This window comes from Cellulosimicrobium sp. G4 BAM 1002, from assembly GCF_057126935.1.
In genome coordinates, this window is sequence record NZ_CP182109.1 from 1 (window position 1) to 226,264 (window position 226,264).

Annotated in this window: 204 protein-coding genes, 3 tRNA genes and 1 riboswitch (1 of these 208 cut by a window edge); of the genes, 115 read left to right on the top strand and 92 right to left on the bottom strand. The window is 72.8% G+C overall.

What is annotated here, in order from left to right; genetic code table 11:
- Positions 1-190: 190 nt before the first annotated feature.
- The 5 genes from dnaA to ACMXGY_RS00025 all read left to right on the top strand — a co-directional run bounded on the left by dnaA (position 191) and on the right by ACMXGY_RS00025 (position 6,876).
- A complete protein-coding gene (gene dnaA, locus ACMXGY_RS00005) occupies positions 191-1,609 on the top strand; it encodes a chromosomal replication initiator protein DnaA (protein WP_483774843.1) in 1,419 nt (472 codons plus the stop codon).
- An 823-nt stretch (positions 1,610-2,432) separates the two neighbouring features.
- Positions 2,433-3,563, top strand: a complete 1,131-nt coding sequence (gene dnaN / locus ACMXGY_RS00010; protein WP_483774844.1) for a DNA polymerase III subunit beta — start codon at positions 2,433-2,435, stop codon at positions 3,561-3,563.
- Between the two features lie 48 nt (positions 3,564-3,611).
- Positions 3,612-4,550 (top strand): phosphogluconate dehydrogenase (NAD(+)-dependent, decarboxylating), encoded by a 939-nt coding sequence (gnd, locus tag ACMXGY_RS00015; protein ID WP_483774845.1) that lies wholly within the window; start codon positions 3,612-3,614, stop codon positions 4,548-4,550.
- Between the two features lie 33 nt (positions 4,551-4,583).
- A complete protein-coding gene (locus tag ACMXGY_RS00020) occupies positions 4,584-5,918 on the top strand; it encodes a DNA replication/repair protein RecF (protein WP_483774846.1) in 1,335 nt (444 codons plus the stop codon).
- Between the two features lie 445 nt (positions 5,919-6,363).
- Complete coding sequence (locus tag ACMXGY_RS00025) at positions 6,364-6,876, top strand: DciA family protein (protein ID WP_483774847.1); 513 nt, start codon at positions 6,364-6,366, stop codon at positions 6,874-6,876.
- 96 nt (positions 6,877-6,972) lie between these two features.
- On the opposite strand, the gene ACMXGY_RS00030 is transcribed toward ACMXGY_RS00025, so the two are convergent.
- Positions 6,973-8,529, bottom strand: coding sequence for a hypothetical protein (locus ACMXGY_RS00030; protein ID WP_483774848.1), 1,557 nt, complete (start codon positions 8,527-8,529; stop codon positions 6,973-6,975).
- Positions 8,530-9,064: 535 nt separating this feature from the next.
- Between ACMXGY_RS00030 and gyrB the strand changes: the two genes are divergently transcribed.
- From gyrB to ACMXGY_RS00075, 9 genes are all read left to right on the top strand, one after another.
- Positions 9,065-11,176, top strand: coding sequence for a DNA topoisomerase (ATP-hydrolyzing) subunit B (gene gyrB, locus ACMXGY_RS00035; protein ID WP_483774849.1), 2,112 nt, complete (start codon positions 9,065-9,067; stop codon positions 11,174-11,176).
- A 198-nt stretch (positions 11,177-11,374) separates the two neighbouring features.
- Positions 11,375-14,080, top strand: a complete 2,706-nt coding sequence (gyrA, locus tag ACMXGY_RS00040) for a DNA gyrase subunit A (protein WP_483774850.1) — start codon at positions 11,375-11,377, stop codon at positions 14,078-14,080.
- Positions 14,077-15,093, top strand: a complete 1,017-nt coding sequence (locus ACMXGY_RS00045) for a DUF3566 domain-containing protein (protein ID WP_483774851.1) — start codon at positions 14,077-14,079, stop codon at positions 15,091-15,093. The genes gyrA and ACMXGY_RS00045 overlap by 4 nt, the downstream gene beginning before the upstream one ends.
- Before the next feature lie 126 nt (positions 15,094-15,219).
- Positions 15,220-15,293: transfer RNA gene (locus ACMXGY_RS00050), tRNA-Ile, on the top strand.
- A 30-nt stretch (positions 15,294-15,323) separates the two neighbouring features.
- Positions 15,324-15,443: a DLW-39 family protein gene (locus tag ACMXGY_RS00055; protein WP_483774852.1), complete on the top strand. Its 120-nt coding sequence runs from the start codon at positions 15,324-15,326 to the stop codon at positions 15,441-15,443.
- A 33-nt stretch (positions 15,444-15,476) separates the two neighbouring features.
- A tRNA-Ala gene (locus tag ACMXGY_RS00060) sits at positions 15,477-15,552 on the top strand.
- 157 nt (positions 15,553-15,709) lie between these two features.
- Positions 15,710-16,867: a sensor histidine kinase gene (locus ACMXGY_RS00065; RefSeq protein WP_483774853.1), complete on the top strand. Its 1,158-nt coding sequence runs from the start codon at positions 15,710-15,712 to the stop codon at positions 16,865-16,867.
- On the top strand, positions 16,864-17,478 hold the full coding sequence (locus tag ACMXGY_RS00070; protein WP_483774854.1) for a response regulator: 615 nt from the start codon (positions 16,864-16,866) through the stop codon (positions 17,476-17,478). Before ACMXGY_RS00065 ends, ACMXGY_RS00070 begins: the two co-directional genes overlap by 4 nt.
- 86 nt (positions 17,479-17,564) lie before the next feature.
- Positions 17,565-18,170, top strand: a complete 606-nt coding sequence (locus ACMXGY_RS00075; RefSeq protein WP_483774855.1) for a hypothetical protein — start codon at positions 17,565-17,567, stop codon at positions 18,168-18,170.
- Between the two features lie 80 nt (positions 18,171-18,250).
- Here ACMXGY_RS00075 and ACMXGY_RS00080 read toward each other — a convergent pair whose 3' ends face one another.
- Positions 18,251-19,420 carry a hypothetical protein gene (locus ACMXGY_RS00080; RefSeq protein WP_483774856.1) on the bottom strand — a complete coding sequence of 390 codons (1,170 nt, stop codon included), beginning with the start codon at positions 19,418-19,420 and terminating at the stop codon, positions 18,251-18,253.
- A 145-nt stretch (positions 19,421-19,565) separates the two neighbouring features.
- Here ACMXGY_RS00080 and ACMXGY_RS00085 point away from each other — a divergent pair, with 145 nt between their 5' ends.
- Together ACMXGY_RS00085 and ACMXGY_RS00090 are read left to right on the top strand one after the other, a co-directional pair.
- On the top strand, positions 19,566-20,105 hold the full coding sequence (locus tag ACMXGY_RS00085) for a peptidylprolyl isomerase (RefSeq protein WP_483774857.1): 540 nt from the start codon (positions 19,566-19,568) through the stop codon (positions 20,103-20,105).
- A 104-nt stretch (positions 20,106-20,209) separates the two neighbouring features.
- Positions 20,210-21,022 carry a rhomboid family intramembrane serine protease gene (locus ACMXGY_RS00090; protein WP_483774858.1) on the top strand — a complete coding sequence of 271 codons (813 nt, stop codon included), beginning with the start codon at positions 20,210-20,212 and terminating at the stop codon, positions 21,020-21,022.
- A gap of 89 nt (positions 21,023-21,111) precedes the next feature.
- Here ACMXGY_RS00090 and ACMXGY_RS00095 read toward each other — a convergent pair whose 3' ends face one another.
- The gene (locus ACMXGY_RS00095; RefSeq protein ID WP_483774859.1) at positions 21,112-21,363 is read right to left on the bottom strand and encodes a cell division protein CrgA; all 252 of its coding nucleotides are present in this window, start codon (positions 21,361-21,363) and stop codon (positions 21,112-21,114) included.
- Positions 21,364-21,636: 273 nt separating this feature from the next.
- On the opposite strand from ACMXGY_RS00095, the gene ACMXGY_RS00100 reads away from it, so the two are divergent.
- The 4 genes from ACMXGY_RS00100 to ACMXGY_RS00115 are packed head-to-tail and all read left to right on the top strand — an operon-like array spanning position 21,637 to position 24,090.
- Positions 21,637-22,410, top strand: a complete 774-nt coding sequence (locus ACMXGY_RS00100; RefSeq protein WP_483774860.1) for a DUF881 domain-containing protein — start codon at positions 21,637-21,639, stop codon at positions 22,408-22,410.
- Entirely contained in the window at positions 22,407-23,234 is an 828-nt protein-coding gene (locus ACMXGY_RS00105) for a class E sortase (protein WP_483774861.1), read from the top strand. Before ACMXGY_RS00100 ends, ACMXGY_RS00105 begins: the two co-directional genes overlap by 4 nt.
- The gene (locus ACMXGY_RS00110; RefSeq protein ID WP_483774862.1) at positions 23,231-23,434 is read left to right on the top strand and encodes a hypothetical protein; all 204 of its coding nucleotides are present in this window, start codon (positions 23,231-23,233) and stop codon (positions 23,432-23,434) included. The genes ACMXGY_RS00105 and ACMXGY_RS00110 overlap by 4 nt, the downstream gene beginning before the upstream one ends.
- Entirely contained in the window at positions 23,431-24,090 is a 660-nt protein-coding gene (locus tag ACMXGY_RS00115; RefSeq protein WP_483774863.1) for an aminodeoxychorismate/anthranilate synthase component II, read from the top strand. The genes ACMXGY_RS00110 and ACMXGY_RS00115 overlap by 4 nt, the downstream gene beginning before the upstream one ends.
- 95 nt (positions 24,091-24,185) lie before the next feature.
- Here ACMXGY_RS00115 and pknB read toward each other — a convergent pair whose 3' ends face one another.
- The 7 genes from pknB to ACMXGY_RS00150 all read right to left on the bottom strand — a co-directional run bounded on the left by pknB (position 24,186) and on the right by ACMXGY_RS00150 (position 33,700).
- On the bottom strand, positions 24,186-26,249 hold the full coding sequence (gene pknB, locus ACMXGY_RS00120; RefSeq protein ID WP_483774864.1) for a Stk1 family PASTA domain-containing Ser/Thr kinase: 2,064 nt from the start codon (positions 26,247-26,249) through the stop codon (positions 24,186-24,188).
- 106 nt (positions 26,250-26,355) lie between these two features.
- On the bottom strand, positions 26,356-27,999 hold the full coding sequence (locus tag ACMXGY_RS00125) for a serine/threonine-protein kinase (protein ID WP_483774865.1): 1,644 nt from the start codon (positions 27,997-27,999) through the stop codon (positions 26,356-26,358).
- Positions 27,996-29,456, bottom strand: coding sequence for a peptidoglycan D,D-transpeptidase FtsI family protein (locus ACMXGY_RS00130; RefSeq protein ID WP_483774866.1), 1,461 nt, complete (start codon positions 29,454-29,456; stop codon positions 27,996-27,998). Before ACMXGY_RS00130 ends, ACMXGY_RS00125 begins: the two co-directional genes overlap by 4 nt.
- Positions 29,453-31,075, bottom strand: coding sequence for an FtsW/RodA/SpoVE family cell cycle protein (locus tag ACMXGY_RS00135; RefSeq protein WP_483774867.1), 1,623 nt, complete (start codon positions 31,073-31,075; stop codon positions 29,453-29,455). The genes ACMXGY_RS00130 and ACMXGY_RS00135 overlap by 4 nt, the downstream gene beginning before the upstream one ends.
- Positions 31,075-32,475, bottom strand: coding sequence for a Stp1/IreP family PP2C-type Ser/Thr phosphatase (locus ACMXGY_RS00140; protein WP_483774868.1), 1,401 nt, complete (start codon positions 32,473-32,475; stop codon positions 31,075-31,077). The genes ACMXGY_RS00135 and ACMXGY_RS00140 overlap by 1 nt, the downstream gene beginning before the upstream one ends.
- A gap of 6 nt (positions 32,476-32,481) precedes the next feature.
- A complete protein-coding gene (locus ACMXGY_RS00145) occupies positions 32,482-32,982 on the bottom strand; it encodes an FHA domain-containing protein FhaB/FipA (protein WP_483774869.1) in 501 nt (166 codons plus the stop codon).
- 10 nt (positions 32,983-32,992) lie between these two features.
- Positions 32,993-33,700, bottom strand: coding sequence for an FHA domain-containing protein (locus ACMXGY_RS00150; RefSeq protein WP_024841610.1), 708 nt, complete (start codon positions 33,698-33,700; stop codon positions 32,993-32,995).
- 232 nt (positions 33,701-33,932) lie between these two features.
- On the opposite strand from ACMXGY_RS00150, the gene ACMXGY_RS00155 reads away from it, so the two are divergent.
- Positions 33,933-34,015 (top strand) — tRNA-Leu (locus ACMXGY_RS00155).
- Positions 34,016-34,144: 129 nt separating this feature from the next.
- Here ACMXGY_RS00155 and ACMXGY_RS00160 read toward each other — a convergent pair.
- Positions 34,145-35,320, bottom strand: a complete 1,176-nt coding sequence (locus ACMXGY_RS00160; RefSeq protein ID WP_483774870.1) for an FAD-dependent oxidoreductase — start codon at positions 35,318-35,320, stop codon at positions 34,145-34,147.
- A 97-nt stretch (positions 35,321-35,417) separates the two neighbouring features.
- On the opposite strand from ACMXGY_RS00160, the gene ACMXGY_RS00165 reads away from it, so the two are divergent.
- Both ACMXGY_RS00165 and ACMXGY_RS00170 read left to right on the top strand, forming a co-directional pair.
- Positions 35,418-36,038, top strand: a complete 621-nt coding sequence (locus ACMXGY_RS00165; RefSeq protein ID WP_483774871.1) for a TetR/AcrR family transcriptional regulator — start codon at positions 35,418-35,420, stop codon at positions 36,036-36,038.
- A gap of 372 nt (positions 36,039-36,410) precedes the next feature.
- On the top strand, positions 36,411-39,131 hold the full coding sequence (locus ACMXGY_RS00170) for a pectate lyase family protein (RefSeq protein WP_483774872.1): 2,721 nt from the start codon (positions 36,411-36,413) through the stop codon (positions 39,129-39,131).
- Between the two features lie 133 nt (positions 39,132-39,264).
- Here ACMXGY_RS00170 and ACMXGY_RS00175 read toward each other — a convergent pair whose 3' ends face one another.
- On the bottom strand, positions 39,265-40,737 hold the full coding sequence (locus ACMXGY_RS00175; RefSeq protein ID WP_483774873.1) for an NAD-dependent succinate-semialdehyde dehydrogenase: 1,473 nt from the start codon (positions 40,735-40,737) through the stop codon (positions 39,265-39,267).
- Between the two features lie 208 nt (positions 40,738-40,945).
- Positions 40,946-42,211 (bottom strand): glycosyltransferase, encoded by a 1,266-nt coding sequence (locus tag ACMXGY_RS00180; RefSeq protein WP_483774874.1) that lies wholly within the window; start codon positions 42,209-42,211, stop codon positions 40,946-40,948.
- 139 nt (positions 42,212-42,350) lie between these two features.
- On the opposite strand from ACMXGY_RS00180, the gene ACMXGY_RS00185 reads away from it, so the two are divergent.
- Both ACMXGY_RS00185 and ACMXGY_RS00190 read left to right on the top strand, forming a co-directional pair.
- Positions 42,351-42,725, top strand: coding sequence for a PadR family transcriptional regulator (locus ACMXGY_RS00185; protein ID WP_483774875.1), 375 nt, complete (start codon positions 42,351-42,353; stop codon positions 42,723-42,725).
- Complete coding sequence (locus ACMXGY_RS00190; protein WP_483774876.1) at positions 42,725-44,113, top strand: permease prefix domain 1-containing protein; 1,389 nt, start codon at positions 42,725-42,727, stop codon at positions 44,111-44,113. Before ACMXGY_RS00185 ends, ACMXGY_RS00190 begins: the two co-directional genes overlap by 1 nt.
- Before the next feature lie 90 nt (positions 44,114-44,203).
- Here the strand turns inward: ACMXGY_RS00190 and ACMXGY_RS00195 are convergent, their stop codons facing one another.
- The gene (locus ACMXGY_RS00195; RefSeq protein WP_483774877.1) at positions 44,204-45,232 is read right to left on the bottom strand and encodes a LacI family DNA-binding transcriptional regulator; all 1,029 of its coding nucleotides are present in this window, start codon (positions 45,230-45,232) and stop codon (positions 44,204-44,206) included.
- A gap of 322 nt (positions 45,233-45,554) precedes the next feature.
- On the opposite strand from ACMXGY_RS00195, the gene ACMXGY_RS00200 reads away from it, so the two are divergent.
- From ACMXGY_RS00200 to ACMXGY_RS00240, 9 genes are all read left to right on the top strand, one after another.
- Positions 45,555-46,871, top strand: coding sequence for an ABC transporter substrate-binding protein (locus ACMXGY_RS00200; RefSeq protein ID WP_483774878.1), 1,317 nt, complete (start codon positions 45,555-45,557; stop codon positions 46,869-46,871).
- Between the two features lie 126 nt (positions 46,872-46,997).
- Positions 46,998-47,951 (top strand): carbohydrate ABC transporter permease, encoded by a 954-nt coding sequence (locus ACMXGY_RS00205; protein WP_483774879.1) that lies wholly within the window; start codon positions 46,998-47,000, stop codon positions 47,949-47,951.
- Positions 47,952-48,099: 148 nt separating this feature from the next.
- Entirely contained in the window at positions 48,100-48,897 is a 798-nt protein-coding gene (locus tag ACMXGY_RS00210; RefSeq protein ID WP_483774880.1) for a carbohydrate ABC transporter permease, read from the top strand.
- A gap of 95 nt (positions 48,898-48,992) precedes the next feature.
- Positions 48,993-50,954, top strand: coding sequence for a glycoside hydrolase family 127 protein (locus ACMXGY_RS00215; protein WP_483774881.1), 1,962 nt, complete (start codon positions 48,993-48,995; stop codon positions 50,952-50,954).
- 320 nt (positions 50,955-51,274) lie between these two features.
- Complete coding sequence (locus ACMXGY_RS00220; RefSeq protein WP_483774882.1) at positions 51,275-55,996, top strand: Ig-like domain-containing protein; 4,722 nt, start codon at positions 51,275-51,277, stop codon at positions 55,994-55,996.
- Positions 55,997-56,127: 131 nt separating this feature from the next.
- The gene (locus tag ACMXGY_RS00225) at positions 56,128-59,289 is read left to right on the top strand and encodes a family 43 glycosylhydrolase (RefSeq protein ID WP_483774883.1); all 3,162 of its coding nucleotides are present in this window, start codon (positions 56,128-56,130) and stop codon (positions 59,287-59,289) included.
- Positions 59,290-59,323: 34 nt separating this feature from the next.
- On the top strand, positions 59,324-61,570 hold the full coding sequence (locus ACMXGY_RS00230; RefSeq protein WP_483774884.1) for a glycoside hydrolase family 127 protein: 2,247 nt from the start codon (positions 59,324-59,326) through the stop codon (positions 61,568-61,570).
- A complete protein-coding gene (locus ACMXGY_RS00235; protein ID WP_483774885.1) occupies positions 61,567-63,585 on the top strand; it encodes an OmpL47-type beta-barrel domain-containing protein in 2,019 nt (672 codons plus the stop codon). Before ACMXGY_RS00230 ends, ACMXGY_RS00235 begins: the two co-directional genes overlap by 4 nt.
- Before the next feature lie 256 nt (positions 63,586-63,841).
- Positions 63,842-68,323: an Ig-like domain-containing protein gene (locus ACMXGY_RS00240; protein WP_483774886.1), complete on the top strand. Its 4,482-nt coding sequence runs from the start codon at positions 63,842-63,844 to the stop codon at positions 68,321-68,323.
- 78 nt (positions 68,324-68,401) lie between these two features.
- On the opposite strand, the gene ACMXGY_RS00245 is transcribed toward ACMXGY_RS00240, so the two are convergent.
- The 3 genes from ACMXGY_RS00245 to ACMXGY_RS00255 form a co-directional block, all read right to left on the bottom strand.
- Positions 68,402-69,184, bottom strand: a complete 783-nt coding sequence (locus ACMXGY_RS00245; protein WP_483776914.1) for an ABC transporter ATP-binding protein — start codon at positions 69,182-69,184, stop codon at positions 68,402-68,404.
- Between the two features lie 131 nt (positions 69,185-69,315).
- On the bottom strand, positions 69,316-70,377 hold the full coding sequence (gene fepG / locus ACMXGY_RS00250) for an iron-enterobactin ABC transporter permease (RefSeq protein ID WP_483774887.1): 1,062 nt from the start codon (positions 70,375-70,377) through the stop codon (positions 69,316-69,318).
- On the bottom strand, positions 70,374-71,468 hold the full coding sequence (locus tag ACMXGY_RS00255) for a Fe(3+)-siderophore ABC transporter permease (protein ID WP_483774888.1): 1,095 nt from the start codon (positions 71,466-71,468) through the stop codon (positions 70,374-70,376). Before ACMXGY_RS00255 ends, fepG begins: the two co-directional genes overlap by 4 nt.
- A gap of 189 nt (positions 71,469-71,657) precedes the next feature.
- On the opposite strand from ACMXGY_RS00255, the gene idi reads away from it, so the two are divergent.
- Positions 71,658-72,254, top strand: a complete 597-nt coding sequence (gene idi, locus ACMXGY_RS00260) for an isopentenyl-diphosphate Delta-isomerase (protein ID WP_483774889.1) — start codon at positions 71,658-71,660, stop codon at positions 72,252-72,254.
- 6 nt (positions 72,255-72,260) lie between these two features.
- Here the strand turns inward: idi and ACMXGY_RS00265 are convergent, their stop codons facing one another.
- The 3 genes from ACMXGY_RS00265 to ACMXGY_RS00275 are packed head-to-tail and all read right to left on the bottom strand — an operon-like array spanning position 72,261 to position 74,832.
- Complete coding sequence (locus tag ACMXGY_RS00265; RefSeq protein WP_483774890.1) at positions 72,261-72,995, bottom strand: hypothetical protein; 735 nt, start codon at positions 72,993-72,995, stop codon at positions 72,261-72,263.
- Positions 72,992-73,789, bottom strand: coding sequence for a hypothetical protein (locus ACMXGY_RS00270; RefSeq protein ID WP_483774891.1), 798 nt, complete (start codon positions 73,787-73,789; stop codon positions 72,992-72,994). The genes ACMXGY_RS00265 and ACMXGY_RS00270 overlap by 4 nt, the downstream gene beginning before the upstream one ends.
- A 14-nt stretch (positions 73,790-73,803) precedes the next feature.
- Positions 73,804-74,832 carry a hypothetical protein gene (locus ACMXGY_RS00275; RefSeq protein WP_483774892.1) on the bottom strand — a complete coding sequence of 343 codons (1,029 nt, stop codon included), beginning with the start codon at positions 74,830-74,832 and terminating at the stop codon, positions 73,804-73,806.
- Between the two features lie 188 nt (positions 74,833-75,020).
- On the opposite strand from ACMXGY_RS00275, the gene ACMXGY_RS00280 reads away from it, so the two are divergent.
- A complete protein-coding gene (locus tag ACMXGY_RS00280; RefSeq protein WP_483774893.1) occupies positions 75,021-75,878 on the top strand; it encodes a class I SAM-dependent methyltransferase in 858 nt (285 codons plus the stop codon).
- Between the two features lie 131 nt (positions 75,879-76,009).
- Here ACMXGY_RS00280 and ACMXGY_RS00285 read toward each other — a convergent pair whose 3' ends face one another.
- Entirely contained in the window at positions 76,010-77,092 is a 1,083-nt protein-coding gene (locus ACMXGY_RS00285) for a LacI family DNA-binding transcriptional regulator (protein WP_483774894.1), read from the bottom strand.
- Between the two features lie 210 nt (positions 77,093-77,302).
- On the opposite strand from ACMXGY_RS00285, the gene ACMXGY_RS00290 reads away from it, so the two are divergent.
- The 8 genes from ACMXGY_RS00290 to ACMXGY_RS00325 all read left to right on the top strand — a co-directional run bounded on the left by ACMXGY_RS00290 (position 77,303) and on the right by ACMXGY_RS00325 (position 85,610).
- Positions 77,303-78,544 carry an amino acid ABC transporter substrate-binding protein gene (locus ACMXGY_RS00290; protein WP_483774895.1) on the top strand — a complete coding sequence of 414 codons (1,242 nt, stop codon included), beginning with the start codon at positions 77,303-77,305 and terminating at the stop codon, positions 78,542-78,544.
- A 7-nt stretch (positions 78,545-78,551) separates the two neighbouring features.
- On the top strand, positions 78,552-79,436 hold the full coding sequence (locus tag ACMXGY_RS00295; RefSeq protein ID WP_483774896.1) for a branched-chain amino acid ABC transporter permease: 885 nt from the start codon (positions 78,552-78,554) through the stop codon (positions 79,434-79,436).
- Positions 79,420-80,727 (top strand): branched-chain amino acid ABC transporter permease, encoded by a 1,308-nt coding sequence (locus tag ACMXGY_RS00300; RefSeq protein ID WP_483774897.1) that lies wholly within the window; start codon positions 79,420-79,422, stop codon positions 80,725-80,727. The genes ACMXGY_RS00295 and ACMXGY_RS00300 overlap by 17 nt, the downstream gene beginning before the upstream one ends.
- Complete coding sequence (locus ACMXGY_RS00305; protein ID WP_483774898.1) at positions 80,724-81,479, top strand: ABC transporter ATP-binding protein; 756 nt, start codon at positions 80,724-80,726, stop codon at positions 81,477-81,479. Before ACMXGY_RS00300 ends, ACMXGY_RS00305 begins: the two co-directional genes overlap by 4 nt.
- The gene (locus ACMXGY_RS00310; protein ID WP_483774899.1) at positions 81,472-82,254 is read left to right on the top strand and encodes an ABC transporter ATP-binding protein; all 783 of its coding nucleotides are present in this window, start codon (positions 81,472-81,474) and stop codon (positions 82,252-82,254) included. The genes ACMXGY_RS00305 and ACMXGY_RS00310 overlap by 8 nt, the downstream gene beginning before the upstream one ends.
- 4 nt (positions 82,255-82,258) lie before the next feature.
- Entirely contained in the window at positions 82,259-83,419 is a 1,161-nt protein-coding gene (locus ACMXGY_RS00315) for a Gfo/Idh/MocA family protein (RefSeq protein ID WP_483774900.1), read from the top strand.
- Entirely contained in the window at positions 83,416-84,648 is a 1,233-nt protein-coding gene (locus tag ACMXGY_RS00320) for a dihydrodipicolinate synthase family protein (RefSeq protein WP_483774901.1), read from the top strand. The genes ACMXGY_RS00315 and ACMXGY_RS00320 overlap by 4 nt, the downstream gene beginning before the upstream one ends.
- 98 nt (positions 84,649-84,746) lie before the next feature.
- On the top strand, positions 84,747-85,610 hold the full coding sequence (locus tag ACMXGY_RS00325) for a sugar phosphate isomerase/epimerase family protein (protein ID WP_483776915.1): 864 nt from the start codon (positions 84,747-84,749) through the stop codon (positions 85,608-85,610).
- Positions 85,611-85,622: 12 nt separating this feature from the next.
- Here the strand turns inward: ACMXGY_RS00325 and ACMXGY_RS00330 are convergent, their stop codons facing one another.
- Positions 85,623-86,105, bottom strand: coding sequence for a winged helix-turn-helix transcriptional regulator (locus ACMXGY_RS00330; protein ID WP_483774902.1), 483 nt, complete (start codon positions 86,103-86,105; stop codon positions 85,623-85,625).
- 79 nt (positions 86,106-86,184) lie between these two features.
- Between ACMXGY_RS00330 and ACMXGY_RS00335 the strand changes: the two genes are divergently transcribed.
- Complete coding sequence (locus tag ACMXGY_RS00335; RefSeq protein ID WP_483774903.1) at positions 86,185-87,675, top strand: MFS transporter; 1,491 nt, start codon at positions 86,185-86,187, stop codon at positions 87,673-87,675.
- 317 nt (positions 87,676-87,992) lie between these two features.
- Here the strand turns inward: ACMXGY_RS00335 and ACMXGY_RS00340 are convergent, their stop codons facing one another.
- On the bottom strand, positions 87,993-88,901 hold the full coding sequence (locus ACMXGY_RS00340; protein WP_483774904.1) for an SDR family oxidoreductase: 909 nt from the start codon (positions 88,899-88,901) through the stop codon (positions 87,993-87,995).
- Positions 88,902-88,969: 68 nt separating this feature from the next.
- On the opposite strand from ACMXGY_RS00340, the gene ACMXGY_RS00345 reads away from it, so the two are divergent.
- A complete protein-coding gene (locus ACMXGY_RS00345; protein ID WP_483774905.1) occupies positions 88,970-89,515 on the top strand; it encodes a low molecular weight protein-tyrosine-phosphatase in 546 nt (181 codons plus the stop codon).
- Positions 89,516-89,534: 19 nt separating this feature from the next.
- Here the strand turns inward: ACMXGY_RS00345 and ACMXGY_RS00350 are convergent, their stop codons facing one another.
- The 3 genes from ACMXGY_RS00350 to ACMXGY_RS00360 form a co-directional block, all read right to left on the bottom strand.
- Positions 89,535-90,992: a nucleobase:cation symporter-2 family protein gene (locus tag ACMXGY_RS00350; protein ID WP_483774906.1), complete on the bottom strand. Its 1,458-nt coding sequence runs from the start codon at positions 90,990-90,992 to the stop codon at positions 89,535-89,537.
- A 76-nt stretch (positions 90,993-91,068) separates the two neighbouring features.
- Positions 91,069-92,289, bottom strand: a complete 1,221-nt coding sequence (locus tag ACMXGY_RS00355; protein WP_483774907.1) for an alpha/beta hydrolase — start codon at positions 92,287-92,289, stop codon at positions 91,069-91,071.
- 59 nt (positions 92,290-92,348) lie between these two features.
- The gene (locus ACMXGY_RS00360; protein ID WP_483774908.1) at positions 92,349-92,924 is read right to left on the bottom strand and encodes a DnaJ family domain-containing protein; all 576 of its coding nucleotides are present in this window, start codon (positions 92,922-92,924) and stop codon (positions 92,349-92,351) included.
- A gap of 241 nt (positions 92,925-93,165) precedes the next feature.
- Here ACMXGY_RS00360 and ACMXGY_RS00365 point away from each other — a divergent pair, with 241 nt between their 5' ends.
- The 4 genes from ACMXGY_RS00365 to ACMXGY_RS00380 all read left to right on the top strand — a co-directional run bounded on the left by ACMXGY_RS00365 (position 93,166) and on the right by ACMXGY_RS00380 (position 98,283).
- The gene (locus ACMXGY_RS00365) at positions 93,166-94,347 is read left to right on the top strand and encodes a pyridoxal phosphate-dependent aminotransferase (protein ID WP_483776916.1); all 1,182 of its coding nucleotides are present in this window, start codon (positions 93,166-93,168) and stop codon (positions 94,345-94,347) included.
- Between the two features lie 137 nt (positions 94,348-94,484).
- Positions 94,485-95,369, top strand: a complete 885-nt coding sequence (locus ACMXGY_RS00370) for an endonuclease/exonuclease/phosphatase family protein (protein ID WP_483774909.1) — start codon at positions 94,485-94,487, stop codon at positions 95,367-95,369.
- Positions 95,370-95,487: 118 nt separating this feature from the next.
- Positions 95,488-97,767: an MSCRAMM family protein gene (locus ACMXGY_RS00375; protein WP_483774910.1), complete on the top strand. Its 2,280-nt coding sequence runs from the start codon at positions 95,488-95,490 to the stop codon at positions 97,765-97,767.
- Between the two features lie 87 nt (positions 97,768-97,854).
- Positions 97,855-98,283, top strand: a complete 429-nt coding sequence (locus ACMXGY_RS00380; protein ID WP_483774911.1) for a DUF1761 domain-containing protein — start codon at positions 97,855-97,857, stop codon at positions 98,281-98,283.
- Positions 98,284-98,298: 15 nt separating this feature from the next.
- On the opposite strand, the gene ACMXGY_RS00385 is transcribed toward ACMXGY_RS00380, so the two are convergent.
- Positions 98,299-98,628: a CBU_0592 family membrane protein gene (locus ACMXGY_RS00385; protein WP_483774912.1), complete on the bottom strand. Its 330-nt coding sequence runs from the start codon at positions 98,626-98,628 to the stop codon at positions 98,299-98,301.
- 219 nt (positions 98,629-98,847) lie between these two features.
- Here ACMXGY_RS00385 and ACMXGY_RS00390 point away from each other — a divergent pair, with 219 nt between their 5' ends.
- Entirely contained in the window at positions 98,848-99,765 is a 918-nt protein-coding gene (locus ACMXGY_RS00390; RefSeq protein WP_483774913.1) for a LysR family transcriptional regulator, read from the top strand.
- A gap of 9 nt (positions 99,766-99,774) precedes the next feature.
- Here ACMXGY_RS00390 and ACMXGY_RS00395 read toward each other — a convergent pair whose 3' ends face one another.
- A complete protein-coding gene (locus ACMXGY_RS00395; protein ID WP_483774914.1) occupies positions 99,775-100,320 on the bottom strand; it encodes a pyridoxamine 5'-phosphate oxidase family protein in 546 nt (181 codons plus the stop codon).
- Between the two features lie 85 nt (positions 100,321-100,405).
- Between ACMXGY_RS00395 and ACMXGY_RS00400 the strand changes: the two genes are divergently transcribed.
- The 8 genes from ACMXGY_RS00400 (at position 100,406) to ACMXGY_RS00435 (ending at position 109,899) form a co-directional block, all read left to right on the top strand.
- Positions 100,406-101,842, top strand: a complete 1,437-nt coding sequence (locus tag ACMXGY_RS00400; RefSeq protein WP_483774915.1) for a lactate/malate family dehydrogenase — start codon at positions 100,406-100,408, stop codon at positions 101,840-101,842.
- Between the two features lie 154 nt (positions 101,843-101,996).
- Positions 101,997-102,587: a DUF998 domain-containing protein gene (locus tag ACMXGY_RS00405; protein WP_483774916.1), complete on the top strand. Its 591-nt coding sequence runs from the start codon at positions 101,997-101,999 to the stop codon at positions 102,585-102,587.
- A gap of 172 nt (positions 102,588-102,759) precedes the next feature.
- Positions 102,760-103,635 (top strand): formate/nitrite transporter family protein, encoded by an 876-nt coding sequence (locus ACMXGY_RS00410; RefSeq protein ID WP_483774917.1) that lies wholly within the window; start codon positions 102,760-102,762, stop codon positions 103,633-103,635.
- Between the two features lie 119 nt (positions 103,636-103,754).
- Positions 103,755-103,864: riboswitch (glycine riboswitch) on the top strand.
- 282 nt (positions 103,865-104,146) lie between these two features.
- Positions 104,147-107,128 carry an aminomethyl-transferring glycine dehydrogenase subunit GcvPB gene (gene gcvPB, locus ACMXGY_RS00415; protein ID WP_483776753.1) on the top strand — a complete coding sequence of 994 codons (2,982 nt, stop codon included), beginning with the start codon at positions 104,147-104,149 and terminating at the stop codon, positions 107,126-107,128.
- A 62-nt stretch (positions 107,129-107,190) separates the two neighbouring features.
- Positions 107,191-108,393: a glycine cleavage system aminomethyltransferase GcvT gene (gene gcvT, locus ACMXGY_RS00420; RefSeq protein WP_483776754.1), complete on the top strand. Its 1,203-nt coding sequence runs from the start codon at positions 107,191-107,193 to the stop codon at positions 108,391-108,393.
- 51 nt (positions 108,394-108,444) lie between these two features.
- Positions 108,445-108,819, top strand: coding sequence for a glycine cleavage system protein GcvH (gene gcvH / locus ACMXGY_RS00425; protein WP_483774918.1), 375 nt, complete (start codon positions 108,445-108,447; stop codon positions 108,817-108,819).
- Positions 108,820-109,125: 306 nt separating this feature from the next.
- The gene (locus tag ACMXGY_RS00430) at positions 109,126-109,353 is read left to right on the top strand and encodes a LuxR C-terminal-related transcriptional regulator (RefSeq protein WP_483776755.1); all 228 of its coding nucleotides are present in this window, start codon (positions 109,126-109,128) and stop codon (positions 109,351-109,353) included.
- A 99-nt stretch (positions 109,354-109,452) separates the two neighbouring features.
- Positions 109,453-109,899 (top strand): (deoxy)nucleoside triphosphate pyrophosphohydrolase, encoded by a 447-nt coding sequence (locus tag ACMXGY_RS00435; RefSeq protein ID WP_483774919.1) that lies wholly within the window; start codon positions 109,453-109,455, stop codon positions 109,897-109,899.
- 6 nt (positions 109,900-109,905) lie between these two features.
- Here the strand turns inward: ACMXGY_RS00435 and ACMXGY_RS00440 are convergent, their stop codons facing one another.
- The 3 genes from ACMXGY_RS00440 to ACMXGY_RS00450 all read right to left on the bottom strand — a co-directional run bounded on the left by ACMXGY_RS00440 (position 109,906) and on the right by ACMXGY_RS00450 (position 113,313).
- Positions 109,906-110,499, bottom strand: a complete 594-nt coding sequence (locus tag ACMXGY_RS00440; protein WP_483774920.1) for a P-loop NTPase family protein — start codon at positions 110,497-110,499, stop codon at positions 109,906-109,908.
- Between the two features lie 98 nt (positions 110,500-110,597).
- Positions 110,598-112,712 carry a glycosyl hydrolase family 28-related protein gene (locus ACMXGY_RS00445; protein ID WP_483774921.1) on the bottom strand — a complete coding sequence of 705 codons (2,115 nt, stop codon included), beginning with the start codon at positions 112,710-112,712 and terminating at the stop codon, positions 110,598-110,600.
- Positions 112,713-112,905: 193 nt separating this feature from the next.
- On the bottom strand, positions 112,906-113,313 hold the full coding sequence (locus tag ACMXGY_RS00450) for a hypothetical protein (RefSeq protein ID WP_483774922.1): 408 nt from the start codon (positions 113,311-113,313) through the stop codon (positions 112,906-112,908).
- Positions 113,314-113,401: 88 nt separating this feature from the next.
- On the opposite strand from ACMXGY_RS00450, the gene ACMXGY_RS00455 reads away from it, so the two are divergent.
- Positions 113,402-113,824 (top strand): VOC family protein, encoded by a 423-nt coding sequence (locus ACMXGY_RS00455; RefSeq protein WP_483774923.1) that lies wholly within the window; start codon positions 113,402-113,404, stop codon positions 113,822-113,824.
- A 38-nt stretch (positions 113,825-113,862) separates the two neighbouring features.
- Here ACMXGY_RS00455 and ACMXGY_RS00460 read toward each other — a convergent pair whose 3' ends face one another.
- From ACMXGY_RS00460 to ACMXGY_RS00485, 6 genes are all read right to left on the bottom strand, one after another.
- On the bottom strand, positions 113,863-114,171 hold the full coding sequence (locus ACMXGY_RS00460) for a transcriptional regulator (protein ID WP_483774924.1): 309 nt from the start codon (positions 114,169-114,171) through the stop codon (positions 113,863-113,865).
- A complete protein-coding gene (locus ACMXGY_RS00465) occupies positions 114,168-114,671 on the bottom strand; it encodes a hypothetical protein (protein ID WP_483774925.1) in 504 nt (167 codons plus the stop codon). The genes ACMXGY_RS00460 and ACMXGY_RS00465 overlap by 4 nt, the downstream gene beginning before the upstream one ends.
- A 796-nt stretch (positions 114,672-115,467) precedes the next feature.
- Positions 115,468-116,826, bottom strand: coding sequence for an ATP-dependent Clp protease ATP-binding subunit ClpX (clpX, locus tag ACMXGY_RS00470; RefSeq protein ID WP_483774926.1), 1,359 nt, complete (start codon positions 116,824-116,826; stop codon positions 115,468-115,470).
- Between the two features lie 107 nt (positions 116,827-116,933).
- Positions 116,934-118,175, bottom strand: coding sequence for a cell division protein ZapE (zapE, locus tag ACMXGY_RS00475; protein WP_483774927.1), 1,242 nt, complete (start codon positions 118,173-118,175; stop codon positions 116,934-116,936).
- 9 nt (positions 118,176-118,184) lie between these two features.
- Complete coding sequence (locus ACMXGY_RS00480) at positions 118,185-119,126, bottom strand: permease prefix domain 1-containing protein (RefSeq protein WP_483774928.1); 942 nt, start codon at positions 119,124-119,126, stop codon at positions 118,185-118,187.
- Positions 119,123-119,467 (bottom strand): PadR family transcriptional regulator, encoded by a 345-nt coding sequence (locus ACMXGY_RS00485; protein WP_483774929.1) that lies wholly within the window; start codon positions 119,465-119,467, stop codon positions 119,123-119,125. The genes ACMXGY_RS00480 and ACMXGY_RS00485 overlap by 4 nt, the downstream gene beginning before the upstream one ends.
- A 121-nt stretch (positions 119,468-119,588) precedes the next feature.
- Between ACMXGY_RS00485 and ACMXGY_RS00490 the strand changes: the two genes are divergently transcribed.
- Entirely contained in the window at positions 119,589-120,299 is a 711-nt protein-coding gene (locus tag ACMXGY_RS00490; RefSeq protein WP_483774930.1) for an iron-dependent transcriptional repressor DtxR, read from the top strand.
- Between the two features lie 107 nt (positions 120,300-120,406).
- On the opposite strand, the gene ACMXGY_RS00495 is transcribed toward ACMXGY_RS00490, so the two are convergent.
- Positions 120,407-121,483 (bottom strand): septum formation family protein, encoded by a 1,077-nt coding sequence (locus ACMXGY_RS00495; protein ID WP_483774931.1) that lies wholly within the window; start codon positions 121,481-121,483, stop codon positions 120,407-120,409.
- A gap of 206 nt (positions 121,484-121,689) precedes the next feature.
- Entirely contained in the window at positions 121,690-122,313 is a 624-nt protein-coding gene (locus tag ACMXGY_RS00500; protein WP_483773333.1) for a superoxide dismutase, read from the bottom strand.
- Positions 122,314-122,459: 146 nt separating this feature from the next.
- Between ACMXGY_RS00500 and ACMXGY_RS00505 the strand changes: the two genes are divergently transcribed.
- Both ACMXGY_RS00505 and arfB read left to right on the top strand, forming a co-directional pair.
- Positions 122,460-122,816, top strand: coding sequence for an iron chaperone (locus ACMXGY_RS00505; RefSeq protein WP_483774932.1), 357 nt, complete (start codon positions 122,460-122,462; stop codon positions 122,814-122,816).
- Positions 122,817-122,918: 102 nt separating this feature from the next.
- Positions 122,919-123,356: an alternative ribosome rescue aminoacyl-tRNA hydrolase ArfB gene (gene arfB, locus ACMXGY_RS00510; protein ID WP_483774933.1), complete on the top strand. Its 438-nt coding sequence runs from the start codon at positions 122,919-122,921 to the stop codon at positions 123,354-123,356.
- An 86-nt stretch (positions 123,357-123,442) separates the two neighbouring features.
- On the opposite strand, the gene ACMXGY_RS00515 is transcribed toward arfB, so the two are convergent.
- Complete coding sequence (locus ACMXGY_RS00515) at positions 123,443-124,084, bottom strand: putative glycolipid-binding domain-containing protein (protein WP_483774934.1); 642 nt, start codon at positions 124,082-124,084, stop codon at positions 123,443-123,445.
- A gap of 62 nt (positions 124,085-124,146) precedes the next feature.
- On the opposite strand from ACMXGY_RS00515, the gene ACMXGY_RS00520 reads away from it, so the two are divergent.
- The gene (locus tag ACMXGY_RS00520; RefSeq protein WP_483774935.1) at positions 124,147-124,563 is read left to right on the top strand and encodes a VOC family protein; all 417 of its coding nucleotides are present in this window, start codon (positions 124,147-124,149) and stop codon (positions 124,561-124,563) included.
- 16 nt (positions 124,564-124,579) lie between these two features.
- Here ACMXGY_RS00520 and ACMXGY_RS00525 read toward each other — a convergent pair whose 3' ends face one another.
- Positions 124,580-125,521 carry an ArgP/LysG family DNA-binding transcriptional regulator gene (locus ACMXGY_RS00525; protein WP_483774936.1) on the bottom strand — a complete coding sequence of 314 codons (942 nt, stop codon included), beginning with the start codon at positions 125,519-125,521 and terminating at the stop codon, positions 124,580-124,582.
- A gap of 70 nt (positions 125,522-125,591) precedes the next feature.
- Here ACMXGY_RS00525 and ACMXGY_RS00530 point away from each other — a divergent pair, with 70 nt between their 5' ends.
- Both ACMXGY_RS00530 and ACMXGY_RS00535 read left to right on the top strand, forming a co-directional pair.
- Complete coding sequence (locus ACMXGY_RS00530) at positions 125,592-126,245, top strand: LysE/ArgO family amino acid transporter (protein WP_483774937.1); 654 nt, start codon at positions 125,592-125,594, stop codon at positions 126,243-126,245.
- A gap of 253 nt (positions 126,246-126,498) precedes the next feature.
- Positions 126,499-126,948 (top strand): hypothetical protein, encoded by a 450-nt coding sequence (locus tag ACMXGY_RS00535; protein WP_483774938.1) that lies wholly within the window; start codon positions 126,499-126,501, stop codon positions 126,946-126,948.
- A gap of 16 nt (positions 126,949-126,964) precedes the next feature.
- Here the strand turns inward: ACMXGY_RS00535 and ACMXGY_RS00540 are convergent, their stop codons facing one another.
- Positions 126,965-127,846, bottom strand: a complete 882-nt coding sequence (locus tag ACMXGY_RS00540; RefSeq protein WP_483774939.1) for an MBL fold metallo-hydrolase — start codon at positions 127,844-127,846, stop codon at positions 126,965-126,967.
- Between the two features lie 96 nt (positions 127,847-127,942).
- Here ACMXGY_RS00540 and ACMXGY_RS00545 point away from each other — a divergent pair, with 96 nt between their 5' ends.
- Together ACMXGY_RS00545 and ACMXGY_RS00550 are read left to right on the top strand one after the other, a co-directional pair.
- Entirely contained in the window at positions 127,943-128,806 is an 864-nt protein-coding gene (locus tag ACMXGY_RS00545) for a DNA/RNA non-specific endonuclease (RefSeq protein WP_483774940.1), read from the top strand.
- Between the two features lie 135 nt (positions 128,807-128,941).
- Positions 128,942-129,910, top strand: coding sequence for a LacI family DNA-binding transcriptional regulator (locus ACMXGY_RS00550; RefSeq protein ID WP_483774941.1), 969 nt, complete (start codon positions 128,942-128,944; stop codon positions 129,908-129,910).
- Between the two features lie 18 nt (positions 129,911-129,928).
- On the opposite strand, the gene ACMXGY_RS00555 is transcribed toward ACMXGY_RS00550, so the two are convergent.
- Positions 129,929-131,038, bottom strand: a complete 1,110-nt coding sequence (locus ACMXGY_RS00555) for a YihY/virulence factor BrkB family protein (RefSeq protein WP_483774942.1) — start codon at positions 131,036-131,038, stop codon at positions 129,929-129,931.
- A gap of 232 nt (positions 131,039-131,270) precedes the next feature.
- Between ACMXGY_RS00555 and ACMXGY_RS00560 the strand changes: the two genes are divergently transcribed.
- The 3 genes from ACMXGY_RS00560 to ACMXGY_RS00570 all read left to right on the top strand — a co-directional run bounded on the left by ACMXGY_RS00560 (position 131,271) and on the right by ACMXGY_RS00570 (position 135,422).
- The gene (locus tag ACMXGY_RS00560) at positions 131,271-132,698 is read left to right on the top strand and encodes a hypothetical protein (protein ID WP_483774943.1); all 1,428 of its coding nucleotides are present in this window, start codon (positions 131,271-131,273) and stop codon (positions 132,696-132,698) included.
- Positions 132,699-132,795: 97 nt separating this feature from the next.
- Positions 132,796-133,137: a carboxymuconolactone decarboxylase family protein gene (locus ACMXGY_RS00565; protein ID WP_483774944.1), complete on the top strand. Its 342-nt coding sequence runs from the start codon at positions 132,796-132,798 to the stop codon at positions 133,135-133,137.
- A 50-nt stretch (positions 133,138-133,187) separates the two neighbouring features.
- On the top strand, positions 133,188-135,422 hold the full coding sequence (locus ACMXGY_RS00570) for a winged helix-turn-helix domain-containing protein (protein WP_483774945.1): 2,235 nt from the start codon (positions 133,188-133,190) through the stop codon (positions 135,420-135,422).
- A gap of 39 nt (positions 135,423-135,461) precedes the next feature.
- Here ACMXGY_RS00570 and ACMXGY_RS00575 read toward each other — a convergent pair whose 3' ends face one another.
- The gene (locus ACMXGY_RS00575) at positions 135,462-136,061 is read right to left on the bottom strand and encodes a VanZ family protein (protein ID WP_483774946.1); all 600 of its coding nucleotides are present in this window, start codon (positions 136,059-136,061) and stop codon (positions 135,462-135,464) included.
- A 68-nt stretch (positions 136,062-136,129) separates the two neighbouring features.
- Positions 136,130-137,296, bottom strand: a complete 1,167-nt coding sequence (locus tag ACMXGY_RS00580) for an epoxide hydrolase family protein (protein ID WP_483774947.1) — start codon at positions 137,294-137,296, stop codon at positions 136,130-136,132.
- Positions 137,297-137,457: 161 nt separating this feature from the next.
- Between ACMXGY_RS00580 and ACMXGY_RS00585 the strand changes: the two genes are divergently transcribed.
- From ACMXGY_RS00585 to ACMXGY_RS00595, 3 genes are read left to right on the top strand one after another with little or no spacing between them, the layout of a single operon-like run.
- A complete protein-coding gene (locus tag ACMXGY_RS00585; RefSeq protein WP_483774948.1) occupies positions 137,458-137,835 on the top strand; it encodes a hypothetical protein in 378 nt (125 codons plus the stop codon).
- 57 nt (positions 137,836-137,892) lie between these two features.
- Positions 137,893-139,263, top strand: coding sequence for a glutamate decarboxylase (gene gad, locus ACMXGY_RS00590; RefSeq protein WP_483774949.1), 1,371 nt, complete (start codon positions 137,893-137,895; stop codon positions 139,261-139,263).
- Between the two features lie 28 nt (positions 139,264-139,291).
- Complete coding sequence (locus ACMXGY_RS00595) at positions 139,292-139,963, top strand: hypothetical protein (RefSeq protein ID WP_483774950.1); 672 nt, start codon at positions 139,292-139,294, stop codon at positions 139,961-139,963.
- Positions 139,964-140,133: 170 nt separating this feature from the next.
- On the opposite strand, the gene ACMXGY_RS00600 is transcribed toward ACMXGY_RS00595, so the two are convergent.
- From ACMXGY_RS00600 to ACMXGY_RS00625, 6 genes are all read right to left on the bottom strand, one after another.
- On the bottom strand, positions 140,134-140,784 hold the full coding sequence (locus tag ACMXGY_RS00600; RefSeq protein WP_483774951.1) for a peptidase: 651 nt from the start codon (positions 140,782-140,784) through the stop codon (positions 140,134-140,136).
- A 396-nt stretch (positions 140,785-141,180) separates the two neighbouring features.
- Positions 141,181-141,945, bottom strand: coding sequence for a FadR/GntR family transcriptional regulator (locus ACMXGY_RS00605; protein WP_483774952.1), 765 nt, complete (start codon positions 141,943-141,945; stop codon positions 141,181-141,183).
- Positions 141,946-142,063: 118 nt separating this feature from the next.
- Positions 142,064-142,579, bottom strand: coding sequence for a mycothiol transferase (locus ACMXGY_RS00610; protein WP_483774953.1), 516 nt, complete (start codon positions 142,577-142,579; stop codon positions 142,064-142,066).
- A gap of 102 nt (positions 142,580-142,681) precedes the next feature.
- The gene (locus ACMXGY_RS00615) at positions 142,682-143,659 is read right to left on the bottom strand and encodes an NAD(P)-dependent alcohol dehydrogenase (RefSeq protein WP_483774954.1); all 978 of its coding nucleotides are present in this window, start codon (positions 143,657-143,659) and stop codon (positions 142,682-142,684) included.
- A gap of 5 nt (positions 143,660-143,664) precedes the next feature.
- The gene (locus ACMXGY_RS00620; protein ID WP_483774955.1) at positions 143,665-143,916 is read right to left on the bottom strand and encodes a helix-turn-helix transcriptional regulator; all 252 of its coding nucleotides are present in this window, start codon (positions 143,914-143,916) and stop codon (positions 143,665-143,667) included.
- A 1-nt stretch (position 143,917) separates the two neighbouring features.
- Entirely contained in the window at positions 143,918-144,337 is a 420-nt protein-coding gene (locus ACMXGY_RS00625) for a hypothetical protein (protein WP_483774956.1), read from the bottom strand.
- Positions 144,338-144,593: 256 nt separating this feature from the next.
- Between ACMXGY_RS00625 and ACMXGY_RS00630 the strand changes: the two genes are divergently transcribed.
- On the top strand, positions 144,594-146,465 hold the full coding sequence (locus tag ACMXGY_RS00630) for a cation:proton antiporter (RefSeq protein WP_483774957.1): 1,872 nt from the start codon (positions 144,594-144,596) through the stop codon (positions 146,463-146,465).
- Here ACMXGY_RS00630 and ACMXGY_RS00635 read toward each other — a convergent pair.
- From ACMXGY_RS00635 to ACMXGY_RS00645, 3 genes are read right to left on the bottom strand one after another with little or no spacing between them, the layout of a single operon-like run.
- A complete protein-coding gene (locus ACMXGY_RS00635) occupies positions 146,441-147,838 on the bottom strand; it encodes an RNA polymerase sigma factor (RefSeq protein ID WP_483774958.1) in 1,398 nt (465 codons plus the stop codon). The two genes, ACMXGY_RS00630 and ACMXGY_RS00635, sit on opposite strands and share 25 nt — an antisense overlap.
- Before the next feature lie 12 nt (positions 147,839-147,850).
- A complete protein-coding gene (locus ACMXGY_RS00640) occupies positions 147,851-148,207 on the bottom strand; it encodes a YciI family protein (protein WP_483774959.1) in 357 nt (118 codons plus the stop codon).
- Complete coding sequence (locus ACMXGY_RS00645; protein ID WP_483774960.1) at positions 148,207-148,380, bottom strand: hypothetical protein; 174 nt, start codon at positions 148,378-148,380, stop codon at positions 148,207-148,209. The genes ACMXGY_RS00640 and ACMXGY_RS00645 overlap by 1 nt, the downstream gene beginning before the upstream one ends.
- 117 nt (positions 148,381-148,497) lie before the next feature.
- Between ACMXGY_RS00645 and ACMXGY_RS00650 the strand changes: the two genes are divergently transcribed.
- The gene (locus ACMXGY_RS00650) at positions 148,498-149,244 is read left to right on the top strand and encodes an SDR family oxidoreductase (protein WP_483774961.1); all 747 of its coding nucleotides are present in this window, start codon (positions 148,498-148,500) and stop codon (positions 149,242-149,244) included.
- A gap of 7 nt (positions 149,245-149,251) precedes the next feature.
- On the opposite strand, the gene ACMXGY_RS00655 is transcribed toward ACMXGY_RS00650, so the two are convergent.
- Genes ACMXGY_RS00655 through ACMXGY_RS00665 form a run of 3 tightly spaced genes read right to left on the bottom strand, consistent with a single transcriptional unit; the run spans position 149,252 to position 151,199 of the window.
- Entirely contained in the window at positions 149,252-149,986 is a 735-nt protein-coding gene (locus ACMXGY_RS00655; RefSeq protein ID WP_483774962.1) for an anti-sigma factor family protein, read from the bottom strand.
- Positions 149,983-150,489, bottom strand: a complete 507-nt coding sequence (locus ACMXGY_RS00660; RefSeq protein WP_483774963.1) for a sigma-70 family RNA polymerase sigma factor — start codon at positions 150,487-150,489, stop codon at positions 149,983-149,985. Before ACMXGY_RS00660 ends, ACMXGY_RS00655 begins: the two co-directional genes overlap by 4 nt.
- Positions 150,490-150,509: 20 nt before the next feature.
- Complete coding sequence (locus ACMXGY_RS00665) at positions 150,510-151,199, bottom strand: YceI family protein (protein WP_483774964.1); 690 nt, start codon at positions 151,197-151,199, stop codon at positions 150,510-150,512.
- Between the two features lie 173 nt (positions 151,200-151,372).
- Between ACMXGY_RS00665 and ACMXGY_RS00670 the strand changes: the two genes are divergently transcribed.
- On the top strand, positions 151,373-151,939 hold the full coding sequence (locus ACMXGY_RS00670; RefSeq protein ID WP_483774965.1) for a COG4315 family predicted lipoprotein: 567 nt from the start codon (positions 151,373-151,375) through the stop codon (positions 151,937-151,939).
- 48 nt (positions 151,940-151,987) lie between these two features.
- Here the strand turns inward: ACMXGY_RS00670 and ACMXGY_RS00675 are convergent, their stop codons facing one another.
- From ACMXGY_RS00675 to ACMXGY_RS00690, 4 genes are all read right to left on the bottom strand, one after another.
- The gene (locus tag ACMXGY_RS00675) at positions 151,988-152,401 is read right to left on the bottom strand and encodes a VOC family protein (RefSeq protein ID WP_483774966.1); all 414 of its coding nucleotides are present in this window, start codon (positions 152,399-152,401) and stop codon (positions 151,988-151,990) included.
- A 4-nt stretch (positions 152,402-152,405) separates the two neighbouring features.
- A complete protein-coding gene (locus ACMXGY_RS00680) occupies positions 152,406-153,188 on the bottom strand; it encodes a deoxyribonuclease IV (RefSeq protein WP_483774967.1) in 783 nt (260 codons plus the stop codon).
- A gap of 55 nt (positions 153,189-153,243) precedes the next feature.
- Positions 153,244-153,495 carry a hypothetical protein gene (locus ACMXGY_RS00685; RefSeq protein ID WP_483774968.1) on the bottom strand — a complete coding sequence of 84 codons (252 nt, stop codon included), beginning with the start codon at positions 153,493-153,495 and terminating at the stop codon, positions 153,244-153,246.
- A 288-nt stretch (positions 153,496-153,783) separates the two neighbouring features.
- The gene (locus ACMXGY_RS00690) at positions 153,784-154,977 is read right to left on the bottom strand and encodes an MFS transporter (protein ID WP_483774969.1); all 1,194 of its coding nucleotides are present in this window, start codon (positions 154,975-154,977) and stop codon (positions 153,784-153,786) included.
- 66 nt (positions 154,978-155,043) lie between these two features.
- On the opposite strand from ACMXGY_RS00690, the gene ACMXGY_RS00695 reads away from it, so the two are divergent.
- On the top strand, positions 155,044-155,451 hold the full coding sequence (locus tag ACMXGY_RS00695) for a MerR family transcriptional regulator (protein ID WP_483774970.1): 408 nt from the start codon (positions 155,044-155,046) through the stop codon (positions 155,449-155,451).
- On the opposite strand, the gene ACMXGY_RS00700 is transcribed toward ACMXGY_RS00695, so the two are convergent.
- Positions 155,426-155,761, bottom strand: coding sequence for a YnfA family protein (locus tag ACMXGY_RS00700; protein ID WP_483774971.1), 336 nt, complete (start codon positions 155,759-155,761; stop codon positions 155,426-155,428). The genes ACMXGY_RS00695 and ACMXGY_RS00700 overlap by 26 nt on opposite strands.
- A 126-nt stretch (positions 155,762-155,887) precedes the next feature.
- Positions 155,888-157,108: an NAD(P)/FAD-dependent oxidoreductase gene (locus ACMXGY_RS00705; RefSeq protein WP_483776756.1), complete on the bottom strand. Its 1,221-nt coding sequence runs from the start codon at positions 157,106-157,108 to the stop codon at positions 155,888-155,890.
- A gap of 275 nt (positions 157,109-157,383) precedes the next feature.
- On the opposite strand from ACMXGY_RS00705, the gene ACMXGY_RS00710 reads away from it, so the two are divergent.
- A complete protein-coding gene (locus ACMXGY_RS00710) occupies positions 157,384-157,845 on the top strand; it encodes an Lrp/AsnC family transcriptional regulator (RefSeq protein ID WP_483774972.1) in 462 nt (153 codons plus the stop codon).
- Positions 157,846-157,900: 55 nt separating this feature from the next.
- Positions 157,901-159,310, top strand: coding sequence for an FAD-binding oxidoreductase (locus tag ACMXGY_RS00715; protein WP_483774973.1), 1,410 nt, complete (start codon positions 157,901-157,903; stop codon positions 159,308-159,310).
- A gap of 46 nt (positions 159,311-159,356) precedes the next feature.
- Here ACMXGY_RS00715 and dapA read toward each other — a convergent pair whose 3' ends face one another.
- Complete coding sequence (gene dapA, locus ACMXGY_RS00720; protein ID WP_483774974.1) at positions 159,357-160,232, bottom strand: 4-hydroxy-tetrahydrodipicolinate synthase; 876 nt, start codon at positions 160,230-160,232, stop codon at positions 159,357-159,359.
- 71 nt (positions 160,233-160,303) lie between these two features.
- Here dapA and ACMXGY_RS00725 point away from each other — a divergent pair, with 71 nt between their 5' ends.
- Together ACMXGY_RS00725 and ACMXGY_RS00730 are read left to right on the top strand one after the other, a co-directional pair.
- Positions 160,304-161,197 (top strand): LysR family transcriptional regulator, encoded by an 894-nt coding sequence (locus tag ACMXGY_RS00725; protein ID WP_483774975.1) that lies wholly within the window; start codon positions 160,304-160,306, stop codon positions 161,195-161,197.
- A 102-nt stretch (positions 161,198-161,299) separates the two neighbouring features.
- A complete protein-coding gene (locus tag ACMXGY_RS00730; RefSeq protein ID WP_483774976.1) occupies positions 161,300-161,875 on the top strand; it encodes a DUF4240 domain-containing protein in 576 nt (191 codons plus the stop codon).
- A 34-nt stretch (positions 161,876-161,909) separates the two neighbouring features.
- On the opposite strand, the gene ACMXGY_RS00735 is transcribed toward ACMXGY_RS00730, so the two are convergent.
- Together ACMXGY_RS00735 and ACMXGY_RS00740 are read right to left on the bottom strand one after the other, a co-directional pair.
- Positions 161,910-162,557, bottom strand: coding sequence for a response regulator transcription factor (locus tag ACMXGY_RS00735; protein ID WP_483774977.1), 648 nt, complete (start codon positions 162,555-162,557; stop codon positions 161,910-161,912).
- On the bottom strand, positions 162,548-163,711 hold the full coding sequence (locus ACMXGY_RS00740) for a sensor histidine kinase (RefSeq protein WP_483774978.1): 1,164 nt from the start codon (positions 163,709-163,711) through the stop codon (positions 162,548-162,550). Before ACMXGY_RS00740 ends, ACMXGY_RS00735 begins: the two co-directional genes overlap by 10 nt.
- Positions 163,712-163,841: 130 nt before the next feature.
- Here ACMXGY_RS00740 and ACMXGY_RS00745 point away from each other — a divergent pair, with 130 nt between their 5' ends.
- Genes ACMXGY_RS00745 through ACMXGY_RS00755 form a run of 3 tightly spaced genes read left to right on the top strand, consistent with a single transcriptional unit; the run spans position 163,842 to position 165,023 of the window.
- Positions 163,842-164,357: a DedA family protein gene (locus ACMXGY_RS00745; RefSeq protein ID WP_483774979.1), complete on the top strand. Its 516-nt coding sequence runs from the start codon at positions 163,842-163,844 to the stop codon at positions 164,355-164,357.
- Entirely contained in the window at positions 164,294-164,554 is a 261-nt protein-coding gene (locus ACMXGY_RS00750) for a DedA family protein (protein WP_483774980.1), read from the top strand. The genes ACMXGY_RS00745 and ACMXGY_RS00750 overlap by 64 nt, the downstream gene beginning before the upstream one ends.
- Positions 164,555-164,564: 10 nt before the next feature.
- Positions 164,565-165,023, top strand: a complete 459-nt coding sequence (locus tag ACMXGY_RS00755; protein ID WP_483774981.1) for a phosphatase domain-containing protein — start codon at positions 164,565-164,567, stop codon at positions 165,021-165,023.
- 25 nt (positions 165,024-165,048) lie between these two features.
- Here the strand turns inward: ACMXGY_RS00755 and ACMXGY_RS00760 are convergent, their stop codons facing one another.
- Positions 165,049-166,494, bottom strand: a complete 1,446-nt coding sequence (locus tag ACMXGY_RS00760; protein WP_483774982.1) for an FAD-binding oxidoreductase — start codon at positions 166,492-166,494, stop codon at positions 165,049-165,051.
- A 132-nt stretch (positions 166,495-166,626) separates the two neighbouring features.
- On the bottom strand, positions 166,627-168,894 hold the full coding sequence (locus ACMXGY_RS00765; protein WP_483774983.1) for a helix-turn-helix domain-containing protein: 2,268 nt from the start codon (positions 168,892-168,894) through the stop codon (positions 166,627-166,629).
- Between the two features lie 145 nt (positions 168,895-169,039).
- Between ACMXGY_RS00765 and ACMXGY_RS00770 the strand changes: the two genes are divergently transcribed.
- The 3 genes from ACMXGY_RS00770 (at position 169,040) to ACMXGY_RS00780 (ending at position 171,989) form a co-directional block, all read left to right on the top strand.
- Entirely contained in the window at positions 169,040-170,236 is a 1,197-nt protein-coding gene (locus ACMXGY_RS00770; RefSeq protein WP_483774984.1) for a PucR family transcriptional regulator, read from the top strand.
- A 153-nt stretch (positions 170,237-170,389) separates the two neighbouring features.
- Positions 170,390-171,103 (top strand): alpha/beta fold hydrolase, encoded by a 714-nt coding sequence (locus tag ACMXGY_RS00775; protein ID WP_483774985.1) that lies wholly within the window; start codon positions 170,390-170,392, stop codon positions 171,101-171,103.
- Between the two features lie 58 nt (positions 171,104-171,161).
- A complete protein-coding gene (locus ACMXGY_RS00780; RefSeq protein ID WP_483774986.1) occupies positions 171,162-171,989 on the top strand; it encodes an alpha/beta fold hydrolase in 828 nt (275 codons plus the stop codon).
- A 25-nt stretch (positions 171,990-172,014) separates the two neighbouring features.
- Here the strand turns inward: ACMXGY_RS00780 and ACMXGY_RS00785 are convergent, their stop codons facing one another.
- Positions 172,015-173,031, bottom strand: a complete 1,017-nt coding sequence (locus ACMXGY_RS00785) for a 5'-3' exonuclease (protein ID WP_483774987.1) — start codon at positions 173,029-173,031, stop codon at positions 172,015-172,017.
- A gap of 113 nt (positions 173,032-173,144) precedes the next feature.
- Here ACMXGY_RS00785 and ACMXGY_RS00790 point away from each other — a divergent pair, with 113 nt between their 5' ends.
- Positions 173,145-173,438: a hypothetical protein gene (locus ACMXGY_RS00790; protein WP_483774988.1), complete on the top strand. Its 294-nt coding sequence runs from the start codon at positions 173,145-173,147 to the stop codon at positions 173,436-173,438.
- Between the two features lie 25 nt (positions 173,439-173,463).
- Here ACMXGY_RS00790 and ACMXGY_RS00795 read toward each other — a convergent pair whose 3' ends face one another.
- Entirely contained in the window at positions 173,464-173,835 is a 372-nt protein-coding gene (locus ACMXGY_RS00795; protein ID WP_483774989.1) for an ArsR/SmtB family transcription factor, read from the bottom strand.
- Positions 173,836-173,918: 83 nt separating this feature from the next.
- Here ACMXGY_RS00795 and ACMXGY_RS00800 point away from each other — a divergent pair, with 83 nt between their 5' ends.
- Complete coding sequence (locus tag ACMXGY_RS00800; RefSeq protein WP_483774990.1) at positions 173,919-175,331, top strand: FAD-dependent oxidoreductase; 1,413 nt, start codon at positions 173,919-173,921, stop codon at positions 175,329-175,331.
- Positions 175,332-175,362: 31 nt separating this feature from the next.
- Here the strand turns inward: ACMXGY_RS00800 and ACMXGY_RS00805 are convergent, their stop codons facing one another.
- Positions 175,363-175,794, bottom strand: coding sequence for an arsenate reductase ArsC (locus tag ACMXGY_RS00805; RefSeq protein ID WP_483774991.1), 432 nt, complete (start codon positions 175,792-175,794; stop codon positions 175,363-175,365).
- Between the two features lie 166 nt (positions 175,795-175,960).
- On the opposite strand from ACMXGY_RS00805, the gene ACMXGY_RS00810 reads away from it, so the two are divergent.
- Positions 175,961-176,338 carry a VOC family protein gene (locus tag ACMXGY_RS00810; protein ID WP_483774992.1) on the top strand — a complete coding sequence of 126 codons (378 nt, stop codon included), beginning with the start codon at positions 175,961-175,963 and terminating at the stop codon, positions 176,336-176,338.
- A 35-nt stretch (positions 176,339-176,373) separates the two neighbouring features.
- Here ACMXGY_RS00810 and ACMXGY_RS00815 read toward each other — a convergent pair whose 3' ends face one another.
- The 5 genes from ACMXGY_RS00815 to ACMXGY_RS00835 form a co-directional block, all read right to left on the bottom strand.
- Complete coding sequence (locus ACMXGY_RS00815; protein WP_483774993.1) at positions 176,374-177,651, bottom strand: metal-dependent hydrolase family protein; 1,278 nt, start codon at positions 177,649-177,651, stop codon at positions 176,374-176,376.
- Between the two features lie 103 nt (positions 177,652-177,754).
- The gene (locus tag ACMXGY_RS00820; protein ID WP_483776757.1) at positions 177,755-179,149 is read right to left on the bottom strand and encodes a TrkH family potassium uptake protein; all 1,395 of its coding nucleotides are present in this window, start codon (positions 179,147-179,149) and stop codon (positions 177,755-177,757) included.
- A gap of 58 nt (positions 179,150-179,207) precedes the next feature.
- Positions 179,208-179,951, bottom strand: a complete 744-nt coding sequence (locus tag ACMXGY_RS00825) for a response regulator (RefSeq protein WP_483774994.1) — start codon at positions 179,949-179,951, stop codon at positions 179,208-179,210.
- The gene (locus ACMXGY_RS00830) at positions 179,948-181,951 is read right to left on the bottom strand and encodes a sensor histidine kinase (protein ID WP_483774995.1); all 2,004 of its coding nucleotides are present in this window, start codon (positions 181,949-181,951) and stop codon (positions 179,948-179,950) included. The genes ACMXGY_RS00825 and ACMXGY_RS00830 overlap by 4 nt, the downstream gene beginning before the upstream one ends.
- Positions 181,952-182,016: 65 nt before the next feature.
- A complete protein-coding gene (locus ACMXGY_RS00835) occupies positions 182,017-182,712 on the bottom strand; it encodes a hypothetical protein (protein WP_483774996.1) in 696 nt (231 codons plus the stop codon).
- Positions 182,713-182,890: 178 nt separating this feature from the next.
- Here ACMXGY_RS00835 and ACMXGY_RS00840 point away from each other — a divergent pair, with 178 nt between their 5' ends.
- A complete protein-coding gene (locus tag ACMXGY_RS00840) occupies positions 182,891-184,450 on the top strand; it encodes a SulP family inorganic anion transporter (RefSeq protein ID WP_483774997.1) in 1,560 nt (519 codons plus the stop codon).
- Between the two features lie 584 nt (positions 184,451-185,034).
- Here the strand turns inward: ACMXGY_RS00840 and ACMXGY_RS00845 are convergent.
- Positions 185,035-185,550: a hypothetical protein gene (locus ACMXGY_RS00845; protein WP_483774998.1), complete on the bottom strand. Its 516-nt coding sequence runs from the start codon at positions 185,548-185,550 to the stop codon at positions 185,035-185,037.
- Between the two features lie 166 nt (positions 185,551-185,716).
- Between ACMXGY_RS00845 and ACMXGY_RS00850 the strand changes: the two genes are divergently transcribed.
- The 10 genes from ACMXGY_RS00850 (at position 185,717) to ACMXGY_RS00895 (ending at position 195,699) form a co-directional block, all read left to right on the top strand.
- Entirely contained in the window at positions 185,717-186,775 is a 1,059-nt protein-coding gene (locus tag ACMXGY_RS00850; RefSeq protein WP_483774999.1) for a PDDEXK nuclease domain-containing protein, read from the top strand.
- 337 nt (positions 186,776-187,112) lie between these two features.
- Positions 187,113-188,561, top strand: coding sequence for a basic amino acid/polyamine antiporter (locus tag ACMXGY_RS00855; protein WP_483775000.1), 1,449 nt, complete (start codon positions 187,113-187,115; stop codon positions 188,559-188,561).
- 30 nt (positions 188,562-188,591) lie between these two features.
- On the top strand, positions 188,592-189,830 hold the full coding sequence (locus ACMXGY_RS00860; protein ID WP_483775001.1) for an arginine deiminase: 1,239 nt from the start codon (positions 188,592-188,594) through the stop codon (positions 189,828-189,830).
- Positions 189,831-189,840: 10 nt separating this feature from the next.
- Entirely contained in the window at positions 189,841-190,494 is a 654-nt protein-coding gene (locus ACMXGY_RS00865) for a response regulator transcription factor (protein WP_483775002.1), read from the top strand.
- 41 nt (positions 190,495-190,535) lie between these two features.
- Positions 190,536-191,663 carry a sensor histidine kinase gene (locus ACMXGY_RS00870; RefSeq protein WP_483775003.1) on the top strand — a complete coding sequence of 376 codons (1,128 nt, stop codon included), beginning with the start codon at positions 190,536-190,538 and terminating at the stop codon, positions 191,661-191,663.
- Between the two features lie 235 nt (positions 191,664-191,898).
- Positions 191,899-192,468: an alternate-type signal peptide domain-containing protein gene (locus ACMXGY_RS00875; RefSeq protein WP_483775004.1), complete on the top strand. Its 570-nt coding sequence runs from the start codon at positions 191,899-191,901 to the stop codon at positions 192,466-192,468.
- A gap of 75 nt (positions 192,469-192,543) precedes the next feature.
- On the top strand, positions 192,544-193,740 hold the full coding sequence (locus ACMXGY_RS00880; protein ID WP_483775005.1) for a hypothetical protein: 1,197 nt from the start codon (positions 192,544-192,546) through the stop codon (positions 193,738-193,740).
- On the top strand, positions 193,740-194,339 hold the full coding sequence (locus tag ACMXGY_RS00885) for a signal peptidase I (RefSeq protein WP_483775006.1): 600 nt from the start codon (positions 193,740-193,742) through the stop codon (positions 194,337-194,339). Before ACMXGY_RS00880 ends, ACMXGY_RS00885 begins: the two co-directional genes overlap by 1 nt.
- A complete protein-coding gene (locus ACMXGY_RS00890) occupies positions 194,336-195,073 on the top strand; it encodes a hypothetical protein (RefSeq protein ID WP_483775007.1) in 738 nt (245 codons plus the stop codon). Before ACMXGY_RS00885 ends, ACMXGY_RS00890 begins: the two co-directional genes overlap by 4 nt.
- The gene (locus ACMXGY_RS00895) at positions 195,070-195,699 is read left to right on the top strand and encodes a sortase family protein (RefSeq protein WP_483775008.1); all 630 of its coding nucleotides are present in this window, start codon (positions 195,070-195,072) and stop codon (positions 195,697-195,699) included. Before ACMXGY_RS00890 ends, ACMXGY_RS00895 begins: the two co-directional genes overlap by 4 nt.
- 124 nt (positions 195,700-195,823) lie before the next feature.
- Here the strand turns inward: ACMXGY_RS00895 and ACMXGY_RS00900 are convergent, their stop codons facing one another.
- Both ACMXGY_RS00900 and ACMXGY_RS00905 read right to left on the bottom strand, forming a co-directional pair.
- Positions 195,824-196,420: a VanZ family protein gene (locus tag ACMXGY_RS00900; RefSeq protein ID WP_483775009.1), complete on the bottom strand. Its 597-nt coding sequence runs from the start codon at positions 196,418-196,420 to the stop codon at positions 195,824-195,826.
- A 351-nt stretch (positions 196,421-196,771) separates the two neighbouring features.
- Positions 196,772-197,413 (bottom strand): GntR family transcriptional regulator, encoded by a 642-nt coding sequence (locus ACMXGY_RS00905; protein WP_483775010.1) that lies wholly within the window; start codon positions 197,411-197,413, stop codon positions 196,772-196,774.
- A 116-nt stretch (positions 197,414-197,529) separates the two neighbouring features.
- On the opposite strand from ACMXGY_RS00905, the gene ACMXGY_RS00910 reads away from it, so the two are divergent.
- The 10 genes from ACMXGY_RS00910 to ACMXGY_RS00955 all read left to right on the top strand — a co-directional run bounded on the left by ACMXGY_RS00910 (position 197,530) and on the right by ACMXGY_RS00955 (position 207,510).
- On the top strand, positions 197,530-198,915 hold the full coding sequence (locus tag ACMXGY_RS00910) for an MFS transporter (RefSeq protein ID WP_483775011.1): 1,386 nt from the start codon (positions 197,530-197,532) through the stop codon (positions 198,913-198,915).
- A complete protein-coding gene (locus tag ACMXGY_RS00915; RefSeq protein ID WP_483775012.1) occupies positions 198,912-200,537 on the top strand; it encodes an N-acyl-D-amino-acid deacylase family protein in 1,626 nt (541 codons plus the stop codon). The genes ACMXGY_RS00910 and ACMXGY_RS00915 overlap by 4 nt, the downstream gene beginning before the upstream one ends.
- A gap of 52 nt (positions 200,538-200,589) precedes the next feature.
- Positions 200,590-201,732: a mandelate racemase/muconate lactonizing enzyme family protein gene (locus ACMXGY_RS00920; RefSeq protein WP_483775013.1), complete on the top strand. Its 1,143-nt coding sequence runs from the start codon at positions 200,590-200,592 to the stop codon at positions 201,730-201,732.
- Positions 201,729-202,517, top strand: a complete 789-nt coding sequence (locus tag ACMXGY_RS00925; protein ID WP_483775014.1) for an SDR family NAD(P)-dependent oxidoreductase — start codon at positions 201,729-201,731, stop codon at positions 202,515-202,517. Before ACMXGY_RS00920 ends, ACMXGY_RS00925 begins: the two co-directional genes overlap by 4 nt.
- A complete protein-coding gene (locus ACMXGY_RS00930; protein ID WP_483775015.1) occupies positions 202,514-202,936 on the top strand; it encodes a sensory rhodopsin transducer in 423 nt (140 codons plus the stop codon). The genes ACMXGY_RS00925 and ACMXGY_RS00930 overlap by 4 nt, the downstream gene beginning before the upstream one ends.
- A gap of 40 nt (positions 202,937-202,976) precedes the next feature.
- Entirely contained in the window at positions 202,977-204,419 is a 1,443-nt protein-coding gene (locus tag ACMXGY_RS00935; RefSeq protein WP_483775016.1) for a sugar porter family MFS transporter, read from the top strand.
- Between the two features lie 18 nt (positions 204,420-204,437).
- Positions 204,438-204,863, top strand: coding sequence for a hypothetical protein (locus ACMXGY_RS00940; RefSeq protein WP_483775017.1), 426 nt, complete (start codon positions 204,438-204,440; stop codon positions 204,861-204,863).
- Positions 204,860-205,201 (top strand): transcriptional regulator, encoded by a 342-nt coding sequence (locus ACMXGY_RS00945; protein ID WP_021482310.1) that lies wholly within the window; start codon positions 204,860-204,862, stop codon positions 205,199-205,201. Before ACMXGY_RS00940 ends, ACMXGY_RS00945 begins: the two co-directional genes overlap by 4 nt.
- Complete coding sequence (locus tag ACMXGY_RS00950) at positions 205,198-205,773, top strand: GNAT family N-acetyltransferase (RefSeq protein WP_483775018.1); 576 nt, start codon at positions 205,198-205,200, stop codon at positions 205,771-205,773. Before ACMXGY_RS00945 ends, ACMXGY_RS00950 begins: the two co-directional genes overlap by 4 nt.
- A gap of 789 nt (positions 205,774-206,562) precedes the next feature.
- Positions 206,563-207,510: a DUF1254 domain-containing protein gene (locus ACMXGY_RS00955; protein WP_483775019.1), complete on the top strand. Its 948-nt coding sequence runs from the start codon at positions 206,563-206,565 to the stop codon at positions 207,508-207,510.
- Positions 207,511-207,988: 478 nt separating this feature from the next.
- Here ACMXGY_RS00955 and ACMXGY_RS00960 read toward each other — a convergent pair whose 3' ends face one another.
- The 4 genes from ACMXGY_RS00960 to ACMXGY_RS00975 form a co-directional block, all read right to left on the bottom strand.
- On the bottom strand, positions 207,989-208,291 hold the full coding sequence (locus ACMXGY_RS00960; protein ID WP_483775020.1) for a hypothetical protein: 303 nt from the start codon (positions 208,289-208,291) through the stop codon (positions 207,989-207,991).
- Positions 208,288-208,554 carry a hypothetical protein gene (locus tag ACMXGY_RS00965; RefSeq protein WP_483775021.1) on the bottom strand — a complete coding sequence of 89 codons (267 nt, stop codon included), beginning with the start codon at positions 208,552-208,554 and terminating at the stop codon, positions 208,288-208,290. The genes ACMXGY_RS00960 and ACMXGY_RS00965 overlap by 4 nt, the downstream gene beginning before the upstream one ends.
- A gap of 318 nt (positions 208,555-208,872) precedes the next feature.
- Complete coding sequence (locus tag ACMXGY_RS00970; protein ID WP_483775022.1) at positions 208,873-209,436, bottom strand: hypothetical protein; 564 nt, start codon at positions 209,434-209,436, stop codon at positions 208,873-208,875.
- 239 nt (positions 209,437-209,675) lie between these two features.
- Entirely contained in the window at positions 209,676-217,316 is a 7,641-nt protein-coding gene (locus ACMXGY_RS00975) for a DUF7507 domain-containing protein (protein ID WP_483775023.1), read from the bottom strand.
- A gap of 309 nt (positions 217,317-217,625) precedes the next feature.
- On the opposite strand from ACMXGY_RS00975, the gene ACMXGY_RS00980 reads away from it, so the two are divergent.
- A complete protein-coding gene (locus tag ACMXGY_RS00980; RefSeq protein WP_483775024.1) occupies positions 217,626-219,284 on the top strand; it encodes a helix-turn-helix transcriptional regulator in 1,659 nt (552 codons plus the stop codon).
- A gap of 203 nt (positions 219,285-219,487) precedes the next feature.
- Here the strand turns inward: ACMXGY_RS00980 and ACMXGY_RS00985 are convergent, their stop codons facing one another.
- The 6 genes from ACMXGY_RS00985 to ACMXGY_RS01010 form a co-directional block, all read right to left on the bottom strand.
- Positions 219,488-219,709, bottom strand: coding sequence for a DUF2188 domain-containing protein (locus ACMXGY_RS00985; protein WP_483775025.1), 222 nt, complete (start codon positions 219,707-219,709; stop codon positions 219,488-219,490).
- Positions 219,710-219,796: 87 nt separating this feature from the next.
- Positions 219,797-220,210, bottom strand: a complete 414-nt coding sequence (locus ACMXGY_RS00990) for a helix-turn-helix transcriptional regulator (protein ID WP_483775026.1) — start codon at positions 220,208-220,210, stop codon at positions 219,797-219,799.
- Entirely contained in the window at positions 220,207-220,455 is a 249-nt protein-coding gene (locus ACMXGY_RS00995) for a helix-turn-helix domain-containing protein (protein WP_483775027.1), read from the bottom strand. Before ACMXGY_RS00995 ends, ACMXGY_RS00990 begins: the two co-directional genes overlap by 4 nt.
- Positions 220,456-220,464: 9 nt before the next feature.
- On the bottom strand, positions 220,465-220,644 hold the full coding sequence (locus ACMXGY_RS01000) for a hypothetical protein (RefSeq protein WP_483775028.1): 180 nt from the start codon (positions 220,642-220,644) through the stop codon (positions 220,465-220,467).
- A 243-nt stretch (positions 220,645-220,887) separates the two neighbouring features.
- Complete coding sequence (locus ACMXGY_RS01005; RefSeq protein WP_483775029.1) at positions 220,888-221,301, bottom strand: hypothetical protein; 414 nt, start codon at positions 221,299-221,301, stop codon at positions 220,888-220,890.
- Complete coding sequence (locus tag ACMXGY_RS01010; protein ID WP_483775030.1) at positions 221,298-221,888, bottom strand: recombinase family protein; 591 nt, start codon at positions 221,886-221,888, stop codon at positions 221,298-221,300. Before ACMXGY_RS01010 ends, ACMXGY_RS01005 begins: the two co-directional genes overlap by 4 nt.
- Positions 221,889-222,432: 544 nt before the next feature.
- Between ACMXGY_RS01010 and ACMXGY_RS01015 the strand changes: the two genes are divergently transcribed.
- Together ACMXGY_RS01015 and ACMXGY_RS01020 are read left to right on the top strand one after the other, a co-directional pair.
- On the top strand, positions 222,433-222,993 hold the full coding sequence (locus tag ACMXGY_RS01015) for a hypothetical protein (protein WP_483775031.1): 561 nt from the start codon (positions 222,433-222,435) through the stop codon (positions 222,991-222,993).
- Positions 222,990-223,346 (top strand): transcriptional regulator, encoded by a 357-nt coding sequence (locus tag ACMXGY_RS01020; protein WP_483775032.1) that lies wholly within the window; start codon positions 222,990-222,992, stop codon positions 223,344-223,346. The genes ACMXGY_RS01015 and ACMXGY_RS01020 overlap by 4 nt, the downstream gene beginning before the upstream one ends.
- A gap of 330 nt (positions 223,347-223,676) precedes the next feature.
- Here ACMXGY_RS01020 and ACMXGY_RS01025 read toward each other — a convergent pair whose 3' ends face one another.
- The 3 genes from ACMXGY_RS01025 to ACMXGY_RS01035 all read right to left on the bottom strand — a co-directional run.
- Positions 223,677-224,921 carry a winged helix DNA-binding domain-containing protein gene (locus tag ACMXGY_RS01025; RefSeq protein ID WP_483775033.1) on the bottom strand — a complete coding sequence of 415 codons (1,245 nt, stop codon included), beginning with the start codon at positions 224,919-224,921 and terminating at the stop codon, positions 223,677-223,679.
- Between the two features lie 363 nt (positions 224,922-225,284).
- Positions 225,285-226,103, bottom strand: a complete 819-nt coding sequence (locus tag ACMXGY_RS01030; protein WP_483775034.1) for an LLM class flavin-dependent oxidoreductase — start codon at positions 226,101-226,103, stop codon at positions 225,285-225,287.
- Positions 226,104-226,132: 29 nt separating this feature from the next.
- Positions 226,133-226,264 carry the 3' end of an Ohr family peroxiredoxin gene (locus ACMXGY_RS01035; RefSeq protein ID WP_483775035.1) on the bottom strand. It continues 333 nt past the right edge of the window, so the window shows 132 of its 465 coding nt (coding positions 334-465); its start codon lies beyond the right edge, outside the window; the stop codon is at positions 226,133-226,135.

Genomic DNA, 226,264 nt, shown 5'->3' on the forward strand with positions numbered 1-226,264 from the left:
CCTCCTCACGGTAGTAACCCACAGCCTGTGGACAACTATGTGGATGAGGGCTTGACGTGGCACGATCGACCCCAGCATCACACCATCCGTGACCTTCTCGTCGGCACTCGTCGTCCGCCGTCCTCCGAGCGCCCGCTCGCCGGACCAGACCGCCGTCCGACGCACGCCCTCGACCCGTGAGGAACCGCCCGTGGCCAACCCGGACGAGAACATCGCCGACGTCTGGGCGCAGACCCTGAGCATCCTCGAGGCGAGCCCTGACATCACGCCTCGCCAGATCGCGTTCATCCGGCTCGCCAAACCGCTCGCCATCCTCGACGACACGGTCTTCATCGCCGTGCCGCACGAGCAGACGCGCACCTACCTCGAGACGCGCGTGCGTGACGAGCTCGTCACCGCCATGTCGTCGTGCCTCGGCCGCGACGTGCGCTTCGGCATCACCGTGGACCCCGAGCTGAGCTCGGAGCCCGTGTCCACCCCCGCAGCGCGCCCCGCCGTCGAGCGGCCCTACATCGAGCCCGACGACGGTCTGCCCGACCTACCCCCGCCCCCGCCCCCGCGCCCGCAGGCGGAACCGAGCCGACTGAACCCGAAGTACGTCTTCGAGACGTTCGTCATCGGGTCGTCGAACCGCTTTGCGCACGCGGCCGCCGTCGCGGTCGCCGAGGCCCCGGCGAAGGCGTACAACCCTCTCTTCATCTACGGCGACTCGGGCCTGGGCAAGACCCACCTGCTCCACGCGATCGGTCACTACGCCCACAACCTCTACCCGAACGTGCGGGTCCGCTACGTGAACTCCGAGGAGTTCACCAACGACTTCATCAACTCGATCGGTGAGGGCAAGGCCGGCGCGTTCCAGCGGCGCTACCGGGACGTGGACGTCCTGCTCATCGACGACATCCAGTTCCTGCAGGGCAAGGAACAGACGATGGAGGAGTTCTTCCACACGTTCAACGCCCTGCACAACGCGAACAAGCAGGTCGTCATCACGTCCGACCTGCCGCCCAAGCAGCTCAACGGGTTCGAGGACCGGCTCCGGTCCCGGTTCGAGTGGGGGCTCATCACGGACGTCCAGCCCCCGGACCTCGAGACCCGCATCGCGATCCTCCGCAAGAAGGCGTCGAGCGAGCGCCTCGCGGCTCCCGACGACGTGCTCTCCTACATCGGGTCGCGGATCTCGACCAACATCCGCGAGCTGGAGGGCGCCCTGATCCGTGTCACGGCGTTCGCGAACCTCAACCGCCAGCAGGTCGACCTCCCGCTGGCGGAGATCGTCCTCAAGGACCTCATCACCGACGAGGACAGCGCCGAGATCACGCCCGCCGCGATCATCGCGCAGACGGCCGCGTACTTCGGCCTCACGATCGAGGACCTCTGCGGCAGCTCCCGGTCCCGCGTCCTCGTGACGGCCCGGCAGATCGCCATGTACCTGTGCCGCGAGCTGACGGATCTCTCGCTGCCCAAGATCGGCCAGCAGTTCGGCGGACGAGACCACACGACGGTCATGCACGCGAACCGCAAGATCACCGAGCAGATGGCGGAGCGACGGTCCACCTACAACCAGGTCACCGAGCTCACGAGCCGGATCAAGCAGCAGCACCGCGGCTGACGCTGCCCACCCTGACCACCGGACAAGACCCGGCCGTCGACGACGACGCGCCGGGTCCACAGCGATCCCCACCGCCGTGCACAGATCTGTGGATATCCGGGTCGTGCCGTCGAGAAGTGCCTTCTCATCACCGGAAACACCCTCTCGTACACAGCGTGTGGGTCGAGTTGTCCACAGTCATCCACAGGCTCGCTGTGGGTTGTGACATCCGCGCGATCCGGCGTCCCACTGGCGACCACAGGTGGGCACCCACGTCCGGGAAGCGCGTGATCTCTCGGGTTTTCCCCGTTTCTCCTGTGGACAAGCGTCATCAACAGGCCGCTGTGGACGGCGTTCCGTACACAGCAACGTCCACATCACTGTGGATAACTGTGGACGAAGGGCCCGTTCGTGTGGACGACGACCTCCTCATCGGTGGACGACATGTGGGGACGAATCGGCTGCCCACAGGGCCTGCGACTTTCCCACAGCGGCCCCACCGGTTCGTCCACACGCAAAAAGGCGCCCTGACCTGCACAAAGACCGGATATCCACTGGTTCCACAACCCCTATGACGACGACTAACGTGATCAAAGGGGGAATTCCACACGCCTTCATCAGGCTCCGAGCGACGAGGGACCCACTGCGCGTCGACGGTGCCTCCGGGCCGGCCGGAGCCGTCCCTCCACATCCTCTCCAGGGGCACGGACGAGCGCTCGTTCCAGTTCCTCCGGCACCTCACCTCGCGTAGGGTTCATCCACGACAGGGTCGCGTCAGGGCGTACCCGCGAGGTACATGTGAAGATCGAGTCCGATCCTGGGCGTAGGGACGAGAGGGTGTGGGATGAAGTTCCGGGTTGAGCGTGATGTCCTGGCCGACGCGGTGACCTGGACGGCGCGGACCCTGCCGACCCGCCCGCCCGCTCCCGTCCTCGCAGGCGTACGCCTCGAGGCCGACGCGTCGGGCACGATCGGTCTGTCGAGCTTCGACTACGAGGTCTCCGCCCGCTCAGAGATCCCTGCTGAGGTGAGCGAGCCCGGCACGGTCCTCGTCTCCGGCCGCCTCCTCGCCGAGATCTCTCGTGCGCTGCCCGCCAAGCCCGTCGACGTCGCGCTCGAGGGCAACAAGGTGATCGTCACGTGCGGCGCCAGCCGGTTCACGCTCCTCACCATGCCTGTGGACGAGTACCCGGCGCTGCCTGCGATGCCCGAGCTCTCTGGCACGGTGTCCGGCGACGAGCTGACGAACGCCGTCGCGCAGGTGACCGTGGCCGCGAGCCGCGACGACACCCTTCCCCTCCTCACCGGGGTGCGCGTCGAGATCGAGGGCGAGCGCATCACCCTGCTCGCGACGGACCGGTACCGCCTCGCGCTGCGCGAGCTCACGTGGACGCCGGTCACCCCGAGCTTCTCGGCGGTCGCGCTCGTGCGTGCCCGCACCCTGAACGACGTCGCGAAGTCCCTCGGGAGCTCGGGCCTGGTCAACGTCGGGCTCAACACCGGGGCCGGGGTGGACCTCATCGGGTTCGAGGCCGGCGGCCGCCACACCACGTCCCAGCTCGTCGACGGCGACTACCCCGCAGTGCGCCGCCTCTTCCCCGACGAGACGCCGATCCACGCCGTCGTCCCGACGGCGCCGCTCATCGACGCGGCGAAGCGCGTCGCGCTCGTCGCGGAGCGCAACACCCCGATCCGCCTGTCGTTCACGGACGGTCAGGTCGTCCTCGACGCCGGCCAGGGTGACGACGCGCAGGCCTCCGAGGCGCTCGAGGCGGTCCTCGTGGGTGAGGACATCTCCGTCGCGTTCAACCCCCAGTTCCTCCTCGACGGGCTCGGCGCGCTCGGCACAGACTTCGTCCGCCTGAGCTTCACGCACCCCAACAAGCCCGTCGAGTTCACCGGCCAGGACTCCCTGGACGGCGAGGACTCGTCCCACTACCGCTACCTGCTCGTCCCCATCCGCTTCGCCGGCTGACGGCCCCGCACCGCACCCGCACGGAACCACTCCCACGGAGGACCCCGCATGGTCACGCGTATCGGACTCGTCGGTCTCGGCAAGATGGGCAACAACATGCGTGCGCGCATCCGTGCCGCAGGCATCGAGGTCACCGGCTACGACCCGCGCCCCGAGGTGTCCGACGTCGCGTCGCTCGGCGAGCTCGTCGCGGCACTGCCCCAGGACGAGCCGCGCATCGTGTGGGTCATGGTCCCCGCGGGAGAGCCGACGCGCGGCGTCGTCACGGAGCTGGGAGGCCTCCTCGGCGAGGGGGACGTCGTCATCGAGGGCGGCAACTCGCACTACGCCGAGGACCAGGCGCGCGCCGGCGAGCTGCGTGAGAAGGGCGTCGGCTACCTCGACGTCGGCGTCTCGGGCGGCGTGTGGGGCCTCGAGAACGGGTACGGCCTCATGGTCGGTGGCGACGCGGAACTCGTCGCGGCGGCCATGCCGGTCTTCGACGCGCTGCGGCCCGACGGACCCCGTGACGAAGGCTTCGTCCACGCCGGCGAGGTGGGCGCGGGACACTTCGCCAAGATGGTCCACAACGGCATCGAGTACGGCCTCATGCAGGCGTACGCCGAGGGCTACGAGCTGCTCGCGGCGAAGAGCGACGTCGTCAAGGACGTCCACGGCACGATGAAGGCCTGGACGCGGGGCACCGTCGTGCGGTCGTGGCTCCTCGACCTCTTCGTCAAGGCGCTCGAGGAGGACCCTCAGCTCGCCGCGATCGACGACTGGGTCGACGACTCGGGCGAGGGCCGGTGGACCGTCGACGAGGCGATCGACAACGCCGTCCCGCTCCCTGTGATCTCCGCCGCGCTCTTCGCACGCTTCGCGTCGCGCCAGGAGCAGTCCCCCGCACTGAAGGCCGTCGCGGCGCTGCGCCAGCAGTTCGGTGGTCACGCGGTCAAGGCCGCCGGGCCGGCGTCCCCGGGCGCGGGCCCGCTCGAGCCTCCCGCCTGACCGACTCTCGTCGCCACCCCCGAACGCTCCCGCATGTACGTCTCGCACCTGTCCCTCGTCGACTTCCGCTCCTACGGGTCCGTCGACCTGGAGCTCGGCCCGGGTGTCAACGCCCTCGTCGGCCCGAACGGGCAGGGCAAGACGAACCTCGTCGAGGCGATCGGCTACGTCGCGACGCTCGCGAGCCACCGCGTGGCCGGCGACGCGGCCCTCGTCCGGGCGGGCGCCCCGCGCGCCGTCGTGCGCACGCGCGTCGTGCGCGGCGACCGCGCGAGCACGATCGAGCTCGAGATCACGCCGGGCAAGGCGAACCGCGCGCGCATCAACCGGTCCCCCGCGTCCAAGCCCCGCGACGTCCTGGGGATCGTCCGGACCGTCCTCTTCGCGCCCGAGGACCTCGCGCTCGTCAAGGGAGACCCCGACGGCCGGCGACGCTTCCTCGACCAGCTCGCGGTCCTGCTCGTGCCCCGCGTCTCCGGGCTGCTCGCCGACTACGACCGGGTCCTGCGCCAGCGCGGTGCCCTCCTCAAGTCCGCGGCCGCCCTCCGCGGGCGCGGCCGTGGGTCACGTCGCGCACGGCCCGCGCCGGAACCGCCCGTGCCCGACGGCGAGGCACCCGTCGTCGACGACGTCACCTCGGCCCTCGCGACGCTCGACGTGTGGGACACCCGCCTGGCGAGCCTGGGTGCCGAGATCATGGCGCTGCGCCTGCAGCTCGTCGCAGCCCTCGCGCCCTACGTGGCCGAGGCGTACGACCAGGTCAGCGCGGGACAGGGCAAGGCGCTCGTCACCTACCGGTCCTCGGTCGACGAGGCGCTCGACGACGATGCGGCGCCCGTCGACGACTCGGCCGCCGGTCAGGACGGCGGTGAGCGGTCCGGCTTGTCGGACGCGCCGTCGTCGGCCATCCCGGGCGTGCCGACGCTCGAGGAGCGCATGCTGGGAGCCATGCAGGCGGTGCGGGGCAAGGAGATCGAGCGCGGCGTGAACCTCGTCGGTCCGCACCGTGACGACCTCGTCCTCACCCTGGGCGGTCTGCCCGCCAAGGGGTACGCGAGCCACGGCGAGTCGTGGTCGTTCGCGCTCGCGCTGCGGCTCGCGTCCTACCGGCTCCTCAAGGACGGCGCCCCGCCGGGGCTCGAGTCCCTCCTGTGGGCGGACCAGTGGGGTCCCGACGGCGAGCCGATCCTCGTCCTGGACGACGTCTTCGCCGAGCTCGACGTCCGCCGTCGTGAGCGGCTCGCCGAGCTCGTCGCCGACGCCGGCCAGGTCATCATCACCGCAGCGGTGCCCGACGACGTCCCGTCCCTGCTCGACGGCGCGCGGTACTCCGTCCACGACGGGACGGTGACCCGTGACGAGCAGTGAGGACGACGCTGCGTCGCGGGAGGCGAGGGACGCCGTGCCGCCTCCCTCCCCCGCCGTGCCGTCTCACCTTCCCGGGATGCTCCCGGGCGGAGACGACGAGGTCCCGGCTCTCGGCACGTCGTCGCACCTCTTCGAGCTGGACGACGGGGGATCAACCTGGCCATCCACAACGGGTGTCGACGACGGTGCGGGCGATCCTTCGCACGCCCGGGTAGGCCGGTCGTCGTCGGACCCGTTGGCGCCGGCTGGCGGCGCGGCAGCAGCCGCGGCCTGGCGAGCGCGTGAGCCGTCCCCAGGTGAGACGCCTCCGCGCGCGACGGGGGCTGGGACCTCGGGAACGCGAGCGACCTCCCAGGGTGACGCGCCGAAGAGCGAGGATCCCGCTGGCGGAGCCGACCACGCCGACCTGAGTGCCGACGAGGTGCCGCGGGCGACCGGGGTGCCCGTGGGGCACGTCGTGGAGCTGACGCCACCGGCGGAGGTCGCTCGGCAAGCGCTGAACCGGGCGAAGGCGGCTGCGCGGGCGAAGGGGCTGCGCCCGGGGCAGGAGCCGCGGCGTCGGATCCTGGCGGACGCGCCGTCGTCGGGCGCGCGGCCGAGCGGTCGCGACCCGCAGCGGCTGGCCGACGTCCTCGCGCACCTGCTGCGCGAGCGAGACTGGGTCGCGGACGTGTCGGTCGGTGGCGTGGTTGGTCGGTGGCGGGAGGTCGTCGGCGACCAGGTGGCCGACCACTGCGAGCCGGAGACGTTCGAGGACAAGGTGCTCGTCGTACGTGCGGACTCGACGGCGTGGGCGACGCAGGTGCGGTTGCTGACGCCGCGTCTCCTGGAGCGCCTGGCGCAGGAGGTCGGGGAGGGCGTGGTGGAGACGGTGACCGTGCTGGGCCCTGCCGGTCCCAGCTTCCGGCGCGGCAAGAAGTCCGTCCGCGGCCCGGGCCCGCGCGACACCTGGGGCTGAGCGGGGCACGCGCCCTCCGAGACGACGCAGGGCCCGCCGCGACCGTGGTCGCGGCGGGCCCTGCGTCACCCGGTCGTCAGGGACGACCGGCGGTCGTCACGCCTGGACGCGACGGCGGAGCCAGAACACGAGGGCCCCTCCGCCGACGAGCAGCGCGGCGAAGCCGACCGCACCGGCGACGGTCGCGCCGGTCGACGCGAGCTGCGCTCCGTCTCCCGCTGCCGGGGCGGCGACGTCCTCGGCCGCGACGGGCGCGACCGGCGGGTTCGCGCACGCGCTCGTGGCCGGCGGGTACGTCACGACGGTCGAGTAGGACGGGTTGACCTCGAAGAGGACCTCGACGCCGTCCCGCGTCCACGCGTAGTTCCCCTCGGTCTCGGTGTACGAGCCGTCCTCGTTGCGGACGAACCCGGGCCACTGCTTGGGCTCCTCGGCCGAGGCGCCCGGCCAGAGGATCGTCCCGCTGAGAGGCTGGTCCGTGACGACGTAGTTCTCGCCGCCGCTCGGGTGGAGGAACGTGATCGTCAGCGGCGTCTCGTCATCGACGGTCGTGCCCGCCGGAAGCTCGACGGCGTAGCCGAGGTAGGGGACGTCGCCCTGGCACACGGACTCGATGGCGCCCGGCACGAGCGCGCACTCCTCGTCCGAGGGCACGAGCGCGGCGAGGGGGAAGAGCGCGCTGCGCCCGTCCTCGGCGAGGACGTATCCGAGCGTCCCGGTCTCCTCGGAGAACGTGACCGTCTCGCTCTTCGGCTCGGCGAGGATGCCCTCGGCGACGTGCGTGTAGCGGAACTCCGCGGACTCGCTCGGGAGCGTCAGGTCGGTGACGTCGGCGCCACAGACCTCGGTCGGCTCAGGGACGACGGGCGTCGCCGGCACCGGTGCCGGCGCAGAGGGGACCTCCTGCCCATCGTCGGGCGTGTCGCACGCTTCGTCGCCGAGGAACGTCGGGAGCTCCTGGTGGACCCAGTCGAGGAGCGTGCCGTCGGGGAACGGGTTGAGGTGATGGCCCTCGGGCGAGTACTCGATGTCGGTCGGCAGGTCGTCCAGCCCGTTCGGGAGGTCGACGAGGTCCTGCTGCACCCCCCACGCCGTGCACAGCTCCGGCACGGTGACGTCCTCGTCGATGGTCCTCGCCACGGCGAGGACGTCGTCGAGGTCGAGCGGCGTGACGACCCACTCCTTGCTGCCCCACTCCGGGCGCTCGGTCTCGCCGCTCGTGACGATCTTCTGGTGGCCGGAGTTCTCCCAGGCCGCCGGCTTCCCCGCGTCGAGCTTCGGGTAGACGTACACGCCGACCTGGACGAGGTTCGGCCCCTCCGGCGCCTCGCAAGCGGTCGTGGTGCCGTCCCAGCTCTTGTCGTACTGCTTCGAGTCGGACGCGTCGACCGAGACGCTCCAGGTGTGGTCCTGCGTCGGGTCGAGCTCGTACGTCTTCTCGAAGCTGCGGTCGAAGCTCCGCGGCTCGAGAGTCTTGCCGTCGATGACGACGGTCAGTCCGTTGTCGCGGGCGTACGCCCACAGCTTGACGTCCAGGCCGTAGCAGTCGGCGGTGGGCTCGCCGCTGTGGGCGGAGGCGGGTGCCGCGGTGGCCACCAGCAGCCCGCCGAGAGCGAGCGCTGTCGCCGCGGCGCTCGCGAGGAGTCTCTTCACGGAGGAGGGGTCCCTTCAGGGGTGGGCGCCCGCGCGTCGACCACTCGAGCGCGGACGACGCGCGAATCATGATTGTGTGTGGTATTAGACCACTTATCGCGCGAAAGGTAGATAGCCGACTTGCGAGGTGAGACCCCTTCGTGACCTTCCGGGAAGCGGCCTCGAGCGAGACCTGCGGATCGACGGTGGGCGCCTCGCAGCGGGACGGTGGACAACCCTGTGGATAACTGTGTGGAGGACTTCCGTGGGCACGGCGCGGATCGCGTCGGGAACTCGCCCGAAGATGTCCCCAGGAGGGCCAGGATCCGCGGATTTCGGGTCGTGGCGGGTAGACTGGGGAGGTCATTCCGGGTCTTGTCACCACTCGCTCGCGCAGCCCTCTCGAGGGGGCACGACCAGCCCTCGTCGGCGTGGTCGTTCCTCGTCGCGTGGAGCTGGCGCAGACGGCGGTGCGGGCCCGGAACCTATGAGCAACCGCGACGGCTTCCGCAAGATCCGGCCGCCGGGTGCACGACGACGAGGAGCAGTCCTGCCCGTGGCAGAGCACACCGAGACCGCCATCACCGACCCGACGGCGCCCGCTCCCGCGGCCCCGCCCACGGGTGGCGGCTACGACGCGAGCAACATCACCGTCCTCGAAGGTCTGGAGGCGGTCCGCAAGCGTCCGGGCATGTACATCGGCTCGACGGGCGAACGTGGCCTTCACCACCTTGTGTACGAGGTTGTGGATAACTCTGTGGACGAGGCCCTCGCAGGGCACGCCGACACGATCGACGTCACGCTCCTCGCCGACGGTGGTGTCCGCGTCGTCGACAACGGTCGTGGCATCCCCGTCGCGATCCACCCGACGGAGGGCAGGCCGACCGTCGAGGTCGTCATGACGATCCTCCACGCGGGCGGCAAGTTCGGCGGGGGCGGCTACGCGGTGTCGGGCGGTCTCCACGGCGTGGGCATCTCGGTCGTCAACGCGCTGTCGACCCGCGTCGTCACCGAGGTCCAGCGCGATGGCTACGCGTGGCGTCAGGAGTTCGTCGACGGCGGCAAGCCCGCGGGCGAGCTCTTCCGCGGCGAACCGACGGAGGCCACCGGGACCACCCAGACGTTCTGGGCCGACCCGGGGATCTTCGAGACGACCGAGTACGACTTCGAGACCCTGCGCGCGCGGTTCCAGCAGATGGCGTTCCTCAACAAGGGACTGCGCATCACGCTGACCGACGAGCGGCCCGCGCACCTCGACACGGGCGACGAGGTGACCGGTGGCGACGGCACGACGGCGGGCGACGCCGACGGCGGGACGACCGCGAGGGGCGGCGACGCGTCGTCGGGCGCGTCGAAGCCGGCCGCCCGCACGGTGAGCTACAAGTACGACGGCGGCCTCGTCGACTACGTCAAGCACCTCAACGGCGCCAAGAAGGTCGAGCTCGTCCACCCGGACGTCATCGACTTCGAGTCCGAGGACACGGAGCGGCGCATCTCCGTGGAGATCGCCATGCAGTGGACGAACGCCTACTCGGAGTCGGTCCACACGTACGCCAACACGATCTCCACCACCGAGGGCGGCACGCACGAGGAGGGCTTCCGCGCGGCGATGACCTCGCTGGTCAACCGCTACGCGCGCGACAAGGGCATCCTCAAGGAGAAGGACGACAACCTCACGGGCGACGACATCCGCGAGGGACTGACCGCCGTCGTCTCCGTGAAGCTCGGCGAGCCGCAGTTCGAGGGCCAGACGAAGACCAAGCTCGGCAACACCGAGGCGAAGACGTTCGTCCAGCGCGTCGTCAACGAGCGCCTCAACGACTGGTTCGACTCGCACCCCGGCGAGGGCCGCGACGTCATCCGCAAGGCGATCCAGGCGTCGCAGGCCCGTCTCGCTGCCCGCAAGGCGCGCGAGGCGACCCGGCGCAAGGGCCTGCTCGAGTCGGGCGGCATGCCCGGCAAGCTGCGCGACTGCCAGTCGAACCGCGCCGAGGAGTGCGAGATCTTCATCGTCGAGGGTGACTCCGCGGGCGGCTCGGCCGTGCGCGGGCGCAACCCCCGGACGCAGGCGATCCTCCCGATCCGCGGCAAGATCCTCAACGTCGAGCGCGCGCGCCTCGACCGGGCCCTGTCCAACCAGGAGGTCCAGTCGATCATCACGGCGTTCGGCACCGGCATCGGCGAGGACTTCGACCTGGCCAGGCTCCGGTACCACAAGATCGTCCTCATGGCCGACGCCGACGTCGACGGTCAGCACATCGCGACGCTCCTGCTCACTCTCCTGTTCCGGTACATGCGGCCGCTCATCGAGAACGGCCACGTCTACCTCGCGCAGCCGCCGCTGTACCGCCTCAAGTGGTCCAACGCGCCGCACGACTACGTGTACTCCGACAAGGAGCGCGACGCGTTCCTCGCCGCCGGGCAGGCCGCCGGCAAGCGGATCCCCAAGGAGAACGGGATCCAGCGCTACAAGGGTCTCGGCGAGATGGACTACTCCGAGCTGTGGGACACCACCATGGACCCCGAGCACCGCACCCTCAACCAGGTCACGCTCGACGACGCCGCCGCGGCCGACGAGATCTTCTCCGTCCTCATGGGCGAGGACGTCGAGTCCCGCCGCAGCTTCATCCAGCGCAACGCGAAGGACGTGCGGTTCCTTGACATCTGAGCCGCGGCGCGCCGACGGACGAGCGGGTGGTGCGGCGTCGGATGCGAAGGGCGTAGAAGCCGCGCTCGTGAACGGACAGCCGACGGACCAGGGCGACAGCGCGGCCAGCCCGAGCGCCGACGGCGCACCACCCGCGGACCCGACCACAGCGCACGACGGAACCACGACGCACGACGAGACGAACGAACGAGGTAGATCGTGACCGACGAGCAGAACCCCGAGATCGAGCCCACGGCTCCTGGCGACGGCGACGCGGGCGACGCGATCGTGCACGCCGACGGGACGGCCGTCGCGGTGCACCACGGGCGGATCGAGCAGGTGGACCTGCAGCTCGAGATGCAGCGGTCGTACCTCGACTACGCGATGAGCGTCATCGTCGGGCGCGCGCTGCCGGACGTGCGCGACGGCCTCAAGCCGGTGCACCGGCGCGTGCTGTACGCGATGTACGACGGCGGGTACCGGCCGGACCGGTCGTACTCGAAGTGCTCGCGCGTCGTCGGCGACGTCATGGGCAAGTTCCACCCGCACGGTGACACGGCGATCTACGACGCGCTCGTGCGGCTGGTCCAGGACTGGTCGCTGCGCTACCCGCTGGTCGCGGGCCAGGGGAACTTCGGCTCCCCCGGCAACGACCCGGCCGCGGCCCCGCGGTACACCGAGTGCCGCATGGCGCCGCTGGCCATGGAGATGGTCCGGGACATCGACAAGGACACGGTCGACTTCCAGGACAACTACGACGGCCGCACCCAGGAGCCGGCGGTCCTCCCGGCCCGGTTCCCGAACCTGCTCGTCAACGGCTCGGCGGGCATCGCCGTCGGCATGGCGACGAACATCCCGCCGCACAACCTGCGCGAGGTCGCCGAGGGCGTGCAGTGGCACCTCGACAACCCGGACGCGTCCCGCGAGGAGCTGCTCGCGGCACTCCTGCTGCGCATCAAGGGCCCGGACTTCCCGACGGGCGCGACGATCCTCGGGCACAAGGGCATCGAGGAGGCTTACCGCACGGGCCGCGGCTCGATCACGATGCGCGCGGTGGTCAACGTCGAGGAGATCCAGGGGCGCGTGTGCCTGGTCGTCACCGAGCTGCCGTACCAGGTCAACCCGGACAACCTCGCCGCGAAGATCGCCGACCTCGTCAAGGACGGCCGCATGCAGGGCATCGCGGACATCCGTGACGAGACGTCGGGCCGAACGGGCCAGCGCCTCGTCGTCGTGCTCAAGCGCGACGCCGTCGCGAAGGTCGTCCTCAACAACCTGTACAAGCACACGCAGCTGCAGGACACGTTCGGCGCGAACATGCTCGCGCTGGTCGACGGCGTCCCGCGCACGCTGAGCCTCGACGCGTTCATCCGGCACTGGACGGCGCACCAGCTCGACGTCGTCGTCCGTCGCACGCAGTACCTGCTGCGCGAGGCCGAGAAGGCGATCCACATCTACCGCGGCTACCTCAAGGCGCTCGACGCGCTCGACGAGGTCATCGCGCTCATCCGCCGTTCTCCCGACGCGGACCAGGCCCGCGAGGGGCTGATGGGTCTCCTCGACATCGACGAGGTCCAGGCGACGGCGATCCTCAACATGCAGCTGCGGCGCCTCGCCGCGCTGCAGCGCCAGGAGATCATCGACCAGCACGACAAGCTGGAGCGGGAGATCAAGGAGTACGAGGCGATCCTCGCCTCCGAGGAGCGGCAGCGGCAGATCGTCGGCACCGAGATGCGGGAGATCGTCGACAAGTACGGCGACGAGCGCCGGACGACGATCCTCCCCTTCGACGGCGAGGTCTCGATCGAGGACCTCATCGCCGAGGAGGAGATGGTCGTCACCATCACGCGCGGCGGCTACGCGAAGCGCACGCGGTCGGACAACTACCGGGCGCAGAAGCGTGGCGGCAAGGGCGTGCGCGGCGCGCAGCTGCGCGAGGACGACATCGTCGACCACTTCTTCGTCACGACGACGCACCACTGGCTGCTGTTCTTCACGAACCTGGGGCGCGTCTACCGGGCGAAGGCGTACGAGCTGCCCGAGGGCGGTCGCGACGCGAAGGGCCAGCACGTCGCCAACCTGCTCGCGTTCCAGCCGGGCGAGAAGATCGCGCAGGTCCTCGACCTGCGCGACTACGACGCCGCGGAGTACCTCGTGCTCGCGACACGACGCGGCCTGGTGAAGAAGACACGGCTCACGGAGTACGACTCGCCGCGCTCCGGGGGGCTCATCGCCATCAACCTGCGCGAGGACGACGCCGGCACTCCCGACGAGCTCGTCGCGGCCCTGCTCGTGGACGCCACGGACGACCTGATCCTCGTCTCGCGCAAGGGCCAGTCGATCCGGTTCACCGCGGACGACGACACGATGCGTCCGCTGGGCCGTGCGACGTCCGGGGTCACGGGCATGAAGTTCCGTGCCGACGACGAACTGCTCTCGGCCGACGTCGTCCGAGAGGGCTCGGACCTGTTCGTCGTGACGGAGGGCGGCTTCGCGAAGCGCACCCAGATCGACGAGTACCGCGTCCAGGGGCGCGGTGGGCTCGGCATCAAGGTCGCCAATCTGGTGGAGGCTCGTGGAGATCTCGTGGGGGCTCTGGTGACGGAGGCCGACGACGAGGTGCTGGTGATCATGGAGCGGGGGAAGATCGTGCGGTCCGCGGTCGGCGAGGTGAACCTCACCGGTCGCACCACGCAGGGGGTGACGTTCGCGAAGCCCGACAAGGGCGACCGCATCATCGCGGTCGCGCGGAACGTCGAGCGTCGTCTCGGGGAGGATCGGGATACCGTGGTGAACGAGGACGGGACCGGCACGGCCCCGCACGAGCCCGACCCGAGCAGTGCACGGAGCATCGACCCGAGCGCCACGGCCGAGGAGGCCGGCGGCGACGAGACGGCCCCCGGAACCACCGAGGAAACCAGATGAGCAGCGACAAGAACGCACCGCCGACGATCACGCCGAAGCTGACCGTCCCGCGGCCCGACGCGACGACGAGCTCGTCGCGTCCGGCGGTCGACCCGTCGTCGAACGGTCACGGCTCGTCGAACGGGTCGTCCCCGGGTACGGGCAACGGCACGCCGAACGGCGCGTCACGCGCTGCCGCGACCGCGGCACCGCCGCCTCCCCCGCCGCCTCCCCCGGTCCAGGGCTCGGCACAGGGCTTGGCACAGGGCTCGACGGTCGACGCCGACGGGATGGAGAGGGCGTCGGGCGAGAGCCGCGTCGCGGTCGCCCGTGCAGGCGCCGTCAAGGCCGCTGCGGCGGCGATCGCCGCGGCGAAGACGGCTGCGAAGAAGGTGTCGGCCGCGGTGCCGGCGGCCCCGGCAGAGACCGAGGGCTCCCAGGACGACGAGATCGACGACAGGACGGTGAGGCGCGTGCCGACGACCACCTCTCCCTCCACCGCCCAGGGCACCGCCGCCGGCGCTGCTCCTGCGACGTCGACGGAGTCCTCGAACGGCGGCGCGATGCACTACTCCGCGGCCGGCGTCACGGGGACCGCGAGCCCGGTCACGGGCGCCACGCCCGCCGTCGGGACGGCGACGGGTGCGACGCCCGCTGTCCGGCAGGACGGCGGCCCTCGCCGTGTGCGTCTCGCGGTGTCGCGCGTCGACCCGTGGTCGGCCATGAAGCTGGGCTTCCTCCTCGCGGTGGCCATCGGGATCATGACGGTGGTCGCCGCGGCGGTCGTCTGGTACGTCCTCGACAGCATGCAGGTCTTCTTCAAGCTCGAGGAGCTCGTCGCGCAGGTCCTCGGCGAGGAGAACAACGTCGACATCCTCCAGTTCGTCGAGTTCGGTCGTGTGATCTCGCTCGCGACCCTCCTCGGCGTGATCAACGTGGTGATCATCACGGCGCTCTCCACGATCATGGCGTTCCTGTACAACATCGTCGCCGCGCTCGTGGGCGGCGTGCACCTCACGCTGACGGACGACTGACGCTCCACGGGACCCGCTGCCGGTTCCCGCGGCCTCTCGGTTTGGGTCTGCGGGTCCCGGTGGGGTAATCTCAAGCGCTGCTTGCGTGCGGAGCAGCCCTTCGGGGCTGTCCGGCGAGGCGCGAACGGGCCTATAGCTCAGACGGTTAGAGCGCTTCCCTGATAAGGAAGAGGTCAGAGGTTCAAGTCCTCTTAGGCCCACTGCCGAAACCCACTCGAGGGGGGAACGTCATGAAGAAGATCCTCGTCCTGCTCCTGGCAGCCGGAGCGGGCTACCTCCTGTGGCGCAAGTACTCGGAGGACAACGCCGAGCGCGACCTCTGGGCAGAGGTCACCGACACCTTCGAGTGAACGCCACGTGACCGGCCCCAGGCCGCGTCGCCCGGGGCCATGGCGCAATTGGTAGCGCACCTGCTTTGCAAGCAGGGGGTTGGGGGTTCGAGTCCCCCTGGCTCCACCACGGAAGGGCCTCCGACGTCTGTCGTCGGGGGTCCTTCTCGCTGTCCGGATGCGGACACCTAGGATCTCCCGACCACGGCGCGCGAGGATGCCCCGACGAGCGTGCGGCTACGCTCGTTCCTGCTCCGCCGTTCGAGGTCGGGAAGGGGGCGAGGACGGTGTCTCTGGGAGAGTCCCGGCGGACTCCGCGCTGGATCGTCCTGGCCTTCCTCCTGGCCAGCTTCGCATGGGCGCCGATCATCGCGCTGTCCTTCACCGCGCCGCCGACGCCCCTGCTCACGGTGGCCTTCGTCGGGGGCCTGGTGCTGCTCGGGCTCGCGCTGCTGCTCGTCCTCCTCGACGTCGTCGCGCTCGCCCAGGACCGGGTGTCGCGGAGGTGGAAGGTCACGCTGCTGGTGGCGCTCACCGTGGCGCTCTGGGCCCCGACATTCTCGTGGGCCGAGCCGGGCGAGCAGCCCTGGGCATGGGTCGCGGGCTTCGTCGTCGCCGCCTCCGGGCTGGCCGGCTGGCGCAGCGGCGTCGTGGCGGCCGTCGTGCTCGGCGGTGCCGCCGCGGCCGGCGGCGCCGTCTTCGACGGGTCGGCCCTCCCGAGCGTCGTCACGACCTTCGGCGTCGCCCTCACGGTGTGGGCCATGTGCCAGGCGCTGGTGTGGTTGCACCGGCTGTGGTGGTCCGCGCAGGACGGACGGGAGGCACAGGCACGCCTCGCGGTCGCCGAGGAACGGCTGCGCGTCGGCCGCGAGCTGCACGACGTGCTCGGACGACGCCTTGCCGTCATCGCGCTCAAGGCCGAGCGAGCCGCCGACCTCGCGGCGCGAGACCCCGGCGGGGCCGCGAGCGAGAGCCGGAGCATCCGTGACCTCGCGGCCGGAGCGCTCCGGGAGGCCCGACGCACGATCCACGGGGAGGCCGTCACGGACCTCCCGTCGCAGCTGCGGTCGGCAGACCTGGTGCTCCGCTCGGCAGGGATCGCCCCGGAGGTCGCTGTCGATCCCCAGACACTCTCCGCCGTGCCGCCGCCGCTCGCCGGGGTCTTCGCGACGGTCGTCCGCGAGGCCGTCACGAACGTCCTGCGTCACAGCGACGCCCGCACCGCATCGATCCGTGTCGTGGTGCAGGGACCGGAGACGACGTTGAGCGTGGAGAACGACGGCGTCCGCCCCGCGGCGGGGGCCGACGGGGCCGGCGGGACCGGTCTTGCTGCTCTCGCAGCACGGTGCGGTGCCGTCGGTGCGGACCTCGTCGCCGGCCCGGACGGGGACGACCGCTTCGTGGTGCGGGTGAGACACTCGGCGCGGTCGGGGAGGTCGTCATGAGCGGACGGATCCGGGTGCTCCTCGCCGAGGACGACGAGCTGATCCGGGAGGCCCTGGTCGGACTCCTGGAGCGGGAGCCGGATGTGGACGTCGTCGCCACCGCCCGCGACGGCCGCCAGGCGATCGACCGAGCGCTGCTCCACGCGCCCGACGTCGCCGTCGTCGACCTGCACATGCCGGGGGTGGACGGGCTCGGCGTCATCGGGGAGCTCGCGCGGACGCTCCCGCAGTGCGCGGGCGTGATCCTCACTGGCCACGGCCACCCGCACGTGCTGCGCGAGGCCCTCGCCTCGGGGGCGCGAGGTTTCCTCGCGAAGGGGGCGCCGGGCACCGCGCTCGCGGACGTCGTGCGACGGGTCCACGAGGGGCAGCGCTACGTCGACCCCGTCCTGGCCGCGGACGCGCTGACCGTGGCCCCGTCGCCGTTGACCGCTCGGGAGACCGCCGTGCTGGCGGCCGCGCAGCAGGACCGTGCCGTCCGCGACGTGGCTCGGGAGCTCTTCCTCTCGCCGGCCACGGTGCGCAACTACCTCGCATCGGTCAGCCGCAAGCTCGGGGCGGACAACAGGTCTCACGCGTACCGCATCGCGCGCGAGAACGGCTGGGTCTGACGAGGCGCCTCGGTCAGCGCCCGCACGGGCGTTCCGTGCGTCATTCACGGGTCCGCCGTGCGGGGCTCCGACCGAGACTCACGAGCATGGACACACAGCAGCCTCGTCTCGACCCCGCACAGCACCACGGCACCCACCGCGAGCACGGTGTGGGCCGCCGTCTCCTGGAGCGCTGGCCGTCCCTCGTCGGACTGCTCGCTCTCCTTCTCAACGTCACGAACGGCCCCGACGCGCACGTGACCGCGATGATCATCGTCATCGCCTCGGCGTGCTACCTCGCGACCAGCGCGATCGGTTCACGGCGCAGCGGCTGGGTCGTGGTCGCAGGCGCGATCGTCGCCGTCGCCCTCGCGCGCGTCACCGGGCTCGACCCGACCGTGACGCTGCTGGTCCTGGGTGTGGCGTTCGCGGTGCTCGGCCTCCTCCGGGGTGCCGACGTCGACCGCCGCGAGCTGGGCACCCAGGCCCTGGGGTTCCTGGGCTTCAGCGCCGTCGCGCTCACGGCCATGATGGTCGGCCCCGTCCCCGCGCTCTACCTGGCGGCGCTGGCCGCCGTCGGGCACGCCGCGTGGGACGTCGTCCACCTCGTCAGGGACCGGGTCGTGCCTCGCTCCCTCGCGGAGGCCTGCTTCGTGCTCGATCTGGGCCTCGGCGTCGCGATGCTGTGCCTCGCCGCACTCGTAGCGGTGTAGCGGAGGTCGGCAGGACGCCCGGGCACGACGAGGGCCCCACCATGCGGTGGGGCCCTCGTCGCGGGTGGGTCGACGGTTGCTCAGTCGTCGCCGGCCTTCTCCGACTTCCGGACGGCGTCCTCGGCAGCGCCCTCGGCTGCCTCGCGGGACTTTCTCGCCTCGGCCGCGTCCGCGTCCGTCACCTGGGCGGAACCCGGGAGGGGTGCCTGGGAGGACTCCGTGCCGGACTCCTTGGCGGTCGTCCCGGGGCGGGCGGAGCGAGCGCGGCTCGTGGCCTTCTTCGCGGCCTCCTTCGCCTCGCCGACGGCGTCGGTCACGCGGTCGCTCACGTCGCCCCGGACCTCCGCGGCGCGCTCGGCGATCTTGTCGGTCGCCTCGCGGCCCTTCGCGACCGCGACGCCCGCCGCCTCACCGAGCTGCTCGGCGGCGTCGCCCACGGCGTGCCGGGCGTCACCGACGACGTCGTCGAAGTGGACCTGCTGCTCCTCCTGCTCCCACGGCTCGGCCCACGGGTCCGTCGTCGGCTGGGCGCGCCGGTACAGCACGTAGCCGACCCCCGCGGCAGTGACGCCACCGGCGATCCACCACAGCGTCTTGCCCTTGCCCTTCGACGCGTCCGCCTCGGCAGCCTTCGCGGCCGCCTTGTCGGCGGCCGCCGCAAGCTTGGCCGCCGCCTTGTCGGCCGCCTTGTCGGCACCCTTCGCGGCCTTCTTGCCGGCCTTGCCCGCTGCCTTCTGCGCCTGCTTCGAGGCCTCGGCGGCGGCCTTTTGCGCCTGCTTCGCGAGCTTGCGCGACTTCCTGCCCGTCGCGGCTGCGGTGGCCGCGGCTGCGGCGGCTGTCGCCTCGGCGGCGTCGTCCGAGGCGCGCTGGGCGGCCTCGGACGCCGAGGCGGCCGCGGCGTTGAAGCTCGCGACGATCTTCGGCAGCACGTCGTCGACGAGCTTGTCGTGCGCGGTGTCGATCGCCGGCGCGGCCTTGCCGGCGGCCTTCTCGACGCGCGGCGCCGCGGCCTGGATGCTGTCCTGCCAGGCCTTCTCGACGCGCGGCTGCAGCCACTCGAGGAACGCCTCGACCTTCGGCGTCCCCCACTCCTTGGCCTGCGCCGCGGCGTCCTTCGCCTGGTCCGCGAGCTGGGTCGCGGCGGTCTGCGCGGTCGCGGCCGCCTGAGCGGCCTGTTCCTTGAGCTTCTCTGTGTCGATCTGCTCGAGCGTGTCCTTGACGGAGTCGCTCGCTGAGCGAGAACGGGTCATGCGTGCTCCCCGGGGTCGTCGTCCGGCGCGGACGTTCTGGTGGATGCGGTGTATGACTTTCCGCCCACTCTGCCACCACCGCCCCCGCCCCGCGAGACGGCACGTGGGACGGGTCGCGCGCGGGTCTCGTGGGAGGATGGTGCGCATGTTCGCAACCCTCCACACGACCGCAGGCGACATCCGTATCGAGCTCCTGCCGAACCACGCCCCGAAGACGGTGGCGAACTTCGTCGGGCTCGCGAAGGGCACCACGACGTGGTCCGACCCGCGCACCGGGGCCGAGCGCTCCGAGCCCTTCTACGACGGCCTGATCTTCCACCGCGTGATCAAGGACTTCATGATCCAGGGCGGCTGCCCGCTCGGCACCGGCACGGGTGGCCCCGGATACACGTTCAACGACGAGATCCACCCCGAGCTCCAGTTCGACCGCCCGTACCTCCTGGCGATGGCGAACGCCGGCCTGCGCCGCAACCCGGTCTCGGGCGAGGTCGAGGGCACGAACGGTTCGCAGTTCTTCGTCTCGACCGTGCCGACCCCGTGGCTCAACGGCAAGCACACGATCTTCGGCGAGGTCGCGGACGACGCGTCGCGCGCCGTCGTGGACGCCATCAACGAGACGCGCACCCGCCCCGGCGACCGTCCCCAGGAGGACATCGTCATCAGCTCCGTGACGATCGAGGACTGACCATCTCGACACCTCCCGGGCCGCCCGGCCCACCCGCCTACGGGACGGCAGGACCGCACGACGGTCCCGCCGTCCCGCCGGTCTGCCCGCGCCACCCGGACCGCGTGTCGTACGTGCGCTGCCAGCGCTGCGGGCGCCCGACGTGCCCGGAGTGCCAGCGCCCGGCCGCCGTCGGCGTGCAGTGCGTCGACTGCGTCCGCGAGAGCGCGCGGCAGGCACCGACGGCACGCACCGCGCTGGGCGGCAAGGTCGGCTCCGGCCGGCCGGTGGTGACGTTCACGATCATCGGCCTGTGCGTGGTGAGCTGGATCCTCCAGCTCGTCACGGGCGGCGAGTGGACGAGCATGCTCGCGTTCGCGCCGTGGATCGGCGAGCTGCAGCCCTACCGCTTCCTCACCGCGGCGTTCCTGCACTCGACGAGCCCCGTCCACATCCTCTTCAACATGTACGCCCTGTGGATCACGGGCCCGTTCCTCGAGCAGCAGCTCGGGCGCGCGCGGTTCACCGCGCTCTACCTGCTGTCCGCCCTGGGCGGTTCCGTCGGGTACCTCGTCCTCGCGGGCGGCCCGACGTCGGAGGCGTGGCTCACCCCAGTCGTCGGCGCCTCGGGAGCGGTGTTCGGGCTCTTCGGCGCGATCCTCCTCGTGCTGCGCCGCACCGGCCGCAACGCGATGCAGATCGTCGTGCTCATCGGCATCAACTTCGCGATCGGCCTGTTCTTCCCCGGCATCGCGTGGCAGGCGCACCTGGGCGGACTGATCGTGGGCCTGGCGCTGGGCGCGGCGTACGCCTACGCGCCGCGGGAACGACGCACGCTCGTTTCCGTGGGCGCGACGGCGGCCGTGGCGATCGCCCTCGTCGTCGCCGCGTGGCTCACGTACGCGTCGGCGGACCAGTTCGCCCACCTCGTGGGCTGAGCGACTGCGTCTCCAGCGCCCCGCCCGCGAAGTTATCCCCAGGTTTGCTCACAGGTGTGGAACTACACGCCTGTGGTTCGTCGGGGCGGCTACTTCCAGCGCGTCGTGAGCGCGAAGCCCGCGATGATGAACGCGAAGCCGACGGCGAGGTTCCAGGCTCCCAGCGGCGGGATCGGGAGCTGCGCGGAGCCGCTCAGGTAGAACAGGACGATCCACGCGAGCCCGACGAGCATGAGCCCGAGCATCGTCGGGACGAGCCAGCGCGGGTTGCCCGTCTCGGGCTTGGGCGCACGCGGCTCGCGAGGTGCCTTGGGCTTCTTGCGGGACTTCGACTCGGGCACGAGGGAGGGCTCCTGTCCTGGTGGGGTCCGCTGCCGACGGCGGTGGTGACGCGTCGCGGGAGCGGACGCCTGCCGTCGTCGTGCAGGAACCGTGCATGGCTCGGGTGAAGGTCGTCGACGGGCGGGCGAGGTCCGTGGGAGCACGGGTTCGTCACGATCGTGGACGACGTTCGTCGACTAGCGTAGTGGGCGCACACAATAGGGAACGACACGGCCGACCACCGACGGCCGTCGGGTGACCGGTGGCAACCCGCCCAGGAAGGAGACGGTCGCGTGAGCAGCAGCACCGAACCGTCCGCGGCGGGGCCCGGTCCGGCACCCTCGCGCGCGCGGCGCGTGCGCTCGGCGGTGAGCGTCGCCCTCGTCCTCGCCCTCGCCGGGCTGATGTTCACGGCGAACGCGCGCCTGTCGCGCGGCGAGGAGTCGCGCCACCCCGAGAACCTGGCGCAGCTCGTCGACAAGGAGTCGGACCGTGTCGCCGACCTCGCGGCCCAGGTCGACGCCCTGACCCGTGAGGTCGCCGGGCTGTCCGACACGGAGGACTCCCCGGTCGGCGTCGACCCCGACCTCGCGTCGCGCACCGCCCTCGCGGCCGGCACCGTGCCGGTGCGCGGGTCAGGGCTGTCCGTGTCGCTCGACGACGCCCCGCCCGAGGGGAACTATCCGGCGCAGATCCGTCCCGACGACCTCGTCGTGCACCAGCAGGACATCCAGGCCGTCGTGAACGCCCTCTGGGCGGGCGGCGCCGAGGCGATGACGCTGCAGGGACAGCGCGTGACGGCGACGTCGGCGTTCCGGTGCGCGGGGAACATCCTCCTGCTGCACGGCCGCGTGTACTCGCCGCCGTACGTCGTCGAGGCCGTGGGTGACCCCGACGCGCTGCGTGACGCGCTCGAGCGCTCCCCCGGCGTGCAGGTCTACCAGGAGTACGTCGAGGCCGTGAACCTGGGCTGGGCCGTCGAGGACCACGAGAACCTCGAGCTGCCGAGCTACGAGGGCGGGCTCGAGCTGCGGTACGCCCGTCCGGCGGCCGCGGTGGCGTCGTGACCGCGACCGTCTCGGGGCCGGTGCGGCACGCGGGAGCGCGCGAGGGCGGCCGCGGCGCGGTGTCCGCCGTCGTCGGGGTCGTCGGAGAGCTGCTCATCACCCTCGGCGTGCTGCTGGGTCTCTACGTCGTGTGGCAGCTGTGGTGGACCGACGTCCAGGCGGACCGCGTGCAGGCCGAGGTGCTCGCGGAACTCGACGCGCCCGCGCCGGACCCGGCCGACGTCGCGACGACGGTCCGTCGCGACGCGCCCCCCGTCATGGCGCCGCCCGCGCTCGGCGAGGTCTTCGGGACGCTGCGCGTCCCGCGCTGGGGCGACGTGGTCATGCCGATCGCGGAGGGTACGGACAAGCGGAGCATCCTCGACAAGGCGATGGCCGGCCACTACCCCGAGACCGTCATGCCGGGCGACGTCGGGAACTTCTCGGTCGCCGGGCACCGGCAGACCTACGGGAAGATCTTCCACGACGTGGAGGAGCTCGAGATCGGCGACCCGATCGTCGTCGAGGCGGGCGGCGTCTGGTACGTCTACCGCGTCGACCAGATGGAGGCCGTCGAGCCGGACCAGGTCGAGGCCGTCGCGCCCGTGCCCTGGCAGCCCGGCGTCGAGCCCACCGAGCGGTACCTGACCTTGACCACGTGCCACCCGATCGGGCTCAACTCGCTCGTGGCGCGGTTCATCGTGAACGCGAAGCTGGACTACTGGATGCCCGTCGAGGACGGCACCCCGCCGGACCTCGTGGGCCAGACCGCACCCCCGGCCGAGGCGTCGGCCATCTCCCTGCCCGCCGGTGCAGGGACCGGCACGAACGACGGGAGCGCATGATGTACGGGGCGCTGTGGCGCGTGCTCCCCGGCCCCGCGTGGGTCCGGGTGCTCCTCCTGCTCGTCCTCGCGGCCGCCGTCGTGCTCGCGTGCTTCGAGTGGCTGTTCCCCCTCGTGTCCGAGTACATGCCCTTCAACGATCCGAACATCCAGACGGGCGCTGCCGGCCTCGTCCTGCCACCCGTGGAGGCACCGCGATGACTCGCCAGACCCGCATCCTCGTCGTCGACAACTACGACTCGTTCGTCTACACGATCGTCGGGTACCTCGACCAGCTCGGCGCGCAGACCGTCGTCGTGCGCAACGACGCCGTGCCCGAGCCCGACGCCGAGGGCCGGTTCCACGACGCCGACGGCACGGTCTTCGACGGCGTGCTCGTCTCCCCCGGCCCCGGTACCCCCAAGGAGGCCGGGCAGAGCGAGCAGGTCATCCGGGCGTGCGCCGCGTCGCGCACGCCGATGCTCGGGGTCTGCCTCGGCCACCAGGCTCTCGCGGAGGTGTACGGCGCGACCGTCACGCACGCGCCAGAGCTCATGCACGGCAAGACGAGCCTCGTCGAGCACGACGGCGAGGGCGTCCTCGCCGGTCTGCCCGCCCCGTTCACCGCGACGCGCTACCACTCGCTCGCCGTCGTGACCGACACCGTGCCCGCGGAGCTCGAGGTCACCGCCGCGACCGCCGGCGGCGTCATCATGGGCGTCCAGCACCGCGACCTGCCGTTGCACGGCGTCCAGTTCCACCCGGAGTCGGTGCTCACCGAGGGCGGCCACCGCCTCCTCGCGAACTGGCTCGAGGCGTGCGGGCTCGAGGGCGCCGTCGAGCGCTCGGCGGGCATGGCGCCGCTCGTGCGCCAGTAGGCGCGCGGTTCTCTCCCTGCACGACGACGGGCCCCCACCTCGCGAGGTGGGGGCCCGTCGTCATGAACCTGTGCGGCGTGGTGCCGCCCGGTGGGTCAGGGGTTGCCGCCCCCGTTGCCGCCGCCGCCCCCGCCGCCGTTCTCGTCCTCGTCGCCGCCACCGGGCGCGGGGCCGGGACCGGTCGAGACGATGAGCGAGACGCTCGTCCCGACCTCGACCTCGGCACCACCGCGCGGGTCTGAGCCGATGACAGTCCCCGCGGGCCACTGGTCAGACTCCTGGGTCTGACGAGTGCCCAGGTTGAGGCCGGCGCCGTTGAGCGCGACCTCCGCCTGCTCCTCGGTCATGCCGACGAGGTTCGGCGGCACGATGGTCGTCTCCGCCGCGCGCGGGATGGCGACCTCGATCGTCACGTCCGAGCCCTGCGGGACGCTGCCCGGGTTCGGGCGCTGGCTGAGGACCTGGCCCTCGGGCTCGTCGGACTCGACCTCCTCGACGTTCGGGTTGAGGCCGAGGTCGGAGATCGCCTGCTCGGCGGCGTCGCGCTGCTGCCCCACGAGCTCGGGCAGTGTCACGAGGCCCGACGACGTGAAGATCGTGACGGCCGAGCCACTCGGGACGGACTGGTTCGCTGCCGGCTCGCTCCTCGTGACGAGGTCCTTCTCGACGTCGACCGAGTCCTCGGACCCTCCGGAGGTCACCGTGAGGCCCAGCGCCTCGATCGCCTGACGCGCCTCGTCCTGGGTCATGCCCGTGACGTCGGGGACGGCCACGGCGTCGGGACCGCCGGAGAAGAACGCCGTGACGGTCGAACCGAGGTCCGCGGTCTCGCCACCCGCAGGGTCCGTCTTCGTGAACGTGCCCTCGGGCTCCTGGGAGTCCGGGTCGATCGCCTGCGCGTACTCGAACCCGGCGCCGGTGATCTGCTGCTCGGCCTGCTCCGGCGTGACTCCAGCAGAGAGGGTCGGGACGGTGCCCGTCGTCGGTTCCTCCTCGCCCTGGCCGTTGATGACGAGCATCGTGATGATCGCCGCGAGGGCGAGCACGCCGATCGCGATGAGGGTCCACATGAGGCCCTTGCGGCTCTTCTTCTCGTCCTCGTCACCCGGGACGTCGTCACCCGGCGGGACGGCGGGGGCCACGCTCGTCGCCCACGGGTTCGGTGCGGCCGCGGCGGGGGCCATGACCTGCGTCGCGGACTCGACCATCGTGGGCTGCATGTCGGCCGCCATCGCGGCCGCGCCGAGACCGGCCGCCGCGGCGGCGACACCGAGCGACGGCGCCGTGATCGCCCCGCCGCGCACCGCGTTCTCGAGGTCGGCGCGGAACTCCGCGGCGTTCGAGTAGCGGGCCGTGCGGTCCTTCGCGAGGGCCTTGAGCGTGATGCGGTCGAGCACCTCGGGGACGTCGGGAGCGACGGCGCTCGGCGTCGCGGGAGCCTCGCGCACGTGCTGGTACGCGACGGCGACGGGCGAGTCGCCGATGAACGGCGGACGGCCCGTGAGCAGCTCGTAGAGCAGGCAGCCGGTGGAGTACAGGTCGGAGCGCGCGTCGACCGTCTCGCCGCGTGCCTGCTCGGGCGAGAGGTACTGCGCGGTCCCGATGACGGCCGAGGTCTGGGTCATCGTCGCGGCGGAGTCCGCCATGGCGCGGGCGATGCCGAAGTCCATGACCTTGACCGCGCCCGTGGGCGTGATCATGACGTTCGCGGGCTTGATGTCGCGGTGCACGATGCCCGCGTGGTGCGAGTACTCGAGCGCCGCGAGCACGCCCGCGGTGATCTCCACCGCCTCGTCGATCGGGACGGCCTGCCCGTCGCGCAGGATGTCGCGGACCGTGTGGCCCTCGACGTACTCCATGACGATGAACGGGACGTGCACCGCGTTGCCCGTGGGGTCGGAGTGCACGTCCTCGCCCGTGTCGTACACGGCGACGATCGCGGGATGGTTGAGCGACGCGGCCGCCTGGGCCTCGCGTCGGAAGCGCGCGAGGAAGGTCGGGTCGCGCGCGAGGTCGGACCGCAGGATCTTGATCGCGACGGTGCGACCGAGGCGGTTGTCGTGCCCGATGTGCACCTCGGCCATGCCGCCGCGGCCGATGAGCTCACCGACCTCGTAGCGACCGGCCAGCACTCGGGGAGCGTTGTCCACCACTCTCATTCGTCCTTCGGTGTTGTCGGGGCCGCGGGCGCGTCCGCGCACGGCACATCTGGAGGAATCATCCCACCCGCGAGGGTTCGCGAGGGCCGGAAACGCAACGATGTCGTCACGATGTCACCCCGCGCACCGGCCAGATGACCGGTGGCAGGCCGTCCGGCCCGTCAGCCGGGAGGGCCGTCCCCACGACGGCGGGGCCCGAGACTGCCGCGGCGTCGCCGTCGCTCGCACCCCGGTCGCCGAGCGTGGCGAGAGTAGCGACGACGAGCACGAGCAGGAGCCCGAGGAGCGCGACCAGCGGCCAGGTCAGGCCGTTCGGCAGCCCCCCGATGCGGCGCCCCGTCGTCGTCGACGTGCGACGCCCGCCGCTCGTCCGGGCGGGGCTCGCCTGCGCCTGGCGCCGCACCTCGGCACGCGTGGCCGGGGGACCCGACGACGCACGCTCGCCCGGGCGGCCCCCCGCGCCCGAGGCGTCCGGTGCGGCGGCCGAGCCCGTGCGTGCGGTCGCGCGCGTCGGCTGCGGACGCCGGGAGCGCGTGCTGCCGTGCATCTCGCGCCGCGGCGGGTACGCACGCGGGGCGGACGCCCCGTCGTCCTGCGCGTCGGTGGCGACGGGTCGCTCCCACGGCAGCGCGGGGCCGGGCGCGGGTGCTCCTGACGCGTCCTCCGCGGCACGCTCTGGCGCGTCGGTTCCCTCGCGCTCGGTGCCGGGCGTGCCCGACCTGCCGACGCTGTCGCGCGTGACCCACGGCGCCGCAGGGTCGGCCGGGTGCGGGTCTCGCACCGCCGTCGGGATGACGAGGGGCGTGATGACGGGCGCGAGGTCCTCGCGGGGCGGCACCGGGACGTCGGGTACGGCGCCGTCGTCGGTGCGGGCTCGTCGGGCGCGGCGCGTGGGCGCGGGCGCCGCGACGCGCGACCACGGGTCGGCGGCGAGCCGGTCCCCGATCGCGTCGAAGACCCGGGCGAGGGCGTCCGCCGGGTGCGGACGCACCAGCGGGTCCTTGGCGAGCATGGCCATGACGAGCTCGGAGAGCTCCGGGTCGACCGACGGCGGCAGCGGAGGGACGGGCTCGTTGACGTGCGCGACGGCGATGTCCACCGGCGTGGACCCGGTGAACGGGCGGTTCCCGACGATCGACTCGTACGCCACGATGCCGAGCGCGTAGACGTCCGACGCCCCGGTCGCGGCCTGCCCGACCGCCTGCTCGGGCGAGAGGTACTGGGCCGTGCCCATGACCATGCCCGTCGCGGTCATCGGCACCTGGTTCGCCGCGAGCGACACCCCGAAGTCGGTGATCTTCACCGTGCCGGAGCGGTCGATGAGGATGTTGCCCGGCTTGACGTCGCGGTGCACGACGCCGGACAGGTGCGCCGCGTGCAGCGCGAGCGCGGTCTGCGACAGGATCGGCATGAGCCGGGCGGGCGGGAGCACGGGCTCGCGCTCGAGCAGGTCGGCCATCGGCTCGCCCACGACGAGCTCCATGACGAGGTACCCGGACCCGTTGGTCTCGCCGTAGTCGTACATCTGCGCGATGTTCGGGTGCGACAGCGCCGCGCTGTTGCGCGCCTCGGTGCGCAGGCGGTTGAGGAAGTCCTCGTTGCCGGCGTACTCGGTGCGCAGCACCTTGACCGCGACCTCGCGCCCGAGCGCGTCGTCGGCCGCGACCCACACCTCGCCCATGCCGCCGACGGCGATGCGCCGCACCAGGCGGTAGCGCTCACCGAGCGTGAGCCCCCGGACGGGTCTCATCCGTTCAACACCGCCTCCATGACGGCCTTCGCGATCGGGGCCGCGATCGCGCCACCGGTCGCCTCGCTCCCCATGGATCCACCGTTCTCGACGATGACGGCGACCGCGACACGCGGGTCGTCGGCCGGCGCGAAGCTCGTGAACCACGCGTGCGGCGCGGCCTCCCCGCCGGTCTCGGCCGTCCCGGTCTTCCCGGCGACCTGCACGCCCGGGATCTGCGCGGCCTCGCCGGAGCCGTTCTGCACGACGCCGAGCATCATCTGGGTGAGCTGGTCGGCGGTCGACGGCGACACGGACGTCCGCAGGCGCCGCGGCTCGGACTGCTGCACGACGTCGAGGTCCGGGTTGCGGATCGTCTCGACGGTGTACGGGGCCATCTGCACGCCGTCGTTGGCGATCGCGGCGGAGACCATCGCCATCTGCAGCGGGGTGACGCGCACGCTTCCCTGCCCGATCGCCGCGTTCGCAGTGGCGCCGGGGTCGGCCTCCTCGTCGGTAGGGAAGTGGCTCGCCGTGACGTCCATGGGGATCTGCATGCGCTCGTCGAAGCCGAAGTCCTCGGACTGGTCGCGCAGCGCGTCGTCGCCGAGCGTCACCCCGAGCTCGGCGAACGCGGTGTTGCACGAGATGCGCAGGGCGTCTGCGAGCGTCATCTCCCCCGTCGGGGAGCAGCGGGACCCGCCGAAGTTCTGCATCGTGGAGGTCGACTGCGGGAACTGGTACACGTCGGGCGCCGGGATGACGCTCTCGGACGTGTACTGCCCGCTCTCGATCGCCGCCGCGGAGGTGACGATCTTGAACGTCGAGCCCGGCGGGTAGGTGTTGCCGCGGATGGCCCGGTTGGACAGCGGGTTGCCCTCGGCCGCGAGCAGCTCCTGGAACGCCGCTCCGGCCGCCTCGGTGTCGTGGGTCGCGAGCACGTTCGGGTCGTAGCTCGGCTTGGAGACGAGCGCGAGGACGCGGCCCGTCTTCGGCTCGAGCGCGACGACGGCGCCCCGCTGGTCCCCGAGCGCGTCCCACGCGGCCTGCTGCGCGGCCGGGTTGATCGTCAGCTCGACCGACGAGCCCTGGGGCTGCTCGCCCGTGAACAGCGCGCTGAGCCGGTCGAGCCAGAGCGAGCTCGCCTGGCCGTTGAGGTACTCGTTCTCGGCACGCTCGATCTCGTCCGTGCCGTTCACGAGCGAGAAGTACCCGGACACCGGCGCGTAGAGCGGGCCGTTCGAGTAGGCGCGCTGGAACTTGAAGGGGTCGTCCACCGGGGTCGACGACGCGATCGACTCGCCCGCGACGACGATCGGGCCGCGGAAGTTCCCGTACTCGCGGTAGATCGTGCGTGCGTTGCGCGTGTCGTTGTTGAGGGAGTCGGCCTGCACGAACTGGATGTACGTCGTCGACACCATGAGGGCGAGGAACATCACGAGCACGACGGTCGCGACGCGGCGCAGGGGGACGTTCATCGGGCTCCTCCCCACGGTCCGGGCTGGTCGGTGTGCTGCTGGTCGGCGGGGCGACGCACGACCTCGGTGCGCATCCCGTCCGCGTCGTCCACGGGCCCGACGACCGGCTGGACGCCGGTGGTCGCCCGCGCCGGCCCCCCTGCCACGGACGGGCCGCCGACCGTGGTGGGTGCGTCGTCGGGCACGGCACCGACGGTCTCGCCCCGGCCGACTACCGCGACGGGGTCGGAGTCCGCGCGCGTGCGGGCGCCGCCCGGCGCGACCTGACCCCGGACGGGCAGCGACGAGGGCCGGCGCGCGTCGTCGGAGATGCGCAGCAGCAGGCCCACCACGATCCAGTTGGCGAGGAGCGACGACCCGCCCTGCGCGACGAACGGCATGGTCAGGCCTGTGAGCGGGATGATGCGCGTGATGCCGCCGACGACGACGAAGAGCTGCCACGCCATGACGAACGCGAGCCCGCCCGCGAGCAGCTTGCCGAACCCGTCGCGCACGCCGATCGCCGTGCGCAGGCCGCGCTCCACGAGGATGAGGTAGGCCAGCAGGATGCCGATGAGGCCCGTCAGGCCGAGCTCCTCGCCCAGGGAGGCGTAGATGAAGTCGGAGAACGAGTAGGGCACCGTGCGTGGGTAGCCGGCGCCCCAGCCGGTACCGAAGAGCCCGCCGTTGCCGAGGGAGAACAGGCCGCCGACGAGCTGACCGGAGCCACCGGGGTTGCGGCCGAAGATCTCGGGGTCGAACGGGTGCAGCCACACGTCGACGCGCGCCTGGACGTGGCCGAAGGTGGTCGCCGCGAGCACTGCTCCGGCGGCGAAGAGCAGGAGGCCGATGACGACCCAGCTCACGCGCTCGGTCGCGATGTAGAGCATGGCGACGAACAGGCCGAAGAACAGCAGCGACGTGCCCAGGTCGCGCTCGAACACGAGGATCGCGAGCGAGACGAGCCAGACGATGATGATCGGCCCGAGGTCGCGCAGTCGCGGGAGCTGGAGGCCGAGCACCTTCGGGCCGGCGAGCGCGAGCGTGTCGCGGTTGGTCACGAGGTAGCCGGCGAAGAAGATCGCGAACGCGATCTTCGCGAACTCGGCGGGCTGGAGCGAGAAGCCTGCGACGTTGATCCAGATCTGCGCGCCGTTGATGCGCGTGCCGAGACCCGGGACGAGCGGCAGCGCGACGAGGACGATGCCCGCGATCATCGCGGTGTACGTGTACCGCCGCAGCGTGCGGTGGTCGCGCAGGAACCAGATCACGGCGAACGCGCAGAGGATCCCGAGCGCCGTCCACTGGAGCTGGCGTGGCGCGAGGTCCTGCGTCCCCCCGGTGATCTGCGAGCCCAGGTCGAGCCGGAAGATCATCGCGAGGCCGATGCCGTTCAGGGCCACGGCGACCGGCAGGATCACGGGGTCCGCGAACGGGGCTCGCAGGCGGAGCAGGACGTGCGCGGCGCCGGCGAGCACGACCATGCCGATGCTGTACACGTAGAACCGACCGGGAAGCTCGCCCGTCAGCCGCAGGCCGACGAGCGCGTACGCCCCGATGCCCAGCGCGAGCGCGAGGACGAGCAGACCGAGCTCCGCGCCCCGGCCGGGACGCACGTCGGTGGTCTCCACCGTCGCCATCAGGCCCCCGTGCCCGCGCCGTCGGTCGTCGCCGGGGTCTCGGTCGGCGGGGCCTCGGTGGCCCCTTCGGTCGGTGCGTCGGTGGACGCCGGTTCGTCGGTCGTCGGACTCCCCGACTCGTCCGCGGCGTCGGCCACGAGCCGCTCCGCGCGCGCCCGCGCGTCGTCGAGCGACTGCGCGGGGATGGTCGTCTCGAGGCGGTCGACGACGTAGCCCGGCAGGTCCTCGACGCGCGTGCCCGTGAGCTCGACCGGCGTCGAGAGCGTGACGGGGCCTGCGCTCTCCGGGATGCCCCGGAACACCGCGACCTGGCCGTCGGCCACGCCGACGTAGTACTGCGTCTGCGTCCAGCGGTACCCCGCCCAGAGCGCGACGCCCAGGCCCGCGACGACGAGGAGGATCGCGACGACCGTCACCCAGCGCCGCGGGGCCCGGCCGGGCCGGACGTCGTCGTCCCCGTCCGCGTCGCCGGCCCCCTCCGGACCGGGCTCGGCATCGGTCTCGGCAGTCGCGGCGTCGCCGTCGCCGGCCGTTGCCGCGCTCGCGCTCGCCATGAGCGCGGCGGCCCTCGCCGCGGGCCCGTCGGCGGCGGACGTCGGTGCGTCGCGGTCGATCGCCGCGGACCCGACGACCTGCGCGCCCGTGCCGGGCGCGCCGCCGTCGGGCAGCGCGTCCACGTCCACGACGTCCGCCACGACGACCGTGACGTTGTCGGTGCTCCCCGCACGCAGCGCGAGCTGGAGAAGGCGGTCCGCGCACGCGTCGACGTCGGTCTCGTCCGTGAGCGCCTGGGCGATCGTCTCGGGGCTGACGAAGCCCGAGAGCCCGTCGGAGCACAGGAGCCAACGGTCCCCCGGCTTCGCCTCCCGCACCGACATGTCGGGCGTGAGGTCGATGTCGAAGTCGCCCAGCACGCGCATGACGACGTTGCGCTGCGGGTGGGTCTCCGCCTCGTCCGCCGAGATGCGGCCCGTGTCCACGAGGTGCTGGACGAACGTGTGGTCGGTCGTGACCTGGGCGAGCTCGCCGTCGCGCAGGAGGTACGCGCGAGAGTCGCCGAGGTGCGCCATCGCGAGCTTGTTGCCCGAGCGGAGGATCGCGGTGACGGTCGTGCCCATGCCGGCGAGCTCGGGGTCGGTGACGCTGCGCTCGACCAGGTCCTGGCGCGCGTGGTCGATCGAGCGCTCGAGCTCGGTGAGGGCGTCGTCCGGGCCGTGCGACTCGCCGTCGAGCGGCGCGAGCGCGGCGATCGCGATCGACGACGCGACGTCGCCCCCCGCGTGGCCGCCCATGCCGTCGGCGACGACGAGGAGGTGCGGGCCCGCGTAGCCGGAGTCCTGGTTGTTGGAGCGCACGAGCCCGACGTCGGAGCGCGCGGCGTAGCGCAGGGCGATGTTCACTGCGGGCTACCTCTGCAGCTCGACGACGGACTGACCGATCCGCACGCGCGTCCCCGGGCCCAGCGGCGTCAGCTGGCCGATGCGCTGGTCGTCGACGTAGGTGCCGTTGGTGGAGCCGAGGTCCTCGACGAACCAGCCACCGTGCTGCGGGAAGATGCGCGCGTGGCGCGACGAGGAGTAGTCGTCGTCGAGGACGAGCGTGCAGCTCGGCGCCCGCCCGATGAGGATCGACGACGTCGTGAGGGGGATCGTCGTGCCCGTCAGGGGACCGGCGGTGACGACGAGCCGCGAGGGACCCGCGGGCGCGGACGGGCGCGACGGCTCGGGGGCCGCTGCCGGCGTGGGGCCCGACGTCGGGCGGTCCACGGGCGCGCCCTTGCGGCCTCGACGCGGGGTGATCTTCGTGCCGTACAGGTCCCGCCGCAGCACCCCGATCGCGGAGAGGACGAACACCCAGAGCAGCACCAGGTAGCCCAGCCGCAGCAGGGTGAACGTGAGGTCGGTCATGCGGGCCGGATCACCACTCCTCGTTGTCTGACGCGCCGGTCCAGAACATGATGCGGGTCCGCCCGATCGTCAGGGAGTTGCCGTCCAGGAGCGTAGCGGCCGGGACCTGGTGGCCCTCCACGAAGAGACCGTTGGTCGAACCGAGGTCCGTCGCGATGACGCCCTCGGGCGTCACGCGGATCTCCAGGTGACGGCGCGAGACTCCGGGATCGTCGACGACGATGTCGGCCTCCGAGCCGCGGCCGATCACCGTGACCGGGCCGGTGAGCAGGTAGCGCTGGCCGTCGATGTCGACGAGCGGGTGCCGGGTGCTCGGGGACGCCGACGTCGCAGGGGCGACGTTGCCGCGCACGCTCGCCGAGCGGAGCTGGAAGCGTCCGACGTCGAGCGCGTCGTTCTGCTCGAAGCTCACGCTCACCGGACCCACGAAGGCGTAGTGCTGCGACGCCGCGTACTGCGTGACGTTCGACGCCAGCTCGTCGGCGAGCGTCTCCGCGCCCCAGCCCTCGACCTGGCCGAAGTCGTCCACCGACAGCTCGATGGTGAACTCGTTGGGGACGACCGTGCGCTCGCGGTCGACGACGGCGGCGCGGTCGTCCACCTCGCGTCGGAGCGCGCTCGCGAGCTCCACGGGCTTGACCTCGCTGCGACCGACCTTGGCGAACGCGTTGTTCACGACGCGCTCGACACCCTTCTCGAAGCGATCCAGGACTCCCATGCCACCTCCTCCCGTTCCTCGCTCGTGCACGACGCAGACCGCGTCGCAGCCTGCGTCCAGGCAGACTACCTAGATCGTATCGACCACGTCTGCGCGATCGGCCCGATTCGTCGCGCGATCTCCGGACGGATGTGGCGCGTTCGTGGCGGAGCGTGTGAACGTCGGGCACGCGCGGTGGCAGGCCGGCGTGATTCCGGGGGCGACCATGCACCGTGCTAGTCTTCTGCGGCACGCGCGAGTGGCGGAATGGCAGACGCGCTGGCTTCAGGTGCCAGTGTCCGAAAGGGCGTGGGGGTTCAAGTCCCCCCTCGCGCACGTGGCGAGGGTTTCGACTTCTGAGTCGGAAGACCTTCGGAGAGTCCCGGTCAGGTGATCCTGGCCGGGACTTTCTGCGTCCCAGGGTCAGGGCGGAGCGGTGGACTACGGCGGACGTCGGCGACGCGATCAGTGCACCGGGAGCCGTGGGTCGGGCGGGGTCCAGCCCATCGCGGCCTGCGAACCGCGCGTGATCGCGGAGGCTGGTGTCAGTCCCATCAGCCTGTTCCGCACGGTCTGCCGCCAGCCGCCGCCGAGGTGGGAGCCGAACCGTCCGGTCACGACCGAAGCCCTGGCGAGCGCCCGGCACCGCGGGCGCCGCTCGGCGTCGTACCCGGCGAGCGCGGGCGCGAGCCGTCCGCCCGCGGCGACCGGCGACCCGACCAGCAGCCCGACGCACAGCCCGTCCTCGAGCGCGGTCGCGGCACCCTGCCCCATCGTGGGCAGGGTGCCGTGCGCGGCGTCGCCGACCAGCACCACGCGGCCGGACGCGTACCGGGGCGCGCCGCCGGGCAGGTGGTGGACGTCATGCCGCAGCACGGCCTCTGGCGAGGTCGCGGCGAGGACGTCCTGCACCGGCGAGGCCCACCCCGCGAACCGCTCGCGCGCCGCGGCGAGCTCGTCGTGGAGGCGTGTGCGCTCCGGCATCGCGACGTACCCGTACCAGTAGGTCTCCGCGGCGGCGACGCGCAGGATGCCGAACTCGGCGTGCGGGCCCCAGTACTGCCGCAGCGCGACGTCGCCGTACGCGCCCGGCACGACTGCGCGCCAGCTCGAGAACCCGCTGTACACGGGCCGGACCGAGGGAAACAGCGCCGCCCGGACGGCACTTCGGATCCCGTCGGCGCCGACGACGAGCCCCGCCTCGCGGCCCGCGACCACGGCAGCCCGTCCTTCCGGGTCGCCGGGGTCGAGCGCCGTCACGGGGACCCCCGTGACGAGCTCGACACCGAGCTCCTCGGCCCGGCGACGCAGCGCATCGTGCACGCGGCGCCGGTGTACCCCGACCAGGCCGACGGACGCCCGCATCAGCGTGGTGTCGGGCAGGGCGAGGATCGGCCGCCCGTGCAGGTCCCACGTGCCGCCCGCCCACGTCGGGTACCCGAGCGCCGCGACGTCGTCGTCGTCGAACCCGAGCCCCCGGAACGCCGCGACGGCGTTGCGCGACATGGCGAACCCCGCCCCGACCTCGCCGAGCTCGCCCGACCGTTCGAGGACGGTGACCTCCCATCCTGTCCGGGCGAGCGAGACCGCGGAGGCCAGGCCGGCGATGCCGGCCCCGACGACGATCGCGGTACGAGTCATGGCAGTGCTCCTCGTGTCGTTCGACGGTCCCGACGGAGCCCGAGCGGGAGAGATACCACTACGAGCGTTGTAGAACCAATGTTGTCATACTGGCGCCATGCCGAGGACCAACCCGGGGCGCCGGACCGCTCTCGCCGACGCCGCCCTGTCGCTCCTCGCGACGGACGGCGTGCACGGGCTCACCCACCGCACGGCCGAGCGAGCGGCAGGACTCCCGGCTGGGACCGCGGCGAACTACTTCCGCAGCCGCGAGGAGCTGCTGGTCGCCGCCGCCGAGCGAGCCGTGGATCTCCACCTGACCGACATGAACCGGATCGACCGCACCCTCGACCTGACCGGCTCGCCGGACCCGCTGACGGAGCTCCTCGCCGCGTCGCTCGAGGACGCCGTCACGACGTCGCGCGATCGGTACCTCGCGATCTTCGAGCTCCAGCTCGAGGCGCGACGCCGCCCGGTGCTCGGTGCGGCGCTGTCACGGCTCGGGTCGGTCGCGACCGCGTTCACCGCCGACGAGCATGCCGCGCTCGGGCTCGCCGTCCCGCCCGACGCGATCCCCACGCTCGTCGCCCTCTACGGGGGAACGCTGTTCTCCCTCGTCAGCGCCCCCGGCGACGTCGACCGCGAGGCGGCCCGCCAGCTCGCCCGCGCGATCGTGCGCGGGGCACTGGAACCTACCCGGTCCGTCGAGCCGCCGGCGAAGCCCCACGACACTCCGTAGGAGCAACGCCAAGGGGTACGCGTCAGACGCACAGATGCGCGGCGGCGGGCGCGCGCGGCAGCCACACGTCAATTCCTGGCAAGGGCGAGTTCATCGAACTTCCATGAGGCGCACTACTTGCGCGCGGGAAACCGGTTCCCTACACTCGAGAAACCGGTTACTCAGATCTGTTCCTCATCTCGGAGCCCTGGGAAGCGTTCCAGGGCGGTCCGCCTGACGAAGTCGTCGGCGACGAGCGGAGGGCGCGTGACCCCGCGCTCCCTGCACCGACTGGGGGCGCCGCGTCGACCGACGCGGAGACGTGAGATCTCGGAGTGGACCGTGAGGTACCACCGCACTGCCCCGATTCGACGACGAAGGTGAGGCACGACGATGAGACGACCAGTCGCACGACGACTGCTCGCAGCAGGAGCCGCGACGGCCCTGGCCGCCACGATGGGTGTGACGGCCCTGACCACGACCGCGAGCGCGGCCGTGACCGGCAGCCCGACCGGCTACGCGACCCAGAACGGCGGGACGACCGGCGGCGCCGGCGGACAGACGGTCCGGGCCACGACAGGCACGCAGATCCACGCGGCCCTGTGCAACCGGGCCGCCGACGACACCCCGATCATCATCGAGGTCGAGGGCACCATCAACCACGGCAACACGGCCAAGGTCTCGGGCGAGAGCTGCAACACGGCAGCCGGCGTCATCGAGCTCAAGCAGATCAGCAACGTGACGATCGTCGGCGTCGGCAGCGGCGCGACATTCGACCAGCTGGGCATCCACATCCGTGAGGCCCGCAACATCATCATCCAGAACGTGACCGTCAAGAACGTCAAGAAGTCGGGCTCCCCGACGTCGAACGGCGGCGACGCGATCGGCATGGAGTCGGGCGTCAGCAACGTGTGGGTCGACCACGTGACGCTCGAGGCCTCGGGCGGCGAGTCCGAGGGCTACGACGGCCTGTTCGACATGAAGGGCGACACGAAGTACGTGACGCTCTCGTACAGCATCCTGCGCAACTCCGGGCGCGGTGGCCTCGTCGGCTCCGGCGACAGCGACCTGGGCAACGGCCCCGTGACGTACCACCACAACCTCTACGAGAACCTCGACTCCCGTGTCCCGCTGCTCCGCGGCGCGACGGCACACATCTACAACAACCACTACCGGGGCATCAAGGAGTCCGGCATCAACGCCCGCGCGGGCGGCAAGGCCAAGGTCGACAACAACTACTTCGAGGACTCGAAGGACGTCCTCGGCACCTTCTACACGGACCTCCCGGGTTCGTGGCAGGTGTCAGGCAACGTGTTCGACAACGTCACGTGGAGCCCCAAGGGCGGCGACATCAACCCGGCCGGGCCGAACCCGACGTCGACCACGACGATCTCCGTCCCCTACTCGTTCACCCTCGACGGCGCGAGCTGCGTCCCCAACCTCGTGAGCGCGACGGCGGGCGCGAACAAGGGCCTCAAGGTCTCCGACGGCTCGTGCACGCCGCAGACGCCGGACCCGGACCCGACCGACCCGACCGACCCGGACCCGACGGACCCGGACCCGACGGACCCTGACCCGACCGACCCGGACCCCACCGACCCGCCGGAGCCGACCGCCGAGACGATCTACGTCGCGCCGAACGGCAGCGCGAGCGCGGCCGGCACGCTGTCGGCGCCGACGACGCTCCCGGTCGCGATCGACCGCGTCGCCTCGGGCGGCGAGATCTTCCTGCGCGGCGGCACGTACAACCTGTCGTCGACCGTCACGATCGAGCCGGGCAACGACGGCACGTCGGGCAACCGCACGCTGCTGTCCGCCTACCCCGGTGAGAAGCCGGTGCTGAACTTCTCGGCGCAGGCCGAGGACCCCGCCAACCGCGGTCTCGCCATCGGCGGCGACTGGTGGCACGTCTACGGGATCGTGGTCGAGCACGCCGGTGACAACGGCATCCTCCTCGGCGGCAACAACAACGTCATCGAGCGCGTCGTGACCCGCCACAACAACGACACGGGGCTGCAGCTCTCCCGTCTCGTCGCCGGCGCGCCGGCGAGCGAGTGGCCGTCGAACAACCTCATCGTGTCGAGCGAGTCGCACGACAACGTGGACTCCGACGGCGAGGACGCGGACGGCTTCGCGGCCAAGCTCACCTCCGGCCCGGGCAACGTGTTCCGCAACACCGTGGCGCACCACAACATCGACGACGGCTGGGACCTGTACACGAAGACCGACACCGGTCCGATCGGTGCCGTGACCATCGAGAACTCGCTCGCCTTCGAGAACGGCACGCTGTCCAACGGCGGCCAGGCCGGGAACGGTGACCGCAACGGCTACAAGCTGGGCGGCGAGGGCATCAAGGTGAACCACGTCGTGCGCAACTCGTTCGCCGTGAACAACGGCAAGCACGGCTTCACCTACAACTCGAACCCGGGCTCGATCACCGTGAGCGGCAACGTGGCGGTCGGCAACGCGGAGCGCAACTTCAGCTTCGACGCGGGGACGCACCGCTTCAGCGGCAACGTGTCGTGCGACTCCGGCGCGAACGACAAGACGGTCGGCACGGACGCGGGCGGCAACTCGTTCTGGTCCGGTTCGAACAGCTCCGCGTGCGGGGCGTACGACGGCGAGCTCGGCTGGTCGTTCGCGGCCGACGGCTCGCTGCGGGTCGCCTTCGGCGGCGAGCCGACGAACCCGACGGACCCTGACCCGACCGACCCCGACCCGACGGACCCCGACCCGACCGACCCGCCGTCGGGCACGAACCTCAGCATCGGCGCGGGTGCGGACGGCTCGAGCAAGGCGAGCGGCACGAGCTATGGCGCCGTCGTCGACGGCGACACCGCCACCTACTGGTCGCCCGCCGGCTCGACCGGCACGGTCTCGGTCAAGTGGGGCACGGCGAAGACGGTCTCCTCGGTCGTCATCCGGACCGCGTCCGGCGGCGGCACGCTCGGCTCCTGGAGGCTCGTGAACAACGACACGGGCGCGGTCCTCAAGACCGGCTCGGGCGCGGGGACGGTGACCTTCCCCGCGACCTCGACCACGAAGGTCAACCTCGTGATCACGAGCGCGTCGGGCACGCCGCGCATCGCCGAGCTCGAGACCTACGCCGGGTAGCCCGACCCTCCTCACGGAGACCCGTGCACCACGTCGGGGCGGGGACCGCCGTCGGTCCCCGCCCCGGCCCACCGACGCCCCCCCCGCGCCCTCCCACGGTGGGGGCTTCGTGCGCCGGCGGGTGCCGCGTCGTCTACGCGAACGGGTCGGCCGTCAGCGTGTACTTCGTCTGCAGGTACTCGTGGATCCCCTCGGCGCCGCCCTCGCGGCCGAGGCCGGACATCTTCCAGCCGCCGAAGGGCGCGGCCGCGTCGGACACGACGCCGACGTTGAGCCCCATCATCCCCGTCTCGAGGCGCTCGATCATGCGCTGGCCGCGGGCGAGGTCGCGCGTGTAGACGTAGGAGACGAGCCCGTACTCCGTGTCGTTCGCGATGCGCACGGCCTCGTCCTCGTCGTCGAACGGGACGATGGCGAGCACGGGGCCGAAGATCTCCTCGCGCAGCACGGCGCTGCCGGGCCGGACGTCGCTGAGCACCGTCGCGGCGAAGAACGACCCCGGGCCCTCGATCGCCGATCCCCCGGTCCGGAGCGTGGCGCCGCGCTCGACGGCGTCGCGCACGAGGCGTCCCGCGGACGCGACGGCCCGGTCGTCGATGAGCGGGCCGATCCGCACGCCGTCCTCGGTCCCCCGCCCGGTCCGGAACTCCTGCACGCGCTCGGTGACGCGGCGCGCGAACTCGTCGGCGACCGCCCGGTGCACGACGAACCGGTTCGCCGCCGTGCACGCCTGCCCGATGTTGCGGAACTTCGCCGCGATCGCGCCCTCGACGGCCAGGTCGAGGTCGGCGTCGTCGAACACGACGAACGGCGCGTTCCCGCCGAGCTCCATCGACGTCCGCAGGACGCCTGTGGCCGCCTGCTCGAGGAGCTTCTGCCCGACCGGCGTCGACCCCGTGAAGGACAGCTTGCGCAGCCGGGGGTCGCGGATGATGGCCTCGGAGACCGGGCCGGTCTGCGTCGTCGTGACGACGTTGACGACGCCCGGGGGCAGGCCCGCGTCCTCGAGGATGCGGGCCAGGAAGAGCGTGGTGAGCGGCGTGAGCGCCGCGGGCTTGACGACGACGGTGCACCCGGCTGCCAGCGCGGGCGCGATCTTGCGCGTGGCCATGGCGAGGGGGAAGTTCCACGGCGTGATGAGGTAGCACGGCCCCACGGGGTGCTGCGTGACGATCATGCGGCCGGTGCCTGCCGGGTTGGCGCCGTAGCGGCCCTGGACGCGCGGCGCCTCCTCGGAGAACCAGCGCAGGAACTCGCCGCCGTACGCGACCTCGCCGCGCGCCTCCGCGAGCGGCTTGCCCATCTCGATCGTCATGAGGAGGGCGACGTCCTCTGCGCGCTCCTGCAGCAGGTCGAACGCGCGGCGCAGGATCTCGGCGCGCACGCGAGCGGGAGTGGCGGCCCACGCGGTTAACGCGTCGCAGGCCGCGTCGAGCGCGGCGACGCCGTCCGCCACCGACGCGCTCGCGACCTCCTTGACCCGTTCCCCGGTGGACGGGTCGTCGACGCCGAGCACGGCGCCGTCCTCGGCGGGGCGCCAGGTGCCGCCGACGAAGAGGCCGTCGGGAACGGCGGCGAGCAGCGCGGCCTCGCGGGTGTCGGTCATAGGACTCCTTCGTCCGGCGACGGGCAGGGAAAACAGCGAGCATACCGCGCGGTATGTCGCTGCCCGGGTTGACGACGTGCAGCGCAGACCGGGCGGACACGCCGCTGTACGTGGTGTGACCCTGTACCAGCGCATACGACACACACGTGTCTGGTTGTGAGAAGCAAGCCGTAGATCGACACAGGTGAGGGCGGACGCCGCCGCGTGCTCACGGCGCGGCGTCGAGACCCTCGAGCTCGGCGACGAGGGTGCTGTGCTCGGCGTCGTGCCGGATCGCCGCGCCGAGCCGCTTGGCCGCATGCTTGTACGCAGGGTCGTCGAGGACCTGCCGGACGGCGCCGGCGATGCGGTCGGCCGAGGCGCGGCGCGGCAGCGCGACCCCCGCCCCGCGCAGCGTGACGCGCACGGCGTTGTCCGGCTGGTCGCGTCCGTGCGGCAGGACGACGACGGGGCAGCCCGCGACGAAGGCCTTGAGCAGCGTGCCGTGCCCGCCGTGCGTCACGACGAGCGCGGCCTCGCGCATGACGGCGTGGTGCGGCGCGGACGCGACGACGGTGACGTTCGCCGTCCCCGGCACCTCGCCAGGCGCCAGGCCCTGACCGGTCGTCACGACCCCCCGCACGGGCAGCGCCGAGAGCGCGTCGACGATGCGGCGCAGCAGCGCAGCGTGGTCCTGGAACGTCGACGAGAGCGCGACGAGGACGAGCGGGTCGCCGCCCTCGGGCGCGGACCACGGGACGCCGTCGGCCCAGGACGGGTCGTCGAGCACGGGCCCGACGTAGCGCGCGTTGGCCGGGAGCGGGCCGGGCAGGTCGAACGCGGGGCTGGTCATGACGAGCTGGCGGCGCGCGGCGCTCATCTGCTCCCACGACCGGGCAAGCGGGGCCAGTCCCAGCTCTGCGCGCAGCGCGTTCAACCGCTTGCGCGTGCTCCGGTCGAACACGCGTGTCGACGTGGCGGTCATCGCCCGGTCCCGCAGCCGGCCGAGCGGGCCGTGCGAGGGCTTCAGTCCCGCGCCGAACGGCGTGCGTCCCGGGGCGGGGAGCACGTACACGTTGGGGATCAGCACGTCGAACGGGATGCCGCGCGACTGCGCGGCGATCATCGCGCCGAACGCGAAGACCGACGTGACGACGAGGTCGGGCCGCTCGTCGTCCACGGCGGCGAGCACGTCGCGTGCGAATGCGGGAGCCGGGCCGGCGATCATCAGGTCACCCATGTCCCGCGCCTGCGCGAGGAGGCTGCGAGCCTCCCAGTCCCGGAGCGGGTCGTGCGCCGGGTCGCGGTCCGGGCGGTTCGGCGCCGTGCGCCACGGGACGAGCGTCGCGCCGCTCGCGCGCACCTCGGGCGCCATCGAGTCCTCGGCCAGCACCCGCACGCGGTGCCCGCGCTCCACGAGCCGATGCACGGCCCCCACCTCGGGCGGGACCGTCCCGCCGCCGTCGGTCAGGGCGAAGAGATAGGTGCGAGGCATGACCGGACCCCCAGTCGTCCTGCCGCGTGCGCCGGTCGGCGCCACGGCGGCGTCGGGGGAACCACGCTATACCCGTGCGGCGACCAACCCTAGATCTGCTAGGGTCTATATCCCTAGCACCACTAGGCATAGGAGTGCCATGCGTATCGACAAGGACCTCGTGGCCGCGTCGGCCACCCCGCTCGTCCTCGGGATCCTCGCCGACGGCGAGTCCTACGGCTACGCGATCCTCAAGCGGGTCGACGAGCTCTCGGGCGGCCGGATGCAGTGGACCGACGGCATGCTCTACCCCCTCCTCCACCGGCTCGAGCGGCTCGGGTACGTCGAGGCGTCGTGGGGCACGTCCGACGTCGGGCGGCGGCGCAAGCACTACGCGATCACCGCGAGCGGCAAGGAGGCGCTCGTCGAGCGCCAGCAGCAGTGGAGCGTCGTCGCCGACGCGCTCAAGCAGGTGTGGCAGACCACGCAGGACGGGTTGCCCCAGTCGCCGCGCCTCGCCGAGGGGTGGGCCTGATGGCCCCCGGCACGACGGCGCCCGGGGCCGCGGGTGCGGCGGCCCCCCGTCCGCACGCCGAGCTCGAGGCCCAGATCGACCAGTGGCGCGGGTACGTCCGGCGTCGCGAGGCCATCGCCGAGGCCGACGTCGACGAGATGGAGGACCACCTCCGCGAGCGCGTCGAGGACCTGCGCGCGACCGGGCTCGACGACGAGGAGGCGTTCCTCGTCGCGGTCAAGCGCATGGGCAGCCTCGACGACGTCTCGCGCGAGTTCGCGCGCGAGCACTCCGACCGGCTGTGGAAGCAGCTCGTGCTCGTCCGTGAGGAGGAGGCCGGGCGCCGGCGCTCGTGGCGCGAGCTCGCGGTCGTGCTGGCGCTCGCGGTCGGTGCGGGCGTCGCGGTGAAGATCGCGGCCGAGACCCTCGACGAGGACACCCTGTACCTCAACGTCGGGCTGCTCGTCCTGCCGTTCCTCACCGCGTACCTCGCGTGGAAGCGACAGGTCACGGCGCGCGTCGTCGCGGCGCTCGTCGTGCCGTTCGTCGTCCTCGGGGTGGTGCTCAACGTCTACCCGTTCGAGCCCGCCGGCTCGACGCTCGTCCTCGCCGCGCTCAGTGCGCCGGTCACCCTGTGGGCCGTCGTCGGGCTCGCGTACGTCGGCGGGCGCTGGCGGTCCGACGGCCGGCGCATGGACTTCGCCCGGTTCACGGGCGAGCTGGCCGTCTACTTCACGCTCCTCGCCCTCGGCGGCGGCGTGCTCCTCGGGCTCACGGCCGGCGTCTTCTCGCTCGCCGACGTCGACCTCGAGCCCTACCTCGAGAACTGGATCCTGCCGTTCTGCGTCCCGGGCGCGCTCGTCGTCGCGGCGTGGCTGGTCGAGGCGAAGCAGAACGTCGTCGAGAACATCGCGCCCGTCCTGACGCGCGTGTTCACGCCGCTGACGCTCGTCATGCTGCTCGCGGTCTTCGTCGTCCTCGCGACGGCGGGGAACCTCGCCGCGGTGGACCGCGAGCTCCTCATCCTCATGGACGCGATCCTCGTCCTCGTCCTGTGCCTGCTGCTCTACTCGGTCTCCGCACGTGACCCGCTCGCCCCGCGCTCGTTCTTCGACGGCCTGCAGGTCGTGCTCGTGGTCGCGGCGCTCGCCGTCGACGCGTTCGCGCTCACCGCGATGCTCACGCGCATCGCCGAGTTCGGCGTCAGCCCGAACAAGGCCGCGGCCCTCGGGCTGAACCTGCTGCTGCTCGTGCACCTCGCCTGGTCCGCCTGGCTCGCGACCGGGTTCCTGAGGAGCCGACGGCCGTACGCCGACCTCGTACGGTGGCAGACCCGGTTCCTCCCGGTCTATGCGGTGTGGGCAGCCCTCGTCGCCGTCGTGTTCCCGCCGGTGTTCGGCTTCGCCTGAGCACACCGCGCTCTGCCGAACCCGGGGTTGCGTGCCGTTCGAGGCGCCGATCGGCACGCAACCCCGGGTTCGGCGTGCCTGGGAGGGCGGTCAGTTGATGGGGGCGCTCGACGCGCGCGTCACGACGCGGCAGGGCAGCTCCTCGATGCCCGGCCGGACGGTGCCGTCGATCGCGGCGAAGAGCCGCTGCGCAGCGACGCGACCGACGCGCTCGAGGTTCATGTCGACGCTGCTCAGCTGGGGGCGCGCGTTCGTCGAGAGCACCTCCCAGTTGTCGAACCCGATGACGGAGACGTCGACCGGGACGTCGCGACCGAGCTCGCGCAGCGCGTCGAGCACGCCGCGGGCGATCTGGTCGCTGCCGCAGAAGAACCCGTCGACGTCCGGGTGCTGCTCGACGACCATGCGCGCCGCGCCCCGCCCCCAGCCCTCGCTCCACGAGCCGAAGTAGGTCTGCCCACCGACGAGCTCGAGGCCCGCGGCGTCGAGCGCCGCGCGCGCGCCGGTCGCCCGGTCCTGCGCAGCCTTGTATCCGGGGTCGCCCGAGACGTGGGCGATCCGGCGCCGACCGCACGACAGCAGGTGCTCGACGGCGAGGCGGCCCGCCCCGACGTTGTCCGCGGTGATCGAGTGGTCGGCGGGGTCCTCGGACGGCGCGTACGCATAGACGACGGGGACGGGGATGTCCGGTCCCAGGGGAGGCCGCGGCTCGGTGCGGGACCCCACGACGATGAGGCCGTCGACGCGCCGGGACAGCAGCGCGCGCACGTGGTGCTGCTCGCGGATCGCGTCGCCGCGCGCGTCGCACAGGAACACCGAGACCCGGCCGGCGCCGAACGCGTCCTCGGCCCCCATGAGCACGGGGATGGAGAACCGGCCCTCGAGGTCGCTCGTGAGGAGCCCGACGGTCCCGCTGCGGCCCTTGAGCAGCCCGCGCGCGAGCGCGTTCGGCGCGAACGACAGCCGCTCGGCGGCCTCGAGCACGCGCAGACGCGTCTCGGCCTTCACCTGGTCACGGCCGTTGATCGCCTTCGAGGCGGTCGCGATGGAGACGCCGGCGAGGCGGGCCACGTCGGTGAGCGTCGCTGCTCGCGGTGCGCCGTTGCCCTGGTTCGTCATGAGGCCGTGCCCCCTCCTGGCATCCGGGCGCCCTCGCGCCCCTGCCGGTCCTACGTGATGGAACTGTAACCCGTCGGATCGCTTGACGGCCGCCCCGACCTGTCCTACATTCAGAAAACCTTTTCGGCTGCTTTCCGTCAAGCGCGTCTCGGGTCAACAGTGTCCCGTTGGGGCCGCGGAGAACCAAGAATAGCGGCCACGAAGGTGACACGGCCAGATCTCCTGGCCGGACTTCGACAGCCGGACCGAAAACGGTTCGGGACGTGCGGCACGGGTGCCGGACGCAGGCAGGGCTCGACGACGAGTGCTTAGGAGAAGCGAGATGACGAACCACCGCAGGACATCGGCGACGAGGGCCGTGGCCTCGACGCTCGTGATCGGGCTCACCGCCCTCGGGCTCGCCGCGTGCGGCGGCTCGAGCGACGGCGACGGCGGGGGCGGCGACGGCGCCGAGATCAGCAGCCCCGAGGGGGTCGACGACGGCAGCACGCTCACCCTCTGGACGCGCGCACCCCTCGAGAAGCAGGCGAAGCTCCTCGTGGACGCCTACAACGACAGCCACGAGAACACGGTCGAGCTGACCATCGTGCCGAACGACGACTACGTCGCGAAGGTCGGTGCCGCGGCAGGCAGCGACAGCCTTCCCGACCTGTTCGCGGCGGACATCGTGTACGTGCCGAACTGGGTCGAGCAGGGCCTCTTCCAGGACATCAGCGGGAACATCGAGCAGCTCGACTACGCCGACCAGATCAACCAGGGTCACCTCGAGGCCGGGACGTCCGCCGACGGCGCGGAGCACGTCCTGCCCTTCGTGCTCGACGTGTCCGTCATGTTCTACAACAAGGCGCTCTACGAGCAGGCCGGGCTCGACCCGGAGCAGGGTCCGACGTCGCTCGCCGAGTACGCGGAGCAGGCCAAGGCGGTCGACGCTCTCGGCGGCGGGGTGGACGGCACGTTCTTCGGCGGGAACTGCGGCGGCTGCCTCGTCTTCACCTGGTTCCCGATGGTCTGGGCCGCGGACGAGGACGTCATGAACGCCGAGGGCACCGAGTCGCTCCTCGCGAGCGACACCGCGAAGGACGTCTACTCGACCTTCAAGGACCTCGTCGACTCCGACGCGGTCGGCGCAGGCACGCGCGACGAGACCGGCGCGACGTGGGTCGCGCCGTTCCAGGAGGGCAAGGTCGGGGTCATGCCGTACCCGGCGACGCTCCTGTCGACCGCGGACGAGACGGTAGACGTCGGGGTCGCGCCGATCCCCGGTCCCGACGGCGGCGAGTCGACCTTCGTCGGTGGTGACGGCCTCGGCATCTCCAAGGACTCCGAGCAGTCCGACCAGGCGTGGAACTTCCTCCAGTGGATGATGTCGGAGGAGGCTCAGGTCGAGGTCCTCGCCCAGAACGGCGACGTCGTCTCGCGCGCCGACCTCACGGACAACGAGTACTCGTCCGCCGACCCGCGCGTGCAGATGATCAACGAGGTGGCCGCGAAGGGCCGCACGCCCGTCGCGCTCAACTTCCAGCAGGCGTTCAACGCGCCGAACAGCCCGTGGCTCACCCTCGTGCGCAACGCGGTCTTCGGCGACGGCTCGAGCATCGACGCCGACAACGACGAGATCACCGCGGTCCTCTCGCAGTAGCGCAGGTCCCCGCCGTCGTCGCCGGACCCCGGTCGAGGCGACGACGGCGGGCACCCGTCGGCCCGTGGGTCACCCACCGGCCGGCGCACCTCGTCCCCACCCCACTCCATGCCACCGGAGCACGTCATGTCAGTGCAGCTGCCGCTCTCGAGCGACCTCACCAGTGCGGGAACCCCGCCACCGTCCCGGCGTCGTCGCCGCCCAGGCCGCCGCCACGCCCTGAACGGCTGGGCCTACGCGGCTCCGACCGCGGTCTTCGTCCTCGTGTTCTTCGTCCTGCCCGTCCTCCTCGTCGGGCAGATGTCGGCCTCCGACTGGCCGCTGCTCTCGGGGAACCAGGGCGTGAACTTCCCCGAGAACTTCCAGGACGCGGTCGACAACCGGTTCTTCTGGGACTCGGTCGTCTTCACGCTGAAGTACACCGCCATCGCCACGGTCCTCCTCATCGGCCTCGGACTCGGCCTCGCGCTGCTGGTGCAGGAGTCGACCCACTGGAAGAGCTTCCTGCGCACCGCTGTCCTCGTGCCGAGCGCGCTGGGCCTCGCGTCCGCGTCGCTCCTCTTCTACGCGCTGTACTCCCCGCAGGTCGGCCCGATCTCCCCGTTCCTCGAGCGCCTCGGCCTCGTCGACGCGCCGGTCTCGTTCCTCGGCTCCCCGGACGGCGCGCTGTGGTCGACGGTGTTCCTCGTGGTCTGGCGCTTCGCCGGGTTCTACATGCTGCTGCTCATGGTGGGCCTGCAAGGGATCCCGCACGAGGTCTACGAGGCCGCGCGCATGGACGGTGCGAGCCGCTGGCAGACCTTCGCGCGCGTGACCCTGCCGCTCCTGCGCCCGTCGCTCGCGCTGTGCACGATCCTGTGCGTCACCGGCTCGCTGCTCGCGTTCGACCAGTTCTACATCCTCACGAAGGGCGGCCCGGACAACAGCACGATCACGGTCGTCCAGCTCATCTACAACATCGCCTTCCAGGGCCAGAACGACCTGGGCGTCGCCGCCGCGCTGTCGATCATCGTCCTCGGCGCCCTCGTCCTCATCAACGTCGCGCAGATCCGTGGGATGCGCGCCCCCGAGGAGAAGTGACATGACCCTCGCACCCAGCGCCCCGCCGTCGGGCACCCCCTCCGGCACGCCCTCGGGGACTCCATCCCGCACCGCCGCCGCGCACCCGCCGTCGCCCTCGCGCCGGCCCGCCGCCCCCCGGGCCCGCATCGCGGGCATCGCCACCCGGATGCCGTACTGGGTGTTCACCGGTGGGCTCGCCCTCGTCTTCCTCTTCCCGCTCGTGTGGGCCGGCGTCGCGTCGTTCTCGCCCCAGCCGGGCTCGAACCAGGTGGACGGCTGGGGGTTCGGCAACTACGTCACCCTCGCGAACTACCAGGCCGGCATCTTGCAGTACCTGGGCAACTCGGTGGTCGTGTCCGGGCTGACGGTGATCTTCACGCTCGCGGTGTCGACGCTCGGCGGCTACGCGTTCGCGCGGTTCCGCTTCCCCGGCCGCGACGTGCTGTTCCTCGTGACCCTCGCGATCCTCATGGTTCCGTACGCGACGCTGCTCATCCCGCTGTACGTCCTCCTCAACGCGATCGGGCTGCAGAACTCGCTCCTCGGCCTCTCGCTCGTGCTGACGATGTTCCAGCTCCCGTTCGCGACGTTCATGATGCGCATCTCGTTCGAGTCCGTGCCGCGCGAGCTGGACGAGGCGGCGCTCGTCGACGGCTGCTCGTCGTTCGGCGCCCTGCGCCGCGTGCTGCTCTCCGCGGTCAAGCCCGGGCTCATCACGGTCGGGCTCTTCGCGTTCCTCGCCGCGTGGAACGACTTCGTCGCTCCGCTGATCCTCATCGCCGACTCCGACCGGGCCCCGCTCCCCCTCGCGGTCGCGAACATGCGGCAGCAGGTCATGGGGATCGTCGACTACGGCGCGACCGAGGCGGGCGTCGTCGTGCTCGCCGTCCCGTGCGTCGTCCTCTTCCTCGTGCTCCAGCGCCACTACGTGCGCGGCTTCATGTCCGGGGCGCTGAAGGGATGACGACGCCCGCCGTCGCCCCCGAGCCCGCACCCCGCGCCCTCGCCGGCGCGGCCCCCCACGACCGAGGTGGCGCCGCCACCCCCGGAGGTACCCCCATGACCCTCACCCCGACCGCACCCGCGTCACCGGCCGACTCCGGCCGCGGGACGTCGAGCACGGGCGGTCGCCCGGTTGTCCCGTCGACCGGACGGCTCGTGCCGCTCGGGCTCGCCCAGGTGCGGATCACCGACGGGTTCTGGGCACGGCGTCAGGAGACGAACCGTGCGGCCACCCTCGCGCACATCGAGCACTGGCTGGAGCGCGAGGGCTGGCTCGCGAACTTCGACGCCGTCGCGCACGGCGGCTCCCCGCGGTCCCGGCGCGGCCGCGAGTTCTCGGACTCCGAGATCTACAAGCTCCTCGAGGCGATGGCGTGGGAGCTCGGGCGGCGGCCGGACGCCGACCTCGAGGCACGGTTCCACGCGATCGTGCGGCGCGTCGCGGACGCGCAGCAGCCGGACGGCTACGTCGGCACGATGTTCGGGCGCCCCGGGCAGGGCGCCCGCTACTCCGACCTGGAGTGGGGTCACGAGCTGTACTGCCAGGGGCACCTCATGCAGGCGGCCGTCGCGCGCGTCCGGACGGGTCACCCGGACGACCTGCTCGTCGCGGTCGCGCGCCGCTCGGCGGACCACGTGTGCGCGACGTTCGGCGAGGGGGCCAACCCCGGGGTGTGCGGGCACGCCGAGATCGAGGTCGCGCTCGCCGAGCTCGGCCGGGCGCTCGACGAGCCGCGCTACGTGCGCCAGGCGGCGCTCTTCGTCGAGCGTCGTGGTCGCGGGACGCTCGACGACATCGAGTGGGGGCGGTCGTACTACCAGGACGACGTCCCGGTGCGCGACGCGGACGTGTTCCGCGGGCACGCGGTGCGCGCCAACTACCTGGCCGCGGGTGCCGTCGACGTCGGCGTGGAGAACGGTGACGACGAGCTCGTCGCGGCGGTGGCCCGGCAGTGGGAGCGCACGACGGCGACCCGCACGTACATCACGGGTGGCCAGGGGTCGCACCACCAGGACGAGGCGTTCGGCGAGGACTTCGTCCTCCCGCCCGACCGCGCCTACTCCGAGACGTGCGCCGCGGTCGGCTCGACCATGGTCGCGTGGCGGCTGCTCCTGGCCCAGGGCGACGCGCGCTACGCCGACGCGATGGAGCGCGCGCTGTTCAACGTCGTCGCGACGTCGCCCGCGGACGACGGCCAGGCGTTCTACTACGCGAACACCCTGCACCAGCGCGTCCCGGGGGAGCCTGCCGCTCCCGACGCCGTGAGCCGCCGCGCGGAGTCCTCGCTGCGTGCCCCGTGGTTCGAGGTCTCGTGCTGCCCGCCGAACGTGGCGCGCACGTTCGCGAGCCTCGCCGCGTACGTCGCGACGGTCGACGAGGGCGGCGTCCAGATCCACCAGTACGCCCCGAGCGAGATCCGTGCCGCGCTGCCCGGCGGAGGCGCGGTCCACCTCGAGGTCGAGACCGCGTACCCGGACGACGGCCGCGTGCGCGTGCGGGTCGTCGAGGCGCCCGGCGAGCGGTGGGCGCTCACGCTGCGCGTGCCGCAGTGGTCGCCGACGGCGTCGCTCACCGTCGACGGGCGCGCGGCGCGGCACGTGCCGGCCGGGTCGGTGGCCGTGCCCGACCTCCGGGCGGGGAGCGTCGTGGAGCTCGAGCTCGACATGACGCCCCGCTTCCTGCGGCCGGACGACCGGATCGACGCCGTGCGCGGGTGCGTGGCGGTGCAGCGGGGCCCGGAGGTCCTGTGCCTCGAGTCGGTCGACCTGCCGGGAGGCGGTGACGTCGCGGACGTGCGCGTCGACGCGTCGGTGCCTCCCCGGGAGTCAGGTGGCCGGGTCGTGGTGCGCGTCGTCCCCGTCGCGCACGGCCGCCGTGCCTCGTGGCCGTACACCGCGGCGGACCGCGCCGGTGAGCGGGAGCTCGCCCCCGACGGGGTGGACGTCCCCCTCGTCGCCTACCACGACTGGGCCGGCCGGGGTCCGTCGACGATGCGCGTGTGGATCCCCGTCGCCTGATCGGCAGGGCCGCGGAGAAAAGGTACCCGAAAGCATTTCGGCTCCTGCGCCGCCGCGCGTCGCCCGACCCCGATACCGGGCACGTTCCCGAAAACCGCAGCACCCATCGCCGCACTTCAGAGGTGCTGTGCGCGTCCCACCTGCGGCGGCGCAGCCCGGCCAGACCGACGGACCGAAAACCATTGCGGGATTTCGGAGGTGATGCTTCACTACTGACGACCGGTGGGTGAGGGGCCGGCCCGGTGACGTCGAGGTCACCCGGGGTGCCCCACGACGGGTGGCGCCCGACCGTGCAGGTTCCCGATGGAGAGGACTTGGTGATGTCCGGAAGAACGTGGAGAAAGGTCGTCGTCTCGACGACCGCGAGCGCCCTGGCGCTCACCGGGGTGGCCCTGGTGCCGACGGCGGCGCAGGCCGACGTGCTGCCGGGCAACGAGAGCGACGTCGGTGTGTACACGAGCGGCGAGACCGACTCGCTCGACATCGGCGACCCGACGTACACGGGGGTCGACGCCGTCACGGCCGCGCTCGAGCCCGGCGTGCCGTGGACCGCCGGCTCGATGCACGGGTCGATCTTCGAGAAGGACCTCGCGGCCGGAGGGACCGACTTCTACCTCGACCGTGTGCTCGGGGTGAGCGGCACGCAGGGCAACGGCGTGCTCCAGACGCGCGGGCGCTCGCTGTACCTGCGGGGCGGCAGCAACTGGAACGTCATGGGGTTCGCGGGCACCGCGTACGCGGGCGGCCCGAACAACCTCGGCAACCTGTACACGGTGACCGTGCCGGGCCAGACGGTCACGGAGGTGGGGGCGCAGCGGTTCAACGCGCCGAGCCACGCGAAGGCGCGGTACACGGTCGGGACGACCGGCGTCACCGCCGACCTCCGGAAGCTCATCACGTACGACAACGTGGCGCTCACGACGATCACGTTCACGAACCCGGGTGCGGCCGACGCGTCGTTCACCGTGCGCGCGGCGTCCCCGCTCGCGACGACGTCCACCGACGCCTCCGACGAGCTCACCGGCACCCGCACGCTGACGAGCGGCGCCAACAACGGCCTCGTCGACACCCCGTGGTCCACGGTCACCGTGGGACTCAAGGCGGAGGGCTTCGAGCGCTCCGGGACGAACCTCGACCGCGCGGTCACGGTGCCCGCGGGCGGCTCGGTCGAGCTCTCGGTGGTCGGCGTCCTCGGCTCGGCCGCGCTGCCGCAGTCGTTCGAGCAGTTCCGCGAGTACGCGGCGCTCGACCCGGCCGAGGCGTTCCGCGACGGCGTCACGGCGTTCAACCGCCAGTGGGCCCAGGACATCCCCTACGTCGACGTGCCGAACGACGCCGTCGAGAAGGCGATCGTCTACCGGTGGTGGGGCGAGCGCTACAACAGCCTCGACACGAACGAGCCGGGCTACGTGTACCAGTACCCGACGACGATCGAGGGAGTGAACCTCTACCAGAACTCGGTCGCGCTCACGCAGCCGATGCACCTGCAGGACACGAAGTGGATCCGCAACCCCTACCTGGGCTACGGCCAGATCCTCAACATCGGTGAGCTGTCCGGGTCGTCGGCGTTCCTCGACAGCCCCGGGCACACGAGCTGGAACAACCACTACTCGCAGTACCTCGGTACCGCGGGCCTCGAGGCGTACAACGTGCACGGCGGCGGTCCGGCGGTCGCCGAGCGCTTCGCGACGTACTTCGAGGGCGACGGCAAGGGCCAGCTCGAGCACTACGACGGCAACGACGACGGCCTCATCGCCTACGACACCAACTACATGCCCGGCAACGACTCGGACGCCATCTCGTTCGGGTTCCCCAAGGTGAACGCCGGGGCGCCGGGCGCGCGCACGATCGAGCGGCCGGAGTCGGCGTACGTCTGGGGAGACTTCGACGCGGCCGCGCAGCTGTACGAGATGGCCGGGGCCGACGATGGCAAGGTCGCCGAGATGCAGTCGCAGGCGGACGAGATCCGCACGGCGATCCTCGACCGCCTCTGGAGCGACTCCGCCCGCATGTTCCTCGCGGGCACGTCGCACGGAGCGTCGTCCGCCCCCACGTCGAACAACGGTGCGGCGAACCCGCTCCCGGAGACCGAGCGCGACCTGATCCCGGCGCGCGAGTCCAACCTCTACGACGTCTACGCCCAGGACCTCATCCCGGTCGAGGACGCCGAGCAGTACGTCGACGGGTTCCGCTTCCTGCGGTACGGGGACAACTTCCCGATCTTCCCGTTCTACACGGCGAACCAGTACGACAAGACGAAGTACAACATCGGTGGTTCGAACAACTTCTCCAACATCAACTTCACGGTGCAGTACCGGGCCGTGCGCTCCGCGCTGCGGCACTACGACCCGGAGCAGAAGTACGTCACCCCCGAGTACGCCGCGCGGCTGCTCGACTGGATGGCGTGGAGCGTCTACCCGAACGGCGACCTGCGCGCACCGAACCAGGCCGAGTACTACTCGAACTGGAACCCGGCGACGCAGACGTACAACCGCAACAACCCGAACCACGTGATGCTCGGCAACATGAACTACATCTACGTCGAGGACATGGGCGGCATCCAGCCGCGGTCCGACGACAAGATCGAGCTCTGGCCGATCGACCTCGGGTACGACCACTTCATGGTCAACAACCTGCGGTACCACGGCAAGGACGTCACGATCGTCTGGGACGCGGACGGCTCGCACTACGGCCTCGGCGAGGGCTACTCGCTCTTCGTCGACGGCGAGCGCAAGGTCGCCGCCGACGGTCTCGGCCGGTTCGTCTACGACCCCGCCGCCAACGAGGTCGTGGAGTCCGACGAAGGTCTCGTCGTGACGGTCGTCGACGACGCGGGTGCCGACGTGCCGAGCGCGGTCGACACCCCGATCGACGACGAGCGCGTCGTCTCCTACCTGAAGACCGCGGGCATCGACCTCACCGAGGACGCGGGCAACCTCGCGCGCGGGGCCGCGCTGTCGTCGTCGGCCACCCAGGAGGGCGCACGCCCGACGCCGTGGCGCCAGTTCCACACCCCGGGCTGGAGCACGGGCTCGATGAACTACACCCCGGGCGCGATCGCGGAGACCGAGCGTCCCGTGTCGCTCGACGCGGTGACCGACGGCACGACGGTCAACGAGCCCTACTGGGGCAACTACGGGACCGAGGGCGACACGGGCTACGTGGAGCTCGACCTCGGCGAGCCGACGTCGTTCGACAACGTCAAGGTGTGGTTCGTCAGCGACCGGCAGGCCGGCGGCTACCGCGAGCCGCTGCGGTATTCGGTCCAGGTACCGGACGGCTCCGGCGGCTGGACCACCGTGCCGGACGCGTTCAAGGCCCCGAAGATCCCCGGGCCGAAGTTCAACGAGGCGCTCTTCGAGACGGTGACCACGGACAAGGTCCGGGTCGCGTTCACGAACGCCCCGTCGTACTGGACGGCGATCTCGGAGATCCAGGTCTTCGACTCGGGCCGTGAGGTCCCCGAGGTGGTCAACGACGCGCCGACGGTCGGCGTGAACGTCGACCGCTCGAAGGACGGCAACCTGTCGACGACGCTCGTCGGCACCGTGAGCGACGACGGCATCCCCGAGGACGGGACGCTCGCCTACGGGTGGTCGACCGTCGCGGCGCCCGACGGCGCGGGCGTGATCTTCGGCGACGCGGACGCGCTCACCACGACCGTGACCGGCACGGCCGCCGGGGTCTACACCTTCCGTCTCACCGCCTCGGACGGGGAGCTCACGACCGAGCGCGACGTCGAGGTCGAGCTGGCCGAGAAGGCCACGTCGGCCGAGTTCGGTGCGCTCGCGACGATCACGACGAGCGGGTCGGCGTCGTGGGAGAACCCGCTGCGTGTCAACGAGTCCTCCACGCCCGCGAGCTCCAACCCGGGGGCAGGCAACGGCTGGGGCACGTGGGGCCAGCCCGCGAACGGCACGAGCGCGCAGAACGCCGCGTGGATCCGGTACTCGTGGGAGTCGCCCGTGCTCGTCGCGTCGACGGACCTCTACTGGTACGACGACAACGGCGGCACCCGCATGCCGCGCGCGGACACGTACGTGGTCGAGTCCTCGCAGAACGGCACCGACTGGACGCCCGTCACGCTCACCGGCGGCTCGACGTACGCGGGCGCGCTCCAGCGCGACACGTACAACCACCTCGAGTTCGAGGCGGTCGAGGCGCAGCACCTGCGCGTCCGCATCACGGGCGTGCAGGGCAGCGGCGCCGGGACCGGCGTGCTGCGGTGGCGCGTCAACGGGGACACGGTCGACACCGTCGCGAGCCCCGTCGTCATGCGGACCGTGACGGGCGAGGTGCCGACGCTCCCGGCGTCGCTGGACGTCGTCTACTCGAGCGGTCGTCGGGGCACCGTCGACTTCACGTGGCAGCCGATCACGCCGGCCATGGTGGCGGAGACGAACGTCGAGCCGTTCACGGTCTACGGGACCAACACCACGTACGGCCTGATCGCCGAGGCGCAGGTCTACGTGCGGCCCGAGAGCTCGACCGGCGGCATCTCGATCCAGGGCGCCGAGCAGTTCGAGCAGAGCGTCGACGTCGGCGAGCAGCCGTGGCTGCCCACGAAGGTCGCCGTCTCGTACAACGACGGGTCGCGCGACAACCAGGCGATCGGGGTCGAGTGGGACTACGACGCGTCGGTCGTCGAGACGCCGGGCGTCTACGTGATCCAGGGCGACCTGGTCCTGCCCGACTACGTGAGCACGGCGGGCACGACCACGACGACGCTCACGCTCACGGTCGGCGACGGCGTCCCGACCGGCCCGGCCGTGTCCGTCACCGCGCAGACGCGGTGCCTCGCGGGCAAGGTCTACGTCGCGGTCCGGGCCACGAACGACGACGACGTCCCGGTCGACGTGGTCCTCACCACCCCCTACGGGACGAAGGAGCTCGCGGACGTGGCGCCCGGGAAGAACGCGTACCAGTCGTTCGCCGTACGGGCGACGTCGGTCGCGGCCGGCGAGGTGACCGTCACGGCGAGCGACCCGGACGGTGCCACGACCACCGTCACGGAGGGCTTCGACGCCGCGTCCTGCGGCTGAGCCCCCACCCCGCCGACGGCGGTGACGTGTCCGACCCCGGGCCCCGGCCCGGGACGTCACCGCCGTCGGCACGACCCCCTTTTCTCGCGCGAGCCGACGAGGTGTCTCGCGCCGACCGTCAGGAGCAGGTCATGACAGCCCACCGCAGCACGCGGCGGTCGGTGCGGGGCGCGTCGCGCGCTCTCTCCGCCCCGCTCGCAGCAGTGCTCGCCCTCGGCACCGTCGCGGTGTCGGCGGGGCCGGCGTCCGCCGCGGACCCGTACACGTTCACGAGCACCGAGAACCCGATCCTCGCCGACGGCAGCTACTACTCGGCCGACCCGGCGCCGCTCGTCGTCCCGTCAGGGGCGCCCGGCAACGAGACCGGTGCGGACCAGCTCTACGTCTACACCGGCCACGACGAGGCGGGCCCGACGACGAACGACTTCATCATGAACGAGTGGGGCGCGTTCGTGACGAGCGACGTGGACGCGGGCGAGTGGACCCACCACCCGTCGCTCATGCGGCCCGAGCAGGTCTTCGACTGGGCGACGCCGGGACGCGCGTACGCGGGGCAGGTCGTGGCCGGGGTCGACGGGCGCTACTACTGGTACGTCCCCGTCCACGAGGCGTCGAGCCCGGCGTCGGACAAGTTCGGCATCGGCGTCGCCGTGTCCGACTCGCCGACCGGCCCCTGGACGGACCACGTCGGGGCCCCGATCATCTCCCAGCGCGTCCCGACGACGAACACGATCCACAACATCGACCCGACGGTCCTCGTCGACGGAGAGGGCGGGGACGCCCGCGTCTACGTGTGGTGGGGCAGCTTCGGCAACCTGCGCATGCTCGAGCTCGGGCAGGACATGAAGACGCCTGTCGGCAGCGTCCGCACGGTCACGGGCCTCACCGGCTTCTTCGAGGCCGCGTGGGCGTTCGAGCGCAACGGCACGTACTACCTCGCGTACGCGGGGAACAATGCCGGCCCGACCTCGCAGTGCACCCCGGCGAACTACCACGCGTGCATCGCGTACGGGACCGCGACCTCCCCCGAGGGGCCCTGGACGTACCGCGGCACGGTGCTCGCGCCCGTGTCGTCGACCACGAGCCACCCCGGGATCCTCGAGTTCGACGGCGAATGGTGGATCGCGTACCACACGGCCGACGCCGAGGGCGGCAACCACTTCCGGCGCTCGGTGGCGATCGACCGGGTGGAGTGGGACGACACGCAGTCCCCGCCGCGCATGGAGCGCGTCGTCACCACCCCCGCGAAGGTCGCGGACACGACGCCGCGCGCGAACGTCGCGCACGAGGCGACGGTCACGGTCTCCAACGAGCCCGTCCCGACCCAGTACTGGAAGAAGGCGCTCAACGACGAGATCGTGCGGCCCAACCCGCTGCCCCCGGACATGTGGGGCACGTGGACGGGCAACAACCCGCCGCAGCAGTGGGTCCAGTACACGTGGGACCAGCCGATGCGCCTCGCGGGCTCGCAGGTCGAGTTCTGGAACGACCAGCCCCAGGGCACGGGTGTCGGCGTCGCCGCCCCCGCGTCGTGGCGCATCCAGTACTGGGACGCGTCCGACGGCGGCTCCTGGGTCGACGTGCCGAACCCCAGCGCCTACGGCACGGGCACGAGCGGCTTCCAGGACACGACGTTCGACCCCGTCACGACCACCCAGGTGCGGGCGGTCTTCGACGCGTCCACCAACGGCAGCACCTACTCGGCCGTCGCGGTCGAGGAGTGGAAGGTCCTCGCGGCCCAGCCCGACGCCGTCGTGCCGCCCGCGGTGACCGTCGAGGTGGGCGAGACCGACCTGCCCGGCACGGTCGGCGTCACCTACCCCGGCGGCGAGACCCTCCAGGTCCCCGCGACCTGGGACGAGGTCACCGCCGACGACGTCGCCGCACCCGGGACGTTCACCGTCGAGGGGTCCGTGCTCGGGTACGCCGGAGGGCGCGTGAGCGCGGACGTCACCGTGATCCCCGCCGAGGCCGCCGCGGGCGACGAGACGGCGCCGGAGCTGACGCTCACCGCGCTCGGCAGCGCGGGCAGCGCCGGCTGGTTCCGGTCCGACGTGCGCGTGCGCGTCGACGGGACGGACGACTCGGGCGGCCGCGTCGTCCTGGCGGCACGGGTGGACGACGGCGCACCCGTCGCGACGGGGCACGTCCGCACGACCGAGGTCCCCGTCACCGGGGACGGCGAGCACCGCGTCGTCGCGACGGCGACCGACCGGGCGGGCAACGTCTCCGAGGAGGTGGCGCTCGACGTCCGGATCGACCGCGTCGCACCGGTCAGCACCGGCGTGCTCGACGAGGCGGCCCGGACCGTGACGGTCACCGCGACCGACGCCACGTCCGGCGTGGCGCGCGTCGAGTACGCGATCGGCACCGGCGCGTGGCAGGAGTACGACGGTCCCGTCGCCGCGCCGGACGCGAGCCAGCACCGCGTGTCGTTCCGTGCGGTCGACGCGGCGGGCAACGCCGGGACGCCCCAGGTCGTGACGATCCCCGCGGACATCTCGGGCCCGCTCACGGGCAACGTGGCACCCATCGCCACCGTGACCGCGTCGTACACCGCGGGCTGGAACAGCGTCGGGGCGCTCCACGACGGCGCGGACCCGGCGAACCCGAGCCAGGCGCAGATCTGGGGGACGTGGTCGGGCACGCGCCCGGCGACGCAGTGGGCACGGTACGACTGGTCGCGCCCGATCCGCCTCACGGGCGCCGAGCTCAAGTTCTGGCGCGACTCCGCGCCGGGCAGCGGCGACGGCGTCAACGCGCCGGACTCGTGGCTCCTCGAGTACTGGGACGACGCCGCGCAGGACTGGTCGCCCGTCGCGAACCCGTCGGCGTACGGCACGAGCACCACGGCGTTCAACACGGTGACGTTCGACCCGGTCACGACGTCCCGCCTCCGCGCGACGTTCCAGGCGAACGGCAACGGGACCACGTACTCCGCGGTCGCCGTCACCGAGTGGCGCGCGTTCGCCGACGACCCCGGGACGGTCGACCCCGACCCCGAGCTGCCCCTCACGGCCACCGCCCAGGCGCGGTGCCTCGCGGGCACGGCGTACGTCGCCGTCCGGGCGACGAACGACGCCGAGGTCCCGGCCGACGTCGTGCTCTCCACGCCGTTCGGCGAGCGGTCTTTCACCGGCGTCGCACCGGGCAAGAACGCGTACCAGTCGTTCTCGGTGCGCCAGACGTCCCTCGCGGCCGGCTCGGTGACCGTGACGGGATCGGCCACGGTCGACGGCGAGGAGGTGTCCGCCGACCTCACGGTCCCGTACGACGCGATCGACTGCGACTGAAGTCCGCTCGACGACGAGTGAAGGAGAGATCCGCATGACCCTGCACGACTCGAGGTACTCCCGGAGGTCCGTCCTCCGGCTCGGTGCGCTCGCGGCGGGTGCGACGGCGGGAGCCGTCGCGCTCGCGGGCGGCGCCCAGGCCGCCCCGCCCCTGCCCCGCGCGGTCGTCCCTGCCGCGCCTCCCGTGAGCCGTGGGTTCCTCAAGACCCTCGACCGGTCGATCACGCTCGACGGGTGGACCGCCGAGCCGTTCTCGATGTCGGACGTGACCCTCGCCCCGAGCGTCGCGACGCGGTCCCAGGACCAGATCCTGCACCTCGCCCGCGTCTACCCGGTCGACCGGGTCCTCGCGGTGTTCCGCCGCAACGCGGGCCTGGACACGAGGGGCGCGAACGCGCCCGGTGGCTGGGAGGGCTTCGGCCACGCCAATGAGCAGCCGTGGGGGCCGGACGACTACCCGGGCCGCGCGAACACCCAGACGGCCAACCTCCTGCGCGGCCACTACGGCGGTCACTTCCTGTCTATGCTGTCGCTCGCCTACGCGAGCACGGGCGAGACCGTGTTCCAGGACAAGGTGAACCAGGTGGTCGAGGGGCTGGGCGAGGTCCAGACGGCGCTCGCGGCCATGGGGCGGTTCAGCCACCCGGGCTTCCTCGCCGCGTACGGCGAGTGGCAGTTCAGCCAGCTCGAGAAGTACGCCCCGTACGGCGAGATCTGGGCGCCGTACTACACGTGCCACAAGATCATGGCGGGGCTCCTCGAGGCGTACCGCCTCGCGGGCAGCGACCAGGCCCTGGAGATCGCGACCTCCATGGCGGCGTGGGTGCACAGCCGCCTGTCGGTGCTGCCGCAGGCGCAGCTCGACCGCATGTGGGGCATCTACATCGCGGGCGAGTACGGCGGCATGAACGAGGTGCTGGCCGACATCGCGTCGATCACGGGAGACGACACCTACGTCGCCACCGCGAAGCTGTTCGACCTCAACACGCTCGTCGACGCGAGCGCCGCCGGCACGGACACGCTCAACGGCAAGCACGCCAACCAGCACATCCCGCAGTTCCCGGGGTACCTCAAGGTGCACGACCTCACGGGCGACGAGCGCTACCTGCGGGCGGTCGAGGGCTTCTGGGGCATGGTCGTGCCCGGGCGCACGTACGCGCACGGCGGGCACGGCGAGGGCGAGCTCTTCGGCCCGCCGAACACCGTCGCCGGAGACATCGGCGCGCGCAACGCCGAGACGTGCGGCACGTACAACATGCTCAAGCTGAGCCGCCTGCTGTTCTTCCACACCCTCGACCCGAAGTACATGGAGTACTACGAGCGCGGCGTGCTCAACCACGTCGTCGGGTCGAAGAAGAACACGCAGTCCGACACGTCGCCCGACGTCACGTACATGTATGGCGTCAACCCGGGCACGCGACGCGAGTACGGCAACACGGGGACCTGCTGCGGCGGCACGGGCCTCGAGAACCACGTGAAGTACCGCGACTCGGTGTACTTCCGGGCGGTCGACGGCTCCGCGCTGTACGTGAACCTCTACCTCGCCTCCACGCTGACCTGGGAGGAGAAGGGCTTCGAGGTGGTCCAGGAGACGCAGTACCCGAAGGTCGGCTCGAGCCGGCTCACGGTGAACGGCTCGGGACAGCTCGACCTGCGCCTGCGCGTGCCCGGGTGGGTGCGCAAGGGCTTCACGGTCCGCGTCAACGGGGTGGAGCAGGAGCTCGACGCGGTGCCGGGGACCTACGTGAGCGTGTCCCGGCAGTGGCTCCCGGGCGACGTCGTCGAGATCGACATGCCGCTGAGCATCCGCGCGGTGCCGACGCTCGACAACCCCGCGGTGCAGAGCATCGAGAACGGCCCGACGGTCCTGCTCGCGCGCAGCGCGTCGCGCGAGTACCTCCAGCTCTCGCTCTACGCCCACCTGGGTCTCGACGGCACGCTCGACGGCGCCTTCACCGACCTCGGCGACGGGTACTACCGGCTCGGCGACCTCACGTTCGAGCCCGCGTGGTCGGGCGACGACACGCAGTACCACATGTACGTCGAGCGGTCCGAGCCGCGCGTCGTCTTCGGGGGCCGCGACAGCGGTGTGGCCAACGCGGTGCGGCCGAACGGCACGTCGTTCCTCGACGTCGTCTGGGGCGACGGCGGCTTCGCCGACCGGACCGCCTTCCTCACGAAGGTCCAGCGCACGGTCGAGCAGTTCACCGCGGAGGGGCTCCTCAGCCGCCGCGACGGTCAGAGGGTCCTGGTCACCGCAGGGAAGGCGAGGTTGGCATGAGCATGCGCGACGACTCATCACGGGGGGACGGCGCGACGGTGCTGATCCCGCTCGGAGGGCATCCGGGGGATGCCGGGCGGGCACCCGGGGCGCGACGGCGCGTGGTCGCCACCGCCGCGGCGCTCGCCCTGGCCCTCACGGGCGCGGGGGTCGGCGCGTGGGCCGCCACCGGGGGCACGGGCGCCGACCCGCTGGTCGCCGCGGCGGACGAGGCGCCGTCGAACGTCGCGCTCCTCGGCACGCCCGAGGCGAGCTACACCGCGTCGTGGAACAAGGTCGAGGCCGTCAACGACGGCGCGGGCGTGAGCACCGGCGGCGCCCACGACGCCACGTGGGCGACGTGGAGCGGCGACCGCCCCGCGACGCAGTGGCTCGAGTACGCGTGGCCCGCGCCCGTGACCGTGGACCGCTCGGTGGTCCGGTTCTGGTCGGACGGCACGGACGCGAACGGCGACAACGTGCGCGTCCCGGCGTCCTGGACGCTCCAGTACTGGGACGACGACGCGGGCACCTTCGTCGACGTGCCGAACCCGAGCGGGTTCCCGGTCGAGCGGCTCGAGCCCAACGAGACGACGTTCGACGCGGTCACGACGACGCGGCTGCGCGCGACCTTCCACGCTCTGCGGGGAACGACGGCGACCACGTACTCCGCCGTCGGCGTCTCCGAGTGGGAGGTCTGGGGCACGGGCGGGGTCGAGGAGCCCGACCCCGTCGACCCCAACGGCCCGATCGACTACTCGCCCGTCCACATCCCGACGGACGTCGGCGTCCTGCCCGACCTGCCGGCCGAGATCGACGCGATCTTCACCGACGGGCGCGTGGAGACGGTCGAGGTCGACTGGGAGGACGTCACGGCCGAGGACGTGGCCGCCCCTGGCGCGTTCGACGTGACCGGAGCGTCGACCGAGCTCGTCGAGCCCGTGTCCGGGACCGTGCACGTGCGCGCGGGCGACCCGGGCGACATCACGGCGGTCGACGGCGTGAGCGTCGTGACGCTCGCGGGCACCGCCCCGGTGCTCCCCGCGACCGTGACGGCCGAGTACGCGGACGCCTCGAAGGACAGCCGCATCTCCGTGACCTGGGAGGACGTCCAGCCGGCCGACTACGCCGAGCCCGACGGCCTGTTCTTCGTCGAGGGCGACGTCGACGGGACGGACGTCCCGGCCGAGGCCGTGGTGTTCGTCGTCGCACCCGACACGGGCGAGGACACGATCGCTCCCACGGTGGCCGTCACGGCGCAGCCCGGCCCGGCGACGTCGGGCTGGCACGTGGAGCACCCGACCGTGACGGTCGTCGCGACGGACAACCGCGACGCGTCGCCGACGGTCGAGGTCTCGGTCGACGGCGGCGAGTGGGCCGCGTACGACGGCCCGTTCCCGCTCGACGAGGGCGAGCACACCGTCGCGGCGCGGGCGACCGACGCCGCGGGCAACGTGGGCGAGGGATCGCGCGCGCTGCGCGTCGACACGGTCGCCCCGGTCACGACGGCCACCGTGCGCGACCTCGGCACGAGCGTGGAGATCACGCTCGGCGCGACCGACGCGGGCTCCGGCGTCGACAAGATCCAGTGGGAGGGCCCCGGCACGTTCTGGGGAACCTACACCGAGCCCTTCACGCGCGCGCTCACGGAGGAGGAGCAGGTCATCGAGTTCGCCGCGACCGACGCGGCGGGCAACGAGGAGGTCCGCGGGCAGGTCGTCCTGCCGCCGCTCGGCGCCGAGCCGACGCTCGACGTGGTGGTCGAGGCCGTGCCGCGGTGCCTGGCCGGGAAGGCGTACGTCGCGGTGCGTGCGACGAACGGTGAGGACGTGCCGCTCGCGCTCACGGTCTCGACGCCGTTCGGGGAGAAGGTGTTCGCCGAGGTGGCGCCGGGCAAGAACGCGTACCAGTCGTTCGCGTCGCGGTCGGTGTCGGTCGAGGCGGGCGACGTGCAGGTCACGGCGACGGGCGCCGTCGGGGGCGACGACGTGACGGCGACGTTCGACGCGTCGTACGACGCGCTCGACTGCGGCTGAGCCAACGCCGGGACGCGACGGCGGAACCCTTCACCAGGGACCACCGCCGTCGCGGCCCGGCGCTCGTCCTGCCCGACGGCAGGACGTCATGACGACGTGCCCGCGACAGCCCGCTGCCGCGACGACGAAAGGCAGGACACCCGTGCAACCGCATCTCCCCGTCCCGCGAGGGGCGACCACCCGGACGACCGACGACTCGTCCACGGGCCCCGGCGCGCCTCGCCACCCGGCGCGCCGACGGACCGTCGCGTGCGTCGTGGCGTCCGCCGTCGTGCTCGGCGGTGTCACGCTCGTCCCCGGCGCGACCGCGGCGCCGAACGCCGACGTCGGCCTGCCGGTCTTCTCCGGCGACGAGCATCCCGTCCCCGACCTGCGCACCGGCTTCCACGCCCAGGGCCAGCTCGCGGCCGTCTTCGAGGCCGATGTCGCCGCGGGCGCCGGGAGCGACACGGACCACGACTTCTGGGTCGACCGGATGCTCGCGCGCACCGGCACGCAGCCGGGCGGGTCGAACGGGGACGGCAACCAGTGGCTGTTCAGCCGCGGGCGCGCCGTCTTCATGAAGACGCACGACCCGGCCCGCCTCGGCTTCGCCGGCGAGGTGGCGTACTGGGAGTCGCTCGCCGGGAGCCAGGGGGCCTACACCCTCGACGTGCTCGTCGACGGCAGCCCGGTGACGCTCACGGAGGTGGCGGCGGAGCGCAAGCAGACGCCGTCGTACTGGCGGTCGACGTTCACCTCCACCGAGCACGGCCTGCGCGTCGTGCAGACGAAGTACGTCACCCACGAGAACGTGGCCGTCACGCAGGTGACGATCAGCTCGACCGACGGGAGGGCGAGAGACGTCACCGTCCGTGCGGCGAGCCCGTTCGCCACGCAGGCGCAGGCCGACGAGCTCACCGGCGCGGTGCGCACGCTCAACGACATCACGACGGTCTTCCCGCGCTTCTCCGGCGACGGCTTCGCCGTGGCGGACGGCGCGCTCACGCGCACGGTCGCGGTACCGGCCGACGGCGCAGCCACGACGAAGGTGCAGCTCGGGTTCGTCACGCACGAGCTCCCGGGCTCGCTCGCGGAGTACGACGAGTACCGCGCGCTCGACCCTGCGGCCGCGTACACCGAGCACGTGACGGCCTACAACGCGTGGTGGGCGGACAACATCCCGTTCCTCGACACCCCCGAGGACAACATCGACAAGACGCTCTTCTACCGCTGGTGGTTGATGCGGTTCAACTTCCTCGACGCGGACGTGCCGGGCAACGACTACCAGTTCCCCACGACGATGGAGGGGGTGCTCGGCTACAACAACGCGATCGACCTGACGATCGGGATGTTCCTCGACGACCTCACGTACCTGCGCGACCCGGCCTGGTCGTACGGGACATGGCTGTCCGCAGGCGAGACGGCGGGCGCCCAGGGTCAGTACCGCGACAACCCGGGCGACCCGGCGAACTGGAACGCGAGCCACACGCAGTACATCTCCGAGTCGGCGTGGAAGTCCTACCAGGTCCACGGCGGGCCCGCGTCCGTGGCGGGCACGCTCGGGACCTACGCCGAGCGGGACACGGCCGGGGAGCTGGCGGTGCTCGACACGAACGACAACTACCTGCTCGACACGAGCTGGAACGCGTGGACCGGCAACGACGCCGACGCGGTGTCGTTCGACTGGGCCGACGGCCGACTCGACCGCGCCGAGAGCGCGTACGTCTACAGCGGGGCGGTCGCGGGCGCCGAGGCGCTCGATGTCGCCGGCGAGACCGAGCGCGCCGAGGCCCTGCGCGGCACGGCGCAGTCCGTCAAGGACGCGGTGCTCGAGCACCTGTGGGACCCGGAGGACGACCTGCTGCTGCACGCGGTCGCCGCCACGGGCGAGCAGGTGCCGTGGAAGGAGATCAACAACTACTACCCGTTCAGCGTCGGGCTGATGCCGAAACCGGGCGACGCCGACTACGACGACGACTACGTCGAGGCGCTGCGCCTCTTCGCCGACGACGACCAGTTCCCGATCTTTCCGTTCTTCACCGCGAACCAGGCGGACAAGGCCGAAGCAGCCGCGGCCGGGCACCCAGGGAGCAACAACTTCTCGGTCATCAACTCGAACGTGACGTTCCGCATGCTGTCCTCGGTGCTGCGCGACTATCCGACGCCGTACGTCGACGCGGACTGGTACAAGAAGCTCCTCTACTGGAACGCGTGGGCGCACTACCAGAACGACGGTGACAACCGGTATCCGGACCAGAACGAGTTCTGGGCCGACGGCTCGACCGACCCGCAACGCATCGGCTACCGCTCGTGGATCCACCACACGATGCTCGGGACGACGAACTGGACGGTCGTCGAGGACGCGATGGGCCTTCGGCCGCGTACCGACGCGAGGATCGAGCTCGACCCGATCGACGTCGGCTGGGAGCACTTCGCCGCCACCGACCTGCGCTACCGCGACAAGGACCTGACGATCACGTGGGACGCCCCCGACGGCGAGCACCACTACGGCGAGGGCGTGCCCGAGGGCTACTCCGTGTTCCTCGACGGCGAGGTCGCCTTCACGGTCGACGCGCTCTCCCGGGTGGTCTACGACCCCGCGACGGGCGCCGTCGAGACCGAGGACGGCGTGACCGCCACGAACGCCACGGCCCTGGGGCTCGCGGAGGTCACGGACGTCCGGTTCGGCGCCGGGTCACGCGTCGCGGACCTGCTGGCGAAGGCAGGGACCCCTGCGACGGGCGCCGACCACGATGCGACAGACGTCGCCGCCGGCAAGCCCGTCACGACGTCGTTCGCGGCGACCGGCCGCGCCGGCACGCAGGCCGTCGACGGCCTGACCACGATGGAGTCGTTCTGGGGCACGGCGGGGTCGCCGAACGCAGCCGACACCCTGACGGTCGACCTCGCTGACGGCGGTGCGGCAGTGCCGGTCGACGACGTGCGGGTGTTCCTGTACCGCACGTCCTCGACCCAGACGGCACAGGGCTACGCGGCGCCGTCGCAGCTCCTCGTCGAGTACGACGACGGCACCGGCTGGAAGCCGGTGCCCGACCAGGCCCGCGCTCCCGCGTATCCGCAGGGCAACCTCAACCGCGTACGGTTCCCGCGGGTCGAGGCGGAGCGGCTGCGCCTCACCGTCCAGCACGCTGACGGCGCCCGGACCGGTGTCAAGGAGGTCCAGGCCTTCGCCACGGGCGTCGACGCGCCCGAACCTACCGACGCGGGGCCGCACGCGGACGCGTGGACCGACTCCGGGTACGGCCAGGCGGGAGCCGCTCGACTCATCGGCCTCGCGCAGGGCGACGGGTCGTCGCCCGAGCCGGTGGAAGCGCGCTGGTCCGTGGTCGAGGCTCCGACCGACGGAGACGTGCTCTTCGTCGACGAGCGCGCGGCGACGACCGTCGCGAGGTTCGGCGCCGAGGGGCGGTACACCCTGCGCCTCACGGCCACGCAGGGCGACCGCACGGACACGGCCGACGTCGTCGTGGAGGCGACGGCGCTCGCGGAGGGCGACATCAACCTCGCCCCCGCCGCCACCCCGACGGCGAGCTTCGTCACGGGGTGGAACAGGGTCGACGCGGTCAACGACGGCAAGGCGCCGTTCTTCTCGGGCGGCAACCAGGTCGACCTGTGGGGCACGTGGACGGGGAACGAGCCCGCGAGCCGCTGGCTCGAGTACACGTTCGACGAGCCGGCGCGCATCGACCGCACATCGATCGACTTCTGGTACGACAGCACGACCGGGGGCTCCGGCGTGGCGGTCCCGCAGGGCTGGCACCTGCAGTACTGGGACACGTCCGAGGGCGACGGAAGCTGGGCGGACGTGCCCGACCCGTCGGCCTTCGGCACCGAGCGCGACGTGACGAACGAGGTGACGTTCGGCGCGGTCACGACGACGCGCCTGCGGGCCACGTTCGACGCCCTCCAGGGACCTGGCGGAGGCTACTCCGCGGTCGGCGTCTCGGAGTGGCGCGTGTTCGCGGCCGAGGCTGCGTCGGTCGAACCGGTCGACGTGCGGACCACCGTGGGGGCGGTACCCGGGCTCCCCGCGACGGTCGACGTCGTCTACCCGGACGGTGCCCGCCTCACGACGCCCGTCACGTGGGGCGCCGTCTCGGCGGAGGACGTGGCCCACGAGGGCGAGGTGGCCGTCGTGGGGGTGCTCGCCACGACGACGCTGCCGGCGCGGGCGACGGTATGGGTCCGTGCCCAGCTCGCGACGACCGTGACGACGATCGACCCGGTCGAGCTCGGCACCGCCGTCGGAGTCGCACCGGCCCTGCCCGGCACCGTGACGGTCCAGTACAACGACGGGTCGCGTGCGAGCGGCACACCGGTCGTGTGGGAGGCCGTCGACCCGGCGAGCTACGCCGAGCAGGGCACGTTCGAGGTCACCGGTGACGTCGCGGGCACGGAGCTCCCGGCGCGCGCGACCGTCACGGTCGGGGCGGGGGCCGAGCCGACGCTCGACGTGGTGGTCGAGGCCGTGCCGCGGTGCCTGGCCGGGAAGGCGTACGTCGCGGTGCGTGCGACGAACGGTGAGGACGTGCCGCTCGCGGTCACGGTCTCGACGCCGTTCGGGGAGAAGGTGTTCGCCGAGGTGGCGCCGGGCAAGAACGCGTACCAGTCGTTCGCGTCGCGGTCGGTGTCGGTCGAGGCGGGCGACGTGCAGGTCACGGCGACGGGCGCCGTCGGGGGCGACGACGTGACGGCGACGTTCGACGCGTCGTACGACGCGCTCGACTGCGGCTGACGCGCCCGCGAACCCGGCCGAACCCGGGGTTACGTGCCGTTCGAGGCGTCGATCGGCCCGTAACCCCGGGTTCGGCGGTCAGACGCGGTGGGGGCGGCCCTCGGGGACGACGAGCGGGGTGCCCGTGACCGGGTCGGCGATGATGCGGCACGGGAGACCGAACACGTCCTCGACGAGCTGGGCCGTCACGACCTCGGCCGGCGCGCCCTCGGCGACGATCGCGCCATCCTTCATGGCGATGAGGTGCGTCGCGTAGCGGCACGCGTGGTTGAGGTCGTGCAGCACGGCGACGAGCGTGTGGTCGCGTTCGCGGTTGAGGTCGGCGCACAGCTCGAGCAGCTCGATCTGGTGGGCGATGTCGAGGAACGTCGTCGGCTCGTCGAGGAGCAGGATCGGCGTCTCCTGCGCGAGGACCATCGCGACCCACACGCGCTGCCGCTGCCCTCCGGACAGCTCGTCCACGAGTCGGCCGGAGAGCTCGGTCGTCCCCGTCGCCTCCAGCGCGCCGACGACGGCCGCCTCGTCCTCGCGCGACCACTGCCGCAGGAGCTTCTGGTGGGGGTAGCGCCCGCGCGCCACGAGGTCGGCGACGGTGATGCCCTCGGGGGCGATCGACGTCTGCGGCAGGAGGCCGAGGCGGCGCGCGACCTCCTTGGCGGGGATCGACGAGATGGACCGGCCGTCGAGCACGACCTGGCCCCGCGACGGCTTGAGCAGGCGCGACAGCGCGCGCAGGAGCGTCGACTTGCCGCACGCGTTCGGACCGACGATCACCGTGAACGACCCGTCGGGGATCGTCACGTCGAGGTCCGACGAGATGACGCGGTCGTCGTAGCCGATGGTGATGCCGTCGGCGTGCAGCCGGTCGGTCGGCTGTACCCCGGGCGCGGCCGTGACCGGCGCGTCGGCGGGGACGGCGGCCGTCTCGACGGCGGGCGGGGCGTCGACGTTGGTGAGGGCCACCGGGGTCCTTCCGGGTCGGGGGTTCGGAGTCACTTGCGCGCCTCCCGCACGAGGAGCCACACGAGGTAGATGCCGCCGACGCTCACGGTGACGACGCCGACGGGGAGCTGCGTCGGGGCGAACGCGCGCTGCGCGACGAGGTCGCTCGCCGCGAGGAGCACGGCCCCCATGAACGCGGCCGGGAGGATGCGCACCCCGGCGCTGCCGGTGAGGCGGCGGACGAGCTGGGGTGCGGCGAGGGCGACGAACGCGATGGGACCGGCCGCTGCGGTGACGAGCGCCGTGAGCGCGACGCCGACGATCACCAGCGCGAGGCGCACGGGCTCGCTGCGCAGGCCGAGGGCGGTCGCGGCGTCGTCCCCGAGCTCGAGCATCCCCATCCGGGGCGCGAGCCGCACGAGCGGCAGGGCGATGAGCGCGGCGAGCCCGCACGCCGGCGCGGCCTGCGCCCACGTGATGCCGTTGAGCGACCCCGCGCCCCACACGGCCGCGGCCATCGCCGTCTCGAGGTCGGCCTTGATGATGAGCCACTGGTTGACGGACGCGAGCATCGCGGACACCGCGATGCCGACGATGATGAGCCGGAATCCCTGCACGCCCCGCCGGTACGACAGCACGTAGACGACGGCGGCCGTGACGATCCCGCCGACGAGGGCGCCCGCCGCGACGCCGACGTAGCCGCCGCCGAGCAGCATGATGACGACGAGCGCGCCGGTGTACGCGCCGGTGTTGAACCCGATGATGTCGGGGCTGCCGAGGGGGTTGCGCGTGAGCGACTGGAAGATCGCGCCGCTCGCGCCGAGCGCGGCGCCGAGCACGAGCGCCATGAGGGCGCGCGGCAGCCGCCACTCGACGACGACCATGTGCACCGGGCCGTCGGTGCCGCCGACGAGCGCCTGGAGGACCTGGGCGACGGTGAGCGGGTAGTCGCCGGTGGTCAGCGCGACGACGCCGATCGCGAGCGCGACGAGCAGCAGGACGAGGCACACGCCGATCGTGCGCAGGTCGAGCCGGACGCTCACGTGGCCACCGGGCCCGCGCACGACGCGCGTGGGGCGGCCGAAGTCGACGCGCTGCGCGGGGGCGCTCACAGCCCGCTCGCCTTCGACCGGCGCACGAGCGCGATGAGCACGGGCGCGCCGACGAACGCCGTGACGATCCCGACCTGGAGCTCGCCGGGCGTGACGACGACGCGCCCGACGACGTCCGACACGAGCAGCAGCACGGGCGCGAGCACCGCCGAGTAGGGCAGGATCCAGCGCTGGTCCGGGCCGACGGTCCACCGCGCGACGTGCGGCACCATGAGCCCGACGAACCCGATCGGGCCCGCCGCGGCCGTCGCCGCGCCGCACAGGAGCGTCACCGCGATGCCGACGAGCACGCGCGTGCGGCCGACGTGCGCCCCGAGCGAGCTCGCGAGGTCGTCGCCGAGCGCGATCGTGTTGAGCGGGCGCGCCACGACGAGCGCGATGACGAGGCCGACGACGACGAACGGCGCGACCGTGCCGGCCATCTCCATCGTGCGGCCCGCGAGCGAGCCGGCCACCCAGAACCGCATGCGGTCGAACGCGGTCGGGTCGAGCAGCGTGATGCCCTGCGAGATGCCGCTCAGCACGGCCCCCAGCGCGACGCCCGCGAGGGTCAGGCGCACGGGCGTCGCGCCCCCGCGCCCCTGCGACCCGATGGCGTACACGGCGACGGTGGCGACGATCGCCCCGGCGAACGCGAACCAGATGAACGACTGGATGTCGGTCAGGCCGAGGAACGCGACCGCGAGCACGACGGCGAAGCCCGCGCCCGCGTTGACGCCGAGGATGCCCGGGTCGGCGAGCGGGTTGCGCGTCATCGCCTGGATGAGGGCGCCCGAGACGCCGAGCGCCGTCCCGACGAGCAGCCCGACGACCGTGCGCGGCAGGCGCAGGTCGTGGACGATCACGTGGTCGCCCGAGCCGTCGTACGCGGTCAGCGCGTCCCAGACCGTGCCGAGCGGCACGGGCTTCGACCCGACGACCAGGCTCAGCGCGATCGCGACGAGGAGGACGGCGACGGCGACGAGGAGGCCGAGCCCGCGGCCGGCGTTGGTGCGCGCGAGCCCGGCGGGGCGGTCGTCGCGGCCCGGTGCCGACCCTGGCCCGGCCGGTGGGGCGTCGGCAGGCGCGGCGGCGCTCGCGGACGTGGTCATGCCTGCTCGGATCTGCTCGGGGGACGGTCGCCGCGGACGGCGATGAGGTAATGCTCACCTTAATTCACCGCACGGTGCCCCCGGCAAGGTGCTGACGCGCCCGGAGGCCGTGACGCCGCTCACCCGGGTGCCGCCCCTCGCGCGCCGGAGGGTTGCCTCGGGCGCGTGACCGTGTGCGAGAGTGACGGCATGACCACCCACGTCCCCGTCACCGCCGACCACGTCGTCACGGTCGACGACCAGGGCCGTCGGACCGGCACGTTCGAGCGTGCAGCGGTCCACACGACCGAGACGCCGCTCCACCTCGCCTTCTCCTGCTACGTGCTCGACGACGCCGGCCGCCTCCTGCTCACGCGCCGCGCCCTCGCGAAGCGGACCTGGCCGGGGGTCTGGACGAACTCGTTCTGCGGCCACCCGCGCTGGACCGAGACGACCGAGGAGTCGATCGTCCGCCACGCGCGCCACGAGCTCGGCCTCGAGATCGCCGAGCTCCAGGTGGCCGTGCCCGGGTTCCGCTACCGCGCCGTCGACGCGTCCGGCGTCGTCGAGAACGAGATCTGCCCCGTCTACACGGCGAGGGCGGTGAGCGCCGTCGTGCCGAACCCCGACGAGGTCATGGAGCTCGCGTGGGCCGAGCCCGCGGACGTGGCCCGCGCGGTGGCCGCCACGCCGTGGGCGTTCAGCCCGTGGATGGTGCTGCAGGTCGCCGCGCTCGGCGCCGCCGACCCGGACGGGAAGAGCCCCACGGCGTCGCTCGCCGCCGCGTTCGCGCCGCCCGCCGCCTGACGCGCGTCAGGCGCGGCGCAGCGGCGCGCGCCGCATCCGGTCCGGGATGCCCAGGTGGTCCGCGTCCTCGACGGTCGAGCGCAGCCTGCGGGGAGGCAGCGCGTGCGGCACGACGGCGTCCGCACCGGGGACCCGCGCGTCGCGCATCGCCGCAGCGAGCGCCTGCACGAGGGGCGCCTGCCGCGACGGCCGCCGCGTCGAGAAGACCCACAGGTCGAACCCGGGTGCGGTCGCGAGGTCGACCGGCTGACCCTGGGCCCACGCGTGCCGTGCGACCTGCGGCGTCACGGCCATGAAGGTGACCGGGTGGCGCGACCACAGGACGGTCCGGGACGACCCGCTGACGCCCCGGTCGGCGAGCAGGAGCCCGATCGTGCGCTGGTTGCCCACGACGGCGGTCACCGTCCGCGGGTCGAGGCCCGACCACGGGACGACGGTCGGCCGCAGGAACGGCGCGAACGAGCCGACGACGATCCCGTGGTCGAGGACGAGCAGCTTCTCCGAGCCCATGAACCACAGCCCGATCCCGGCGACGAGCACCCAGAAGACGAGCAGCACGAGCGCGCCGGACGGGTCCCCGCTGCCGGACAGCCAGCCGCCGAGGGAGAACACGAGGGTCACGCACACGACGACGACCCACGCCGGAGCGTTGGGAGTCGCGGCCTCGACGTGGCGCAGGCGGCCCAGGCGCGAGATCTCGGCCCAGTGGCGGACCTTGCGCGTCGCGCGGTCGCCGCTCACCGGCGCAGGACCTCGTCCGCGAGCCCTTCGAGCGTCGCGCGGCTCGCCTCCTGGAGGGAGAACGTCGCGGGGTCGCCCGCGTCGTCGTGCTCGCTCCCGCGCAGGACGTGCACGGCGTCCGCCGTCGTGTAGACGGTCACGACCTCGACGCGGTCCGAGCCGGCGACGACGCCGGCGATCGTCGAGACGGCGAGCGCCGAGGCGAGCGCCGGGTCCTGGGCGGCGGTCGCCGTGAGCTCCTCGCGCGTGAGGGTGCGGGCTCGCGTGTCGAGCACCGCGCTGCGGGCGGGGTCGAGGAAGTCGGCGACGCGCGCACGGGCGACGTCCGCCGGGTAGACCGAGAAGGCGTGCGCGCCCTCGACGGACACCTCCTCCTCGAGCACGACGTCGCCCTCGTGGCGGTAGAGGTAGACCCAGTGCTTGCCGAGCGTCGTGGTCCGCTCGACGGTGCAGATCGCGTCGGCCGTGCGGCGCAGGACGAGCGGCCCGGTGATCTCCTCGACGGCCGTGAGCCCGACGGCGGGCTCGCCGTCGGGGTCCGCGGGGTCGGGCTTGCGCGCGGCCGAGACGAGGTCCCGCACCACGAGGGACCTCAGGGCGACGCGCGGCGCGAGGTCGCGCTCGGCGTCGCTGAGCCCGTCGAGGTAGGGCGTCGAGACCAGCTGGGCGTGCTGGACGCCGTCGAGCACCACGACCTCCTCGTCGGTGAGCGAGAAGACGTGGGACACCTCGCCGGCGGTCGCCCGGGAGAGCGTGGCCTTGGCGGCGGCGATGTCGCTCGTCGTCCAGGTCATGGTGGGTCCAGCGGTCACGAGAAGAGGCCTCCGACGAAGTCTCCGGCCTCCGAGAGGCCGTCACCGATCGCGCCCACGGCATCGGACGCGGCATCCCCGATGTTATCCACCGCGTCGCTGGCGAAGTCCGTCGCCTCGTCCCAGCCCTCGGAGACGTAGCCGCCCATGTCGCCGAAGAACTCGCCGATCGCCTCGCGGTTGTCGTAGACGTAGTTGCCGAGCGACCACGCCCCGGCGACGAGCCCGGCACCGACGACCACCGTGATGCCCACCGGGTTCGTGAGGAGCCCGGCGGCGAGCGCGATCGAGCCGGCGCCGCCGATGATCGAGAGCCCGCCCATGGCCTGGTCCGTGACGTGGCGCCAGCCGCCCTGGTCGGCGTAGTCGGAGTTGAAGATCTGGTTCGCGCCGCCGATGATCCCGAACACGCCGCCGAGGGCGCCGGCCGAGCGAGCGGCGGTCATCCCGAAGTGGTTGACGGTGAACCTGCCGAGGCCCGCGGTGACGGCCGAGGAGCGCAGGGCGGCGAGGTCGTCCAGCGGGCCGGCCTGGAGGAACTGGCGGGCGATCCCGATGCCAGGGATGAACTTGGCCGCGTCGAGGCCCACGCCGACGAGCCCGTGCGCGCCGAGCCCGACCGCACCGAGGACGCCGAGGGCGTTGCGGTCGACGGGGCCGAGCGGCCCGCCGCCGGGGCCGCTGGGCATCCCCGGACCGCCGGGAGCGCCCGGTCCCCCGGGTCCGGGGACGCCCGGCGACGGGAGGGAGCCGCCCTCGGTGCTCGTGCCGAACTGCTCGTCGGCGTTGCGCTGGACGGCGCGCGACGCCTCCGCGAGGGTCTGGCTCACGCCCCGCAGCAGCGCGACCGAGGTGCCGGTCCACTCGCCGCGGAACTGGTCGGCGTCGCCGCCCTGCCACCGCATCGACGCCTCGACGAGCCCGCTGACCTGGGACGTCGTGGTCACGAGCTGGTCGGACGCGGTCTGCAACGACTGCGCGAGCGTCCGTAGCTGGTTGACGTCCGCGCCCCACATGCCGCTCACGCCGCCCCCGTTCCTCGTCGTCGGTCTCGTCCCGGTCTCGCGCGCCCGCGCGTCGCCGGAGCCCGCGCGTACGGCACGGGCACCGCAGGAGGGTACCGGGCGCCGTCGGACGAGGGCGATGGGGAGGACTCCCCCGTCCTGGGGCGTGTGGGTTCGGCCCGGACCCGCCGCGGGGTGACAATCGACGCATGCCTGCCGCGGTTCCCGAGACACCCGCCCTGCCCGACCCGACGGCGGACGCGCCGGTCCCCCCGGCCCCGGCACCGGACGCGTCCTTCGAGTCCCACGTCGAGTGGGCCCGCGCGGTCCCCGTGGTGGGCTTCGACTTCGCCCCGGTGGCGGGCCGCGTCGTGGAGGACCCGCTGCCGTGGGACTACGCCGCGCTCGCGCGCGAGCTCGTCGGCAGCGGTCGCGGGCCGGTCCTCGACCTCGGCACGGGCGGCGGCGAGGTGCTCGCGTCGCTCGCCCCGCTCCCGGCGGGCTCGGCGGCCACCGAGGGCTGGGCGCCCAACCTCCCCGTGGCCCGACGCCGGCTCGAGCCCCTCGGCGTCGACGTGCGGCCCGTGGGCGGGGACGACGAGCAGCTCCTGCCGTTCTTCGACGACCAGTTCGCCGTCGTGCTCGACCGGCACGAGGAGTTCGACCCCGACGAGGTGCTGCGCGTGCTCGAGCCCGGCGGCGTGTTCCTCACGCAGCAGGTGGACACGCGTGACGGGCTGCGCCTCAACACCGCGCTCGGCGTCGAGCTGCCGTGGGACCCGGACTCGGTGACGCTCGACGCCGCCGTCGAGGTGCTGCGCGACGCCGGGTTCGTCGTCGACGTCGCGCGCGAGCACGAGGGCCTGCGCCGGTTCCGCGACCTGTCGGCGGTGCTGTGGTACCTCAAGATCGTCGCGTGGCAGGTGCCCGAGCTCGCCTCGCTGTCGCCCGAGGCGGTCGCGCGCTTCGAGGCGCCCCTGCGCGCCCTGCACCTGCACCTCGCGGCAGGCCGCGAGTTCGTCGACGAGGCCCCGCGCTTCCTCGTCGTGGCGCGCAAGCCCTTCTGACCTGCGCTCCTGTTGAGGGCGTGAGATGGCCCCGGCGGGCGGCCGTGCCGGGTCTACCATCCGCCCGCTCGTTCCTCGCGGGCTCCCGCCAGACCCGCCACGACCCGACACGGCCGCCCGCCGGGGCCATCTCAGGCCCGCAGCGGTTCGGGTGCCTGCAGCGGTCCGGGGCGGGGCGGGGCGGTCGAGTCGCGGACGACGAGCGCGTGGTCGGTGCGCTTGCGCCGGGGTCGGGCCGACGGCGGTCGCAGCGCCATCTCGAACGCCGACGCCCCCATCTCGCTCATGGGCAGGCGCACGGTCGTCAGCGCGGGCGCGAGGTCCTGGGCGACCTGGATGTCGTCGAACCCGGTGACGGACATGTCGCGCGGCACGGCGACGCCGCGCTCGCGCAGGAGCGAGAGCACGCCCGTGGCCATGGCGTCGTTGAGCGCGAGGATCGCGGTCGTGCCCGGGTGCTCGTCGAGGATGCGCTGCGTCGCGTCGCGCCCGCCCTCGCGCGTGAACGGCGCGTGCACGACGACGAGGTCGTCGGGGTCGATGCCGTGGGCGGCGGCCGCCGACCGGATGCCCGCGGTGCGGTCGACGACCGTCGTGAGGCGCTCCGGCCCCGCGGCGATCGCGAGGCGGCGGTGGCCGAGGCCGAGCACGTGCTCGGCGAGGGTCGCGCCCGCGGACTCGCTGTCGGGCAGGACGGCGTCGGCGTGCAGGTGGTGGCGCCCGATGACGACGACGCGGCCCCCCGCCTCCTGGAACGCGGCGAGCTCGCGCGCGGCGTCGGACTCCATCTCGGGCTCGACGTACCCGGACCCGGCGACGAGGATCACGCCGACGCGGTGCGCGCGCATGAGGCGGATCTGCGCGACCTCGGCGCTCGGCTCGCGCTCGGTGTGGCTGATCTGCACGCTCCAGCCGTGCGCGGTCGCGACACGGACGACGCCGCTCGCGATCTCGGAGAAGTAGGGGTCCCCGATCTCGTAGACGAGCAGGCCCGCGACCGACGTCGTGCCGCCGGCGAGCGTCCGGGCGTGCGGGTTGGCGATGTAGCCCATCTCGGCGGCGACCTCGCGCACGTACGCCGCCACCTGCTCCGAGACGCCGTCGCTCCCGGAGAGCGAGCGCGACGCCGTCGCGAGCGAGACGCCCGCCCGCTCCGCGACGTCGACCAGCCGCAGCGCGCTACGACCCCTCGTGGTCCGACCTTCCCGACGCACCCCTGCTCCGCTCGTCCGCGCGTCGTCGGGGAGTCGGCCGGTCCTTCGAGGACGGCCCGCCCGAACGTGACGCTTGCCACATCCGCCGTTCGCACCGTACTGTAACGGAAGCGCTTACGAAAGCGCTTACGTACACCGACGTACAGCTCAGGTCTTCACTACGACGAAGTAGGGAGAGTCAACTCCATGCACCCTCGGTCGACTCCACGGATGTCCCCGCGCTCCCCTCGGCAGCGTGCTCTCGCCCTCGCGGCCGGCGTGTCCGCGACGGCGCTCGTCCTCACCGCGTGCTCCGGCGGCGGGGCCGGTGGGGAAGGTGACGGCGGCGGGTCGGACGACCCGATCGTCGTCGGCATCTCCCTCCCCCTCACCGGCGACTTTTCGGAGCCCGGCAAGGGCGTCCAGCGCGGCTACGAGGCGTGGGCGCAGTTCGTCAACGAGGACGGCGGCCTGCTCGGCCGCCAGGTCGAGCTCAAGATCCTCGACGACCAGTCCAACGCCGACCGCGTCGTGCAGGACTACGAGGCGCTCATCGCCCAGGACGAGGTCGACCTCGTCTTCGGGCCGTTCTCCACGCGCCTCGTCGTGCCGAGCGCGCGCGTCGCGCAGGAGTACGGGATGCTCTTCGTCGAGCCGGCGGGCGCCGCCGCGGAGGTGTTCGAGCAGGGGTTCGACAACCTCTTCTACGCCGCCCCGGCCGTCGCGGACGACCACTACAACTACCTCGCCGACCACATCCTCGCGATGCCCGAGGGCGAGCGCCCGCAGACGGTCGCCGTCGCCGCGATGGACGACCCCTTCGCGCAGGGCACGGCCTACGGCCTGCGCGACAAGCTCGCCGACGCCGGGCTCGAGATCGTCGTGGACGAGGTCTACCCGCCCAACACGACCGACTTCTCGTCGATCGCCGCGAAGATCAACGACTCGGGCGCCGACATGGTCATCGGCGGCACGCAGTACCAGGACGCCGTGAACCTCATCGTCGCGCTGCAGCAGCTCAACTACCAGCCGCAGCTCGCCGCGTTCTCGACCGCGCCGACCAACCCCGAGTTCTCGGCCGCGATCGGTTCGAAGACCGAGGGCATCCTCTCGCCCACCGGGTACACCGAGACCGCCACCTGGCCGTCCAACGTCGACTTCGTCGAGCGGTACACCGAGCTGCACGGCAACCCGCCCGGTGAGGACGAGGCCAACGCGTACACGACCGGCCAGGTCGTCGCCGCCGCCGTCGAGGCCGTCGGGTGCGCCGAGCAGGGCGAGTGCCAGCAGGAGCTCATCGACTGGCTGCGCACCAACGAGGTCGAGACCGTCGTCGGCCCGTTGACGTGGGACGAGACCGGCAAGCCGCAGGGCGCCCACCTCATCCAGCAGTACGTGGACGGCGAGATCCAGATCGTCCTGCCCGAGGACACCAAGGAAGCCGACTTCGTCTTCCCCAAGCCGGCCTGGTGATCAGCTCGTGACGGGAACTCTCCTCTTCCAGAGCCTCGTGCTCGGCGTGCTGCTGGGAGGGCTCTACGCCCTCCTGGCAGCGGGCCTCACGCTCTACTTCGGCGTGATGCGCGTCGTGATGATCGCCCACTCGGCGTTCCTCATCCTCGCCGCGTACCTCGCCTGGTTCTTCAACCAGCAGACCGGCATGGACCCGCTGCTGTCGCTCGTGATCACGGTCCCGCTGTTCTTCCTCGTGGGCGTCGGCATGCAGAGGCTGCTCATCACGCGACTGCGGCCCGCGACCCTCACGATGATGTCCGTCCTCCTCACGTTCGCCGTCGCGCTCTTCATCGAGGGCATGATCGGCTTCGTCTGGAGCGGTACGCAGCGGCGCATCCAGCTCCCGTACTCGGGCGCGAGCATCGAGTTCTTCGGGGCGCGGATCGCCGTCGTGAAGCTCGTGGCGTTCGGTCTCGCGGCGCTCGCGCTCGGCCTGCTGTACCTGCTCATGAAGCACAGCCGGTTCGGCCAGGCGCTGCGCGCGACGATCCAGCACCGCGAGGCCGCGCAGCTCGTCGGCATCAAGACCGACCGCGTCGCCGGCTACGGGTTCGGCCTCGGCCTCGCGACCGCCGCCATCGGCGGGACCGCGCTGTCCCTCGACGCGACGATCTACCCGTCGCTGCACTGGCACTGGATCGGCCCGCTCATGGCGATCATCGTCGTCGGCGGCCTGGGCTCGATCCCCGGCGCAGCGATCGCCGCCATGGTGCTCGGCATCGGCCAGAGCCTGCTCCAGGTGCCGCTGGGCACCACGTGGGCGCAGACCATCTTCTACGTCGCGCTGTTCGCGACGCTGATGCTGCGGCCCCAGGGATTCTTCGGAGGTCGCCTTGCCCAACGCTTCTGACACCCGTCCCGCGAGCCGGTCCGCCGGCCGCCCCGGCGGTGCCGCCGGCAGCACGGTGCCCGACGGCGCCGGCGCGGCCCCAGCTCCCGTCTCGCCCCCCGCACGCCGCCCGTGGGCACGCATCGTGCGTCTCGCCGCGCTCGCCGTCGGCGTCGTGCTCGTCCTCGCGTTCCCCACGATGGCGCCCAACGCGTACATCCTGTCGGCGGGCATCGTCGTCGCGAGCTACGCGTGCACCGCGACCGCCTGGAACTTCATGGGCGGCTTCACCGGCTACGTCTCGCTCGGCCACGCCGCGTTCTTCGGCCTCGGTGCCTACGGCACCGGCCTGCTGATCCGCGACGTCGGGCTGCCCAGCTTCGTCGCCTGGCTCGTCGCGGGCGTGATGGTCCTGCTCATCACGATCCCCGTCGGGATCGCGGCGCTGCGCGTCCGAGGCGCGTCGTTCGTCATCGTGTCGATCTCGTTCGTGCTGATCCTGCTGCTCGTCTTCCAGGCGTGGGGCTCCTTCACGGGCGGCTCGGACGGCCTCGTCGTCCCGCGCCCGTTCCCGGACCTGCTGCGGCCCGAGCACCACCGCGTGTTCTTCTACCTGTTCGCCGCGCTGCTCGCGGTCATGCTCCTCACCTGGTGGGCGATCGACCGCTCACGCTTCGGCACCGGCCTCAAGGCCGTGCGCGAGGACGAGGACAAGGCGCAGGCCCTCGGCGTCCCGACGCGCAACTACAAGCTCGTCGCGTACGTCGTCTCGGCGACCTTCACCGGCCTCGCGGGCGGCATGTACGCCCTCTGGTTCGGCGACCTCGACCCGATCTTCCAGTTCTCCATCATGCTCGGCTCCTACATGGTGCTCATGGCGCTCTTCGGCGGGGTCCGCCACCTCTACGGCCCGCTGCTGGGCGCCGTCGTCGTGGGCACGGGCCTGGAGTACTTCAAGCTCGAGTTCGGCGACACCCAGTTCCACCTCGTCGCCACGGCCCTGCTCCTGGGCCTGGTCGTCCTCTTCATGCCGGACGGCATCATCCCCGCGGCCCAGGCCCTCGTCAGGCGCTTCGGCCCGCAGGACTCGTCGATCCGCGAGATGACCGCGGCCGAGCTCCTCGAGCACAACAAGGCCGCGGCAGGCGAGCCGACCGCCGAGGGCACGGGAGAGGACGAGGGGCCGCGTCGTGGCGGGCCTGGCGGGAGCGAGCGAGGAACGAGCGAGCGGATGGAAGACGCGGCCCCTCGTCCTCGGACGGGCCCGTCCGCGACCACCCCGGACGCACCCCGCGACGAGGAGGACCGATGACGACGACCACGCAACAGACGACCCGCAACCTCGAGACCGTGGGGCTCAGCAAGTCGTACGGCGGCGTGCACGCCGTGCGCGACGCGACCGTCACGTTCCACCACGGCAAGATCAACGCCCTCATCGGTCCGAACGGGTCCGGCAAGACGACGTTCTTCAACTGCGTCACGGGCATGATCAAGCCGGACTCGGGCACGGTGACGTACCGCGGGGAGGACATCACGCGCCGCGCGCCGCACAAGATCGCCCGCGCGGGCATCGGGCGCAGCTTCCAGCTCTGCCGGATCTTCCCGCGCATGACGGTGCTGGAGAACATGCTCGTCGCGGTGCGCACGTCGCGCGTGCGCGAGCTGCTCGCGGGTGCGCGCAACGCGGAGGAGATCGACAAGGCGCGCTCGTTGCTCGTGCGTGTCGGCATCGACCACCTGGAGAACGTCGAGGCGCGCAACCTGTCCTACGGGCAGCAGAAGCTGCTCGAGCTGGCCGGCGTCCTCATGGGCGACCCGGACACGATCATGCTCGACGAGCCGGCGGGCGGCGTGAACCCGGCGCTCATCGGGCGCATCGGGACGCTCGTGCAGGAGCTCAACGCCGAGGGCAAGACGTTCCTCGTCGTCGAGCACAACATGGACATGGTCATGAGCCTGTCCCACCACGTCATCGTGTTCGACCGGGGCGCGCCGATCGCCGAGGGCACCCCCGCCGTCGTGCAAGCCGACCCGCGAGTGCTGGAGGCCTACCTTGGTGTCTGACCCGACCCCCGGTACGGGGGCGAAGCAGGAGTACCTCCTCGAGCTGGACGACGTGCAGGCCGGGTACGGCCGGGCCGCGATGGTCCTGCGCGGGCTGACGATCCAGGTCCCGGCTTCGACGGTCGTGTGCCTCGTCGGGCCGAACGGCGCGGGCAAGTCGACGGTGCTCAAGGTCGCGAGCGGGCTGCTCAAGCCGCGCTCGGGGCGGGTGCTCGTCGGCGGTCGTGACGTCACGGGGCAGGGGCCGCAGGAGATGCTGACGTCGGGGCTCGCGCACGTGCTCCAGGGGCACTCCGTGTTCCGCGAGATGACGGTCGCGGAGAACGTGCTCCTCGGCGCGTACACGATCCGGGACAAGGAGAGGATCGCGGAGCGGGTCGCGTTCGTGCAGAACCTCTTCCCGATCGTGGGCGAGCGGTGGAAGCAGCTCGCGGGCCTGCTGTCGGGCGGGCAGCAGAAGCAGGTCGAGTTCGCTCGCTCGCTCATGGTGAGCCCGCAGGTCGTGCTGCTCGACGAGCCGTCGATGGGCCTCGACCCGAAGACGACGACGACCGTGTTCGAGCAGGTCGTGCGCATGCGCGACGCGGGCGTCGCCGTGCTGCTCGTCGAGCAGAACGCGCGCCGTGCGCTCGAGACCGCGGACATCGGGTGCGTGCTCGACCTCGGTCGCGTGCACATCACCGGGCCCGCGCCCGAGCTCCTCGCCGACCCCCAGCTCTCCGAGCTCTACCTCGGCGGCAGGCCCGCCGAGCGCTCGCTCTCGAAGGACGGATGACCGTATGACCAGCACCGACACCGTGCGCATCGTCATGAACGGCGTCACGGGGCGCATGGGCTACCGCCAGCACCTCGTGCGCTCGATCCTCGCGATCCGTGACGACGGCGGCGTCCTGCTCGACGACGGCACGCGCCTCCAGGTCGAGCCCGTGCTCGTGGGCCGCAACCGGGCCAAGCTCGCCGAGCTCGCGGCGCGCCACGACGTCGCCGAGTTCACGACCGACCTCGACGCGGCGCTCGCGGACGACACGGCGTCGGTCTACTTCGACGCGCAGGTGACGTCGGAACGCACGAAGGCGATCCTCAAGGCCCTCGCGGCGGGCAAGCACGTGTACACGGAGAAGCCGGTCGCGGAGTCGGTCGCGGACGGCGAGGAGCTCGCCGACGCGGCGCGCGCGGCGGGGGTGATCCACGGCGTCGTGCACGACAAGCTGTACCTGCCGGGCCTCGTCAAGCTCAAGCGGCTCATCGACGGCGGCTTCTTCGGCCGCATTCTCTCGGTGCGGGGCGAGTTCGGGTACTGGGTGTTCGAGGGCGACTGGCAGCCCGCCCAGCGCCCGAGCTGGAACTACCGCGCCGAGGACGGAGGCGGCATGGTCCTCGACATGTTCTGCCACTGGAACTACGTGCTGGAGAACCTGTTCGGGCCGGTCGAGGCGGTCATGGCGAAGGCCGTGACGCACGTCCCCGAGCGCTGGGACGAGCACGGCAAGCCCTACGCCGCGACGGCCGACGACGCGGCGTACGGGATCTTCGAGCTCTCCGGGTCGGACGGACCGATCCTCGCGCAGATCAACTCGTCCTGGGCCGTGCGGGTGGACCGCGGCGAGCTCGTCGAGTTCCAGGTCGACGGGACGCACGGGTCCGCCGTCGCCGGGCTCTTCGGGTGCCGCATCCAGCCGCGCGCCCGCACCCCCAAGCCGGTGTGGAACCCCGACCTGCCGACCGACCAGGACTTCCGCTCGCAGTGGGAGCAGATCCCGGACAACCAGGAGTTCGCCAACGGGTTCCGGGCCCAGTGGGAGGAGTTCCTGCGCGACGTGCACGCCGGTCGGCCGCACCCCTACGACTTCGACGCCGGCGTGCGCGGGCTGCGGCTCGTGGACGCGGGGTACGCGTCGTCGCGCGAGGGGCGCCGCGTCGAGCTGGGTTCCGAGGCGTGAGCGCGCGCTCGGTCCGCGTGCCGCTGTCCGACGGCGGCACGCGGCTCGTGGAGCTGCGCTCGCCGCGGGAGTGGGCCTACCATCCCGGTCCGTACGCCTCCCGTGCGGCGTTCGCTGCGGCGCACGTCGTGGCGGACCCGCTCGGCGAGAACGTGCCGGGCGCGCCGGCCGTCGTCGACTGGGACTCCACGCTGGCGTTCCGGCGCCACCTGTTCCGGTACGGGCTCGGCGTCGCGGAGGCGATGGACACCGCGCAGCGCAACATGGGCCTCGACTGGCCCGCGGTGCAGGAGCTCGTGACGCGGAGCGCTGCGCAGGCGCGCGAGCTCGGGGCGCGCATCGCGTCGGGGGCCGGGACGGACCACCGGGCGCCCGACGAGCTGCGGACCGTCGACGACGTGATCGCGGCGTACTCGGAGCAGGTCGAGTTCGTCGAGGGCACCGGGTCGCAGGTGATCCTCATGGCGTCGCGGCACCTCGCGCGCGTGGCGAGGTCGGCCGACGACTACGTGCGCGTGTACGACGCGATCCTGTCGCAGGTGCACGAGCCCGTGGTCCTGCACTGGCTGGGCGAGGCGTTCGACCCGAACCTCGGCGGGTACTGGGGCTCGGCGGACGTCGGCACGGCGACGGCGACCTTCGTCGACCTCGTGCGCGCGCACGCCGCGAAGGTCGACGGGGTCAAGGTGTCGCTGCTCTCGGCGTCGCACGAGGTGGGTCTGCGCGCTGTACTTCCGGACAGCGTCCGGTTGTACACGGGCGACGACTTCAACTACCCGGAGCTGATCCGCGGCGACGGCGAACGGCACTCCGACGCCCTGCTCGGCGCGTTCGCGGCGATCGCCCCGGCGGCGTCGGCGGCGCTCGCGGCCCTCGACGACGACGACCTCGACCGCTACGACGCCGAGATGGCGCCGACGCTCGAGCTCTCTCGCCACGTGTTCGAGGCGCCGACGTACTACTACAAGACCGGCATCGCGTTCCTCGCGTGGCTCTCCGGTCACCAGCCGGGCTTCACGATGGTGGGCGGGCTCCAGTCGGCCCGGAGCGTCGTGCACCTCGCGCGCGCGTTCGAGCTCGCGAACGAGGCGCGGCTGCTGCCCGACCCGGACCTCGCCGCACACCGGTTGGGCCTCCTCCTCGCGGCAGCGGGAGTCGAGGTCGGGTCCGCGGCTGGTGCCGGGGTGGGGACGGGCGCCGGGGCCGACGTCGCGGAGGTGATCGCGTGAGCACCGAGATCTCGGAGTTCCCGTCCGGGACGTCGCGGGCGACTCCGGTCGGCGGGGAGGCGTGGGCTCTCGACGTGCCGAGCGGGCAGCCCGCGCGGGTGCCGACGCCGCGACCCGGAGACCCGCGCCTCGCGCGGCTCTCGCTCAACCAGCGCACGACGGCGCACTGGTCGCTCCGGGAGGCGATCGACGGGTGCGTCGCCGCCGGGATCCCCGCGATCGGCGTGTGGCGCGAGCCGGTCGCCGACGTCGGGCTCGACACGGCGGTGCGGTGGGTGCGCGACGCCGGTCTGCGGGTGTCGTCGGTGTGCCGCGGGGGTTTCTTCACCGCGAGCGACCCGGACGCGCGCGCCGCCGCGCACGCGAGCAACCTCGCCGCGATCGCGGAGACCGCCGCGCTCGGCGCGCCGACCCTCGTCCTCGTCCCGGGTGGCCTGCCCGACGGCGACCGGGACCTCGTCGGCGCACGTGAACGCGCAGCGGAGGCGGTCGCTGCGCTCGTCCCGCACGCGCGCGACGCCGGGGTCACGCTGGGGATCGAGCCGATGAACCCGATCTTCGCCGCCGACCGCGGCGTCGTGTCGACGCTCGAGCAGGCCCTCGACCTGGCCGAGCCGTTCGCGCCGGAGGAGGTCGGCGTCGTCGTCGACACCTACCACCTGTGGTGGGAACCGAGGCTGCACGAGCAGGTCGCGCGCGCCGGCGCGGCGGGCCGGATCGTCAGCTACCAGGTGTGCGACTGGATCACTCCCCTGCCCGCGGACACGCTGCTCGGGCGCGGCATGATGGGCGACGGCCACGTCGACCTCGCGGCGTTCACGCGCTCCGTGGCGGCTGCGGGCTACACGGGCGACGTCGAGGTCGAGATCTTCAACGCCGACGTCTGGGCCGCGCCCGGAGCCGACGTGCTCGCGACCCTCGCCCGCCGCTACGTCGAGCTCGTCGAACCCCACCTCACCTGACCCGCTGAGGGCTCAGAGGCCCTTCAGTGCCGTCTCGCGCTCGTCGTAGGTGCGGCGGGACAGGGCGATGCGCTCCTGGTGCGCCTCCGTCCACACGACGAGCGCCTTGGTCGTCGCGTGGAGGGAGCGGCCCATCTCGGTGAGGGCGTAGTCGACGCGCGGCGGGACCGTCGGGTAGACCGTGCGCTCGACGATGCCGTCGCGCTCGAGCTGGCGCAGCGTGCGCGAGAGCATGCGCTGGCTGATCCCGTCGATCTCGCGCTTTAGCTCGGTGAAGCGCATGACGCGCCGGTCGAGCAGTGCGATGGCGAGCAGCGACCACTTGTCGGCGATGCGGTCGAGGATCTGCCGCACCTCGCAGTCCTCGCGGGAGTCCCACTGCCAGACGTCGACGTCGGTCTCCCACTTCGACCGTGCGTGGCCCGCGTGCCCGTCCCCCGCGCGCGTCTCGGTATCCGCGGTGATACCAGGTGAGCCGGATGTGCCGTCTTCCATACCTCCTGATCCTGACCCACGATGGGCTCGGTATCAAGAGGTAACCGAGTACCGACAGGTGCTCAGGAGAGGGGATGCCATGACCGACCCGACCGTACCGACCGACCGCAGCGACCCGAGCGGGCCTGTCGCGCGCTTCACGCTGCGCGACTGGGGCCTGCTGCTCGTGCTGTGCGGCGCGATCTTCCTCGAGGGCAGCGACATCGCGATGCTGTCCGTCGCGCTCCCCGGGATTCGCACCGACCTCGGCCTCGCGACGGGCGAGCTCGGCGGCGTCGTGACGGCGTACGTCGTCGGGTACGGCGGGTTCATGCTCCTCGGCGGACGCGCGGCCGACCTGTACGGGCGACGCAGGATGTTCGTGATCTGGCTGCTCGTGTTCCTCGTCTTCTCCGGCCTCGGGGGGTTCGCGACCGACGGATGGATGCTCCTGCTCTCCCGCTTCGTCACGGGCGTCGCCGCAGGCTTCCTCACCCCGGCCGGGATGTCGCTCATCACCACGTCGTTCGCCGAGGGGCCGCGCCGGAACCGCGCACTCGTCATCTACGGCGCGGCAGGCGCCGCCGGGTTCTCGCTCGGGCTCGTCGTCGGCGGTCTGCTGGCCGCGATCCACTGGCGGTGGGTCTTCTTCGCCCCGGTGATCCTCGCCGTCGTGCTCCTCGCTCTCGCCCTCGCGACGATCCGGCGCGACGCGGCGACACCCGGCCGCGGGACGCTCGACGTGCTCGGAGCTTTCCTCGCGACGGGCGCGATGGTCCTGCTCGCGGCGGGCATCGTGCGCCTCGAGCACCCGGGCGAGGGGCTCGCGTGGACGGTCGCGGCGCTCGCGGGCGGGGCGGTCCTCCTCGCGGGTTTCGTCGCGCGACAGCGGCGGGTCGCGCACCCGCTCCTGCCGCTGCGGCTCTTCCGCTCGGCCGAGCTCGTCCGGGCGAACGTCACGGCGGTGCTCTTCGCGGGCGGGTTCTACGGCTTCCAGGTGCTCCTCACGCTCTACCTGCAGGAGCTGCGCGGCTGGACGCCCCTGCAGACCGGCCTGGCGATGCTCCTCATGGCCGTCGACGTCGTCCTGGCGCCCGTGCTCACCCCACGCCTCGTCGAACGCTTCGGCGTGCCGCGCGTCATCGTGAGCGGGCTCGTCGCCGCGGCGCTCGCGGCGGCCTGGTTCCTCGCCTCCGGCCTCGACTGGACGTACGCCGTCATGGTCCCGTCGATGGCGCTGGTCGGGGTGGCGTTCGCGCTCGTCTACGGGCCGATCGCCATCGCCGCGACCACCGGCGTCACGGACGCGGAGCAGGGCGTGGCGGGCGGTGTGCTCAACACGTCGTTCCAGCTCGGCGCGGCGATCGGCATCTCCGCGGCGACGGCGGTCAGCGTCCTCGCGCTCGGGGACGGCACCGGTGCGGAGGCCGGGCTGGCCGCGTTCCACGCGGCGCTGTGGGTCCCGGTCGGGGCGTTCGTCCTCGCCGCGCTGGTCATGGCGGCCCCGCGCCGCCGTCGCGCCGCCGTCGAACCCACGCCCCTGCCCGACGAGGCGACCCGACTCCCGGCGCGTGCCCCGGCGACCCCCTGAGCCCGGTGGGCAGCAAGAAGCCCGCGGGCTGGAGGATTCCTCCTGTCGTGCTGGACGAGGGCACGACACCCGCGGGCTCCGGTGGTTGCGTGGTACTCGCTCGTCGTCGGGCGCCTCCCGTCGGGAGACCCCGCCCGATGAACGGGCTCACCGCATCCGGTCCGTTGCTGGATCGGTTGCGCGACGACTAGCGCGCAACCACCTCACGAGTCCGAAGAATATTCACTTCCAGGACCACCTCCTTTCGCGTGTACGACGACGGTACGTCCGACGCGCGGACCACGCCAAGGGGTTTTCGCCGACGGCGTGGCGAGTCCTCACACGGCCCGCAGGTGGGCCCAGTCCTCGGGGTAGTCGTCGAGCCACTCGGCGAACGACTGCGCGGGACGCTCGACGAGTCGCGGGACCGTGTCGCTCACGGTGGCGAGCTCGCCCGCGGCGATCGCCGCGTACGACGACACCCACCCGTCGACCTCGAAGCGCTGCGCGCCGTACCGCTCGCGCGACGCGTACGCCTCGGCCAGGGTCTCCGGGTGGTACGTGATCTGCCGTCCCGTCGCTCTCGACAGCGCCTGCGCGACCTCGTCGAGCGTGAGGGCCTCAGGGCCGGTGACGTCGTAGGTCCTGCCGTCGTGGCGGCGCGCGTCCTCGTCGAGGAGGAGGTGCGTCGCGACGTCGGCGATGTCGTCGTGCGACACGGACGCGACCCGGCCGTCGCCCGCCGGGCCGCGGATCACGCCGTCGTCGCCGACCATGAGCGCGAGCCCGCGGTGGTACAGGTTGTCGCGCAGGAACGTGTGGCGCACTCCGGTCGCCCGGATGTACTCCTCGGTGTGCCAGTGGTCGCGCGCGAACGTGAAGACGGCGTCGGGCGCGGCGCCGACGAACGAGACGTAGACGATCCGCGAGACCCCGGAGGCGACGGCGGCGTCGACGGCGGCGCGGTGCTGCGCGACCCGGTCGGCGTCCTCGCGCGCGGACACGAGCACCACGGTGTCGGTCCCCGAGAACGCCTCGACCATCGCGCGGGTGTCGGTGTACCCGGCGACGACGGCGACGTCCGCCTCGGGCAACGGGTCGTCGCCGAGGCTCGGCGCCCGGGAGGCGTCGCGCACGACGAGCCGTTGCGGCGCGCCCTCGGCGGCGAGGCGGAACGCGAGCTTCGACCCCAGCAGCCCGCTCGCGCCCGTGACGGCGACACGCCCCGACCCCGCCCTGATCGTCATGACCTCACGGTAGACGCGCGGTGCCCGGGCCGCCCGCCCGGCCGGGCGCCGTCGTGCAGGATGGGCCCATGACCTCCGCCGCGGACCGCCGCGCCCCGTACCGCGTCATGACCGTCTGCACGGGCAACATCTGCCGCTCCCCGATGGCCGAGATCGTGCTCCGTGATCGCCTCGATGCCGCAGGGCTCGGGGACCGGGTCGTCGTCGACTCCACGGGGGTGAGCGACGAGGAGGAGGGCAACCCGATCGACCGTCGGGCGCGCGCGGTGCTCGCCGAGCACGGGTACGTCGTGGACGGGGCGCACCGGGCGCGACAGGTGCAGCCGCGCGACCTGGCGGGCAGCGACCTCGTGCTCGCCATGACGGCGCAGCACGCGCGGGTGCTGCGCCGCCTGGCGGGTGGTACCGACGCGCCGACCGACGTCGGCCCGGACGTCCGCCTCTACCGCTCGTTCGACCCGGCTGCGCCGCACGTCCCCGCGGGCGGGTCCGAGCACGTGCTCGACGTCGCCGACCCCTGGTACGGCGGTCGTCGTGACTTCGAGGAGTGCCTCGAGCAGGTCGAGGCCGCGGCGGACGGGATCGTCGAGCACGTGCGGGCTGAGCTCGCCTGAGCTCCGCCGGGCCGCGGGATCAGCGCTCCGGGGTCGGCTCCGGCTCGCCCGACGGCGCGGCTGTCGCCTCGTCGTACGTCGTGACCGCGGGCGCGGGCCCACGCAGCGCGTCGTGCGGCGCCAGCTCCTGGGCGTCCTGCGGGTCCGCGTCCCGTGAGGGACGGAGCTGGTCGCCGTTGAGGAGCAGGTTGAGCAGGATCGCGCAGATCGCGCCGGAGCTGATGCCCGAGTCGAAGATCAGCCGGAACCACTGCGGGAACTCGGCGTAGATCTCTGGCTTCACGGTCGGGAGCAGCGCCACCCCGAGCGAGATCGCGACGACGAGGATGTTCTTGTTCGTGAACGTCACCTTGGTCAGCGACCGGATGCCCGACGCGGCCACCATGCCGAACAGTGCGACCCCGGCGCCGCCGAGCACTGCGCTCGGCACGCCCTCGACGACCGCGCCGACCTTGGGCACGAGGCCCAGCACGACGAGGATCGCGCCGGCCATCGTCGCGACGTAACGGGACTTCACGTTCGTCAGGCTCACGAGGCCCACGTTCTGGGCGAACGCGGTGTACGGGAACGTGTTGAACGCGCCGCCCAGCACGGTGGACAGGCCGTCGGCGCGCAGACCGTCCGCGAGACGCCTCTTCGTGACCGGCTTCTCCACGATCTCGCCGACCGCGATCATGTCGCCCGTCGTCTCGGTCATGATGACGAGGCCCACGACCAGCATCGAGAGGACGGCGGCGAGGGGGAACGTCGGGAGGCCGAAGTGGAACGGCGTGACGAGCGCGAACCAGCCCGCGTCGCCGACGCCCGACCAGTCGACCTTGCCCATCGGCAGCGCGACCAGCGTGCCGAGCGCGAGGCCGAGAAGCACGGACACGCGAGCGAGGGCGGGCGGGGCGAACCGCTCGACGAGGACGACGAACAGCAGCGTGCCCGCGGCGAGCGCCAGGTCGGACGGCGCGGCGCTCTCGCCCTGCGCGGTGATCCAGCCCGCGGCGACGTCCATGAGCGTCACGCCGATGATGAGGATGACGGTCCCGGTGACGATGGGCGGGAAGAACCTCAGCAGCGCCGAGAAGAACGGGGCGACGAGGATCATGAACAGCCCGCACGCGATCGTCGCGCCGAACACCGCCGTGATGTCGTACGTCGTGCCGATGGTGATCATCGGGCCGACGGCCGCGAACGTCACGCCCTGCATGAGGGGCAGCCGGACGCCGAACCGCCAGAACCCGACCGACTGGATGATCGACGCGATGCCGGCGACGAACAGGTCGGCGCTGATGAGGAACGCGATGTCCTGCGCCGAGTACCCGAGCGCGCCCCCGACGATGAGCGGCACCGCGACGGCACCGGCGTACATCGCCAGGACGTGCTGGAGGCCGAGAGGGAAGAGCCGCGCGAACCGCGGTATCTCGTCGACCGGGTCGCTGGTGCGCTCGGGGGTGCTGTCGGTGGGGCGCGTGGTCGCCTGGGTCATGCCGTGGCCTCCCTGGTCCGGGTGGTGGCGAGGAGCCACCGTGCCCGCACGCTAGGACCGGGCGGTCACCGCACGGTCACCGCGGCGTTTCGACGGTGTGACGGTTGCGGTGGGGCCGCGCCCGCCCTCGCGCCCGCCCTCGCACGTGCCCGACGACGTCCCCGGCCGTCCGGGCGACGCGACGGCCCCAGCCGTGGAGCGCCCGCACGAGGCGACCCGACCCAGGTCGGGTGCGTGCGTCGTCGACCCCCGCTGCCGAGCCGGACCCGCCTGCTCCGGAGGCGGCGTCGTCGGGCACGGGCGCCGGGCGGGGGAGGTACGCGTCGAGCCACTGCGCGATGCGCCCGTACGCGAGCGCGCGCACGGGGCGCGCCGAGAGCACGACGTCGTGCAGCGCCCCGTCGATCCGCGCGACGGTGACGAGGTCGCCGAGCTGGACGCACCGCTGGGCGACGCCGTCGACGTCGATGGCGGTGTCCGTGTGCATCATCTCCGGGGTCCACCGCGGCAGGAGCGTGCTGCGTGCCGACAGGAGCGTGAGGATCGGCGCCCCGATCCCCAGGCCCCGCGCGACGGACTGCTGCCCGTGGAACACCGCCGAGAGCCAGGCCGGCGTCGTGCGGAAGCCGTGCTGGGGACGCCACGCGAGGTCGTAGGCCCACTCGCCCCCGAAGTCCTTGCTCACCGAGCGCGTGTAGAACCCGAGGTCGACGTTGGGGAGCGGGCGGGTCGGGGTCAGGCGGGCGCGCGCACCGATGACCGGCTCGAGCAGGATGCGGCCGACCTCCCGCGTCTGGAACTCGAGCCATGGACTGTTGAGCACGAGAGCCGCCGCGCGCGCCGGGTGGCGGGCGAGCCACAGGCTGAGGGTCAGCCCGCCCGTCGAGTGCCCCATGAGGACGAGCTCGCGGGGTGACCGCCCGTGGCCCTGGTGCCCGATGGCGTCGAGCGCCGCCTCGATGTCCTCGTCGTACGTCGCGAGGTCGGTGACGTAGCCCGGCGTCTGCCCAGGGCGCAGGCTGCGGCCGTACTTGCGCAGGTCGAGCGCGTGGAACCGCGCGCCGTGCGCCTCCCAGAACTCGGCGAGCTCGGTCTGGAAGAAGTAGTCCGACCATCCGTGCACGTACAGCACGTCGAGGTAGGGCTCCGCGGGCGCGGGCGTGCCGGTCGGTTCCGGGTCCGGTGCCCGACGGCGTCGCACGAGCGTCGCGACGACGTCGCCCTCGTCGTCGGCGGCGAGCGGCAGCGTGAGCTGCTCGTACTCGTCCCCGAGGACGTCGGGCTGCCAGTCGGCCATGCGCCCGACCCTAGGCGCGCCGGGCCGGGGCCGCTCGGCGTCACCGACCCGGCAGCGGTTCAGCGGCCGGCGCGACGGGCGCGCCAGCGCGCGACCTCCGACTCGACGTCGCGCGTCGGCGTGACGACGGGCGGTCCGCCGAGCAGCTGGCGTCGTGCGTCGACCACGCGCGCGTTGAAGTCCTCGAGGATCTCGCGCACGGACTGCTCGTCGAGCTCTCGGTCGAGGCGGTCGTCGAGCGTCCGGTCCTCCTGCTTGAGCAGCATCGCCGGGGGGCCGAGGCCGGTGAGCTGCTCGCGCTCGACGAGGCTCTTGAGCCACCAGTCCGGGTCGTGCGTGCCCGTGAGCCCGGGGATCGGCTTCCCGGCGAGCGGGAGGTCGTCGAACTCCCCGCGCCGGATCGCCTGGTCGATCACGACGTCGACGTACATCGCGCGCTCCTCCGGTCGTACACGGCGCGGAGAGCGCTCGGCGTCCCCGTCGTCGGCGTCCCTCGTACCGTCGTGCTCGCGCCGGTCCTCGGGGCGTGGGCTGCCGGACTCCTCGGCGTCGTCAGGCTCGGTCTCCCGGTCGACCCGGTACTGCGCCGCCCGTCGGACCGGGTCGTCGTCGGGTGTGCGTCGACGGCGGAACATCGCACCTCCTGCATCGCGTCCGGACCACCCTAGGCACGCCCGACGCCGCCGGCACGACGTCCGTCGTCGGGCACGGCGAGGTCCACCCTACGGATGACCGCCGAACCCGGGGTTGTGCGTGACGAATGACCCGACCTGACGCGTAAACCCGGGTTCGGCACGCCCCCGGTGCCCAGCAAGCCCGGGTTCGGCGACGCCCGCGGCCGGCGGGTCCCGGCATGATGGCCTCATGTCAGGGTCGATGAAGGTCTCTCGCCGTTCGCACGTGCCGCCGTTCGCGGTGATGGAGGTGCTCGCGGAGGCGAACCGCCTGCGCGACGCGGGCGCGTCCGTCCTCAACCTCTGCGCGGGCGAGCCGTCGACCGGCGCGTCGGACGTCGTGCGGCGCCGCGCGATCGAGCTGCTCGAGCACGGCGACCTCGGCTACACGGAGTCGCTCGGCGTGCCGGCGCTGCGCCGCGCGATCGCCGAGCACTACGACCGCTGGTACGGCATCGAGATCGACCCGGCGCGCGTCGCCGTCACCACGGGGTCGTCCGGCGGGTTCCTCCTCGCGTTCCTCGCGGCGTTCGACGTCGGCGACCGGGTCGCGCTCGCCCGGCCCGGCTACCCCGCGTACAAGAACATCCTGCGCGCGCTGGGCTGCGAGGTCGTCGAGCTCGACTGCGGGCCCGAGACGCGGTACCAGCCCACGGTCTCGCAGCTCATGGAGGCGTACTACGACGGCGGTCTCGACGGGCTGGTCGTCGCGAGCCCCGCCAACCCCACGGGGACGATGATCCTGCCTGCCGAGCTCGACGCCGTCGCCGGCTGGTGCACCGACCACGACGTCCGCCTCGTGAGCGACGAGATCTACCACGGCATCGTCTACGGGGACCCGAGCGCCTCCCCCGCTGCGCTCCCGACGGCGGCCCGATACGTCGGCGCCGGCGCCGTGGTCGTCAACTCGTTCTCCAAGTACTGGGCGATGACCGGCTGGCGCCTGGGCTGGCTCGTGCTGCCGGACGAGCTCGTCGGGCCGGTCGACGCGCTCGCGGGCAACGTCGCGCTCTCCCCGCCCGCGCTCGCCCAGCACGCCGGCGTCGCCGCGTTCTCCCCCGAGGGCTACGCGGCCGCGGCGGAGAACGTGGCCCGGTACGCCGCGTCGCGCGAGCTCGTGCTGTGGCGGCTCGACGACCTCGGCTGGTCGCGCGTCGCCCCGGCCGACGGCGCGTTCTACGTCTACGCCGACGTGTCCGGCGACGGGCTGGACTCCGTGACGTGGTGCGAGCGCCTGCTCGCGGAGGCCGGTGTCGCGCTCACGCCGGGGACCGACTTCGACGGCGTGCACGGCGGCGACTGGGTGCGGCTGTCCTTCGCCGCGGCGCCCGCGACCGTCGCCGAGGCGGTCGACCGCATCGCCGCCTGGCGACGCACGCTCTGACCCTGCACGCATCCCCGAGATAGCGACCCCCGGCCGAGATAGCGACACACGACCCAGGTTCGGGCGGGCGCTGGGCCGGGGATCGCTGTCTCGCGTGTCTGGTCGCGACTGTCTACGCGGCGGGTGAGGATCGTGCGGTGCCGACCGACCCGAGCAGCTCACCCCTCCCCACGCGACCCGACGGCGTGCTGCGCCTCGCGACGTTCAACGCGCTGCACGGCGCCGCGCTCGACGGGACGGTCGACGTGGAGCGGTTCGCGCGCGCCGTCGCGCACCTCGACGCCGACGTGCTCGCGCTCCAGGAGGTCGAGCGCGACTCCGCGCGCTCGCACCGCGCGGACCTCGTGGCGGTCGCCGCGGAGACCCTGCGCGCCGACCACCGGCACTTCTCCCCGACCCTGCGCGGCGTGGCGGGGGCCTGGGCGCCCGCTGGACGGCCCGGGGCCGGTGTGCGGCGTGTGCCGGGCGTCGCGTCGTTCGGGATCGGGCTGGTCAGCCGCTTCCCCGTCGAGCGGTGGCTGCGGCTCGAGCTCGACCGCATGCCGTGGCGGTCGCGGGTCCGACGACGCACGGCCGGGTCCGGGGCCGCGCGCTGGGTCCCGCTCCGCGTCGTCCCGGACGAGCCGCGTGCGGCGCTCGCCGCGACCGTGCGGACGCCGTCCGGGCCGCTGACCGTCGTGACGACGCACACGACGTCGCGACCGGAGTTCACAGCCGACCAGTTCTCCGCGTTCGTGCGCGCGTGCGACGCGCTGCCGCGCCCGCTGGTCGTGCTCGGCGACCTCAACCTCCGCGCTCCCGAGCCGGCCGAGATCAGTGGCTGGACCTCGCTCGCCGACGCGCTCACCCACCCGGCGGACCGGCCCGCGCGCCAGATCGACCACGTCCTCGTCGACGACGCGCGAGCACCCGGTCTGGTCCGCCCGGTCGGCCCCGGGGTCGCCCTGGACACGGGGATCTCCGACCACCGCGCGCTCGTCGTCGACGTCCGGTACGTCTCGGCCCCGGAGACGTCGGCGTGAGCTGACGACCACCGCACCATCGCGTCGCTCGCTCGCAACACCGGACCTCGCCCAGGCCGCGGGTGATTTGTCCTCCTCGCGCGTGCCGTCGCGACGACCCGCTCGTACCGTGGTCCGCGTGAGCCGAACGTCACTGCGCACCGCCGTCGTCACGCTCCTCCTCCTCGTCGCCGCGCTGCTCCCGGCGCCCGCCGCGACGGCGGCCACCACCGCGGGGTGGGCGACGTGGGACCCGCTGGGCGGGTCCGCGGGATCGTTCACGACGACGATGCGGCTGCCGGCGGGCGGGTTCCCCGCGGCGACCGTCACCTCCGACTCGCGCGGGGGGCAGGTCGGCGTCCAGTCCGGGCAGTCGTCGTGGCTGAGCGCCGCGACGCCGCCCGGCGAGGTCTACGGCTCGAGCCAGGGCCAGGCCTACCTCAACCTGCGATCTCGCGCGGACAACGCGATGTCCCCGTCGACGACGACCTACACGTTCGAGCGGCCGACGCCGGCCGGCGGCTGGGCGTTCGTCCTCGGCGACATCGACGCCGACCGCGCGGTCGTCGTCGCGCGCGGGGCGGACGGGCGGCTCCTCACGGGCGCGGAGCTCGGCTGGCAGGGCGGGTTCAACTACTGCGCCGTCACGCCGGGCCCGTCATGCACGGGGTCCGCGGCCGACGTCGCGACCTGGAACCCCGTCACGGGCGAGGTCGCCGGCAACACCGCCGGGACGGACACGTCGGGTGCCGCCGGGTGGTTCCGGCCGACGGTCCCGGTCACGAGCCTCACCGTGTCCTTCTACCAGCGCTCCGGGTTCCCGGTGTACCAGACGTGGTTCGCCTCGCTCGCGCGTGACGTCACGGGCACCGTCGAGGCCCAGGACCCCGACGACCCCACCGCCTCCGCCCCGATCGGCGGTGCGACGCTCACGCTCTTCGGCCCCGACGGCACCGAGCTCGCCTCGACGACGTCGGCCCCTGACGGCACGTACGCGTTCCCCGGCTACGCCGCGGCCGACGGCTACACGGTCGAGGTGATCGCTCCACCGGCGCCGTCCCCCGACCACCCGGGCTACGCCGTCGAGGGTCCGGCCCGGTTGCCGGCCGATCTCTCGGCGACCGACGCCACGGGCATCGACTTCCTCGTCCGCGAGATCGTCCCGGTCCCGGTCAGCGGGTCCGTCCGCACCCCCGACGGCACGCCGGTACCGGGCGCGGTCGTGACGCTCACCGGCGAGGACGGTCCGCGCACCGCCACCACGGACTCCACGGGTGCGTACCTGATCGACGACGTCCCCGTCGGCGGTCACGCCTTCTCCGTCGTCCCGCCGGCCGGGTACACGGTCGTCTCCACGCCGGGCCCGATCGACGTCCCGGCGGGGAGCGAGACGCCGATCACCGGCCAGGACTTCGTCGTCCAGGCGCCCGCCACCGTGTCCGGCGCCGTGACCGCGGGCGGGGCGGGGGTCCCCGGCGCCGTCGTGACGATCACCGGCCCGGGCGGGACGTTCACGACCCCGACGGCCGCGGACGGCACGTACTCGTTCGACGGGATCACCCCGGGCGACTGGACCGTGACGGTCGAGGTCCCGTCCGGCTACACGGCGGACGGCCCGACGACGCGGCCCGTCCCCGTCGCGGCGGACGACGTGACCGACGTCGACTTCGAGGTCCTGCGTCCCGGATCGCTCGGCGGGACCGTGCTCGACCAGGACGGGAACCCTGTCGCGGGCGCGACGGTCGTGGTCTCCGGGCCCGGCGGGGACACGACCCTGACGACCGACGCGAGCGGCGTGTACGCCACGGACGGCCTGCCCGCCGGGGAGTACGCGATCACCCTCACGGTCCCGGACGGCTACACCGCGGAGGTCGCGGAGCGGACGGCGACGATCACGGCGGCGGGCGAGAACCGGCTCGACCAGGACTTCGCCGTCGTGCAGGAGGCGGCGCCGCAGCCCGTGGGCGGGACCGTCGTCGACACCGCGGGCACCCCGGTGCCGGGCGCCACGGTGACGGTCCGGGACGCCTCCGGGACCGTCGTCGGCACGACGACGTCGGCCCCGGACGGCACGTGGGCGCTCGAGCTCCCGGCGGGAACGGGGTACACGGCCGAGGTCACCCCACCCGAGGGCTACGGGGTCGACGGCGCGGGGACCGTGACGTTCGACGTCGCCGGCTCCCCGGTGACGGGCCTCGACTTCACGCTCGTGACGACGGCGGTGCCACCGGGTCCGACGCCGACACCCGGCCCCGGCACGGGCGGGAGCGGGGACGGCGCACCGGGCGGGACGAGCACGGGTCGCGGGCTCGCCGCGACCGGCGCCGACACGGGTGCGGCGCTCGCGGCGGCCCTGCTCCTCGTGACGGCGGGCGCCGGGGCGCTCGGTGCCCGACGACGGGTGGCTCGCCGGGCCTGACGGCGCGCCGCCGCCCGTCGGCACCGTGCCAGCGCGTCCGCTCGGTACGCTCCGAGGAGCTGGCGTCGACGGCGAGGGAGCGGTCCGATGGTTCCGGAGATCAACTACTGGGCGGTCCTGGCCGCCACGGTGTCGAGCATGGTCGTGGGGTCCGTCTGGTACACGCCGAAGGTGTTCGGCACCTACTGGATGCGTGTCGCGAAGGTCGACCCCTCGGGAGAGGGCCGCGACGCCGTCGTGCCGATCGTCGTGACCCTGGTGGTCAGCTTCGTGACGGCGTGGGTGCTGGCCGGTGCGACGTACCTCGCGTGGTCGTTCTACGGCGGCGGCTACCTCGGCAACGCGCTGCTGACGGCCGTCGTGCTGTGGGCAGGGTTCACGGCGGCGCGGTTCGTCACGCACGACGCGTTCGAGGGTCGCCCGGTCGGGCTCACCGTGCTCAACGCGGCCCACGAGCTCGTCACCCTGCTCGTGATGGGCCTGCTCATCGGGCTGATCACCCCGTCCGGGGTGTAGCGCACGACGGTGGGCTCAGGCGGCGAGCCCGACCTCCTGGGGCGCGGGCTCGGGGGCTTCGGCCTGCTCGGTGAGCGGGCGTCGCCGGGCGCGGCGCGCGCGCACGATGAGGACGACCGCCTGCAGCCCGATGAGGATCCAGACCACGTTCGCGGCGACCGACGGCCACACGCCGTTCCTGGCCGCGACCATGGCCATGAGCCCGGCCGCGACGAGGTTGGTGAGCTGGAAGGGCGCGGACGACGCGGCCCAGCGGCCGCGGCTCACCTGCGCGTACGCGAGGACGCCGGCGGCGGCGCCGATCCAGCCGAGGAACATGACGAGGGCGTCGAGGGTGACGGGCACAGCGAGACTCCGGGCGACGAAGAGGGTGGGGTGGAGGGGTTCCGCGACGCTGCGGGGGCTGTGCGCTCCGGGCCGATGGCTGGTGGCGCTGGGTGGTGCGGAAGCTCTGGCGCCGACCCGTAGGAGGAGGAGGTAACCGGTCGGCGCCTCGACAAGTGTGAGGCCTCTCGGCGTTCAGCACAATCGAATGATCCTGCACCGGCCGTTTAGACTTACTACATGGCGACGGACCCACGCAGACTTGCCTTCCTCCTTGCCGTGCACCGCGGAGGGGGCGTGCTCGCGGCAGCAGATCTTCTGCGCGTCACCCCGTCGGCGGTCTCCCAGCAGATCCAGCGGCTCGAGGCAGAGGAGGGCGTCGCGGTCCTCGACCGCGGGCCGCGCGGCGTGACGCTCACGGCCGCGGGCCGGGTGCTCGCCGAGGCTGCCGAGCGCATCGAGACCGAGCTGGTGGAAGCGCGCAAGGCGCTCGCCGCGCTCGGGGACGAGGTGGCAGGGCGCGTGGCGGTGGGCTCCTTCCAGACGGCGATCCGCGCTGTCGTCGCGCCCGTCGCCGCGCGCCTCGCCGAGACGGCCCCCGGCATCGAGCTGGACGTCCAGGAGCGCGAGCCGGCCGAGGCCCTGCGGCTCCTGCGCGCCGGGGAGCTCGACGTCGTCCTCCTCGAGCGCGACTACGAGCACGACTCCCCCGCGCCGCGCGGCACGCGCGAGGTCGTGCTCCTCGACGAGCCGTGGCGCCTCGTCGTGCCCGCGGCGATGCCCACCCCGGCACGCCTCGACGACGTGCGGGACGCCGTGTGGCTCGGACCGGAGCCCGACACCGCCGCCGCCCGTGCCCTGCGGCGCCTCGAGCGCGGGCTGGGCGGGACGCTGCGCACGCGGCACAACTACTACGACTTCGACGTCGCGCTGTCCCTCGTCGCGGCGGGCCTCGGGGTCGCCATGCTGCCCGCGCTCGCCGTCGAGGGCGGCGCGTCGGACGAGGTGCCCGACGGCGTCACGGTCGTCGGGCTGCCCGGCCTCGGCTCGCGGCGGCTCGTCGCCCGCCACCGCGCGACGCGCCACGAGCCGCGCCCGGTCGTCGCGGCGGTCCTCGACGAGATGGTCGCCGCCGCGGCGGACATCACCTTCGCCTGAGGCCGGCCCTCAGCCCTCCGCGAGGTCGAAGCGCGTCGCGCCGTAGGGCTCGGCGGTGCCGAACGCGAACACGCGCCCGGGCACGAGACGGTAGACCGCCCACGGCGGCGGGCCTGCCGACGGCGCGCTGAACTCGGCGGTGAGCGCGTCGACCGCGACGGTCGCGGGCCAGCCGTCGGCCCGGAAGCCCGCTGCCGCGCGCTCGAGCGTCCCGGCGTCCGTGACGCGCTCGGCGGTGCACTCGATCGTGAGGTCGAACGGCTCCGTCGCGACGGTCAGCGTGCAGCGCGGGTCGCGGCGCAGGTTCGTGTTCTTGCGCGTCCCCTCGCCGGAGCAGAGGAAGATCTCGTCGCGGTCTATCAGCGCGCCGACCGGCACGACGTGCGGCCTCCCGTCGGGGTCGGCGGTCGCGAGCCACGTGGTGTGGCGGTTCGGCCCGCCGGTACCGGGTGCCTGCGGGAGCCGTCGGAACAACGTCTCGTGCACGCGGGCCCACTCGATGGGGGGCGCGCCGTACCCGTCGAGGTTCTTCGCCGTCGGCTCGGTGGTCGCCATCGTCCTGCTCCTCTCGTAACGGTCCTCGTCCAGTCAGGACGCCCCGGAGGGCACGAACTCATCGGGCGGGACGTAGCCTGCCGGGGTGGACGTAGCGGTGGTGGGGGCGACGGGCGACGTCGGCCGTCAGGTGTGCACGCAGCTCGTCGAGCGTCGGGTCCTGCCGCCGACGTCGCGGCTCCAGCTCGTCGGGCGCGCCGGCGGGGCGTCGGGGCGGGCCGTGCACGGGCTGCGCGCCGACCTCGTCGACGCGTACGACGAGCACGCGCCGCTGCTCGACGTCGCGCACTCCCCCGACGACGTGACGGCCGACGTGGTCGTCGTCGCCGCGGGCCTCACTCCCCCGGCGCGCACCGGTGCCGACCCGGACCGCCGCCTGCTGGCCGCCACCAACCGCGCCGTCTTCGCCGAGTACGCCGACGCGATCGCGCGGCACGGCTCGGGGCACGAGGTCGTGGTGGTGGTGACCAACCCGGTCGAGCTGGGGGTCGCGGTGATGGCGGAACGGCTCGGTCGGCACCGCGTGCTGGGGATGGGCGCGTGGCTCGACACCCTGCGGTTCCGGCGCGAGCTCGCCGTCGAGCTGGGCGTGCGGCGGCACCGCGTGGGCGGGTTCGTCGGCGGGCAGCACGGCGAGGACGCGGTCCCGCTGTGGTCGACCGTGCGGATCAGCGGCCTCGACGCGGACGAGCGCGCCCGCGCCGTCGCGGCGCTGCGCCGGGGTCGCACGCTCGACGTGCTGCCGGCCGAGATAGCCGCCGCGAAGACCGAGCTCGCGCGCGTCGCGAGCGAGGACCTGGGCGCCGCGTTCGACCTCATCGACACGTGGCCCGCCGACCTGCGCCTCGTCACGCGCCCGTGGATGACCCACCAGTCCGGCGCCAAGACGCCCGCGGGCACGGCGAGCGCGACCGTCGACCTCCTGGAGGTCATCCTCGACGGCCGCGAGACAGTGGTTGCCGGTCAGGTCGCGCTCGACGGCGAGCTCGCCGGGCGGCTCGGCGCGCCGTCGGCAGGCTCGTCGCGGTCCGACGCGCCCGAGGACGGTCCTTTCCGCGGCGTGCTCGGGGTCCCCGTGGTGCTCGGGCCGGGCGGGTGGACGCGCGTCCTCCTCGACTCCCTGCCCGACGACGAGGCGCGCCGCCTCGCGCAGGCGGCGCACGGCGTCGGGCAGATGCTCGCGGCCACGGCGGCGTCCGACGACGTGCCCGCTGCCGCTGTCGTCGCCACGGCGTCGGGCGAGCGGGAAGCGCCGGACGAGCCGACGCCGTCGGGCGCGGAGGTCGCCTGGGTCGCGACCGTCCACGGGCTCGACCAGCCGGGTACGCTCACGGCGCTGACCGGCGTCTTCTCCACGCGCGGGGTGAGCTTCGACTCGCTCGCGACCGACGGCGTCGGCCCGGACGGCACGGCCGGACGGATCGTCGTGACGTTCCGGGCGACCCCGCGCCGCACGCGCGCGCTCGAGCGCGCGGTGAGCCGCCTCGCGACGGTGCGGTCCGTCGTCGTGCGCCCCGCCTGATCGCTCACGCCGTCGTCCCCGCGGCGGCGCTGGGGTCGCCCGAGGAAGTTAGTTGCCCCGACTAACATCATGGTCGTAGACGGCGCTCACGAGCGGTGCGATCGACGCACCCCCACGACCGCCACCCGCTCGCGCAACCGTCGAAAGGCTTCGGATGGCCACCCTCTTCGCCGTGCTCGCGGCGGTGCTGTTCCTCGCCCGGCTCGCACTGTTCGTCGCGCTCCACATCGTCCCGAGCGACTACGACCCCGTGCGCCACGCGGTGAGCGACTACGCGGTCGGGCGCACGCGCACGCTCTCCACGGCGATGACCTGGACGACGGCGCTCGCGTGGGCCGTCCTCGCCGTCGCCGTGGTGGGCACGTCGTGGGACGAGAAGGCCGAGGTGCTGTGGCAGCTCGTGCCGCTCGTCGCCCTGTTCATCGCCCTGCCGTTCCTGCCGACCGACCTCGAGGGGCAGCGGGCGACGACCGTGGGGCGTCTCCACCTGCTCGCCGCCATCGCCTGGTTCGCGCTGAGCTACAGCCTGACGGGCAACTTCTCGCGCTACCTCGCCGACGCCGGGGTGCTGGGCACCGCGCTCGTCGTCCTGCACTGGGTCGCCCTCGCGTCGCTCGTCGCGCTCGTCGCGTCCCTCGTCGTGCAGCCCCTGCGCCGCCGCGCGTTCGGGATCAGCGAGCGGGTGTTCATCGTCGCGATCAACCTCTTCTTCCTCCTCGCGAGCGTCGGGCTGGCGACGACCTGAGCGTGCGGTTGCCCGAACCTCACAGCGCGCCGGTACGCACTGAGCGAAGACGGTAACGAGACCGCTCCGCCGCGGGAACCCGGGTGAAACCCGGTCTCCCTAGCGTGGGACGCGCCGTCGGCCTCTCCCCTGCCGTGGCCGGCGACGACGCCTCAGGAACCGGAGACCGCCCATGTCCTACCTCAAGCCTGCCGAGCTCGTCCCCACGATCGTCGACGCCGGCGCGAACAAGGTCCTGCTCCCGACGCGCGACACGATCGTCCGCGCGATCATGGGCGGCGCGATCCTCACGATCGGCGCGGCGTTCGCGGTGACGGTGACCGTCATGACGGGCAGCGCGATCCTCGGGGCCATCCTCTTCCCCGTCGGCTTCATCATGCTGTACCTGCTGGGATACGACCTGCTCACGGGCATGTTCGTGCTCGGCCCCCTCGCGTGGCTCGACAAGCGACCCGGAATCACCTGGCGGGGCATCCTGCGCAACTGGGGCCTCGTGTTCGTCGGCAACTTCATCGGTGCCTTCACCGTCGCGGTCCTCATGGCGATCGTCGTGACGTACGGGTTCGCCACCCCGCCCAACGAGGTCGGCGAGGCGATCGGCCACATCGGCGAGGGGCGGACCGTCGGGTACGCGGAGCACGGGGCGTCGGGCATGCTCACGCTGTTCGTCCGCGGGATGCTGTGCAACTGGATGGTGTCCATGGGCGTCATCGGCGCCATGATCGCCAAGGACGTCCCGGGCAAGGCGCTCGCCATGTGGATGCCGATCATGCTCTTCTTCTTCATGGGCTTCGAGCACTCGATCGTCAACATGTTCCTCTTCCCGTCGGGCCTCCTGCTCGGCGGCGAGTTCACGATCATGGACTACCTGGTCTGGAACGAGATCCCGACGATCGTCGGGAACCTCGTGGGCGGTCTGCTGCTCACCGGCCTTCCCCTGTACTTCACCTACGGCCGCCCGGCGGCGCGCAAGGGCAGCGCGGCAGAGCCCGTCCCGGCGGCGTCCGAGCCGACGGCGGAGCGCGAGCTGGTCTCCGAGCCCGCCTGATCGCCGGTGGGCGACCCGAGCCCCGGCGCCCGCGGCGGCCGGTAGGATCGAGGTCACAACTTCATGTTCTACCGGTGGTCCTGCGCGCCGTGCCTCGGCGCCGGGACCACCGTGCCGTCCGAACCACGACGGGAGAGCTCGGCGCCACGGTCCACGCGACCACGGCGCCGGCGCCGAAGGAGCAAGTCCTCCCCGGGAATCTCTCAGGCCCACGTACCGTCGAGGTGAGGCAACTCTGGAAAGCGGCCGCGCGCCGTCGGGTCTCCCGGCGAGGCGCGGCCCACCGACGGTGCAAGTCGGCGCGCCCCGGCCCTCACGGGTATGGCGGACCGGCAAAACTCTCAGGTCGACGCGTGCGTCCGATGACAGAGCGGGGAGGGACCCGCCGTCGTCCCCTCCACCGGAGGTCTCCGTGACCCAGCCGTCGTTCGACCCCAGCTCCCGGCACAACGCCGCGACCGGCGCGTTCGCGCCCCGGCACCTCGGCCCGCGCGGCCGCGAGGTGCAGGCCATGCTCGACCAGCTCGGCCACGACTCGCTCGACTCACTGGTCGACGCGGCCGTGCCGGCGTCGATCCGCACCGACCGGCCGCTCGACCTGCCCGCGGCGCGCACCGAGACCGAGGTGCTCGACCACCTGCGCGCCCTGGCCGGCAAGAACGTCGTCAAGACGCAGATGATCGGGCTCGGCTACTACGGCACCGTCACTCCCCCGGTGATCCGTCGCAACGTCCTCGAGTCGCCCGCCTGGTACACCGCCTACACGCCGTACCAGCCGGAGATCTCCCAAGGCCGCCTGGAGGCGCTGCTCAACTTCCAGCAGGTCGTCGAGGACCTCACCGGGCTCGACGTCGCCAACGCGTCGCTCCTCGACGAGGCCACGGCGGTCGCGGAGGCCGTCGCGCTCATGTGGCGGGCGTCGCGCGCGAAGACCGGCTACGTCGTGCTCGACGCGGACCTCTTCCCCCAGACGCTCGCCGTGACGCTGGGCCGCGCGCACGCCGTCGGCCTGCCCGCGGTGGTGGCAGACCTGTCCGGTGGCCTCGAGGCGGGACTGGCAGCGGCCCGCGCCGCGGGCGCGTTCCCCGCCGAGGTGGACGACGACGGCGCGCACCTCGTCGGGGTCGTCGTGCAGCAGGCAGGGGCGTCGGGACGCGTCGTGGACTGGCGCCCCGTCGTCGCGGAGGCCAAGGAGGCCGGCGCGCTCGTCACGGTCGCGAGCGACCTGCTCGCCCTGACCCTGCTCGTCTCCCCCGGCGAGCTCGGCGCGGACGTCGCGGTCGGTTCCGCCCAGCGCTTCGGCGTCCCCCTGTTCTACGGCGGCCCGCACGCGGCGTTCATGGCGGTCCGCAAGGGGCTCGAGCGCTCGCTCCCGGGCCGCCTCGTCGGCGTCTCGATCGACGCCGACGGCGACACCGCCTACCGCCTCGCCCTCCAGACCCGCGAGCAGCACATCCGCCGCGAGAAGGCGACGAGCAACATCTGCACCGCGCAGGCGCTCCTCGCGATCGTGGCGTCGATGTACGCGGTCTATCACGGCCCCGACGGCCTCCGAGCGATCGCCGAGCGCACCCACGCCCACGCGGCGACCCTCGCGGACGCTCTCCGCGCCGCCGGCACCACCGTCGACCACGACACCTTCTTCGACACCGTCAGGACGACGGTCCCGGGCCGCGCAGCGGCGATCGTCCAGGCAGCAGCCGACGCCGGCGTCAACCTGTACAACCCAGACGAGATCCACGTACAGATCGCCTGCGACGAGACGACGACCGCCGCGACCATCGCCACGGTGCTGAAGGCCTTCGGCGTCCCGGCACCCGCGGCGGGTGGCGAGCCGAGCGCTGAGGTGGGGGAGGCGGCGTCGGATGCGAAGGGCGTAGAGGCCGCGCTCGAGAACGGACGCGCGACCGACCAGAGCGACGGCGCGGCCAGCCCGAGCACCGACGCCGCCTCCACCGCCAGACGCACCCACGAGCTCCCCGCATGGGCGACCCGAACGACCGACTACCTACAGCACCCGATCTTCCACCTGCACCGCTCCGAGACCTCGATGCTCCGCTACCTGCGCCGACTCTCGGACAAGGACCTCGCGCTCGACCGCACGATGATCCCGCTGGGCTCGTGCACGATGAAGCTCAACGCGACGGCGGAGATGGAGGCGATCTCGTGGCCCGAGTTCGCGAACATCCACCCGTTCGTGCCCGCTGACCAGGCGCGGGGCTACGAGGAGCTCATCGGCGGGCTGGAGTCGGCACTGGCGGAGATCACGGGCTACGCGGGGGTGTCGGTCCAGCCGAACGCGGGGTCGCAGGGCGAGTTCGCGGGCCTGCTCGCGATCCGCGACTACCACGTGTCGCGCGGCGACACGGAGCGTGACGTGTGCCTGATCCCGGCGTCGGCCCACGGCACGAACGCGGCGTCCGCGGCGCTCGCCGGGCTGAAGGTGGACGTCGTGAAGACGGCGGAGAGCGGCGAGGTGGACCTCGACGACCTGCGCGCGAAGCTCGCCGACCACGGCGCGCGCGTCGCGGCGATCATGATCACGTACCCGTCGACGCACGGCGTCTACGAGGAGCACGTCCGCGAGGTCTGCGACCTCGTACACGAAGCAGGCGGTCAGGTGTACATCGACGGCGCGAACCTCAACGCGCTCGTCGGCCTCGCGCGCCCGGGCGAGTTCGGCGGCGACGTCTCGCACCTGAACCTGCACAAGACGTTCTGCATCCCGCACGGCGGGGGAGGCCCCGGCGTCGGCCCTGTCGCCGTCGCCGAGCACCTCGTCCCGTTCCTCCCCGGCGACCCGCTCGCCGTCGGTGCCGGGGGAGGGACGCCGGTCTCGTCGACGCGGTACGGGTCGGCCGGCATCCTGCCCATCTCGTACGCGTACGTCGCGCTCATGGGCCCCGACGGGCTCACGGAGGCGACCAAGACCGCGGTGCTCACGGCGAACTACGTCGCGAGCCGCCTCACCGACCACTTCCCGGTCCTGTACACGGGGCCGAACGGGCTCGTCGCGCACGAGTGCATCCTCGACCTGCGCGCCATCACGGCGGAGACCGGTGTGACGGCCGAGGACGTGGCCAAGCGGCTCATGGACTACGGGTTCCACGCGCCGACGCTGTCGTTCCCCGTCGCGGGGACCCTCATGGTCGAGCCGACCGAGAGCGAGGACCTCGCGGAGCTCGACCGGTTCGTCGACGCGCTGATCGCGATCCGCGGCGAGATCGACGCCGTGGCGGCGGGCCGCTGGGCCGTCGAGGAGTCCCCGCTGCGCGGCGCGCCGCACACGGCTGCGGCGCTCGTCGCGGAGGACTGGGACAAGCCGTACTCGCGGGAGCTCGCGGCATACCCGGTGGCGAGCCTGCGCGGCGGGAAGTACTGGCCGCCGGTGCGACGCATCGACGGCGCGCGGGGCGACCGGAACCTCGTGTGCTCGTGCCCGCCCCTGGAGTCCTACGTGACCACGATCGACACGACGGGAGACCGCGCATGACCGAGCAGTCGTCAGGAGTCGGCGGGACCGACGAGCCCACGGCCAAGCCGAAGGACGAGCCGATGGACGAGCACAGCCCGCTGCACGACGAGCACGTCGCGCTCGGCGCGAACCTCACGAGCTTCGGCGGGTGGCTCATGCCGTTGCGCTACACGTCCGACCTCGCGGAGCACCGCGCCGTCCGCGAGGCGGCGGGGCTGTTCGACCTGTCCCACATGGGCGAGATCGAGGTGGCCGGGCGGCAGGCTGCGGCGATGCTCGACCACGCGCTCGTCGGGAACCTCAGCGCGGTGGCGCCGGGGCGCGCGCGCTACACGATGATCTGCGCGGAGGACGGCTCGGTCCTCGACGACCTCGTCGTCTACCGCCTGGAGGACGAGCGGTTCCTCGTCGTCGCGAACGCCGGGAACGCCGAGCTCGTGGCGCGCGAGCTGGTGGAGCGGGCGTCAGGCTTCGACGTGACCGTGACCGACCAGGGCGCGGACACCGCGCTGATCGCGGTCCAGGGCCCTCGTGCGGAGGAGATCGTCGCGAGCCTGACCGATGGCGCCGACCCGGCCGCAGCCGCGACGGTCCGCGGGATGAAGTACTACGCGGCTGCCCCGCTCACGCTCCGGACGGGCACGGCCGACGACGCCGCGCCGGTCGACGCGCTCGTCGCGCGCACCGGGTACACGGGGGAGGACGGCTTCGAGCTGTTCGTGCCCGCCGACCGGGCGGCCGGCCTGTGGCGCACGGTCCTCGCCGCGGGGGAGCGGCTGGGTCTGGTCCCGGCGGGCCTGTCCGCGCGCGACTCGTTGCGGCTCGAGGCCGGCATGCCGCTGTACGGCCACGAGCTCGACACCACGACGACGCCCTACGAGGCGGGTCTCGGGCGGGTCGTCAAGCTCGACAAGGTGTCCGACGACGGCACGCCGCTCGAGTTCGTGGGGCGGGCCGCGCTCGCCGCGCGCCGTGCGTCGGCGCCCGCGCGCGTGCTCGTCGGCCTGAAGGGGCTGGGGCGCCGTCCCGCCCGGGCGGGCTACGCCGTCGTGCTGCCGGACGCCGCGCACGAGCCCGGGGGGGCCGTGGGGGAGTCGGCACGGCGGATCGGGACCGTGACGTCGGGCGCGCCGTCGCCCACGCTCGGGCACCCGATCGCCCTGGCGTACGTGACCCCCGAGGTGTCGGCGGAGGGCACGGAGCTCGCCGTCGACGTGCGCGGCCGCGCCGAGCCCGTGGTGGTCGTGCCGCTCCCGTTCTACCGTCGTGCCCAGCAGTCCTGATCGTCCGCGCGACGTCGCGCACCGCACCGTGCCAGCCCGAAGGAGAGTCCCATGACCGACCAGTTCCCCGATCACCTGCAGTACACCGCCGAGCACGAGTGGATCGACGCGTCGGACCCGGCCGTCGTCGGCATCACCGCGACGGCGGCCGAGGCGCTCGGCGACATCGTCTACCTCGAGCTGCCCGAGGTGGGCGCGGAGGTCACGGCGGGGAGCGTCATCGGCGAGGTGGAGTCCACCAAGTCGGTGTCGGAGCTGTTCTCGCCGGTGACAGGCACCGTCGTCGAGGTCAACCAGGCCGCGATCGACGACCCCGCCGTGGTCAACTCCGACCCGTACACCGACGGCTGGCTCTTCAAGGTCGACGTCACGTCGACGGGCGACCTGCTGTCGGCCGAGCAGTACGCGGCTCTCGCCGGAAACTGAGCCAAGTGTGACGTAGATCACACATCCTAGCGGACGCCGGAGCGCGTTCCGAGCCCCCGCTCGGACGTCTCCGGCGTTCGTCGTTCTCGCGCCGGTATGGCGTGTGACCTGCGGCGACGTCGTCATGACGCGACCATCACGCGTGGTCGGGACATTCGCCGGAAGTCCGGGGTGAAAAGTCGCGTCATGAACAGGACGTTCGTCCATCTCTTCTTGTAGCAACACACCGGGTCCGCAACGTGGGGACGTCGTGACCGGGAGAGCAACTGGAGGAGAAACATGAGCACCATCGAGCTGGTCCGCCCCATGGCGGCCCCGTCGGGCATGATCGCTGCGCCGATCGCCCCGCTGACCCGCCGCGAGCGCGTCGTCCTGTCCAACCTGTCGGAGGACGTCACGCTCGAGCAGATCGCCACCAAGCTCTTCGTCACGCGCAACACCGTGAAGTCGCAGGTTCGCAGCCTCTACCGCAAGCTCGGTGTCTCGACGCGCGCGGAGGCGGTGGCCTGGGCTCGCGCCGCCGGCCTGCGCTGACTGGGGTCGCCGGGGGCCGACGGCGTCCCGCGGCGACGACCGTGTCCTGGGCACGGGACGTGTCACCTGCCCGACACGGCTCCGTGCGACACTCCGCGTATGACTCTGCGCAGACTGGTGGTGGCGGCGGCGATCGTTGACGATCTCGCCGCGCCCCGGCTGCTGCTCACGGCGCGCCGCTCACGGCCGCTGCACCTCGCGGGACGCTGGGAGTTCCCGGGCGGCAAGGTCGACCCGGGAGAGACCCCGGTCGAGGCTCTGCACCGCGAGCTGCGTGAAGAGCTCGGCGTGGCGGTCGAGCTCGGCGAGGAGATCGTCGGGCCGGACCACGGCGCCTGGGTCATCACCGACCGGCACGTCATGAGGCTGTGGTTCGCCCGGATCACCGCGGGGGAGCCGCAGCCGCTCGTCGAGCACGACGACCTCGCCTGGCTGGACGCGGGGAGCTGGTTGTCCGTCCCGTGGCTGGACGCGGACGTGCGCATCGTCGAGGAGCTCGCGCGCCAGGTCGCGCCCGAGTCCGTCGGACGGGCGTCCGACGCCTGACTGGCGTCAGCCCCGACTGTTGTCCGGAGTCGGGAGCCCGCCGGCCCAGCGCTCGACCTCCCGACGTGAACGCAGCCGGACCACGACGACGTCCGGCGCCCGCTCTGCGACGCGTCCGGCGAGGTCCCGGTACGTGTGGCGGGTCACCCACGCCCAGCGGACGATGTTCTCCTCCGGCGGCTTGTGCCACGTCCGCCAGATCGGCGGCTCGACGTTCCCGTTCCACAGCTCCTCGCGCCTGAACGAACGGCGCAGCGTGCGCGTCGTGACCTGGGCCATCGTGACGCGGGTCGGCAGGTCGAGCCACACGAGCACCTCGGCCCGCGCGAGGATCAGCGGGCGGGCGGCGGCGTACTGCCACTCGGTGACGAAGGCGTGCTGCGCGAGCAGCGCGCGGACGTCGTCGAGGAACTCCGGTCGCGGCGTCCAGCCAGGCCCGTGATGGAGCCCGTCCATGTCGGTGTGCGGGATCCCCAGGCGTTCGCCGATCCGGCGCGCGAGCGTCGTCTTCCCGGAGCCCGACACCCCCGCCACGGTGATCCGTCGCGGCACGCGCCCGAGGCGGGCGACGACGTCGTCGTCCGGTCCGAGAAGAGGCACCGGAGGAGCCTACCCATCGTTCCCTCCGTTGCGGGCATGAGACGGGCCCGGTCGGACCGTCCCGACCGGGCCCCTCTCATGCCTACGAGCCCTCGGCGTCAGCCGGCCGGCTGGACCCACGGGGACGGCGCCGGGGGAGCGACGACCGGCGGGCGGTCGTTGCAGCTCGGCGCGCTGGGGACGAACCGCCCGAGCCAGTTCACCGTTCCGGGCTCCCACGGGCTGATGGACGTGCCGTCGTTCCCACCGAGGTCGGTCAGCGTGAACTCGGTGCCGCCGGCCGGGAAGTTGAAGGCGCCGCAGTTGTTCACGCCCGCCCAGCCGACGTTGCGTGCGTCGACGTTCTCGAACGACGCCCCACCGCGGACGCGGGCGCTGACGACCGACGTCCCCGTCCCGTCGACCCGGACGTCCTTGAAGACGACGCCCTCGATGGCCACCTGGTCCTTCACGCCCCAGTCGGACACGAGCATGATCGCGTTGTACGTGCTGTCGAGGTAGTGGTCGCCGGTGACGCGGATGTCGGCGTCGATGTCGCGGTCGAGCGCGTAGAACCAGACCGCCCCGAGCCCGATCTTCCAGTTCAGCTCGAACGTGCCCGCGCGCACGGCGGTGTTGTCCGTGAGCTCGAGGTACCCGGCGAACGGCTCCGCGCCGAACCGCGCCCCGACGTGCAGGCCGCTGCCCTCGCGGACCGGGTCCGCGACGAGGTTCGCCCGGACGACGTTGTCGGTGCCGCCGTAGACCGCGATGCCGTTGGCGAGGGTGTTGGACTGGATCGTGTTGTTCTCGAACACGTTGCCGGTGTTCGACAGCTTCTCCGACCACATCGCGAGGCCGTCGTCACCGGTGTTCCGGACGAAGGTGTTGCGCACGACCGAGCCCGTCACGCCCCCGTGGAAGTTCAGCGCGTCGGCGATCTGGTCGACGACGACGGTGTTCTCCACGGTGAGGTTGTCCATCGGCCCGTCGAACCACAGCCCGACCTTCGTGTGCTGGATGTAGAGGCCGGAGATCGACGAGTCGCTCAGCGCGCCGCCGACGCCGTTGACCTGGTCGGTGTCGATGCGCTCGCGCACGTCGCCGACGATAGCGAAGTCGCGCAGGTGCACGTCGCTGCTGCCGCCGTCCTGGGTGTACTTCCCGTAGAACCCGACGCCGGTGTGGACCGAGCCGTCGGGCAGCGGCTCGTCGAGCGCGACCTCCTTGCCCTTGAAGACCGTGTACCAGGAGCCGGCGCCCTGGATCGTGACGTCGTCGACGACGACGTGGCGGTTCACCTGGTAGACGCCAGGCGGGACGTACACCTCGAGGCCCTTCCTCTTGGCGAACGCGATGGCCCGGTCGAGGGCGTCCGCCGAGTCCCGCCTGCCGGTGGGGTCGGCGCCGAACAGCAGGGCGTTCGCGGCGAGCCACCGCACCTTCGGCGGCGCGACCTTCTCGGAGTCGAGCAGGTCGATGACCGTCCACTCCGCGGTGGCGCCTGCGGGCATCGTGAGACGGACCGTGTCGCCCGCCCGGTAGGTCCTGCCGAGCAGCAACCGCTGCTCGTCGTAGAACTTCATGGGACGGAACGGCTTCGCGAACGCCGGGGCAGGCGTCGTCTCCGACGGGACGCACGCGCACTCCGTGACCCACCAGCCCGGCTGGAGCAGGTCCGCCGTCGGGTCGTTGGTGAACGGGTACTGGTTGTACAGGTAGGAGTACTCGGACGTGAGCGTCAGGTGCCGGTCCGGGCCCGCCTTCTTCCCGGCACGCAGGACGGAGACGTCCAGCGGCGACGTGATGCCGCCGCCCGTGGGCGCATCGGGGATCGAGTACCGGACGGTGATCGCGTTCGCGTCCGCGGGGAGCGCGAACTCGACGTGCTGGCCCGCGGTGAGCCGGACCGCCGAACGACCCGACGCCTCCGCCTCGATCGTGTAGGCGTCCCGGCCGGGGCCGATCACGGTCCCGGTCGTGGCCGCGTTCTCGGCCTCCTGCTCGAGGAACGGCACGTCGGCGCCGCGGCCCTCGACGAGTGCGGGGTCGACGGCGGCGCGCGTCACTGGGGTCGCCGGCGTCGCCGGGGGAGGGGGCGTGCCGTGGGCAGGCGCCGACGAGTGGGCAGACGCTGCCGTCCCCGTGACGAGCACGAGGGCGAGCGCTGCGGCTGTCGTGACCCGCGTGGTGCGACGGCGGCGCGACGCGGGGTGATGTGTGCTGCGAATCATCGTTGACCCGTCTTCTCTCGGGAGGCGCGAACGCCTCCGTGCTGACCGGGGGCGTGCTGACCCGCCGGGCCCACTGCACGGTCGCACCTCCGCGCAGGGGCGTTCGTGCGAAACACTAGAACGCCGTTCGAACGAGCACAAGAGGCTGTGCTGATCTTGCGTTATCTCGTTCTTTTCTTGCGAGAACTTGTCGCTACTCGTCGTGCTCGACGCCCGAGCCGCGGTCGGGGAGTGCGGGCTCGTCGCGTTCGGCTCGCGTCGGAGTGGCGTGATCCCCCGCGGACGGGGGTACTTCCGACCGGGAGGCGAGCGCCCTCCCGCGGAGCATGCTCGCGACGTCGGCCAGCGCGCTGCCGACGGGCTGCGGCGCGCGCTCGGGACGCAGGTAGCGCTCGTCGTCCTCGGTGCTCGGACCCGGAGCGCCCCGGGGCACCACCTCGCCCTTCACGACCTCGACGGGGGGACCGCCTCCCGCCGCGGCGCGCCACGCGAGCGTCGCCTCGACGAGCCGCCGGTAGACGCCGGCGTCGAGCGGGTCGCGCAGCCACGCGTCCGCCGCCTCGGCGACGTGCTTCGCGAGCCGTCGTCCGTCGTCCTCCACGTGCGCACCTCCTGCCGTCGTCAGGAGCGTACCCGCGGCTTGCGCGACGGCGGCCGGCACGAGACGGTGACCGACGGAGGTGGTTCCCGTGACCGAGACGTTCCCCCGGATCGCGCAGGTCGTGCTCGACACGACGCACGCGCGGGCGCTCGCGGACTTCTACCGCGAGCTCTTCGGGCTCTCGTACCGCGCCGGGGACGAGCCGCCGGAGCCCGGCGAACCCGACCCGGCCGGCGAGGACTGGCTCGTGCTCCGCGCCGCGCCCGGCGGCGTCCAGCTCGCGTTCCAGCAGGTCGAGGAGCTCGAGCCGTCGACGTGGCCGGAGGGCGACGTGCCGCAGCAGCTCCACCTCGACTGCACGGTGCCCGACGTCGCGGAGCTCGACCGTCAGCACGAGCGAGCCCTCACCCTCGGTGCCCGGCTGCTCCACGACCGCTCCGACGACCCGGACGAGCCCCTGCGCGTCTATGCCGACCCGTCGGGACACCCGTTCTGCCTGTTCGTGGGCTGACGGCGCGGCGGGTCGCATCCGTCAGCCCTCGTCGCCGCTCAGCCCGCCGCGATCTGGGCGAGCGCGGCGAGGTGGGCCTCGACGGCGCGTCGGCCCTCCGGGGTGAGCGTCACCCAGGTGAGGCGGCGGGCGTCGCCACGGGCGGGAGAGCTCTCCTTGCGCACGGTGACGAAGCCCGCGTCGGCGAGCACCCGGAGGTTCTTGGAGAGGTTCGCGTCGGTCACGCCGAGCGTGTCCCGCAGCACCGCGAACTCGAGCTCCGCGCCGCGCCGGAGCGCCCCGCAGATGCGCAGGCGGACGGGCGAGTGGATGACGTCGTTGAACGCGGGGGCCGTCTCGGTGCTCATGCGTCCTCGCGCCCCGACCCTGCCAGCTCGTGGCGGAAGGCGTCGTCGTACCGGCGGCCGAGCACGACGCACGCGACGAACCCGACCGCGGCCGGCACCACGACCCACCCGTACCCGACGTCTGTGAACCGGACGACCAGCGCGGCGGCGAAGGAGAGGACCATCGTCGCGAGCATCACCCGGGAGAGGCGCCTCGAACGTGGACCGGCCGGCTGGCTGAACCAGAGGCCGTAGCGACGGCGATAGACCAGGACGAGCAGCGGCAGGGCAAAGATCACGACAGGGAGCGCGACGAGCGACGCGGGGAAGGGCGCCCCCTGGATGCAGACGATCAGTGCCACGATCGCGCCGAGCGCCACGTGGTACCACCACGGTGTGACGACCTGCGCGGCGAGTCGTGCATCGTCCGCGCCCAGGCCGGACAGCGCCTGCCGTGCTTCGGCCGGCGTCGGCCGGACCGCGGCGGGCAGGGTGTCGTCGCCGCGAAAGTCATTTGCCATGTCGGCAAGACTAGGTGTGACTTGCCGACATGGCAAGCGACCGGTCGTGTGCACATCTCCCCGGTCTGTGGGACAACCGTGGCCGCGCGAGATAGAACCGTGGTCGCGCGAGGTAGAACCGTGGTCGCGCGGGGTAGAACCGTGGTCGTGTCGGACGGCGCGTGGTCGGCTTGGGTGTCGGGGTGGGTGGGGGCGCCGCGTCTACCATCCGCCGCTCGTTCCTCGCGGCTCCCGCCAGGCCCGACCACGACGCGGCGCCCCCACCCACCCCTCCGGCGTCGTCTCGCCCTGGTCTTCGCTCTCGCGGGCGACTCCGGGCGCCCGACCGGGTCGGCCCGTGGACCTGTTCCCGGCGGTGGCCGACCGCGTGTTGGGCTAGGCCGGTCGATGGGCCCGCCCCCACGCGTCGCCGCAGGGGTCGGTGCCGGCGAGAGCGGCGACGCCTGATCAGCGGCACACCCACCGCCGACGTCGGTCGGCCACGAAGATCTACTTCGCGCGACCACGGTTCTACCTCGGCAGACCACGGTTCTACCTCAGCGAGTCCGGGAGCCGGGCGTCCGCCTGGGGTGAGGTGATGGCGGAGCGGGTGGGGCGGGCTCGGATGCGAAGGGCGTCAAGGCCGCGCTCCTCAAACCCGCGCCCGACAGACCACGGCGACGGCGCGGACAGCCCGAGCACCGAGCCCGCCCCGCACGCGGACCCGACCACGAACCAGAGTTCTACTTCGCGCGACCAGAGTTCTACTTCGGCCGACCACGGTTCTACCTCGCGCGACCAGGGTTCTACCCCGACGTCAGGCCGACTTCTCCCGCGGGGTCCGCGCACGCGCCGGCGCCGTACGCGGCACGATCGTCGGATTCACGTTGTCCAGCACCACCTCACGCGTGATCACGACGCGCTCCACATCATCACGCGACGGCACGTCGAACATCACCTGCTGCAACACCTCCTCCATGATCGCCCGCAACCCCCGCGCCCCCGTCCCCCGCAACAACGCCTGCTCCGCGACCGCCTGCACCGCACCCTCGCTGAACTCCAGCTCCACCCCGTCGATCGCGAACATCCGCTGATACTGCTTCACCAACGCGTTCCGCGGCTGCGTCAAGATCCGCACCAACGCCTCCACATCCAACGCCGACACCGACGCGATCACCGGCAACCGACCGATGAACTCCGGGATCAACCCGAACCGGTGCAGATCCTCCGGCCGCACCTGCGCGAACAGATCCTCCCCCGCACCCGTCTCGATCGGCGCACCAAACCCCACCCCACGCTTACGCGCACGCGCCGCCACGATGTCGTCCAACCCCGCAAAAGCCCCCGCCACGATGAACAACACGTTCGACGTATCGACCTGGATGAACTCCTGATGCGGATGCTTACGACCACCCTGCGGCGGCACCGACGCACTCGTCCCCTCGATGATCTTCAACAACGCCTGCTGCACACCCTCACCCGACACATCACGCGTGATCGAGGGGTTCTCCGCCTTCCGCGCCACCTTGTCGATCTCATCGATATAGATGATCCCCGTCTCAGCCTTCTTCACATCGAAGTCAGCCGCCTGCACCAGCTTCAACAAGATGTTCTCCACGTCCTCACCGACATACCCCGCCTCGGTGAGCGCCGTCGCATCCGCGATCGCAAACGGCACGTTCAACATCCGCGCCAACGTCTGCGCCAGATACGTCTTCCCCGTCCCCGTCGGACCGATCAACAGAATGTTCGACTTCGCCAGCTCCACATAGTCCGGGTCGTCCGCGCCGACCATCTCGCCGTCGGCCTCCGCGGCGGCGGCGGCACGGACGCGCTTGTAGTGGTTGTGCACCGCGACGGCGAGCGCGCGCTTCGCGGGATCCTGTCCCACGACGTACCGGCTGAGGTGCGCGAAGATCTCGTGCGGCGTCGGCAGGGGTCCGTCACCGGTCACGATGTCCTGCGACGCCGCCTCGGTCTCGCGGTCCTCCTCGACCATCTCGAGGCACAGTGCGACGCACTCGTCGCAGATGAAGACGCCGGCGGGCCCGGCGATGAGCCGCTTGACCTGGCGCTGCGACTTGCCGCAGAACGAGCACGTGAGCGCGTCTGCCGCGCGGGGGCCGCGCTGGCCGCGCGGCGTGCCGCCGTCGTCGGTGCCGTCGGAGCGTGCCACAGGGTGCCTCCAGTCGGTGCGGGTGCGGTCGGCTGCGGCCGATCGTAGCCCCAGCCCACGACACGCCGGGAGCGCCGGCACCTGAGGGCGTGCCGCCGCGCCCGTCGTCAGGCGCCGAGCAGGAGCAGCCGGCTCGTCATGCGGTCCGCGTCGGGCCGGTCGGGGAGCGCGGCGCGGAACGTCGCGAGGTCGTGCGGCGACGTCACGACGAGCCCGACGTCGGCGTCGCACAGCACGTCCACGACCGCGATGAACCGCTGCTGCGCCTCTCGGTCGACATCCGTCAGCAGCGGGACGTCGGTGACGACCCACCGGCGGAAGCGCGTGGCCCAGTCGAGGTACTCGAGCGTCGACGTCGGCCGCACCGCGAGCTCCTCGAACGTCGCCCACAGCTCACCGCCGGAGTCGCCGGCACCGCTGCCGTGGTCGCCGCGGGCCGCGGTGACGACGAACTCGCGCGTCCCGGTGCGGATCGTCGCGGTCGCGCCGGGCCCCGGGGGGACGAGGCCCTGCGCGGCGAGCTGCGCCGTCGTGCCGGGGGAGAGCCACCGTCCGCCGGAGAACCCGCCCCGGCCGCGGGCCCCGAGCGTCCGGTAGTCGGTCGGACCGGCGAGCTCGACGACGTCGAGGTGCGCGCGCAGGAGCGCGATCCCCGGTTCGGCGAGGTGGTGCCACAGCGGGTTGGGCAGGAGCGCCTCGGGCTGGTAGTTGGAGGTCGCGAGCACGACGACGCCCGCGTCGAAGGCGCGGCGCAGGAGCCGCGTGAGGAGGGTCGCGTCGCCGGAGTCGTGGAGGTGGAGCTCGTCGAGGCACAGCAGCGTCGTGCCGTGCAGGAGGTCGTCGATCGCGGCGTCGACGGTCCCGGGCGGCAGGTCGACCGGCTCGTCGCCAGGAGGCGTGCTCGCGTCGGGAGCGGCGCCGTCAGCCCGGCGGTCCGAGCCCTGGGGCGCCTGGCGTGTGCGCCACCCCCGCGTGGGACCCCGCTGCCCGACGGCGGGGCGGGCCCCCGCGAGGGCCGCCAGCCGGTGCGCGTGGATCGCCGCGTGCAGCGCGCGGAACAGGTCGTACACGTGCACGCGCCGCACCGAGACGGCGGGGAGCTCGGGGGCCAGGGCTGCCACGAACGCCGAGGCCAGCCACGACTTCCCGCGCCCCGCGGGCCCCCACACGTACAGCCCGCGGACGGGACGTCGTCGGGCACCGGGACGCTGCGGTGAGCCGGCGAGCTCGCCCCCGAGACGGACGAGGCGGTCGAGGAGCACCCGCTGGTCCCGGTCGAGCGTCAGACCCTCGCGCACGGCTGCCGCCTCGACCGCGTGGCGCACGCGGTCGAGGCGGGAGCGGGTCACCGGGTCAGCCTAGGCGCGGCGTCCGCGCAGGGCCTTGACCCAGACGTCCACGACGTCCCAGACGGCGATGACGACGGTCACCGCGATGATCCCGTTCGAGAGCCACGTCAGGGAGTCGCCGCCGGAGGCCTCGAGGAACGCCGGGTTGACGAGGCGGTCGGCGTTCGCGAGCCACACGACCGCGCCGGCGAACAGCGTCGCGGTGAGCGTGTTGACGACGGCGAGGCCGACGGTCCACCGGCCGCGGACGTAGGTGACGATCGTGAGCACGATGTCGACCGCGACGATCGCCAGGAGTGCGACGATCCAGGCGGGCCACAGATCCGGGTGCAGCACGGGGATCGCGGTGCCGTCGGTCTCGTGGAACCACGAGACCGTGGGCTGCAGCAGGAGCGCTGCGGCGACCAGCACGAGCAGCCCCACCGACGCGACCGTGTCGACGAGCGAGACCTCGCGCCGGGGCCGTTCGGTCGGCAGGCGGTCGACGGTCCAGGGGCCGGTGAGGTCGCCCGGCCTCGTGCCGGTGCGTTCCATGACCACGAACACGAGGGTGGTCCAGAACGCGATCTGCAGCGCGACGGTCGCGGCCGTCCACAGGCCTGCCCAGATCGCGGAGCCGACGGGGTCGCCGTCGACGAGGTCGACCGTGAGGACGACGGCCCCGGGGACGAGGCTGAACCAGAGCAGCACCTTGAGGAGGCGCAGCCAGTCGAGGTAGAGCGCCGGGCCGATGAGGTAGAGCGGCCGGCCGGCGAGGTCGGCGGCGAGCCGGTCGGGATCGCCGAGGTCGTTGAGCACGTCCGTCTCCGCCTCCTGCGGGTCGGTGCCGGACTCGATCTTGGCCTCGACCGCGTCGGCGACGGACGCGCGCAGCTCCTGCTCGAGGTCCGCGTGCTGGTCCGCGGGGACGCTGCGGAGGGTCGCGGCGACGTAGCGGTCGGTGAGCGTCATGACGTGCCTTCCTGGGAGTTGATGGTCTGCAGGCTCTGCGCGAGGGAGGTCCACTCCCCGAGCAAGGTGCGGGCGAGCTCGTCGCCGGCGGGCGAGGTCCGGTAGAACTTGCGCGGCCGGGCCTCGTCGGTGTTCCACTCGCTGACGAGGAGGCCCTGCTTCTCGAGGCGGCGCAGGAGCGGGTACAGCGTGTTGGCGTCCACGGGCAGGTCGGCGGCGGCGAGGGCCTCGAGCAGCCCGTAGCCGTAGCCGGGGGTCCGCAGCATGAGGAGGCTCGCGACGACGACGGAGCCGCGCCGCACCTCCTGGCTGTGCCCCGCGACGATCTCTGGATCGGTCATGCGTCACACCATAGTGTGCGTCGCACAGTATGCGCAAGAGGCACACCATTGTGCCCGCGCATGGTGGCTAGACTTGAACGGTTCCAGAATGCGTGCGTCGTACCTGTGCCGGGAGGCTTCCGTGACCGACCTGATCGACACCACCGAGATGTACCTGAAGTCGATCTACGAGCTGCAGGAAGAGGGGATCCCCCCGCTGCGCGCGCGGATCGCCGAGCGCCTCGGACACTCGGGCCCGACCGTCTCCCAGACCGTGGCGCGCATGGAGCGTGACGGCCTCGTCGTCGTCGGCGGCGACCGCCAGCTCGAGCTCACCGCCGCGGGCCAGCAGACCGCCGTGCGCGTCATGCGCAAGCACCGTCTCGCCGAGCGGCTCCTCACCGACGTCATCAAGCTCGACTGGGAGCAGGTGCACACCGAGGCGTGCCGCTGGGAGCACGTGATGAGCGACCGCGTCGAGCAGCGCCTCGTCGCGCTCCTCGACCACCCCGCGCACGACCCCTACGGCAACCCGATCCCGGGCCTGCGAGAGCTGGGGGAGGAGCTGCCCGAGGTCGAGTACCTCGACGGCGTCGTGTCGCTGCCGCGGCACCTCGCAGCCCACGGCGTACGGGCCGGTGACCAGGCGCGCGTCGTCCTGCAGCGCATCGCCGAGCCGGTCCAGGTCGACGTCGAGCTGCTCGCGCGCTTCGCCGAGGCCGGGATCTTCCCGCGGCAGGTGCTCGTCGTGGCGGTCGGCGCCGGCGTCGTCACCGTGTCCGGCGAGGGCGCCCCGACGGTCCTCGACCTGCCCGACGACGTCGCGCGCCACCTCTTCGTGACGGCGGACTGACCCGGGACCAAGACCCGACGTGCCGAGCCCGGGGTTGCGTGCCGATCAGGCCGTCGATCGACACGCAACCCCGGGTTCGGCGTCGGATCCGGGGTCCGTGGGCGTCGTCAGCGCGCGGCGCCCGCCAGGGTCCCCGAGACCGTGCCCTCGTACGGCTCGATGATGCACTGGACCGTGCGGTCGCCCGCCACCCAGTTCTGCTTGCCCGGCGGGAACCACCAGAGGTAGAGCTCCGAGTCGTCGTAGGTGAGCCCGACGAACCGCTCGAACTCCTGCGTGCAGTACTCGTCCGCCATGACGTGGATCTGCTCGTCCCCGGGGAACTGGCCGTCGGCCAGCGTCGTCACGGCGTAGACCTCGGACCGGTGCTCCCCCTCGCACGTGGTCACCGGGACCGTGAAGACGTTCTCGCCCAGGGCGTCGCCGTCGAAGCAGTCGCCCACCGCGAGCTCGGCGACGTGCTTGTCGACGGGCGCGGCGGCGGCCGGCTCCTCCGGCTGCGTCGCCTCGGGCTCGGTCGTCTCCTCCGTCGTCGGCTCGGACGCGAGATCGTCGCCTGGCTCCTCGGTCACCGTCCCGGACGGGTCGGCGAGGTCGCTCGGGCCGGACGTCGTCGTCGCTGCGAACATGCCGGCGCTCACCGCGACCACGAGCGCGACGATCCAGCCGACCGCGAGCACCGAGCCGGTCACGACGGCGGCGATCCCCCATGAGCGCGCGCGGCCGGCCTCGTGCCGGGTCTCGTCGAGCCGGCCGGCGCGGAGCGCGCCGGACGCGCGCTGCGACGCGAGGAGCGCCGGGATGGCGAGCGGCCAGCACAGGATGAACGCGGCGACGACCCAGCCGACGTTCGTCGACGGGGGACGCGGCGGGACCCCGCCGGTTCCCGGCGCGCCGGTGGCGTACGGCGAGCCGGGCGCGGCGCCGTACGGCGGCCGCGGTGCGCCGGGCGCGGAGCCGTAGGGTCCTGGCGGAGTGCCTGGCGTCGGGGGAGGCCCGTACGACGGCGGTGCGGGGGCCGCGTACGACGGCTGCGGCGCGGTGGGGGACGGTGCCGGGCCGCCGGGCGGGGTGAACGAGCCCGCCGGGGGAGCCGGTGCGTAGGGATCGGGCTGCGGGATCCCCGGAGGCGGGGTCGCCGGGCCCTGTGGCAGGGGAGGGCGGTCGGGGTCGGGTGCGGTCACAGGGGCCTCGGCTCGTCGTCGGGAGGGGTGCGCGGACGCAGGTCCCGAGGGCCGTGACGTCGGTGCGACGTGCGTATGTGTACCACAAGCGCACCGACGTCCGGGAGGGCCCCGGACGCGCCGAACCCCGGCCTGCGCACCGATCGTGACGTCGACGGGTGCGCGGACCGGGGTCCGGCGGTGCGGGTGTCTCGGGAGGCGGGGTGTCAGGCGACGATGAGGCCTGCGGTCTGGGTCTTGGCGCGCTGGAGGCGGGCCTCGGCGTCGGACCAGTTGACCAGGTTCCACCAGGCGGTGACGTAGTCGGCGCGCACGTTCTGGTAGTCGAGGTAGTAGGCGTGCTCCCAGACGTCGAGCAGGACGATGGGGGTCAGGCCGAGGGCGATGTTGCCCTGCTGGTCGTAGAGCTGGACGGTGATGAGCTTCTGCCCGATGGAGTCCCAGGCGAGGATGGCCCAGCCGGAGCCCTGGACGCCGGCGGCGACGGCGGCGAACTGCTTCTTGAACGCGTCGAAGGAGCCGAAGTTCTCGTCGATCGCGGCGCCGATCTCGCCGGTGGGCTCGCCGCCGCCCTCGGGGGAGAGGTTGGTCCAGAAGGCGGAGTGGTTGACGTGGCCGCCGAGGTTGAACGCGAGGTTCTTCTCGTGGAGGTTGATCGCGGCGAAGTCGCCGGTCTCGCGGGCCTCGGCGAGCTTCTCGAGGGCGGTGTTGGCGCCGGTGACGTAGGCCTGGTGGTGCTTGGAGTGGTGCAGCTCCATGATCCGCCCGGAGATGTGCGGCTCGAGCGCACCGTAGTCGTACGACAGCTCGGGGAGAGTGTAGACAGGCATGGTTCCTCAGGTTCCTTCCGTCGGTGTACCGCCACGCTAGGACCTCGACCACGGTTGAGGTCAAGGTGGGCGCACTGTGATCTTGCAGGTCGGACGCGCGCCTCGCTCGACGCGCGATGCGTCCACGGCGGCGCGACGATGGAGCGATGGGGACCGTCACCGAGTATCTCGCCGGCGTGGACGAGCCGGACCGCACGGCGCTCGCGCGGGTGGTCGAGGTCGCGCGCGACGTCGCGCCGGACGCGACCGAGGGCACCAGCTACGGGATGCCGGCACTCCTGCACCGCGGCAAGGCGCTGCTGAGCGCGATGGCGTCGGCGAAGCACCTCGCGGTCTACCCGTTCAGCCCCGCGGCGGTGACGGCGGTCGAGTCCCGGCTCGACGGCTTCTCCCACGCCAAGGGGACGATCCGGTTCTCCGCCGACCAGCCGCTCCCGGACGACGTCGTGCGCGACCTCGTCCGGCGGCGTGTCGAGGAGATCGACGCGCAGCTCGACCGCTGACCGTTCATCGCGTGCGACGGCCAAGCCGCCACGGACCCGGGGGCGCGCCGAATCGCGACGATCTCGCTGGGCCGCACGTGCGCCGTCGGGCACGATGGGCGGATGCCCGACGACGCCCGCCCCGGCCTGCGCGTGACGCCCGCCCTGGTCGTCCCGGAGTCAGAGCTGTCCTGGCGGTTCTCCCGGTCGTCCGGCCCGGGCGGCCAGGGCGTCAACACGACGGACTCGCGCGTCGAGCTGTCGTGGGACGTCGTCGGGTCGGGGACACTGACCGACGCGCAGCGGGAGCGCCTCGTCGAGCGGCTCGGACGACGGCTCGTCGGCGGGGTCCTGACGGTCGCCGCGTCCGAGCACCGCGAGCAGCGGCGCAACCGCGCGGCGGCCCGCACCCGGCTCGCCGTGCTCGTCGCCGACGCCCTGGCTCCGCCCGGTCCGCCGCGTCGTGCGACCCGCCCGACCCGAGGGTCCGTCGAGCGGCGGATCGGCGCGAAGAAGCGACGGACCGACGTCAAGCGTCTCCGCCGGCCCCCGCAGGACTGACTCGAGCACGAGGCTCCTCACGGTCGAGCCCGAGGTTGCTGTCGTCATCGCCTCGAGAACGACAGCAACGTCGTGCTCGGCGGGAGTCAGAGGCGTCGCGCGAGCTCCGGGTAGTCGACGACGAGCCCGTCGGCGTCGACCGTGAGGTCGGCGGTGAAGTCACGCGTGGCGCTCGTGTAGGTCACGGCACCGTGACCCGTCGCCGGGTCGAGCGGTGCTCGCGCGGCGTAGACCTGGTCGCTGCGCAGCACGCGCAGCGACGGCAGCTCGACCCACGCCATGACGAACGCGGTCTCGCCCGGTGGCGGGCTGTCCCCCAGCAGACCGAGGCGCAGGATCGGCATGGTGTTGGTCACCGGGCACAGCGCGACGTCGCAGTCGAGCGCGCCGGCGAGGGAGCCGGGGTCGTCGATCCCCGGCGCCGCCAGGCCCTCCGGCGCCGCGCCGGACTCGCTCACGTCGGCGTGCCACGCGCCGTCGGGCTCCCGGAAGAGCTCGAGGTGTCGTGACCAGCCCCCGGACCGACCCAGCGCGCGGACCGAGATGTCGAGGTGCTCGGTGACCCAGCCGGGTCCGGTCCGCAGTGCCCACGCCGTCGCGTACCCCGTCGCGCGCGACGTCCCGAGCGCCGACAGCCGGTCACGGTCGAACGTGACGGTGGCCGCCTCGAGGCGGTCCGGGTCGTCGTCCCACCCCGTCCACGCGACCTGCCTCGTCACAGCGCTCACGACGGTCAGTCTGAGTCGAAAAGGCGGTGCCCGCGCGGCGAGCGCATGGCAGTGTCGCCGTCATGACGTCTCGCATCTCGCACACCACGTTCGACGCGCGCGACTCCTACGCGCAGTCCGTCTTCTGGGCCCAGGTGCTCGGGTACACCGACGTGCCCGGCGACCCCAACCTCCCCGGCCACGAGGAGTGCATGATCATCCCGCCGGACGACGCGACGACGCCCCTCGAGAGCCGCGGCCACCTGCTGTTCGTCGAGGTTCCCGACGACAAGCAGCTCAAGAACCGCGTCCACCTCGACCTGCGGCCGACCGACCGGACGCGCGAGGAGGAGGTCGAGCGCGTGCTCGCGCTCGGCGCGACCCAGGTCGCCGACCGCCGCACGCCCGACGGTGCGGGCTGGGTCGTCCTCGCCGACCCGGAGGGCAACGAGTTCTGCATCCTGCGCAGCGACGCGGAGCTCGCCGAGGCCGCCGGCTGACGGGCCCGCGGGCCGGTCAGGTGAGCGCCGCGCGGGCAGCGCGGGCGACGGCGGCCGCGAGCCGGTCGAGCGACGTCGAGTGGAGCCGCCACTGCTGCCAGTGCTGCGGCACGTCGACGGCGCGCGCGTCGTCGAACCCGACGACCCGGCCCGCACGCTCGGCCGCTGCGCTCTGCAGGTCGGGGAGCATGCCCCAACCCATGCCGAGCTCGATCGCCCGGCGGAACTCGTTCGACGCGGGGACGAAGTGGCGCGGCGGGTCGAGCGCCGGCCGGCCCGACCCGGCCCGCAGGCGCAGGTAGCGCTCCTGCAGGTCGTCCTTGCGGTCGAACGCGAGCACGGGCGCGCGGCCGAGCGCCGCGGGCGTCGGACCGCCGGGGAACCAGCGCTCCACGAACGCGGGGCTCGCCATCGGCCGGTAGCGCATCTGCCCGAGCAGCGTCGAGCGGCACCCGGGCACGGCCTCGGCGACCGAGGACACCGCGGCGACGGCCGTCCCGTCGCGCAGGAGCCCGATCGAGTGCTCCTCGTCCTCGCGCAGCACGTCGAGCCGCGCCCACGCCGACGCCTCGACGAGAGCCGGCAGCGCCCAGGTCGTCATCGCGTCGCCCGACACGACGAGCGTGATCTCGGGCAGCGGCCCGTCCGCGCCGTCGTCGCCCCCGCCGTGCGTGCCGACCGCCTGCCGCCCGGTACCGCCGACGCCCAGCTCCGCGAGCACGTCGGCCTGCTGGAGCGCGAGGTGCCGCGCGTGCCGCACGAGCACCTGACCGGGCGAGGTGAGGGTCGCCGGACGACCCCGCCGCACGAGGACCTGCCCCACCGCGGACTCGAGCGCGCGCATGCGCTGGCTCACCGCGGAGGGCGTGACGCCGAGCTCCCGCGCGGCGGCGTCGAACGTTCCCGTCGCGGCGATCGCCTCGAGCGCGCGGAGCTGATCGGGCTGCAGATCGACCATGAGCGCATCTTACGGAGGAGCAGAATCTTTCGCTGTACTTCATCATCGGTCCGCGCCTAGCGTGGACGTCGTGCTCGCCTCGCTCTCGCCCCTCGCCGCCGGCCTCGGTGCCGGGCTGTCGCTCATCGTCGCCATCGGCGCGCAGAACGCGTTCGTCCTGCGACAGGGGCTGCGCCGCGAGCACGTCCTGCCGGTCGTCGTGGTCTGCGCCGTGTCGGACCTCGTCCTCATCGCCGCGGGCACGGCGGGGCTCGGCGCGCTCGTCACGGGTGCGCCGGCACTCCTCACGGCCGTCAGGTGGGGAGGCGGTGCGTTCCTGCTGGCTCTCGCCGCGGTGGCGGCCCGACGTGCGCTGCGGCCCGCCGGGCTCGACCCCGCCGCGGGCACGGGCGCGTCCTCGGCGCGCGCCGCCGTCGGGACGTCCCTCGCGCTGACCTGGCTCAACCCCCACGTCTACCTCGACACCGTCCTCCTGCTCGGCACCCTCGCCGCGGGCTACGCGGCCGCCCACACGGGCAGCCCGGGCGTACTCGAGCCCGACGCCGCGCGCTGGCTCTTCGGCGCCGGCGCCATGGTCGCGAGCGTCGTCTGGTTCACCGCGCTCGGCTTCGGCGCGCGGCTGCTCGCGCCGGTGTTCGCGCGCCCGGTCGCGTGGCGCGTGCTCGACGGCGCGATCGCCGTCGTCATGGCGGCGATCGGAGTGTCGCTGCTCCTGGGCTCCTGAACCGGCTCCTGAACCGGCGCCTGAACCGGCGCCTGAGACGGCGCGGCCCGCCCCCGCCTCAGGGCCGGCGCCGACCACCTCAGGCCCTCGCGATGCCCGGCTGAGGCATGCCGCCGCCGCACTGAGGCGCCGGCGACCTCGAACCGTGCCCGCACGTCCGATGCGCCGCGGGACGTCTCAGCGCGAGCGTGAGGACGTCGGCCGGTTCCGGGCAGGGGCCCGGGCCACGTGGCCGCCCCGACAGGAGGTTCCCATGCGTGCCCATGACCGTGCGGTCCTGGCGAGCGCCGCCGTCGTCGTCCTGAGCGCCGTCGCGGCGTGCGCGGCCGCCCCCACGCCGACCGACCCGTCGATCGCGGACGTCACCTACCTCGGCCTCCCGGCCGAGGGCGGCGACCTGCGTCCGCAGGTCGACCCGGAGTCGCCCGGCGTCGGGTACGCCCGCGGCGCCGAGCCCCGGACGGTGAACGTCGTGACCGTCGGCTCGAGCTCGTGCCCGCTGACCCCCGTCGACTACACGTGGGACGAGGAGGATCGGTCGATCACGTTCCGCTTCGGGCGCCGCGAGGGCACCGACCACTACCCGTGCACGCTCGACGTCGCGCCCTCGACGAGCGTCGTCGTCGTCCCGCAGCTCCCGCACGACGCCCCGGTGACGGTCGTGACGAAGGACGGGGACGTCGTCCTGCCCGTCGCCCGCTGACGGGGCGCCGCGGCGCTCAGGTGAGGTGGTCGAAGTCCCCGCGCACCCACGCCGCGTGGCGCTCGGCCGAGCGCAGCACGACCTCGCGCGCGTCGGCCGGGATGACGCCCTCGAAGTTGTTGTAGAGCCGCTCGAACGGTCGCCGCGCGACGTGCTCGGCGACCCTCAGCACGACGGCGCCCGAGAGGGGGATGCGGTTGGGGTAGGACCGCATGAAGCTCACGGACGTGCGGTCCGGGTTGGCGAAGATCGTGTCCCCGGACAGGAGCACACCGCGGCCCTCCGCCCCGGCGGCCCAGTGCACGACGGCGCTCCCGGGAAAGTGCCCGCCGGGCTGCGACAGCACGACGCCGGGCAGCACCTCGCGCTCGCCCGTCCACGTCTCGATCACCGCGTCGGGGCGCGCGACCCAGTGCGCGTCGGCCTCCGCGACGAGGACGGGGACGCCGCCGAGCGCACGGCTCCACTCGACCTGCACACCGAACATGTGCGGGTGGCTCGCGGCGATCGCGACGACCGGGCCGAGCGCGAGGACCTGGGCGACGGCGTCGCCGTCGAGGTAGCCGGGCGGGTCCCACAGGAGGTTGCCGGCCGGCGTGCGCACGATCTTGGACTGCTGCCCGATCCCCACGCTCGGCTCGCTCGACACGCCGAACAGGTCCGGCTCGAGCTCCGTCACCACGATGCGCTCGCCCGCCGCGGCGAGCTCCGCGAGCGTCGTCCAGGCCTGGCCGGTCGCGGGCACCCACTGGCGCTCGTCGTCGCAGATCGCGCACACGTCGGGCCGCGTCGCGTGCTCGACGGCGCACGTGCGGCAGATCCACCACGCCGCGTCGGCGACGGGCTCGTGACCGGCCGGCGCGGGGGAGGGCTGGGAGGGGGGCGGCGTCGTCGTCATGGCAGATGTCTACCTCTCCCCACCCACGCCCGGGAAGAGGGCGCCGGCGCCGCGCACCCGGCGGCCACCCCGGCGAGCCTGTGGTTGGCTCGTCCCGTGACCGGCCACGATCCCGACTTCCTCGGCGTCCCCGTCCCCCTGCCTCGCTCGACCCGCACCCTGCGCGAGCTGCCGTCCACCCACTTCACCGTCCAGCTCGACCCGGAGCGCCGGCTCGCCGCCGCCACGGTGGTCGACGTCGACGGTGCGCTCCTGCGCGAGGTCCCGCGCGGCGACGACTGGCACCTCGACCCGCGGGTCCCCGCGTCCGAGCAGGCGGGGCCCGAGCTGTACGCGCGCAACGACCTCGACCGCGGGCACCTCGTGCGGCGCCGCGACCCGGTGTGGGGTGACCTGGCCGACGCCCGCCGAGCGAACACCGAGACGTTCGCCTATCCCAACGCGGCGCCGCAGGCCGCGCAGTTCAACCAGTCGAAGGAGCTGTGGAACGGGCTCGAGGACCACGTGCTCGACCACGCCGAGGCCGGGCGGCAGCGCCTCGTCGTGCTCACCGGGCCGGTCCTCGCGCCCGGCGATCCCGTGTACCGCGGCGTCGGGATCCCCCGGCTGTTCTGGAAGGTCGCCGCGTGGGCACGGCCGACGAGCCCGACCGACGCCGCGCCGCGGCTCGCCGCGACGGCTTTCGTGCTGGACCAGACCCCCCAGCTCGACGGGATCGACCTGCGCGCCGCGGACGCGCGGGCGCTCGCGGCCGGCGAGGTCCCGCCGCTCGGCCCTTTCCGCACGTTCCAGGTGCCGGTCGGCGAGGTCGAGGCGCTCACCGGCCTCGACCTCGGGCCGCTCGTCGCGGCCGACGTCCTGCCGCCGACCGGCCCCGTGCCGTCGCCGGCCCCGCCGGCCGGGCCGGAGCGACGCGCGTGGACGGAGCTGCGCGCCCCCTCGGACGTCGTCCTGCGCTGACGTGCGGCGACGCGGGGGCACTTCGGACGCGACACAGGCGTGGGAACGCTTCCACCGCGCCGGGTCGTCGGGATAGCGTGGGGTCTCCGGGCGCCGCCCGTCACCGCCGACACGGTCCACGCCCGGGAGATCGACATGTCCACCACGCTCGACGACGTCGCCGCGGCCGCCCGCGTCTCGCGGTCGACGGCGTCGCGCGTCATCCGCGGCGACGGCCCGGTCTCGGACGAGGCGCGCCGGGCGGTCCTCGCCGCCGTCGAGCGGCTCGGGTACGTCCCGCACCCGGGGGCCAGGGCGCTCGCGAGCGGCCGGGGCGAGCGCATCGTCGTCGCCGTCGGGTCGCCGTCGGCGGACCTGCTCGCGGACCCCTACGTCGCACGCGTCGTCGCGGCGGCGAGCCGTGCCGCCGACACCCAGGGCGTCGGCGTGGCGCTGCGCTGGCTCGGGCGCGACCCGCGGGAGGAGCTGCGACGGCTCGCCCGCGACCCGGGCGTGGGCGGGGTCCTGCTCGTCGACTACTCGGCCGACGTCCTCACCCACGTCCCGCGCGAGCTCGCGTCGCGCGTGGCGGCGATCGGTCCCGCCGACGGTCGGGTGCCGTCGTACGACGTCGACGCCGCCGCGGGGATCACCGCGCTCGTCGAGCACGTCCTCGCCGAGGGGCGCCGCGCCGTCGTCATGCTCGCCGGCCCGCGCTGGCTCCCCGGCGCGCAGCGCGCCGTCGAGGCGTACGCCGCCGTCGTGGACGCCGCCGGGATCCCCGCACGCGTGGTCGCCGCGGACCTCACCGCAGCGGCCGGCGCGGACGCCGCGCGCGAGGCCCGGCGGCGCTGGCCGACGGCGGACGCGCTCGTCGCGATGAGCGACACCCTCGCGGTGGGCGCCCTGCGCGCCCTCGCGGAGGACGGCGTCCGCGTGCCCGACGACGTCGCCGTCACCGGGTTCGACGACCAGCCCTTCGCCGAGCAGGCCGGGCCCGGCCTGACGACGGCGACCCACCCCGTCGAGCAGATCGCGGCCGCCGCGACGGCGGCTCTCCTGGGACGCCGTCGCGACGGCGACGAGAGGTTCCCGTCCGTCGTCGTGCGGCGCGGGACCACCTGACCTCGGCGCGGTGCCCCGTCACTCCTCGGGCGACGTGGTGCGCCCGTTGCTGTCGCGGAGCGCGCGCGCCTGCTCGACGGCCTTCTCGCGCTTGGCCGCCTTCTTGTCGCTCGCGCGCGTGTCGCGCGGCGGGAGCTGGAGCTGCTCCTCGGCGGCGAGGCCGCCCTGCAGCTCGCGCGAGCGCTCGAGCTCGGCGTCGAGCTGGGCGCCGAGCAGGAGGGCGAGATTGGTGATCCACAGCCACAGCAGGAAGACGATGACACCCGCGAGCGTGCCGTACGTCGCGCCGTAGCTGCCGAAGTTCGAGACGTAGAAGCCGAAGCCCGCGGACGCGACGGCCCACACGACGATCGCGAGCATCGCCCCGGGGCTGACCCACCGGAACTTGGGCTGCTTCACGTTCGGCGTCAGGTGGTACAGCAGCGCGATGACGATCACGACGAGCAGGAGCGCCACCGGCCACTTGGCGATCTGCCACACCGCGATCGCGGTGTCGCCCAGGCCCACGAGCTCGCCCACCTGGCGCGCGATCGGCCCGGAGAGCACGAGGCTCCCCACGACCAGACCGGCGAGGAGGACGACGATCACGGTCACGCCCAGCATCACGGGGCGCAGCTTCCAGATCGGGCGACCCTCCTCGACCTCGTAGATCCGGTTCATCGTGCGGCCGAACGCACCGACGTAGCCGGAGGCCGACCAGAGCGCCAGCACGAGACCGATGACCAGGGCGAATCCCGCCCGCGGGGCGTCGGCGGCGTTCTCGACGAGCGGCTCGACGGTCTGCAGCGTGTCCTCCGGGACGATGCCCTCGACGCTCGACATCACGGCGTTGACGGCCTTCTCGCCGTCGCCGACGAGGCCGAGGACCGACACGAGCGCCAGCAGCGCAGGCGCCGCGGCCAGCACCGCGTAGTACGTGAGCGCGGCGGCGAGGTCGGTGCACTGGTCGTCCATGAACTCCCGGACAGCGCCCTTGAGCGCGAAGCCCCACGACGGCTTGTGCAGCTCGGAGGGTGAGCTCGGCTTGCGCTCGTCGTCCGGGTGCGGCGCTCGCTCGGCCCGGGTGTCCGGGTCCCGACGGGGCGCGGGCTCGGCGTCGGGCGCGTGGCGTCCGGTGCTGGCGGTCATGGGTTCCTCCTCGGTCGGCGCCCTGACGGCCGCGGCCGTGGCGGTCGCGGCGGCCCTGTCCCGGACCGCTTCCAGGTTCCGTGGGCACGCGCGTGCTCGCAACCGACGAGCGGTGCGGTGGTCGGGCGAGAGGTGCCCCACCCGGCGGGTCACGCGTTCTGCATGACGACATCGTCATCCGATGTCGGCATGCTGGCGGGGGAGGGTTCGCCGCTGCGACGTCGGAGGAGCCATGGCCGCTGCACCACCCACAGCACCGGGGGACCCGGTGCCGGACGACGTCGCCGCGCGCCTCGCCGCGCTGGAGCGCGAGAACGCGCAGCTGCGGCGGCTCGTCGCCGAGCGTCCGGAACCGCCCGGACCCGGGCCCTCGGCGCCCGCGCGTCCGTCCACCGGCCGCCGTCCCGGGCGCACCGTCGCGGCCGTGTGCTGCCTCGTCCTCGCGACGCTCCTCGCGCCGCTGGCGGTGGTCGGGGCATGGGCCGAGCGGGTCCTCACGGACACGGACCGCTACGTCGCGACGGTCGCGCCCCTGGCCCAGGACCCCGTGGTGCAGTCCGCCGTCGCCGGGCGCATCACGCAGGAGGTGATGACCCGGCTCGACGTCGCCACGCTCGTCCAGGACGCGGTCGGCGAGCTCCAGGGCAGGCTCGAGGACCGCGACCTCGCCCCCCGGGCGACCGCTGCGCTCGGCGCGCTCGAGGCGCCCCTGACGAGCGGCGTCGAGTCGTTCGTCCGCGAGACGGCGGACCGCGTCGTCAGCAGCCCCGAGTTCGCGTCCGCCTGGACCGAGGCCAACCGGGTCGCGCACCGCCAGCTCGTCCAGGTGCTGCAGGGCGCGGACGGCGAGGTGCTGCAGGTGGGGCAGGACGGTCAGCTCACGATCCAGCTCTCCGGGGTGATCGACCTGCTCAAGGAACGCCTCGTGGCGCGTGGGCTCGACGCCGCGGAGAACATCCCGAGCGTCGAGGCGTCGTTCACCCTCGCGCAGACGACCCAGCTCGTCGAGGTGCAGAACCGGTACGCGCAGGTGGTCGCGCTGGGCACCTGGCTGCCCTGGGTCGTGCTCGGCCTGTACGCGGCGGGCGTGCTGATCGCCGTGCGACCGCTGCGTGCCCTGCTGGGCGCCGGGCTCGCGCTCGCGCTCGCGATGGTGGCCCTCGGCGCCGGCCTCGCGGTCGCCCGTGGGCTCTACCTCGACGTGCTCACGGGTCAGGTCCTGCGCCTCGACGCCGCGGAGGTCGTGTTCGACCAGCTCGTGTCGTTCCTGCGCGGCACCCTGCGCACGGTCGGGGTGCTCGGCCTCGTCGTGGCGCTCGCGGCCTATCTCGGCGGGGGGAGCGACTCGGCGCGCGCCCTGCGTCGTGGCGTCGCCTCGGGCATGGACCGGCTGCGCACCCGGGCGGAGGACCGCGGCGTCTCCACGGGCCGCGTGGGGACGTGGCTCGGCCGTCACGGTCGTGCCGTCCGGGTGGGCGTCCTCGCGCTCGCCGCGCTGGTCCTGCTGCTGGCGGCGCAGCCGACGCCCGCGCTCGTCGTCGGGACCGCGGTCGTGGCGGGCCTGGTCCTCGTGGTGCTGCGCCTCCTGGAGCGGCCCGCTCCGCACGAGGAGCCGGACCCGGACGAGGCGGAGCGGCCCGTCGGGGCGAGGACGGGATGAGTGCCGCGCGCGGCCGTCGGCCCCCGCGGCCGAGGACCGCGACCAGGACAGGGGCGGGACGTCGCCCGGGCGCTCGGCGGGAGGGTGGGAGGTCGGCGTGGACCATGCGGAGCTGCTCCGGCGGCTGACGATCAACGACGTCCGGATCGACGACGGCCGCAGCCTCGAGAGCGAGGCGCTCTCCCCGCGCGAACGTGCCCTGGTCCGGCTCGCGGCCGTCGTCGCCGTCGGCGCGTCGGACCCGACCTACGGGGCGGAGGTCGACGCCGCGATCGCCGCTGGCGTCGGTGCCGAGGAGGTCGTGGACGTCCTCGCCGCGCTCGTGCCGGTCGTCGGCCTGCCGACCGTGGTGGCGGCCGCGCCACGGATCGGGCTCGCGCTCGGGCTGGAGCCGGTCGAGGGTTGGGACGACCTGGACGGCCCCCCACCCGGCGGGTGATTTGCCGCGCTCCTGTTGAGGGCCCCGCGGGCCGCTCCTAGGCTTCGAACGTGTCCGACGGGAGCCGTCAAGCGGTCACCGCGCGACCGGACCTGAGCACGGCACTGCTGGTGGGCAAGACCGTGCCGCCGGCGCCCCGCCCGGGTGCGGTGTCCCGGCGCGCGCTCGTCGAGCGAGCGCGGGGCGCCGGCGCCCGCATCGTCGGGGTGACGGCGCCGCCGGGCTACGGCAAGACGACGATGCTCGCGGAGTGGGCGAGCGTCGAGGACCGCGCAGTGGCGTGGGCGAGCGTCGACCGGCTCGACGACGACCCTGCGGACCTGCTCACCCTCCTCGCCCTCGCGTGCGCCCCCGTCTCGCCCGAGGTCGCGGCCGTGGCCGCCGAGATGCGCGGCACGGGGCCCACGATGCTCGGACGGTCTGCGCCGCTCCTCGCCTCGGCGCTGGCGCGCACGGGCACGCCGTTCGTGCTGTTCGTCGACGACCTGCACGAGGCCGGCTCCGTCGCCTGCCAGGACGCGCTCGAGATCGTGCTCGGTGGCGTCCCACCGGGTTCGCAGGTCGTCGTCGCGAGCCGCCACGCCCAGGGCCACGAGGCACGGCGGCGCGTCGAGGGAGACCTCTTCGAGATCGGGCCCGACGACCTGCGCGTGGACGTCGACGGGGCGCGCCAGATCTTCCGCACCGCCGGGGTCGACGCGCAGGACGACCTCGCCGCCGTCGTCGAGCGGTGCGAGGGCTGGGCGACCGGCGTCTTCCTCTGCGCACTGCTCGTGCGCGACGGCGAGGACGCGTCGTCCCTCACGGGGACGGACCGGTTCGTCGCCGACTATCTCTACCGGGAGTGCATGGCCACGCTGTCGCCGGAGACCCAGCACTTCCTGCGGGGGACGGCGGTGCTCGACGTGCTGTCGGCCGCGACGTGCGACGTGGTGCTCGGCACCACCGACGCGACGGCACGCCTGCGCGAGCTCGAGGACGCCCACCTGTTCCTCGTCCCGCTGGACCACCGTCGGGGCTGGTACCGCTACCACGCGCTGTTCCGGGAGTTCCTCCTGGCCGAGCTGGAGCGTGCCGAGCACGACTCCGTCGCTGCGCTGCACCGGCGCGCCGCCGCCTGGTACGTCGAGGAGGGGATCCAGGCGCGGGCGGTGGAGCACCTGCTGGCCGCGGGCGACGTCGAGGAGGCGGCCGTCATCGTCGCGGGGCTCGCGCTGCCGACGTACCAGGACGGCGGGGTCGCCGTGGTCACGCGCTGGCTCGCCACGCTCGGCGACGCCGTCGTCGAGGCCTTCCCCGAGCTCGTCGTCGTCGCCGTGTGGAAGGACCTGCTCCTCGGCCACGTCCGGGGGGCCGAGCGGTGGGCAGCGGCGCTCGAGGGGTTCGACGTGGAAGGGCTTTCGGACGACCGCCGCGTCGCGCTCGAGTCGGCCCGTTGCCAGGTCCGGGCGGCCATGTGCGCCGACGGGCCGGAGCAGGCTCTCGCTTGCGCGCGCTTCGCGGTCGCGCACGAGCCCGCGTGGAGCCCGTGGCGAGACCAGGCGCTGCACCTGCTCGGGTCGGCGCACCTGCTCCTGGGTGACGTCGACGCCGCCCGCGACGCCTTCGTCGAGGCCGTGGAGTGCGGGCGGGCGGCGGGCAACCCGGACTCGGTCCTCCTCAGCGAGGCCGAGCTCGCGATCCTCGCCGTCGAGGAGGGTCGCTGGGCCGAGGCGGAGCAGCACGCGCGCGCGGCGGTCGAGACCGTCGACGCCCATCACATGGAGGGCTACTCGACGACGGCGCTCGCCCTCGCGGTGCGCGCCCGCGTCGCCGCGCACCGCGGCGAGCGCACCCTGGCCGAGAAGCTCCTCGCCCGCGGGATGCGTGCACGGGTCCCGTGCACGTACGTCCTGCCGTTCCTCGCGCTGCGCGTGCGGCTCCAGCTCGGGTACGCGAGCACGATGCTCGGGGACCGCACCACGGCGCTGCACCTCGCCGCCGAGGCGGCGGAGCTGCTCCGCCGCCGCCCCCGCGTCGGGTTGCTCGGGCAGGAGGTCGCGGCGTTCCGGGAGCGTCTGGAGACCGTCGCCGCGTCGCGCGGCGCGCCACCCCTCACCCCGGCCGAGCTGCGGCTGCTGCCGTACCTCCAGACGCACCTCACGATGGCGGAGATCGGCCGTCGGCTGTTCGTCTCCCGGAACACCGTGAGCACCCAGGTCGGCGCGATCTACCGCAAGCTCGGTGCGACGACCCGGGGCGCTGCCGTCGAGCGTGCGGTCGCGCTCGGCCTGCTCGGGGACTAGCAGGGCGATCTGCCGCGCTCGTGGCTCTCAGGTCGGGCGCTACAGCCGGAACCGCACCCCGGTCACCTGCAACCAGGCGACGAACCCGGCGGCCAGTGCGAGCAGGGTGACGACCAGTCCCCCCAGGAGCCACAGTCGAGCCCGGCTGCCGAGGAGGCGGAAGCCGAACCAGGCGATGCCCAGACCGCACAGGCCCCCCGCGGTGTTGGTGAGGACGTCGGTGATGTCGCTGGCGCCGATGCCGAAGGCGTACTGGACCACCTCGAACGCCAGCGCCACGCCGACGACCGGCAGGATCAGCCTCCAGAGGCTGCGTCGTCGTGCCGCCAGGTAGACCAGCACGCCGAGCGGGACGAACACGAGCAGGTTGACGGCGAGCTCTCGGGAGCCGAGCCCGTCCAGGTCGCCCGTGCCGCCGAACGGCACGAGGTTCAGCGACCGGCGCCCGGACAGGTCTCCGAAGTCGCTGACGTGCATCTTGAGCAGGATCACCCACGAGAGCGCCAGCACGTAGAGCCCGAGGACGACGCGCGCCGCCGTCCGGCCGACGTCGGCGCGCTCGCTCGCCGGGCGCTCGGCCGTGAGGTCCTCGCGCTGCTCGACCTCGGGAGAGCCGAGGTGCGTGGGGGTCTCCGCCATGCGCTCCAGGGTAGTGAGCGTGCCGGGTCCCCGGGCGCGCTCGACAGGTCGGCCGGCCTGGACGCCCGCTAGAACCGGCCGAAGAAGGACCGCAGCTCGTGGGCGTAGCTCTCGGGCTGCTCGAACGGGGCGAAGTGGCCGCCGCGGGGTGGCTCGGTGGCGTACACGGTGTTCGCCACACGGTCGAGCCACGCGCGGGGCGGCCGCACGACGTCGCCGGCGAACACGGAGAACCCCGACGGCACGTCGACGTGGCGCGCGAGCTGCTCGCGGGGGATCGCGGCGTTTGCCCGGTACGCGCGGACGCCGGCCCCGACGTTCCCGGCCACCCAGTGCTCGGTGAGGAGGGCGAGGACCTCGTCGCGCGTGTACACCGACTCCAGGTCGCCGCCGCAGTCGCTCCACGACCGCAGCTTCTCGACGACCCACGCCGCGAGGCCGGCGGGGGAGTCCGCGAGGCCGACCGCGAGCGTCTGGGGCTTGGTGCTCTGGACCGCCGCATAGGCGCCCTCGGCGGCGCGCCACCGCGCGCTCGCGTCGAGCCAGTCGCGCTCCTCCTGCGTGAGCGACTCCGGGTCGCCCGTGAGCAGGGGCAGCCCGGCGTCGGTGCGGTGCACGGCGATCACCCGGTCGGGGAAGTCGAGCGCGAGGAACCGGGCGACGTGGCTGCCCATGTCGCCGCCGGCCACGACGAACCGCTCGTAGCCGAGGGCGGCCATGAGCTCGGCCCACATCCCGGCGACCACGCGGTTGTCGGGCGTGGGGCCGGACGGGACGTCGGAGAACCCGAAGCCGGGCATGTCGGGGACGACGAGGTCGAAGGTCGGTCGCCCTGCGCCGCCGCCGGCCGGGCCCGGCGTCGTCAGGAGCGGGACGACCTTGCGATACCGCCAGGCGGAGTCCGGCCAGCCGTGGGCGAGCAGGAGCGGGACCGGGGGTGCGTCGTCGGGCCGCGCGGTCGAGAGCGCGTGGAGGAAGTGGACGCGCGTCCCGTCGACGGTCGCGCGCCGGCTGGGGAGCGTGGCGAGCTGCGCCTGATGCGCGGCGAAGTCGAACTCCTCGGCCCAGTACGCGAGCAGCTCGCGCAGGTACGTGACGTCGACGCCCGCGGACCACCCGACGTCGGCCGGCGCGTCGACCCAGCGTGTCGCCCGGATGCGGGCGCGGAGGTCCTCGACCACCTCGTCCGGGACCCGGGGCGTGAAGCTCTCGACGTCGGTCACGCGGTGCGCCATGCACCCGAGGCTAGCCGCCGACCCGGTGACTTCATGCGTTTTGTGTGAGGACGCGACCGGCGCACGGAGGAAGCCTGAGGACAGGCCCCGACGAGCTCGGGGCGCACAGAGCCCGCATCCTCGCCGACCGGGCACGGCGGACCGACAGGAGAGGCACGGTCATGGACACGTTCTGGGACTGGTTCTGGCTCATGGTGTGGTGGTTCTTCTTCGTGATGTACCTCGTGATCCTCTTCCAGATCATCGCGGACCTGTTCCGCGACCGGCACCTGAGCGGGTGGTGGAAGGCGCTGTGGCTCGTCGCGCTCGTGTTCGCGCCGTTCCTCTCGGCGCTGGTCTACCTCGTCGCGCGCGGCAAGGGCATGGCAGAACGGAACGCCGAACGGCTCGCGAGCGCACGGTCGGCGACCGACGCCTACATCCGGGACGTGTCGGGGGCCTCGCCGACCTCGCAGATCGCCGACGCGAAGGCACTGCTCGACGCGGGAGCGATCGACCAGCAGGAGTTCGCCGTGCTGAAGGCCAAGGCTCTCGCCTGAGGACGACCTGCCGACCTCATCGACCGAGCCGGGTCACCGGCGCCTGGAGGGACAAGCATGACCGACGACCAGCACGTCCTGCGACCCACCTACACCCGAGCCGGCGTGCGGTCCGTCGCACCCCGGTTCACGATGCCGGACGGCGAGATGGAGCCGACGTCCGCCTACCAGGTCGTGCACGACGAGGTGATGCTCGACGGCAACTCGCGGCTCAACCTCGCGACGTTCGTCGCCACGTGGATGGGCGACGAGGCGGACCGGCTCTACGCCGAGGTCTACGACAAGAACATGGTCGACAAGGACGAGTACCCGCGCACCGCGGCGATCGAGGAGAACTGCTGGCGCATCCTCGCGTCGCTGTGGAACGTGCCGGACGTGCAGGCGTGCATCGGCACGTCGACGATCGGCTCGTCCGAGGCCTGCATGCTCGGCGGGCTCGCCCTCAAGCGCCGGTGGCAGCTCGCGCGTCGCGCCGCCGGGAAGTCGACCGAGCGTCCGAACATCATCATGAGCTCGGCCGTGCAGGTGTGCTGGGAGAAGTTCTGCAACTACTTCGAGGTGGAGCCGCGGTACGTGCCGATCACCGCGGAGCACCCCTGCCTCGACGCGAGCGCGGTCGACGAGTACGTCGACGAGAACACGATCGGCGTCGTCGCGATCATGGGCGTGACGTACACGGGCATGTACGAGCCGGTGAAGGAGATCGCCGCTGCGCTCGACGCGTTGCAGGCACGGACCGGCCACGACGTGCCGATCCACGTCGACGGGGCGTCCGGCGCGATGATCGCTCCCTTCCTGCAGCCCGAGATCGAGTGGGACTTCCGCCTCGAGCGGGTGCACTCGATCAGCACGTCGGGCCACAAGTACGGCCTCGTCTACCCGGGCGTCGGCTGGGTCGTGTGGCGCACGCTGGACGCGCTGCCGGAAGAGCTGATCTTCCGCGTCAGCTACCTCGGCGGCGACATGCCGACCCTCGCCCTGAACTTCTCGCGCCCGGGCGCCCAGGTGCTGCTGCAGTACTACCAGTTCCTGCGCCTCGGCCGGGAGGGGTACACCGCGATCCAGCAGGAGTGCCAGGACGTCGCCAAGCACCTGGCGCAGGGCATCGCCCAGATCGGCGCGTTCGACCTGTGGAACGACGGCTCCGACATCCCCGTCTTCGCGTGGCAGCTCAAGGCGGGGCACACGGAGAACTGGAACCTCTACCACCTCTCCGACCGGCTCCGCATGAAGGGCTGGCTGGTCCCGGCGTACCCGATGCCCGACGACCTCCCGGACGTCACGGTGCAGCGGATCGTCGTGCGCAACGGCGTGAGCCGCGACCTCGCCGACGACCTGCTGGAGGACATCCGGATCGAGACCGAGTGGCTCGACGGCCTGACCTCGCCGATGCCGGCCGAGGGCGCTCGTTCGGGCTTCCACCACTGACGGCCCGGGGGAGCGAGGCGGGACCGCGATGGAGACGTCCCGAGCCGCCGTCGCCACGCAGCGGCGGCTGCGCCGGGAGGCGTGGGGGTTCGCCGTCGGCTCGTTGTGCTTCCTCGTGGGGGCGCTCCCGCCGTACGCCGACGCCGTGGGTGCGGTCGCGGTCGGCGTCACCTTCGTCGTCGGGTCGGTGTTCTTCACGGGCGCCGCGTTCGTCCAGCTGAGCCTGAGCGGGCGGCGTCCGCCCCGGGCGGGCACCCACCCTGCGGACCGGTGGGACTGGTGGGCGGCGGCCGTCCAGCTCGTCGGGACCCTGTGCTTCAACGTGAGCACGACGGCGGCCCTGGTGGCCGCGGTCGACGACCCCACGGCGCTCGGGGCGGGGTGGAAGCCCGACGCCTACGGCTCCGTCGCGTTCCTCGTGTCGTCGGCGTTCGCGGTCGTCGCGACACGCGACCGCGGGCACCTCTGGGACACCGACGCCAGGACGTGGCACGGCACGTGGCTGAACGCGGTCGGCTCGGTCGCGTTCGCGGCGTCCGCCGTCGGTGCGTACGTCGAGCCCTCGACGGGGACGTACGTCAGCGCGTGGTGGGACGACGCCGGCACGCTTCTCGGTGCGGTGTGCTTCCTCGCGGCGGCGCTGCTCTCGCGGCGGTCGGTCGGCGCCGCGTCCACGAGCGCTGCACCCCCGGCCGGGTGAGGCACGTCCCCGTGCCTCGCTCGACCGGGAGCGCGTCCCTGCTCAGCCGCAGCCAGCGCGGCGTAGCTCGCGTCGACCGTCCACGTGGTGCGGGCGTGAACGACCCGACCTCCTGCGGGCCCCAGGTCGCGCCGCCGTCGGTCGGGCGCCGCCCCGGTCGGAGGTCGGGCTCAGCCGCGGCGAGCGCGGCGGGAGACGAGGACGACGACGGCGCCGATCCCCGCGAGGCCGGCCGCGGCGGCGGCGTACAGCCCGAGGGTCGCACCGGTCGCCGCCAGGCTCCGGCCCTGGGCGGCTGCGCTCGGTCCCGAGCCGGAGGCTGACTGGTCGACCACGATCGGGTCGTCGTGGCCCGGAGGGTTGGTCGCGCAGCCGGGCGCCGAAGGCGGGTACACGGTCGTCACCAGGACGTTGGGGTTGACCTCGAAGCGCACGTCGACCGACGGGCGGACCCAGTCGTACTCGTCGCCCTGGACCCACTCTCCGTCGTCGAACCGCCACCCCGGCCAGTCCGCACCCCGGCCGTCCTCCCCGACGACCATCCCTGGCCACAGCAGGCGCCCGGAGAGCGGGAGGCCGGTCTGGACGACGTCCTCGCCGTCCGGGTCGATCCAGGTCACCGTGACGGTGTCGTTCTCGGTGCCCTCGACCTCGATCGCATAGTCGAGATACGCGGCGTCCGCCTCGCACGCCGAGACGAGCGTCGTCAGGCGCATGGCGGGCTGCGCCGGCACGTAGCCGTCGTCGGTGGACGCCTGGGCGGCAGGCCCGGCCAGCAGCACGGCGGCGCCGACGGCGGCGGTGAGTGCGAGGGCCTGCACGGGGCTGCGGTGTCTTCTCGAGGGGGTCATGGGTCCTGTCCGATCGCTCTGCTCGTCGCATGGTCAGCGGCAGCCGAGCGCGGGGACGTGGTCGACCTGGGTCGCGTCGGGGATCGCGTCCGTGGGTTCCGGGCGCGACCGTGCCCCGGGACTTCCGGGGGTCGGGGCGCGGTCGTGTCGGACGCCGTGGGGCGGCACCGCCGTGGGGTGCCGGGACCCGCACCAGCAGGGGGCAGAGGTGCGGGTACCGGCTGTCCCACACGCTAGGCGGCGAACTGGACGCACGTCCAGTTCGCGAGCGGGTGAAGTGCGCGGACCGAGTGACCGGCTGCAGGCCCTGCCAGTCGGGCGTGGACGCGTGGGTCTGGCGGTAGCCCTCCGCGAGCTGCAGGGGCGTCAGGCCATGCCGCGCTGCCACGTCGACCGCACCCCGAGCGCGCGGTCGACGGGCTCGTAGTGCGACACGACGGCGGCGCGGAACGCCTCGGCGTCGCCCGCTTCCGCGGCGTCGAGCATCGCGGCGTGGGCGCGCGCCGTCTGGTCGAGGTCGGCCGCGACGGAGGTGCCGAGCTGGGCGACGACGGCGGTGTGCACGTCCCAGAACGCGGCGACGAGCTGCCCGACGAGCGAGTTGTCGAGCCGCGCGAGCAGACCGGTGTGGAACGCGCGGTCCTGGGTCGGGAAGGCCAGGCCGTCGGCGGCGGCGGCGACCATCTGGTCGACGAGCGCGTGGAGGTCGGGGTCCGTCGTCCCGGCGAGGCTTGCGACGATGCGCTCGGCCATGGCGAGGTCGAGCGCCTGGCGGATCTCGACGACGTCGCGCAGCGCCCGCAGGTCGTCGCCGGGGGAGAGCACCCCGCGGAACACGAGCGCCTCGACGAGCGCGTCCAGCGACATGTTGCCGACGAACGTGCCGTGCCCGTGCCGGACCTCGACGATGTCGAGCGTCGAGAGGGTGCGGATCGCCTCGCGCACGCTCGACCGCGAGACGCCGAGGTGCTCGCACAGCTCCGCCTCGGTGGGCAGCGCGTCCCCCGGCCGCAGCCCCTCGCGGAGGATGAAGCCCTTGATCTGGTCGGCGGCGGTGGTCCGCCGTGGCGCGCCGGCGCCGGCCCGGGAGTCGTCGAAGCCGGTGAAGCTCGTGTGCCGTGCTGTCGTCATCTCGGCCCCTTCGGTCTCGTCTGCGTCACGTTATCGGACGTCAGACATCAGACCGTCGCGCACTCCTGCGGGCGCGCGAAGTGGCCGGCCCCGACGTCGACGGCAACCCGCGTGGCGGTCAGGCGCGTCCCGTGCGTTCGAGGACGCCCCGGACGTACGCGGCCTGGCCTGCGTGCTCGAGGCTGTCGACCGCGACGCTCACGAGCCGGACGCCGAGCGTGACCGGCGGGTCCCACGCGTCGTCGACGACCCGGTCGAGGTCGGCGTCGGTGAGCGCCGCGAGCACGTCGTGGGACTCGACCTGCACGGCGTGCAGGTAGCCCAGCAGCAGGTCACCGCTCGCGAGCACCCGGGCGACGTCGTCGGGCGTCTGCCCGTAGCCCGTCGCGTCGTCGTCGAACGGCAGGTCGAGCCGGCGGGCCCAGCCGTCGCGCGTCCACACCGGGTCGCGGCCGACCGCCGCCGCGACCTGTGCGTCCTGGCTGCGCGCGAGGTGCCACGCGAGCCACGCGATCGTGTTGGCCGCCGGGTCGAGGCGCGCGGTGAGCGCGTCGTCGCCGAGCCCGTCGACGGCGCGCGTCGCCGCCGGTCCGATCCGTCCGAACAGGTCCTCCAGCACTGCCACACCGTCCACGTGCGTCCCTCGCCTTCTCTCGGTGTCCTCCGAGCAGCCTGCGTCGGGACGCGTCGCCCCGCGACCGCAGGGGTCCGCGAGCCGGTCGTGGAGCCGACGACGTCAGCCGATCGTCACGACGACGGTCCCCGCCTTGTGCTCGTGCTCGACGTGCCGGTGCGCCTCGGCGATCCGGTCGAGCGGGTACGCGGCGTCGACGACGGCGCGCAGCGCCCCGGAACCGCCCCGGGCGAGGGCGTCGCGCAGGGTCGCGCGCTGGAGGTCGGTCGGCCGCAGCCCGGTGAACGCCACGATCCCGCGTCGACCGCGCGCTCGCCGGGCCGTCCACAGGGTGCGCCAGAGGATCGAGACGGACGGGACGGTCGTGAGGTAGACGCCGTCGTCAGCGAGGAGGCGCCGGCAGCGCCGGTACGAGAGCGCGCCCGCGACGTCGAAGACGACGTCGTAGCGGTCCTCGGCGGTCGTCACGTCCGTCGTCGTGCGGTCGACGGCGTCCTTCGCGCCGAGCTCGCGCACCAGGTCGAGCCCGCGAGGACCACAGACTGCTGTGACGTGCGCACCGGCGTGCGCGGCGAGCTGCACGACGGCGGTGCCCACGCACCCGGACGCCCCGACCACGAGCACGGACGACCCCGGGCGCAGGCGCGCGTGGTCGGTGAGGAAGGGCAGCGCCGTGAGCGGACCGGCGGCGAGCACGGCGGCGTCGACGTCGGTGAGATCGTCGGGCGTCGGCACGACGGCGCCGCTCGCCGGGACGACGACGAGCTCGGCGTGCGCGCCCGCGCCCATGCGCGTGAGGGCGGTGACCCGGTCGCCGACGAGGAACCCCGACACCTCGGCCCCGACCGCGACCACCTCGCCCGCGACCTCGCCCCCGAGGACGGGGTAGCGGGGTCGGCGCAGCCCGAACGCGAGCCGCGCGAACCACGGTGTGCCCGCGCGCGCGGCGACCCCGGCGGCGGCGAGGGTGCTCGCGCGATTGTGCACGAGCAGCTCTCCCGCGCCGGGCACCGGGTCGGGGACGTCCTCGACGTGCACGACGTCGGGCGGCCCGTACGTCGTGGAGACTGCTGCTCTCATCGCGATCACCTCTCGTCGTGGTCGGCGGCACCTGCGCCGTCGTCCGGGTACCCGAAGACCTCGTCGAGCGGCGCTCCGAGCGCGCGGGCGATGAGGAAGGCCGTCTCGAGCGACGGCGAGTAGCGACCCTGCTCGATCGCGATGACGGTCTGGCGCGTGACACCGACGCGCTCCGCGAGCTCCGCCTGCGTCATCTCCCCGCGCGCGAAGCGCAGCGCGCGGATCGCGTTGGTGACACGCGTCGGCTTGCCGCCCACGTCAGGCCCCCCGGCGGTAGGCGACGAGCGTGACGACCGACGCCGTCACGGCCATGAGCACGAAGCCGAGGTAGATCGTGTTGGCGATCCAGAAGCTGTCGGCCTCGACGAGGGCGAGGGCGAGCCCACCGAGCGCCCCCGCGACGACGCCCCACTGCCCGGCGACGGTGCCGCGGCGCGCGAGCTCGCGGTCGCGCTCGTCGCTGCGGTAGCTCTCGCTCGGGCGGACCATCTCCACCACGATGCGGACGACGATGCCCGCGGCGATCGCCGCCCCGATCGACCACAGCAGCGGGGCGACGTACGCGACCTCCGCGAGCGCCCCGCCGTCGGCCCGGGACAGGATCACGGCGACGTACGCGACGTACACGACGGCGCTCACGACGAGGTAGACCCACGTGCCCTTCTCCTCGTACGACATGGCGCCTCCCGATCGATGTCAAACATCTCTGACATCGCCAACGTAAAGCGTCTCTGACATCATGTCAAGAGTTCTTGACATCGAACCGGCGGCAGCGCGCCGAACCCGGGGTTGTGGGTCACTTCGGCTCCGAGACGACGCACAACCCCGGGTTCGGCGGCCAGGGCGGCGCCGGACCGGCGGTGGTCCGGGCGGTTAGCGTGGTCCCGTTCCCGCGCGCCGACCCGGCGCCGCGTGGTGGTCGCCGGAGGTGCCGATGGAGTTCCCGTTCAACCTCACCGAGGAGCAGATCCTCTCCCTCATCGTCGTGGGGACCCTCGCGGTCGTCGCCATCGTCGGGGTGAACGCGCTCGCGCCGAGGGCCGGGGTCGCGGCGCCGCTCGTGCTCGTGCTCGTGGGCGTCGTGGTGAGCTTCGTGCCCGCGGTGCCGGAGATCGAGTTCGAGCCCGAGTGGATCCTCGCGGGGATCCTGCCCCCGCTGCTCTACTCGGCGGCTGTCGGCCTGCCGACCATGGACTTCCGGCGGGACTTCACCGCGATCAGCGGGCTGTCGGTCGTGCTTGTCGTGATCAGCGCCGTGCTGCTCGGCTACCTCTTCACGTGGCTCGTCCCCGGTATCCCGCTCGCGGCCGGCATCGCGCTCGGCGCCATCGTCAGCCCGACGGACGCCGTCGCGACGTCGATCGTGAAACGGCTCGGGGCGTCACCACGCGTCGTCACGCTGCTCGAGGGCGAGAGCCTGCTCAACGACGCGTCGGCGCTCGTCCTCCTGCGCTCGGCCATCGCGGGGATCGCCGTGGCCGTCGGCAGCGCGGGAGCCCCGGAGGCCGTCTCGGTCTGGTCCGTCGCGGGGGACTTCGTGTACGCGGTCGTCGTCGCGGTCGTGATCGGGTTCGTGGTCGGCTTCCTCGGGCTCTTCGTCCGACGACGCCTCGCCAGCGCGGCGCTGGGCACCGCCGTCTCGTTCGTCGTCCCGTTCATCGCGTACCTGCCGGCGGAGGAGCTGGGAGCCTCGGGCCTCGTCGCCGTCGTGACCGCCGGCCTCGTCACGGGCAACGGCGCGGCCAAGTACCTGCGACCGCAGCACCGCATCGCCGAGGAGTCGAACTGGCGCACCGTCGAGCTGGTCCTCGAGGGCGGCGTCTTCCTCCTCATGGGCCTCGAGCTGTTCGCGCTCGTCAGCGACGTGCAGGAGGCGCACGGCAGCGTGTGGGGCGCGATCGGCATCGCGGCGCTCGCGGCCGTCATCATCCTGCTCGTGCGCTCGGCGTACGTGGCGACGCTCCTGCGGTCCCTCGCGCGCCGGGCGCGGCGCGGCGAGTCGATGCGTGGGGTGATCGAGGGCATGCAGCAGAAGATCGACGCGCGGTTCGCACCCGACGGGTCACCCGTCGCGACGCCGCCCCCCGGCGAGGAGGCCACGCCGAGGGGCGGTGCCGAGCGCCGCGGGGCGAGGCTGGTCGCCCAGGCCCCTGCGGAGCGCGTCGGCCGCATCCGCTCGTCGCTGCGCCGCCGGGCCGCAGACATCGACTACCTCACCGCCGAGCCCCTCGGGTGGCGCGAGGGCACGCTGCTCGTCTGGGCCGGGATGCGCGGAGTCGTGACCCTCGCCGCGGCCCAGACGCTCCCGCTCGCCACGCCGCAGCGCTCGTTCCTCGTGCTCGTGGCGTTCACGGTCGCGGCGGGCACGCTCGTCGTCCAGGGCGGCACGCTGCCGTGGGTCGTGCGGCGGCTCGGGCTGTCGGGAGGTCACACGCGCGCGGACGAGGACCGCGGGGCCGTGCGCACCGAGCTCGACGCCGCTGCCGTCGCCGTCGTCGACGCGCCCGACCTGCGGCGCCCCGACGGCAGCACGTACGACGGCGCGGTCGTCGAGCGCGTGCGCCGCGACGTCGTGCGCGAGCTCGAGAACCGCGACACGGACGCCGCGACGTCCGCGGACCTGTTCGCGCAGTACAAGGAGCTGCGGCTGCGCGCGCTCGACGCCCAGCGCACCGCGCTCCTGGCCGCACGGTCCTCCGGCGCGTACAGCTCGCAGGCGCTGCGCCACGCGCTCGACCTCCTCGACGCGGAGCAGATCGACATCGAGCTGCGCCGCGGCCCCTACGTCCCCGGCGACGACGACTGAGGACCAGGCGTCGCGCCGTCGGTCCGCGCGCCGTCGGGTTCCGGTATCGCGTCCGACGCCGTCAGCGCCGCGAGCCGCCGGTGCAGCAGGCGACGGTCGCCCTCCCGGTCGACCAGCCCCAGCGCGGCGCGCAGCTCGTCGACGGCCTCGGCGGGACGTCCCGCGCGCGCGTGGAGCTCGGCCCGGAGCGCGGGCAGGAGGTGGTACCCGGCGAGGGCAGGGTCCTCGGCCACCTCGTCGACGGCGGCGAGCCCCGCGGCCGGGCCGTGCACCTCCGCGACCGCGACGGCCCGGTTGAGCGCCACGACCGGCGACCCGGTCATCGTGAGGAGCACGTCGTACAGGCCGAGGATCTCGGCCCAGTCGGCGGCAGGGTCCTCGCTCCCGCGGGCGTGGATCGCCGCGATCGCCGCCTGAACCTGGTACGGGCCGGGCCTGCCCGCGGCGAGCGCGGCGTCCAGCTCGCGCAGCCCCTCGTCGATCTCGTCGTGCCGCCACCGGGTCCGGTCCTGCTCCGCGAGCGTCCGCGCGACGCCGTCGGGTCCGGTCCGCTCGTCGCGGCGGGCGTGCTGGAGCAGCAGCAGCGCCAGCAGCCCCCGGGCCTCCGGCTCGTCGTCGAGCAGCCGCGCGGCCAGCCGCGCGAGCCTGACGGCGTCGTCCGCCAGGGCGCGTCGGTCCGCCGAGCCGACGGCCTCGTCCGCCGGCTCCGCCCAGGCGTCGTACCCCTCGGTGAAGAGCAGGTAGAGCACGGTGAGCACCCCGGTGACGCGTTCGGCACGCAGCTCCGGGGGCGGGACGCGGAAGGCGATGCCGGTCGCACGGATGCGCTTCTTCGCCCGCACGAGCCGCTGCGCCATCGTCGCCTCGGGGACGAGGAACGCGCGGGCCACCTGGGCCGTCGTCATGCCGACCAGCGACCGCAGCGTCAGTGCGACGCGCGACTCGGCGGGCAGCGCCGGGTGGCAGCACGTGAACAGCAGTCGCAGCAGGTCCCCGTCCGGGTCGTCGAGGCTCCAGGGGCCGTCGTCCAGGGTGTCCGCGACCTCGTCGGGGACCGGGTCAGAGCCGGCGCCGATGTCGTGCGGACCGGCGTCCACCCGTGCCCCGAGCCGGGCGGCCGCCGTCGTCCGGTCCGCCTCGACCCGACGGCGCCGCAGCACGTCGATGGCGTGGCGGCGCGCGGTGGTCGTCAGCCACGCACCGGGCCGCTCCGGGACGCCGTCGCGCTCCCAGGTGCGCAGCGCCGTCGCGAACGCCTCCTGCGTGGACTCCTCGGCGAGGTCGAGATCGCCCGTGCTCCGCGCGACGGCGCCGAGGACGCGACCCCACTCGGTGCGGAACGCGTCCTCGACGGCGGAGCTCGGCTTCCTCACGGTGTCCGCGGCTCAGGTCTCGTCGAGATGGAGCGGCCAGACCGGCCGCAGCTCGATCGCGCCGCCGTGCGCCATCGGGTGCTCGGACGCGATGGCGATCGCGGTGTCGAGGTCGTCGGCCTCGATGACGTCGAACCCGCCGATGGCCTCCTTCGTCTCGGAGAACGGGCCGTCCGTGACGAGGACCCGCCCACTCCGCACCCGCACGCCGACCGCGTCGGCCGGCGGCCGCAGCCGGTCGCCCAGGACCGCCGCGCCGCTGCCGTAGTGGCGCTCGACCCACTGCTCGATGGCGGGCGCCCCTTCCGCGTCCTCCGGCCGCAGGTCCGGGTCGTCGGGCGTGCTCAGCACCAGCATCAGGTAGCGCATCAGGACTCCTCCGTCCACGTCGTGACGGGCCGGCGGAAGACCATCGGCCCGAAGAACGCCACGTCGGCGGCCTCGATGCCGTCGCCGACGCTGCGCCGCCCGTCACCGTACCGGGTGCCGCCGGCCCACCCGCGCGAACGGTCGGCCTGAAGGATCGTGTCCAGAAAGCTCATCGTGCCTCCTCGTCGAGCACGGCCCGGGCGGCCGTACACCAGGACGACGAAGGCCGACCGGCGAGATCGACACGACGGGTGGGACGAGTTTGGGGAGCCGGCAGTTAGCGTGACCTCGTGACCACACGACTGACACTCGTCACGGGCGGGACACGGGGCATCGGCGCTGCCGTCGCGCTGCGGCTCGCCGCCGCCGGGCACGACCTGGTGCTCGGGCACGCCCACGACGACGAGGCCGCCGCGGAGACCCGGGAGGCGGTCCGCGAGCGGGGAGTGCGGTGCGTCGTCGTGCGCGCGGACCTCACGACCGACGACGGCATCGCCGACACGTTCGCGGCGGCGGCCGGGCTCGGCACGCTCACCGGCGTGGTGAACAACGCGGGCGCGACGCTCCACGTCGGGGCGCTCGCGGAGACGCCCACGGACGTGGTGCGCCGCGTCGTCGACCTCAACCTCACCGCCGCGATCCTCGTGGCGCGCGCGGCCGTCCGGGCGATGAGCCCCGCGCGGGGAGGCCGGGGCGGGGTGCTCGTCAACGTCTCGTCCGCCGCGGCGACGCTCGGCTCCCCAGGAGAGTACGTCCACTACGCCGCGGCGAAGGCAGGCGTCGACGCGCTGACGAAGGGGCTCGCCCTCGAGGTCGCGGGGGACGGCATCCGGGTCGTCGGCGTCGCGCCCGGGATCGTCGCGACGAGGATCCACGCCGACGCGGGCGACCCCGGGCGGGTGGAGCGCGTCGGGGCGGGAAGCCCGCTGGGGCGGGCCGGCTACCCGGACGAGGTCGCCGCGGCCGTGGAGTTCCTGCTCTCCGACGACGCGTCGTACGTCACGGGCGAGACCCTGCGCGTCGCGGGCGGGTGCTGATGACCGGTCAGACGTCGGCGCCCGCGAGCGCGCCGTCGACCCCGACGACGCCGAGCTCGAGCCGCGCGATGCTGTCCACCGGCACGGCCGACGACGCGCCGAGCCCGTCCGACGACCCCGCCTCGGTGGCCGACCACGTGGCGACGACCTCGCGCGTCCCGTCGTCGTCCACGAGGACGAGCTCGTACGTCGCCCCGTCCTCCCACTCCCCGACGGGGTAGGAGCACGACCAGTCGAGCCGGGTCCCCCAGGTGACCGGCGTGAGGGTGAGCTCGGCGCGCACGTCGGCGGCACCGACCGGCTGGAGCGCGACGTCCGTCGTCGCGGCGACGGCGGGCGGCGGTGCCGTCTCGTCGCCGGACCCGGTGATCGCGGCCCCACCGGCGCCTCCGGCGAGGACCAGGCCGACGGCGGCCGCCGAGAGCAGTGCGCGACGTCGGGCACGACGGCGACGCGCTCCGGCGGCGACCGTCGCGAGCGGCACCACCGCGGGCGAGCCCGGGCCGGCGGCGGCCTCGCCGCCCGGGTCGGCGTGACGCTCCTCCACGAGGGCGTCCGCGTGCTCGGGCGTGAGCATGCCGAGTATCCCGGGCATGCCCGCGAGCTCGCCGACGGCCTCACGGCACGCCGCGCACGTGGTCAGGTGCCGCTCGAACGCGCGCCGGTCGTGCGGGCTGAGCGCGCCCAGCACGTAGGCGGCGTCCCACTCGCGGTACGGGTCCGGGGGAGGGTTGGTGGTCATGACGAGACTCCCTTCTCCTGCAGCGCGAGCCTCAGCGCGCGGAGCGCGTAGTGCATGCGGGACTTCACCGTCCCGGGCGGGACGCCGTGCGCGGCCGCCATCTCGGCCACCGAACGGCCGCGGTAGTACGCGTCGACGACGACGGCCCGGTGCTCCGGGCTCAGGGACACGAGCGCGTCGGCGACGAGCCACGCGTCGAGGACGGCCTGGGTCGCGTCCGCCTGGCCGTGGTCGGGGACGTCGGCGCTCGCGAGCTCGCGGCGGTGGTGGGCGCTGCGCAGCTCGTCGACGACGAGGTTCCGCGCCATGGTGAACAGCCACGCGCGGACGGACCCTTCGGGCCGCTCGAGCACCTCGGGATGTCGCCACGCGCGCAGGAGCGTCTCCTGCACGACGTCCTGCGCCTGCGCCGGGTCGTCGGTGAGGCGCGCGACGTACCGCTCGAGCGCGGCGGCGTGCACGGCGTGGACCGCTCGGAGGAGCTCGTCGGCGTCGGCGCCCACGCGCGGTACCTCCCCGTCCGTCACGACCCGGCCGACGGCGCGAGGTCGAGCCCGAACTCGATGCTCCCCGTGTCGTCGACCGTGACGAATCCGAGGTCCGGCGCCTCGACGTCGAAGTCGGAGAACGTGATCGGCACGCTGCCGACCACCTGCACGCCGTCGGCGGTGGCGCCCACCTCGGCGGCCACCGTGGCCGGCCGGGTGACGCCGTGGATCGTCAGCTCCCCGGCGAGCTCCACCTCCGCCGACCCGGTGGCCAGGTCGACGGGGGCCGTGAGCTCGAACGTCGCGGTCGGGTAGGTCCCGACCTCGAGCGCGTCGCCCCGGAAGTACGCGTCGCGCGGCGGTTCGTCGGTCGCGACGCTCGCCATGTCGACCTCGACGGTCGCCGTCGAGAGCACGCCGTCCGCGACGGTGAACGACCCGGCGACCTCCTCGGTGCGGCCGGTCACCGTGACGTCCTCGCCCTGCAGCACCTCGTGCACGCGGTAGCCCGCGTACGAGCCGTCCGCGACGGCCCAGGTCCCGTCGAGGTCGGCGGGGTCGGGCAGCCCGGCCGGCGCGTCCGACGTCGTGTCGAGGCTCGGTGCCTCGGCCGCGGCCCGGTTGGCCCAGTCCGCGTACAGGCCCGGCCCGAACGCGAACGCGGCGCCGCCCACCAGCACGACCCCGACCCCGACACCCACCAGCACCGTCGTCCTCCTGCGCACGTCCGCTCCTCCCGATCATCCTCCGTCGACCCTGTCACCCAGGGAGACGACGCAGCCACCCGATCGGTTCAGTCCAGGTTCGCCGTGCGATCCGATGAACCGCACGGCGAGCCGCGCCGTCGTGAGAGTAGGGGCCGTGCTCGCGACCCCGACCACCCTCTCGAGGAGTCGACATGCGACGCACCCTGAACCACAGCGCCTCCACCGCCACGGCGTGGGCCGTCGCCGTGCTCGCGGCCGCGCTCGCCGGGTGCTCCGGCGGTGGAGGAGGCGGGCTGTACGGGGGCGGGGACGACAGTCCCACCTCCTCCGGGTCGACGTCGACCGAGGACGACGCGACCGGCGATGGTTCGTCGGGCGCCGCGCCGGTGCTCGGCACGGCGGACTCGTCCCTCGGCACCGTCGTGGTCGACGGCGCGGAGATGACCGTCTACTACTACGAGCAGGACGTGCCAGGGTCGGGCGAGAGCGCGTGCGACGGCGAGTGCGCCGCGGCGTGGCCGGCGGTCCACGCGGGGAGCGCGGAGCCCGAGGCCGAGGGCGTCACGGCCGAGGTCGGCACGATCACCGGCGTCGACGGCGAGCCCCAGGTCACGCTCGACGGCCGCCCGCTCTATACGTACGCGGGCGACCAGGCTCCGGGCGACGTGTCCGGCCACGGCGTGAACGACGTCTGGTGGGCCGTCGCGCCGGACGGGACCGAGATCACGGACGACGCCCCGGTCGAGTCGGGATACTGACGGCGACCACCGGTCCTGCTCAGGACCGGTGGCCGCCGAGGGCTCGCGTCACGGACGCTGGAGCGGCGGGGCGCACAGGCAGAACGGGTGGCCCTCCGGGTCGGCGTAGACCCGGAACGGGTCCTCGGGGTGGCCCTCCTCCTCGGGTGTGCCGGTGAGAGGCCGCGCGCCGCACGCGAGCGCGTGCTCGTGGGCGGGGTCGAGGTCGGGCACCCAGAGGTCGACGTGCACGCGCGCCCCGCCGGGCCACGGGGTCACGACGGCGTCCGACCGCTGGAACGCGAGGCGCGACGTGCTGCCGGGGACCTCGAGCATGAGCCACCGGTCGCCTTCCGGGTCGGGCACCTCGTGGCCGGGCCAGTACGACCAACCGGTCAGGCGTCGGTAGAACTCGGCGAGCGCGCGCGGGTCGCGCGTGTCGATCGTGGTGTTGTGCAGCCGCATCGGCGCGCGGTCGCCCACCGGGTCAGCCGACCTGCTCGCGCAGCCACGCGACGTCGGCGGGCACGTCCGCGTGCGTCTCGCACACGACCGACGTCCCGGCTGCGCGCACGACGCCGAGCAGCAGCTCCGGGTCGATCGTCCCCGCCGTGAGGCTCGCGTGCCGGTCGGCGCCGGAGCCCGCCGTGTCGCGGCTGTTGTTGAGGTGGACGAGGTCCAGGCGGCCCGTGATCGCGCGGACCTGCTCGACCGCCGTCGTGAGGTCGATGCCGCCCGCCCACGCGTGGCACGTGTCGAGGCAGAAGCCCACGTTCGCCGCGCCGTCGGCCTGCTGGATCGCGGCCCACAGGCCCTCGATGCGCTCGAGGCGCCGTGCCATGGAGAAGTCGCCGCCCGCCGTGTTCTCGACGTAGACCGTGACGTCGGTCTGCAGGGCGTCGATCGCCTTGCGCCAGTTGTCGAAGCCCTTCGCCGGGTCGTCCGCCGCGGTCACGTGCCCGCCGTGGACCACGACCCCGACCGCCCCGACCGCCGCCGCGCCGTCGACGATCTGCTGGAGCAGCTTGCGGCTCGGGATCCGGATGCGGTTGTTGGGGCTCGCGACGTTGATGACGTACGGCGCGTGCACGACGAGCTCGAGGTCCGCGGCGCGCGCGGCGTCCTTGAGCGCCTCCGCGCCACCGGGGAACGTGAACTCCGGTCCCTTCCAGGACTGGGGGTCCCCGAGGAAGATCTGGGCGACGTCCGCGCCGATGCTCGCGGCCTGCGCGATGACGTCCGACTGGTCGAGGTGGGCTCCGATCCGCATGGGGACAACCTACGCGGCCTCGCCCACGTCGGCCCACGTCACGCCCGGGCCCCCCTCACCACGTGGTGCTCTCGCGCCGGATGACGTCGCGACGCAGGTCGAGCAGCGCCGCGCGGGCACGCCGACGGCGGTCGGTCGGGTCCACGGTGAGCTCGTCGCCCGGGTTCGCCCGACGGCGGGGCTCGCCGTGGGTGTTGACCCCGAGGTCCTGCGTGCGCAGGTCGGGGCGGTTCGTCGTCCGCACGTCGTGCGTCGCGGGGGCGGCCGTGGTGCTGGGGGCGGAGAAGAGCGGGCGGTTGTCCGGCACGGGGGCCTCCTGGGGTCCCGCGAACGCGCACGGCGGCCGCGGTGGTCGGGACGGATGCTGGTGCGCCGGGCTCGAGGCCCGGCGCTCCTCCATCATGCGACCGCGACGTTTCCTCGTGCCGTCGTCGACGTTAAGTCCGTGTTGCGGCCGATCCGCCGCTGCGTGAGACGCCCCACCCGCCGAACACGACGTTGCTGTCGTTCTCCGGACCATGGCGACAGCAACCGCGTTCTCGACGACGAGGAACGTCGTGCTCGACGGTCGCAGAGCACGTGCTCGAGCGGAGCCTCAGCGGAACGAGTGGCGGCGTCCGACGGCGACGGTCACGACGACCGGGACCAGGAGCGCGAGCGACACCCACGGAAGGCCGCCCGGGCCGACGACGGCGAGCGCCGCGCCGCCGACGGCACCGCCGAGCGCGACCGCCGTGTTCCACACGGTGACGAGCGCGGACTGCGCGACGTCGGCGCCGTCGCCCGCCGCGCGCGCTGCGGCGGTCGTGAAGAGCGTCCCGGCGCCGCCGAACGCGAAGCCCCACGCGGCGACGGAGACGAGGACGACGGCCGTGGACGTGGGGGCGAGGCCGAGGACGACCATCGCGAGCGCGAACACGACCACGGACCCGAGGGTCAGCGCCCGCAGCCGGCGGTCGATGAGGGCCCCGACGAGGACGAGGGCGCCTGCGGACGCGGCGCCGAGGACGAGCAGGAGCGCGCTCACGCGGTCGCCCTGCCCGAGGTGCGTGAGGTGGACGGCGACGTACGTGTACAGAGAGGTGTTGGCGAGGACGGTGAGCCCGGAGACGGCGAGCACCGGACGGAGCCCCGGCCGGGGAAGGACGGCGCGGATCGCGGGCTGGGCGCCGCGCGGGGTCCCGGGTGCGGCGGCGACGCCGAACCGCACCCAGGCGAGGAGACCGAGCCCGAGGACGGACAGGATGCCGAACGTCCACCGCCACCCGACGGCCGCGCCGAGCACCGCGCCCGCGGGTACGCCGAGCGTGAGGGCGAGCGGTCCTCCCGCCATGGCGATCGTCATGGCGCGCCCGACGCGGTCGGCGGGGACGAGGCGGCGCACGTACCCGGGCAGGAGCGCCCACGTGAGCCCGGCGACCAGCCCGGCGGCGAAGCGCGCGACGAGCGTCAGGGCGAACGAGGAGGACACCGCGGTGACGGTGTTCGCGACGATGAACCCGCCGACCGTCACGAGCAGGAGGGTGCGGCGGTCCCACCGCGCCGTGGCGCGCGTGAGCGGGATCGCCGCGACGATCGCGCCGATCGCGAACGCGGTGACGGTCTGGCCCGCCGCCCCGGCCCCGACACCGAGGTCGGCGGCCATGGCGGGCAGCACGCCCGCGGGAAGGATCTCCGTGAGGAGCGTGAGGAACCCCGACGCCGCGAGCGCGAGGAGCGCGCCGACCGGCAGCGCGCCGTGCAATGCGGAGGCTCGGGGGGATGCGGGACGTGTGGTCGTCGTGGTCATGCGGTTAGCATGGATGTCTGACATTGATGTGAAGGTCAAGCGACCATCGATCGTGAGGTGGAGCACGTGCGGATCGGCGAGCTGTCCCGGCGCACCGGGACCCCGACGCGGCTCCTGCGGTACTACGAGGAGCAGGGCCTGTTCACGCCCGAGCGGGCCGAGAACGGGTACCGCGAGTACGGCGAGCACCTCGTCGACCGCGTGCTCCAGATCCGGGGGCTGCTCGAGGTCGGGTTCACGACGCGGATCATCAAGGAGTTCCTGCCCTGCCTGGGCAACGCGCCGGAGATCCACCTGCACAACGCCTACCCGGACAAGATCCAGCTCCTGGAGACGGAGCTCGCGCGCCTGGAGGACCGCATCCGCATCCTCGAGAAGAACCGCGACGCGATCGCCGACTACCTGGAGCGCATCCGCCCGTTCGCCCAGCGCCCCCAGGACCGCTCCGTCACTCCGGTCGTGGCGCGTACATGATCACCGCGACGCCGACGAGGCAGAGCAGCGCGCCGACGACGTCCCACCGGTCCGGCCGGAAGCCGTCGACGACCATCCCCCACAGGAGCGACCCAGCCACGAACACCCCGCCGTACGCGGCGAGGATCCGCCCGAAGCTCGCGTCCGGCTGGAGCGTCGCGACGACGCCGTAGAGCCCCAGCGCCACCACGCCCGCACCGATCCAGAGCCATCCCCGGTGCTCGCGCAAGCCCTGCCACACGAGCCAGGCCCCGCCGATCTCCAGGAGCGCGGCGAGGACGAACAGCGGGATCGAGCGCGCGAGGTCCATGGGCGCAGCGTAGGGCCGCGGCCCCAGCCGTCGACCACGACCCTGCGCCTGGTCGAGCACGTGGTTGGTGTCGTGAACAGGCCGAGAACGACAGCAACGTCGTGTTCGGCGGGGGGGGGGGGGGGGTCAGCGCAGGGGGTCGAACGGGCGGATCTCGGCCGGGGTCTCGCCGGTCGTGACGAGGTGGGCGAGGGCGCGACCGGTCGCGGGGCCGAGCACCATGCCCCACATGCCGTGTCCGCCCGCGACGTAGACGCCGGGCGGGCGCGTCGCGCCGACGAGCGGCAGGCCGTCGGGCGTGACCGGTCGCGACCCGACCCACTCGTCGTGGCGGTCGTCGAGGTCGACGCCCTGGAACAGGTGCCGAACGGACGCGAGGATCGCGTCGATCCGTCGCGGCTGGAGCGGCTCGTCCGGGCCGCGGAACTCCATGGTCCCGGCGATGCGGAACCGCCCCTGGTACGGCGTGCACGCGACGCGCCGCGCGGGCAGGTAGATCGGCGTCTCGACGGGCACGTCGGTCTTCACCGTGAACGAGTACCCGCGCCCCGCCTGCACGCGGGTGCGCACCCCGAGCGGCGCCGCGAGCGTCGGCAGCCACGCACCGGTCGCGAGCACGACGGCGTCCGCGCGCAGCGTCTCGCCGCCGCCCGGCGCGTCGGCCGGGTAGACGCGCAGGCCGGAGCCGTCGGGGCGGACCGCCTTCACGTCGACGCCGGTGCGGACCGTCCCGCCGCGGGCGCGGACCGAGTCGGCGAGGGCGTGCACGAACGGCCCGGGCTCGAGGAAGCGCTGGCCGTCGAGGGCGTAGACGGTGGAGGCGCGGTCGGTGAGCTGGTGCGCGCGCTCGCCGGGGTCGACGCGTCGGACCGGGACGGACTGCCCGGCGGCGGCGACGTGCTCGAGCTCGCGGAGGAACGGCCGTGCCTCGCGCTCGTGCTCGAACGCGACGGTGAAGGGTCCGGGCGTCGTGCGCGCCTCGACGCCGTGCCCGACGACTCCCCCGGACGCCAGCTCGTCGAACGCGGCGAGCGCGACGCGGTCGATCGGCGTGAGGGCCGCCATCGCGCAGTCCCAGCGGCGCTGCGTCGCGTGCCCCATGAAACGTGCGAGGAACGACCACAGGCGCGGGTCGAACCGCAGCGGCACGTGGAGGGGAGCGGCCGCGTCGAGGAGGGCGCGCGGTCCGTACGTCCACAGCGACGGGTCGGCGAGCGGCATCGCCATGCCAGGGGTGAGCCACCCGGCGTTGCCCCACGAGGACCCCGCGGCGACGCCGTCGCGGTCGACCACGGTGACCTCGACGCCCTGCTCCTGCAGGTGCCACGCGGTCGCGAGGCCCACCATGCCCGCGCCGACGACGACGGCCGTTCGGGGCCGGGGCGGTCCCCCGGGCCGGGTGGGACGGGGGTTCCGAGACGAGGCGCTCACGTCGGGCTCCTTCGACCGACGCCCGCCTCGCGGGTGGCGAGGCGGGCGTGTGGCTGGTGCGCGACGGGATGGTGTCGCACAGGACCAGCGTGGTCGATCGTTCGGCGGGCATCAAGACATCCCGCAGGATCGTCGTCCAGCGCTAGCCTGGCCTGGTCATCGTTCGACCTCACGCCCGGAGTGGTGCCACCGTGCCGAAGGATCTTCGACCCGCCGTCCTCGACGACGTGGACCGCCGTGTCCTGGACGTCCTCGCGACCGACGCGCGCGCCACCAACGCCGCGATCGCCGCCCGGGTCGGCATCGCGCCGTCGACGTGCCACGCGCGCGTGCGCTCGCTCGTCGAGCGCGGGGTGATCCGCGGGTTCCGCGCCGACGTCGATCCCGCCGCGCTGGGCCGCGGCCTCGAGGCGCTCATCGCGATCCGCCTCCAGGCGGGTGCGCGCAAGGGCCTCGAGGCGTTCCGCGACTACCTGCTCACGCTGCCCGACGTCGAGGGCGTCTTCTTCGTCACGGGCGACCGCGACTTCCTCCTGCACGTCGCGGTCGCCGACTCCGACGCGTTGCGCGACCTGGTCTCCAAGACGCTCAGCGTCCGGCCCGAGGTCGCCGGCACGAGCACGACCGTGATCTTCGAGCACGCGCGCCCCTGAAGGCCGACGGACCTGAGTCCTGGCCGGACCTGCCACGGTCCCGTACGTTCGCCTCATGACGACGTCGAGCCCGGACTGGCACCGGTTGCAGGCGACGATCGGCGGTCGCGTCCTCCTCGACCCGGACCCGACCGGGTTCAACGCCCGGTTCCACGACGTCCGGGCGCGCGCGGCCGTCCGCTGCACGTCGCCCGGCGACGTCGCCCAGACCGTGCTGTTCCTGCGCCGGAACGACCTTCCGTTCGCGGTGCGCAGCGGGGGCCACTGCTTTGCCGGGCACTCGTCGAGCCGTGGCGTCGTGCTCGACGTCGGCCCGATGGACTTCGTCGTGCAGGACGGCGACCTCGTCACGATCGGCGCGGGCGCCCGCCTCGGAGCGGTCTACGACCGGCTGGCGCCGTCCGGCCGGACGCTTCCCGCCGGGACGTGCCCGACGGTCGGGATCGCCGGCCTGGCGCTGGGCGGCGGCCTCGGCGTCCTGGGCCGTCGCTACGGACTGGTCTCCGACCGCATGGTCGCGGCCCAGGTGGTGCTGGCGGACGGCACCACCGTCACGTGCGACGAAGCCCATGACGCCGACCTGTTCTGGGCGTTGCGCGGAGGCGGTGCGGGAGCCTTCGGGGTCGTGACGTCGTTCGTCTTCCGGACCGTCCCCGCACCGCGTGCCCTCACCTTCCATCTCGCCTGGGACGTCGACCGCGCCGCCGACGTCGTCGCGGCGTGGCAGGCCTGGGCGCCGTCGGGGCCCGACGAGCTCGCCGCAAGCCTCAAGCTCGTCGCCACCGGCGACCCGACGGAGCCGCCCACCGTCAACGTCTACGGCGTGCTGCAGGACGCGGACACCGACAGGTCCCCCTTGCTCGACGAGCTCCGGGAACGGGTCGGGGCCGAACCGACCTGGCGCTGGGCCGAGGTCCTGCCCTTCGTCCGGACCCGGCAGCTGTGGGCACGGCTGCCTCCCGCCGGGACGGCGTTCCACGACCTGGAGGACCTCGCCGAGGTCGACGACCCCTGGCTGGTCGCCCGGTCCGAGTTCTTCCGCGCACCCCTCCCGGCCGACACGGTGACCGCGCTGCTCGACGTCCTCACCGAGGACCGGGTCGCCGGGGAGGAGCGCGAGCTCGACTTCATGCCGTGGGGCGGGGCCTACAACCGCGTCGCCACCGACGCGACAGCGTTCGTCCACCGCGACGAGCTCTTCCAGCTCAAGCACTCGGCGGTCGTCCACGCCGACGCGCCCGTCCGGGCCAAGGACGCCGCTCACGCGTTCGTGCGGCGTTCGTGGGAGACCGCGCACCCCTGGGGTTCGGGCGGTGTCTTCCCGGCCTTTCCCGACCCCGACCTTCCCGAGCCGGCCCGCGCGTACTACGGCGACAACCTGCCACGCCTGCGCGCGGTCAAGGCGCGCTACGACCCGGCCGACGTCTTCCGGCTCCCGGGCGGGCACGCCGTCCGCCCCGCGTAGCGGTCTGCCGTCCGCACGCGGTGACGGCTCGGGGAGCGACCGTCGTTCACCCGAGGGCGCGGCACTCGAGCGCTGCGGCGACGGCGGCAGGGGTCGCGGGGAGCAGCGGCAGCCGCACGCCAGGGCTGGGGATCCTGCCCTGCGCGGCGAGGACGGCCTTGACCACCGCCGGGTTGGGCTCGGCGAACAGGGCGCGCGTGAGGGGCACCAGCTCGTCGTGCAGCGTCCGGGCCAGCTCGGTGGGGCCGACCTGCCACGCCCGGACCAGCTCGGCGTACGCGCGCGGGGCCACGTTGGCGCTCGCCATGATCGCCCCGCGAGCACCGAGGGCGATCAGCGGCCCGGCATACAGGTCGTCCCCGGCCAGCACGGACAGGTCGGGTCGGATGCCGCTCAGGAACGTGATCGTGGTGTCGTCGATCGAGCCCACCGTGTGCTTGAACCCCACGACGTCCGGCAGGTCGCCGAGCCGGTGCAGCGTGTCCGCCGTCAGGGAGAGGCCCGTCCGGTAGGGGACGTCGTAGACGACCAGCGGGACGGGCGTCGCCGCTGCCAGGCGGCGGAAGTGCTCGACGACCCCGTCCTGCGACGGGCGCGTGTAGTACGGGACGACGACGAGCGCTGCTGTGGTCCCCGGGTCGAGGTCGGCGAGGAGCCCGACCGACGCCGTGGTGCTGTTGGTGCCCGTCCCCACCACCAGGTGTCGGCCGCGCTCCGCGCAGACCCGGGCGCACACCTCGACGACCTGGCGCGCCTCGTGGCGACTCAGCGTCGCCGGCTCCCCGGTCGTCCCGAGCGCGACGACGCCGGCCGCACCCTCGTCGAGGACCGTCGCGGCGAGGGCGGCGAGCGCGTCGGCGTCGAGCCGGTCGTCGGCGGTGAACGGGGTGACCAGCGGGACGTAGAGGCCGGAGAGCGTCATGGGTGCAACGATCGATGCCGGTACCCATCAGGTCCAGTTCACGTTGCTGACCTTGAGCGTAAGGTGTGCTGATGCTCGACGTCCGCAGGCTCCGGTTGCTCCGCGAGCTGTCGCGCCGCGGGACCATCGCGGCGGTGGCCGACGCGCTCAGCTACACGCCCTCGGCGGTGTCGCAGCAGCTCTCCGCGCTCGAGCGCGAGGCCGGGGTGCCGCTCCTGGAGCGGTCGGGCCGCCGGGTCCGGCTGACGCCGGCCGCCGAGGGGCTCGTCGAGCACACCGAGTCGATCCTCGAGATCCTCCACTCCGCGTCGGCCGACCTGGCCTCGGCGGCCACGACGTCGAGCGGAACCCTGCGGATCGGCGTCTTCCCGACCGCGGTCCCGACCCTCCTGACGCCCGCTCTCGTGAGCCTCAGCACCGACCATCCGGGGCTGAGCCTGAGGGTCTCGGAGCTCGACCCGGCCGCCACGCCCGACGCCCTGCGCGGCGACGCGCTCGACGTCGCGCTCGTCCAGGAGTACGACCACGTCCCCCTCGCCCCGGAGCCCGGCCTGGAGTCCGAAACCCTCCTGGAGGAGACGGTGCACCTGGCGGCGACGGGGCCCGGATCGCTCGCCGACCGTCGTGACGCGTGGTGGATCGCCGGCACGCCGGGAACCCTGTGCCACGCCCTGACCGTCCGGGCCTGCGAGGCCGCCGGCTTCACGCCGGCGATCCGTCACCACGCCGACGACTTCGGCGCCGTGCTGGCCCTGGTCGCCGCCGGTCAGGGAGTCGCCCTCGTCCCGGACCTCGGGACGGTGAACGCTCCCGACGGCGTGGTCCTCACGCCGCTCCCGATCCGACGCCGGACCTTCCTGGCCTACCGCCGCGGCACCCGGAGGCATCCCGTGATCGCCGCCGCCCGTCAGGCTCTGCACGCGGCGGCCTCCTCCACCGGCCTCCGGTCCCGCACCGCGAGGTAGGGCGCCCCGGGCCACGTGACCCGCGCCCTTCGTGGAGCGCCTGGTCACCGGCGCCCGTCGGTCCTTGAGGGTGCGTGGGTGGCCCGCCCTACGGTCCCGGTCATGGACACCGAGACCTTCTGGCAGCTCCTCGACGACGCCCGTGGCCGGGCTGGCGCGGGAGCGGACGACCGCGGTGCGGAGGACGACCCGCTCCCCGGCGCACTGACCGACCTCCTCGTCGAGCGACTCGACGCGGACGAGATCCTCGCGTTCGCGGTCGCCTCCGACGCGCTCTCGCACGAGGCGTACGCGTGGCCCGTGTGGGGCGCGGCGTACCTCGTCGAGGGCGGGTGCAGCGACGACGGGTTCATGGACTTCCGCGACGGTCTCGTCCTCGCGGGTCGCGCGACGTTCGAGCGCGCGCTCGCCGACCCCGACTCGCTCGCCGACCATCCCGTGATCGCGGCGATGGCCGGCGGCGGCTCGGCGTGGTTCGGGTACGAGTCCTTGGACTCTCTCGTCGGCGACGCGTGGTCGCGCGCGACGGGCGGGGACGACGAGGCCTACTACGCAGCGCGCGAGGCGACGTCGGTCGCACCGTCGCGGAGCGAACCCGCCGGAGGGAGCTGGGACTTCGACGACGAGGCGGAGAACGGACGCCGTCTCCCACGGCTCAGCGCGCTGTTCGGCGGCTGACCGACGCGGTGCTGCGCCTCTGCGGGGCAGGCTGTCACCCCTGGAGATAGCGCAGCACGGCGAGGACGCGGCGGCTGTACCCGTCGGCCGCGTCGAGGCCGAGCTTGGTGAAGATCGCGTTGCCGTGCTTCTCGACCGCCGAGAGCGACAGGTGCAGCGCGGCCGCGACGCCCGCGTTCGTCCGCCCCTCCGCCATGAGGCGCAGCACGTCGAGCTCGCGTGCGGTCAGCCGCGACAGGGGGTCGGTGCGGCGTGTGTCGGCGAAGAGCTGGCGGACGACCTCGGGGTCGACGACGAAGTCGCCCGCGTCCACCCGCCGCAGCGCGTCGAGGAGCTCGGAGACCCGCATCACCCGGTCCTTGAGCAGGTAGCCGACCCCGGCGCCCTCGCCGGTCACGAGGTCGCGCGTCGGCTCGGCCTCGACGTGCTGCGAGAGCACGAGCACGCCGACGCCGGGGAACCGGCGGCGGACCTCGATCGCGGCCCGGATCCCCTCGTCCGTGTGCGTCGGGGGCATCCGGACGTCGAGCAGCACGACGTCGGGGGCCGGGCGTCGCGCGAGCAGCGCCAGGAGCTCGTCGGCGTCCCCGACGGCGGCCTCGACCGTCACGCCCTCGTCCACCAGGAGGGCACGGAGCCCCTCTCGCAGCAGGGCCGAGTCCTCGGCGATCATCACGCGCACGGCAGCACCGCCGTCACGGTCGTGGGTCCACCGCGCGGGCTGTCGACGGAGAGCGAACCCCCGAGCGCCGCGGCCCGTGCCGCGAGCCCCGCGAGACCGCGCCCGCCGCGCGTCGTCGCCCCGCCCCGCCCGTCGTCGGTGACGGTGACGGTGACGACGCCGTCGGCCGCGGCCACCGTGACGGCGGCCGACGTCGTGCCCGCATGCTTCGCGACGTTCGTCAGCGCCTCGGACACGACGTAGTAGACGCACGCCTCCACCTCCGGTGGGAGGCGTCGTTCGAGCCGGTAGTCGAGCCGTGCCGGGGGCGCGGTGCGCGACGCGAGGCGCGCCAGGACCGGCCGCAGACCACGGGTGTCCAGCGCCGCGGGGTGCACACGCCACGCGACGTCGCGGACACCCGCGAGCACGCGAGCCGCCTCGTCGGACGCCTCGGCGAGGAGCCGGTCCCGGACCGCGGGATCCGTGGCGCGACGACCGCGGTCGAGCAGCATGCCGAGAGCGACGACCTGCTGCTGGACGCCGTCGTGCAGGTCCCGTTCGACGCGTCGGCGCTCGGCCTCGACCGCCGCGACGATGTCGGTGCGCGACGCCGTCAGCGACTCGATCTGCGCGAGGAGCTGCGTGCGGTCCTCGGCGCCGAGGAGCCGGCTCGCCGCCGCGCGCTCGAGCGCCGCCGACCCCACGAGTCCCATGAACGCGAGGTACAGGAGGATCGCGCCGGGGACCAGCGCCGAGAGGACGGTGAGCCCGGTCGTCGGGTCGCTGTCGTCGTCCGCGAGCGCGGGCACGCGCAGGTCGAAGGCCCACGACGCGACCATGAGCGTCGCGGCGAACGCCCCGTAGGCGAGCAGGGCCACGACCCCGGCGCTGAGCAGACCCACGGCGAGGCGCGCGGCGAGGTAGTGCACCGGCCGGCCGGCGCCCTCGGGTCGGTCTGCGCTCCAGCCGAGCCACCGCTCCAGCCGCCGCTCGTGCACCCGCACGGCGCCCGCCACGAACCGCTGCCGCCATGCGCCCGCGCTCGACCCGGCCCGGGGGAGCGGGGCGACCAGCGTCGCGGCGAGCAGCGTGGCGGCGTCCATCGGGACGAGGCACACGCCGAGCGCGACACCGTACGAGGCGCGGAGGACGGACGGCGCTCGGGCAGGCACGCGCCTCACCCTAGCCAGGCGTGCTCGTCGGCGGACTGCGGGAAACCGCACCGTCGGGTCCGGGATGCCCTCGCCGGTCGTGCGCGATACCGCGCTGTGGCGGCTCCGGGCCGTCCCTAGCGTCGACGACATGACCTTCTCGACGACGCACGCCCTGGCCGCCTCGGCCGACGCCGGACCGATCAGCCGCCTCACCGACTGGGCCGTGGGCCTCATGGAGTCGCTCGGCGCGCCGGGCGCGGGGCTCGCGGTCACGCTGGAGAACCTGTTCCCACCGATCCCGAGCGAGGTGATCCTGCCCCTGGCGGGATTCACCGCGGCGCAGGGCCGCCTCGGGCTGCTCGAGGCGATCCTGTGGACCACTGCCGGGTCCGTCGTCGGCGCCCTGCTCCTCTACCGGCTGGGCGCCGCGCTCGGCGCCGAGAGGCTCCGCGCGGTCGCGGCTCGGCTGCCGCTCGTGCGGGCCGAGGACGTCGACACCGCGGAGGCGTGGTTCGCGCGGTACGGGACGACGGCCGTCCTCGTGGTCGCGTCATCCCCATCGTGCGCAGCCTCATCTCCGTCCCCGCCGGCGTCGAGCGCATGTCGGTCGGGACGTTCCTCGCGCTCACGGCGCTCGGCAGCGGCGTCTGGAACACGGCGCTGATCCTGCTCGGCTACGGTCTCGGTGAGCGGTGGACCGAGATCGAGGCCGTGATCGGGACGTACCAGAAGGGCGTCGTCGTCGTCGCCGGGCTCCTCGCGGCGGCGTACGTCGTCCACGTCCTGCGTCGCCGCTCGCGGCGAGCGGCGGACGGGAAGCGCTCCGCCCCCGCGCCGCCGCAGCGGCACGCCCGACGGTGAGGGAGGACGCATGGGTGCGTGGGAGGACCGGGCCGGCGTGGTCGAGCTGCCGGACGGTCGTCGCGTGCGCGGGCGGGGGTTGCGTGACGGGCCCCCCGCACCCGGCCAGGAACCGGAGCTCGGGGTCTACCTCACCGGCTCCCGCCCGCCCGTCCAGGAGTGGGAGTCGCGCTGGGTGCGCTGGCCGGACTTCGCGCTGCCCTGGTCGACGGCCGACGCGGTCGCGGCGCTGCGGGTGGCGCACGAGCGGGCCGCGGACCAGCGCGTCGAGCTGGCCTGCGGCGGCGGGACCGGTCGCACCGGCACGGCGCTCGCGCTGCTCGCCGTCCTGGGCGGACTCTCCCCGGACGAGGCCGTCGGCTGGGTCCGCGAGCACTACCGGCCCCGCGCCGTCGAGACGCCGTGGCAACGACGCTGGGTCGTGCGTACCGGAGCCCGGGCCGTCGGCGCCGAGCGTCGCCACGACTGACTCGCTCGGAGCCGTCGGCGCGACGTCAGGCGCGCCAGGCGAACAGACCCGCGGGGTCGTACGCCGACCGCACCGACGCCAGGCGCGCAGCCGTCTCCGGGGACCACGCCCGCGCGACGGCCTCGTCCGTCCACGGGCCCGGCAGGAAGTTGATGTTCGTCTCCGTCGCCGCCCACGGCTGGGACCACTGCGCGAACGCCGCTGCCGCCTCGATCATGTCCGGCACGCGCGGCGGGTTCAGGCCGAGCAGCGTGACGAGGAAGCCGGCCGTGCGTCCGCCCGCGGCCGACCCGCCGTCCACGTCGCGGGCGCTCGCGCCACCGAGGTGCCGCAGCTCGAGGCCGAGGAAGGGAGAGCCGCTGCCGGGACCGAGCTCGGCGAGGAACCGGTCGAGGAACGCCGTGTCCACGTCGCGCAGCCCGGCGCCGAACACCCAGGAGGGGCCCGGGTCGTCGGGGTCGGCGTGGATGCTTCCGACGGCGGTCGTCGGGATCTCCCCGACCGCGTCGGCGAGCGCCGGGGCGAGCGCCCGGAGCGGCGCGGCGAACCGCTCGCCCTGGGCGGTGTCGCCCGGGTAGGCGAAGCGCAGGTTGAGCACGGTGCGCCCGCGCAGGTGCTCGGGGATGAACGGCAGGTCGGGCAGGGCGAGGACGGCGACCGAGGTCGTGACGTCGTCGGGGGCCGTGGCCGTCCAGTCGGCCCAGCCGCGCAGCACGTCCTCGACGTGCGGCGTGTCGAACGTCAGCGCGCCCGCGTACAGCGTGCGCAGAGGAGCGAGCTCGACGTCGACGCGGGTCACGACCCCCAGGCCACCCTTGCCACCGCGCAGCGCCCAGAACAGGTCCGGCTCCGAGTCGGGGCCCGCCTCGACGACCGAGCCGTCCGCGAGCACGACCCGGAACCCGTGCACCCAGTCGGTCGTGAGCCCGTGGCTGCGAGAGAGCGGGCCGAAGCCGCCCCCGAGCGTGTACCCGACGACCCCGACACCGGTCGACGACCCGGTGACCGGCGCGAGCCCGTGCTCCGCCCCGGCGTCGACGACGGTCCTCCACCGGGTGCCAGCGCCGATCCGCGCGACCCGCGCCTCCGGGTCGACCTCGACCCCGGCGAGGTCGGTGGTCCCGAGGACGAGCCCGTCCGTGATCGGCACGGCCGCGCCGTGCCCCGTCGCGTGGAGGTGCACCCGCAGCCCGTGGTGGGCCGCGAACCGGACGGCCTCGACGACGTCGGCCTCCGTCGCCGCGAGCACCACGACGTCCGGGTCGTGCACGACGAGGGTGCTGTGCGCCGCGACGAGCTCCGCCGCGGTCGGGTCGTCGTCGGCGCTGCCCGGGACGCGCTCGCCCCGGGCGAGCGCGGTACCGGTGAGGCGCGCTCGCAGCGCGCCGACCTCGTCGGGCAAGGCGCCCGCACCCTGACGGGCGTTGTCGTCGGTGGTGCCGGTCGACGGGCTGTGGCTGCTGCCGGGCATGGTGTTCCCCTCGGTCGTTCGGTCAGGTCGGGCGCCCGGCGTCGTCGCCCGCACGACGGCGCGCGCGGGGCGTGCGACGCGTGCGCCCGAGAGGAGGGAGGGCCGAGCCCACGGTTCGTGGCGCGCAGAGCGTCAGGTGTCCTGCGCGTCGGGCAGCCCCGCGAGCGTCGCCGCCACCTCGTCGAGCCATGCCTCGGACTGGACACCGGTGCCGAGGGAGAGCGCGGATGCCAGGTCTGCCCGCGCGTCGTCGTGGCGCCCCAGCGCGGCCGCGGCGGTCCCGCGGTGCCGGTGCGCCCTGGCCTGCCCGGAGACGAAGTCGTGACGCAGGGCCACGGCCAGGGCGTCGGACGCCGCGACGACCGCCTCGTCGTAGCGCCGGAGCGTGACGAGCGTCGCCGCGATCGACGCGTGCGCGTTGACCTCGGCGACCGCGCGGATGTTGCCAGGAAGACCGTCGCCTGCCGAGCGGAGGAACTCCACGAGCCCGCGGTACTCGAGCACCCCGAGGCCGGGGTCCTTCAGGCTGCGGGTCTGCGCGCGGATCGAGCGGGCCTGGAGTCCGCCCTCGACGTCGCCCGCGGCGGCGAAGTCGTCGACCGCGTCGTCGGCGGCGCTGTCGGCCGCGGGGACGTCACCGAGGACGAGCCGGCTCCACGCCAGGTAGAAGCTCGCCCAGCCGCGCTGCGACAGGTCGCCGGCGAGCCGGGCTGCGTGCAGCGCGCGCTCGCTCGTCGCGTGGGCCGCGGACGGGTCGCGGGTCTCGACGATCTGGGTCCACGCGAGGTAGCCCAGGTGCCGCGCCTGCTGGCCCGGGTCGTCGACGGCGGCGGCCGCCGCTGCCGAGGCCGCGTAGAGCTCGTGCCAGTGACCCCAGCCGAGCCAGAGGTCGGAGAACCAGTGGAGGGAGTCCGCGACGGCGAGGACGGTGGTGTGGTCACCGCGTGCCGCCGCGTCGCGGTACGCCGCGAACCAGTGCTCGGACTCGGTGATCAACCAGTGCCGGGCGTCGTCGTCGGAGGAGAAGTCCAGCCGGAGGTCGGCGTCCACCGGGACGGGCCGACGCGGCTCGAACCACGAACCGGCCTCGGTCGTCGTGGCGAGGAGCCACTCGCGCAGCCGTCGGCGACGCGCGGAGACGGACGGTGCCGACTCCTCCGAGCGGAGGCGCGACGCCGCGTAGAGCCGGAGGAGGTCGTGCAGGCGGTAGCGGTCCCCGGTCAGCGCCTCGACCAGGCCGAGCCCCACGAGGCCGTCGAGCAGGTCCTGCGCGTCCTCGGCGTCGAGGTCTCCCACGGCGCCCGCGAGCCGGGCGTCGAAGGACGCCCCGTCGAGCAGGGAGAGGCGGCGGAACAGCGTGCGGGACGGCTCGTCGAGGTGCGCGTACGAGAGCTCGAACGCCGACTCCACGGCGAGGTCGCCCGCGCTGAGCGTCCGCAGGCGCCTCTCCTCGGCGCCCAGCCGCCGCACGATGTCGTCGACGCTCCACGACGGTTGCGTCGCCAGCCGGTTCCCGGCGATGCGCAGCGCCAGCGGGACGTCGGCGCACAGACGGGCCAGCTCGTCCAGGTCGCCCGTGCCGGCCTGCGCGGGGGACAGGATCCGGCGGAGGAGCTCGACGCCCTCCGTCCTCGGGAGCGGGCCGACCTGGAGCCGCCGCGCGCCCTCGAGCCCGGCGAGGGTGCGCCGTGACGTGACCACGACGACGCTCGGCCGCCTGGCCGAGAGCACAGGACGGACCTGGTCCTCGGACGCGGCGTCGTCCAGCAGCACGGCCACCGGCGTAGTCTCCACCGCCGCCCGCCACGCGGCGACGGCCGCTCCGAGGGTCTTGGGGACGTCCTGCTCTCCCGTGAGCTGGCGGAGCAGCGACTGGAGCACCTGCAGCGGTGCGAGGGGGATCACGTCGAGCGCGCCGAGGGCGACGAACAACCGGGGGTGCCGGTCGGGGACGTGCCGGTGCAGCGCCTCCACGGCGATCGACGTCTTGCCGACCCCGGGCGTGCCGCACAGGACGACGGGCGCCGTCGCACCGTCGGGCGACGAGGCGGACGAGGGGGACGGGGCCAGGTGGTCGACGACCGCGCGGATCTCGGCCTCGCGCCCGGTGAAGTCGGCCAGCCGGTGCGGCTCCAGGTCGACCACCCGGGCGTCGCCGGCCGTCGCCCGCCGGGCATGCCGCGCCGCGGCGAGGAGCTGGCCGCGCACCGGCTCGGACAGCCCGAGCGCGTCGGCCAGGACGCGCATCGTGCTGCTCCTGGGACGCACGCTCACACCGCGCTCGATGTCGCTGATCGCCCGGTCGCTGACTCCTGACCGTGCGGCGAGCGCCTCGATGGTCAGGTCGGCGTCGAGGCGGTGCTGCCGGAGCAGCGCCGCGAGCGACGTCGGGGCACTCACGACCACCGCCCGACGGAGCCGCGCAAACTTCCGGTCAACTTCATGGTGCGACCCGGGCGGCGTCGGCTCCAATGGATGCACTGCTCACAGCCAGAGGGTCTCAGCGTCGCGTCGCTTCGGCAAAACTGCGACGAGAGGACCCGCCATGACGGAGCTCGTGGAACGGCCGGTGGTCCAGGACCACCTCAGCCTGCAGGACGTCGTCGACGACCTCGCGACGCTGCTCGGTCGGTCGGTCGTCATCAACGGCCCCGACTACGTGCCGCTCGCGGCCAGCGCGCAGGGCGACGAGATCGACCACCTGCGCGCGCAGAGCCTGCTGCGCCGGAGGACTCCCGAGCCGGCACGGGCGTACCTCGAGAGCCTCGGCATCGAGGAGGCCCGCGGGCCGGTCACCGTCCCGCTGGACACCTTCCGGGGCCGCGAGCGGCTCGCCGTCCCCGTGCGGAGCGACGAGTCCCTGCTCGGGATGCTCTGGCTGATCACGGGGGGCCTCCCGCCGTTGTCGGCGACGGACCACGCGGCCGTCGACGCCGCCGTCGTGCTCGCCCGGCAGGTGCTCACCGGCGGGCCCGCCCGCGCCGACGCCTCAGAACGGGCACGGGTGCTCGCGTCGCTGCTCGCGGACGAGGCCGGGGAGCGTCGGGCGGCGCTCGCGCTCGCGGTGCAGCGCGGCTGGGTCGAGCGCGGAGACCGGACGGTCGTGCGGGCGCTGCGCACGGACGGGCGCGCGAGCGGCGTCCGGCGCACGGCGTTCGCCCGCTCGCTCGCCGCGCTCCACCCGCCGCAGCACGTGATCGGCGTCCGTGACGACGTCGTGCTCGTCCTCGGCCGCCGGCACGACCGCGCCGGGTCGGACGCGCGCATCGCCGAGGCTGCCGAGCGCCGCGGCGTCACCCTCCTGGGGATCGGCTCGTCGCGGCTCGATCCTGGTGCCGACGACGTCGTCGACGCCGTGCGGAGCGCCTCGACGGCCGCCCGGCTGTCGGCGGCGCTGCCGGAGCTCGGGCGGAGCGTCGACATCGACGACGTGGGTGCGTGGGCGCTGCTCGCGTCGATGCCGGTCGAGCCGTCGGTGCTCCCGATGGCGTCACCGGCCGCGGCCGCGCTGCGGCTCCAGCACGACGACACCCAGCTGCGCACGGTCGAGACCTACCTGGACGTCGCCGGGAACGTCCGCCGCGCGTGCGAGCTCCTCCACATCCACCGCACGACGCTCTACTACCGGCTGGAGAACATGCCGGAGGTCGTGACCCGAGCGCTCGAGGACGGGCTGCAACGCAGCGCCCTGCACCTCGCGCTCAAGCTCGCGCGGCTCTGGGACGCGGACGCCCGCCCGTGAACCCGGCCGCGTCGGCGACGCCGCGCGTCGGCGTCCGACATCTGTCGAACGAGGTCTCGACGCCGGTCCGTACAGACCGCCGCCCCGCGTCCGTAGCGTCGTCAGGGTCGTCCGGACCCCGGGTCCGGACGCAGGACACCGAAGGAGAAGACCATGTCACCCACCATCGTCCTCGTGCACGGCGCGTTCGCCGATGCCGCCAGCTGGGCACCCGTCACCCGTCGCCTCCTCGACGAGGGCTACCGGGTGCTGGTCCCGCCGGTGCCCAACCGCAGCCTGTCGGGCGACGCCGCGTACCTCACCTCGTTCGTCGAGCAGATCGACGGCCCGGTGCTCCTCGCCGGCCACTCCTACGGCGGCGCGGTGATCACGGTCGCCGGGGTGGCCGAGAACGTGATCGGCCTCGTGTACGTCTCGGGCTACGCCCTCGACGAGGGCGAGAGCCTCGGGCAGCTCCAGGGCGGCTTCCCCGACTCCGACCTCGCCGCGAACCTCGTGTACGCGCCGTACCCAGTCGAGGGTGGTGGCGAGCCCGGTACCGACGTCTCGGTGGCCGTGGACGCCTTCCCGGCCGTGTTCGCCGCCGGGGTGGACCCCGACGTCGCGCGCGTGCTCGCCGTGTCCCAGCGTCCGCTCTCGGCGTTCGCGTTCGGCGAGCCCGCCTCGGTCGCCGCGTGGAGGACGAAGCCGTCGTGGGGGATCGTCTCGAGCGCCGACCACACCATCAACCCCGACGTCGAGCGGTTCGGCTACCAGCGGGCCGGCGTGCGCAAGGTGCTCGAGCTCGACGCGCCGCACCTGGTCATGCAGACGCACCCGGCCGAGGTCGCCGCCCTCATCGTCGAGGCGGTCGCCGAGCTGGGCTGACCGCCGCCGAGCCGCGCAGCACGCGCCCTCCCGCACCCCCACTCCTGGAGAGACGAACATGCCGTACATCACCACCACCGACGGAACGCAGATCTACTACACCGAGCAGGGGCCCACGACGGGCCGGCCCGTCGTGCTGAGCCACGGGTGGCCGCTCAGCTCGGACGCCTGGCAGGTCGAGCTGAAGCTGCTCGCCGACCACGGCTACCGCGCCGTCGCGCACGACCGCCGAGGGCACGGACGCTCGTCCCAGCCCTGGCAGGGCAACGACATGGATACCTACGCCCGCGACCTCGCGGAGCTCGTGGAGCACCTCGACCTGCACGACGTCGCCCTCGTGGGCCACTCCACGGGCGGCGGCGAGGTCGTGCGGTACGCAGCCCGGCACGGCGTGGGCCGCGTGGCGAAGGTCATCACCGCCGGGGCGGTGCCGCCGGTCATGGTGAGGTCCGAGTCCAACCCGGAGGGCACCCCGATCGAGGTGTTCGACGGGATCCGCGCCGGGGTGCTGAAGGACCGGTCGCAGTTCTACCAGGACCTCTCGTCGCAGTTCTTCGGCGCGAACCGCGAGGGGTCGACGGTGTCGCAGGGCGCCCGCGACGACTTCTGGCGTCAGGGGATGCTCGTCGGGCTCCAGGCCGCCTACGACTGTGTCGCGGCCTTCTCCGAGACCGACTTCACCGAGGACCTCCGGGCGCTCGACGTGCCCGTCTTCCTCGCGCACGGCGACGACGACCAGATCGTCCCGATCGCCGACGCCGCGCTCAAGAGCGCCGAGCTCGTCAAGGACGGGGTGCTCAAGGTCTACCCGGGTGCGCCGCACGGCATCTACGGCGACTACCAGGAGCAGCTCGACGCCGACATCCTCGCGTTCCTCGCGAGGTAGCGGCGTCCCCGCCGGGGTCGAGCCGTCAGCTGGTGGCGCCGAGCGCGTCGAGGACCCGCCGGACGGACGACCCGAGCCCCCAGCGCTCGGTCAGGGCCGCGAGCGCGTCGGGGTCGGCCGGTGCCGTCGGCAGCGCGTCGTCGACGGCACCGACCGGTGCGTCGGGGGCGACGCGCACGACGAGCGGCGCGACGGCGAGGTAGTCCGCCGCCTCGGTGAGCCGGCGCCGCTGGGTCGCGGTGAGACCGGCGTCGCCCGCGTCGCGCGCGGCGAGCACGCCCGCGAGGTCGCCGTACCGGGCGAGGAGCGCGACCGCCGTCTTCTCCCCGATGCCGGGCACGCCCGGAAGGCCGTCGCTCGGGTCGCCGCGGAGCACTGCCATGTCGGCGTAGGCCTGTCCGGACGGGAGGGCGTACCGCTCGGCGAGGCGCGCCTGGTCGACGACGTCGAGGTTCCGGACGCCCTTCGTCGGGTAGAGGATGCGCACGCCCGCGGCGTCGTCGACGAGCTGGAACAGGTCGCGGTCACCCGTGACGACCTCGACGGCGGCGCGACCGGAGGCGTCGAGCGGGGCGCCGGCGCGGCGCGCGACCTCGTGCGCGGTGAGGGTGCCGATGACGTCGTCGGCCTCGTACCCAGGCACCCCGACGCGTGCGATCCCGAGCGCGGCCAGCACCTCGACGATCACCGGGACCTGCGCGAGGAGCTTCTCCGGGACCTCCTCGACGCCCGTCGTGCCCGGCACCTCCCGCGCGACCCGGTGCGCCTTGTACGACGGGATCGCCTCGACGCGGAACGCGGGCCGCCAGTCGTCGTCCCAGCACGCGACGAGGCGCGTCGGGCGGCGGTCGGTGACGAGCGTCGCGATCATGTCGAGCAGCCCGCGCACCGCGTTGACGGGCGTGCCGTCGGGCGCCTTGACCGAGTCGGGCACGCCGAAGAACGCGCGGAAGTACAGGCTCGCGGTGTCGAGGAGCAGGAGGTCCCCGCCGGCCGTGCCGGTCTCGCTCGGGCGGGCGCCGTCGTCGGTGCTCTGCGTCATGGCCTCATCCTGCCGCACGCCGCCGACGCCGGGTCCGGCCGGCACCGCGTCGTCACCGCGCGCGCTCGCCGCAGCGCGGGACGCGCGGTTCACTGGTCCCGGAGGTGAGGCACATGTCAGTGACGACACGACGGGGAGCCGGCCTGGTGCTGGGTATCGCCGTGCTCCTGGTCCTCGGGGCGTGCGCGGCCGGGCCGAACGTCACGGCCAACCCCGGCGGCTACGGCTTCTGGTGGGGCCTGTGGCAGGGCATGATCCTGCCGTTCTCGTTCATCGTGTCGCTGTTCACGGACACGGTGAGCATCTACGAGGTCGACAACAACGGGAACTGGTACGACGTCGGCTTCATGCTCGGCATCGCCATCTTCTCGGGCCCGGTGATCGCGCTGCGGGGGCGCAGGTCCTGACCGGCTCCGCGCGCCGTCACTCGGCTCAGCGGGCGGTGGCGTCGGCGAGCGAGGTCGCGACGCGGGCCAGCGCGCCCTCGACGAGGGAGTAGTACGCCCAGCGGCCACGCTGCTCGCGGGCGAGCAGGCCGGCGTCGACGAGGATCTTGAGGTGGTGGCTCACGGTGGGCTGTGCGAGGCCGACGGGCTCGGTCAGGTCGCACACGCACGCCTCGCCGCCGTCGTGCGCGGCGACGATCGACAGCAGCTGCACCCGGGTGGGGTCGCCGAGCGCCTTGAACACGCGGGCCAGGTCGCGCGCCGTCTCGGGGTCGGCGGCGTCGCGCACGAGCGGCGCGCAGCACCCGCCCGTCGCAGAGGTGTCCGGTGCCTCGAGGGTGAGCGCGGTGGTCGTCATCCCTCCATCTTGCCACGCATCGACGTTTATGGATACGTTGGCGTCCTGTCGTTGATCGAAGTTTGTCGATGCGAGGAGGCGTGATGGGCGAGGTAGTGCGGGACGAGCTGCCGGTCGTGGTGATCGGCGCGGGCCCGGTGGGCCTGGCGGCCGCGGCGCACCTGCTGGAGCGTGGACTCGAGCCGTTGGTGCTCGAGTCGGGTGACGGCCCGGGTGCGGCGATCGCGTCGTGGGGCCACGTGCGGTTGTTCTCCCCGTGGCGGTACGACGTCGACGCCGCGGCGCGTCGTCTGCTGGAGCCGACGGGCTGGGCCGAGCCGGACCCGGAGACGCTGCCGACCGGTGGGGAGCTCGTCGGGCGGTACCTGGCGCCGCTGGCCGCGACGCCGCAGATCGCGCCACGGCTGCGCACCGGGACACGGGTCCTGGCCGTCGCGCGCGACGGCGCGGACAAGACGCGTTCCCTCGGGCGCGAGCGGAGCGGCTACCGGGTGCGCACGGTCGGCCCGGACGGACGGGTCGCGGACGTGCTGGCGCGCGCGGTGATCGACGCGTCGGGAACCTTCTCGACGTCGAACCCGCTGGGCGTCTCGGGTCTGCCCGCCGCCGGCGAGGTGGAGGCCGTCGGGTATGTCACCGGGCCGCTGCCCGACGTCCTCGGGTCGCAGCGCGACCGGTTCGCCGGCCGGGACACCCTCGTGGTCGGGATGGGGCACTCGGCGGCGAACACGCTGCTGAGCCTCGTCGAGCTCTCCGAGGCCGAGCCGGGCACCACGGTCACGTGGGCGATCCGCGGCGGCTCGGCGCGGCGTCTGTTCGGCGGCGGGGCCGACGACGAGCTCCCGGCGCGCGGGCTGCTCGGCACGCGGCTGCGGGCGGCCGTAGAGGCGGGGCGCCTGACCCTGCTCACCCGGGTCTCGATCGAGCGCCTCGTCCCGGACGGGGACTCCGTGCAGGTCCTGGGCACGGCGCGCGACGGGGCGCTGAACCTGGACGTGCACCAGATCGTCAACGCGACCGGGTTCCGCCCTGACCTCGACATGCTGCGCGAGGTGCGCCTGGACCTCGACCCCGTCGTCGAGGCTCCAAGCGCGCTGGCCCCGCTCGTCGACCCGAACCAGCACTCCTGTGGCACGGTGCCGCCACACGGGGAGCAGGTGCTGTCCCACCCGGACGACGGGTTCTACCTCGCCGGCATGAAGTCCTACGGGCGCGCACCGACGTTCCTCCTCGCCACGGGGTACGAGCAGGTGCGCTCGATCGCCGCGGCGTTGGCCGGGGACCGCGCGGCGGCGGACGCGGTCGAGCTGAACCTGCCCGCCACGGGCGTCTGCTCGTCGGACCTCGCCCTGGAGGCCGACGGCGGTGCGGGGTCCTGCTGTGGCAGCGCAGCGGCAGAGCCGCAGCTGGTCACGCTCGGCGTCGGCGCACCGGTGGGGGTGGGGTTCGCGACCGGCGTCGTCCACGGCCGGTCGGGCGACGGGCAGGACGCGTGAGGACGCCGGCCGACGTCGTCATCCCGGTGGTTCAGGCGGTCCGGACGGGCGTGACGCCGAGCTCGTCGAGCAGGGTGAGCACGCGGGCGCGGATCTCGTCGCGGATGGGGCGGACGGAGTCGATGCCCTGCCCGGCGGGGTCCTCCAGCTCCCAGTCCTCGTAGCGCTTGCCGGGGAAGATCGGGCACGCGTCGCCGCAGCCCATGGTGATGACGACGTCGGACGCCTGCACGGCCTCGGTGGTCAGGACCTTGGGCTGCTCGGCGTGGAGGTCGACGCCCTCCTCGAGCATCGCCTCGACGGCGACGGGGTTGATCTGGTCGGCCGGTGCCGACCCGGCGGAGCGGACCTCGACGGCGCCACCGGACAGGGCACGCAGGTATCCGGCGGCCATCTGGGAGCGGCCGGCGTTGTGGACGCAGACGAACAGGACGGAGGGCCGGGTGGTCGTGGTCTCGCTCATGGGAGTCTCCTGAGTTCTCGCAGCGGCACAGCGTCATATTGACACACTTCTATATGCTGCGGCCGAGGACGCCATTTCCCTGCCGCCGATGAGTGCGCGAGCCTGCGCCGGTCGACCCTGGGAGGACGGGCCGGGACCGCTCGGCCCGCGCACCCCAGGAGGAGACATGCTCGACAAGGCGTTCAGCGGGTTCTCGGTCGACGACGTCGAGGCGGCCCGACACTTCTACGGCGACGTGCTCGGGCTGCGCGTCGAGGGCGACGACCTGCTGTGGATCCGGGTGCCCGGTGACTCCGGCGTCCTCGTCTACCCCAAGGGCGACGCGCACGCACCGGCAGGCTTCACGGTCCTCAACTTCCCCGTCGCGGACGTCCCCGGCACCGTCGCGGCCCTGCGTGAGCGCGGCGTCGCGTTCGAACGGTACGAGGGGACGCCGACCCAGACCGACGAGGACTTCGTCTTCCGGGGCGGCGGCCCGCTCATCGCGTGGTTCACCGACCCGGCGGGCAACGTGCTCTCCGTGATCCAGGACGACGACGCCTGACGCCGGGACGCCGTGCCCGCCGTCCCACGCGGCGCTCAGGCGAGCGCGACCGTGTCGACCGTGCCCTTGACGAGCTCTCCCGCCTTGATGACGGCGGTGAACGCCGTCTCGGGTCGTGCGACCAAGGAGATGTCGTCGACGGGGTTGCCGTCGACGAGCACGAGGTCTGCGAGCGCGCCCTCCGCGACGACCCCGACGCGCCCGGGGTAGGGGTTCCTCGGGCCGGAGAGCGTGAGGAGCTCGGCGTTGCGCGCGGTCGCGATCTGCAGCACCTCGGCGGCGCCGAACCAGCGCGTGAGCTTGGCGAGGATCGCGCCCTGACGGGCGGCGAGCCGCGCATCGAAGAGGATGTCCGAGCCGAACGCGATCTTGACCCCGTGCTTGGTCGCTAGCTCGAACGCGCGGTCCGTGCCCTCGACCATCTGCAGGAACTTCTCCCGGTTCTCGCCGGTGAGGGTGGGCGCGTCCTCGTCGTCGAGGAACGGCTGCAGGCACCACCACACGTCCTTCTCGGCGAGCAGGGCGGCGGTCTCGTCGTCGAGGAGGTTCCCGTGCTCGATGCACCGGGCCCCCGCCGCGACGGCGGTCCGCACGGCGTGAGGCGTGTACGCGTGCACGGTGACGTACGTGCCCCAGTTCTCGGCGGCCTCGACCGCCGCGCGGATCTCCCGCTCCGTGTACTGGCTCGCGTCGATGGGGTCGAAGTCCGACGCGATGCCGCCGCCCGCCATCACCTTGAGGTGCGTCGCGCCGCGGCGCAGGATCTCGCGCGCGCCGCGCAGGACCTCCGCCTCGCCGTCGGCGATCACCGCCGCACCGATGAGCTCGGTGTGGCTGTGCTGGCCGGCCACCCCCCGGGGGGTCTCGTGCAGCCCGCGGAAGTCGCCGTGACCGCCGGTCTGGGAGATGAACGCTCCGGACGGGTGGATCCGCGGGCCGAGGATCGTGCCGTCGTCGATGGCCCGTTTGATGCCGAACGACGGCCCGCCGACGTCGCGCACGGTCGTGAACCCGCGGAGCAGCGTCTCGCGCGCGCTCGCCACCGCCCGTGCGAACACGTAGCCGACCTCGCTCGTCGCGGCGACGACGGCGGGCACGGTCGTGAACGCCGTGTGCCAGTGCGCGTCGATCAGCCCGGGGAGGAGCGTCTTCCCCCGGCCGTCGACCCGCGCGCCGCGCAGGTCGGCCGCGCCCGCGGGGCGGACGGCGGTGATCACCCCGTCGCGGACCGTCACGTCGAACGGGCCGTCCACGGTGCCGGTGGCGCTGTCGAACACGTCCGTCCCCGTGACGTGCAGCTCTTCCTGGGTCATCGCCGCTCCTGGTCTCGTCGCCCCGTGCCGGGACCGGTCTCGCCGTCCGGCCATCCCGGACGCTACCCCGCCGTCACGCCCCGGGCTCGGCGCGCGCCGCGCGTCAGCCGATGATCGCCGCGCTCTCCGGCCGGCGGAACAGGGGTTGGCGTCCGCGCAGCGCGAGCGCCGTGCCCAGGGTGACGGGACCGAGGCGCCCGAGGAACATCAGGCCGACGAGGACGAGCTGGTGCGGCCCCGCGAGGTCGGCGGTGATCCCGGTGGACAGTCCCGTGGTGGTGAACGCGGAGGTGACCTCGAAGAGGACCCGGTTGAGGTCGTAGGGCGAGGTGGCCGTGATGACGAGGGTGGGCACCAGCACGGCGGCGATGCCGAGCAGGGCGACCGTGACGGCCTGGCGCTGCGTGGCCGGCGCGATCCGCCGGTCGAAGGCGTTCACGTCCGGGTCGCCGCGCAGCTCGGACCAGATGACGAATGCGAGCACGGTGAAGGTGACGACCTTGATCCCGCCTGCGGTGCCGGCGCTGCCGCCGCCGATGAACATGAGCACGTCGGTCCCCAGCCAGGTGCCCTCGTTCATGGCCGACGTGTCCACGGAGTTGAACCCCGCGGTGCGGGCCATCGTCGACTGCGTGAACGCGGCCAGCAGCTTCCCGCCCGTGGACAGGGGACCGAGCGTGTGCGGGTTCGCCCACTCGAGGACGAGGAAGAACACCGTGCCGACGCCGAGCAGGATCACCGTGGCGAGCAGCGTGAGCTTCGTGTGCAAAGACCAGCGCGAGGGCTTGGCGCGCCCGTGTCGGTAGAGCCGGTAGAGCTCGAAGATCACCGGGAACCCGATCCCGCCGAGGATCACCGCGACGTTGAGCGGCATGCAGACCCAGGGGTCGTCGACGAACCCGATCAGCGAGTCGGGGTAGAGGGCGAACCCGGCGTTGTTGAACGCGGAGACCGCGTGGAACAGCCCGCCCCACGCCGCCTCGCCGAGGTCGGCGTCGTGGCGGACCAGGAGTGCGGCCCCGACGGCGACGGCGACGGCGAGCTCGACGACGACGGTGACGCGCAGCGCCCCCACGAGGACCGAGCGCACGTCGCCGAGCTGGACGCTGCGCGTGGAGGCCTGCGCGACCATCCGGGTGTTGAGGTCGAGGCGCCGTGAGATCAGCAGGCCGAGCAGCGACGCGACCGTCATGACGCCGAACCCGCCGAGCTGGATGAGCGCCAGGATCACGGCCTGCCCGAACGGCGTCCAGAAGGTCGAGGTGTCGACGACGGCCAGCCCTGTCACGCACACCGCCGACGTCGCGGTGAACAGGGCCTCGAGCGGCGTCGCCACCCGGCCCGTGGTCGAGACCGGCAGCAGCAGGAGGACCGTCCCCACCCCGATGGCGGCGGCGAACCCGAGGGCCACGAGCTGCCCGGGGCGTCGCCGGAGCGTGCGGTCCCCGCCGTCGCCGGAGGCCGCGGGCGCGAGACGTCGCGGCAGCGACCGGAGCATGGACACCCGACCGGTCTACCGCTCCCCGACGCACCGGATCGCGATCCTGACGGAACCCTTACGCCCCCTCGGTCGCTCGTCCCCCGCCGAGCCCCTCGCCGCGCGCGAGGACGATCGCCGCAGAGCGGTCACGCGCGGCGAGCTTGGCGAGCACGTTCGCCACGTGGTTGCGGACCGTCTTGGGGCTCAGGACGAGGCGGCGCGAGATGGACGCGTTGTCGAGCCCGGCGGCCACGAGGTCGAGCACCTCGCGCTCGCGGTCGGTGAGCTGGGGGAACGGCACGCGCGCCGCCGCCCGCCCGCCGACGACGTAGGCCATCGCGCGGTCGGCGACGCTCGGGGAGAGGATCATGGCGCCGTCGGCCACGGCGCGCACCGCCCGCTCGACCTCGGCGGGGCTCGCGGACTTCACGAGGAACCCCCGCGCCCCGGCCCGCACCGCTGCGACGACGGCGTCGTCGTCCTCGTGCATCGTCACGACGAGCACGCGCGCGCCCGGGGCCACGCGGACGAGCTCGCGCGTCACCTCGATCCCCGACCCGTCGCCGAGGTCGAGGTCCATGAGCACGACGTCGGCCCCCGCCCCGGGCGCGCCGGTCTCGCCGTCGCTCGGCGTCAGCCCGAGCACGGCCCGCGCCTCGGCGACGGACGCCGCCTGCCCGACGACTGCCACCCCGTCGAACGACCCGAGCAGCGCCACCATCCCCAGCCGGAACACCGGGTGGTCGTCGACGACGACGACCCGCACCCCGCCAGGGTGACCGGACAGGGCGGGGGAGGGAGGTGGCTCGTAGCCGTTCACGACACCACCGCCCGGAGAGGGACGAGCGGCAGCGTCGCGCGCACGCGTGTACCCGGCCGTCCGTCGTCGGCCCGTACCGCGCTGACCTCCACGCGCCCGCCGAGCTCCTGCGCGCGCTCGCGCACGGACCGCGAGCCGACGCCGTGGGTAGCGTCGGGCGCGACGCCGAGGCCGTCGTCCTCGCACGTGACGACGACGGCGCCGGCCTCGACCCGGACGGTGAGGCGGCACTCCTGGGCGCCGGAGTGCCGCGCGGCGTTCACGACGCTCTCGCTCGCGATCGCGTAGGCGGCCGCGGCGACCCGGAGGTCGAGGCCGTCGCACGGGTCGCAGCGCACGTCGACGACGAACCCCCCGAGCGCCTGCCGGCCGGCGAGCTCGCCCAGCGCCACCTCGAGGCCGTGCTCGTCGAGCGACGGGGGCAGGAGGCTGCGCGACAGCGCGCGCACGTCCTCGACGCGCTGCGCGACCTCGGCCCCGAGCGCGTCGAGCACCGCCGCGGCGGCCTCAGGGTCGGTCGCGAGCGTGTTGCGCGCGCCCTGCAGGCCGAAGCGCAGGCCGTTCAGCCAGGGCCCGACGCCGTCGTGCAGCTCACGCCGGATCACCCGTCGTTCGGCGAGGCGCGCACGGGTGGTCGCGTCGCGCGCCTCCTCGAGCTCGCGCGCGCCCCGGGCGAGCGCGAGGCCGGCGCCGAGGACGGGCAGGAGCTGGTCGAGCGCGTCGCGCGTGCGCGCGTCGAGCCGCTCGCCGGCGCGCGCGACGACGTGGACGCGGCCGAGGAGTCTGCCGCCGTGCTCGACGGGGACCGACCACGTCTGCTCCGCACCGCGTGCGGGCGGTCCCCACCAGACGGGTGGTGCCGCGGCGTCCGCGCGCGCCGTCGGGACGGCGGCACCTGCCGCGGAGCGCTCGATCGTCACGCTCTCGAGGCGCAGCGCCTCGCGCACCCCGACGGCGAGGCTCGCGACGAGGTCGTCGGCCGTCGCCGCCGCGGACAGGTGACGCCCGACGCTCAGCGCGGCACGCCCGGCGTCGTCGCCCTCGCCGTAGACGAGCGTGCGCACCCGGCGCCGCAGCCACGCGTGCAGCGGCTGCACGGCCAGCGCGACCCCGACCGCGGCCAGGACCTGGGCGGCCGGGCCGTCCACGATCGTCGTCGCGAGCACGACGACCACGGCGTACACGACCGCGAGCCCGACGGCCAGCATCGCGGCGACCGTCGCGCGCGAGAGGACGAGGTCGATGCCCCAGAGCCGGTTCCGCAGGACGCACACGAGGATCGCGGCCGGGAACAGGGCCTGGCACGCGAGGTGCGTGAGGGGGAGCGCGAGGATCACGTCCGTGGTCGCCCACGTGCCGAGCAGCGGGACGAAGGACAGAGCCATGAGCGCGGTCCCGAGCGCGAGCAGGCCCAGGCCGCGGCGCTCGTCGACCGGGCCGCGCCGCCACCGCCACGTCGTCGCGGCGGCGGTGACGAGCCCCATGACGACGACGGCGAGGATCGCCGGCCGCGGGTCGTCCGTCGGGGCGAGGAGGAAGAAGGCGATCGATGCGACGCCACCCGCGACGCCGCACCACGCCCCGACGCCGAGCCGGCCGCCCCGCACGAACCACGGGACGAGCACGAACAACCCGACCGTGCCGGGCACCCACGCCCAGCCGTACGCGTCCGCGAGCGGTTCGAGCGGCGGCAGGCCGGGGTGGGTCGAGGCGTAGCTCCGCCACGCGCCGCCCAGCGCGGCGACGCCGCCGCCGATCCCGGCGAGCGCGACGAGCCACCCGACGACGTGCGGGCGGCGCACGAGGATCACCGCGGCGACGGTCCCGTAGACGAGCGCGACGGTCGCGTCGACGACGACGAACAGCAGGTCGCCGAGCAGCAGCGGCACGCCCGAGGTGAGCTGGAGGGCGAGCGCGGACACGCCGAGCACCCAGGCGAGGACGCCGATCGTCCAGCCGGTGCGGGGCATCCCGGCGCGGCCGGGCCCGGGATCGATCACGGGGCCACGGTAGGGCCGCGGTCCGCGTGGCGACCAGGGTCCGGCCGCGAGATCACCCGGTGCGCTCAGCGCCGGTCCCCGAGCGCGAAGCCGAGCGCGGTGACGAGCAGCCAGACGGGCCCGACGAACCCGGCCATGTACTGCAGCGGGGAGACGCCGGTGAGGAGCGCGAGCCCGCCGAGCACGATCCCGACGACGCCGATCCACCGCGGCGCGGCCGCGTGCCGCAGCGCGGCGACACCGAGAGCGACGCCCGAGACCCCCGCGCCGACCCAGAGCCACGGGATGGTCGCGACCCAGTCGGAGTAGAACGCGCCCGACTCCGGGACGATGAGGTCGGGCTCCGCGAACCCGAACATGAACTGCGTGTCGAGCCCGGAGCCGAGGAGCCCGGCGACCGACACCAGGACGAGTCCCCAGCCGGCCACCGTCGGCAGGAGCGACCCGGCCGGCGCCTGGGCGTCGAGGCGCCGCTTGAGGCCCGCGGCGAACACGAGGACGAGGAGCGCGCACACGATCGTGGCGGTGTGGAAGACGACCATCGTCCCTGTGCGCCCGGCGAGGTCCGCGACGATCGCCTCGGCGTCGCCGGCGGTCTCCTCCCAGTTCTGGCCCAGGCGCATCGAGGACTCCATCGACACGAGGCCGAGCGCACCGGCGGCGACGCCGGTCCAGGCCCAGGCGCGGGGTGTGACCCGGCGCGACCGGCGAGCGGCGTCGTCCGCGACGGGTGACGGGGCGGTGAGCGAGCTGTCCTGCATGGGACGGTCCTTCCGTTCGGTGGCCGCCGTCGTCCCGCGGCCGGGTCGCGGCGCGGGAGTGCGCCGACTCCCGGAGCGTGGTGGGGGACGCGTCCCGAGCCCCAGGGGCAGGCGTCCCGACCTGCCGGGCGCTCGCGTAGGATCGTCCGCTGCCCATCACCCACCGAAAGAACGCCGCGTGCCGAACGACGCCCGCCCTGTCCCGCGCCACCCCGCGCCTCCCGCCACGGGAGCACCGGAGGCCGACGAGTCGTACTCCGTGCTCGCAGCCCTGAGGTCTCCGCGCCGTCTGAAGATCGAGGTCCTCGGCGGCCTCGTGGTCGCGCTCGCGCTCATCCCCGAGGCGATCGCGTTCTCGATCATCGCGGGGGTCGACCCGCGCCTGGGCCTGTTCGCGTCGTTCACGATGGCGGTCTCCATCGCGTTCCTCGGCGGGCGTCCCGCCATGATCTCCGCGGCGACGGGCGCCGTCGCCCTCGTGATCGCGCCGGTCGCGCGCGAGCACGGCATCGACCATCTCGTCGCGACCGTGATCCTCGCGGGAGTCATCCAGGTCGTCCTCGGCCTGCTCGGGGTGGCGAAGCTCATGCGGTTCGTCCCGCGCTCCGTGATGGTCGGCTTCGTCAACGCGCTCGCGATCCTCGTCTTCCTCTCCCAGCTCCCGCACCTGCAGGGCGTGCCGTGGATGGTCTACCCGATGGTCGCCGTCGGCATCGCGATCATGGTGCTGCTCCCGCGCTGGACGACGGTCGTGCCCGCGCCCCTCGTCGCGATCGTGCTGCTCACCGCGGCGACCGTCCTCGCGGCGATCCACGTGCCGACGGTGGGTGACCAGGGCGAGCTCCCGGACTCGCTGCCGACCCTGCTGCTCCCCGACGTGCCGCTGACCCTCGAGACGCTGCAGGTCGTCGCGCCCTACGCGCTCGCGATGGCCCTGGTCGGGATCCTCGAGTCGCTGCTCACCGCCAAGCTCGTCGACGACGTCACCGACACCCACTCGAACAAGACGCGCGAGGCCTGGGGCCAGGGCGCCGCGAACATCGTCACCGGCTTCTTCGGCGGGATGGGCGGGTGCGCGATGATCGGCCAGACCATGATCAACGTAAAGGTCTCGGGGGCTCGCACCCGGATCTCGACGTTCCTCGCCGGCGTCTTCCTGCTGATCCTCGTCGTGGGGCTCGGCGACGTCGTCGCCATCATCCCCATGGCCGCGCTCGTCGCCGTGATGGTCATGGTCTCGGTCGGCACGTTCGACTGGCACTCCGTGCGGCCGAGCACGCTGCGCCTCATGCCGAAGTCCGAGACGGCGGTCATGCTCTCGACCGTCGCGGTCACGGTGGCGACCCACAACCTCGCGTACGGCGTCGTCGTGGGCGTGCTGGTCGCCACGGTCCTGTTCGCCCGCCGTGTCGCGCACCTCACCACCGTGACCCGGCTCGACCCCTCCCACGCGGGAGGCGCCGAGAGCGCGGGCGGGCGTGTCTACGCCGTCGAGGGCGAGCTGTTCTTCGCGTCCTCCAACGACCTCGTCTACCAGTTCGACTACGCGGGCGACCCGCAGGACGTCGTCATCGACGTGTCGAAGGCGCACGTCTGGGACGCCTCCACGGTCGCCACGCTCGACGCGATCCGCACGAAGTACGAGGCCAAGGGCAAGACCCTCACCATCGTCGGCGCCAACCCCGACACGACCGAGCGCCTCGACCGCCTCGCAGGCAGGCTCGGCGCGGGTCACTGAGGGCCCCCGTGGTGCTCGACGGCGGCGGGCGCAGGGGGGCCGAGGATCCGCGCAGGACGAGAGGCCTAGTCCGGTGCGGGACTGGTAGGCGTGCGTGTTCGGAGGGTGCGAGCTCGCACGCCGGGGCTTGTGTCTCCTGAGTCATTGGCGCGCGGCACGGTCGGGCGCATGGACGGTGGCGGCGACAGCAGCGGGTGGCTCGCGATGTTCGCGGTCATCATTGTCTTGGCCGCACTCACCGGCTGGTGGGCCGCCCGGGCGTCAAGTCTCGACATCCGTAGGCTGGGCGAGGAGCGAGGCCTACAGGAGCCGTCCGACCTCCAGTGCGATGGCGATGACCTGGCGCCGTAGGGCGGCTCAGCCGGTGAGGGTGGGATCGTCTCGCCGGTGAGGAATCGTGCATCAGATGCAAACTCGCACCCGTTTATGCGCCGATAACCGCTGTTACGGCACCTTGGGCGCTATCCGAGCACCTCGCTCGGCTCTCCTCGTGCACCAGTGGAGACCCCTGTAGCCCCGGTACGTGGAGCACGGTGTCCACGCGCCCGCCCCTTCGCTCGCCGGGGACGGCCGGGGGCGGTCGGCTACCGCGAACTGGAGGCGAGCTCGGCTCCATAGGCACTCGAGAGCCTGAGTACCGCGTCGTCGTCGTCAGGGATTGCCAGCCACACCTGGATGAGGAACTCCTCGGTGGCAGTTTCGGTGGCGGCTCCTACGTCACGACCCCGGCCGCGTGAGGAGCAGCGGAGCATGTGTGGTGCCTCTGGCGCGAGCGCGAGGTTGGGGGAGTTTCCATCGTTGCCGGACTCCATGAAGCCGCGGATGACGAGTTCTCCGTGGTGCGGGCGCAACCGCACCTGGACCACGTCCTCCCACTCGTCGATCCGGGCGGCCGCGGGCCGGTGCCCGGTGGTCCAGGCGACGTGGACGGGTCCCGTGTAGCAGCCCGTGGCGATCAGGGCTCCTCCCGAGGGACTGACCCAGATCAGCCCGTTGGGGAAGAGGATCGGCTCCTCGCCCGGCTCTGGGTTTTCTGGGGAGTCGATGGCGATCATCGCGTAGTCGGCGAGCTGGATCAGGGATCCGCTCTTGTTCGTCATGGTCACCTCATCAGGATGGTGAACTTGTCGCCGACGAGCACCCGGTTGTCCTTGTGAAACATGTTGACTACCACGCCGACCGCGGCGCGGAGACCGCGACGTCCGCGCGACGATGGTCACGCCTGCGGGGCGTGGTCGCCGCGAGAGATGAGGCAGGATGGCGCGCATGGCATCGCCGGAGAGTGCACTTGAGCCCGCGGGGTACGCCGAGTTCCTGGCTGAGCTGAAGGCGCGGGTGCGTGCGACGCGGTTTCGCGCGGCGCGGGCGGCCAACACCGAGGTGCTGCGGTTGTACTGGTCGGTCGGGCGCGACATCCTTGACCGGCAGCGTGCGGCGGGGTGGGGCAGCAAGGTCGTCACGTCGCTGGCGGCAGACCTGCAGCGGGAGTTTCCCGACCAGCGCGGCTGGTCGCGGTCGAACCTGCTGTACATGCGGCGGGCGGCGGAGGCGTGGCCGACGGAGGAGGAGTTCGTCCACCACGTTGGTGGACGATTGCCGTGGCGGCACGTGACGGTGCTGCTCGACCGGCTCGAGACGCGGCAGGAGCGGGACTGGTACGCCGCGAGTGCCGCCGAGTACGGCTGGTCCCGGGCGGTGCTCGAGCACCAGATCAAGGCCGACCTGCGCCGTGCCGTCGGGGCGGCGCCGACGAACTTCACTGCCGCGCTCGAGGCGCCGGACTCCGAGCTGGCGCAGCAGCTGGTGAAGGACCCGTACGTGTTCGAGCACCTGGCGATGGTCGAACGTTTGGCCGAACGGGACGTCGAGCAGGCGCTGATGGACCGGCTGCAGGACACGATGCTCGAGCTCGGGCGCGGCATGGCGTTCGTCGGTCGCCAGGTCCGCCTGACCGTGCCGGACGACGCGAGCGACCGGGTGGACGAGTTCTACGTCGACCTGCTGTTCTTCCACGTCGAGCAGCTGCGCTACGTCGTGGTCGAGCTCAAGATCGGTCAGTTCGAGCCCGCCCACGTCGGCCAGCTCGGGACGTACGTCGCGATCGTCGACGACCAGCTCCGTCGGCCCGAGATCCACGCCCCGACGATCGGGATCCTGCTGTGCACGGGCAAGACCGGCCCGACGGTGCGGTACGCGCTGGCCGGGACCCGGGTGCCCATCGCCGTGGCGGACTACCAGGGGCTTCCCGAGGATGCCCGCGGCGTGCTACCGAGCGCTGCCGAGCTCAAGGCCGTCATCGAGGACGAGCTCGACCACCGCGCCTGAGGCCCAGAACCCCCTTCCGAGGACGACGGTGACTTCTTCGGGGTTCTCCAGGTGATGACGCGACCAGTGCTCACGCCCTCGACGCGGTCCAGATTTTCGCTCAGTTCACCCAATCTGGCCGAGGTGCCGGGGCAGCCTCGGGTGGGCGCAACGCTTCCAAGGAAGGCTCCGGGGAAGTAGAGCAAATCCTGCCGGTCGGTCCCGCTATGGGACTGCTTGTCCTGCGCTTCGCATCCGCTTGTGGTACGCCTGGTCACACAGTATGGCGACATGCGTCAGACGTGGCGGAATGCACCGACTGTGGGCCGCGACATCTGGGGGACCTGTGGCATCCACCGTGGAAGAGTCTCGAGTCACCAAGCTCACCCTTCCCGCGCTGACCGCGATGGTCGTCGGTTCGATGGTCGGGGCGGGGGTGTTCCAGCTTCCGGCCCGGTTCGCGGCCCAGACCGGTGTTCTCGGGGCGGTCATCGCCTGGTCGATCGCCGGTCTCGGCATGCTCACCCTCGCCTTCGTGTTCCAGACGCTCGCCATCCGCAAGCCCGCGCTCGACAACGGCGTGTACGTGTACGCGCGCGAGGGGTTCGGTGTGTACCCCGGTTTCCTCTCGGCCGTGGGGTTCTGGGCGTCGGCGTGCGCGGGCAACGCGTTCTACTGGGTGCTCATCATGACCACCCTGTCGCAGTTGTTCCCCGATCTGGCGCCCGTGCTCGGCGAGGGGGACACGTGGCTGGCGTTCGCAGTCTCGGCCGCCGCGGTGTGGGGCTTCTACCTCCTCATCCGCCGTGGGGTGAAGGAGGCGGCGGCGATCAACGCCGTCGTCACGGTCGCCAAGCTGGTGCCGCTCGCGCTGTTCCTGGTGCTGGTGATCTTCTTCTTCGACTGGGACGTCTTCACGGGCAACGTGACGGGCGGGTACGACGTGCCGGGCGGAGACTCGTTGTTCCTCCAGGTGCAGGGCACGATGCTCGTCACCGTCTTCGTGTTCCTGGGCATCGAGGGTGCGAGCGTCTACTCCCGGTACGCGAAGCAGCGCAAGGACGTCGGGCGAGCCACGGTTCTCGGCTTCTTGTCGGTGCTGGCCCTGTTCGCGAGCATCTCGATCCTCTCCTACGGGATCTTGCCCAAGGCGGAGATCGCCGGGCTTCCGCAGCCGTCGGTCGGCGGCGTGCTGGAGGAGGCCGTGGGGCCGTGGGGCGGCACGATGATCCGGGTCGGCCTGATCGTCTCGGTGCTCGGCGCCTACCTGGCGTGGCAGCTCCTGGCCGCCGACGTCGTGTACGCGGCTGCTAGCGACAAGGACCTGCCGAGCGCGCTCGCCCGAAAGAACGACCGGGGCGTCCCGCAGAACGCCGTCATGTGGACCTCGATCATGGTCACCGCGATCCTGTTCGCGGTGCAGTTCGTGGACGACGCCCTGGACTTCACGCTCGACCTCACCGCGGCGCTCGCCCTGGCCCCGTTCGCCCTGGCCAGCGCGTACGCCCTGAAGATCGCCCTGCGCCGCGACGGCTACGACGCCGTCGCCCCGCGCACGCGGAACCGTGAGCTGGTGGTCGCGGCCGTCTCCACCCTCTACACGCTGTTCCTGCTCTGGGCGGCCGGCTACGTGTTCCTGTTCCTCGCGTGCCTCCTGCTCGCCCCGGCCACGCTGCTGTATATCGCGGCACGCCGCGAGCAGCGAGCACGTCTGTTCACCACGCCAGGCCTGGTGACCTTCGTCGTGGTCGCAGTCTTCGCCGTCGTCGGCATCGTGCTCCTGGCGACCGGCGCAGTCCAGATCTGACCGCTCCACCTCGTCCGTAGGGAGACACTCATGCCGCAGGTGACGTACGGCGTCCACTCCGAGGTCGGGAAGCTCAACAAGGTTTTGGTCTGCCGGCCCGGCCTGGGACACGAGCGACTCACCCCGAGCAACAACGACGCCTTGCTGTTCGACGACGTCCTGTGGGTGCAGAACGCTAAGCGCGACCACCACGACTTCGTGCTCAAGCTGGCCGACCGCGGCGTCGACGTCGTCGAGCTGCACGACGTGCTCACCCAGACCCTCGCCGTCCCCGGCGCGAAGGAGTGGCTCCTGGACCGCAAGATCGTCGCGAACGAGGTCGGCCTCGGACTGCTCGACGACACCCGCTCGTTCCTCGAGTCCCTCGACGACGCGACGCTGACCGAGTACCTCGTCGGCGGCCTGTCCACACGCGACCTCCCCGACGACTTCCGCTCGGGATACGTCGCCCTGGCCCGCGAGTCGACGGGTGTCAACGAGTACCTCATGCCCCCGTTGCCGAACACGATCTACACCCGCGACACGACCTGCTGGATCTACGGCGGTGTCACGCTCAATCCGCTGTACTGGCCCGCCCGGCACGACGAGACGCTGCTCATGAAGGCGATCTACGAGTTCCACCCGGACTTCACGGGCAACACCGTCTGGTGGGGCGACCCCGAACGGTCCTGGGGGCAGGCCACGCTCGAGGGCGGCGACGTCATGCCCATCGGCAACGGCGCCGTGCTCGTCGGCATGAGCGAACGCACGTCGCGCCAGGCCATCACCCAGCTCGCGGCCAACCTGTTCGACGCCGGTGCGGCCTCCCGCGTCGTCGTCGCCGGCATGCCCAAGCTCCGCGCCGCCATGCACCTCGACACCGTGTTCACGTTCGCCGACCGCGACCTGGTCACCCTCTACCCGGACATCGTCGACGGCATCCACACGTTCTCGCTGCGCCCGGCCGACGACCGAGGCGTCGAGGTCACCGAGGAGAGCGCGTCGTTCGTCGACGTCGTCGCCGACGCCCTGGGGCTGAAGCTGCTGCGGACGGTCGAGCCGGGCGGAGGCTGGTACGCCGGCGAACGACAGCAGTGGGACAGCGGCAACAACGTCGTTGCCGTCGAACCCGGTGTCGTCTTCGCCTACGACCGCAACACCCACACCAACACCCTGCTGCGCAAGGCCGGCGTCGAGGTGATCACGATCGTCGGTGCCGAGCTCGGCCGCGGCCGCGGCGGGGGCCACTGCATGACCTGCCCGATCTCCCGTGACCCGGTCGAGCTCTGACCCAGGTCCCATGACACGCGTGAGCATCGTCGAGGACGAAGCCCTGATGCGGGGGATGCTCGAGGCGACGTTGGCGGCACAGGAGGGGATCCACGTCGTGCACTCGGTGCCCGGGGCGCAGGAGGCGCGGCTCGTGATCACCCCGGGAACCAGTGACGTGGCGGTGCTCGACGTCAACCTCCCGGACGGCAACGGTGTCTCGCTCGGGCTCCAGCTGCAGCGCGCAGACCCGGACCTGACGATCATGCTGCTGTCGAGCGAGGACGTCATGGGACTGTTCTCCACGGTGCAGGATCAGACGACCCGACCCTGGAGTTACCTGTCCAAGCGGTCGAGCTTCACACGCGACGTGCTGGTGCGCGCCGTCGTCGCCACCGCACAGGGCCAGATCGTGCTCGACCCCTACCTCGTCCAGCGCTCCTCGCCGCGGGCAGGGACGGCGGTCGCCGAGCTGACCGCCGCGCAGTTCAAGGTCCTGCGCCTGGTCGCGGAAGGATGGTCCAACCAGGGTGTCGCCGAGCGCCTCGGTATCAGCGAGCGGTCCGTAGAGAGCCATCTCCAGGCGATCTACCAGCGGCTGGGCATCAGCGGCGAGGGTCACAACCGACGCGTCGCCGCGGTGCTGGCCTTCCTCGATCAGACGGGCCGCTCATGGCGGGCGTGAGGCCGGCCGGCCCACTCCCCGTCCGCACACGGGTCGCCCTCGTGCTCGCGCTGACCAACGTGGCACTGTTCGCCATCCTCGACCTCTCCCAGTGGCTGGGCTGGGCCGGGTTGGCCGCCGCCACACAGGGTCGCGGCTACCTGAGCATCGTGTCGGAGGGGCTGGTGCTCACCTCCGTGAACGTCGTCTTCGGGCTCCTGGTCATCGGCGGCGTCTTCGCGCTGCGCCCGTGGAGGCGGCCCTGGTTCGGCCGCGTCCTCCTCGTCGCCGGCGTCTCCGCCGTCTTCGCGGTGCCTCGCGTCCTGGGGCTGCTGGCGATCAGCACGACGCCGTCGGGCGATCTCTTCGCCGGTGTCGAGCTCGCGGTGGGCATCGCTGCGGGCACCGTGGCCGTCGGTATGGCGCTGTTCGCTGCGGACCTGATCGAGCGCGCCCGCACCGAGGCGCAGCGCCGTGAGGCAGAGCAGGCGCGGGCGGCTCGCGCGGTGGACGAGCTGCAGGCGGAGGAGATGCGGATCCGCCGGATGGTGTCCGACGAGCTCCACGGCACGATGCAGTACCGCCTCGTCACCGTCACCGCGGGCCTCGACCAGCTCGCCGCGGACCTCGCCGCCGGCGGCAAGGAGACGGACGCCGCGGACGTGCGCAGATGGGCGGAGACCCTCGAGGAGATTCGTGAGAACGAGGTCCGCTCGCTCAGCCAGGCGGTCTTTCCCGCGGGCCTGGACGTCGGGACCGTCGAGGCGATCCAGCTCATGCTGCGGCGGCTGCCCACGGCGATCGCCACGTCAATCGAGCTCGGCCCCCGCTATCGGTCGCTCCTGGCCGAGGGCCAGGCGCTCCTGCCCGTGACGGAGAGGCTCGTCGTCGTCTACACGGTTGAGGAGGCCGTGACGAACGCGCTCAAGCACGGCGGCGCACGCTCCGTCCGTCTGCACGCGGAGGCCCACCCCGGCGCGGAACCGGGTGCGTGGGTCTATGAGGTCACGGTCGACGACGACGGGTCCGGGCCGCCCGACCCGATCCCTCCCTTCAGCGGCCTGGAGCGGCACCGCTCCCGCATCGAGTCCCGGGGCGGCGTCCTTCAGCTCACCAGGAACCCCGACGGCGGCGGACGACTGCACTTCACGCTCCCGTTCGACCGGGACGCGGCCACCTCGACGGACTGACCGGACCAGCGCCGGTCACCGCGCCTCGTCGGCCCGCGGCGCCTAGCCCAGCGCCGTACCGCGACGACGTCTGCGTGCTACCACGCAGCCGCCTCCGTGCTTCCCCCAGCCTCGCCCCGAACGGCACGCCCGCGCCCGGCAGGCTCTTCACGAGCCCGAAAACAGGGGCTCAGGGCGGGGCAGACGCCGTCCGGCCGCGGACCTCGCGGACACGACGACACGGAGGAAGACCACCATGCAGAAGAAGACGAAGGGCCTCGTCGCCGGCGTCGCCGGCGGCGCACTGCTCCTCGGCACGGCCGGCACGTTCGCGCTGTGGACCGACAGCGAGACCATCGGCGGCGCCCACGTCACCGGCGGCACGTTCGAGCTCACGGCGACGGATGTCCAGTGGGAGCTGCGTCCGCTCGAGGGCGAGGGCACGGCAATCGTGCCCCCCGCGGGAGCGACGCTTGTTCCGGGCGTCGAGCTCCGTGGGTCGGTGCCGATCGACGTGGCGCTGAAGGGTGACCTTCTCCAGGCCGAGCTCAATGTCGCGGCCGTCGAGGGCGAGGCTGACCCCACGGACGTCGCGAGCTGGCTCGACATCCAGTGGGCGTTCGGTGAGAACAAGGCCGAGGGGCCGACAGCGACGTTCAACGACACGCTCGAAGGCAACGCGGAGGGCAACCTCACGGTAACCGTGAGCCTGAAGAACCAGGACGGCTACGCCGCGGACGACCGTGGCTCCGACGTCGCCGGCAACACCTGGGCGCCTGACGACATGACGATCACCCTCCAGCAGATCGCGCCGACCTTCCCCTGACGTGCCACTGCAGATCCCTTCGCCGATCCCCGGCCGCTCCGGCGAGCCGGGGTCGGCGCAACTCGAGGAGACGATATGACCCGCACGCGACCCCAGGCGCTGACGGCAGCTGCCGTCGTCGCAGTCCTCGCAGGAGCCCCGTTGGTGGGCGGAGTGGGATCGACGTCCGCCCTCTGGCGTGACGCCCTCACCTTCCCTTTCCCGGCCGTCACGGCTGGAGACGAGGGAGAGCTTCCCGGCGAGGTCGTCGTCCTCGAGGGCTGGGCGCTCTCGGAGACCCATCCCGGCGGCAAGCCAACCAGCTGGCCGTCGAACGCCAACGCGTACTCCACCGTGAACTTCCGGCTACTCGGGCCAGTTGCGGTCGACGGCTATCTCGCATTCGAGCTGGACGTCCCCGGGCACACGTGGGTGTGGCTCGACGACAAGGTGGTGGACCTAAAGACCGTACGCATCCCGGTCACGAAGGATCTGCTCGAGTCCGGCATCGACCTCCTGCTGCTCAAGAACTCGAAGAAGGAGCAAACCGTCAGCCTCACGGTGACGTTGCTCGACCGCAACGACGTGCCGTTGGCATCGTCGACGTTCCAGATCCCCTGGTCCGTTCGCCTCGCCCAATCGGCACCGGTCGCCGACCCTGGTTCCGCTGCCCTCGAGCCAGACCTCGCTGGGGTCGCGGGCGCTGGACCGGAGCCGGACGACGACCGCGAGGCCGTGCCGGGATCGAGCGAGTCCCCGGCCGACGGCTCGGACACGGCGCTGCCCGTAGAGCCGGGAGACACGGCGCCCGAGGCGGAGTCGGGAGACCCTCAGACCGAGCTCGAGTCCGAGGTCCAGCCAGAGGCCGAGTCGGACTCGGACCAGTCGACCGACGAGTCGGCAGCGGATCCGGGGCAGGCCGAGCGCGAGCAGGCGGAACGCGAGGCCGCCAAGCGCGCGGCCGCTCAGGAAGCCGCCGAGCAGGCTGCTGGACTCGCCGCGGAGGCCGAGGCCGACCTGAAGGCGGCGGAGGCCGAGGCGGCACGACGTGCCGAGGAGGCCGCCGACGCCCACACGGCAGCCGACGAGGCTGCGCGTCGCCTCGCCGAGGCCGAGGCGGCCGGTGCAGAGGCGGACCTCGAGGCTGCGCGGAACGCGGCCGACGAGGCAGCTCGAGCGGCAGCGGACGCGGAGGTTGCCCTGCGGGCAGCCGAGGCCGAGGTCGCCCGACGGGCGGTCGAGGCGGAGGCGGCCCGCGAGGCGGCCGAGCGGGCGGCTCGGGAGGTGGGCTGATGACCACGCTGGAGCCGCACACGGCTGAGGCCACGGTGCCGACCATGGCAGGCGAGCCGCGTCTGCGCGGGCGCGGGTTCTGGTCGACTGTCGCCTCCGGAGCGCTCACCGCCCTGGTGATCGGCCTGGTCGCCCTGGCGGCCGTCGTCACCGTGATCCCCCGGGCGATGGGTGCCGTCCCGCTCACGGTCCTCACCGGCTCGATGGAGCCGGAGCTGGCGCCCGGCGACCTGGTGGTCGTCAGGCCCGCGCCGGCCGACGACATCCGTGTCGGTGACGTCATCACGTTCCAACCGGTCTCGGACGACCCGACTCTCATCACCCATCGGGTCATCGGGCTGACGGTCGAATCGGGCGGCGGCGTCACCGGGTTCACCACCCAGGGCGACGCGAACGGTGCGCCGGACGACCAGATCGCCGCCGACCAGGTCATGGGCCGGGTCGTGTACTCGGTGCCGCGGATCGGCCATGTCACCGGTGCGGGCCTGGGCCCGCAGGTGTCCGCCGTCGCCGGCACCGGACTGTTGGGATACGGCGTGGCGACCGTCCTGCTCGCCTTCCGCAAGGACAACACGAAAGACAAGGAGGAGCGGACATGACCGCTCGACGACTCACGATCGCCACAGCGCTCGGCCTCGCACTCGCCGCCGTGGGCGCCCCCACAGCCGCTGCCGCACCGAACGTCGACGGAGCTGCTGACCAACCGGTCCTGATCTGGGAGGCCGAGGTCGGCGACACGACGACGGTGGACGGCTCCCTGTTCGGCAAGGTGGTCGTGGTGCCGGGCCACGAGCAGTCGCACACGCTCGTAGTGACCAACGACGGCGAGATGCCAGGGACGCTGACAGCCTCGATCGTGAACGCACAGCGGCACCAGTCCTCGGCTGACGCGTTCTACGACGAGCTGATGATCAACGAGCGCTCCGCGAACCGGCTCGCGGACGACCGAGAGACACCGTTCAAGACCGTTCCGCTCGCCTCCGGCGAGTCCGTCGAGGTACCCGTCAGCATCGCGTTCGACACCACACGCACCAGCGGCAACCGCGGGGTGGTGGGCGAGCAGTCGTTCAGCTTCGACATCCGGCTGGTCCTGTCGGGTGACACGCCCGACGGGCCGGTGACCCCGCCGCCCGCTCCGGACGCCCCCGACGCCGAGACACCCGGGGCCGGCGCACCCGGGAGCGGCGAGCCAGGAGCGTGGGACGGCAACGTCTCCACGACCGGCGGGGCGGGGCTCGGCAACGACCCGTGGCTCGTCCTCGCAGCCGGGTTGGGCGTCCTCGCCGCTCTTGCTGCGGCGGTCCGCCGACGCCTGCGGGACGAGGAGTCGTGAGAGCGTGGGTCCGTCGCGCCCTGAGCGCCGTCATCGTGGCGGCGCTCGGGGGAGCGGCGGGACTCATGTCGCTCGCGTGGCAGGACGGCTCCACTGACGCCGTCCTGACGGACCTCGACGGCCGCCCGGTCGTCCTCGACCAGGCACCGGACCTTGCGGGCGCGGACCCGCGCGCCACCGGCGGACGGTTCCAGGTGCCGAGCCTGGAGCTCGACGTCCCGCTGCTCGAGATGTCGGTCTCCGACGGCGTGCTGAACCCACCCACCCTCACCGACGCGTTCGTCATCCGTGACCCCGACCGCACTGCGGGTAGCACATCGCGGCCTGAGATCGTTGCCGTGCACGCGGTGCGGGACGGCAGAGCGCCGGGCAACGCCTTCTTCCAGTCCGGAGTCTCCGACCCGGCCGTGACCCTGAGCCCTGGACACGAGCTGTGGGTCGACGGCACCGCGTACTCGGTCGTCCGGACCGAGGTCCTGACCAAGGCCGACGCCGCACGGTCGGCGGATATCTGGGGCCCCCAACCAGAGGGCGACCAGCGCCTGGTGATCATCACCTGCCTGCAGCGCCTCGGCCACACCGGCCCGGCGGAGGAGAACCTGGTCGTGCATGCGGTCCGCGTGTAGCGCAGAGCGGGCCGTCAGTATTGCTTGGCGATCGGGAGTACACGTCGGTGGGGAAAGCGGCGTCGGTCCAGACCAGAAAACACCTCTGACTAGCGCAAACGCTGCGCCGATAAGGTACCTTATGTCACCTAAACCCCTCTTGACCCATTTCCAGGCTAGGGCTCGGCGGCATCGCCGGGTCGGCCCCGCGCCAGCGGAACCGGTCCACGACGGCGCTGACGGGCGGCACTCGCACCAGCACGGCGAAGACGGCGAAGCCGACCACCCCACCGGCGACGTTGGACAGGATGTCGTTCACGTCGGCGATGTGCCCACCCCCGAGCAGGTGAGCCGTCGCGTACTGCGTGACCTCGATCGCCAGGCTCACGACGGCGGAGACCACCACGACGGTCCCCCACCCGGCTCGGGCGACGAGCAGCGGAACGAGCACTCCGACCGGGGCGAACACCAGCATGTTCATGGCCGCGTCCGCGACCTCGTAGTCCGTGAACGGCACCAGGGCGAGGTAGTTGCTCCACGGCGCGGTTCCGGTGGGCTTGTCCGTGTAGATCGGGAAGACCGTGTTGGCCAGAACGCCGGCGACGTAGACGCACAGCACGACGGCGACCGCCCCGCGCAGTGCGGTGAGCCGCCGATTGCGGCGCAGGGACCACAGCATCAGCGCGAGTACCGCGGTGGCGACCGGGATGACGACCGGGAGCACAGGGACTTGGTGGAACACGGACGGCCTGCTCTTTCTTCGACGCTCGTTCGTCGCCAGCTGCCGCCGGCGACGCCACGCCACAGTGCCAGGAGTCCGCGGCCGGGGCATCCATCCGTGGTCGGACCTGGTGTGCCTTCTCGACCAGGACGTTGCTCGTGGCGGCGAGCAGGGCGTAGAGAGCCAGAGCGGCCAGACTGGTGGGCCTGCCTTCAGCAGCGAGCTCGATGGGTACGTGGCGTGCGCATGTGCGCAGCAACGCCTGCCTCGTCACGAGGATCCTCACCGCGCCCGCTGTGCCGGCGCCCCCGTCCGGAACACAGCCCGTCGTATCGCGTGGCCAATGCCGCCCGAGCGTGGTTGTCGGATTGGTCAGGGATGCAGGTAGACGGAGATGTGGGCCTCGATCGCGCGTTCGGCTCGCTCGGGGTCACCGGACCGTAGTGCGGCGAGCAGGTGGCGGTGCTGCTCGACCACCGTCTGCGGGTCATCGTGATGCGGTGCGTCGCGGACGAAGTAGACCCGGACCCGCGGCTGGATGAGGCGCCAGATCTGCAGGGATTGCGTGTGGCTCGCCGCGGCGATCACCGACTCATGGAAGGCGAGGTCGAGATCGGCGAGCCTGCGGGCGTCGAGCGGGTCCACGGCCTGCTCCATGGCTGACACGTTCAGCTGCAGGGCGTCCAGCAGCTCGTCGTCCTGCGCGATCGCGGCGGACCGGAACGCGACCTTCTCGATGACCGTGCGGACCGGGACCAGGATCTGGGCGATCTCCTCCTGGGAGATGTCGACGACGACTGCGCCGCGGTACGGGTGGGCGACCACCAGGCCCTCCTGCTCGAGGACCATGATGGCCTCGCGGACGGGGCCGCGGCTGATGCCGTAGGCGGCGGAGAGGTCGCGCTCGACGAGACGGTCCCCTGCGGCGAGGTCGCCGGAGGCGATGCGCTCGCGCAGGTGGCGCAGCACCCAGTCGCGCCGCGACTCGGGCGGTGTTGCGGGCAGGGCGGGCACGGCGACGATCCCCTATCACTCGGAACGGCTGCATCCTATCCGATGGGCGATGGTTGACCATCTGCCATTCATCGTCCTAGAGTCGCCGACCACAGCACCTAAGGAGAGGTAGAGCAATGGCGCTTCCTGCAGACGTTCGCGGCCCCGGCGGCCGCACGGACGGCGACCCCGCGGTGGCCGCCGGGGCACGGCACGGGAAGGTCCCGGGGAAGGTCACCGCGGCGGCGGTGCTCGGGACCGTCCTGGAGTGGTACGACTTCGCGATCTACGCCGCGATGGCCGCGGTGATCGGTCGCCTGTTCTTCCCGTCCGACGATCCGACCGTCTCGCTCCTCGTCACCCTGGCGTCATACGCCGTCGGGTTCGTCTGTCGGCCGATCGGGGCGATCGTCCTCGGCCGCCTCGGCGACCGCGCGGGCCGGCGCAGCATGCTCGCGATCACGATGGTGATCGTCGGGCTCTCGAGCCTCCTCATCGGCCTGCTCCCCACGTATGCCGCCGTGGGTGCGCTGGCACCCACCCTCCTCGTGGCGCTGCGGATGATCCAGGGCCTCGCGGTCGGCGCCGAGTGGACAGGTGGCGCCACGTTCCTCATCGAGTACGCGCGCACGGGGCGCCGGGGCCTGTTCTCGGGCATCGTCCAAGCCTCGACCGTGGCGGGGTTCTTGCTGGGGACCGGTGTCGCGACCTTCATGGTGAGGGCGCTGCCCCAGGACGCCGTCGACGCGTGGGGCTGGCGCGTCCCGTTCATCGCCGGCGGCGTCGTCGCGGCGATCGGCCTTTTCGTGCGCCTCAAGCTGGACGAGTCCCCTGCCTACCGGGCGCTGCACGCGTCGCATACGGCAGCTCCGGCCGACCCGCACGCCGCGGCCGTCACGGAGCATGCCCCGGACCGGAGCGCCGCGCCGGGCGAGGGCCCCGGGGGCAACCGGCGGAGCTGGCTGCTCGTCCTCGGGATCGTCTTTGGCGTCACGCTCTACGGCTACACGGCCACCAGCTTCCCGGCGTTCCTCTCCGGGATCGGGGCGCTGCCGCTCGCAGACGCGCTCATGACGAACGCGCTCGCCCTCGTGATCGAGGTCCCCCTCATCGTCGCCGCCGGCGCGCTGTCCGACCGGGTCGGGCGCAAGCCCCTGATGATGACCGCGATGGCGCTGTTCGCCGTCGGCACCTACCCGATCTTCCTGCTCGTCACGAGCGGGACGATCGCCGGAGCGGTCACCGGTCAGGTGCTCTTCGTGACGCTCTTCGCCCTCGTCTCGGGCCCCATGGCGGCGATGTTCGTGGAGCTCTTCCCCACAAGAGTCCGGTCGTCTGCCTTCTCGAGCTCGTACAACATCGGTGTCGCGGTGTTCGGCGGGACCGCCCCGTTCGTGAACACGTTCCTCGCGACCCGGTCCGGCCTCGACGTCGCCCCGGCCTTCTACCTGACGTTCGGGGCACTGGTGTCCCTCGTCTTCCTCAGCCGTGTGGTCGACCGGCACGACGAGGAGCTGCGATGACCGCCGCGACCCGGGCCCCGCTCGACCTCCGGCTCCGCGGGGGCACGGTCATCGACGGCACGGGTAGCCCGGCGCGCAGGGCGGACGTCGGCGTGCGCGGCGACCAGGTCGTCACCGTCGCGACCGGCCTGGAGGCCAACGCGGAGCAGATCCTCGACGTCGCCGGACTCACGGTCGTGCCCGGCTTCATCGATCCCCACAGCCACAGCGACTGGTCAGTGCTCGGCAACCGCGACGCCCAGAGCACCGTCCGGCAGGGCGTGACCACCGAGGTCGTCGGCAACTGCGGCGTCACCTACGCCCCGCTCGCCACGGACGGCGTCTCGGCTGCGCGTGACGCGCTCCGGGGGCACGGGTACGACGGCGACGTCACGTGGCGCAGCTTCGGCGAGCTGCTCGACGTGGTCCACCGTCACGACGGGGCCACGGCACAGAACCTCGCGTGGCTCGTGGGCCACACCGCGCTGCGCGACGCAGCCGGCGTGCGCGGTGAGGGAGCCGACTCCCGAGGCGTCGCAGGCATGACCCGCTACCTCACCGAGGCCATGGAGGCCGGTGCGCTGGGGATGTCGACGGGCCTGGAGTATGGCTCGGGTCGTGACGCGGACACCGCGGAGCTCGTGTCGGTCGCCGCCACGCTCGCGCGCTACGACGGGATCTACGCGAGCCACATCCGCAACCGCGACGTGCACCTGCTCGACGCCGTCGACGAGTTCGCCGAGATCGCGACGAGGAACGGGCTGCGCGCCCAGCTCTCGCACCTCAACGTGCGCCACGACACCGGCGCCCCGGACGGTGCCTGGCACGACGCCGTCGGACGACTGGAGCGACTACGTGAGAGGGGCACCGACGTCCTCGCCGACATGACGCCCTACCCGCACGGGATCGGCCTCGCGACGGGCCTTCTTCCCACCTGGTTCCTCGCGGACGGTCCCGTGCAGGCGGCCGAGTCACTGCGCTCCGGCGCGACGCGCGCGCGGCTGCGCGCCGACTGCGACCGGTACTGGCGGTTCGTCCACAAGGGGCAGTGGGACCGCGTCACCATCGCGACGAGCCCTGCGACCCCCGGCGCGGAAGGCAGGACCGTCACGAGCCTCGCCGAGGAGTCCGGCTGTTCCGAGTGGGGCGTGTTCTTCGACATCTTGCAGGCTGCCGGACCGGCGATGGGCTCGGTGCAGCTCCTGGGGCGCCTGTTCACCCCGGAGCACGTCGCCGAAGCAGTCGCCCACCCCCTCTTCGCCCTCGGCGTCGACGGGTTCACGAGCCGTCTCGACGGGCCGCTGTCGCGGCGCACGCGCCACCCGCTGTTCTTCACCGGCCACACCCACTACATCTCCCACCACGTGCTCCGGTCGCGGACCCTCACCCTCGAGGAGGCCGTGCGGAAGCTGACCTCCATGGTCGCGGACCGATTCGGGCTGCAGGACCGGGGTCGCGTCCGCCCTGGCGCGTTCGCCGACCTCGCCGTGCTCGACCTCGACGAGCTGGCCCGCCAGGACACGTTCGCGTACACGGGCACCTACGCGCGCGGCGTCCCCCACGTGGTCGTCAACGGCCGCGTCGTCGTCCGGGACGGCGAGCACCTGGGCACACGGGCGGGCCGCCACCTGCCGCGCCGCTGACCGTCCCGCCGCACCCGACGGGCGCAACCGCACCCCTACGAGAGGACACCCCATGAAGATCACCGCCATCACCGCCGCTGGACTGCGCGGCGCCACGCCCGAAGGAGGCTGGCAGGAAGAGCTGCGTCAGGACGACGTCGTGCACACTCTCGTCGCCGTCCACACCGACGAAGGGGTCGTCGGGGTCGGCAGCGTGTTCACGACCGAGGACCTGGTGCGGGGCGCGCTCGACGTGCTGCGGCCGCTGCTCGTCGGGGCGAACGCGCTCGAGCCGGAGCGCACGAGCGAGCGCCTGCACCGCACGACGTTCTGGATGGGCCGCGGCGGCTCGATCACTCACGCCATCAGCGGCGTCGACACCGCGCTCTGGGACATCCTCGGCCAGGCGACCGGCCAGCCCGTCGGCCGCCTCCTCGGTGGGCGGTACCGCGACCGGGTCCGCCCCTACGCGTCGCTGCTCATGGACCAGCCCGACGCTCTGCGCGACCACCTCACCGCGCTTCGCGCCGAGGGGTGGACCGCGTTCAAGATCGGCTGGGGACCCTTCGGCCGGGTCGACGAGCGGCTCGACGAGCGCATCGTGGCCACGGCGCGCGACGCGATCGGCCCCGACGCGATGCTCATGGTCGACGCGGGCGGCAGCGACAGCGCGTGGAGCCAGGGCTACAAGTGGGCCCTGCGCACCGCACGCATGCTCGACGCGTACGGCGTCGCGTGGTTCGAGGAACCGCTGCCACCGGACGCGATCGAGGACTACACGCACCTGCGACGTCGCTCACCCGTCCCGATCTCGGGCGGCGAGGTGCTCACCCGACGCCAGTCGTTCCAGCCGTGGATCGAGGGTGGCGCCCTGGACATCGTGCAGCCCGACGTCACGAAGGTCGGCGGGACGAGCGAGCTGCGCCGCATCGGCTGGTCCGCGCACGACCACGGCGTCAAGCTCGTGCCCCACGGGTGGAACACCGCCGTCGGGCTCGCCACCGACCTGCAGCTCGCGTCCGCGCTGCCCGACACCGACCTCGTCGAGTACGTCACCGGCTCGCCCTACATCGACGACCTGACGGCCGACGGCTGGACGCTCGACGCCGACGGCATGCTGGCGATCCCCGAGGACCCCGGTCTGGGCATCCAGCTCGACCGCGACCGTCTCGCGCGCTACTGCGACGCCGACGTGCTGCTCGGGAGCCCCGCGTGAGCCCGGGTGCGCTCGTCGTGACGGGCGCGGCGTCCGGGATCGGCCGGGCGGTCGCCGTGGGCGCGGCGCGGGACGGCTGGTTCGTCCACGTGCTCGACCTCGACCACGACGGCGCCGCGACCACCGTCGACCTGGTCCGGGCGGCGGGCGGCGACGGGCGCGTGCACGTGCTCGACGTCACCGACGCGGCCGCCGTCGAGTCGGCGATGAGCGTCGTCGAGGGCGCCGGCCTACCGCTGCGCGGGGTCTTCGCCGGCGCGGGGATCGACATGGGCGGGGCGGCACACGAGCTCGACCCGGGCACCTGGCGCCGCGTGCTCGACGTCAACGTGACGGGCACGTTCCTCGTCGTGCGCGAGGTGCTGCGCACGATGATCGACGGCGACGGCGACGGCGACGGCGGCGGGAGCGTCGTGCTGTGCGGCTCGCCGGCCGCGACGGTCGGCTTCGCGGCCGGGGGCGCGACGGCGTACGGCGCCTCGAAGGGGGCGATCTCGTCCATGGTCCGCACGCTCGCGGTCGACTACGCGCGCCACGGGGTCCGGGTGAACGCGATCGTGCCCGGCCCGACGGAGACCCCGCTCATGTGGGCCAACGTGCCCGCCGACGAGGTGGACGCGACGCGCGCGCAGATCGAGCGCGAGGTCCCGCTGGGCCGGCTCGCGCGGCCCGAGGAGATCGCCGAGCCCGTGCTCTGGCTGCTGTCGGACCGCTCGTCGTACACGACCGGGTCGCTCGTCGGGTGCGACGGCGGCGTCCTCGCCAAGTCGTCGATCAGCGTATGAGCGCGCCGGACGCCCCGGCACGTCGTCCCCGGGTCGGGGCGACGTGCTGGGCGATCGGCGACGGCTGGATCCCGCCGTACGGCACGGGCGAGGACCCGACTCTCGCGAGCCACGAGAGCCTGTGCCTGCTCAACGCCGGTCCCGACGACGCGCGCGTCGAGATCCGGCTCTACTTCGCCGACCGCCCGCCGGCCGGCCCGTACGTCGTGGTGGTGCCCGGCGAGCGCGTGCGCCACGTGACGCTCAACGACCTCGACGACCCCGAGCCCGTGCCCCGCGGCACCGACTACTCGGCCGTCGTCCTCGCGTCGGCGCCCGTCGTCGTCCAGCACACGCGGCTCGACTCGCGACAGGCCGCCAACGCCCTGTTCAGCACGATCGCCCACCCCGTCGACACCTTCCGAGAGGACCTCCGATGACGCAGACCTCCACCCCGACGACCCTCCGCCGGAGCACGCCGTGAACGCCGCGACGGGCCGCCTCGGCCACGGCGCCCTCACCCCGCTCGTGGTCGCGTCGACCGTCGGGGCGGCGCTGGGCGGGTTCATGTTCGGCTTCGACACGGCCGTGGTCAACGGCGCCGTCGACGCCCTCAAGGCCGAGCTCGGCGTCGGGAGCGCGCTCGTGGGCGTGATCGTCGCGAGCGCGCTCCTCGGCGCGGCGGTGGGCGCCTTCTCCGCGGGCACGATCGCGGACCGCTTCGGACGACGGCGCCTCATGATGGTCGCCGGGACCTTGTTCGTCACCACGTCGGTGCTGTGCGCCGTCGCGCACGACGGCCCGACCCTCGCGCTGTGGCGCTTCCTGGGGGGCGTGGGGGTGGGGATGGCGTCCGTCGTCGCCCCGCTGTACATCGCCGAGATCGCGCCCGCCCGGCTGCGCGGGCGGCTCGCGACGGCGCAGCAGATGTCGATCGTCCTGGGCATCTTCGCCGCGCTCGTCTCGAACGCGTTCCTCGTCCGCGCCGCGGGAGGGGCCGAGGCGGAGCTGGCCCTCGGCCTGCCCGCCTGGCGGTGGATGTTCCTCGTCGCGGTCGTGCCGTCGATGGCGTACGTGGTCGCGGCGGTCCTGCTGCCCGAGTCGCCGCGGTACCTCGTGATGCGCGGCGACCGGGACGGCGCCGCCCGCACGCTGCGGCGCCTCCACCGTGTCCCGGAGGGCGACGCGCTCCTGGGCGTCGCGACCATCGAGGGGACGCTCCACGAGGCGCGGCCGGCGTGGTCCCACCTCTTCTCCGGCCCGGGCCGCCTCAAGCCCATCGTCTGGCTGGGGATCGCGCTCGCCGCGCTCCAGGCACTCGTGGGGATCGACGTCATCTTCTACTACTCGACGTCGCTCTGGGCGCAGGTGGGCTTCGGCGAGCAGCAGGCCTTCTGGCTCTCGGCCCTCACGTCGCTCGTCAACGTCGCGGCGACGGTCGTCGCGATCTTCCTCGTCGACCGCGTGGGGCGGCGTCGCCTGCTGCTCGTGGGGTCGGTGGGCATGACGGTCGCCCTGGCCGTCATGGCGACCGGGTTCGCCCAGGCCCGACAGACCGCCGACGGCGTCGTGTTCGTCGACGCGTGGGGCGTCGTGACCCTGGTCGCGGCGAACGTCTTCGTCGTGGCCTTCGCCGTCTCCTGGGGCCCGGTGATCTGGATCCTCGTCGGGGAGATGTTCCCCAACCTGCTGCGCGCCCGCGCCGCCTCGCTCGCCGCCGCCGCGAACTGGGCGGCGGGCATCGCCGTCAACCTCACGTTCCCTTCGCTCCGGGACCTGTCGCTCCCCGGCAGCTACGCCCTCTACGCGGTGTTCGCGGCCGCGTCGTTCGTGCTCGTGCTCCGCGCGCTGCCCGAGACGGCGAACCGCCCGCTCGAGGAGATGCGGGAGGAGACCGCGCCGGGTGGACTGCAAGCACTTTAAGGATGCTAAAATGATTGCATGATCCAGAACTCCATCACCCCGGAGCAGGCCCGTCGTCAACTCGGCCACGCGGAGGAGGTCGCCGCCCAGGCCCACCGCGCGACCCGCTGGTACCCCTGGCTCAGCGTCGGGCACGCCGTGGCCACCCTCGCGTACACGATCGCGATCGACGTCCTCGACGCACCGTGGTGGCCCGCCACAACAGTGCTCGTCGTGGTTCTCGCCCTGCTGTGGTCCGCGGTCGCGCGCAACCACCAGGCGGCACCGCGGCACTGGGCGCGCGACATGGGCATCGCGCTGACCACCTGGGCGGTGCTGTACTTCGTCATGCTCGACCCGGCGCTCCAGCTCGTCGGCGCGGCGTCGCCGGCCTGGTGGGTCCTCGCCGGCGTCGTCGCCGCCTCCCCGTTCGCGGCGTGCGCGTTCGCGAGCGCACGCCGGTGAGCCACCCGCGCAAGGGCCTGGACGCGCTCATCCACTCGCCCGTGCGCTTCTCGATCCTCGCCGCCCTGGCGAACGTCGAGAGCGCGGACTTCCGCTTCCTGGCCGACCTGGTCGAGCTGAGCGACTCGTCCCTGTCCCAGGCCCTCACCGCCCTCTCCGACGCGGGCCTCGTGGAGATCCGCAAGGAGGCCGCCGGGCGCCGGACGCGCACGTGGGTCCGCATCAGCGACCGCGGGCTCGACGCGTTCCGGCAGCACGTGCGCACCCTCGAGCAGATCGCCCGAACCGGCGCGATCGAGCCGCAGCCCGACCCGACCCCGAGAGGCACCGCACCATGACGCCGACGTTCCGTCGAGCCACCGCCGCCGACGTCCCCGCCGCGGCCCGCACCCTCGCCGCCGCGTTCCACGACTACCCCTGGACCCGCTGGGCCGTCCCGCAGGACGGCTACGCCGAGCGGCTCGCCGCGCTCCAGGAGATCTACCTCGAGCACGCCCTCGCGCACGGGATCGTGGTCGTCCACGAGCCGGCGGACGCCGCCGTCGCGCTCATGCCGCCCGAGGCGCCCGCTCCCCCGGCCAACGTCCAGGAGCACATCGCCGCGCTGCACGGCCCGCGCCTGCACGCCGTGGCCGCCGCCGAACTCCCGCCGCCCCGCCCGGACGCCTGGGTGCTCGCGACGGTGGGGGTCGCGCCGTCGCGACAGGGCACCGGGCTCGGCACCGCGGTGTGCCGGGCCGCCCTCAGGGAGCTCGACCTTCACGGCGCACCGGCCGTCGCCCTCGAGACTTCGGACGCCCGCAACTTGACCTTCTACGAGCGTCTCGGGTTCGTGCGGACCGCGACTACCCAGATCGTCGACGGCCCGGTCGTCCACAGCATGCACCGCGCCAGGCGCCTCGGTGCCTGATGTTGGTCATTGATCAGCAAGGGCCGCCCGCACCAGCGGCCGATGAGCCGATCAACCCGACACCGACTGACTCCACGACCCCGACCGATCCGGAGGGTCTGTCTCAATAACGGTGGGTGGGTCTTGGCCTGACACGCCGAGCAGAGGCTCGGCGGGAAGCAGGCAGAGTGACCGAGATCATCGAGCCCGTGACGCTCAACGAGGACGAGAAGCAGTCGTTGCCGCAGCAGTTGGTGGCGTAGCGAAGGTCGCCGTGCGAAGCGACGTCACGCGCGCTCCTGTCCGACCGGTTGGGCACCACGGCCGCGCCGCGGTGTCCCGTGCGGTCCAGGCTGCGACGCACCGCCGTCTGCGTGCGCCCCGCCAGCTCCCCGATCTCGCGCAGCGACCGGCCAGCGGCGTACTGCTCCGCGACGAACCGGTCGAACCGGTCTGGAACAGGTTGTATCCGTTCTTCGCATCGCGGCGGAACTGCGGGAGAACGTCGAGCACTGGCCGAGTCGGGTACGTCAGCGGTTGCGCGAGGAGTCCGCGCGGTAGAACCGCTCGAACACCCGCACGCTGGTTCCCTGGGACGCCCGGCCCGTGGTCGCGCACCTTGGCACTTCGGGTCTCGGACCTGGCAACGTCCAATATCGATGACCGTCGGTACTGCCCGCCGTGGCGCTGGTACCGGCCGCCCGTCTGTCGGCTTGGTTCCGGTCGCTCCCTTGGGGGCGGAGTGGTTCGCTTCTCGTACCTGGTGCACGACGTCACCTGCGTGGTGGCCAGCGTCCGAGGAGGGCACTCATGGCTGAGCAGGTCGACGCTGACACGTTCGTTCGCGCCGAGACCGATCGAATGTTCGCCGACCTGCAGCGAGACGCCGGTGGGATCAACCGGTTCCTGCACAACCGCGAGCCCGCATCAGTCGACCGGCAGACGGTCGTGCGCATGAACCGCGACACGCTCTACAGCTTCGCCGTCGTCGACCTCGCGGGCGGGGCCACGCTCACCCTGCCGGACGCCGGGAGTCGTTACCTGTCCGCGATGGTGCTCGACAACGACCACCTCGTCGCGCAGGTGTTGCACACAGCCGGCGAGCACGAGCTCGACGCCGAGACCGTGGGCACCCGCCACGCCGTCCTGGCCGTGCGAACACTCGTCGACCCAGCCGACCCCGACGACCTCGCGGCCGTGGCCGCCATCCAGGACAGCGTGCGCCTCACCGCGGGGTCGGCGGAGCCGTTCGCCTCACCCGAGTACGACACGGCGAGCCTGGATACCACCCGGGACGCGTTGCTCGTGCTCGCCGCCGGCCTGCGCCGGTACGACCACATGTTCGGCACGCGTGAGCAGATCGACCCCGTGCAGCACCTCATCGGGACCGCAGCAGGCTGGGGCGGGCTACCCACGACGGAGGCGTCGTACGTCGGCGTCAACCCGCAGGTACCGCCCGGTCGATACGAGCTGACGCTGCGCGACGTCCCGGTCGACGCCTTCTGGTCCGTCTCGGTGTACAACGCCAAGGGCTACTTCGTGCCGAACCCCCAAGGCATCTACAGCGTCAACAGCGTCACTGCCGTCCCGGACACCGACGGCGCGGTCACCGTACGGTTCGCGCCGCCCGGCGACCTTGGCGACGAGCCGAACACCATCCCCGTTCCCGAGCCGTGGAACTTCCTCGTCCGCCTCTACCGCCCTCGAGCCGAAGTGCTCGACGGCTCGTGGACCGTCCCGCAGCTCCGCCCTGCCTGACCGCCCCGCAGCTCCGCCCTGCCTGACCGCCCCGCAGCATCACTTCCGTCACCGCACAGCGCGGTCCCGCACGGGGCACGCGGCCTCTCATGCCCTGGTACGTCAGGCGCGGGAGACCTCTTCGGGATCCAAGTCCGGACGTAAGCGAACGAACCACAGCGGGTGGCGCCAGGACTTCCCGGACCACGCGACGTCGGCGGAGACCTCGCCCACGAACGGCTCGACGAGGGTGAGGTCTATCGGCGCCGTCCGGGCGTTGAATCGGCCGAACGTCCCAGGCGAGATGCGCGCCGGCCAGGGATGCTCCCCCACGGGCCGGCGTAGCAGCGGCGCCAGCGCGCGACGCGCACCGTCAGCGGCGCCGTGCGGCCGACGATCCGGAGATCGCCGTCGATCGGCAGGCCGGCCACGATCTCTTGCGGCTGGGACAGGGTGCCGGTCACCGCGTCGCACACGACGTCGACGGTCGAGCGGTGCATCACCTCGAGCCACGAGCGGCGGCCGCCGCGGTACGTGGACGGCGGCCCATGCGCTCTTGCAGCGCCTCGAACGCGAGACGGCCGTCCTGCCAGACGACGAGGTCGCTGTCGAGGACGACGCCGGGGTCGAGCTGGGCTTCGAGTGCGCCGGTGATCTCGGGGAAGGTCGACGTCAGGTCGGTGCCGCGGCGGGCCCAGATGCGTGCGCCGTCGTCCTGGACGGACGTGGCCGCGCGGCCTGTTGACTGAACTCGACCCAGCAGGCGTTCGCGGGCTGCACGAAGCCGCCCGGGGATCGTCAACTCGTGAGGCCGGGGTCACCGCCGTGGTGCTTGTGGCGCAGGGTGTCGATGAGGTGCCAGGTGTCCTCGTCGTCGAAGGTGGTGACGTCGCCGACGAGGACGAGGGTGGTGACGTAGAGGGCTGTGTCGCGCAGGAACGCGGTGCTACCGCTGCCGCCTTGTCGGGCGACCAAGGTCATCGCGTCGTCGATGATGACCCGTTGTTCGGCAGTCATGGGGCCGAGCGAGTCGATGTATGCGCTGAGGTCGAACTGTTCGCCCACCTGCCCCCTCCCCCAGAGGTCGCCATCGTAGCGATGGCAGATCCTGTCCGTGCCCCGGTTGTGCTCGCCCGGTCCCGTCCACACGACGACCGCTCGCCACACCTGCAGGCAAGGTGTTACCGGTGGGTGCGGCGCGTGCCGGTGGTCTGGCTCACCGTGCTCCGAACTGTACGCAGTCGGACGAGCGTCCAGGGATGTCCCGGTGGCCGGTCGATGAGTTGTCGCAGGTCGAGAGAGGGCTCGGTGCGGTGTTGTGATACGAGGCACGGCACAACTTCACCAACCCGGTGTTCACCGGCGGGTTCATCAACTCGGTGGTCAGGCCTGGTCGAGGGCGTCGGTCGTGGTGCCGGCGTGCTGGTTAAGGGTCAGGTGGCGCAGGGCCGTCGCGGCGTCGAGGACCTGGGCCAGGTGGTGGTCGCGTGCGGCGTAGATGGCGCACCACACGAGCTGGCGGGCGAGGGCTTCCTGATTCTTGGTGAGGTGGGAGTGGTCGGCGCGGCGCATGGCGCGCACCAACGCAGCGAAAACGACGTCGCGCGGCGTGGGCGCCGGGCACAACCGGTGCACGGTCAGGGCCGTAGTGGTGCGCACGTCGACGGCGTGGTTCAGCATCCGGCAGCGGCCGACGGCGGCCGCCGCGGTCCGGGGTCGGCGTCGGTGGGCGGGGCGCAGCAGGAGCCGGGCGTGGAAGTCCAGGAGCTCGTCAGTGGTGATGTCCGGGGGCAGGACTGTATCGATGCGTTGCGTGGTCCCACCGAACAAGTGGGCATCCTCATCGAAGGGCCCGCCGAGACCCAGGGGGTGGGTGTCTCTGGCGCGGATGAGGGTGGCGTAGCCGAACAGGGTGGGGACGATGATGCGGTGGACGTCACGGTGCATGGTGACCTCGCAGGCAGAAGGTGCGCGTCGACGGTGGCTGTGGTGGCGGTCCGGCGCCCGGTCTGCTTCAGGTGCCGGGCCGCCACCACTTTGGGGAACCCGGGTCGTGATCGAGGGGCGATCACGACCCGGCTGTCGGATGAGGCCCGCCCGCTGTAGTGGCGAGGTCTCACGGTGGGTCACACGACATCAGCCGGTGAGCGGCCGGTCGCCCCCGTGCCGGGGCGACCGACCGCACCTCAGCTGAGGGTGGTGCGACGGTTGCGGGCGAGGATCAGGGCGAGCGTGCCGATCAGCATCAGCAGCGCTGCCCCGCCCGCGACCCACGCCAGAGTCGCGCCGGTCGTGGCCAGCGACCCGCCAGGCTTGCCGGGCTTCCCGGGATCAGCGGGCTTGTCCGGGGTGTCGCACGCCTGGGCGGCGTCGGCCAGCCCGTTGTGACCGATCCCCGCGGTGTTGGCGAACCCGCCGCTTCCGTCGGCGCCGGGCTCGGGGCAGGTGAACGTGGTGTCGTCCACCTGCTCCGTGTCGAGGGTCGCGACGACCTTCACCCGGTAGGTGTGGGTCGCGCCGGCGGCGAGGCTCACGCCCGTCGCCACGACGTTGGCCGGGTCACCCTCCGCACCCTGGCCCGTCCAGGAGCTCGACGGCGTGACGCCATCGGGCGCGGAGGTGACCGTCGCGGTCCGGACCTCGATGCCGGCGCCGTAGCGCAGGCGGTCGGTGAGGTCGTAGACCCCGGCGGCGGCGCCGTCGTTCGTGGCGGTGATCGTGTAGGTCACCGTCCACGACCCGTCGGTACCCTTGACGGGCTTGCCGTCCATCGTCTTGGTGATGTCGATGGAGGGCACGGGGGCGCAGTCGGTGTCGGTCTGCGTCCCACCCGTCTCGTCGGTGAGCGTCGCCGCGTTGTTCAGCCCCTGCTCGGTGAGGTTCCCACCAGGAGCCGTGGTGCACGCGGGCGAGCCCGTGCCGTCGGCCTCCACGTCCGTGAAGTGCAGCGGCACGGTCGCGATCACGGTGACGCGGTAGACGTGCGGGGCGTACCCCTCGTCGTCCAGGCCACCGATCACGACGTCGGTCGCGATCCGCTGGTCGGTGTCACCGTCGAACCCGTCGTTCAGCGTGACGCCGTCCGGACCGGTCACGGCGACCGAGTCGACGGTGATGACCGGGGCGAAGAGCAGCTCGTCGTCCAGGTCGTAGGTCGTGGCCTCCTGACCGACGTTGCCGACGGTGAGGTCGTAGACGACCTCCCACGTCCCGTCGCCGGCCGGTCGCGCGGAGACCAGCGCCTTGTCGAGGGTGGGCTTGCCCGGACGCACGCACTCGTCGTCGCTACCCTCGTTCCCGTTCCAGTCCACCGCCGCGACGTTGTTCAGGCCGCCCGGCACGGTGCCGTCGTCCGTGGTGCACACGTCGGTGTCCGGGATCTCGACGTCTGTCAGGTCCGCGGCGTACCGCACGGTGACGGTGTAGGTGTGCACGACCGGGGCGGTGGTGGCACCGGCGATGGGCTGGCCCGTGACGATCCGGGTGTCGTCGAGGCCGTCGAACTCCTCGTTGACGCCGACCGGGGCGGGCGCGTCGGTGACGACGTCCTGGACGCCCACGACCGTCACGCCCTCGCCCGGGGCGAGCGCGTCGTCGAGGTCGTACCTGCCAGCTCCGGGGCCCCGGTTGGTCACCGTGACCTCGTAGACCACGTCGTACACGCCGTCCTCGCCCTCGACCGGCGTCACCGCACCCGAGAGGGACTTGGTGATGTCGATGAGCGGCAGGGTCGCGCACGCGTCGTCGTCCTGCGTCTCGCCGTTGTGCGTGAGCGTGCCGGCGTTCGCCAGGCCGCCGGTGTCCCCGGTGCCGGGCTCGGGGCACGCGAGCGTGTCCGGGGTGACGGTCGCGGTGTCGAGCGAGACGACGACCTGCACCTGGTAGGTGTGCGTGGCACCGGCCTCGAGCGTGACGCCCGCGGCGACCACGTTCTCTTCCGAGCCCGTCCCGCCCCGGCCGGTCCAGCCCGCGTTGGGCTCCACACCCTCCGGCGCGGTGGAGACCGTCGCGGATTCGACGACGATCCCCTCGCCGTAGAGCAGCTGGTCCACCAGGTCGTAGTCACCCGCGGCCTGGCCGGCGTTGCTCGCGACGAGGTCGTAGGTGATGGTCCACGTCCCGTCACCGTTGCCCGTCGGACCCGCCGAGATCGACTTCGCGAAGTCGATCAGCGGCAGCGACGCGCACACCTCGTCCTCGACGAGGATCCCGTTGTGGTCCAGGCCCGTGGAGTTCGCCAGGCCGCCGTTCTCACCCGAGCCGGGCGGCGGGCACTGCAGCACCACCGGGTCGATCGTCGCCTCGTCCAGCTGGACCGTGACCTCGACCTGGTAGGTGTGCGACGCGCCCGCGGCGAGCTCGACACCGGACGCCACGAGGTTCTCCGGCGAGGAGTTCTCCGCGCCCAGACCGGTCCACTCCGCGTTCGTCTCGACCCCGTCGGGGGCCGTGGTGACCGCGGCGTCGAGGATCTCGATGCCCTGCCCGTAGTGCAGACGGTCGAAGACGTCGTACTCGCCCGACGCGCCACCGACGTTCTCGGCGACGATGTCGTAGACGATCGTCCAGGTCCCGTCACCGTTCGGTGTCGGGCCTGAGGAGATGGTCTTGTCGACCGTGATAGCCGAGATCGTCACGCACGCCTCGTCCGAGCCGGGGATCCCGTTGTGGTCGATCCCGGCGGAGTTCGACAGGCCACCGTCCTCCCCGGTCCCGGGAGCCGCGCAGTCCGAGACCGCCGGAGCGCCCTCGCTGCCCTCGGCCAACGAGATGACCACCTGCACCTGGTACGTGTGGGACTCGCCCGCCGGCAGGTTCACGTCCGTGGCAATGACGTTCTCGGGAGCGCCCTCGGCGCCGAGCCCGGTCCACGTCGTGGACGGGGTCACGCCCTCCGGCGCCGAGACGACCGCACCGGAGACGACCGTGATGTCGCCGTCGGCCGTCATCCGGTCCGTGACGTCGTAGGTGCCGTCCGCCTGACCGGAGTTCGTCGCGACGACGTCGTACGTCACCGTCCACGTCCCGTCACCGTTCGGCGTCGGGCCCTCGGAGACCGTCTTGGTCACGTCGATGAGCGGCAAGGTCGCGCACACGTCGTCGCCCTGCGTCTCGCCGTTGTGCGTCAGCTCGGTCGAGTTCGCCAGACCGCCGCTCTCGCCGGATCCAGGCTCCGGGCATGCGAGCGTGTCCGGGGTGACGCTCGCGGCGTCGAGCGAGACGACGACCTGCACCTGGTAGGTGTGGGTGCCGCCCGCCTCGAGCGTCACGCCCGTGGCGACCACGTTCTCTTCCGCACCCGACTCGCCCCGACCCGTCCAGCCAGCGTTGGGCTCCACACCCTCCGGTGCCGTGGCGACCGCCGCCGACTCGACGACGATGCCCTCGCCGTACAGGAGTTCGTCGACCAGGTCGTAGTCGCCCGCGGCCTGGCCCGTGTTAGTCGCGACCAGGTCGTACGTGATCGTCCAGGTCCCGTCGCCGTTGCCGGTCGGGCCGTCCGAGATCGACTTGGCGATCCCGATCAGTGGCAGCGAAGCGCACACGTCGTCCTCGGCCACGATCCCGTTGCTGGTCAGGCTGGTGGAGTTTGCCAGGCCGCCGTTCTCACCCGAGCCCGGGGGCGGGCACTGCAGGTTCGCCGGGTCGATCGTGGCCTCGTCCAGCTGGACCGTGACCTCGACCTGGTAGGTGTGCGACCCGCCCGCAGCCAGCTCGACGCCCGAGGCCACGACGTTCTCCGCCGTTCCCTCGTCCCCGAGACCGGTCCAGCTCGCGTTGGTCTCCACGTCGGCGGGCGACGTGACGACCGCGGTGTCGAGGATCTCGATGCCCTCGGCGTAGTGCAGACGGTCGCTCAGGTCGTAGTCCGCGGCCGCGGCGCCGACGTTCTCGGCGACGAGGTCGTAGACGATCGTCCAGGTGCCGTCACCGTTCGGGGTCGGACCCGCGGAGATCGACTTGTCGACGGTCACCACACCCACCGTGACGCACGCCTCGGCGGAGTCGGTCAGGTCATTGTGCTCGACCCCGGCCGCGTTCGACAGCCCGCCCGGGCCCCCCTCACCGACCGCGGCGCAGTCGGTGATGACGGGCGCGCCCTCGGTCCCGGGGACGAGCCCCAGGACGACGTCCACCTGGTAGGTGTGCGTCCCGCCCGCAGGCAGGACGACGCCGGAGGCGATGACGTTCTCCGGTGCGCCCTCGGCGCCCAGGCCCGTCCACGACCCGTTCGGGGTCACGCCGTCCGGGGCGGTGACGACGGAGCCCGAGCGGACCTCGAGGTCACCGTCGGCCGTCATCCGGTCCGTCACCTCGTAGGTGCCGTCCGCGGCGCCGGAGTTCGTCGCGACGACGTCGTACGTCACCGTCCACGTCCCGTCACCGTTCGGCGTCGGGCCCGCGGAGACCGTCTTGGTGATGTCGATCGACGGGATCGGCTCGCACGCCTGGTCCTCCTCGATCTCGCCCTCGGGGCCGGTCAGCTGCGAGGTGTTGTTGAACCCCTGGTTCGCGTCCGACCCCGCGGCCGGGCAAGCCGTCGGGGCGTCCGCGCCCGGACCGGCACCGTCGAGCTGCAGCGGCACATCAGCCAGGACGGTGACGCGGTAGACGTGCGGGGCGTAGCCCTCGTCGTCGTTCCCGGCCAGCGGCACGTCGGACGCGATCGTCAGGTTCTCCTGGCCGTCCCACGCCGGGTCGGCGAGGACGACGCCGTCGGGCGCCTGCGTCACCGTCGCGGAGACGATCGTCGCCTGGTCGGTGAAGTGGAGCGCGTCCGTCAGGGAGTATGTCGTCGAGGGGGTCTGCGTGTTCGACACGACGACCTCGTACACGACCTCCCACTGACCGTCGCCGACCGGGGTGGCGGAGACGATTTCCTTGGTGTGCGTCGGCGTGCCGACCACCGTGAACCCAGCGGGGTCGCAGTTGATCGTGGGCTCGACGCCCGAGTCCGCAGGCACGTCCGCGTCCGCGCACGCCGTGTTCACGACCGAGTCCGCGACGGGCTCGGTGAGCACGATCTCGAACTCGTGGCTCTCGGTCGCTCCCGGGGCGAGGGACTCGATCGTGAACGACCCGAGCTCGGGCTGCAGGTCGTCGGAGACCGCGACGTTCGTCAGCGTCCCCTGGCCCGTGTTCTCCACGACGATCCGGTACCGGACCGTGTCTCCGACACGGAACTGCGGGTAGTCGAGCGGGTCGTTCGCGTCGCGCCACTCGCCGTCCGCGTCCTGCACGTACTTCTTCAGCGACGCCGAGTAGTAGTTCGCAATCGACGTCGAGGCCGACGTCCGCATGACCAGGCGCGTGTTCTCCGCGCGACCCTGGGAACGGTTGACGAGCACGTCGCCGCCGACCATGCCGTCGGTGACCACGGGCACGTCGATGGTGAACTCGCCGCGCGACGGGAGCGTGCCGGTGATGACGCGCACCGCGGTGGCGTCGGCGGTGTACGTGGTGCTCCACCCCACGGTGTTGCCCGCGACGTCGCCCGCCGCGCCGTTCGTGGCGTCGGCCGGGTCGTCGGTGAGCGTCGCCGGGTCCGCGGTCGTGTAGTAGACGGTCCCCCCGATCGACGACGTCACCGGTCCGTCGAGCTGGTACGAGCCCGAGAACGCGGTCCCGCGGCCGTCGCCCACGTACGGGAGGATGTCGATCACGTCGACGAACTCCTGCGCCAGCGGGTCCTCCGAGCGCACCAGCACCGTCCACGAGCCGGCGCCGGCGCCGTCGCCGGCGAGGTTGGGGATGAACGCCTGGTCGGCGGTCTTGATGATCTTCGTCAGGCCCGACTCGTTGACCACGACCGTCGCGGTCGCCGCGTCGGACTGCACGCCCTCCGCTGACGCGGTGACGGTGTTGACCAGCCGCTCGCCGCCAGCGACGTCGTCGGCGTACTCCACGTCGTAGGACAGCGACTGCGGAGCGTTCGTGGGCACCCCGTCCAGGGTCCACGTCAGGACCTGCTGACCGGAGCCGTTCGTCGCGACCACCGGCTCCGGCGAAGCAGACCCGGCGACGTAGGACGCACCGAGCGGCAGCGTGTCCACGAGCTGGTACCCGTCCACCGTCGGGGCCACCGCCCCGGTCCCGTTCGCCGAGTAGCTCAGCGTGTACGTCGCCCGCCCACCCGGGTCGACCGACGTCGGCAGCACCGACTTCGACACGTCCGGCGTCACACCGATAACCCGCACGACGTCACGACCGGCCTGCGCGAACGGGTAACGCGCGTCCGGGGTCAGGGTCGCGGACAGCCCGGCATCGGCCGGTGACATCGACCGGGCCGGGTTCACCCAGGCGTTCGTGGCGGACGACGGGTTGATGTACGACCCCCACGTCCACACGTCCTGACCGACCTGGGCACCGGGAAGGAGCCGCTGCGTCGCCTGCAGGGCGATCTCGCGCTGCCAGCGGGCCGCCGTCATCGTGTACGTGGCCCGCACCGCCTTGACCGTCGACAGGTCGGCTGGAGCCGTCGTCGTCCACCCCGTCGTCCCGTCACACGTGAACGCGTTCGGGTCGTAGGAGCCGCTCGCCGGATTCACCAGCGCTGAAGTGCCGGTGTAGTACGCCACGGGCAGACCGGCGGGCTCACCCGTCAGGGCGTTGTCGAACCGGGTAAGCGCACCCGTGAACTCCACGTACCGAGTGTCCAGCACCAGGCACTGACCGCCCTGGGTGGAGGCCTGGTTCTGGACGTTCGGGTAGATCACCCGCACCACCGAGCCGAGCTCCGACTCGGGGGCGACCCGGTAGGTGTCGGACCACACCGTCGCGCTCGAACCCGTGTACGGGGGTTGCCACGCGTGCGACCAGACCCCCGTCACCCAGTTCTTCGCCGAGGTGTTGTTCGCGGGGTCGTCACCGACGGTCTGCCCGTCCACCGCGGTATAGGTCGGCGCGCTCGAGGTCACCGAGACCTGGCCCGAGCCCGCCGTGGTGACCAGCCGCAGCTGGATCTGTCCCGAGGCGACCGCGACGCGGTCAGTCGGCAGCGGGTTCCCGGCCGAGTCGGTCGTCGGCACCTGCGCGTGGCTGTAGTCGATCCCGGACAGCGTCAGCGTGTACGACGTCGAGCTGTTGCGCGTCAGCGTGCACGACCCCACGAAGGGAGCCACCCGGCTCGCATCGTGCGTGCCGCCCGACCACGGGTGCCCGCTCGCGGTGCCGCTCTGGAACGCCGTGCACAGGTTCGGGCCGAGCTGCGTGGTCGCGCCCAGGCTGTTGGCCACTGTCAGGTTGTAGGTGACGGTGTCCGGTCCGGCGGGGCTGTTCGCGCCGTGGAACAGGGTCCAGTTGAACGTGAAGTCGCGAGAGGTGTCGTTCCGCGTGCTCCCGGACACGCTCTCCACCCAGTGGATGTCCTGCACGAACCCGTTCTGTACGGGCAGCTCGGGCAGCGTCGTCTGCTGGTTCGCGATCGTCGCGCCCGCGCTCACGGTCTCCCCGGACACAGCCGTCACGCGCATCGCGGTCGTCAGTGAGAACGCGGTGCCCTCGTCCTGGGTCCCGACGTTGCACACCAGCGTCGTGCCGTCCTCGGAGATGCTCGACACCGGGTCCACGCCGTCGGTGAGGCACGCCGGCGGGATCGCGTCGAACACCGCGCCCTGGCCCGTCACCGTCACCGTCACGTTCTCCACCGGCTCGTTGCCGGGGGCCGCCGCGTCGTCGTTGAGGTTGAACCACCACGTCGCGGACACCGCGTCACCGGTCTCGAGCGAGGCCGGCGTACTCTGGGCCCAGGACCCCTCGAGCTCGTAGACCGTCGCCGCCACAGCCGGAAGCGCCGTGGAAGCCGCGACACCGGTGCCGGCGGTCACGAGCGCGACGGCACCGGCAACGGCGCGCTTCCACGTGCTCGTTCGGTGTCGCGGCCTGGCGTGGCGCGCCGTCATCGTCCCGGCACGAGACCCGCGCCAACGGACGCCGCTAGCGCCTGTCGCACCCCGTGAGTGTGGTCGCATGAGTTCCCCATCAGTTCCGTGGCGCACGCCCCTCGCGCGCTCGTCAACACCCCATGTGACCCAGGTGGCAGCAATCGGTGACGGGAAAGTGATGGAACTTCATCAACAACTTCATCAATCCGGGAGTCTTTTCACCCGTATGGCTGGGCATTCACCCTCGAGCCTGTGCGCGCTCACACGCGTCGCTGGGCGAAGATCGATCAGGTGAACCCACCGCCCGACGAGACGTCGTCACTGAGCGATGAGGCGATCCGCGAGACGATCGCCACCGGCACGCTCGACGACATCGAGGACCTGTCCGACCTGCTCTGGTACGACCTGCCCGGACGCTTCGCACGCCCGATCATGAGAAGGGTCCGCGGCCTGGACGCCACGGAGTTCGAGAACAGACCGCGCCTGCTGTACGCGGCGTTGCTCGCCCACCACCGCGCCGAGATCGGTGAGCGGGACAGCGAACTGAGGAAGATCCTGAACATGTTCGCCGCCCAGGGCCGCTCCTACGCCACCCGACTGACGTCCTTCACCCGCCCGAGCGACCTCATCACCGCCGGCACGATCGCCGTCGTCTCGGCACGCCTGCGCGGGGCATACGAGGAGTCCGAACGTCTGGGCACGTGGGTCGACAAACAGCTCGTGCTTACAGGAAGCGGACACACCCTGCCCTGGACCCCCGCTCACGTCGCGACCAAACCCGGCTGGCTGTCAGCCGAGCGCGGAACCACCGCGATGCTCGCCGGGCGGCTCGACCACGCCGCGAAGCTCTACACCCGGGCTCATCTCGAGGCAGGACCACCCCCACACGCGCACAACGCCGGCGCGAACGCGTTGGCCAACCTCGCTCTCGTCGCCGCCTACCGCGGGCACCTCGACCTGGCCCGCACCTGGCTCACTGCACTCGACGACAGCGCCGCTGGACCGCAGTGGATCGAACACCTCACGACCGTCGGGGCTAAGATCGCCCGTGCACTGGTCGCGATCGAGGAAGCCGACCCCGACGAGGCTCGGTATCACCTGGACGCCATCGGACCGCCAACACAGAGCCTGGAACTGTGGCCGTTCATCGCCTACGCCCACTCCAGTCACGCGGCGCTGTTCGACGACCCGCACGCCGCCCTCACCCATCTCGACAAGGCCCGCACACGCCACGGCGCGCTCGAACCCGACCCCACAACCCTGGCCGGCCAGCTCGTGCTGCGCTCCGAGGCCAAGCTCCTGCTCAAGGCGGCCGAGGGCAACCGGCTGCTACAGCTCGTCGATACCTACCCCGACGTCGCGTCCCTGCGCCAGCACGCCGCCTGGGCGCACCTGCTCGCCGGCCACCCGCACGAGGCCATCCGCGCCACCGCCCAAGCCCTGCACCAGCTCCACATCCCCGTGCCGGACATGATGGGCATGCACCTGGTCATGGCTGTGGCCCACCTGCGCACCGGCAACAAGCACCACGCCGCCACCGCATTCCGCAAGGCCGTGAGGCTGCGCACCAGCGACAACCATGTCAAACCGTTCCTGGCCGCCGAGCCGGACGACCTCAACCACCTCGCTCAGCTCGCCGACGTCCCCAACCCTCTGCTCAACCGGCGACTGCAACGCGTGAACATCCCCCGAGGAGTCGAGGTCGTGCGCCTGTCGCCAAGAGAGAGGGCAGTCCTCACTGCCTTGGCCGCCGGCAACACCGCGGAGCAAGCTGCCACACACTTCGGTGTCTCACCCGCCACCGTGCGCACCCAGATCCGCAGCATCTACCGCAAGCTCGGCGTCTCACGCCGTGCCGCCGCCCTCGCCCGCGCCCAACAACTCGGCCTCCTCAACGACACCACCGACTGACACCGGCTTGGACCCACCCTCACCCACTCAGCGGACGACGACTTGGCACCGCGAGGGGCGCCGCGACCGGGACGCCGTTCAAGGGGCAGAACCCCGCCCGGAAGCCGCCGCCAGCCGCCCTCGAGCGCGCCCGGTGCGGGGATCTGCTCGACCGCGCGCGCGAGGGCGACGTCGTACGGCATCGCCCTCGCGCCGGCCATGGTTCAGCCTGGCACGTTGCGCGGGTCGTGCCCGTGGGAGTCCTTCTGCACGATCGTCCCGTCGAGGTTCTTGATCACGAGCTCGGCGCTCTCGCGTTCGGCGGCCGCGCGCCCGGCGGCCACCGCGTCGTCCTTCTTCGCGTGGTTGGACAGCGGCTCACGCTCGCCCTGGCGTCGCACGTGCCACTGCTCGTCCTGGTGGTAGACCTCGATCGTCACGGCCACGGGTGCTCCTTCCGTCGGGTGGATGCGACCACCGTGGAACGACCCCACGGTGCACGCACGCCGCGACGGCGCAGCTCGTGCCCGCGCTCACCGGCTCTCGCGGCACGTGCGGCAACGCCGCCGCCCGTCCGACGGGTAGACGATCGTATTCTGCGGCGTGTACTCGTGCCCGTGCGGGCAGTGCGTCTTGGCCCGCTGGTGCGCGCCGCCACCGAGGCCGTCCGTGCTCCCGGTCCGGTACCACCGGTCGTAGTGCATCTTGCACAGACCCCTTCCGTGGGCGGGCCGGTCGCACCCGTCGACCGAGCACGGCCCCGGTTGGTGCTCACGGATCGGCGCCGTCGCGGTGAACCGCTCGCGCACGCGCGCGGCCATGTCCTCGTCGAGCAGCCACCGCCGGTCGACCGGGCGCGGGAGCGTCGCGCGCAGCCACGCGTACACCGCCGCCCGGGAGACCCCGACCTCGGCCGCGAGCTCGGTCGGCGTCCACAACGACTTCACGACGACGTCCCGACCGGCTGGGCTCCTCGCCCGCGGCGCGGCGTGCCCGTGCGGGCCAGGCTCCGCCGCACCGCCGTCTGCGTGCGCCCCGTCAGCTCCCCGACCTCGCGCAGCGATCGGCCGGCCATGTACTGCTCGGCCACGAACCGGTCGAACCTGTCCCGCTGGAACAGGTTGTACCCATTTTTCACGTCGCCGCGGAACTGCGGCAGCACCTCGAGCACGGGGCGCGATGGATACGGCACGACGCGAGGCTAGCTCGGGGAGTTCTGTTCCGGCTTGCGGCCCGTCGATGATCCGAGCGCGACGAGCACGGGCGAGGTGACGACGAGCGCCTGCGAGGGCTCTCCGGTAATGAGCAGCGCGGCCACGGCGACCGCGCCGACGATAAGAGCGGAAATCCAGGTGGGCGCGGGGGCCCGGTGTACCGTCATGTCTAGCGTCCCTTCAACTCTTGCCGAGTGACGGGTCCGGAGCGGCCTCCTGTTGGTAGCAGGGGGTCGCTCGTTTTTTGCGACCCTCGGTGCTCCGAACCTCTGGTGCAATTCTGCGCACCGCGTCGGACAACCCGGGATACTCGAAGGGCATAACACCAGGTAGTGCGCCTGTAGGCGTAACAACACGGGTGTAGCGCAGGAGGTTCCCGCGGCCTCGAACGGTTTGAAGTACGACAGCACTCACCTCACCGTGTGCGCAGACTCCACCAGGCACTCGATCCAGCAGAACGGCCCGTAGTCGGCACCAGAGCGGCGGAGGATGACTCCGGGCAGCGGCTCGTCGTCGGGGTCGGGGTCGCTCAGCTCTTCGCTGATCAGCTCCCCGCATCGAACGCACGGTGTGGCCCTCTCGTACATGACGATCACCACGGGGAACGAGCGGTCGGACGTTGGCAGTTCTTCGAGAGCGTCGAGCATGTCGGGGTCCTCGGAGACTTCGGCGTACTCATCGGCACCCATGCGCCACAACTCAGGCGGGAGTGCCGCTGCGCGGCGACGATAGGCGGCCTGCTTGTGCCTCGCCGAGCAGTAGAGCGCATCCCTCCGCTTCAAGCCGCTGATCCGGGCGCCGCAGAACAGACAGACGCGCTTCACCGGGTCTCGCCGACCTCGGCCGCATCCAGGGCGCCGAGGTGCCGATACAGCGTGTCTCGGGAGACACCGAGTGCGCGGGCGACCGCAGCACGGGACTGCCCGCCGGCTAGCGCGACGCGCGCGGCCGCGACGCGGTCGGGGGTCATGACGCTCGGGCGGCCGCCAACACGTCCTCGAGCGCGCGCGGCCGCGAGACCGTCCAGCGTTCGCTCTCGCGCGAGGTCCGCTTCCATCTGGGCGACGGCGGCGAGCACGTGCACCATGAGCCGCCCGGTCGCGCTCGAGGTGTCGATCGTCTCCGTCAGCGACCGGAGCGTGACACCGCGCTCGTCGAGGTCGCGCACCAGGCGCGCGACGTGCGCGGCCGATCGGCCGAGCCGGTCGAGCTTCGTCACGACGAGCGTGTCCCCCTCCCGCAGCCCGGCGAGGAGCCGGCCGAGCTCGGGACGGTCCTCGCGGGTGCCCGATGCCTTCTCCACGACGACGTCGCGTCCGTCGACGCCGCCGGCGCCGGTGAGCGCGTCGACCTGGGCGTCGAGGTTCTGCGCGGTCGTGGAGACCCGGGCGTACCCGTAGGTGTGTGCCATGCCGGTGACGGTAGCGAAAACCCCAGGGTCGCGTTCTGCGACACCAGGGGTTTTCGGACACTAGTTCTGCGACATGTTCGCTCGGCGTGTCGCGCCGGCCGCCGCGGTGTACGACAAACGGTCGGTTCTGCCTCGTCGAACAACTCGCACCCATCAGTCATGCTCTGGTAACTCCGAGGTATCGGGAGCGTGTTTTGACTCGGATCCGGCATCGTGCGAACTCAGATGGCGTGGGGTGGAACCGGATGGCCGGTGCTGCGTGTTGGGGGGTATGAGGTGTGGCGTGATGGGCGGCGTTGAGGTGGACGTCGAGGGGAATGGCTGCCAGAGAGTGCCGTCGTCGAGGTGGCGGGGCGCTCGTGCTCGCCAGCGTCGCGCTCGACACGGTCGGCAACGTCTCCACCGAGCAGTGACGTGGGAGCATGCGGCCTGGTCGCTGAGACGAGGAACGTGGCCGGTCTGCTATCCAGCGGCTCGCTCCGTCGCCTTCGGTACGGGGCGGCGGAGCATTGACGACACTCACTCTGCCAGGCAGAGTACGACCGTGACCACCGCTTCGGAGTACGTTGCAACGATTCAGGCGCAGCAACGAGCGGTCCGGCACGCGACGTCGTTGCCCTTGGCTGTCAACGCACTCGCCATGCTGTTCCTGACGTACGCCGAGGCGACCATGCAGCGACACCTACCAGTCACAGTGCTGGTGCCTGCGCTCACGTACGCGCTGCTCCTCCTTGCCATGCTGATCAGACGTCGCGTGAGCGGCGTCGGGGTAGGCAACGACCGATACGGCCTTCTCGCGCTCGCTCTCCTGGCCCTGCTATTCGTGCCGTTCGGGTTGGTTGGCCTGTTCCTTATAGGGCCGGCGTTCTTCCTCGGCCTCGGGCTCGTCGTCCTCGGGTGTCGCGGGAGCGATCCACGGCTCTGGGGACCTGGGCTGTTCCTCATGGCGCTCAGTCCGCTCGTCTCGCTTGGCACTCTCAGCAATCACGCGGCGTTCCTGGGCGGCGGGGTCGGGTGTATGGCGATTGCCACTATCGGACTCATCACTCTCGCGACCGCCACGTTCGTGCGCGAACGCCGAGTTTCTGGAGCAACCACGGCATGAGCAACGCGAGCAACGGTCCTGAGCAGCATCCGCTCTCGCAGCTCGACGAGACGGTCCATCAGCGTGCACGGTTGGGAATCCTGGCGATCCTCTCCGAGACGCGAGACGCCGACTTCACACACCTCAAGCGCGCGCTCCATCTCACCGACGGCAACCTCGGACGACACCTCGAAGTGCTGGTCACGAGCGGCTACGTCACCCTGCGTAAGGGAAGTGACGGTCGACGCTCCCGGACCTGGGTGCGCATCACGTCAGAAGGACGTCAAGCGCTTCTCGTCGAGGTAGAGCTCTTGCGGGGGCTGCTCGCCAGCGCGCCGCCTCTCACATCACCAACCGACGACACCGACGCGTGACCCGTCCGTGACAGGGTTCACCGTCTGACAACCTGGGTTAGTCGGACGTCGCAGAACCTTCTTTTGCGACGCCTGACAAACGGTCGGTTGTGCGGTGTCCGACAACCTTGTGGGGAGTCGGCAATTCGTTGCGCCGTCGTTCACGCGTGACGCAGGTCGAACGCGGCGCCGGCAACCACGAGTCCCGTCGCGGAGGAGGACGTGCTCGGGCCTGGAACGTTGCGTTGAGCACGCCTAGGGCGCGTCCATCCACGTGCGGCTACGCGCCCCACCGGGTATCAGGCAGCCTCCCTCCGGGGGTCGAGCGAGAGCTGTCACTCCGTGAGCGTGTCACGCCGCGTTGCGCAACCGCCCGTTCCCCGGTCCCGCGCCCGGGCCTGGCAGGCGCCGCACCTGTGCGGCGTCCGGCAGCTTCGCCCACCAGTGGTCGTAGCGTCGGTACGGGTGCGCGTTCCGGCCGGCGAGCATCGCCAGCAGGGACGCAGCCTCGTCGCCGAGCGCCGCCCACACGTCGTCGGGCAGGGGGGTGAAGGCGTGCGCCTCGACGCACGGCGCCCCGTCGGCGTCGTCGACCGTGCGCCACACGCCCGCCACGTACCCGTCGACGAGCAGCGTCGGCAAGATGTCGCCGTTGAGGCGGGTCACGACCTGGCGGTACTCGGCGGGGATGAGGCGACTGCGGTCCAGGTAGGCGAGCAGAGCGTTGTCCCACATGCCCAGTAGCCGCGGCGGCGCCGGGGTCTCCGCCGGCGGGCGGAGCCCGCCCGGCACGTCGAGGAGCGGGGTTCCGTCAGGTCCCTCGAGCACCTCGAGCTCGTCGCCGAGGGCCGCGACCGCGGCGCGCACGCGGACCCGCTGCACGGTGAGGAAGTGCGCGATGTCGAGCACGGACGCTGGGCCGAACCCTTCCAGGTAGCGCCGCACCAAGGGGACGAGGGCTGCGTCAGGGTCGCCGTCCAGCTCCGCCGGCACGGAGTCCTCCGCGCCCGGCGAGGCCGCCGACTCGAAACCGGGCGCCGGCAGCCACGCCACCTTGGTCTCGAACGACCACGGGGCGTCGGTGGGCGCGTGCACGAACGGTCCGTAGTGCCGCAGCGCCCACCAGGCGCGCTTGCCGCCGTCGGGGTGGAGCGCGTCGATCCACCCCACCAGATCGTCGCCCGAGCGGGGCCGGTCGAGCAGCTCGAGCAGCCGGGGCCGCAGCGCGTCCGCGTCCGCGGTGGTGAGGCCGGTGTCGGTGAACCGGCGGTCCCCCAGGCGGGCGCCGCGCAGGGTGGGCTGCATGGCCGTGCGGAACCCGGGGTGGTCCGTGGCGTCCACGGTGTGCAGCGTGATGCGCAGCAGCGTGCCCCGCACCAGCGCCCGGCCCGCGTACGCGGCGTCGAGGTCGGCGGGATCGAAGTCCGCCACCCGGTTCCACAGCGCCAGGTAGGGCGACGCGGGGTGCTGGGCCTGCAGCGCGACGAGGCGGCGCACCGCCGTCGCGGTCTCGTCGGGCCCCGGGAACGGCTTCCGGCGCAGCAGCAGCTGTCTGGCGAGGGTGGCCCGGTTGAGCTCACGCGGCGCGATCGGCATGCACACAGGATCGTCGCCCGGGGCCCCGCTCCGCCACCCCTCGTCGCGTGCCGGTGGGCGCGGGAGGCCATAGGCCTGCCTCGTTCGCCGTCCGATTTGCCTGCGAGACAGCCAGCACGGCTGAGCGTCCAGCAGCGTGGCGCTCGCCCACCCCGAGTTTCAATTGGCAGGCTCTACGGCGACTCATCGGCAGGTTCTACGGCGACGTGCGCAGAACCGGAGGTCTATCAGGCGTCGCAGAACCCCCTTGTGCGACGCCTGAGAATCGGTCGGTTCTGAGAGGGCGCATGCCGCTGTCGAGAGTCGACAACGGCAACTGACGAGCCGCCATGACGCGAAGCCTCTCGAACGTCGTCGCGCCGCTTAGTGTCCAGCCAGCTTGGCCACGACGGGCGCGATCGTGTCGGCAAAGTCGGCGCCGATGACGAAGTAGGAGAAGCCGATCTCCGAGCGGCGTCGTTGGATCTCTTCGGCGGCAGCGACGGGATCGCTCGGAAGGATGACGAGCGAGTCGGCCGCGCGAAGCCTCGCGGTGTCGAGATCGGGCGCCGCCATGAACGGAGCGACACGATCACCGACAGCGGCGACGTGCTGGCCGAGCTCGATGTCGCGGCCGCCTGGAAAGTCGCGCACCCGGCCCGTCGTCTCGACTCGATCATCGTCCGTGGAGAGGACGAACGTGACCGCGTCAGCGACTTCGAGCGCCAGCGCCTGCGACTTCGGGCCGCTCACCGCCATGACGACCGGCGTGTGCAGATCGGGGCCGTCGAACCTCCGCAGGGCGGTTACGGTCTCGCGCATCCTGGCTCGACGCTCAGCCGGGGAGACGACGGGCAGCCCCAGCTCGACCTCGATCCCGGGTCGGCCAGCGCCGATCCCCATCTCGAAGCGGCCTTCCGTGAGTACCGAGAGCGAGTGGGCCTCCCATGCCGTGCTCCACGGTTCGCGCAGAGCAGCGGCATAGACCCACGAGCCGACCCGCAGGTCAGTGAGCGCAGCCGCGGTTGCCAGCGTGGGGCCGATTGCTGGTTGCCATGTGGGGACGTCGGGCATCAGCAACGTCGAGTAACCGCTGTCGGCTATGCGGCGCACGCGTTCTCGCCACGCCGACAGGTCGGGACCGACCGGGGCAACGACCCCGAACCGGAATGGTCTGGGTGCTCGCGTCGCCTGGGAGCTCATCGTGGTTCTCCTTGCGTCTGGGACCTGCCTCACTCGACGACGATCTCTACCGGGATGTTCCCCCGGGTGGCCAAGGAGTACGGGCAGGAACGATGCGTTGCCTCCAGCAACTTCTCGCCGGTCTCGCCGGCCAGATGATCGGGGAGCTCGGCCCGGAGCAC

Coding starts and splice junctions, on each gene's coding strand:
- gnd (WP_483774845.1), top strand. CDS start 3,612: ATGGTCACGCGTATCGGACTCGTCGGTCTCGGCAAGATGGGCAACAAC.
- ACMXGY_RS00940 (WP_483775017.1), top strand. CDS start 204,438: ATGATCCAGAACTCCATCACCCCGGAGCAGGCCCGTCGTCAACTCGGC.
- ACMXGY_RS00075 (WP_483774855.1), top strand. CDS start 17,565: ATGGACACACAGCAGCCTCGTCTCGACCCCGCACAGCACCACGGCACC.
- ACMXGY_RS00655 (WP_483774962.1), bottom strand. CDS start 149,986: ATGACCACCAACCCTCCCCCGGACCCGTACCGCGAGTGGGACGCCGCC.
- ACMXGY_RS00605 (WP_483774952.1), bottom strand. CDS start 141,945: ATGACGACAGCACGGCACACGAGCTTCACCGGCTTCGACGACTCCCGG.
- pknB (WP_483774864.1), bottom strand. CDS start 26,249: ATGAGAGTGGTGGACAACGCTCCCCGAGTGCTGGCCGGTCGCTACGAG.
- ACMXGY_RS00045 (WP_483774851.1), top strand. CDS start 14,077: ATGAGCAGCGACAAGAACGCACCGCCGACGATCACGCCGAAGCTGACC.
- ACMXGY_RS00460 (WP_483774924.1), bottom strand. CDS start 114,171: ATGAGCACCGAGACGGCCCCCGCGTTCAACGACGTCATCCACTCGCCC.
- ACMXGY_RS00410 (WP_483774917.1), top strand. CDS start 102,760: ATGTCCTACCTCAAGCCTGCCGAGCTCGTCCCCACGATCGTCGACGCC.
- ACMXGY_RS00405 (WP_483774916.1), top strand. CDS start 101,997: ATGGCCACCCTCTTCGCCGTGCTCGCGGCGGTGCTGTTCCTCGCCCGG.
- ACMXGY_RS00915 (WP_483775012.1), top strand. CDS start 198,912: ATGACCGCCGCGACCCGGGCCCCGCTCGACCTCCGGCTCCGCGGGGGC.
- ACMXGY_RS00235 (WP_483774885.1), top strand. CDS start 61,567: ATGAGCATGCGCGACGACTCATCACGGGGGGACGGCGCGACGGTGCTG.
- ACMXGY_RS00390 (WP_483774913.1), top strand. CDS start 98,848: ATGGCGACGGACCCACGCAGACTTGCCTTCCTCCTTGCCGTGCACCGC.
- ACMXGY_RS00930 (WP_483775015.1), top strand. CDS start 202,514: ATGAGCGCGCCGGACGCCCCGGCACGTCGTCCCCGGGTCGGGGCGACG.
- ACMXGY_RS00270 (WP_483774891.1), bottom strand. CDS start 73,789: ATGACCTGGACGACGAGCGACATCGCCGCCGCCAAGGCCACGCTCTCC.
- ACMXGY_RS00195 (WP_483774877.1), bottom strand. CDS start 45,232: ATGACGAACCAGGGCAACGGCGCACCGCGAGCAGCGACGCTCACCGAC.
- ACMXGY_RS00820 (WP_483776757.1), bottom strand. CDS start 179,149: ATGCTCCGGTCGCTGCCGCGACGTCTCGCGCCCGCGGCCTCCGGCGAC.
- ACMXGY_RS00145 (WP_483774869.1), bottom strand. CDS start 32,982: ATGACCGACCTCACGTTCACCCTGCTGCGGCTGGGCTACCTGGTGCTG.
- ACMXGY_RS00180 (WP_483774874.1), bottom strand. CDS start 42,211: ATGCCTCGCACCTATCTCTTCGCCCTGACCGACGGCGGCGGGACGGTC.
- arfB (WP_483774933.1), top strand. CDS start 122,919: ATGCCCGACGACGCCCGCCCCGGCCTGCGCGTGACGCCCGCCCTGGTC.
- ACMXGY_RS01010 (WP_483775030.1), bottom strand. CDS start 221,888: ATGGCACACACCTACGGGTACGCCCGGGTCTCCACGACCGCGCAGAAC.
- idi (WP_483774889.1), top strand. CDS start 71,658: ATGACCACCCACGTCCCCGTCACCGCCGACCACGTCGTCACGGTCGAC.
- ACMXGY_RS00690 (WP_483774969.1), bottom strand. CDS start 154,977: ATGACCACGACGACCACACGTCCCGCATCCCCCCGAGCCTCCGCATTG.
- ACMXGY_RS01030 (WP_483775034.1), bottom strand. CDS start 226,103: ATGAGCTCCCAGGCGACGCGAGCACCCAGACCATTCCGGTTCGGGGTC.
- ACMXGY_RS00505 (WP_483774932.1), top strand. CDS start 122,460: ATGGGGACCGTCACCGAGTATCTCGCCGGCGTGGACGAGCCGGACCGC.
- ACMXGY_RS00670 (WP_483774965.1), top strand. CDS start 151,373: ATGCGACGCACCCTGAACCACAGCGCCTCCACCGCCACGGCGTGGGCC.
- ACMXGY_RS00185 (WP_483774875.1), top strand. CDS start 42,351: ATGCGTATCGACAAGGACCTCGTGGCCGCGTCGGCCACCCCGCTCGTC.
- ACMXGY_RS00880 (WP_483775005.1), top strand. CDS start 192,544: ATGACCCGCACGCGACCCCAGGCGCTGACGGCAGCTGCCGTCGTCGCA.
- ACMXGY_RS01020 (WP_483775032.1), top strand. CDS start 222,990: ATGAGCAACGCGAGCAACGGTCCTGAGCAGCATCCGCTCTCGCAGCTC.
- ACMXGY_RS00500 (WP_483773333.1), bottom strand. CDS start 122,313: ATGCCTGTCTACACTCTCCCCGAGCTGTCGTACGACTACGGTGCGCTC.
- ACMXGY_RS00780 (WP_483774986.1), top strand. CDS start 171,162: ATGCCGTACATCACCACCACCGACGGAACGCAGATCTACTACACCGAG.
- ACMXGY_RS00550 (WP_483774941.1), top strand. CDS start 128,942: ATGTCCACCACGCTCGACGACGTCGCCGCGGCCGCCCGCGTCTCGCGG.
- ACMXGY_RS00860 (WP_483775001.1), top strand. CDS start 188,592: ATGCCGCAGGTGACGTACGGCGTCCACTCCGAGGTCGGGAAGCTCAAC.
- ACMXGY_RS00805 (WP_483774991.1), bottom strand. CDS start 175,794: ATGAGCGAGACCACGACCACCCGGCCCTCCGTCCTGTTCGTCTGCGTC.
- ACMXGY_RS00395 (WP_483774914.1), bottom strand. CDS start 100,320: ATGGCGACCACCGAGCCGACGGCGAAGAACCTCGACGGGTACGGCGCG.
- ACMXGY_RS00125 (WP_483774865.1), bottom strand. CDS start 27,999: ATGAGACCCGTCCGGGGGCTCACGCTCGGTGAGCGCTACCGCCTGGTG.
- gcvH (WP_483774918.1), top strand. CDS start 108,445: ATGACCGACCAGTTCCCCGATCACCTGCAGTACACCGCCGAGCACGAG.
- gad (WP_483774949.1), top strand. CDS start 137,893: ATGACCGACGACCAGCACGTCCTGCGACCCACCTACACCCGAGCCGGC.
- ACMXGY_RS00625 (WP_483774956.1), bottom strand. CDS start 144,337: ATGTCGTACGAGGAGAAGGGCACGTGGGTCTACCTCGTCGTGAGCGCC.
- ACMXGY_RS00725 (WP_483774975.1), top strand. CDS start 160,304: ATGCTCGACGTCCGCAGGCTCCGGTTGCTCCGCGAGCTGTCGCGCCGC.
- ACMXGY_RS00165 (WP_483774871.1), top strand. CDS start 35,418: ATGCCGAGGACCAACCCGGGGCGCCGGACCGCTCTCGCCGACGCCGCC.
- ACMXGY_RS00845 (WP_483774998.1), bottom strand. CDS start 185,550: ATGACGAACAAGAGCGGATCCCTGATCCAGCTCGCCGACTACGCGATG.
- ACMXGY_RS00315 (WP_483774900.1), top strand. CDS start 82,259: ATGACCAGCACCGACACCGTGCGCATCGTCATGAACGGCGTCACGGGG.
- ACMXGY_RS00555 (WP_483774942.1), bottom strand. CDS start 131,038: ATGACCGCCAGCACCGGACGCCACGCGCCCGACGCCGAGCCCGCGCCC.
- ACMXGY_RS00705 (WP_483776756.1), bottom strand. CDS start 157,108: ATGGTGGGCCTCGCGACCGCGTGGCACCTGCAGGAGCAGGGCGTCGAG.
- gcvPB (WP_483776753.1), top strand. CDS start 104,147: ATGCTCGACCAGCTCGGCCACGACTCGCTCGACTCACTGGTCGACGCG.
- ACMXGY_RS00790 (WP_483774988.1), top strand. CDS start 173,145: ATGTCAGTGACGACACGACGGGGAGCCGGCCTGGTGCTGGGTATCGCC.
- dnaN (WP_483774844.1), top strand. CDS start 2,433: ATGAAGTTCCGGGTTGAGCGTGATGTCCTGGCCGACGCGGTGACCTGG.
- ACMXGY_RS00785 (WP_483774987.1), bottom strand. CDS start 173,031: ATGACGCAGAGCACCGACGACGGCGCCCGCCCGAGCGAGACCGGCACG.
- ACMXGY_RS00890 (WP_483775007.1), top strand. CDS start 194,336: ATGACCGCTCGACGACTCACGATCGCCACAGCGCTCGGCCTCGCACTC.
- ACMXGY_RS00525 (WP_483774936.1), bottom strand. CDS start 125,521: ATGGTCGATCTGCAGCCCGATCAGCTCCGCGCGCTCGAGGCGATCGCC.
- ACMXGY_RS00340 (WP_483774904.1), bottom strand. CDS start 88,901: ATGACGATCAGGGCGGGGTCGGGGCGTGTCGCCGTCACGGGCGCGAGC.
- ACMXGY_RS00380 (WP_483774911.1), top strand. CDS start 97,855: ATGGTTCCGGAGATCAACTACTGGGCGGTCCTGGCCGCCACGGTGTCG.
- ACMXGY_RS00355 (WP_483774907.1), bottom strand. CDS start 92,289: ATGGCCGACTGGCAGCCCGACGTCCTCGGGGACGAGTACGAGCAGCTC.
- ACMXGY_RS00135 (WP_483774867.1), bottom strand. CDS start 31,075: ATGGCGACGGTGGAGACCACCGACGTGCGTCCCGGCCGGGGCGCGGAG.
- ACMXGY_RS00730 (WP_483774976.1), top strand. CDS start 161,300: ATGGACACCGAGACCTTCTGGCAGCTCCTCGACGACGCCCGTGGCCGG.
- ACMXGY_RS00795 (WP_483774989.1), bottom strand. CDS start 173,835: ATGACGACCACCGCGCTCACCCTCGAGGCACCGGACACCTCTGCGACG.
- ACMXGY_RS00835 (WP_483774996.1), bottom strand. CDS start 182,712: ATGCAGGACAGCTCGCTCACCGCCCCGTCACCCGTCGCGGACGACGCC.
- ACMXGY_RS00700 (WP_483774971.1), bottom strand. CDS start 155,761: ATGGACCTCGCGCGCTCGATCCCGCTGTTCGTCCTCGCCGCGCTCCTG.
- ACMXGY_RS00535 (WP_483774938.1), top strand. CDS start 126,499: ATGCGTGCCCATGACCGTGCGGTCCTGGCGAGCGCCGCCGTCGTCGTC.
- ACMXGY_RS00810 (WP_483774992.1), top strand. CDS start 175,961: ATGCTCGACAAGGCGTTCAGCGGGTTCTCGGTCGACGACGTCGAGGCG.
- ACMXGY_RS00360 (WP_483774908.1), bottom strand. CDS start 92,924: ATGTTCCGCCGTCGACGCACACCCGACGACGACCCGGTCCGACGGGCG.
- ACMXGY_RS00865 (WP_483775002.1), top strand. CDS start 189,841: ATGACACGCGTGAGCATCGTCGAGGACGAAGCCCTGATGCGGGGGATG.
- ACMXGY_RS00020 (WP_483774846.1), top strand. CDS start 4,584: ATGTACGTCTCGCACCTGTCCCTCGTCGACTTCCGCTCCTACGGGTCC.
- ACMXGY_RS00175 (WP_483774873.1), bottom strand. CDS start 40,737: ATGACCGACACCCGCGAGGCCGCGCTGCTCGCCGCCGTTCCCGACGGC.
- ACMXGY_RS00970 (WP_483775022.1), bottom strand. CDS start 209,436: ATGCACCGTGACGTCCACCGCATCATCGTCCCCACCCTGTTCGGCTAC.
- ACMXGY_RS00230 (WP_483774884.1), top strand. CDS start 59,324: ATGACCCTGCACGACTCGAGGTACTCCCGGAGGTCCGTCCTCCGGCTC.
- ACMXGY_RS00305 (WP_483774898.1), top strand. CDS start 80,724: ATGACGACGACCACGCAACAGACGACCCGCAACCTCGAGACCGTGGGG.
- ACMXGY_RS00955 (WP_483775019.1), top strand. CDS start 206,563: ATGGCTGAGCAGGTCGACGCTGACACGTTCGTTCGCGCCGAGACCGAT.
- ACMXGY_RS00465 (WP_483774925.1), bottom strand. CDS start 114,671: ATGGCAAATGACTTTCGCGGCGACGACACCCTGCCCGCCGCGGTCCGG.
- ACMXGY_RS00055 (WP_483774852.1), top strand. CDS start 15,324: ATGAAGAAGATCCTCGTCCTGCTCCTGGCAGCCGGAGCGGGCTACCTC.
- ACMXGY_RS00085 (WP_483774857.1), top strand. CDS start 19,566: ATGTTCGCAACCCTCCACACGACCGCAGGCGACATCCGTATCGAGCTC.
- ACMXGY_RS00290 (WP_483774895.1), top strand. CDS start 77,303: ATGTCCCCGCGCTCCCCTCGGCAGCGTGCTCTCGCCCTCGCGGCCGGC.
- ACMXGY_RS00485 (WP_483774929.1), bottom strand. CDS start 119,467: ATGACCGATCCAGAGATCGTCGCGGGGCACAGCCAGGAGGTGCGGCGC.
- ACMXGY_RS00080 (WP_483774856.1), bottom strand. CDS start 19,420: ATGACCCGTTCTCGCTCAGCGAGCGACTCCGTCAAGGACACGCTCGAG.
- ACMXGY_RS00330 (WP_483774902.1), bottom strand. CDS start 86,105: ATGGAAGACGGCACATCCGGCTCACCTGGTATCACCGCGGATACCGAG.
- ACMXGY_RS00110 (WP_483774862.1), top strand. CDS start 23,231: ATGATGTACGGGGCGCTGTGGCGCGTGCTCCCCGGCCCCGCGTGGGTC.
- ACMXGY_RS00365 (WP_483776916.1), top strand. CDS start 93,166: ATGAAGGTCTCTCGCCGTTCGCACGTGCCGCCGTTCGCGGTGATGGAG.
- ACMXGY_RS00595 (WP_483774950.1), top strand. CDS start 139,292: ATGGAGACGTCCCGAGCCGCCGTCGCCACGCAGCGGCGGCTGCGCCGG.
- ACMXGY_RS00430 (WP_483776755.1), top strand. CDS start 109,126: ATGGCGGCCCCGTCGGGCATGATCGCTGCGCCGATCGCCCCGCTGACC.
- ACMXGY_RS00755 (WP_483774981.1), top strand. CDS start 164,565: ATGGGTGCGTGGGAGGACCGGGCCGGCGTGGTCGAGCTGCCGGACGGT.
- ACMXGY_RS00130 (WP_483774866.1), bottom strand. CDS start 29,456: ATGAACGTCCCCCTGCGCCGCGTCGCGACCGTCGTGCTCGTGATGTTC.
- ACMXGY_RS00910 (WP_483775011.1), top strand. CDS start 197,530: ATGGCGCTTCCTGCAGACGTTCGCGGCCCCGGCGGCCGCACGGACGGC.
- ACMXGY_RS01000 (WP_483775028.1), bottom strand. CDS start 220,644: ATGACGGTACACCGGGCCCCCGCGCCCACCTGGATTTCCGCTCTTATC.
- ACMXGY_RS00280 (WP_483774893.1), top strand. CDS start 75,021: ATGCCTGCCGCGGTTCCCGAGACACCCGCCCTGCCCGACCCGACGGCG.
- ACMXGY_RS00760 (WP_483774982.1), bottom strand. CDS start 166,494: ATGCCCGGCAGCAGCCACAGCCCGTCGACCGGCACCACCGACGACAAC.
- ACMXGY_RS00745 (WP_483774979.1), top strand. CDS start 163,842: ATGACCTTCTCGACGACGCACGCCCTGGCCGCCTCGGCCGACGCCGGA.
- ACMXGY_RS00225 (WP_483774883.1), top strand. CDS start 56,128: ATGACAGCCCACCGCAGCACGCGGCGGTCGGTGCGGGGCGCGTCGCGC.
- dapA (WP_483774974.1), bottom strand. CDS start 160,232: ATGACGCTCTCCGGCCTCTACGTCCCGCTGGTCACCCCGTTCACCGCC.
- ACMXGY_RS00775 (WP_483774985.1), top strand. CDS start 170,390: ATGTCACCCACCATCGTCCTCGTGCACGGCGCGTTCGCCGATGCCGCC.
- ACMXGY_RS00210 (WP_483774880.1), top strand. CDS start 48,100: ATGCCGTACTGGGTGTTCACCGGTGGGCTCGCCCTCGTCTTCCTCTTC.
- ACMXGY_RS00920 (WP_483775013.1), top strand. CDS start 200,590: ATGAAGATCACCGCCATCACCGCCGCTGGACTGCGCGGCGCCACGCCC.
- ACMXGY_RS00640 (WP_483774959.1), bottom strand. CDS start 148,207: ATGCGCTACCTGATGCTGGTGCTGAGCACGCCCGACGACCCGGACCTG.
- ACMXGY_RS00345 (WP_483774905.1), top strand. CDS start 88,970: ATGACCTCCGCCGCGGACCGCCGCGCCCCGTACCGCGTCATGACCGTC.
- ACMXGY_RS00070 (WP_483774854.1), top strand. CDS start 16,864: ATGAGCGGACGGATCCGGGTGCTCCTCGCCGAGGACGACGAGCTGATC.
- ACMXGY_RS00580 (WP_483774947.1), bottom strand. CDS start 137,296: ATGGCGCACCGCGTGACCGACGTCGAGAGCTTCACGCCCCGGGTCCCG.
- ACMXGY_RS00770 (WP_483774984.1), top strand. CDS start 169,040: ATGACGGAGCTCGTGGAACGGCCGGTGGTCCAGGACCACCTCAGCCTG.
- ACMXGY_RS00115 (WP_483774863.1), top strand. CDS start 23,431: ATGACTCGCCAGACCCGCATCCTCGTCGTCGACAACTACGACTCGTTC.
- ACMXGY_RS00160 (WP_483774870.1), bottom strand. CDS start 35,320: ATGACTCGTACCGCGATCGTCGTCGGGGCCGGCATCGCCGGCCTGGCC.
- ACMXGY_RS00520 (WP_483774935.1), top strand. CDS start 124,147: ATGACGTCTCGCATCTCGCACACCACGTTCGACGCGCGCGACTCCTAC.
- ACMXGY_RS00200 (WP_483774878.1), top strand. CDS start 45,555: ATGACGAACCACCGCAGGACATCGGCGACGAGGGCCGTGGCCTCGACG.
- ACMXGY_RS00220 (WP_483774882.1), top strand. CDS start 51,275: ATGTCCGGAAGAACGTGGAGAAAGGTCGTCGTCTCGACGACCGCGAGC.
- ACMXGY_RS00560 (WP_483774943.1), top strand. CDS start 131,271: ATGGCCGCTGCACCACCCACAGCACCGGGGGACCCGGTGCCGGACGAC.
- ACMXGY_RS00615 (WP_483774954.1), bottom strand. CDS start 143,659: ATGAGAGCAGCAGTCTCCACGACGTACGGGCCGCCCGACGTCGTGCAC.
- ACMXGY_RS00815 (WP_483774993.1), bottom strand. CDS start 177,651: ATGACCCAGGAAGAGCTGCACGTCACGGGGACGGACGTGTTCGACAGC.
- ACMXGY_RS00585 (WP_483774948.1), top strand. CDS start 137,458: ATGGACACGTTCTGGGACTGGTTCTGGCTCATGGTGTGGTGGTTCTTC.
- gcvT (WP_483776754.1), top strand. CDS start 107,191: ATGGACGAGCACAGCCCGCTGCACGACGAGCACGTCGCGCTCGGCGCG.
- ACMXGY_RS00205 (WP_483774879.1), top strand. CDS start 46,998: ATGTCAGTGCAGCTGCCGCTCTCGAGCGACCTCACCAGTGCGGGAACC.
- ACMXGY_RS00215 (WP_483774881.1), top strand. CDS start 48,993: ATGACCCTCACCCCGACCGCACCCGCGTCACCGGCCGACTCCGGCCGC.
- ACMXGY_RS00435 (WP_483774919.1), top strand. CDS start 109,453: ATGACTCTGCGCAGACTGGTGGTGGCGGCGGCGATCGTTGACGATCTC.
- ACMXGY_RS00800 (WP_483774990.1), top strand. CDS start 173,919: ATGGGCGAGGTAGTGCGGGACGAGCTGCCGGTCGTGGTGATCGGCGCG.
- ACMXGY_RS00630 (WP_483774957.1), top strand. CDS start 144,594: ATGGAGTTCCCGTTCAACCTCACCGAGGAGCAGATCCTCTCCCTCATC.
- ACMXGY_RS01025 (WP_483775033.1), bottom strand. CDS start 224,921: ATGCCGATCGCGCCGCGTGAGCTCAACCGGGCCACCCTCGCCAGACAG.
- ACMXGY_RS00350 (WP_483774906.1), bottom strand. CDS start 90,992: ATGACCCAGGCGACCACGCGCCCCACCGACAGCACCCCCGAGCGCACC.
- ACMXGY_RS00150 (WP_024841610.1), bottom strand. CDS start 33,700: ATGGGAGTCCTGGATCGCTTCGAGAAGGGTGTCGAGCGCGTCGTGAAC.
- ACMXGY_RS00850 (WP_483774999.1), top strand. CDS start 185,717: ATGGCATCGCCGGAGAGTGCACTTGAGCCCGCGGGGTACGCCGAGTTC.
- ACMXGY_RS00170 (WP_483774872.1), top strand. CDS start 36,411: ATGAGACGACCAGTCGCACGACGACTGCTCGCAGCAGGAGCCGCGACG.
- ACMXGY_RS00715 (WP_483774973.1), top strand. CDS start 157,901: ATGACGACGTCGAGCCCGGACTGGCACCGGTTGCAGGCGACGATCGGC.
- ACMXGY_RS00950 (WP_483775018.1), top strand. CDS start 205,198: ATGACGCCGACGTTCCGTCGAGCCACCGCCGCCGACGTCCCCGCCGCG.
- ACMXGY_RS00575 (WP_483774946.1), bottom strand. CDS start 136,061: ATGGCGGAGACCCCCACGCACCTCGGCTCTCCCGAGGTCGAGCAGCGC.
- ACMXGY_RS00885 (WP_483775006.1), top strand. CDS start 193,740: ATGACCACGCTGGAGCCGCACACGGCTGAGGCCACGGTGCCGACCATG.
- ACMXGY_RS00540 (WP_483774939.1), bottom strand. CDS start 127,846: ATGACGACGACGCCGCCCCCCTCCCAGCCCTCCCCCGCGCCGGCCGGT.
- ACMXGY_RS00190 (WP_483774876.1), top strand. CDS start 42,725: ATGGCCCCCGGCACGACGGCGCCCGGGGCCGCGGGTGCGGCGGCCCCC.
- ACMXGY_RS00445 (WP_483774921.1), bottom strand. CDS start 112,712: ATGATTCGCAGCACACATCACCCCGCGTCGCGCCGCCGTCGCACCACG.
- ACMXGY_RS00645 (WP_483774960.1), bottom strand. CDS start 148,380: ATGAGCTTTCTGGACACGATCCTTCAGGCCGACCGTTCGCGCGGGTGG.
- ACMXGY_RS00875 (WP_483775004.1), top strand. CDS start 191,899: ATGCAGAAGAAGACGAAGGGCCTCGTCGCCGGCGTCGCCGGCGGCGCA.
- ACMXGY_RS00335 (WP_483774903.1), top strand. CDS start 86,185: ATGACCGACCCGACCGTACCGACCGACCGCAGCGACCCGAGCGGGCCT.
- ACMXGY_RS00255 (WP_483774888.1), bottom strand. CDS start 71,468: ATGACCACGTCCGCGAGCGCCGCCGCGCCTGCCGACGCCCCACCGGCC.
- ACMXGY_RS00750 (WP_483774980.1), top strand. CDS start 164,294: ATGTCGGTCGGGACGTTCCTCGCGCTCACGGCGCTCGGCAGCGGCGTC.
- ACMXGY_RS00680 (WP_483774967.1), bottom strand. CDS start 153,188: ATGCGGATCGGAGCCCACCTCGACCAGTCGGACGTCATCGCGCAGGCC.
- ACMXGY_RS00480 (WP_483774928.1), bottom strand. CDS start 119,126: ATGACGCTCACCGACCGCTACGTCGCCGCGACCCTCCGCAGCGTCCCC.